Source organism: Algibacter miyuki, from assembly GCF_030409805.1.
Taxonomy (GTDB): domain Bacteria; phylum Bacteroidota; class Bacteroidia; order Flavobacteriales; family Flavobacteriaceae; genus Algibacter; species Algibacter miyuki.
Window position 1 is genome coordinate 675,515 of the sequence record NZ_JAUFQP010000013.1, and the last position, 230,686, is coordinate 906,200.

At 34.5% G+C, this 230,686-nt stretch carries 149 protein-coding genes, 2 tRNA genes, 1 other RNA gene and 1 riboswitch (2 of these 153 cut by a window edge); of the genes, 74 read left to right on the top strand and 78 right to left on the bottom strand.

Features of this window, described 5'->3' with window-relative positions:
* The 10 genes from QWY92_RS15190 to QWY92_RS15235 form a co-directional block, all read left to right on the top strand.
* Nucleotides 1-815, top strand: the 3' portion of a protein-coding gene (locus QWY92_RS15190; RefSeq protein ID WP_290272752.1) for an SGNH/GDSL hydrolase family protein. 97 nt of this gene lie to the left of the window's left edge; the window shows 815 of its 912 coding nt (coding positions 98-912); the start codon falls outside the window, past its left edge; it ends in the stop codon at nucleotides 813-815.
* 282 nt (nucleotides 816-1,097) lie between these two features.
* Nucleotides 1,098-2,480 (top strand): right-handed parallel beta-helix repeat-containing protein, encoded by a 1,383-nt coding sequence (locus QWY92_RS15195; protein ID WP_290272754.1) that lies wholly within the window; start codon nucleotides 1,098-1,100, stop codon nucleotides 2,478-2,480.
* A 480-nt stretch (nucleotides 2,481-2,960) separates the two neighbouring features.
* Nucleotides 2,961-6,227 (top strand): SusC/RagA family TonB-linked outer membrane protein, encoded by a 3,267-nt coding sequence (locus tag QWY92_RS15200; protein ID WP_290272756.1) that lies wholly within the window; start codon nucleotides 2,961-2,963, stop codon nucleotides 6,225-6,227.
* A 10-nt stretch (nucleotides 6,228-6,237) separates the two neighbouring features.
* Nucleotides 6,238-8,139 carry a RagB/SusD family nutrient uptake outer membrane protein gene (locus QWY92_RS15205; protein WP_290272759.1) on the top strand — a complete coding sequence of 634 codons (1,902 nt, stop codon included), beginning with the start codon at nucleotides 6,238-6,240 and terminating at the stop codon, nucleotides 8,137-8,139.
* Nucleotides 8,140-8,168: 29 nt separating this feature from the next.
* Nucleotides 8,169-9,386 carry a DUF5000 domain-containing lipoprotein gene (locus QWY92_RS15210; RefSeq protein ID WP_290272761.1) on the top strand — a complete coding sequence of 406 codons (1,218 nt, stop codon included), beginning with the start codon at nucleotides 8,169-8,171 and terminating at the stop codon, nucleotides 9,384-9,386.
* Between the two features lie 35 nt (nucleotides 9,387-9,421).
* Nucleotides 9,422-10,168, top strand: a complete 747-nt coding sequence (locus tag QWY92_RS15215; RefSeq protein ID WP_290272763.1) for a DUF4998 domain-containing protein — start codon at nucleotides 9,422-9,424, stop codon at nucleotides 10,166-10,168.
* Nucleotides 10,169-10,357: 189 nt separating this feature from the next.
* The gene (locus QWY92_RS15220; protein ID WP_290272765.1) at nucleotides 10,358-13,717 is read left to right on the top strand and encodes a carbohydrate-binding protein; all 3,360 of its coding nucleotides are present in this window, start codon (nucleotides 10,358-10,360) and stop codon (nucleotides 13,715-13,717) included.
* A 258-nt stretch (nucleotides 13,718-13,975) separates the two neighbouring features.
* Nucleotides 13,976-16,273, top strand: a complete 2,298-nt coding sequence (locus tag QWY92_RS15225) for a heparinase II/III domain-containing protein (protein WP_290272767.1) — start codon at nucleotides 13,976-13,978, stop codon at nucleotides 16,271-16,273.
* A 29-nt stretch (nucleotides 16,274-16,302) separates the two neighbouring features.
* Complete coding sequence (locus QWY92_RS15230) at nucleotides 16,303-19,041, top strand: endo-acting ulvan lysase-like protein (RefSeq protein WP_290272769.1); 2,739 nt, start codon at nucleotides 16,303-16,305, stop codon at nucleotides 19,039-19,041.
* 8 nt (nucleotides 19,042-19,049) lie between these two features.
* Complete coding sequence (locus QWY92_RS15235) at nucleotides 19,050-21,002, top strand: hypothetical protein (RefSeq protein WP_290272771.1); 1,953 nt, start codon at nucleotides 19,050-19,052, stop codon at nucleotides 21,000-21,002.
* Between the two features lie 127 nt (nucleotides 21,003-21,129).
* Here QWY92_RS15235 and QWY92_RS15240 read toward each other — a convergent pair whose 3' ends face one another.
* Nucleotides 21,130-21,324 carry a Lacal_2735 family protein gene (locus QWY92_RS15240; protein WP_290272773.1) on the bottom strand — a complete coding sequence of 65 codons (195 nt, stop codon included), beginning with the start codon at nucleotides 21,322-21,324 and terminating at the stop codon, nucleotides 21,130-21,132.
* A 182-nt stretch (nucleotides 21,325-21,506) separates the two neighbouring features.
* A complete protein-coding gene (locus QWY92_RS15245; protein ID WP_290272775.1) occupies nucleotides 21,507-22,214 on the bottom strand; it encodes a DUF4197 domain-containing protein in 708 nt (235 codons plus the stop codon).
* A gap of 217 nt (nucleotides 22,215-22,431) precedes the next feature.
* On the opposite strand from QWY92_RS15245, the gene QWY92_RS15250 reads away from it, so the two are divergent.
* A complete protein-coding gene (locus QWY92_RS15250; protein WP_290272777.1) occupies nucleotides 22,432-23,556 on the top strand; it encodes a TlpA family protein disulfide reductase in 1,125 nt (374 codons plus the stop codon).
* 77 nt (nucleotides 23,557-23,633) lie between these two features.
* Here QWY92_RS15250 and QWY92_RS15255 read toward each other — a convergent pair whose 3' ends face one another.
* From QWY92_RS15255 to purU, 3 genes are all read right to left on the bottom strand, one after another.
* A complete protein-coding gene (locus QWY92_RS15255) occupies nucleotides 23,634-24,257 on the bottom strand; it encodes a hypothetical protein (RefSeq protein ID WP_290272779.1) in 624 nt (207 codons plus the stop codon).
* A 309-nt stretch (nucleotides 24,258-24,566) separates the two neighbouring features.
* On the bottom strand, nucleotides 24,567-25,661 hold the full coding sequence (locus tag QWY92_RS15260) for an OmpA family protein (protein WP_290272781.1): 1,095 nt from the start codon (nucleotides 25,659-25,661) through the stop codon (nucleotides 24,567-24,569).
* 167 nt (nucleotides 25,662-25,828) lie between these two features.
* Entirely contained in the window at nucleotides 25,829-26,683 is an 855-nt protein-coding gene (gene purU, locus QWY92_RS15265; RefSeq protein WP_290272783.1) for a formyltetrahydrofolate deformylase, read from the bottom strand.
* A 152-nt stretch (nucleotides 26,684-26,835) separates the two neighbouring features.
* Between purU and QWY92_RS15270 the strand changes: the two genes are divergently transcribed.
* Nucleotides 26,836-30,273, top strand: coding sequence for a methylmalonyl-CoA mutase family protein (locus QWY92_RS15270; protein WP_290272785.1), 3,438 nt, complete (start codon nucleotides 26,836-26,838; stop codon nucleotides 30,271-30,273).
* A gap of 170 nt (nucleotides 30,274-30,443) precedes the next feature.
* On the opposite strand, the gene QWY92_RS15275 is transcribed toward QWY92_RS15270, so the two are convergent.
* Together QWY92_RS15275 and QWY92_RS15280 are read right to left on the bottom strand one after the other, a co-directional pair.
* Nucleotides 30,444-30,516: transfer RNA gene (locus tag QWY92_RS15275), tRNA-Lys, on the bottom strand.
* A 150-nt stretch (nucleotides 30,517-30,666) separates the two neighbouring features.
* Nucleotides 30,667-30,739 (bottom strand) — tRNA-Lys (locus tag QWY92_RS15280).
* A gap of 142 nt (nucleotides 30,740-30,881) precedes the next feature.
* On the opposite strand from QWY92_RS15280, the gene QWY92_RS15285 reads away from it, so the two are divergent.
* Nucleotides 30,882-31,403, top strand: coding sequence for a shikimate kinase (locus QWY92_RS15285; protein WP_290272787.1), 522 nt, complete (start codon nucleotides 30,882-30,884; stop codon nucleotides 31,401-31,403).
* Here the strand turns inward: QWY92_RS15285 and QWY92_RS15290 are convergent.
* A complete protein-coding gene (locus tag QWY92_RS15290) occupies nucleotides 31,395-31,898 on the bottom strand; it encodes a phosphoribosyltransferase domain-containing protein (RefSeq protein WP_290272789.1) in 504 nt (167 codons plus the stop codon). The genes QWY92_RS15285 and QWY92_RS15290 overlap by 9 nt on opposite strands.
* A gap of 89 nt (nucleotides 31,899-31,987) precedes the next feature.
* Nucleotides 31,988-32,374, bottom strand: a complete 387-nt coding sequence (locus tag QWY92_RS15295) for an RNA-binding S4 domain-containing protein (protein WP_290272791.1) — start codon at nucleotides 32,372-32,374, stop codon at nucleotides 31,988-31,990.
* A gap of 89 nt (nucleotides 32,375-32,463) precedes the next feature.
* Between QWY92_RS15295 and QWY92_RS15300 the strand changes: the two genes are divergently transcribed.
* Nucleotides 32,464-33,435 (top strand): FKBP-type peptidyl-prolyl cis-trans isomerase, encoded by a 972-nt coding sequence (locus QWY92_RS15300; RefSeq protein WP_290272793.1) that lies wholly within the window; start codon nucleotides 32,464-32,466, stop codon nucleotides 33,433-33,435.
* A gap of 38 nt (nucleotides 33,436-33,473) precedes the next feature.
* On the opposite strand, the gene QWY92_RS15305 is transcribed toward QWY92_RS15300, so the two are convergent.
* Complete coding sequence (locus tag QWY92_RS15305) at nucleotides 33,474-33,728, bottom strand: DUF1456 family protein (protein WP_290272794.1); 255 nt, start codon at nucleotides 33,726-33,728, stop codon at nucleotides 33,474-33,476.
* Nucleotides 33,729-34,254: 526 nt separating this feature from the next.
* On the opposite strand from QWY92_RS15305, the gene QWY92_RS15310 reads away from it, so the two are divergent.
* Nucleotides 34,255-34,668 carry a TerB family tellurite resistance protein gene (locus QWY92_RS15310; protein ID WP_290272796.1) on the top strand — a complete coding sequence of 138 codons (414 nt, stop codon included), beginning with the start codon at nucleotides 34,255-34,257 and terminating at the stop codon, nucleotides 34,666-34,668.
* A 119-nt stretch (nucleotides 34,669-34,787) separates the two neighbouring features.
* Here the strand turns inward: QWY92_RS15310 and uvrB are convergent, their stop codons facing one another.
* The 8 genes from uvrB to QWY92_RS15350 form a co-directional block, all read right to left on the bottom strand.
* Complete coding sequence (gene uvrB / locus QWY92_RS15315; protein WP_290272798.1) at nucleotides 34,788-36,791, bottom strand: excinuclease ABC subunit UvrB; 2,004 nt, start codon at nucleotides 36,789-36,791, stop codon at nucleotides 34,788-34,790.
* 25 nt (nucleotides 36,792-36,816) lie between these two features.
* On the bottom strand, nucleotides 36,817-41,640 hold the full coding sequence (locus QWY92_RS15320; protein WP_290272800.1) for a T9SS type B sorting domain-containing protein: 4,824 nt from the start codon (nucleotides 41,638-41,640) through the stop codon (nucleotides 36,817-36,819).
* Between the two features lie 248 nt (nucleotides 41,641-41,888).
* Nucleotides 41,889-47,042 carry an FIDD domain-containing protein gene (locus tag QWY92_RS15325; RefSeq protein WP_290272802.1) on the bottom strand — a complete coding sequence of 1,718 codons (5,154 nt, stop codon included), beginning with the start codon at nucleotides 47,040-47,042 and terminating at the stop codon, nucleotides 41,889-41,891.
* A gap of 307 nt (nucleotides 47,043-47,349) precedes the next feature.
* Entirely contained in the window at nucleotides 47,350-48,186 is an 837-nt protein-coding gene (locus QWY92_RS15330; RefSeq protein WP_290272804.1) for a GIN domain-containing protein, read from the bottom strand.
* 105 nt (nucleotides 48,187-48,291) lie between these two features.
* The gene (locus tag QWY92_RS15335) at nucleotides 48,292-49,020 is read right to left on the bottom strand and encodes a head GIN domain-containing protein (protein ID WP_290272806.1); all 729 of its coding nucleotides are present in this window, start codon (nucleotides 49,018-49,020) and stop codon (nucleotides 48,292-48,294) included.
* A 115-nt stretch (nucleotides 49,021-49,135) separates the two neighbouring features.
* Nucleotides 49,136-51,256, bottom strand: a complete 2,121-nt coding sequence (locus QWY92_RS15340; RefSeq protein WP_290272808.1) for a PspC domain-containing protein — start codon at nucleotides 51,254-51,256, stop codon at nucleotides 49,136-49,138.
* The gene (locus QWY92_RS15345; RefSeq protein WP_290272810.1) at nucleotides 51,249-51,593 is read right to left on the bottom strand and encodes a PadR family transcriptional regulator; all 345 of its coding nucleotides are present in this window, start codon (nucleotides 51,591-51,593) and stop codon (nucleotides 51,249-51,251) included. Before QWY92_RS15345 ends, QWY92_RS15340 begins: the two co-directional genes overlap by 8 nt.
* Nucleotides 51,594-51,800: 207 nt before the next feature.
* Nucleotides 51,801-52,238: a DUF4870 domain-containing protein gene (locus QWY92_RS15350; protein WP_290272812.1), complete on the bottom strand. Its 438-nt coding sequence runs from the start codon at nucleotides 52,236-52,238 to the stop codon at nucleotides 51,801-51,803.
* A 313-nt stretch (nucleotides 52,239-52,551) separates the two neighbouring features.
* Here QWY92_RS15350 and QWY92_RS15355 point away from each other — a divergent pair, with 313 nt between their 5' ends.
* The 3 genes from QWY92_RS15355 (at nucleotide 52,552) to QWY92_RS15365 (ending at nucleotide 54,505) form a co-directional block, all read left to right on the top strand.
* The gene (locus QWY92_RS15355) at nucleotides 52,552-53,013 is read left to right on the top strand and encodes a DUF4442 domain-containing protein (RefSeq protein ID WP_290272813.1); all 462 of its coding nucleotides are present in this window, start codon (nucleotides 52,552-52,554) and stop codon (nucleotides 53,011-53,013) included.
* A gap of 158 nt (nucleotides 53,014-53,171) precedes the next feature.
* Nucleotides 53,172-53,972, top strand: a complete 801-nt coding sequence (locus QWY92_RS15360) for a TIGR00266 family protein (protein ID WP_290272815.1) — start codon at nucleotides 53,172-53,174, stop codon at nucleotides 53,970-53,972.
* A 335-nt stretch (nucleotides 53,973-54,307) separates the two neighbouring features.
* Nucleotides 54,308-54,505, top strand: coding sequence for a hypothetical protein (locus QWY92_RS15365; RefSeq protein ID WP_290272817.1), 198 nt, complete (start codon nucleotides 54,308-54,310; stop codon nucleotides 54,503-54,505).
* 92 nt (nucleotides 54,506-54,597) lie between these two features.
* Here the strand turns inward: QWY92_RS15365 and QWY92_RS15370 are convergent, their stop codons facing one another.
* The 6 genes from QWY92_RS15370 to QWY92_RS15395 all read right to left on the bottom strand — a co-directional run bounded on the left by QWY92_RS15370 (nucleotide 54,598) and on the right by QWY92_RS15395 (nucleotide 61,314).
* Entirely contained in the window at nucleotides 54,598-55,620 is a 1,023-nt protein-coding gene (locus QWY92_RS15370) for a cytochrome-c peroxidase (protein WP_290272819.1), read from the bottom strand.
* A gap of 75 nt (nucleotides 55,621-55,695) precedes the next feature.
* Nucleotides 55,696-56,568 carry an MbnP family protein gene (locus tag QWY92_RS15375; RefSeq protein ID WP_290272821.1) on the bottom strand — a complete coding sequence of 291 codons (873 nt, stop codon included), beginning with the start codon at nucleotides 56,566-56,568 and terminating at the stop codon, nucleotides 55,696-55,698.
* A 40-nt stretch (nucleotides 56,569-56,608) separates the two neighbouring features.
* The gene (locus QWY92_RS15380) at nucleotides 56,609-58,594 is read right to left on the bottom strand and encodes a TonB-dependent receptor plug domain-containing protein (protein ID WP_290272823.1); all 1,986 of its coding nucleotides are present in this window, start codon (nucleotides 58,592-58,594) and stop codon (nucleotides 56,609-56,611) included.
* Between the two features lie 4 nt (nucleotides 58,595-58,598).
* Nucleotides 58,599-59,522 (bottom strand): hypothetical protein, encoded by a 924-nt coding sequence (locus QWY92_RS15385; protein ID WP_290272825.1) that lies wholly within the window; start codon nucleotides 59,520-59,522, stop codon nucleotides 58,599-58,601.
* 302 nt (nucleotides 59,523-59,824) lie between these two features.
* The gene (locus QWY92_RS15390) at nucleotides 59,825-60,190 is read right to left on the bottom strand and encodes a hypothetical protein (protein WP_290272827.1); all 366 of its coding nucleotides are present in this window, start codon (nucleotides 60,188-60,190) and stop codon (nucleotides 59,825-59,827) included.
* Between the two features lie 185 nt (nucleotides 60,191-60,375).
* Nucleotides 60,376-61,314 carry a LysR substrate-binding domain-containing protein gene (locus QWY92_RS15395; RefSeq protein ID WP_290272829.1) on the bottom strand — a complete coding sequence of 313 codons (939 nt, stop codon included), beginning with the start codon at nucleotides 61,312-61,314 and terminating at the stop codon, nucleotides 60,376-60,378.
* 104 nt (nucleotides 61,315-61,418) lie between these two features.
* On the opposite strand from QWY92_RS15395, the gene QWY92_RS15400 reads away from it, so the two are divergent.
* Nucleotides 61,419-61,898 carry a Dps family protein gene (locus QWY92_RS15400; protein WP_290272831.1) on the top strand — a complete coding sequence of 160 codons (480 nt, stop codon included), beginning with the start codon at nucleotides 61,419-61,421 and terminating at the stop codon, nucleotides 61,896-61,898.
* 150 nt (nucleotides 61,899-62,048) lie between these two features.
* On the opposite strand, the gene QWY92_RS15405 is transcribed toward QWY92_RS15400, so the two are convergent.
* Nucleotides 62,049-62,894 (bottom strand): UDP-2,3-diacylglucosamine diphosphatase, encoded by an 846-nt coding sequence (locus QWY92_RS15405; protein WP_290272833.1) that lies wholly within the window; start codon nucleotides 62,892-62,894, stop codon nucleotides 62,049-62,051.
* A gap of 320 nt (nucleotides 62,895-63,214) precedes the next feature.
* Between QWY92_RS15405 and aroC the strand changes: the two genes are divergently transcribed.
* The 3 genes from aroC (at nucleotide 63,215) to QWY92_RS15420 (ending at nucleotide 67,145) form a co-directional block, all read left to right on the top strand.
* The gene (aroC, locus tag QWY92_RS15410) at nucleotides 63,215-64,276 is read left to right on the top strand and encodes a chorismate synthase (RefSeq protein WP_290272835.1); all 1,062 of its coding nucleotides are present in this window, start codon (nucleotides 63,215-63,217) and stop codon (nucleotides 64,274-64,276) included.
* A gap of 412 nt (nucleotides 64,277-64,688) precedes the next feature.
* Nucleotides 64,689-66,017 carry a dicarboxylate/amino acid:cation symporter gene (locus QWY92_RS15415; RefSeq protein WP_290272837.1) on the top strand — a complete coding sequence of 443 codons (1,329 nt, stop codon included), beginning with the start codon at nucleotides 64,689-64,691 and terminating at the stop codon, nucleotides 66,015-66,017.
* Nucleotides 66,018-66,323: 306 nt separating this feature from the next.
* Nucleotides 66,324-67,145, top strand: coding sequence for a sulfurtransferase (locus QWY92_RS15420; protein ID WP_290272838.1), 822 nt, complete (start codon nucleotides 66,324-66,326; stop codon nucleotides 67,143-67,145).
* Nucleotides 67,146-67,206: 61 nt separating this feature from the next.
* On the opposite strand, the gene QWY92_RS15425 is transcribed toward QWY92_RS15420, so the two are convergent.
* The gene (locus QWY92_RS15425; protein WP_290272841.1) at nucleotides 67,207-67,818 is read right to left on the bottom strand and encodes a trimeric intracellular cation channel family protein; all 612 of its coding nucleotides are present in this window, start codon (nucleotides 67,816-67,818) and stop codon (nucleotides 67,207-67,209) included.
* 223 nt (nucleotides 67,819-68,041) lie between these two features.
* Nucleotides 68,042-68,788 (bottom strand): RDD family protein, encoded by a 747-nt coding sequence (locus QWY92_RS15430; RefSeq protein WP_290272843.1) that lies wholly within the window; start codon nucleotides 68,786-68,788, stop codon nucleotides 68,042-68,044.
* A 23-nt stretch (nucleotides 68,789-68,811) separates the two neighbouring features.
* Here QWY92_RS15430 and QWY92_RS15435 point away from each other — a divergent pair, with 23 nt between their 5' ends.
* The 6 genes from QWY92_RS15435 to QWY92_RS15460 all read left to right on the top strand — a co-directional run bounded on the left by QWY92_RS15435 (nucleotide 68,812) and on the right by QWY92_RS15460 (nucleotide 75,151).
* Entirely contained in the window at nucleotides 68,812-69,789 is a 978-nt protein-coding gene (locus QWY92_RS15435) for a stage II sporulation protein M (RefSeq protein ID WP_290272845.1), read from the top strand.
* A complete protein-coding gene (locus QWY92_RS15440) occupies nucleotides 69,776-70,717 on the top strand; it encodes a hypothetical protein (RefSeq protein WP_290272847.1) in 942 nt (313 codons plus the stop codon). Before QWY92_RS15435 ends, QWY92_RS15440 begins: the two co-directional genes overlap by 14 nt.
* Before the next feature lie 31 nt (nucleotides 70,718-70,748).
* Nucleotides 70,749-71,480 carry a DUF4129 domain-containing protein gene (locus QWY92_RS15445; RefSeq protein WP_290272849.1) on the top strand — a complete coding sequence of 244 codons (732 nt, stop codon included), beginning with the start codon at nucleotides 70,749-70,751 and terminating at the stop codon, nucleotides 71,478-71,480.
* A complete protein-coding gene (locus QWY92_RS15450) occupies nucleotides 71,473-72,669 on the top strand; it encodes a DUF4350 domain-containing protein (protein ID WP_290272852.1) in 1,197 nt (398 codons plus the stop codon). Before QWY92_RS15445 ends, QWY92_RS15450 begins: the two co-directional genes overlap by 8 nt.
* 2 nt (nucleotides 72,670-72,671) lie before the next feature.
* Nucleotides 72,672-73,742: an AAA family ATPase gene (locus QWY92_RS15455; protein WP_290272853.1), complete on the top strand. Its 1,071-nt coding sequence runs from the start codon at nucleotides 72,672-72,674 to the stop codon at nucleotides 73,740-73,742.
* 77 nt (nucleotides 73,743-73,819) lie between these two features.
* Complete coding sequence (locus QWY92_RS15460) at nucleotides 73,820-75,151, top strand: DUF58 domain-containing protein (RefSeq protein WP_377878958.1); 1,332 nt, start codon at nucleotides 73,820-73,822, stop codon at nucleotides 75,149-75,151.
* A 75-nt stretch (nucleotides 75,152-75,226) separates the two neighbouring features.
* Here QWY92_RS15460 and pepT read toward each other — a convergent pair whose 3' ends face one another.
* Nucleotides 75,227-76,474 (bottom strand): peptidase T, encoded by a 1,248-nt coding sequence (pepT, locus tag QWY92_RS15465; RefSeq protein WP_290272855.1) that lies wholly within the window; start codon nucleotides 76,472-76,474, stop codon nucleotides 75,227-75,229.
* A gap of 193 nt (nucleotides 76,475-76,667) precedes the next feature.
* Here pepT and QWY92_RS15470 point away from each other — a divergent pair, with 193 nt between their 5' ends.
* Complete coding sequence (locus QWY92_RS15470) at nucleotides 76,668-77,702, top strand: quinone-dependent dihydroorotate dehydrogenase (RefSeq protein ID WP_290272857.1); 1,035 nt, start codon at nucleotides 76,668-76,670, stop codon at nucleotides 77,700-77,702.
* Between the two features lie 15 nt (nucleotides 77,703-77,717).
* Here QWY92_RS15470 and QWY92_RS15475 read toward each other — a convergent pair whose 3' ends face one another.
* Nucleotides 77,718-81,839: a hybrid sensor histidine kinase/response regulator transcription factor gene (locus QWY92_RS15475; RefSeq protein ID WP_290272859.1), complete on the bottom strand. Its 4,122-nt coding sequence runs from the start codon at nucleotides 81,837-81,839 to the stop codon at nucleotides 77,718-77,720.
* 291 nt (nucleotides 81,840-82,130) lie between these two features.
* Between QWY92_RS15475 and QWY92_RS15480 the strand changes: the two genes are divergently transcribed.
* The 16 genes from QWY92_RS15480 (at nucleotide 82,131) to QWY92_RS15555 (ending at nucleotide 115,840) form a co-directional block, all read left to right on the top strand.
* Nucleotides 82,131-83,603, top strand: coding sequence for an arylsulfatase (locus QWY92_RS15480; protein WP_290272861.1), 1,473 nt, complete (start codon nucleotides 82,131-82,133; stop codon nucleotides 83,601-83,603).
* Nucleotides 83,604-83,688: 85 nt separating this feature from the next.
* A complete protein-coding gene (locus tag QWY92_RS15485; RefSeq protein WP_290272862.1) occupies nucleotides 83,689-86,265 on the top strand; it encodes a fibronectin type III domain-containing protein in 2,577 nt (858 codons plus the stop codon).
* Nucleotides 86,266-86,283: 18 nt separating this feature from the next.
* On the top strand, nucleotides 86,284-89,430 hold the full coding sequence (gene lacZ, locus QWY92_RS15490; protein ID WP_290272865.1) for a beta-galactosidase, LacZ type: 3,147 nt from the start codon (nucleotides 86,284-86,286) through the stop codon (nucleotides 89,428-89,430).
* Nucleotides 89,431-89,495: 65 nt separating this feature from the next.
* The gene (locus tag QWY92_RS15495) at nucleotides 89,496-92,591 is read left to right on the top strand and encodes a glycoside hydrolase family 2 TIM barrel-domain containing protein (protein ID WP_290272867.1); all 3,096 of its coding nucleotides are present in this window, start codon (nucleotides 89,496-89,498) and stop codon (nucleotides 92,589-92,591) included.
* A 471-nt stretch (nucleotides 92,592-93,062) separates the two neighbouring features.
* The gene (locus QWY92_RS15500) at nucleotides 93,063-96,152 is read left to right on the top strand and encodes a SusC/RagA family TonB-linked outer membrane protein (RefSeq protein ID WP_290272869.1); all 3,090 of its coding nucleotides are present in this window, start codon (nucleotides 93,063-93,065) and stop codon (nucleotides 96,150-96,152) included.
* A gap of 10 nt (nucleotides 96,153-96,162) precedes the next feature.
* Nucleotides 96,163-98,088, top strand: a complete 1,926-nt coding sequence (locus QWY92_RS15505; RefSeq protein ID WP_290272871.1) for a RagB/SusD family nutrient uptake outer membrane protein — start codon at nucleotides 96,163-96,165, stop codon at nucleotides 98,086-98,088.
* A gap of 60 nt (nucleotides 98,089-98,148) precedes the next feature.
* Nucleotides 98,149-100,932 carry a SusC/RagA family TonB-linked outer membrane protein gene (locus tag QWY92_RS15510; RefSeq protein WP_290272872.1) on the top strand — a complete coding sequence of 928 codons (2,784 nt, stop codon included), beginning with the start codon at nucleotides 98,149-98,151 and terminating at the stop codon, nucleotides 100,930-100,932.
* 26 nt (nucleotides 100,933-100,958) lie between these two features.
* Nucleotides 100,959-102,692 (top strand): RagB/SusD family nutrient uptake outer membrane protein, encoded by a 1,734-nt coding sequence (locus tag QWY92_RS15515; protein ID WP_290272875.1) that lies wholly within the window; start codon nucleotides 100,959-100,961, stop codon nucleotides 102,690-102,692.
* Nucleotides 102,693-102,712: 20 nt separating this feature from the next.
* Nucleotides 102,713-103,621: a BT_3987 domain-containing protein gene (locus tag QWY92_RS15520; RefSeq protein ID WP_290272877.1), complete on the top strand. Its 909-nt coding sequence runs from the start codon at nucleotides 102,713-102,715 to the stop codon at nucleotides 103,619-103,621.
* 275 nt (nucleotides 103,622-103,896) lie between these two features.
* Nucleotides 103,897-105,432 carry a sulfatase family protein gene (locus tag QWY92_RS15525; RefSeq protein WP_290272879.1) on the top strand — a complete coding sequence of 512 codons (1,536 nt, stop codon included), beginning with the start codon at nucleotides 103,897-103,899 and terminating at the stop codon, nucleotides 105,430-105,432.
* Between the two features lie 79 nt (nucleotides 105,433-105,511).
* Complete coding sequence (locus tag QWY92_RS15530) at nucleotides 105,512-106,933, top strand: arylsulfatase (protein WP_290272881.1); 1,422 nt, start codon at nucleotides 105,512-105,514, stop codon at nucleotides 106,931-106,933.
* Between the two features lie 418 nt (nucleotides 106,934-107,351).
* Nucleotides 107,352-108,959 carry a T9SS type A sorting domain-containing protein gene (locus tag QWY92_RS15535; protein ID WP_290272883.1) on the top strand — a complete coding sequence of 536 codons (1,608 nt, stop codon included), beginning with the start codon at nucleotides 107,352-107,354 and terminating at the stop codon, nucleotides 108,957-108,959.
* Between the two features lie 115 nt (nucleotides 108,960-109,074).
* On the top strand, nucleotides 109,075-110,658 hold the full coding sequence (locus QWY92_RS15540) for a sulfatase family protein (protein WP_290272885.1): 1,584 nt from the start codon (nucleotides 109,075-109,077) through the stop codon (nucleotides 110,656-110,658).
* A gap of 26 nt (nucleotides 110,659-110,684) precedes the next feature.
* Nucleotides 110,685-112,589, top strand: a complete 1,905-nt coding sequence (locus QWY92_RS15545) for a glycoside hydrolase family 97 protein (protein WP_290272887.1) — start codon at nucleotides 110,685-110,687, stop codon at nucleotides 112,587-112,589.
* A 68-nt stretch (nucleotides 112,590-112,657) separates the two neighbouring features.
* Complete coding sequence (locus QWY92_RS15550) at nucleotides 112,658-114,445, top strand: alpha/beta hydrolase fold domain-containing protein (RefSeq protein WP_290272890.1); 1,788 nt, start codon at nucleotides 112,658-112,660, stop codon at nucleotides 114,443-114,445.
* 3 nt (nucleotides 114,446-114,448) lie between these two features.
* Entirely contained in the window at nucleotides 114,449-115,840 is a 1,392-nt protein-coding gene (locus tag QWY92_RS15555) for a sulfatase (protein WP_290272892.1), read from the top strand.
* Nucleotides 115,841-115,974: 134 nt separating this feature from the next.
* Here the strand turns inward: QWY92_RS15555 and QWY92_RS15560 are convergent, their stop codons facing one another.
* The 7 genes from QWY92_RS15560 to QWY92_RS15590 all read right to left on the bottom strand — a co-directional run bounded on the left by QWY92_RS15560 (nucleotide 115,975) and on the right by QWY92_RS15590 (nucleotide 125,442).
* A complete protein-coding gene (locus QWY92_RS15560; protein ID WP_290272894.1) occupies nucleotides 115,975-116,694 on the bottom strand; it encodes a 3-ketoacyl-ACP reductase in 720 nt (239 codons plus the stop codon).
* A gap of 131 nt (nucleotides 116,695-116,825) precedes the next feature.
* Complete coding sequence (locus QWY92_RS15565) at nucleotides 116,826-117,473, bottom strand: DsbA family oxidoreductase (protein WP_290272896.1); 648 nt, start codon at nucleotides 117,471-117,473, stop codon at nucleotides 116,826-116,828.
* A 291-nt stretch (nucleotides 117,474-117,764) separates the two neighbouring features.
* On the bottom strand, nucleotides 117,765-118,313 hold the full coding sequence (locus QWY92_RS15570) for a carboxymuconolactone decarboxylase family protein (protein ID WP_290272897.1): 549 nt from the start codon (nucleotides 118,311-118,313) through the stop codon (nucleotides 117,765-117,767).
* Nucleotides 118,314-118,386: 73 nt separating this feature from the next.
* Complete coding sequence (locus QWY92_RS15575; RefSeq protein WP_290272899.1) at nucleotides 118,387-118,950, bottom strand: TetR/AcrR family transcriptional regulator; 564 nt, start codon at nucleotides 118,948-118,950, stop codon at nucleotides 118,387-118,389.
* Between the two features lie 164 nt (nucleotides 118,951-119,114).
* Entirely contained in the window at nucleotides 119,115-123,065 is a 3,951-nt protein-coding gene (locus QWY92_RS15580; protein ID WP_290272900.1) for a hybrid sensor histidine kinase/response regulator transcription factor, read from the bottom strand.
* Nucleotides 123,066-123,118: 53 nt separating this feature from the next.
* Nucleotides 123,119-123,970: a T9SS type A sorting domain-containing protein gene (locus QWY92_RS15585; protein ID WP_290272902.1), complete on the bottom strand. Its 852-nt coding sequence runs from the start codon at nucleotides 123,968-123,970 to the stop codon at nucleotides 123,119-123,121.
* A gap of 11 nt (nucleotides 123,971-123,981) precedes the next feature.
* On the bottom strand, nucleotides 123,982-125,442 hold the full coding sequence (locus QWY92_RS15590) for a formylglycine-generating enzyme family protein (RefSeq protein WP_290272904.1): 1,461 nt from the start codon (nucleotides 125,440-125,442) through the stop codon (nucleotides 123,982-123,984).
* 666 nt (nucleotides 125,443-126,108) lie between these two features.
* Here QWY92_RS15590 and QWY92_RS15595 point away from each other — a divergent pair.
* From QWY92_RS15595 to QWY92_RS15615, 5 genes are all read left to right on the top strand, one after another.
* Nucleotides 126,109-128,319 (top strand): NADP-dependent isocitrate dehydrogenase, encoded by a 2,211-nt coding sequence (locus QWY92_RS15595; RefSeq protein ID WP_290272906.1) that lies wholly within the window; start codon nucleotides 126,109-126,111, stop codon nucleotides 128,317-128,319.
* A gap of 75 nt (nucleotides 128,320-128,394) precedes the next feature.
* On the top strand, nucleotides 128,395-130,770 hold the full coding sequence (locus QWY92_RS15600; protein WP_290272907.1) for a TonB-dependent receptor: 2,376 nt from the start codon (nucleotides 128,395-128,397) through the stop codon (nucleotides 130,768-130,770).
* 4 nt (nucleotides 130,771-130,774) lie between these two features.
* Nucleotides 130,775-131,602, top strand: coding sequence for a DUF4249 family protein (locus QWY92_RS15605; RefSeq protein WP_290272909.1), 828 nt, complete (start codon nucleotides 130,775-130,777; stop codon nucleotides 131,600-131,602).
* A gap of 216 nt (nucleotides 131,603-131,818) precedes the next feature.
* Nucleotides 131,819-132,640, top strand: coding sequence for an N-acetylmuramic acid 6-phosphate etherase (gene murQ / locus QWY92_RS15610; protein WP_290274121.1), 822 nt, complete (start codon nucleotides 131,819-131,821; stop codon nucleotides 132,638-132,640).
* Complete coding sequence (locus QWY92_RS15615) at nucleotides 132,627-132,857, top strand: DUF6095 family protein (protein ID WP_290272911.1); 231 nt, start codon at nucleotides 132,627-132,629, stop codon at nucleotides 132,855-132,857. Before murQ ends, QWY92_RS15615 begins: the two co-directional genes overlap by 14 nt.
* A 21-nt stretch (nucleotides 132,858-132,878) precedes the next feature.
* On the opposite strand, the gene QWY92_RS15620 is transcribed toward QWY92_RS15615, so the two are convergent.
* The 14 genes from QWY92_RS15620 to QWY92_RS15685 all read right to left on the bottom strand — a co-directional run bounded on the left by QWY92_RS15620 (nucleotide 132,879) and on the right by QWY92_RS15685 (nucleotide 147,143).
* Entirely contained in the window at nucleotides 132,879-133,382 is a 504-nt protein-coding gene (locus tag QWY92_RS15620) for a DinB family protein (protein ID WP_290272913.1), read from the bottom strand.
* Nucleotides 133,383-133,480: 98 nt separating this feature from the next.
* Nucleotides 133,481-135,928, bottom strand: a complete 2,448-nt coding sequence (locus QWY92_RS15625; RefSeq protein ID WP_290272915.1) for a helix-turn-helix domain-containing protein — start codon at nucleotides 135,926-135,928, stop codon at nucleotides 133,481-133,483.
* A 289-nt stretch (nucleotides 135,929-136,217) separates the two neighbouring features.
* On the bottom strand, nucleotides 136,218-136,637 hold the full coding sequence (locus QWY92_RS15630) for a thiol-disulfide oxidoreductase DCC family protein (protein WP_290272917.1): 420 nt from the start codon (nucleotides 136,635-136,637) through the stop codon (nucleotides 136,218-136,220).
* 59 nt (nucleotides 136,638-136,696) lie between these two features.
* On the bottom strand, nucleotides 136,697-137,761 hold the full coding sequence (moeB, locus tag QWY92_RS15635) for a molybdopterin-synthase adenylyltransferase MoeB (RefSeq protein WP_290272919.1): 1,065 nt from the start codon (nucleotides 137,759-137,761) through the stop codon (nucleotides 136,697-136,699).
* The gene (thiH, locus tag QWY92_RS15640) at nucleotides 137,761-138,873 is read right to left on the bottom strand and encodes a 2-iminoacetate synthase ThiH (protein ID WP_290272922.1); all 1,113 of its coding nucleotides are present in this window, start codon (nucleotides 138,871-138,873) and stop codon (nucleotides 137,761-137,763) included. Before thiH ends, moeB begins: the two co-directional genes overlap by 1 nt.
* A gap of 7 nt (nucleotides 138,874-138,880) precedes the next feature.
* Nucleotides 138,881-139,654, bottom strand: a complete 774-nt coding sequence (locus tag QWY92_RS15645) for a thiazole synthase (protein WP_290272924.1) — start codon at nucleotides 139,652-139,654, stop codon at nucleotides 138,881-138,883.
* A 35-nt stretch (nucleotides 139,655-139,689) separates the two neighbouring features.
* Nucleotides 139,690-140,343 (bottom strand): thiamine phosphate synthase, encoded by a 654-nt coding sequence (gene thiE / locus QWY92_RS15650; RefSeq protein ID WP_290272926.1) that lies wholly within the window; start codon nucleotides 140,341-140,343, stop codon nucleotides 139,690-139,692.
* 1 nt (nucleotide 140,344) lies between these two features.
* A complete protein-coding gene (locus QWY92_RS15655) occupies nucleotides 140,345-141,097 on the bottom strand; it encodes a hydroxymethylpyrimidine/phosphomethylpyrimidine kinase (protein WP_290272928.1) in 753 nt (250 codons plus the stop codon).
* Nucleotides 141,094-141,693: a thiamine phosphate synthase gene (locus tag QWY92_RS15660; RefSeq protein ID WP_290272930.1), complete on the bottom strand. Its 600-nt coding sequence runs from the start codon at nucleotides 141,691-141,693 to the stop codon at nucleotides 141,094-141,096. The genes QWY92_RS15655 and QWY92_RS15660 overlap by 4 nt, the downstream gene beginning before the upstream one ends.
* Nucleotides 141,694-141,853: 160 nt before the next feature.
* Nucleotides 141,854-143,713, bottom strand: a complete 1,860-nt coding sequence (gene thiC / locus QWY92_RS15665; RefSeq protein ID WP_290272932.1) for a phosphomethylpyrimidine synthase ThiC — start codon at nucleotides 143,711-143,713, stop codon at nucleotides 141,854-141,856.
* A gap of 78 nt (nucleotides 143,714-143,791) precedes the next feature.
* Entirely contained in the window at nucleotides 143,792-143,995 is a 204-nt protein-coding gene (gene thiS / locus QWY92_RS15670; RefSeq protein WP_290272934.1) for a sulfur carrier protein ThiS, read from the bottom strand.
* Between the two features lie 87 nt (nucleotides 143,996-144,082).
* Nucleotides 144,083-144,185: riboswitch (TPP riboswitch) on the bottom strand.
* A 162-nt stretch (nucleotides 144,186-144,347) separates the two neighbouring features.
* Complete coding sequence (locus QWY92_RS15675; RefSeq protein ID WP_290272936.1) at nucleotides 144,348-144,650, bottom strand: type II toxin-antitoxin system RelE/ParE family toxin; 303 nt, start codon at nucleotides 144,648-144,650, stop codon at nucleotides 144,348-144,350.
* Nucleotides 144,647-144,889: a type II toxin-antitoxin system ParD family antitoxin gene (locus QWY92_RS15680; protein ID WP_290272938.1), complete on the bottom strand. Its 243-nt coding sequence runs from the start codon at nucleotides 144,887-144,889 to the stop codon at nucleotides 144,647-144,649. The genes QWY92_RS15675 and QWY92_RS15680 overlap by 4 nt, the downstream gene beginning before the upstream one ends.
* Before the next feature lie 85 nt (nucleotides 144,890-144,974).
* Entirely contained in the window at nucleotides 144,975-147,143 is a 2,169-nt protein-coding gene (locus QWY92_RS15685; RefSeq protein WP_290272940.1) for an endonuclease MutS2, read from the bottom strand.
* A 399-nt stretch (nucleotides 147,144-147,542) separates the two neighbouring features.
* Here QWY92_RS15685 and QWY92_RS15690 point away from each other — a divergent pair, with 399 nt between their 5' ends.
* The 5 genes from QWY92_RS15690 (at nucleotide 147,543) to QWY92_RS15710 (ending at nucleotide 168,506) form a co-directional block, all read left to right on the top strand.
* A complete protein-coding gene (locus QWY92_RS15690) occupies nucleotides 147,543-148,856 on the top strand; it encodes a beta-helix domain-containing protein (RefSeq protein WP_290272943.1) in 1,314 nt (437 codons plus the stop codon).
* Between the two features lie 153 nt (nucleotides 148,857-149,009).
* Complete coding sequence (locus QWY92_RS15695; RefSeq protein WP_290272945.1) at nucleotides 149,010-150,452, top strand: T9SS type B sorting domain-containing protein; 1,443 nt, start codon at nucleotides 149,010-149,012, stop codon at nucleotides 150,450-150,452.
* Nucleotide 150,453: 1 nt separating this feature from the next.
* Complete coding sequence (locus QWY92_RS15700; RefSeq protein ID WP_290272946.1) at nucleotides 150,454-153,585, top strand: PorP/SprF family type IX secretion system membrane protein; 3,132 nt, start codon at nucleotides 150,454-150,456, stop codon at nucleotides 153,583-153,585.
* Between the two features lie 78 nt (nucleotides 153,586-153,663).
* Entirely contained in the window at nucleotides 153,664-167,490 is a 13,827-nt protein-coding gene (locus QWY92_RS15705) for a T9SS type B sorting domain-containing protein (RefSeq protein ID WP_290272948.1), read from the top strand.
* Nucleotides 167,491-167,531: 41 nt separating this feature from the next.
* Complete coding sequence (locus QWY92_RS15710; protein WP_290272950.1) at nucleotides 167,532-168,506, top strand: PorP/SprF family type IX secretion system membrane protein; 975 nt, start codon at nucleotides 167,532-167,534, stop codon at nucleotides 168,504-168,506.
* A gap of 130 nt (nucleotides 168,507-168,636) precedes the next feature.
* Here QWY92_RS15710 and QWY92_RS15715 read toward each other — a convergent pair whose 3' ends face one another.
* The gene (locus QWY92_RS15715; RefSeq protein WP_290272952.1) at nucleotides 168,637-169,671 is read right to left on the bottom strand and encodes a glutaminyl-peptide cyclotransferase; all 1,035 of its coding nucleotides are present in this window, start codon (nucleotides 169,669-169,671) and stop codon (nucleotides 168,637-168,639) included.
* A gap of 88 nt (nucleotides 169,672-169,759) precedes the next feature.
* On the opposite strand from QWY92_RS15715, the gene ffs reads away from it, so the two are divergent.
* An RNA gene (ffs, locus tag QWY92_RS15720) (signal recognition particle sRNA small type) lies at nucleotides 169,760-169,857 on the top strand.
* Between the two features lie 149 nt (nucleotides 169,858-170,006).
* Entirely contained in the window at nucleotides 170,007-170,810 is an 804-nt protein-coding gene (locus QWY92_RS15725) for an SDR family oxidoreductase (RefSeq protein WP_290272955.1), read from the top strand.
* 16 nt (nucleotides 170,811-170,826) lie between these two features.
* On the opposite strand, the gene QWY92_RS15730 is transcribed toward QWY92_RS15725, so the two are convergent.
* Complete coding sequence (locus tag QWY92_RS15730; RefSeq protein WP_290272957.1) at nucleotides 170,827-172,248, bottom strand: TlpA family protein disulfide reductase; 1,422 nt, start codon at nucleotides 172,246-172,248, stop codon at nucleotides 170,827-170,829.
* A 202-nt stretch (nucleotides 172,249-172,450) separates the two neighbouring features.
* Between QWY92_RS15730 and QWY92_RS15735 the strand changes: the two genes are divergently transcribed.
* On the top strand, nucleotides 172,451-174,076 hold the full coding sequence (locus tag QWY92_RS15735) for an ABC-F family ATP-binding cassette domain-containing protein (RefSeq protein WP_290272959.1): 1,626 nt from the start codon (nucleotides 172,451-172,453) through the stop codon (nucleotides 174,074-174,076).
* 30 nt (nucleotides 174,077-174,106) lie between these two features.
* Here the strand turns inward: QWY92_RS15735 and QWY92_RS15740 are convergent, their stop codons facing one another.
* From QWY92_RS15740 to QWY92_RS15805, 14 genes are all read right to left on the bottom strand, one after another.
* Nucleotides 174,107-174,388 (bottom strand): DUF2007 domain-containing protein, encoded by a 282-nt coding sequence (locus QWY92_RS15740; RefSeq protein ID WP_290272961.1) that lies wholly within the window; start codon nucleotides 174,386-174,388, stop codon nucleotides 174,107-174,109.
* Between the two features lie 122 nt (nucleotides 174,389-174,510).
* A complete protein-coding gene (locus QWY92_RS15745) occupies nucleotides 174,511-174,747 on the bottom strand; it encodes a putative signal transducing protein (RefSeq protein ID WP_290272963.1) in 237 nt (78 codons plus the stop codon).
* A gap of 115 nt (nucleotides 174,748-174,862) precedes the next feature.
* The gene (locus QWY92_RS15750; RefSeq protein WP_290272964.1) at nucleotides 174,863-175,726 is read right to left on the bottom strand and encodes a phosphatase PAP2 family protein; all 864 of its coding nucleotides are present in this window, start codon (nucleotides 175,724-175,726) and stop codon (nucleotides 174,863-174,865) included.
* A gap of 1 nt (nucleotide 175,727) precedes the next feature.
* Nucleotides 175,728-178,154 (bottom strand): phenylalanine--tRNA ligase subunit beta, encoded by a 2,427-nt coding sequence (pheT, locus tag QWY92_RS15755; RefSeq protein ID WP_290272966.1) that lies wholly within the window; start codon nucleotides 178,152-178,154, stop codon nucleotides 175,728-175,730.
* Between the two features lie 246 nt (nucleotides 178,155-178,400).
* Nucleotides 178,401-178,871, bottom strand: coding sequence for a hypothetical protein (locus QWY92_RS15760; RefSeq protein WP_290272968.1), 471 nt, complete (start codon nucleotides 178,869-178,871; stop codon nucleotides 178,401-178,403).
* Between the two features lie 182 nt (nucleotides 178,872-179,053).
* Nucleotides 179,054-181,465, bottom strand: coding sequence for an alpha-ketoacid dehydrogenase subunit alpha/beta (locus QWY92_RS15765; RefSeq protein ID WP_290272970.1), 2,412 nt, complete (start codon nucleotides 181,463-181,465; stop codon nucleotides 179,054-179,056).
* Nucleotides 181,466-181,629: 164 nt separating this feature from the next.
* Entirely contained in the window at nucleotides 181,630-184,422 is a 2,793-nt protein-coding gene (locus tag QWY92_RS15770; RefSeq protein ID WP_290268253.1) for a gluzincin family metallopeptidase, read from the bottom strand.
* 373 nt (nucleotides 184,423-184,795) lie between these two features.
* The gene (locus tag QWY92_RS15775) at nucleotides 184,796-185,485 is read right to left on the bottom strand and encodes an LOG family protein (RefSeq protein ID WP_290268251.1); all 690 of its coding nucleotides are present in this window, start codon (nucleotides 185,483-185,485) and stop codon (nucleotides 184,796-184,798) included.
* An 88-nt stretch (nucleotides 185,486-185,573) separates the two neighbouring features.
* Nucleotides 185,574-188,408 carry an excinuclease ABC subunit UvrA gene (gene uvrA / locus QWY92_RS15780; protein WP_290268249.1) on the bottom strand — a complete coding sequence of 945 codons (2,835 nt, stop codon included), beginning with the start codon at nucleotides 188,406-188,408 and terminating at the stop codon, nucleotides 185,574-185,576.
* A 225-nt stretch (nucleotides 188,409-188,633) separates the two neighbouring features.
* Complete coding sequence (locus QWY92_RS15785; protein ID WP_290268247.1) at nucleotides 188,634-188,984, bottom strand: hypothetical protein; 351 nt, start codon at nucleotides 188,982-188,984, stop codon at nucleotides 188,634-188,636.
* Nucleotides 188,985-189,375: 391 nt separating this feature from the next.
* Entirely contained in the window at nucleotides 189,376-190,917 is a 1,542-nt protein-coding gene (locus QWY92_RS15790; protein ID WP_290272972.1) for a ComEC/Rec2 family competence protein, read from the bottom strand.
* Nucleotides 190,918-191,086: 169 nt separating this feature from the next.
* Nucleotides 191,087-191,803, bottom strand: coding sequence for a hypothetical protein (locus QWY92_RS15795; RefSeq protein ID WP_290272974.1), 717 nt, complete (start codon nucleotides 191,801-191,803; stop codon nucleotides 191,087-191,089).
* 64 nt (nucleotides 191,804-191,867) lie between these two features.
* Nucleotides 191,868-193,568: a gamma-glutamyltransferase gene (gene ggt, locus QWY92_RS15800; RefSeq protein WP_290272976.1), complete on the bottom strand. Its 1,701-nt coding sequence runs from the start codon at nucleotides 193,566-193,568 to the stop codon at nucleotides 191,868-191,870.
* 3 nt (nucleotides 193,569-193,571) lie between these two features.
* The gene (locus tag QWY92_RS15805) at nucleotides 193,572-194,177 is read right to left on the bottom strand and encodes an acyl carrier protein phosphodiesterase (protein WP_290272978.1); all 606 of its coding nucleotides are present in this window, start codon (nucleotides 194,175-194,177) and stop codon (nucleotides 193,572-193,574) included.
* 64 nt (nucleotides 194,178-194,241) lie between these two features.
* Between QWY92_RS15805 and glmM the strand changes: the two genes are divergently transcribed.
* Nucleotides 194,242-195,630 (top strand): phosphoglucosamine mutase, encoded by a 1,389-nt coding sequence (glmM, locus tag QWY92_RS15810; protein ID WP_290272980.1) that lies wholly within the window; start codon nucleotides 194,242-194,244, stop codon nucleotides 195,628-195,630.
* 12 nt (nucleotides 195,631-195,642) lie between these two features.
* On the opposite strand, the gene QWY92_RS15815 is transcribed toward glmM, so the two are convergent.
* On the bottom strand, nucleotides 195,643-196,533 hold the full coding sequence (locus tag QWY92_RS15815; protein ID WP_290272982.1) for a lysophospholipid acyltransferase family protein: 891 nt from the start codon (nucleotides 196,531-196,533) through the stop codon (nucleotides 195,643-195,645).
* Nucleotides 196,534-196,590: 57 nt separating this feature from the next.
* Between QWY92_RS15815 and QWY92_RS15820 the strand changes: the two genes are divergently transcribed.
* From QWY92_RS15820 to cmk, 4 genes are all read left to right on the top strand, one after another.
* The gene (locus tag QWY92_RS15820) at nucleotides 196,591-197,241 is read left to right on the top strand and encodes a rhomboid family intramembrane serine protease (protein ID WP_290272984.1); all 651 of its coding nucleotides are present in this window, start codon (nucleotides 196,591-196,593) and stop codon (nucleotides 197,239-197,241) included.
* A 164-nt stretch (nucleotides 197,242-197,405) separates the two neighbouring features.
* Complete coding sequence (gene lon / locus QWY92_RS15825; protein WP_290272986.1) at nucleotides 197,406-199,856, top strand: endopeptidase La; 2,451 nt, start codon at nucleotides 197,406-197,408, stop codon at nucleotides 199,854-199,856.
* Between the two features lie 113 nt (nucleotides 199,857-199,969).
* Complete coding sequence (porQ, locus tag QWY92_RS15830) at nucleotides 199,970-200,989, top strand: type IX secretion system protein PorQ (RefSeq protein ID WP_290272988.1); 1,020 nt, start codon at nucleotides 199,970-199,972, stop codon at nucleotides 200,987-200,989.
* A gap of 139 nt (nucleotides 200,990-201,128) precedes the next feature.
* Nucleotides 201,129-201,824 (top strand): (d)CMP kinase, encoded by a 696-nt coding sequence (cmk, locus tag QWY92_RS15835; protein ID WP_290272990.1) that lies wholly within the window; start codon nucleotides 201,129-201,131, stop codon nucleotides 201,822-201,824.
* 108 nt (nucleotides 201,825-201,932) lie between these two features.
* Here cmk and QWY92_RS15840 read toward each other — a convergent pair whose 3' ends face one another.
* The gene (locus QWY92_RS15840) at nucleotides 201,933-202,313 is read right to left on the bottom strand and encodes a LysM peptidoglycan-binding domain-containing protein (protein WP_290272992.1); all 381 of its coding nucleotides are present in this window, start codon (nucleotides 202,311-202,313) and stop codon (nucleotides 201,933-201,935) included.
* 324 nt (nucleotides 202,314-202,637) lie between these two features.
* Between QWY92_RS15840 and rpsA the strand changes: the two genes are divergently transcribed.
* Nucleotides 202,638-204,470, top strand: a complete 1,833-nt coding sequence (rpsA, locus tag QWY92_RS15845; RefSeq protein WP_290272994.1) for a 30S ribosomal protein S1 — start codon at nucleotides 202,638-202,640, stop codon at nucleotides 204,468-204,470.
* 293 nt (nucleotides 204,471-204,763) lie between these two features.
* On the opposite strand, the gene fumC is transcribed toward rpsA, so the two are convergent.
* Nucleotides 204,764-206,161, bottom strand: coding sequence for a class II fumarate hydratase (gene fumC, locus QWY92_RS15850; protein WP_290272996.1), 1,398 nt, complete (start codon nucleotides 206,159-206,161; stop codon nucleotides 204,764-204,766).
* A gap of 184 nt (nucleotides 206,162-206,345) precedes the next feature.
* On the opposite strand from fumC, the gene QWY92_RS15855 reads away from it, so the two are divergent.
* Together QWY92_RS15855 and QWY92_RS15860 are read left to right on the top strand one after the other, a co-directional pair.
* On the top strand, nucleotides 206,346-206,987 hold the full coding sequence (locus QWY92_RS15855) for a peroxiredoxin (protein ID WP_290272998.1): 642 nt from the start codon (nucleotides 206,346-206,348) through the stop codon (nucleotides 206,985-206,987).
* Nucleotides 206,988-207,080: 93 nt separating this feature from the next.
* On the top strand, nucleotides 207,081-207,257 hold the full coding sequence (locus QWY92_RS15860) for a hypothetical protein (RefSeq protein WP_290273001.1): 177 nt from the start codon (nucleotides 207,081-207,083) through the stop codon (nucleotides 207,255-207,257).
* A gap of 220 nt (nucleotides 207,258-207,477) precedes the next feature.
* Here the strand turns inward: QWY92_RS15860 and QWY92_RS15865 are convergent, their stop codons facing one another.
* From QWY92_RS15865 to prfB, 4 genes are all read right to left on the bottom strand, one after another.
* Entirely contained in the window at nucleotides 207,478-210,000 is a 2,523-nt protein-coding gene (locus QWY92_RS15865) for a TonB-dependent receptor (protein ID WP_290273004.1), read from the bottom strand.
* Between the two features lie 99 nt (nucleotides 210,001-210,099).
* Nucleotides 210,100-210,441 carry an arsenate reductase (glutaredoxin) gene (gene arsC, locus QWY92_RS15870; RefSeq protein WP_290273006.1) on the bottom strand — a complete coding sequence of 114 codons (342 nt, stop codon included), beginning with the start codon at nucleotides 210,439-210,441 and terminating at the stop codon, nucleotides 210,100-210,102.
* Nucleotides 210,441-211,058: an HAD family hydrolase gene (locus QWY92_RS15875; protein WP_290273008.1), complete on the bottom strand. Its 618-nt coding sequence runs from the start codon at nucleotides 211,056-211,058 to the stop codon at nucleotides 210,441-210,443. Before QWY92_RS15875 ends, arsC begins: the two co-directional genes overlap by 1 nt.
* A gap of 52 nt (nucleotides 211,059-211,110) precedes the next feature.
* A protein-coding gene (gene prfB / locus QWY92_RS15880; RefSeq protein ID WP_290273010.1) for a peptide chain release factor 2 occupies nucleotides 211,111-212,221 on the bottom strand; the annotation gives its coding sequence in 2 pieces (ribosomal slippage) (nucleotides 211,111-212,157 and nucleotides 212,159-212,221; 1,110 coding nt in all).
* Nucleotides 212,222-212,431: 210 nt separating this feature from the next.
* On the opposite strand from prfB, the gene QWY92_RS15885 reads away from it, so the two are divergent.
* The 3 genes from QWY92_RS15885 to QWY92_RS15895 all read left to right on the top strand — a co-directional run bounded on the left by QWY92_RS15885 (nucleotide 212,432) and on the right by QWY92_RS15895 (nucleotide 215,667).
* Complete coding sequence (locus QWY92_RS15885; protein WP_290273012.1) at nucleotides 212,432-213,457, top strand: glycosyltransferase; 1,026 nt, start codon at nucleotides 212,432-212,434, stop codon at nucleotides 213,455-213,457.
* Nucleotides 213,458-213,532: 75 nt separating this feature from the next.
* Nucleotides 213,533-214,549 carry a threonine aldolase family protein gene (locus tag QWY92_RS15890; RefSeq protein WP_290273014.1) on the top strand — a complete coding sequence of 339 codons (1,017 nt, stop codon included), beginning with the start codon at nucleotides 213,533-213,535 and terminating at the stop codon, nucleotides 214,547-214,549.
* 104 nt (nucleotides 214,550-214,653) lie between these two features.
* Complete coding sequence (locus QWY92_RS15895) at nucleotides 214,654-215,667, top strand: glycosyltransferase family 2 protein (protein ID WP_290273016.1); 1,014 nt, start codon at nucleotides 214,654-214,656, stop codon at nucleotides 215,665-215,667.
* Between the two features lie 27 nt (nucleotides 215,668-215,694).
* On the opposite strand, the gene QWY92_RS15900 is transcribed toward QWY92_RS15895, so the two are convergent.
* The 3 genes from QWY92_RS15900 to QWY92_RS15910 form a co-directional block, all read right to left on the bottom strand.
* A complete protein-coding gene (locus tag QWY92_RS15900; RefSeq protein ID WP_290273018.1) occupies nucleotides 215,695-219,447 on the bottom strand; it encodes a glycosyltransferase in 3,753 nt (1,250 codons plus the stop codon).
* Complete coding sequence (locus tag QWY92_RS15905) at nucleotides 219,444-220,769, bottom strand: glycoside hydrolase family 2 TIM barrel-domain containing protein (RefSeq protein ID WP_290273020.1); 1,326 nt, start codon at nucleotides 220,767-220,769, stop codon at nucleotides 219,444-219,446. The genes QWY92_RS15900 and QWY92_RS15905 overlap by 4 nt, the downstream gene beginning before the upstream one ends.
* A gap of 104 nt (nucleotides 220,770-220,873) precedes the next feature.
* Nucleotides 220,874-221,197: a YbaB/EbfC family nucleoid-associated protein gene (locus QWY92_RS15910; protein ID WP_290273022.1), complete on the bottom strand. Its 324-nt coding sequence runs from the start codon at nucleotides 221,195-221,197 to the stop codon at nucleotides 220,874-220,876.
* A gap of 142 nt (nucleotides 221,198-221,339) precedes the next feature.
* On the opposite strand from QWY92_RS15910, the gene QWY92_RS15915 reads away from it, so the two are divergent.
* From QWY92_RS15915 to QWY92_RS15925, 3 genes are all read left to right on the top strand, one after another.
* A complete protein-coding gene (locus QWY92_RS15915) occupies nucleotides 221,340-223,409 on the top strand; it encodes a S9 family peptidase (RefSeq protein ID WP_290273024.1) in 2,070 nt (689 codons plus the stop codon).
* Between the two features lie 78 nt (nucleotides 223,410-223,487).
* Complete coding sequence (locus QWY92_RS15920) at nucleotides 223,488-224,528, top strand: cysteate synthase (protein ID WP_290273026.1); 1,041 nt, start codon at nucleotides 223,488-223,490, stop codon at nucleotides 224,526-224,528.
* 297 nt (nucleotides 224,529-224,825) lie between these two features.
* On the top strand, nucleotides 224,826-226,085 hold the full coding sequence (locus tag QWY92_RS15925; protein ID WP_290273028.1) for a cysteate-C-fatty acyltransferase: 1,260 nt from the start codon (nucleotides 224,826-224,828) through the stop codon (nucleotides 226,083-226,085).
* Between the two features lie 78 nt (nucleotides 226,086-226,163).
* Here QWY92_RS15925 and QWY92_RS15930 read toward each other — a convergent pair whose 3' ends face one another.
* Both QWY92_RS15930 and QWY92_RS15935 read right to left on the bottom strand, forming a co-directional pair.
* Nucleotides 226,164-227,282, bottom strand: a complete 1,119-nt coding sequence (locus tag QWY92_RS15930) for a GTP cyclohydrolase (protein ID WP_290273031.1) — start codon at nucleotides 227,280-227,282, stop codon at nucleotides 226,164-226,166.
* Nucleotides 227,283-227,307: 25 nt separating this feature from the next.
* Nucleotides 227,308-228,309: a transporter gene (locus tag QWY92_RS15935; protein WP_290273034.1), complete on the bottom strand. Its 1,002-nt coding sequence runs from the start codon at nucleotides 228,307-228,309 to the stop codon at nucleotides 227,308-227,310.
* A 168-nt stretch (nucleotides 228,310-228,477) separates the two neighbouring features.
* Here QWY92_RS15935 and QWY92_RS15940 point away from each other — a divergent pair, with 168 nt between their 5' ends.
* The gene (locus QWY92_RS15940; protein WP_290273035.1) at nucleotides 228,478-228,729 is read left to right on the top strand and encodes a DUF4834 family protein; all 252 of its coding nucleotides are present in this window, start codon (nucleotides 228,478-228,480) and stop codon (nucleotides 228,727-228,729) included.
* Nucleotides 228,730-228,852: 123 nt separating this feature from the next.
* On the top strand, nucleotides 228,853-230,686 hold the 5' portion of the coding sequence (locus QWY92_RS15945) for a YfhO family protein (protein WP_290273036.1). The gene runs 602 nt beyond the window's last position; 1,834 of the gene's 2,436 nt are visible here — the first part of the coding sequence; it begins with the start codon at nucleotides 228,853-228,855; the stop codon falls past the right edge of the window.

Consider the following 230,686-nt stretch of genomic DNA (forward strand, 5'->3'; position numbering starts at 1 on the left):
TAATGGCGCATGTTGTGAATTGGCCAAAAGATGGTAAGTTGGTTATAGATAGAGCCATTAAGCCTAGAGAGGCCAGGTTGCTTTCTGATCCAGATAAGAAAATAAAAATTAAATTAATTGATGATAAATTAACCGTTTTATTACCTGAACAGGCACCTGAGGAACAAATTACAGTAGTTAAAATTCAATTAATACCTAATGATGATTGGGCAAATTTTGGACGATATAAAAAAGCAAATAAAGAATTAAAGGCACCTACTAAAAAGGAAAATAGAGTGGTTTTTATGGGGAATTCTATCACCGAAAAATGGGTGATGTTTCATGAGGACTTTTTTACAGAAAACAATTATATAGGTCGTGGTATTAGCGGGCAAACGTCGTCACAAATGCTATTAAGGTTTAAGCCCGATGTGGTTAATTTAAAGCCGAAAGCTGTAGTTATTCACGCCGGAACAAATGATATTGCTGGAAATAGAGGCCCTATTTCTATTGCAGAAATTGCAGACAATATCTTTTCAATGGCAGAAATAGCTAAAGCGAATAATATAAAAGTGGTTTTAGCATCGGTACTTCCTGCGAGTAGTTATTCTTGGAGTCCTTCAGTAGAGCCTATAGCAAAAATTAGTGAACTGAATGCGCTAATTAAGGCTTATGCAAAAAAGAATAGAATAGTGTATTTAGATTATTACACACCAATGGTAAATGCCGATAAAGGTTTAATCAAAGCTTATGGTAGAGATACAGTACACCCAAATTTAGATGGCTATGCAATTATGGAACCTTTAGTGAAAGCAGCTATTAAAAAAGCATTATAGGAGAAATAAAAGGCGTTTGTTTACATAACGAATTTAATTTTAAGTCAATATTTACTAAAAACCAATTTTAGTAAATATTGACTTTTTTTATGAGATTTAATGAGTCAAAGCAACAAAATTTTGCTTAATGACTTATAATTTCGACTCAATGGACAATAGTTTACACTTTTTGCTAAGGCTAATTGGTAATTTTGAATCATGATAAAGCATGAAACTGAAGGATTATAGTGTTCAATAGAGCTTCGCCTAACGGTATGATAGAGGATAAATAATTTTATAAGTATGAAACAAATAATTAGCGTTTTGTTATTAATAATGGTGGTGTTTTCTGCGCGAGCAAATACTGTTTCTCGCGATACCATTTTTATTAATTCATTAAGTAAACTGGCTAAATATGCAAAGAAAAGTAATGTTTTAGTTAAAATGATTCCGGGAGAATACACCTTGAATTCAATAAAAATAAGCGAACACAGTACTTTTAAAAGGGATGCAAATAGCAAGAAAACCGGAGATTTTCATATCGGCTCGTTAATTCATTTTTCGGGAAATAATAGTCGTTACTTTTTGTCTGGAGTCACTATAAATATTGATTCGAAACTTCATGGAAACTTTAAAAAGAGCGAGTTTAGCGAGTTTTTGGTCAGTGGGAATAGTAACTATATAAAAGGGTTAAAAGGAAAAGATATAGGAGATCATGTACCAGCAAACCGGGTACAGATGTTACGTATTATGGGAGATGATAATACCATTGAAAATGCCGATTTATTTGTTCACGGTTCTACACCGTATGGCTACGGTCATTTATTAGGGAAAGGTAAAAATGCTTTAGTGCCGCTACATAAACATTCGGTGTTATTGGTGGAAGGTACAAATACAAAGCTTTTAGGTTGTAAGGTAGTTACACATGCATACGGCCATGGTATTTTTATGCAAGGCGCTGTAAATACGCTTTTAAAGGATTGCTATGTTGAAGGAAAAATGAGATCAACCAATGAGATGCTTTCCGAAACCTCTGGCTTAGCTTTCGATACTGGGTTTAAAAGCGATTATCCTCCAGGTAAAATTATGCCAAATGAAATAAAATCGTTATCCGAAGATGGCATTCGAGCCTACCCATCAGGAGGATTAAACGGAAGAAGAACTCAGGGTATTACCGTTATTAATTGTACAGTTAAAAATATGCGATCAGGTTTTGATTTAAGTGCCAATTTACCTCCCACCAAAATTGTGGGGTCAACAGCATTAGGTTGTCAAGAAAAAGGTTTTTCAGTAGGAAATAGTGGTGTTATTGAAGATTCTAAAGGCGATGCTTTATATGGGCCACTTATTACTTTTGTTGGAAACAATGTAAAAGATTGCATTGTGGATTTAAAGCTTATAAATAGAGTAAGCGAATATAAGGTACCTCGTTTGGCTGAAATTAATGGATCAGGACATAAGATTACTATACGTAATTATAAAGGAGATAAACGCAGTATTAAATCGCCTATAGTGTTTGGCGAATCTTTTTGGGGTGATGTACATCGTTATAGGCAACCCGATGCAAAACAAGGGGCTTTTTCCGGAGCAAAAAATATTACATTATTTAATTATACGGGTATGCCAGTTGTGTTGACTGATTTAGCAGTTAATTGTACGGTTACAAATGCGACTGTTGCAGATTGAATTTTACTTCATTTTAAATTATTAAAAATAACATGGTTGTTACAAAATTTGTAATGGTCATGTTTTTTTGTTTATAAAGATGAAGTTTAAAGAAATTAATAAAGGAGTGAAAAAATATTATTGAATGTGAGAGTAAAGTTTTTAAAATAACCTTTTCCTAAATCTAAATAATACTTAAAATGATATTGTTAGTTTTTTTAGAAAAAAAACATCATTTATGTAAAAATTGAAGCTTTTTTTTAATAATAAGTCATGATTTATATGAAAAAAACGATAATTAATACTTGAATGTGGAACAGAGATGTAAGTTTACAGAGCGTTTTAATTTAATATTTCATGTGCTTTCATTTTTTAGCTATTGGGCTTTAAATTAATTGATTACTAACTAAAAAAATATTATATGAGGAAAAACTTCTAAAAACTAACCAAGTAAACACAAAAAGCAAAAAAGTATTTAACTAACTTTATTAAACAAAAAATATGAATAAAATTTATTCTTTAATTCATTTATATCGCCCTAGTAACTATAAGGGGATAAAGGTGATTAAATCAATAGTAATATGTACTTCTTTTATTCTCAGCGGGTATGCGAATTCCTCCGCATCATTCAATTCAACTAATTCATTTGTTGAGAAAGACAAAACCCCACTTCTCGACGAATTACAATCTCAAATATCTGGAAATGTAATAGACCAAAAAGGGACACCTCTAGCGGGTGTTAATATTTTAGTAAAAGGAACAAATGTTGGGGTTCTAACCGATTTTGACGGAGAATATAACATCAAAGCAGCAAAGGGAAGTGTGTTACAGTTTTCTTATGTAGGTTTTAAAACTCAAACTGTAGCTGTAGGTACAGGTAGTGTAATTAACATTACTATGGAAGAGGATTTAGAAAGCCTTGGTGAGGTTGTAGTTGTGGGGTACGGACAACAAACTAAAGTAAGTTTAGTTGGTTCTATTACTCAAGTAAAACCTTCCGAATTAAAAATACCTTCCAGTAATTTAACAACGGCTCTTGCTGGTCGTGTTGCTGGTGTTATCGCTTTTCAAAGCTCAGGTGAACCAGGGGCAAATAATGCCGATTTCTTTATTCGTGGAGCTACAACATTTGGTATTCGCCAGAGTCCATTAATTTTAATTGATGGTGTGGAGTTAACAACCAATGATTTAGCCCGTTTAAATACAGATGATATCGAAAGTTTCTCTGTGTTTAAAGATGCTACCGCTACTGCTATTTATGGAGCAAGGGGAGCTAATGGTGTTATTGCAGTTACAACTAAAACAGGTGAAATAGGAAAAGTGAAAGTAAGTGTGAGGTATGAATCTACATATTCTCAAGCTACTCAAAATATTGATCTGGCCGATCCTATAACTTATCTACAATTGCATGGAGAAGCCGTGAGAACGCGTTACGATCCAACAGCCACACCACCTTATGCTTTAAATAAAATAGATAAAACCTTAGCCGGTAATGGTAATCCTTATGTTTACCCAGTTACCGATTGGCAAAATGAATTATTAGAAGATTTCACAAATAACCAACGTTTAAACTTTAGTGTTTCTGGCGGTGGTAAAGTAGCAAGATATTTTGTAGCTGCTGGTATATCTAAAGATAATGGTATTCTTAAAGTAGATAAGCAAAGTAACTTCAATAATAATATTGATTTAAAACAGTATTATGTACGTTCGAATATTAATATTGATTTAACTGAAACTACCGAAGCTATTATTAGGTTTAACTCAACTGTAGATGATTATACAGGACCAATACCAACAGGTAGTCAAGTTTATAATATGATTAACCGTACCAACCCAGTAAGGTTTCCGGCGTATTATGCACCCGATGAAGCAAACGAATTTACAGAGCACCTTTTATTTGGAAATCAAGACGATGGAAATGGAAGTGCAAACTATCTGAATCCTTATGCCGAATTAGTAAAAGGGTATCGTGATTATAGCCGATCTCTAAATGTTTTACAAGTAGAAGTAAAACAAGATTTAGCTGGTATTTTACCAGGTTTAAGCTGGAGAGGTTTAGCAAATATGAACCGCACATCTTCTTATGGTATTAATAGAGCTTATGATCCTTATTATTATGGAATGGGACTTTATAATCCTGTAGACGATACGTATACCTTAACTCCTTTAAACGAGGGTACCGAAACATTGAATTTTAATGAGACGGATGCGTCACGAACCGTAAAATCTGTAATGTATTTGGAAACGGCTCTTAACTATGCGCAGACCTTTAAGGAAAAACACGCGGTTTCTGGGTTGTTAGTAGGTATTATGAGAGAAGAAGTTGATGGTAATGCAACGGAATTGCAATTATCATTACCAAGCAGGAATATTGGAGTTTCAGGTCGATTTACTTACGGTTTTGATAAACGATATTTTACTGAATTTAACTTTGGATACAATGGTTCTGAACGATTTTCTGAAAGTAATAGATTTGGTTTTTTCCCATCAGTAGGTGCAGGTTGGGTAATCTCTAATGAGAAATTTTGGAAGTATGACTTTATCAATCGATTTAAGTTAAGAGGCTCTTATGGTATTGTTGGTAATGATGCTATTGGTAGTGCGGGAGATAGATTCTTTTATTTATCTAATGTAAACTTAAGAGATGGTGGCAAAAGTGTGAATTTTGGAACAGACGGAGGGTTTTCTAGTCAAGGTGTTTCTATTAGCCGCTACGCAAATCCAGATGTAACTTGGGAGAAAGCATACAAACAAAATTATGGTTTTGAAATGAATTTCTTAAATGATGCGATTCAATTTCAAGCTGAATATTTTAAAGAAAATAGAACAGATATTTTACAATCTCGTGCATATATTCCTAATTTATTAGGATTACAATCGGATATTAAAGCAAATATTGGTGAAGCTAAATCTCATGGTTTTGAGTTAACTTTAGATGTAAATCATCAATTTAATAAAGATTTCTGGATACAATTTACAGGTAATTATGTCGATACTAAAAGTGAATTTGTAAATTATGAAGAGCCAGATTATTTAGCATCTGGAGTGCCATGGAGGTCTCGTGAAGGACAATCTATCAACCAAGGTTACGGATTAATAGCAGAAAGACTTTTTGTAGATGCTGCCGATGTTGCAAACTCGCCAAACCAAGAATTTGGAGAAGTTATCGCTGGAGATATCAAATACAAAGATATTAATGGTGATGGTGCAATTACAGAATTAGATATTGTGCCAATTGGAGAGTCTACACAACCAGAAATTAGTTATGGTTTCGGATTTTCTGTGGGGTATAAAGGGTTCGATGTTTCTGCATTCTTTCAAGGGTTAGATCGTTTTTCTTTCTATATAGATTCAGAAAAATTAACACCGTTTGCAGATACAGATTCTAGTAGTGATTATTTATCAGGGAAAACTGCTGAGAATCAAATTTTACAAGCATTTGCAGATAGTCATTGGTCTGAAGATAACCAGAATAGTTATGCTTTATGGCCACGTTTATCAACTACAGCTATTGAAAACAATAACCAAAGAAGTACTTGGTGGATGCGTGATGGCGCTTTTATGAGATTGAAATCTTTAGAAATAGGTTATAATTTTGAACCTAAAAAAGGAGGTCCTTTTGGCATGGCGGCTGTAAGAATGTACATTAGTGGTAATAACTTGGTGCATTGGAGTCAATTTAAACTTTGGGATCCAGAGTTAAGAGGTAGTGGATTAAACTATCCTTTACAAAGGGTTGTGAATATTGGTCTTAAAGTTAATTTGTAATATTAAAACTATGAAAACAAAAAAAATAAAGTATTTTATATCTTCTATACTCATGGCATGTTTTTTTTCTTGCGATTCTTATATAGATGTAGTACCAGATAATATAGCAACTATAGATATTGCTTTTAATAATAGAGATAACGCCGAACGCTTTTTCTATACCTTGTATCATTACATGCCTTCTCATGGTAATGTTAATGCTAATCCAGGGCTTATTGGTGGCGATGAGATTTGGGTAAATCCAATATCAGGAAATAGTATGGGAGCATTTAAAATGACTCAAGGATTTCAAAATGTGGTATCTCCAGAAATTAATTGGTGGGGAGGTTACAGTAATGATATGTTCATTGGATTAAGAGATTGTAATATTTTTCTTGAAAACATCGATAGACCTAGAGATTTAGTCGAAGAGGAAAAAACGAGATGGATAGCAGAAGCTAAGTTTCTAAAAGCCTATTATCATTTTTGGTTATTTCGCATGTATGGACCAATACCTATTATTGATGAAAATACTGCGGTAGGAGCTAGTGTTGATGAGGTACGTTTGGAAAGACAAAAAGTTGACGATGTTGTAACTTTTATAGTAGATCTATTAGACGAAGCTATGGTAGATTTACCACCATTTATAGCTGTACCTGCTGTAGAGTTGGGGCGTGTTACACAACCTATTGCTGCATCTATAAAAGCTCAAACTTTAGCTTTTGCTGCTAGTCCGTTATTAAATGGAAATCTAGCGTATTCAGGATGGACTAATAATGCAGGAGAACCATACGTAAATCAAACTTTTGATATTGCAAAGTGGGAAAAAGCGGCAGAAGCCAGTGCAGAAGCGGTAAGATTATCTACAGAAAATGGACACAGTTTATACAGATCGAATGGGTCGGCGCAATTTACATTGTCAGATTCTACAATTACAAAACTAAGTATTAGAGAAGCCATTTCTGAAAGGTGGAATTCTGAAATTATTTGGGGAAATCAAAACTCAAGTGCATCAGGCTTACAAAGTATGGCTTTCATAAAAGCAGATCCAAGTCTTACTCCAGAAGAGTTAGGGCAAGCGGCAACAAATTGGTCGCCAACATTAACCATGGCAGAGTTATTTTATTCTGATAATGGTGTGCCAATAGAAGAAGATTTAGATTATGATTATGATGGTAGATATGATGTAAGAACAGGAGATAGCGATCATAAATATTATATTGAAGAAGGCTATAAAACAGCAGCGCTTCATTTTGATAGAGAACCTCGTTTTCATGCATCTTTAGGTTTCGATGGCGGAAAAGTATATGGTATGGGGCAGTATAATGATAAAAGCATCTTTACTATTAAATCAAAAAATGGACAACCAGCATCTGGTTCTAATGATAGAAATTATAGTGTTACTGGGTATTTTGCTAAAAAACTGATAAATACTGAAGATATTATATCTGGAGGTTCTTGGAGAGTTAATGCTTATCCTTTTCCAGTAATCAGATTATCTGATATGTATTTATTATATGCCGAATGTTCAAATGAAGCTTACGGGCCATCAGCAGAGGTTTATGCTAATTTAGATATTGTAAGAGAAAGAGCTGGTTTAGACGGCGTTGTTACATCTTGGGCTACACATTCTAATAACCCATCAAAACCTAATACTAAAGAAGGGTTAAGAGAAATTATTCATCAAGAACGTTTAATCGAATTGGCTTTTGAAGGGCATCGTTTTTGGGATTTAAGAAGATGGCTTAAGGCGCAATCTTACCTAGACGGTACAGAAATGAAAGGGTGGAATAGATCAGGATCTACAGTTGAAGACTATTATAAAGTAACCGTTGTAGGTGAAACAGCTTTTAGTCAAAAGAATTATTTCTGGCCTATTAAAGAGAGTGATTTATTAGTAAACCCTAATTTAGACCAAGCCCCAGGGTGGTAGTTTTTATATTAACATTTAAATAGAATATTATGAAGAATTTAAAATTGTTTATTTTATCTTTTTGTTTAGCAACCCTAACAAGTTGTGAAGAAGATAGCGTTAGACCATTGGTTATCGACGATGGTAATGCTCCTGGAAGTGTTATTGGTGTCTCTGTTGAAAATTTTGCAGGGGGGTCTAAAATATTATATAACCTACCTGACGATAGTGATTTACTTTATGTTGTAGCTGAATTCAACAGAAGAAATGGTAGCGAAATAAGTGTGGTAAAATCATCTGCTTTTAATAATAGTTTAACCGTAGAAGGTTTTGCTGAAGAAAAAGCTTATGATGTTACCTTGTATGCTGTAGATCAAAGTGAAAATAGATCGGAGCCAACCGTTGTAACTATAAATCCCGAGAAATCGCCAATAGATTATGTATGCGAAAGTATGGAAGCTTTTCCTGATTTTGGGGGAATACATTTATTTTGGGAAAACCCATTTCAAGCACTTGTTTCGATAGAAATATCGTACGCAGATGAGTATGGATTACCACAATTGCAAGATGTATTTTATACAGAAGCTGAAGAAGGTGATTTTGCTGTTAGAGGTTTCGATACTTCAGAGCGCGAATTTATTGTAGTTGTTAAAGATCGATTCGGTAATGTGTCTAAAGTGAAAAAATATACATTATCACCACTATTTGAGGAGCTTATGGAAAGAACAAATTACCAGGCAATTACGCAGTTACACGATACACCTGACGCTTATGGATGGGTTTTAGGTCGTATTATTGATGGTTCCATTGGTAAAAATAATGGATTTCACTCAGGACCAGGTTGGGAAGACCCAGCAGGCGAACTACCTCAGTATATTGGTCAAAATGTTCATATGTTCACTATTGATTTAGGAGTTACAGTGAAACTTAGTAGAATTAAATGGTTCGATAGAACCTCTTATGAGTTCCGACATGGCAACCCACGAATTTATGATATTTGGGGTGGTAATACACTAAACGAAGATGGAAGTCTTGATGGGTGGACTTTATTAACCGAAAATGGCGAAGTTATTAAGCCATCTGGAGACCCAGGGTATGGTGTGAAAACTGCAGCAGATGTTGAAGCTTCTAGTAAAGGATGGGATGCCGTAGCAACATCAGCAGCACCTCCAGTTCGCTTTATTAGGTTTGTTAATAAGCAAAATTGGTTAGGTTCGACTTTTTTACATATGTCCGAATTGGAGGCGTATGGTCAAAAAATTGATTAAATAATTCGTTTTTAAAAATATAATATATAGAAAATATGATTATAAAATATAAAAGAATAATAGGTCGCATATCGTTGCTGGCTTTAATAATAACATGTTCCTTTTCCTGTGAAACAGATTTATATGAAACATATAGTGAATACAGTGATGGTAATGTGGTAAGTGTAGGCTCTCCTGATTCTTTAAGTGTCGATTCAGGTTTAGATAAATTAATGTTTAAAGTTTTTATTAATGCAGATCCAAAATTAAAAAAAGGAGTTATTTCTTGGAATTTAGGAGCAAATGAGAAGACTTTTAACATTGATAGAACCATTTATCAAAACGAAATAATTGATGTCGAAGTTGAGCCAGGTGAAGGTTCTTATGAGTTTGCAGTTCATTTAGAAGATGCAAACGGTAACAAATCGAATACTTTAACGCTTTTTACTGAAGTTTTAGGTGAAACATATCGTGCTGATTTAGTTAATAGAAGTTTAAGTGGGAGCACTTTATCTTCAGAGACAGAAGTAACTCTAACTTGGGAATCAAATAGGTATATCGATTCAAAAATGGTAGAGCAGGTAACTAACGATTTGTTGGTGAAAACAGAACTAACATATATTAGTGAAGCAGATGGTTTAGAGAAAACAGTGGTTATCGATGAATCGGAAGACACTTTAGTTATTTCCGATTTTATACCAGAAGGCAGTTTTAACTATAAAACATTTTATAAACCTACGGTAGATTCTGTTTATATTTTCGAAAGCAATCCTACAGAAGGAACGTTTCCAGCAAAAATATAAGTAACAGTAATGTATTAAAAACTAAAGTCTCCTTGGCAATATGTTGTGAAAGGAGACTTTTTGTTTTTAGATTAAATTTTATTCCAAACAAGGTTATTTTAAAAGTGTTGATATAGTGGTGTTTATGTTCTATTGTAGACGTAAGCATTTATTGTTATGCTTTTATTTTAATAAAAAAACATGAGATAAATGAAAAAATATATACAATTAATAATACTCTCAGTCTTATTTTTATGGGGAGGACACTTACAAGCCCAAACAACAATAAATACGCTTGCGGAGTTAAGGGCTCACTTAGGAGACAACGATGGAGATTTTGTAATGGCTCCTGGTACATACTATTTTAATGAAACCAATTGCGGGCCAGATAAGTTATTCTCAAACCCAAAATTACTTCTGTTTACAGGAAATAACTGTACTTTCGATTTTACCGATGTGAAATTTGAAATTGATACTAAAATTTTTACACTATACGGTAACACCGATGTTATTGAGTTTTGGGCAGCCGGAAATGATAATGTTTACTTGAATTTAACCATGGAGGATATTGGAATGACGGTTCCTTCCAAAGGTGCAGGCTCCATACACCTTGATGGTGCAGATAATTTAATTGAAGGATTTAAAACAACTGTGAGAGGCTCCTTTCCTTATGGTTATGGTGATACTTTTGGTAAAGGTGGCGGATCTGTAATTTCTCATCAAAAACATGCCGGTATTTTAATTAGAGGAGACAGGAATCATATAAAAAATTGTAGTGTAATTATGAGAGCTTATGGTCATGGTATATTTGTACAAGGTTCTCATGATGCTGTTATAGAAGGTTGTTATGTTGAAGGAGAAACAAGGACTGTTGGCGAAATGCTACAAGAAGAAGGCACCGGATCTCCAGCAGATAGTGCAGATTTTCAAACGGTTTGGGGATTTGACTTAAGAGATCATACAAGCGACTACACTTTTAGTCTTCAGGAAGCAGGTATTAGAGCTTACTCCACCGGTGTTATACACGATTCTAATGGGGATTCTACAGGTGTTGATAGAGGTACGGAGAATACAACAGTTATAGATTGTACTATTGTTAAAATGCGCGTAGGTGTAAATACAGGTGCTGAAGGAGGAAATAATAAGCGCATTGAAAATTGTACAGCATTAGCTTGCGAGGGCGGGTTTTGGTTAGGTAATGATGGAGACGTTATTAATTGTTTTGCAGATGCCTCGGTTGGACCCATTTTGTCAGAAGATATTTCTCGTTCTAATGCAACATATGAGGTTACTATTTTAGACAACTACATTCCTAAAATTGGAGATACACCTTATTTTTTTGCAGGAGGAACCAATCATAATATTACAATACATGATGGTACCACTTACTATAATCCAGATATTAAAATTGTTTTAGGAGGAACAAGGCCAGCAAATCGTTTTTTAGCAGGGTCTGTAGAGCCACCACCTTCTAGAAATGCTAGTAATATTACATTTACAAACAACACACCTTATCCTTTAGTTCTAGAAAGTGCTACAAATTGTGATATTTTCTCTTGTGGACCCGTTGAAGATAATGGATCTGGAAATACAATCACGCAATTAACCAACTGTAGTACAACAAAACCATGTAATAATACAGTGAGTAACCTTCAGGCAGAATGTTATGATGCCATGTCTGATATAGGCACGAGAGATATAAATGGTAATTCAAATACTCAAGAAGTTTATGGTATACATGCTGGGGATTGGATAAGTTTTAATGCTATTGATTTAACTGATATGACTGCGATTGAAGCTGTTGTATCTAGTATACATAACAACGTGTCTATAGAAGTTCGAACCGGAAGTAATACAGGAACTTTACTGGCAACAATACCTATTACTAGTACTAATAGTGAATCTACTTATTTAGAGTTTTCCGAAAACTTAAATCAAGTTGTAAGCGGAGTAACGGACATCTACTTTGTTTTTGTTGGTGTAAGCGAAACCGGATGGTTATTTAATTTAGATAAATTATCTTTTAGTAAAGACGCTTGTGCTCAGTCGTCTTACAACCCGTTTTTACCTATAAGTGCAGAAGATTTCTGTGCTTCGTCAGGAATATCAGTGTACGATTTGTCTATCTTTAATAAATCAGTTGGAGATATTGATGATGGCGATTATATAAGATTTAATAATGTTCATTTTGGAAATGACGATGTTTACAATGAAATTGAAGTTTTAGCATCTTCTACAACTGGAGGTTCTATTGAAGTTCGAAGTGGAGCTGTAGATGGTACATTATTAACAACCGTAGTGGTTGGGATCACGGGTAGCAATAATAATTATGAAGTGTTCTCTAGCTATACGGCTTCTGAAATAACAGGAACACACGATTTATACTTTGTTTTTAAAGGGACAGGATCTTCTTTTTTAAATATGGATAACTTCTTTTTTAATAATGATGAATGTAGCGGTGTAAATTACAATGCATTTTCTCAGATAGATGCATTAGATTACTGCGGCATGTTTGGGGTGGTTCCAATAAACAATGAGTATCTTGGAGGTATAAATGATAACGAATGGATTCGTTATGGTAGTGTCGATTTTACTTCGGAAGCACCTGCACAAATTACATTTAACGTGGCAGGATATCCTACCGAGGAAACTATAGAAAACGGATTTATAAACGTGATGCTAGGCCACCCAACAGAAGGTATCTTAATTGCTCAAACTACCGTTCCAAAAACAGGCGGATGGGAAGTTTGGGAAGAGGTGACAGCATCTTTACTTCAAAACGTTACAGGTACCCATGAGGTGTATTTGTATTTCGGAAATGGAGCGTTCAATTTAGATTGGTTTGAGTTTCATCAAGAAAAGGTTGAGTTAAGTAACCTGGCTTTAGCTTCAAATGGAGGAATTGCTTCTCAGTCTACCACAGCATACGAAGGTGATGCTGCTCGTGGTAACGATGGTAATACTGATGGTAATTATGGCGGAAGCTCGGTAACACATACTGAACATGGAAGTACTGGGGCTAATACGCTTAAATGGTGGCAAGTAGATTTAGGTGAAGATAAAATTATTGAGGAAATTGTAATTTATGGCAGAACAGGAAGTAATAAAGGTGTTGCTTATGTTAGTGATTTAAATAATTTTACTGTAGAAGTTTTAAATGAAAATGAAGTGATTATGTTTACTCAGTTTTATTCCAGTTACCCAGCGTCTAGACCATTAAGGATAGATGTCGATAGTAAAATAGGTCGAATTATTAAAATATCAAAAACGTCTGATAGAGGAATGTCTTTAGCTGAGGTTGAAGTTTTTGGAACAAATACTTTAGCTGTTAATGATTTTTCTTTACCTGAAATAAAACTATATCCAAACCCAGCAAATCAGGTGGTTACGGTTGTTAACGCTTCTAATTTAACCTTAGAAATATTTAATATTAATGGTGTTTTAGAATCGCAAATTTTTCTTTTAGAAAGCAGTAAGGAAATCTCATTGGAAAACTTGAGCTCGGGAATTTATTTTCTAAAATTCACAGATGATCGAGGAACAACGGTAAAAAAACTAATTAAGCTATAGTATAGATTTATTGTTCAATAAATAAATTTATGTAGAAAAGTTTATTGATTTTAAAATTAAGTCAAGATTTGCTAAAAGCGATTTTAGTTGGTCTTGGCTTTTTTTTATGCTTTGTTATTATTCAAAAAAAAGACAAGAATACATGGATAAGAGCTATAATTTACACACAATGGTTAATAGTTTATATTTATTTATTAAGCAAATAAGTAATATTGAATAGAATATAAATTTTAAACATTAATGTTTCATTTTAGAACTATGAAAAAAGGAATTTCATTTATTATTTGCTGTTTTTTTGTAATGCTAGTTACAGCCCAAAAAAGAAATTATCTGTTATACACCGATAGTAATATTGCTAATTTAAAAAAGCAAATTACGGTTAATGAGGATATAAAAAATAGTTGGGAAAAGCAATTGAAATATGCCGACGAATTAGTTTCAAAAGATAGATTTAAAGCCGATAATTGTCAAGTGTTAGGTTTAGCCTATCGCATGACGGGTGATGAAAAATATGCCAAAACCATAAAAAAAATATTAGTAGATTATACTTCAAAAGATACTTGGGAAGGAAAGAATTTATTAAGCAGAACACCAGCTTGGAAAGGCGGTTTAAATACATCACATACTAGTTTTTTCGTTTCTATAGGGTTTGATTGCATTTATGATTACTTAACTAAAAAAGAACGAAAGGATATTGCTGAAAATTTAGTGCGCGTTGGTATTCAACCCGCTTTAGACGATTGGTTATTGCCAAATGCAAACTTTCACACGTTTGATACTATGGGGCACAACTGGTGGAGTGCTTGTGTTTATATGGCTGGTTTTAGCTCGTTAGCGATTAGAAATGAAGTTCCTGAAGCTAAAAACTGGGTGAATGATATTGCTCAAACCGCTACCGAGTTTATTAATTATTCGGGGAGTGTATTGCAAAATAAACCGCCAACATTTGATAAAGACGGCGGTTTTTACGAAAGTATAAACTATGCTTCTTACGGTATTTCTCAATATTTATTGTTCCGTTTTGCGTTGCAATCGGCATTACCAAACACAAAGCAGGTCGATTTACCTATTTTAGATAAAATTGGAGATTTCTTTATTCAAACCACTTATTACGTTGAAGAAGGAAAACCAATGTCTGTAAACTTTGGTGATAGTTTCATCAATAAAACCGGAAACGCCTGTTTAACATTGCTATGGCAATTGGGTTATAAGAAAAACGATTATGCATGGTACATCAATCAAACCAGTGCTGGAAATGATAAGGAAGGTTTACAATTAGATACACCTAACGGACTCATTTTACACCCGAAATTACCTGAAATTTCGAGTAATTATTCACCTAAACTGGCAACATCGCATTTATTTGCGGACATGGGATGGGCAACCATGCGAAATTCTTGGAATAAAAACGCGACCATGTTAGCCGTGAAATCTGGTTTTACTTGGAACCACACGCATGCCGATGCCGGATCGTATATTTTATTTCATAATGGAAAAAATTTAATAATAGATTCAGGAAATGCATCTTATGGAAATCCACTTTATACGGAGTATTATTGCCAAAGTGAAGCGCATAATGTGGTGCTTTTTAATGGTGAAGGTCAGAATAGAAAAGATCCTTATTTTGGAGTTGCAAACCCAGGGTCACTTCATAATTTAATAGAAGGCGACAATTTTAAATACATTTTAGCTAATGCCACAGGGCCTTATGCACAAACATTAGCACGTAATTATCGTAATTTTATTTGGGTGGGCGATGTTATTTTAGTGATAGACGATTTATTAGCACATAAACCAGGTAAGTTCGAATGGTTATTGCATTATAACGGCGAATCTAAACGTAAAGATTTAGATGTATCTATCAAAGATGGCGATGCTGAGGTTATTGTAAATTCATTATATCCAGCAACTTTTCCGGAAGGAGGATTACCTCACGATTTTCCTGAGCAAATGCGTTTAGAAGAAAAGTTAGGTTATGAAGATCATCATCCGGAAAACAGAGCTAAGTATTGGTCTATAAGTCATTTTGAAGAAACAGCTAGAACCAAATTTATTTCTGCAATTACTTTAAAAACTGAAGAAAATAAAGAAAACTTACCTATTATCAAACGTTTTGAAGGAAAAGACTTTTTAGGAGTTTCTATTACACAGAATGGTGAAACAACAGAAGTGTATTTTAATCTTTTGGCCGATGGCAGACTAAAACACCGTAATAGTGTCCTTAATATGAATGGTTGGGAAACCGATGCTTATTTAACAGTTTTAAAATTTAAAGCTGATGCTGATAAAACAAAAATCAATAATGTTGATGAAATGTTTATCGGTCACGGCAGTTATTTACGTCGTGATAATGAAGTTTTAATACATGCTTTATCAAAATATACAGCTTTAGTTGAAGGTTTTTCTGGAACACAAAAAGTAACTTTTCAAGGTCAGGAAAAGGCAACATTAAGTCTGCGTAGTTCAAATAAAAAATCATCACTTAATGTTAATGAAACTACACAAAGCGGTAAGTATGATACATCAAATAAAACAGTAAAAGTAACTTTAAAGTAAACTGAAATATGTTGGTAAAAAAGAAAAGCTTGAATAAGAAACAACAGGTTTCTGTGTCATTAATGTTATTTGTTTTTTGTGCATTTTCATTTAGTGGGTTTGCGCAAATTCCGCTTCCTGAGAATTTAGATCAGGGATATCCACGATTGTATATTAGCCAATCTGAAAAAAAGAATTTAGAAAAAACCATAAAAAAAGAGGAATGGGCAGCAGATGTTTTAAAGGGTATTCATGATCGTATTGATAAATATGTAGAACGCCATGTTACCGACCCAGAATGGATGGTTTCTAGGTTGCAAATGTATTGGAAAACAAAATCAACCAATGTTTATGTTAATGGCATTAATTATTCTCATGCCGATGGCGAAGCCCCTGTGCCTACTGTTCGTTTTGTAGGCTCTAGAGATTATACAACACCATACGGAACACCAAAATTAGAAGATATTCTTCCCTACATGGACGATCCTAGAGGTTTGTATTTACCCAATAAAAGTAAAGATGGAAATCCTTTTGAATGGGCTGCAATAGCTAAAACAGGACGGGTAATTTATTCCATTAATGAACAAATCATTGAGTTAGCACGTGATGCCGCATTTATTTACTGGTTAGAAAATGATGAACGATATGCTAAGTTCGCCAATGCTATTATTCATACGTATTTAGAAGGAATGTCTTACAGGAGCGAGCCAATCGATTTACTTAACGGGCATATTCAAACACTTGTTGGTTTTACCAATTTTCAGGTGATTCATGAAAGTGTGCTTATAGATGTAGCTGAATTGTATGACTTTTTACATCAGTATATTGAAGTTAATCATGCTGAAAATATTCCAATGTATGATAAAACGATTAAACGATGGACAGATCAAATTATTAAAAATGGAGTACCCCAAAATAATTGGAACCTACACCAGGCTAAAATTATTTTAAAGGCAGCAATGGTGCTAAAAGATGATCAGTTTTATGAGGATAAAAAGGGTAGGGAATACTATATAAATTACATTTTAAATGTGACATCCGCACGTCAGTGGTCATTAACTAAATTCATGAATTTTGGATACGATTACAATAATGGGGTCTGGGCGGAGTGTCCAGGGTATTCTCAAGGTGTAACTAAAGATTTAACAACATTTATTAAAGATTTTGATAATACTTTCGATCATAATATTTTACCATACATGCCAGTGATGGAGAAAGCTGTTAAAATGTTACCGCAATATTTATTTCCTAATGGGCAAACAGTAGCGTTTGGAGATTCTAATTATGGTGGCATTGGTACAGAGGCTATTTCAAATTTAATTCGTGTTGCTCAGAAAAATAATGATAAAACCTTAGAAGAAGATTTCACAGGGTTGTACCGCTTATTTGCAGAGGATCAAAAATCTGATAAAAACAGAAAGCCGAGGGCTAATATCAGCTCGTTTTTTGCAAGTAAACCTTTGGAGTTAAATCCAAAATATACAAAAAGTGATATTGACGACTATATCACCCAAACGTTTTATGCGCCAAATGTAAGCTGGCATGTACAACGTATGGGCACAGGGAAAAATGGAATGATGGCTTCCTTAAATGGATCATTAGGAAATCATATGCATGCTAATGGAATTAACATGGAATTGTACGGAAAAGGTTTTGTGCAAGGTGGAGATCCTGGTAAGGGTGCAGGTTATTTACAACCTATATATTTAGAATTTTACTCGCAGTTTCCAGCGCACAACACGGTTATGGTAGATGGTGTATCATCTTATACCGAAATGTTTAGTAATCATGCGTTCGATTTGATGGGAGAATATCCGAAGTCTGAACAAAAGAAAGATTATTATCAAAATATTACATATTCCGATGTTTACTTTCTAGAGCCAGAAACACGAAGTGACCAAAGTCGTTTGGTGAGTATTGTAAAAACAGGTGAGATTACCGGGTATTATATAGATGTTTTCCGTTCTAAAAAGCAACGTAAAGGCGATAAATTTCACGATTACTTTTATCATAATTTAGGTCAAAGCATGGAGGTTTTAGATGCGTCAGGAAATCCTTTAGATCTTAAACCTTCGGAAGAAATGGCTTTTGCTGGCGGTTACTTATACGCGTTCGATTATCAATGGGATAAAAAATCAATTAGAACGAGTGAAGATTATCAGGCGCAATGGAAGATTGATAGGCCAGAAGGAGAAGAAGATGTGTTTATGAATCTTTGGATGATGGGCGCAGAAAACAGAGAAATATTTTCGCTAAAATCACCTCCACATAAAGCTTTTAAAGGAAACCATGGTTTGCCATATGACGTGGATAAAGCGCCATATTTAACTTTTGCAGCAAGACAATTTGGTGCTGCTTGGGAACAGCCATTCGTTTCAGTTTATGAACCATTTACTTCAACAGAAGGAAAAAGTATTGAAAACATATCAAGTTTTAAAGATGAAAACGGAAGTAAAGAATTTGTTGGGCTTCATGTGAAACACAAATCAGGAAGAGAAGATCTTGTTTTTTCAACCACCAATAACCAAAAGGTGAAATATAACAACATGGCTACAAATGCAATATATGCTGTATTCGGTAAAGAAAAAAATGGTGATTTTATATTGTTCATAGGAAATGGAACCGAATTAGAAACAAAAGATATTAAGGTTTCAGCAAGTGAAAAAGGAAATGTAATACTTGAAAAAAAGAATGGCCAATTGTTTTTAGATAATGAAGTGCCAGTAACAATATGGATTAATAACGAAGAAAAGAAATTCAATATTGGAACTTTTCGGTCAATAAAATAATCACAAATATGAATTTCAAGGGAAGTCTAAAAGCGGCAATTTACTTTTGTTCTTTATTATCATTTACATTTATTTTTGGATGTAATAATGTTGAAAATGATAAATTAGATATTAAGGAATATTTAAAACATGCAAATGGAAACACTATTTATCCTTCGGAAAAGCAAATAGAAATGCTTAAAAAGGTGATTCCGAATGAAGCCTTTCAACCGGCACCAAAAATTAGTGATAGAACATTCTGGAATGAAGTAGCCCAAACCGAATCGGGTAAAACTTATTTAAAAAAGGCATTATCATTTTTGAATGAAGCTCCTGAAGTTCCCATTTCTGATGACATTTATAGAAGAGCCAATAAAGAAGGAAATCGAGCTATTTATAAACCAAGGTATTACGATACCATGATACGTTTAGAGCATTTTATTTTAGCTGAATGCTTAGAAAATAACGGACGTTTTGTACCTCAAATCAGAGTGTATTTAAGAGCTATTATGGATATGAAATCGTGGTTGCATCCTAACCATGACGACAGAAATAATAGCGTTCTTGAAGGAAAACGGGTGTCAATCGATTTAGGTGCAAGACGTTTTGGGTCGGTTTTAGCTGTAGCTGAAACGCTTTTGGAAAATCAATTATCACCTGAGTTTAGAAACGAAATTAAAGCACAACTTCAATATAGAATTACAGATAATTATTTACAAAGCTGTAAGACTCCGGATAAAAATAACCATTGGATTGATGGTAAAAGCAACTGGAATGCTGTGTGTACTAGTGGTGCCGTTTTTACATCTATAGCGAATGCAACAGATGCAGAAGAGCGTATTGCTGCTATAGGTTCTGCAATTAATAGTATGAAACATTATGTAAGCGGTTTTGGAGCCGACGGGTATTGTTCTGAAGGTGTTGGATATTGGCGTTACGGTTTTGGCCATTACTTATATTTGGCCGAAATACTTTTCGATTATACCGATGGAAAAATTAATTTATTTGAAGGTCATGATCCTGATAAACTGAATAGAGTAGCCGATTTTCCTGAGAATTTCCATATTCAAAATGAAAAATTTGCACCTTTTGCCGATGGTAGCTCTATCGTTAAAAATAACGAAGGTAACTTTGCTTATGTATTGGCGGCAAAACAATACGGTGCAAGAAAACCGATTGAAAATATTTTAGATCAAGCCGTTGAACAACTTATTGTTTGGAAAAACCCAGAAGATTTTACCACAAGAAAAACAACAAATTCAAAAACGTTTGTAGTGCCAAATCATTCTTATTTTAACGATTTTGGAATGGTTATTTCTCGCGGAAAACAGAACGTGCCATTTTCTGTAGCGGTTAAAGCAGGACACAATAAAGAAAACCACAATCATAGTGATGTAGGAACTTATATTTTAGTTTTAGGAGAAGATTTAATTTCTGGAGATATAGGTGCGCCGTCTTATCGTGCCGGATCTTTTTCGCCAACCAATAAAGCACGAAGTTCTTGGGGGCACCCAGTTCCTATCATAGATCATACTTTGCAATCTAATGGACGTCAATTTGAAGGAAAAATAACAGAAACCAAATTCACTGATATAGAAGATAAAGTGGTTATGGATATTAGTGCGGCGTATGAATTGCCTATGCTTGAATCTTTATCTAGAACAATGACGAATGATAAGTCTGGAGCGGGAACAATTAGTATTCAAGATGATTTTAAAACAAGCAAACCTGTTGTTTTCGGAACAGCTATTATGACGTTTTCAGAATATGAAATTGTTGATGAAAGTACTATTATGCTTATAGGGAAAAATCAAAAAGTAAAAGTTGAAATCAGTAGCAGTGGAGGTAAAGTTGTTATTAACCCTGAACCTGTTCCTGTAGAATATTTAAGGGAAGGAAAAGGTGCTGTCAGAATTGGTGTCGATTTTGAAAAACCTATCGCTAGCGGAAGCATAAGCGTGAAGTATACACCGATATTTTAAAGTATATTTCGAGTATTTTAGAGATCAAGAAAGGAATAATCTTAATAGAAGATTGTTCCTTTTTTATTTATGTAGTCTTAATTTTCTTGGATTTACTGCATTTAATCATTCAAAGCAAAGGTTTTTACTAAACTTGTATTTCAGTATCTCTAACAAGGTATCTTAACCGGTTTAATTTATGCAAAAGTTTTATAGCTTTATATTCAGATATATCGCTCAGTGCGGAATCGGTTTGGCGGAAATTATAAGCTTGTTCTATCAGTTCTTTGTAACGCTGGCTTAATCTATTTTGGTTTGTTTTAATGGTATCAATTCGGTTCATATCAATAAAATATAAAATAAGTAGTACATCAATATACGTTTTTTGTTGAGTTATATTTGTTTTTTTCTTACGTTATTTTTCGATATTCCTGTTTTATAGCTTTATAACCTGTTATTTTGTTAATTTTAAAGCAAAAAAAACCGAATGCTAACATTCGGTTTTTATAATTATGGTATCGTTTTTTAGTCTTGTAAAGCGAATACTTTCTGTAATAATTCGGTTGTTCTAGATGATGCTTTTGTTCTAATTTCAGTTTCTTCAACAGCAATCATATTATAAACACCTTTTAAAGCTTCTCCTGTAACGTAATCGGTTAAGTCAGCGTTCACATTTTTTGTAAACGGAAGCGCGTTATATTTCGTAATTAAATTACTCCAAATTTCATCGGCACCTACTTTGCTAAAAGAATTTTTAATTACAGGGTTAAATTTAGCGTAAAGATCGGTTTGTGTTTTGGTTGTTAAATATTGAGTTGCAGCATCATTATTACCCAGTAAAATATCTTTAGCATCGGCAAAGGTGATATCTTTTACTGCATTTACAAAAATAGGAGTAGCTTCTTTTACAGCATCTTCTGCTGCACGGTTAAGTACTTTTAAACCTTCGTCGGCAAGGCTGCTTAATCCAATATCTCTAAGTGCTTTGTCTACCTTTTGTAATTCTTCTGGTAGTAAAATTTTAACTAAATCGTTCTTAAAAAAACCATCAGTTTGTGTGAGTTTGGTAACTTGTTTATCAATACCTAAATCAAGGGCTTGTCTTAAGCCAGCGGCAATATCGGTTGTGCCCAAAACACTTCCTGTTTGTGGTAATTGGCTAACAACTTGCTGTAATTCAGCACAAGCTGTAAGATTAAATATTAATAAAAAAACGAGACTTTTACGTATCATGATATTGGGTTTTAAATTAAAAGCAAAGATATATTTTACGATTGAAAATTAAACTCTTTTTTTAAAATAGTATTTTAGCACAATTATTGTTATGCTAAGCTTGAATTGAAATTAAGGTTAAAAGAATTGAGTCTATTTTAAAGTGCTAATTTCAAAAGGTAAACGTGTTTAGGTGTAATATAATGATTAAATTGGCTCAGATTAAGGGTATATTATAATGAAAATAAGAAATCAAATAGTTTTTTTACTGTGCGTATTAAGTCCAGTATTGTTTTTCGGACAAATACACATTTCTAACAATATAAAAACATCATCAATTGCTACAAGTGATGAAAACGCATTGTATTTTGTCGACTTTTGGGCAACATGGTGCGGACCATGTATTCATGTTTCAAAATATTTAGAATCGTTACAGCGTCAATTTCCTGATAAATTTTATATTTTATCGTTATCTAATGAAACGCCAGAGGTGGTAAAAAAGTTTATGACCAAACACCAGATGGATTTAGCCGTGGCATTAGATTATGAAGGGGAAACATTTAAAACTCATAATATTACTAGTTTGCCATACGGCATTTTGTTTAATGCGGAAGGGACGAAACTTTGGGAGGGACATCCAGCGGAATTAAAAGGGTATACTATAGGTGGGTTTTTAGTAAGAAATAATAAAACAATTTCGGTAGAAAATTTTTTTAAGCTTGAAGAATATAAGCAAGAAGTTATTGTAGAAAACCCTGTGAAACGAAGAGATGATTTTGGGTTGTTAGAAGTTGCAGTTGTTCCTGAAATGAATACAGGAATTCAGACAACAAATAAAAATGGTTATTTAGAAATTGAAGGGCGTTTACAAGATATTATGGCTTATACATTACGGAGTAACAAAGGGCAGGTTATAATGCCTGAAGCTGTAAATAAGTACTATAAAATGTATTTTGAAGAAGGCTCTAAGGCTATTGAAAATAAAGAGAAATATATTTCTAAAGCCTTAAAGTTACGCCGTAAAGAATATGAAAAAAAGGGCGATGCCTTAGTATTTCAAGTGAATAATGCATTATTTTGGGATACGGAGCAAATAGATTGGGGAATTAATAATCCTAAATATTTAATTGGTGATTCTGATATTCAAGCAGATAATGTTTCGTTGAAAGAGGTCGCTTACAAATTGTCTAATTTATTAGAAACGCCAATTGTGTTTGCTGAAAATTTTAATGATGAAAATTTACATGACTGGCAAATTCATTATAAGTATTTTGAGTTTATGGCTTCGAATTTGGAAGAATACGGTATAAAGGTTGAAAAAAAAGCAGCTACTTATTTAGAATACGTTTACAATAAACGTTAGTTTATAAGGAACAAATAAGCTTAAAATAAAAGCGCTCAGGACGTAAGCTCTGAGCGCTTTTTTTTAACAAAAACGGTTTATTCTTTTATAAATACATCAGCTAGGTTGTGTATAAGGAGGTAAGTGTCGCCTTGTATATCTGTAATGTTCTCATAATTATGGAAATTTATAGAGTTACTAAATGTTGTAGGAAAATAGGGGATATCGCCTTCATCTTCGTAAGCGCTGCTAGAGCTACTTCTTGAGTTTTCTTTTTTAAGGACAATAGAGGAGTATAGATATTCAAATGTATTGATGTTTCCTTTTCCGTACAAAAATTTTCTGATAATTGCATCGTCTTCATCTTCTATATAAAGGTATAGAAATCCACCCTCAAAGATGTAATTCACATGATATGTTTCTCCATATTGTGCAACTTCGACCTCTGTAGCGTTAAGAAATTTAAAATAATCGTCTTTATTTTCTTCTTCTATTTGGACTTTGTTTCTAGCTATTCCGGTATTTGCATAATAATCGGCTAGAATATCATCGGGTACTTCGGTTTCTAGGCCATCTTTAAAGAAAGAGAAACTTTCATCTACGTGTGAGAACTTCATTGTGATTGGGTATTGAATTTCCGAGGTGGCATCGTTATTACTGCCACATGAGGTATTGATGATGGCTATAAACAGGGCTGTTATTACAAAAAACACTTTTTTCATTTTGGTTTTATTTGAGTGTTTTTAATTGAATTAAGGGGGCAAATATAGAAAATTGTTATTGTTTAAGTATTCATGCTATTCGGATGCGTAACAAGGTTGGCAAATACTTGCGTTAGGGATTGCAGTGTAAAACCCACAGCGGTACCGTTGATAAACGGTGGCGCGAGGATTTGCAACGGAAAGCCCGACCCTTGTGGTAACGCCCAAAATAATATAAAATAAAAAAGACACCTTAATTAAAAGATGTCTTTTTCGCTAATTAAACTAACCCCTCAGTTTAAAAATTTTAAGAGCAATTTATTCTTCTGTTTACTGAATTACTCTGAATTCTGTACGTCTGTTCTTTTGGTGCTCAGTTTCTGAACATTCTACACCATTAGCACAACGGTTTACTAATCTTGTTTCTCCGTAACCTCTTGCTGTTAAACGGCTTCTAGAGATTCCTTTAGATACTAAGTAGTTTACTACTGAGTTAGCACGTTGTTGAGATAATGACATGTTGAAATCGTCGTTTCCTCTAGCATCTGTGTGAGACATTAGTTCGATGCTTACAGGCTTGCTATTTAATAAAGGTAATAACATTTCGTCGATAATTTTCTTTGATGCAGGAGTGATACGTGCGCTTCCTAATTCGTAAAAGATAGGTAAGATGTTAGATTCTAATAATCCACAATCAACTTCTTCCCAAGTTGTAATACCACCCTTTTTAGCTAATACAGTTCTTGTAATAGTTTGCATTTTTGCAGGTACTGTTACGCTTCTTGTAGATGCTGGAGTTTCAACAACTTGACGTTTAATTGTTGAGTATTCTGCTGGAATTTCAACTTCGTCCATTCTTGCTGGAGTTTTGATAACACGTTTTGTGTATACCGTGTTTATTTCTGTAACAGGTACTTGGCTCGTTGTAGCATCTTTTGCTAAAGTTGTAAATGGTACATCTCTAGATTGTGCTGGGTACGATACGAAACAAGCTACAACACAGTCTTCTTTGTTAGGAGAGTCACAAGCAGTTTCCTTGTATTCCCAACCCGATGTTTCTGGGTAAGTTTCGAAAGTTCTAGAGTTAGACCCAAAAGTTGCTGGGTTAATTTCTAAATCTGATCGACCTTCTTTTTTTACGTAAGGTACTTCTACAGTTTCATATGTTGCTGGAACATAAATGAATTTTTTTGAAGCTTCCTTTATTAATACGCGATCTTCTACAGTTCGGTATGTTGCTGGAACAACTTCTAATACAGTATATGCAGGATATACTTCAATGGTTTCTTCTACGTCTTTGAATTCGTCCTTCGTGATACATTTTACATAGCATTTTCCTGGGTCAGGATTTGCTGGTAAATTTTGCGCTTGAGAGAATCCAAGACCTAATACTAAAGCTAAGCTTAAAAGATAATTTGTTTTCATATAATTACTAATTTGAGTTAAATGGTTTGTTCTACACTGTTAAGACACATAATAAACCGTGTGGTCACATCTTTTATCGCTTTGATGTGAAAAGGGGAGTTAAATACGGTGTTTGAAAGTGAGTTTTTTAACCTATAAGGCTTTATAATTAGTAAGTTACGTTTATTTTATGAAAAAATCACTGTTTTATTGTTATATACCATTACTTTGCGGTTTGCATGTGCTTTTATGGCATTTGCTAATACTATTTTTTCTAAATCGCGTCCTTTTGCTATAAGAGCTTCTATAGTATAGGTGTGCGATACATGGGCAACGTCTTGCTCTATAATAGGTCCCGCATCTAACTCTTCGGTAACATAATGGCTTGTGGCTCCAATAATTTTAACACCACGTTTGTATGCCGAATGATAAGGCTTAGCGCCCACAAAGGCAGGTAAAAACGAGTGATGGATGTTTATTATTTTGTTCGGGTATTTATTAATTAAGGTCCCTGAGACAATTTGCATATAGCGCGCTAAAACTATAAAATCGATGTTATGCGATTCTAATAGTCTTAATTGTTCGGCTTCGGCAGCAGCTTTGGTATCCTTTGTAACTGGAATATGGTAAAACGGAATTTTAAAACTATCGGCAATCGGTTTTAAATCGTTATGGTTACTTATTATGAATGGAATTTCTAAATTGAGTTCTCCGGAATTGTAACGGCCTAATAAATCGTATAAACAATGATCGTATTTTGAAACGAACAAGGCCATTTTAGGTTTCTTTTCCGAAGAATAAATACGCCATTTCATCTTGAAGCTTTCAGCAATATTATTTTTAAAACATTCTTTAAAATCTACTGTTGAAAAACTAGCATCGTGAAATTCAGTTTCTAAACGCATGAAAAATATGTTTTGTTCACGGTCTACATGCTGATCTAAGTAAATAACGTTACCTTGTTTTTCAGTGATAAAATTAGTTACCGTGGCAATAATACCAGGTAAATCTTTACAGTGAATTAATATGGTGATTTTATTCATTATAATATTTTAACTATATAAGTTTCGTGTAAAATTAACTTAATATTGCATATAAGTAGGATCGGAATTTAAAATTAAATTATTGATTATGAATCGATTATTTTTTTGAATATTTCGTAAATTTGTAGTTGTAAAAACAAGATTTTTTAAGAATGAAGCAAGCCGTTGTATATAAACCTAAATATAAAGTAAGAATAGTAACCGCAGCATCGTTGTTCGATGGGCATGATGCATCTATAAATATTATGCGTCGTATTATTCAATCTACCGGAGTAGAAGTGATTCATTTAGGTCACGATAGAAGTGTGGAAGAAGTTGTAAATACGGCCATTCAGGAAGATGTTAATGCTATTTGTTTAACATCATACCAAGGCGGACATAACGAGTATTTTAAATACATGTTCGATTTGTTGAAAGAAAACGGAGCCGAACATATTAAAATTTTTGGAGGCGGTGGTGGCGTTATTTTACCTTCAGAAATAAAGGAATTGATGGATTATGGTATTTCCAGAATCTATTCACCTGATGATGGTAGAGAAATGGGGCTTCAAGGCATGATTAACGATTTGGTTCAACAATCTGATTTTGCCATAGGCGATAAGCTCGATGTTGATGTCGATAGGCTGAAAGAGAAAAACTCCAAAGCCATTGCACGTGTTATTTCTTCTGCGGAAAATTTTCCAGAAGTATCACAATCTATTTTAGAGGCTATTCATCAAAAAAATATAAACTCAAAAACACCCGTTCTGGGTATTACAGGAACGGGAGGTGCCGGTAAATCGAGTTTAGTAGACGAATTAGTACGGCGCTTTTTAATTGATTTTCCTGAAAAAACAGTTGGTATTATTTCTGTAGATCCGTCAAAACGAAAAACAGGCGGTGCGCTTTTAGGCGATAGAATTAGAATGAATGCTATAAATAATAAACGTGTTTACATGCGTAGTTTGGCAACTCGTCAATCTAATTTAGCACTTTCTAAATATGTAAACGAAGCCGTTCAGGTTTTAAAAGCGGCGGAATTTGACCTTATTATATTAGAAACATCAGGAATTGGGCAGAGCGATACCGAAATTATCGAACATTCTGATGTATCCTTATACGTAATGACGCCTGAATTTGGCGCAGCAACCCAATTGGAAAAAATTGATATGCTCGATTTTGCCGATTTGGTGGCTATTAATAAATTTGACAAACGCGGATCGTTAGATGCCTTGCGCGATGTTAAAAAACAATACATGCGTAACAATAATTTGTGGGATACGCATCAGGACGATTTACCTGTGTTCGGCACCATTGCCTCACAGTTTCACGACCCAGGGATGAACACGCTTTACAAAGCCATAATGGATGCTTTGGTTGAAAAAGCGAGTGCCGATTTAAAATCAACCTTCACTATTTCGAATGAAATGAGCGAGAAAATTTTTGTAATACCACCAAATAGAACCCGTTATCTATCGGAAATTGCAGAAAATAACCGTGCTTACGATAAAAAAGGATTAGAACAGTTTGAAGTAGCGCAGAAACTTTACGGGATTTACAAAACTATTTGTTCTGTGGCGGACATTTCAAACGAAAGTGAGAAAACATATTTAAGTAAGTTTGGATTAGAAGAAGAAGGAATTCTTGAATTAGTCAAAAATGATACAGATAAGGAGTTTTTAAACCTTTTAGTCAAAGAATTTAATCGTGTAAAATTAAACCTCGATCCATATAACTGGGAAATTATTACCAGTTGGGACGAGAAAGTTAATAAATACAAAAATCCAGTTTACACCTTTAAAGTTCGTGATAAAGAAATTAATATTGAAACACACTCGAAATCCTTATCACAAACCGAAATACCGAAAGTCGCTTTACCAAAATATCAGGCTTGGGGCGATATTCTAAAATGGTGCTTACAGGATAATGTACCGGGCGAATTTCCATACACTTCCGGACTTTATCCGTTTAAAAGAACGGGGGAAGATCCTGCGAGAATGTTTGCCGGAGAAGGAGGGCCAGAACGTACTAATAAACGTTTTCATTACGTCAGTGCTGGATTGCCAGCAAAACGATTATCCACCGCTTTTGATAGTGTGACGCTTTATGGAAACGATCCCGATTTGCGCCCCGATATTTACGGGAAAATTGGAAATGCAGGTGTGTCTATTTGTTGCTTAGACGATGCTAAAAAACTATATTCTGGCTTCGATTTAGCCCATGTGATGACTTCGGTGAGTATGACAATTAATGGTCCAGCTCCCATGTTGCTTGGCTTTTTTATGAACGCAGCCATCGATCAACAGTGCGAAATTTACATCAAAGAAAATGGTTTAGAAGCCGAAGTAGAATCTAAAATATCTGAAATTTATAAGGGTAAAGAGCGTCCAAAATACAATGGTAATTTACCTGAAGGAAATAACGGTTTGGGTTTAATGCTTTTGGGTGTTTCAGGAGATCAGGTGTTACCTGAAGCCATTTATAACGATATCAAAATAAAAACCATGGCGCAGGTTCGTGGTACGGTACAAGCCGATATTTTAAAAGAAGATCAAGCACAAAATACCTGTATTTTTTCAACAGAATTCGCGCTGCGTTTAATGGGCGATGTACAAGAGTATTTTATAGATAATAACGTTCGTAACTTTTATTCCGTTTCTATTTCGGGCTATCATATTGCAGAAGCAGGAGCCAACCCTATTACGCAGTTGGCGTTAACCTTATCTAATGGTTTCACTTACGTGGAATATTATTTAAGTCGCGGTATGGATATTAATAAATTCGGACCAAACTTATCATTCTTCTTTTCCAACGGAATCGATCCCGAATATGCTGTTATTGGTCGTGTAGCACGTAAAATTTGGGCAAAAGCTATGAAATATAAGTATGGTGCCAATGCTAGAGCGCAAATGCTTAAATATCATATTCAGACGTCAGGAAGAAGCTTGCATGCGCAGGAAATTGATTTTAATGATATCCGAACTACTCTACAAGCGCTTTACGCTATTTACGATAACTGCAACTCATTACACACGAATGCGTACGATGAAGCTATAACAACACCTACTGAAGAGTCTGTGCGTCGAGCAATGGCTATTCAACTTATTATAAATAAAGAATTAGGATTGAATAAGAACGAAAACCCAATTCAAGGATCGTTCATTATTGAGGAATTAACCGATTTATTCGAAGAAGCGGTACTATTAGAATTCGATAGAATTACCGAACGTGGTGGTGTTTTAGGCGCCATGGAAACCATGTATCAGCGTAGTAAAATACAAGAAGAAAGTTTGTATTATGAAACCTTGAAGCATAATGGCGATTTTCCAATTATCGGCGTTAATACGTTTTTAAGTAGCAAAGGTTCTCCAACAGTTTTACCAGCGGAAGTTATTCGTGCCACGGAAGAAGAGAAGCAATTTCAAATTAAAACATTAGAAAACCTTCATAAGGCTAATAGCACAGATGATTTACTAAAAGAACTGCAAAGAAAAGCCGTGAATAACGAAAACATATTCGAAGCCTTAATGGAGGTTTGTAAAGTGTGTTCACTTGGGCAAATTACCAAAGCTTTGTTTGAAGTAGGAGGGCAGTACAGAAGAAATATGTAAACAGCATGTTTAAACCTTCGTTAGAATATTTTCAGGGTGTTTTTGAGGTCTTAAAATAGTTTGAGGCCTCAAAGCTTTCTAATGTATAAAAAAAGTGCTTAGAGCGAAATACTAGAAACTTATAAAAATAAAAAAACCTTTAAATCAAAAGACTTAAAGGTTTTTTTTTGTGACCGGGCTGGGGCTCGAACCCAGGACCCTCTCCTTAAAAGGGAGATGCTCTACCAACTGAGCTACCAGGTCATTATTTCAATATAACTAACATAACTGTTAGCGGGTGCAAATATAATATCTTTCTTTAAAAAAACAACTAAAATTAAAACTAAAATTAATGTTTTTTTGAAAAATGATAAAATCAAAAAACCTACAAATTTCATCAACTTATAGGCTTTGTGACCGGGCTGGGGCTCGAACCCAGGACCCTCTCCTTAAAAGGGAGATGCTCTACCAACTGAGCTACCAGGTCATTATTTCAAAGTAACTAACATTGCTGTTAGCGGGTGCAAATATAGAACCTTTCTTTAATAAAACAACACTTTTTTTAAATAAATTTCGTTTTTTTGCATTGTAGAATCGTATGTTTTTAATAATCAATCTATAACAGAAATATGATAATAGTTTTAATGGGGTATATGGCTTCGGGTAAGTCAACTATAGGGGAGCGTTTAGCAGAAAAATTAAATTATAAATTTATCGATTTAGACGATTTAATAGAAGAAAAAGAAAATGCATCGGTTTCCGAAGTCTTTAAAACTAAAGGTGAAATTTATTTCAGAAAGCAAGAAGCGTTGTATTTGCGTGAACAACTTCAGTCTAAAGAGAATATTATTTTATCTGTTGGAGGGGGTACACCTTGCTATAGCGATAATATGAAAGCGATTTTAGATCAAAAAAATGCTAAAAGCGTTTATTTAAGAGCATCTTTGCCAACTTTGGTGGAGAAATTAATGCGGAAGAAAAGTACGCGTCCTTTGATAGCGCATATCGAAACAGAAGAAGCCATGACCGAATTTATAGGAAAACATTTATTCGAGCGTGCACAGTTTTATAATGACGCTGAATTTAAAATTGCAATTGATAATAAATCTAAAAAGGAGGTGACTAAAGAAGTTTTAAAAACCTTATTCTAAATAAGCTTCAAAATTTTTGCCTTCTAAAACCACATGTACATGTTCGTGTAGTGATGTAGAAAGCGAAATCCCTTTAAAATCTGCCTTTACTGGATATTTTTTATGGTTTCTGTTTACTAAAACAGCCGTTTTAAATTGCTTTAAAGGCACATTTAAAAAGTGCTTAACACCATAGATCAGCGTGGTGCCAGAGTTTAAAACATCATCAATTAAAACAATAGATTTGTTTTTATAATCTTCAGAAGGTATCGAGGTTTTAATGTCTTGCCAAGGGTTTTTCTTGTCAATACTTACTTTACAAAGCACGATATTAATATCCGATATTTTAAGTAACATCGTTTTAAGCTTCTTAGCCAAAATATATCCATTACTATCAATTCCGGCTAAAATAACCTCGGTTTCGTCCATATTACTTTCATAAATTTGAAAAGCAATACGGCGTATTTTATGGTTAATCTCTGCGTGGTTTAATATAATGTTGCTTGTGGCAGTCATAAAGGCTCTATTTTTAAACTATAAAATTACTCTTTTTTATTTGTTGTCAGTTTCTTTTTGAATAAAATTCTACACAATAACTTTAAGTTTTAGTCCATATCCTCATCCTGAGGTGTATCTGTATAATCATCAATATCCCGACGGTCTTTTTTCGTTGGTCTACCAACCCCTTTTTTACGATAATAATCCTTAGAATATTTTAAAAGTTCTTGCGCTTCAAACTGCTCTTTTGGCGTTGTGTCTGTTCTGTAAAGATCTACCAGTTTAGCTCCAACACGACTTTCAGGAATATCATTAACTTTTAAACGGTAGTTAATTTGGTTTTTCCGAAGCTCAATAATATCTTGCGGATATACCTCTCTACTGGGTTTAACCGAGTCTCCACCAATTTTAACCTGGCCTTTTTTACAAGCCGTTGTTGCAATGGTTCTTGTCTTGTAATATCTAATACACCACAAATACTTATCTATCCGCATACAATTATTTAAAAAACTTCGTTAATGTTATGTTGCAAGATTATATATTCTGTGTAAAATTGTATCTTGCGCATCAAAAATAAGCAATAATGAGTTTAAGAAAAATTAGTTTTTTAATATTAAGTTTGGTTTTAGTATTTTCTGCATGTAAGAAAGATGATGATGGAGATGGTATTATTGAATTTGTAGAAGCTGATAGAACAGAACAACAAGCAATCGATAATGATTCGATACTTAAATATTTTAAGAATCATTATTTTAATGCTAGTGAAATTTCTAGTAGTACCAATCCTAAAATTAGCGATTTAACATTTACAGAACTTGTTGAAGGCGAATCTGTGCCGGATGGAAGTATTTTGTTAGACGATTTGTTAGACAATCCTAGTGCTACTTTTGAATTAGAAGAAAAAGAAGTTTTTTATGCTGAAACAGATTATATTATTTATGTATTACATATAAACCAAGGAGGAGGAACTACAGTACCTCATTTTTGTGACACCGTAAGAGTACGTTACGAAGGGATGTTATTAGATAATACTGTTTTTGATAGTGCTGTAACACCTGTAGATTTTGATTTACTCTCATTAATACCGGTTTGGCAAAAAGTATTGCCATCTTTTAATACTGCAGCAACATATGGAGATAACGCTGACGGTACAGTAGCATATGATAATCATGGTGCAGCTGCCATGTTTGTGCCTTCAGGTTTAGGTTATTTTTCTAGTGGTTCTGGTGATATTTCAGCATATTCACCTTTAATTTTTAAGTTTGATTTATTACAATCTTTTATTGCCGATCATGATGAAGATGGTGTGCCTTCTTATTTAGAAGATTTAAACAATGATGGTGAATTTCTTGTTAACTATGATGATTTAGAAGATGATGCCGATGATGATACAGATGGTGATGGTGTACCGGACTATGCCGATACTGATGATGATGGCGATGGTGTTTTTACAATATATGAAGATACCGATGAAGATGGAGATCCTACCAATGATATAGGCGCAAATAATATAGCAAAATATTTAGACCCTACCGAAACAGAGTCTAATTTATAAAATAAAGGTACTAGTTATAAAAAAAGGAGTAGCAAATGCTACTCCTTTTTTTGTGGTTTTTTTTCTCCTTTTTTAGGCATTGGTCCTCGTAAATGAATAACCAAACCGTTTAAGAAATTACGTAGTATTTGGTCGCCACACTCCATGTATTTTGGGTGATCTTCTTTTCTGAACAACGCTCCTAATTCGCTTTTAGAAATTCTAAAATCTACGAGTTCTAATATTTTTACTATTTCATCATCACGCAGCTTTAAAGCCACGCGTAATTTTTTTAAAACATCATTATTTGTCATATTTTTATGTGCAATTGCTTATTAAAGCGATTAATATAATCTTGAAACCGTCCTTTTGCCGATAATTACAAAATTAATGTAATAAAATTTAAGTTAACATGATATTTTGAAGTGAATTTGAGAAAGAATACATTTTAAAAACCCGAGAAGCCTTAATTCTAGAGGTTTTCTTGAAAAAAACATGCCGTTCATCGATTCTTGTATTTCTTCCAACGCTTTCTGCTGTTTTCCTTTTTATTTTTAATAGGCCTCATTTTTGAATGAATTTATCCAACTTTTTTTAATCCATAAAAAGGTGCTATGCCCTTTTTTTACAGGAGGTTTAAAGGAATTGCATATAGTGTTTGTGTTTGTTGCTGTTAAGGTAAGATGCATTTTTATTAGATGAATAATATTCAAGAGTGGTTCAAATAAATAAAAATCACGATTAAATACCTGTCAATTTTCGATAAGTGGTATTATATCTACGACAATTACTTTCTGTTTCTGCGTAAATTTATAATGTAACCCTCAGACCCACTTAAAGATGATTAATAAAGTAGAAAAATTAAATTTATTGTCGGAAATGATTGCTTTTGCGAAGTACGACAAAAATATAAGGCACTTAGAATACAACTTTTTATTAGGGGTAGCTAAGCAATTAGAAATTCGTCGTGAAGATTTTGAATACTTAATTGAAAACCCTATTAATTACACGCATTTAAAATCGCATAGCGAACGTATCGTACAGTTTCATAGACTTGTTTTATTAATGAATATTGAACAAGAATCTGAGGATGGAAATAATTCTGCTGGAGTTATAAAACTTTATAATTTTGGATTAAGAATGGGGTTAAGTCACGAGTCCATCACTAAAGTATTGTATTTAATGGATAACTTTCCAAATAAAATAGTACCGCCAGATGTATTAATCGATATTTTTAAAACACATTACAACTAAACATCGTTTTCCTAAAACAAGATAACAATCCTTATTGCTAAACCGTTTTATCTGTTTAGTGAAGGCTATTAAGTGTTAATTTTAACCTATTATAGGATTGTAAGAAAAGCTAAAGATTTTTAAATCTTTAGCTTTTCTAGTTTATCCTGGCAAGCCTTTATTTCGTCGCGTAATTTGGCGGCTACTAAAAAGTCTAAAGCTTTTGCAGCACTTTCCATGAGTTTTCGTTTTTCACGAATTTTCTTTTCTAATTCTGGCTTACTTAAATATTCACTTTCTGGTTCTGCAGCTTTTGCAGCTTCAAGTTCGTAACTATAAGTACTTACCGAGTTTTTGGTTAAAACGTTATCTAGACTTTTATTTAACGCTGTTGGCGTAATGTTGTTTTTTGTGTTGTAAGCAATTTGTTTTTCACGACGGTATTCGGTTTCGTCTATCGTTTTTTGCATGCTTTTAGTTATTTTATCAGCATACATTATAGCTTTTCCGTTAAGGTTTCTAGCAGCACGACCAACCGTTTGGGTTAAAGAACGTGCCGAACGTAAAAAACCTTCTTTATCGGCATCTAAAATGGCAACCAAAGAGACTTCAGGTAGATCTAAACCTTCACGAAGTAAATTTACGCCCACTAAAACATCAAATAAACCTTTACGCAAATCTTGCATAATTTCTACACGTTCTAAGGTGTCTACATCACTATGTATGTAGCGGCAACGTATCTGGATGCGGTCTAAATATTTGGTTAATTCTTCCGCCATACGTTTGGTTAATGTAGTCACCAAAGTACGTTCGTCCTTTTCTATGCGTTGTTGTATTTCTTCAATTAAATCGTCAATTTGATTTAAACTAGGGCGGATTTCAATAATAGGATCTAATAATCCTGTAGGTCTAATTACTTGTTCTACATAAACACCTCCCGTTTTTTGCAATTCATAATCGGCTGGTGTGGCACTTACATAAATTACCTGACTTTGTATGGCTTCAAATTCTTCAAATTTTAAAGGTCTGTTATCCATTGCGGCAGGTAATCGAAACCCGTATTCTACTAGATTTTCCTTTCTACTTCGGTCACCTCCATACATGGCATGCACTTGCGAAATGGTAACATGACTTTCATCAACCACCATTAAATAATCATCTGGAAAATAATCTAATAAACAGAAGGGGCGCGTTCCTGGAAGTCGTCTATCTAAATAACGCGAGTAATTTTCAATACCTGAACAATACCCCAATTCACGAATCATTTCTAAATCGAATTCGGTACGTTCCTTAAGTCGTTTGGCTTCTAAATGTTTGCCTATTTCTTTAAAATAATCGTATTGTTTTACTAAATCATCCTGAATTTCCCCAATCGCATTCTGTAAAATATCAGGCGATGTGACAAACATATTTGCAGGATAGATGGTGATTTGATCATATTTCTCTACAATTTCATTGGTTTGGATATTAAAGGATTCAATCTCTTCAATTTCATCACCAAAAAAGTGAATTCTAAAAGCATCATCAGCATAACTCGGGAAAATATCAACAGTATCTCCTTTTATTCTGAAATTACCATGTCTAAAATCGGCTTCGGTTCTAGAATATAAACTCTGTACTAGGGTATGAAGTAATTTGGTTCGAGAAATTTCCTGATCTCTTTTTAATGAAATAACATTTTTCTGAAATTCCACTGGGTTTCCGATACCATAAATGCAAGAAACCGAAGCAATAACAATGACGTCGCGACGCCCAGAAAGTAGGGAGGAGGTTGCGCTTAAACGCATTTTCTCTATTTCTTCGTTGATAGATAAATCTTTTTCAATGTAAACTCCAGACACCGGAATATAGGCTTCGGGTTGGTAATAATCGTAGTAAGACACAAAATACTCGACGGCGTTGTTCGGAAAAAATTGTTTAAATTCTGAATAGAGTTGGGCAGCTAAAGTTTTGTTGTGTGCCAAAATTAAGGTTGGTCGCTGTACTTCTTCAATCACATTGGCCACGGTAAATGTTTTTCCCGAGCCTGTAACACCTAATAAAGTTTGATATTGCTCGTCGGCATTTAAACCAGCAACTAATTGCTTTATTGCGCCAGGTTGATCACCAGTAGGACTAAATTCAGATTCAATTTTAAACTTCATCCTACAAAATTACGCAAAATAAACGTTATCGCTTTAATGTAAAATGCCCTTTTAATTGCATGGTTTTTCCATTGTAATTTACGTTTGCTAAATACCAATAATCACCTGTTGGCATTGGATATCCATTCAAAGTACCATCCCAACCTGGTGAGGTGTGTGTAAGTGTTTTTAGTAACTTGCCGTAACGATCGTAAATTGAAATCGTAGTGCCTACTAAAGTGTTTACACCTGTAATGTGCCAAGCGTCGAAAGCCCCATCGTTATTTGGAGTCATGAATTTAGGTGTATCAATAACCACCACTTCTTTTGTGGTTTCTAAACAACCGTTTAAATCGATTATAGTTAACGTATGGTAGCCAATACCTACATTCCTGAAAACATTATCAGTTTGTGGAGCATTATCGTCTAAAGCGTAAGCGTAATTACCAATACCACTCACGGTTACAGTAATATTATTGGGGTCTGAAAAATCTACAGTTTCAGTAGTTTCTATAGTGGCTTGCTCGGATACCGATACATTAAATTCACGGTATGTTTGGCAACCATGTATGGTGGTTACCGTTACAGCATATGTGCCAACTTCTGTAATTTCAATTTCTGGAGTTGTAGCGTTTGTAGACCATAAATAGCTGTCAGTAGCATGATTGGTATTTGCTGAAACTACTAAAGGTAAATTTTCTAAACAGATCACTTGGTCTTCAATTTCTACAACAGGTTTTGGGTTGATGATTATGGTAAAATCGGTGATACTGTAACAACTGGTAATTTTATTTTCTACTCTAACAAAAACAGTTTCATTGTTAAATGCCATGTAGGTATTAGGGATGGCGTCGGTTTTACTTTCCGCGTAAGCGAAATCGGTATAATACGATATGGTATAATCATTAGGATTTTGCCCGCCCAAAATAGCACTGTTTTGTTGTGTTAAATCGAATTCTAAAATGCCATCATAATCGTCGTCACAAGCTTCTAAATGACTTGTTTTATTTGCTGTTGGCAGAATGTTAACCTTAACGTCAAACGGATAGATCGTTGAGCAACCCGTTATAATGTTGGTGGCTTTGGCGTAAAGTCTATCTAAATATGTTTGATAGTTATACGTAGTGTTTAATGGGTTGGTGTTATTATCCGCGTCGTTTTGGTTGGCATAATAGTTTATTTGAATTTCAGCATCGGGAGCCATTAATAAAACATAAATGTCGGTTAAATTAATAGAACCATTATCACAGGTTTCGTAAGTTTTAAAATCGTTAACCGCGGGAGGAATATTCACAATAAGTTCTAATGGAACATACACAAAGCAATTAGAAATAGTATTAGTTACTTTTACATATAGCGTTTGCGGATTATTTGTGTTTGTATAGTTTTGCGGAGTTGAAATTGGGTTGATATTGGATTCTAAATCGTCCACGGATTCAAAATAACTTACTTCAATATTGTCTTGACGTACATCTAAAATATCTACTGAAGAATCGGTTAGGTTAAAACTATGAAAGCCATCAAAATTGCTGTCGCACTGTATCATCGGTTCCGAAGCGTTGACTTCTGGAGCTTGAATAATGTTTATAGTAAATGAAGTAATCGAGTTACAAATAGTTCCATTATCAATAACGGCATAAACCGTTTGCGGATTTGCTGTGTTTGTAAAGGTTGTAGAAACAGGGTTTGTTTTAGTTTCCGCATTATCGCGCGAGGTGTAAAAGGTAATGTCTAAAGTATCGTTTATACCGTTCGATATTTCTGTAATTTTTTCTGTTAGGTCGAAAACGGCCTTAGCATCATTACTTTTATCATCGCAAACAAAATAATCTTGTGGTTGGTTGAATAGGGGATTAGTGCCCACTTCAACAATAAAAGAACTTGTGGCAAAACAATCTATATCGGTTATATTTTCAATACGTGTAAATAAGGTTTGTGGATTGCTTATGTTTTCATAATTTGAATTCTTATCGATAGCATGCATTCTTGCTATGGCATCAGCTTCATTTAAATAATAAGAGACTGTTTTTCCAGGTTGCCCGTTTAAAATTTCAGCATCCTTAGTGTTAAGAATAAAATCTGCAAAACCATCACTTGCATTTTCGCATACTTTATAGTTACTAATAGGCACAAAAACTGGAGTCGTATTTATGGTAACTGATATAGCTTCTGTGCTGTAACATCCAGAAGTTGTATTGTTTATTCTTGCATAAATAGTTTCCGATCCGGTGTTGTAAGCGGTTGGATCGGTTATTGGGCTGTTACTGTTTTGGGCATCGTTTAAGCTTTTGTAAAACGTAATTTGACGTTCTGTCGCATCGGTAATAATCTCCGTGTTTTTACTTGTTAAATCAATAATTGCGGTAGTATCTTGGCTGGCATTACAAATAATAAAAGGACTCGGTTGGCTGCTTTCTGGAGCAAGTAAAACTTGAACGCTAAACGTGTTTGTATCATAACAACCGGTTTCTGTATTGGTGATTCGGGTGAAAAAGGGTTGCGGGTTTTGAGTGTTAGTATAATTGTTTCCTATGGCATTAATGTTGTCTACAGCATCATCCGCAGTAAGGAAATAATTTACAGAAAAGCCTGGTGTATTATGGGTGATATCGGCGTCAAAAGTTCTTAAATCTATGGTTGTAAAGCCATCTTGGTCGGCGTCGCAATAATCCACGGTTCCAATAGAATCAAACTCATCAATAGGCGTTAATACTAAATCTAAGGAGTTTACTTCAGAACACGTTGGGCTTGTAATAGTAATGTATAACGTGGCATTTAATCCTTGAGAATTATAAGGTGTGGTTTTATTTAACGGATTATTTCCGCTGTTTCTATCATTTTCAGTTTCGTAAAAATCGACTGAAATATCACGTAAATCGTCTGCAATATATTGTTCAATAATAGCTAAATCGAAACTTTCTTCTTCATCATTAGCAATATCGCAAACGCGGATAATACCTGTGTTGGTGGCAGTTAATAAAATATTGGTATGAATTTCCATAGGCACAAAAGAAGCACAACCTGTTTGGTTATTTTCTACACGCACATAAAGCGTTTGTTCTTCAAATACCGTGTTTTGGAAATTAGTATCGTCGGTAATAGCGTTTTCATCTAAATGCGCATCATCTAACGATTCGTGAAATGTTACCGTAACATCGGTTAAACCTTGAATAATATCAGGGATTATAGTTGTTAAATCAAAATGCGCATAACCATCATAACTTTTATCGCAAGCATCTAGATAATGGAAATCAGCTGTGTTGATTACTGGGTTTTCGTTTACTATAATATCAAAAAAAGTAGTGGTAAAACAACCTGTGTTTTGATTTTCAGTACGCGCATAAATAGTTTCGGTGGGGTTACTATTGGTGTACGGAAGTGCCAAAATATTTGTGGCTGTATCCGCATCATTTTGAGAGTTGTAATAGGTAACAAAAACTTCGGATTGTGCGCCTATAATGTCAGAATCCATAACCGATAAATCGATGGCTGTTCTACCGTCAGCAAATCCATCATCACAAATATTTAAGTCTGAAGGTTTAGTTGAAACAGGTAAGGGGTTTACAATTAAATCGAAGCTGGTATAGCCTAAACAGCCGGTATCAATATTAGACGTTCTAACAAATATAGTTTGTGGGGTTGTTGTATTTTGAATGGGAGTTGAAATGGCATTGCTATTGGTTTCAGAATCGTCTAAAGTATAATGATAACTAATGTTGTAATTTCCTGGTGGCAGCGCATTTAAAATCTCGTTATTTTTAGTCGAAAGATCAAAATTTTCTTCGGAATCGCCACTCGAATCATCACAAATTTCATAATTTGAAATAGGATCTACCGATTGTGTATTGCTTAAAGTGATGGTAATATCGTCTTCAATAGTACAAGTAGAACTCGAAAATGGAATATCGATAACCACTTTATAAGTTCCGGTTTCTGTAATGTTTAATTGTGGTTGGTTGGCGCTATCAATAAGCGTGTTGTTTAAAAACCAAGAATATTCGGCTTCAGGATTATTAATATCCGCATTAAGCGTATGGTCGCTAGCGCAGGTTTGAAAATCGGTTCCTAAATCGACATGCGATGAAAAGCTATTACCTTCAATAAAAACAGCAGAATCGTAGTTTTTGTCGTTGTAATCGGCAATGACAAGTTTAATTTCATATAAAACATTAGGCGTAATAGTTGCTGAGGCCGAAAGTACATTGGTACGCCCGTTAAAATTGGTGTCGCCAACACTGTAACCATTAAAATACTGTTCGTTTTCTGCCTCGCAAAAGCCTACAATGTTGCTGTGAACCGTATTTGTGCTTACCGGAGTTGAGGTTCCTGGAAGTACGGCAATATTAGTAAAAGCACTTCCTGAATCAGCTTCGCGGATTAAAAATGCAAAAGCATCAGAATAGTCGCAAGGGAAATTAGCGTAATATTCTTCGGAAGCTAAAATATAATTAAATTGAATTTGGTTTGAGGCAGATATAAAATTGAAAGCAATAGATGTGGCATTTAGAGTTCCTGAAACTCCCAAGGCGGTTTCTAAATCGGCATCGGTACCCCAATTGGTTTCACCGTCGTTAAGGTGTTTTGTGTTTTCTGAATTTCCTGCAGAAGTTGCATTTCCTGTTGAAAGCATGATTCCATTTGCAAAAGGAAAGTTGGAATTGCCCTTTTCGAAATAACCAAAACTTCCTAGATTGTTAATCGATCCATTGACTTCCGACTTAATATCCGAAAGCTCTACGCAACCTTCAACTAAATTGTTTTCAACAAGAGTCGTTACAGGAAGACTGTTGTCTATTGTAATTTGTTGAGAATATATTGTGTTGCAAAGTAATAGGGCAACAAAACATAACAAAGTAGGTGATTTATACATGTAGGCTCGTATTTTGGGGTAAAACAGGCTTTTTGGGGTATGTGACTTGTTTTATTTAAATGTTCGACAAATATACATGTAAAATAGATAAAATACATTAAAAACACGATGAAATGCATTAAAGTTTAACGTTTTGCTTTTTTGAAACGGATTGTGAAGTAAGGTGAGGTAGGGCGTGAAAATTTAGATTGCATAAAAAAAAAGCCAATTTACGGTGTGTAAATTGGCTTTATAATGTTGTGTAGAGATTATCTTTTTAAAGTAAAATGCCCGCTAAAGGCACGGCCATCTTCAAGTTGTACTCTAAACCAATAATCATCTGTAGGTAGTGGGGTACCATGGTAAGTTCCGTCCCATCCAGCAGAACCAGCAGGAAACTGTTTGAGTAATTTGTTGTATCTATCAAAAATAAATATTTGTGAGTTGGGCTGCGTGCTAGAATTTAGTCCTTTAACTTGCCAGTAATCATTGTAACCATCTCCGTTAGGTGTGAAAAATGGTGCATGACCAATAACCGAAATATTTAGTTCGGCTGTGCCGCAAATAACATCCTTTACGTAAATGGTGTAAAACCCTGCGCGAACATTTGTAAATACAGGCTCGGTTTGATAGGTTATAAAGTTAGAGCCTTCGGCGCGTAGAGCGTATTCATAATCTCCTGATCCTGAATTTGTAGGGTCAATAGTTACGGAATTGTTATTGGAAATATCGACAATGGTAACATCGGCCAAAGTAATGTTGGCAATTTCTGATGCGTCAACAATAATATCCCGTGTTCGGGAACAGCCTGTGCCATCTGTTTTTGTTAGGGTTACAGAATAAGTTCCGGCAACAGTAACATTTTGTAAAATGGGTTGATTAGATAGAAAGGTGCCGTCTTCAAAATACCATTCATAAGTAAAAGAATCGATAACACTAGCTTCTATCGGGTCTAAATCAACACTAAAAGATGGATCTGAAGAACAAATAATAAGTGGAGAATCTACTGTGAAATCAGGAAGCGGATTAACGACTAATTCTATAGTAGTACTTGCTACACAGGTGGTATTTATCGGATTTACAACGTCTACTTTAATGGTTTGTGTTTCTGAAATTAACGGGTTTGGTAATGCCGTATTGGTGACACTAACTCCAGAAGGATCAGTATAGGTATAAAAGATATCCATGCCTGTTTGCGTGCCTAAAATGGTACTAGTAAACGTAGAAGTGTCGAAAGTAAATATCCCATCATTATCAATATCTCCTGCCGAACCATCACATACTATTATTGGTGCTACAGCATTAGCTACGGGACTTGCATCAACGGTAAATGTTACAGTAGTTTCATCGATACAAGGACCATCTGGTGCTGTTGAGCTATTGTTTGTAACGCGTATTGTTATGGTTTGATTAGCGGTTAAAAAAGTTGGAGCTATGGGACTAATAACGGTTGTGCCGTCGCTATATAATAACGGATTTCCAATCGAATCAAAATAAGATATAGTAACATTTGCAGGATTCTGTGTGCCCACAATGTTGCTCTCTAGAGTAGAAGTATCAAAAGGGAAGGCTCCATCGACGTCATCGTCACATTGTCTAGTAATTGTAACAGGGTTCGCCACAGGGAGTGCTTCAACTGTTAACTGAATGTGTCCGCCTAAGCCTAAACAGTCGTTAGAAATATCGCTGTCAATACGTACATAAATAATTTGTGAATTGGGATACCCGATATTTCTGTAGTTTGAAATATCTGTAATTTCGTTAATTTCAGCTAAAGCATCTGTTTCATTTCTGTAATAACGTGGCGGTAAAGGTGTTTGTCCTGCTGGAATTAAAGCTAATAAAGTGCTGTTAACACTACTAAAATCAAAAGTAGCTATACCGTCTGCATCATTATTGTTTGCGTTGTTATTACCATTAATATCTAGAAAATCATCACATTGGCTAAATTCAATAAGAAGATTAGGTGGTACCACTGTTGTTGAGACTTGCAACTGAACTTCTGAAACATTTCCGCAGCCAAAAGTGTTTTCAATTCTTGCCCAAACTACATCGTTGCTAATGGTTCGGTTTGTAAATGTGATTGGATTCGAGATGAAGTCAGGACTCGTTTCATCTCCCAATTCAGCCGCTGTTTGAGTTAAATAGTAGCTAAATTTTTGAGTGCTAGCATTAGTTGAAATTTTAGTATTGGCTTCATTTAAGTTGAAAGGACTATAGCCTAAAGTACTTAAATCATCATCGTCACATTGGATAAGAATTACAGCCGAATTTACAATAGGTAAAGTGTTTACGGTAAGTGTCGCGCTGTTAGAATATAAGCCACAACTATTCCCTGATCGATCTAGTTTTGCACGATATTGATAGGTGTTAAAAGTTGATGGAACATCGGAAATAGTCAAGTTTGCTGTTTGAGAATTGCTATAATTTGTATCATCAATAATTGTGTTCCAGGTGCTGCCATCTGTGCTAACTTCCCATTGAAACATTTCGGCTTCATTAGAAACTATTGAAATTATAGTCTCCGAGTTTTCGCAAACCGTCGCATCAGTAGGTTGTGTGGTTATCGATAGCGGCGCATTGGTTAAATAATTGAAATCAGGAAGCGTGTAACCATCTGATGCGTTGGTGACTAATCCGTTCGTGTCTACAGTGATTGTTGCTGTGTCTCCTAGATAATTATCGGCGTTGTTGTCGGAAAATCCAGCTTCAATAACGTCGGAGCATGTATCTCCATCGGCATCCATATCTATATAATTAAATATGGTATCGTTGTCAAAATCACTTAATGTATATCCTATTTCGTTACTATCAGCTGAGGTTTCTGCACGATCTATCCATCCGTTGGTTCCAAAACTAGTACCATCATCAATACCGTTGAAATCGTCGTCGATAACATGAGATCCTAATGCACCTGTTTCAACTAAATCGAAAACACCATCATTATCACTATCTAAATCGTAAACATCAAGTACGCCATCATTGTCTGTGTCTATTGGTGCAGCGCTAATATCATAAGCATCGTCTAAACCGTTTCCATCGGTATCAACATTAGATAGTGGTATTATTTTACCTTGATTTTCTATAAAATCTGGAATACCATCGTTGTCGCTATCTAAATCTAAACTATCTTCAATACCATCTAAATCGTTGTCTTTAGCAACGCAAGTAACCGTAATTTGAAACGTGGCTTGGTTGCTTGTAGTATCCGAAGTGTTTTTGTGAATATAAGTGATGTTATCTACCATATTTGCTGAAAAACTAAAAGTTCCAGAGCCGAATGCAATAGTTGTTTTTGGTTTAAATCGAATTTCGAAAGCTGAAATTTGAGTGATTCCTGTTTCGTAAACGCCATCAAAATTAGTATCTATTAAAAGCTGGTCGTCCGGATCTAATAAAGTTATGGTTCGTGTATTTGGCACACGAATAATAAATTCTTGATTGGTAGAAATGGTACTGCTCGATAAAGGAGAACTATTGGGATAATTTATCAGTAAATTAAGAGGTTTGTCAAAATCTAGCGTGTAGGTTGTACTGCTTTCTAAATTACCGTTTTTACCAGAACTTTCACTTGCAAAAACACCATTGTTAGCTCCTGTAAATGGGGTAGTGGCCGTATTTCCATTTACGCTTGAAGTTCCTGTAAAGGTGTAAGTGCCTACCGGAATGTTGCCACTGTTTATATTGGATAAATCGATGGTTTGATTGCCGTTAGATTCGGTACAGTTTAAAATACCATCGTTGTCATTATCGATATCAATATTGTCTGGTATGCCGTCGTTATCAATATCATCAGGACAAATACTAACCGGTACTTCTAAGGATTCTAAAGTTAAGCCAGAACATAAGAGCTTACCAATAAGTTTATAAGTTCCTGAAAGTGTTGGAGTATATTGTAAAGATGTAGCATTTGTGGTGACAAAGCCGCTGCCTGAGCCGTCGTCAAAAAACCATTCGATACTATCAAAGTTGCCCATGTTAGCGACTTCTAAAGTGACGTTAGGAATGCAATTTCCTAAGGAAGCAAATACAGCGTTAAAGTTAATTTCTGGCGGTGTTGGAAAGCCAGAGTAAAAACTCCCCGAGGTAGCGACACCATTAAAATTAAAATAAGCGCAGTATAATTCGTCTGTACTTTGTATGGATATATTTCCTGATAAATTTAATACTTTATAGGTGACGTAATCGGGTTTTCCTGCAACGGTGATTGGACCTGTAGTCGAAAAATTAGATAATGCCAAGTTATTGATAGAAACGGTTGCTCCAACTTTAGTAACAATGGTAATGCCACCAGTAAACGTGGTGTTTCCAATAGATTGTATATTGGCAATATTATCTAGGTTTCCACGCGTTTCGCAACTTAAAGGTGGTACGAAAAATAGACCTTGGTTAGCTTCATTAGTTCCTGATCCAACACCTTGATAGGCAAAAACGGGTTGCGATGTTTCCACATACATATTACCGTTAGAATATTGGTTACCTTCAATTAAAAGGTATTCGCCAGCATTTATTGAAGTCGACGTTCCGGAGCCGTTTATTGTAACAGCTGTATTATCAGAATGTGCCACAATAAGTACGTTTTCCCAGTTGTTATTCCCGTCTCCTTTTACAAAAATATACTCAGTGCCCACTTTATCGAGCCCTACAATTTGGTCGATTCCGTAATCGCGGCCACCGCCATTATGAAAACTTCCGTTAGTGGAACCACAATTTACAACAATAGGCTTATCCGAATTTACTAAAGCACCAATTAAACCATCTCTATTGATGCTCGTATCGTCACTATTTGTGGCTATAGTGTAACTTTCTCCTTTATTTAAGGTGATGTTTACGGGGGTGGCTCCGGAGTAGTTTTTTATAATTAAACCGGCAGGCAAATCGCTAAATGTTACTTGGGTATTATCTTCTGTCGCCATTACGGATACAAAATTCAAGTAATTATTTGATGGGTTTTCATTAGTGAAACTACCTACTCTAAAGGTGTTTCCTGGAGCTGCTGAACCTTTACTAACAAGCGCTCCAGCTTGCGAACCGCCGCCTCCAATCATTCTAACAGAAACATAAATACTTCCTTCAGCTTCAATTATATAACCACGATCATTAACCACGGTACTGGTTTGGGAAGCAGGAATAAACAACTTTCCGTTACCTGTGCCTATTGAAATTACTTGTGGTGTTGTGTTAGAAACAGCACCTCTTATATGAGAAAATGAAGGTTCTCCGAGAGGAATTATGGTATAATTTACCTGTGCAGTCGATGGCGTAGAAATGTAGATGTATTGATCTGCGGGGTTCGAGCTCGATTGTTCAGCACTTGTTAATGGCGGAATAAAATGCGTTTTACTTAATTGAGAGAATCCTTTTGAACAAAAAAATAAAAAAGCTATTAAAAATAACTGTTTGAAAAGTTTAAGTTTATTCATGTTGTACTAAAAAGTTGCATATAATAAAGAACAAAAAGACTAATGTATAGTTTTTAATAGAGTTAGACAGAAAAAAAAGCTTGGGTTTGTTTATTTTATGAAAAAAAGAAGGATTATTTGAGTTTAAGTACGCCAATACGTTAATTCTTTGTCATAATTAAGGTGTTTTCTAGATAATGCCTCTTTTTATTTAGAAAAGAAATGTGTCGGATATCGTTTAGAAAAAATAAAGGCATAACGTTTTGCGTTATGCCTTTTTAGAATATTTAAGAGAACTAATTTAGTTTTAAATCATCAATAGGATTTGTTACTTTTCTCTTTTTTGAATTTTAGCTGTTTCGGTGAATTTGTTTACAATGATTTTAGGATCGCCATAAAGGTAAATTGCGCTACCTCCTGAAGCTTCTATATCCAAAGAATCGGTTACTTCCACAGTAATTTCACTATCAATTTCAGAAATTAACTTTCCTTGTTTTGCAGTAAAGTTTTTACCGTTGAAAACAGCGTTATTGTCTGTTCTAACAGATAAATCATTGCTGCTACCTTCAATTTCGGCTTGTGCTCTTTGATATAAATCTACTGTTGCAGCTCCCGAATTTACTAAAGCTTCTAAACTACTATTTCCATTCAGAATTATTTTAGAGGTGTTAGAGGTTACATTCAGTTTGGTTTTCGATTTATCTAAACCTTCAAAATTAAAATGATCGGTTTTTATGGTTAAACCAGCTTTGGAATTTCCTGAAACAGTTAGATTAATTTTATTCGACTTTAACGTGGAAATTCCATGTAATTCGGCATCGTCACGCGTTTCTATAGTCGATAAAAAATCGTTGTAATTAACTGTAATACGTAATCTTTTTTTTGAAGTTATACGTTTAGATAAATTTAAATTTAAAATGCTATCGCGAACATCAAAGGAGATTACCTCGTGAAGGTTTTCGTCAGTCTCTATTTCAACCGAAGCATCTTTAGAGTAAACTAAATCTATTTCGAATGCTTCATCAAGAATTAAGGTGTGGAAGTCAGGGACAGCAGTGAGTAATTTTGTTACATTTCTATCTCCTTTTACTTTTTCTAAACTTTGCGCATGTCCAAAAAAAGACAAGCTCATTGCTAATAGCAGGGTAGGGAACTTTTTTTTCATGTTATTTATGAATTAATTATAGAACAAAGATAAAGCAAAAACCATCCCAAACTTTAATTTTTAGTTCGGAATGGCTTATAATCTATGGCTGTTTATTAATATCTATTACTTTTTTTTCACGCTGCCCGAAGAACTATTCATTTTTTCAACTTGTTTAGGGCTACCGTAATAAGTAATATCGCCACCGCTTGTGGCTTTTGCTTTTAATGTTTTTTCGGTGTTTAGTTTAATATCGGCACCACTAGAGGCTTTAACTTCACTGTATTGTGCCATTAGTTTTTTAGCGTCAATATCACTACCGCTAGTAGCTTCGGCTTCAAGGGTTTCAGTTTTGCCAGAGACCTTTAAATCGCTACCGCTGCTCGATTTACATTTTAAATTCATGGTATTTACACTAATATCCATGTCACTTCCGCTAGAGGTTGCAAGTTCTAAATCATTAACGGCTATTATATTAGTGGATATCACATCGCTTCCGCTAGTTGCTTTAATTTTTGAAATATCATTGAAAGAAACATATACTTTTTTCGAAGTACAACGACCAATACTTTTTTCGGTATGTATTTTTAGTACACCATTTTTAACTTCAGCCAAAATAAGTTCTTGTAAATTAGAATCGGCTTCAACTCTAACACTTACTTCGGCACTGTGCGTTAAGTAAACGTCTAAACCTTCGGTGGCTTGTATGGTAGAAAAAGGAGCTGTAATAATACGTGTTTCAATTTGTACTTTGCCATTGCCTTTTACTCCAGAATTAATATTGATGTCGAAATTACAAGAAGACAAGCATAAGGTTAAAATAGTAGCTACAATTATTTTGGTTAGTGTCGTCATAATTATTCGTTTTTTGATTGATGATTAGTTCAAATATCTAATAAAATAGGTGTGATGAATACTATAAATATCCGAACTGTGGTATTATGTTGATGAATTGTATTGTTACTAGAATTTATTTTAATTTTTCAAGAGCTAATTTTCTAATCTCAGGATCCTTATCATGTTCTGCAATGTCTTTAATAGCGGGTTGAAACGTCATTTTACTCAAGGCTAATTTTCTAACCTCAGGATCTTTATCGTGCTCTGCTATTTTTGCAATAGCTGGTTGAAATGTCATTTTACTAACAGCTAGCTTTCTAATACTCGGGTCTTTATCATGCTCGGCAATCTTGGCAATAGAAGGTTGAAACGTCATTTTACTAAGTGCTAATTTTCTAATTTCAGGGTCTTTGTCATGCTGGGCTATTTTCGCAATAGCGGGTTGAAATGTTAATTTATCCAGTTCTAGTTTTTGTTCTTCAATATCAAGATTGTTTTCAATACGGTTAGCTGCAGCATCTACGGTTTCTTGTATGTCGGTGTCTATTTCTGTTTTAATCACCTTAACATTTGTTTCCTTTTTCTTCGATTCTTTTTTTACTTCAATGGGGCAGTTTAAGCACTCCACCGTATTATCTCTTATTTTAATAGTGTAACCCACATGTTTCTCGTTAACAATATTACCGTTATAATTTCTGTAATAAATATAAGGTTTGGTGCTCTTTTTAAAATTAACATACATGTTTTCGGGCAGGTAAAGCACCACATCAATCTGCTGATCGCTAAACTTATTTTTAGGGTCTGTAGTAAAGTAAGAATCTAACAGGAGCACATTGTTTTTTAATTCAAATTTGTAATTTATGTTTTTTGCACGTGCTCTTGCTTTATCATAATCTCTGCCGTCGGCTCTTTTTTCAACAGCAACAGTTATCATAGAATCGGTAGTCGATTTTACACGAATATCAATATCTGTCGAGTAAATAATTTTATGGCCATCCTCATCATGGGCCAATTTAAAATTGTTATAACGTTTATTGCTATTAGAATTGAAATTATCGTTACCAACCATTTTAATTCTTAAGGTATCTATAGTTGTTATAGGTAACTCTGTTTTTTCAATATAAGTTTCGTCAAAAGCATGTTCGCTAGCTTGTCTAATTCCTATAACGACAAGGCCAATAATGCTTATGAACCATAAACCAAGTAAACTGAATTTTGCAATATTTCCAATAGATTTCAGGTTGTTAATTAAAATTTTTAAGCCTAAATAGAATAAAAAGAAAAACGGAATACCAACAGCAAACAAACATAATAGCGATACAAACCAAATAGGAGTGTTTCCAGCGTTAACAATATCTACTAAGTCTAAACCTGGAATATTTATAACGTTAACAGCGCCCACCGAAAACATCGCAATAATTAAAGAAATTAATGCAATAGCACCAATAAAAATAAGTAGCACACCAATGAATTTTGCAATTACTTTAAAGAAAAACATAATAACCTCTCCAATAGTATCAAAAAAAGATCTTGAAGTCGATTTTATTTTGCTTCCTTGCTTATTAAAATCTATATTTTGCGTAGCACTAGACACTGAATCTGATACGTTTTTTGCAGCACCAGACACCGAATCGCTTACATTTTTAGCCACATCAGTAACCGTTTCCGAAACATTCTCAAAACCGTCTTTAATTTTTTTTTCAATGTTGCTAATGTTCACTGGGGCTCCAGTCATCATTATTTTTTCCGAAGTTGTTTTTGCTTCAGGTACTAAAATCCAAAGTAAAATATAGAGTAAAACACCGGTTCCGGCACCAAAAAGTAAAAGCACCCAAGCCAATCTAATCCAAACGGCATCAACCCCCAAATAGTGCGCCAAACCAGATGAAACACCAGCAATATAGGAGTTGTCCGTATCGCGAAATAACTTTCGTGAAGGCGTCGTTTTTTTGTTGTAAGTCGGCTGCGGCTCATCCTCAAAAATCTCGTCGTCCACCAAATAATCTTCCGGTTGGCCCATAATGGAAATCACTTCGTCCACCTCCTTAATTCTAATCACTTGTTTGTGGTTTTCCACACGTTCGCTAAAAAGTTCAGCAATACGCGCTTCAATGTCAGCAATAATTTCAGACCGCCCTTGCGAATCTGTAAACGACCGTTTTATGGCCTCCAGATAATGTTGCAGTTTTAAGTACGCATCCTCGTCAATGTGGAAAAAGATACCTGCTAAATTTATGTTGACTGTTTTATTCATTTTTTGTTGTTTTTTGGCTAGTTACAAGGGTTACGGCATGGTGTAATTCATTCCAAGTCGTGCTTAATTCAGTTAAAAATAGCTTTCCCGTTTCGGTTAAACTATAGTATTTACGTGGCGGTCCAGAGGTCGATTCTTCCCATCTGTAATTTAAAAGCCCTGCATTTTTAAGTCGGGTAAGCAACGGGTAAATTGTGCCTTCCACAACCAGCAGTTTAGCGTCTTTTAAAGTGCTCAAAATTTCTGCCACATACGCATCGTCGTCTTTCAACACCGACAGTATGCAAAATTCCAAAACGCCTTTACGCATCTGTGCTTTCGTGTTTTCTATCTTCATATTCTAAAGCATTTAAATTTTGTGAAACTGTTCATTTTTTGATTGATTTATTGATGATTATTTTGATGAAATTTATGTTTTGGGCGTTTCCCTCCGGGTCGGGCTTTACGCTATATCTTTTTTCCTTTTAATGGCAAAAAAGGATGCCGCTACAATCCCTAACGCGGGCATATTTGCCAAGTTTTTGGACTTCAGTATGCCAATAGCTTATTTTAAAAACTGAATTGTAAACGGATATTTATACATTTCGCCATCTCTAGCTTTTAAACTCGCCTTAACAATACAAACCAATTCCAAAATAAAACCGATAATAGCAACCGCGCCTAAAAATCCGCCAATATAAAGTAGAGGCGATGGTTTGCCAATGCTAAAGTGAAAACTCTGAAACCCATTAAAATCAATACCATTAAAAATTTTGAAAATAAACAAGGGTACTGTTAGCGAACCAATAATAACAGCGTAAAGTAAAATACTTACCTGGAAATTAATAGCCTGTTTGCCGTGGCGATCTATAAAATCCGATTTATCCTTATTCGTAACCCATAAAACAATGGGCCCAATAAAATTTCCAAACGGAAAAAAGAACCGACTAAAAGTTGATAAATGAATAAATGTTGCGATGTTTTTTTGGTGGTTATCTAGCATAATTTTAAAACATATAATAGTTTCTTATGCAAATATATGTCTAAAAGAAGGTACTTTGTTACGCATAGTACTGTAAATTAACATAATTTTAACAAAATCAATCAGCTTTATATTTGTTCTAAACATCTGTAAAACAATACGTATAAGCCTGGAAGTAAAGGTGGTCTTTCATTTAAAACGTCTTTGGTTGGTTAAAAATAATAAAGCGTTAATCGGGCTTTGTGCTTAATCCTACTACCATAACAGTCTTCAATATTAAGAAGTAAACTACTAATTATTTTTCATAACTTCGTGAAAACTTAAACTTTTAAAAATGACCTTAACACCCAAGAAACTAAATGCCTACACCATGTTTAAATTACCTGCAGCTTATTTTTGTGGTGTAAAAACAAAGCATATCGATGACCAAAAATGTTTAGTAACCGTAAAGCATAAATGGATTAACCAAAACCCGTTTAAGTCTATGTTTTGGGCTGTTCAAGGTATGGCAGCCGAGTTTTCAACAGGCGCTTTAATGATAGGAAAAATTCAAGATTCAGGAAAACGCATATCCATGTTGGTCACTTCGCAAACGGCAACATTTACCAAAAAGGCAACCGGTCGAATTATATTTACATGCAAGGACGGCGCTTTAATAGACAAAGCTTTAAATAATGCCATAGAAACAGGCGAGGGGCAAACGCTTTGGGTAGAATCCGTTGGAGTAAACGAAGACGGTGTAGTGGTTTCAACCTTTAAATTTCAATGGAGTGTTAAGTTGAAAGCGGCAAAATAAAATGGTTTTAATAATTAGTTTTTCTTCTTAAAACCTTTGTTTAACTGGTTTTTATAACTTTTTTACAAATACACTGTAACAAACTAGAATTAAGCCAACAAATAAATAATTACGCATATAATTGAATAAATCTTTTTAATAAAATAAACGTTTTAAAAATGACAGCACACGAAATAGACTATCAAATTTACGGAGAAGAAATGCAATTTGTAGAAATTGAACTAGATCCGGAAGAAGGGGTAATTGCTGAAGCCGGAAGCTTCATGATGATGGACGATGGTATTAATATGGAAACTATTTTTGGAGATGGTTCTCAGAAAGATTCAGGTTTTTTAGGTAAAATTTTAGGTGCAGGAAAGCGTATTTTAACTGGTGAAAGTTTATTTATGACCGCTTTTTATAATACCGTAATAGGAAAACGAAAAGTATCCTTTGCATCTCCATATCCTGGAAAAATAGTGCCTATAGATTTATCGCAATTTGGCGGGAAATTTATTTGCCAGAAAGATGCCTTTTTGTGTGCCGCAAAAGGTGTAAGTGTAGGTATTGAGTTTTCTAAAAAATTAGGACGAGGGCTTTTTGGAGGTGAAGGTTTTATTATGCAAAAATTAGAAGGCGACGGTATGGCATTTGTTCATGCAGGTGGTACTATGGCTAAAAAAGAATTACGAGCAGGGGAAACGCTAAGAGTTGATACGGGGTGCATTGTTGGTTTCGATCAAACCGTAAATTACGATATCGAGTTTATTGGAGGTATTAAAAATACTGTATTTGGGGGCGAAGGCTTGTTTTTTGCAAAATTACAAGGTCCAGGAACCGTATATATTCAGTCTTTACCATTTAGCAGATTGGCAGGTCGAGTTTTAGCATCGGCACCACGATCTGGTGGCAGTTCTAAAGGCGAGGGCAGTATTCTTGGAGGTATAGGCGATTTATTGGATGGCGATAACAAGTTTTAAACACACAGAATATTATAAACCGAAATAGCTTAAGAATTTCTTAAGCTGTTTTTTTATCTAAAACAACACAACTAGTATTTAAAGCAATAATCCGTAAAGCTTTGGTAATGCAGTTGTTTTGTCGTATTTTCTATTTTGCTACTTAAATAAAAGATAAAAACTGAACGAGACATAAAATCGCAAATCTCAATATTAATTAAGCATTAATTATATGTTAATGTTATCAAAAATTTAAAAATCTTAATTAAAATTCATTAAATTTATAATCTAAACTAAAACCAACGCCTATATTATAATTATACTTTTTATTATAAACCTTAATCCTAAATAACATTATGTCAAGAGCAATGTTTGAGTACACAAAAACAGTACTTAATAAAGTCAGTTTCGACGCATCGTTGTTTTGCAAAGAAGTACAGAAGGCGGTAAATAGATTATTGCCTTATGAGATTGAAGAACTAAGAATCTTCATACAGTCATTAGTACAGCAAAACCCTGAATTAGATAAATGCATGATATATTTAAAGCATTAAAAGATAAGCGACCTTAATAGGTCGCTTTTTTTTGTCTATCTATAATCTGAGTTTCTGTAATTTTTAACAGAGGTCATAATAAGAGAGCAGTTTTATTGCAGGCCAATAAATTCGGTATCACTTAAGGTTTTCATAAATGATATGAGGTTGCTTTTTTCTGCTTCCGTTAAAGGAATTTTATTGTTATTGTCTTTTAAAATAGGATCTAAATTATCGGCTTCAAGAACACCATTATTTAAATAATCTAAAAGTTCATTTAAAGAGGCGAATTGTCCGAAACTACCATAAGGCGCTGTGTATTCAATGTTTCTTAAAGAAGGGACTCTAAAACGCATATAATCTTCTGTTGCGCCCGATACTCTTGCGCGTCCAGCTTCTTCTGTATCTGGATTTATAGGGAATCCAATATTTCTAAAACTTTGATCGGTAAACAATTCGGTACTATGGCAACTAATACATTTATCCTTAAAAATTTGATAGCCTTGAGTTTCACTTTCAGTAAATGTTTCTCCTTCATTTCGTTTTACTTTGTCGTATTTACTATTTGCTGAAATCAGTGTGTATTCATATTGCGCGATACTGTTATAAATTCTATCAGCAGTAATATTATTATCTCCGAAAGCTTTGTAGAATAATTCAATATAATCTTCATCGGTTTCAATTTTACTGATAACATTTAAAATAGAAGAATCCATTTCTTCATATGTTATAATAGGAACTAGGGGTTGTGCTTCTAATTGAAGCTTGTTTCCGTCCCAATTATAAACCTTCATAAAAGCCATGTTTTGAACTGGTGGCGCATTGCGAAGTCCAATTCGGTCTTCAATTCCAATGCCTTTTGTGTTGTGATCGGCAAAAGCATTTTCTTGCATATGGCAACTGGCGCAGGATATGCTATTATCTGCACTTAATTTTTTTTCGTTGAATAGTTTTTCACCCAATTCAACGCCGTATAGTGTTGGTGTATTGGTAGATACTGTACCATTTAACTCTGGAAAACCCAAAGGTATATTCAATGATATTTCAGGATTGTCATAAGAAATTGGCTCAAAGTCGTCATTGTTACAAGATGTTAGTAACAGTAAAAGAAAGCTAATTCTTATTAGATTTTTCATTATAAATAAGGTGTTTGGTGCAATATTAAAAGAGCTGGCTTGATGTTTTATCAAAGCCAGCTCTAAAATTTGAGTTTAATTTTCTACAGCAGTTATAGAAAACATACCTGTAAGATCTGTTGTGCCATTACCACCAATATTATCAACAAACTTCATCATTTCTGTGGCTGTATGCGCACTTGGTGTTGCGTTATTTGTAATATTTGTAGTTGAAACTAATGTCACTGTATTTGATGCACCACTTAAAAAAGCATTAAAATCGGCTTTAATTATAATTTTAGGCGCACTGTTACCTACCATAGCATTTGTAGGAAGGTCTAAAATGATATTTCTATAAGCATCAACCCCTTGTGTGTATGTGCTTTCGTCTCCTTGAGTTCCTTCTACTGTACTACCAGAATGGAAAGATAATTCTAGGTTATCGTCACCATAAAAACCTTCAATTTTTGTAAAACGGTATCCGGTTCCCCATTCCCAATGCATTTCTGTATCGTTTGCTCCAGTTGCTGCGTAAAAATTAGGAAAACTAACTTCGTCTAACGTGTTTAATTCTGTTTTTACTCCCAATCCAAATTTTATTTGAGTGTATTCTGTAGAAGGAATATTGCTTAATACATATTGTAATGTTTCTTCTTTAGACTGATCGATAACTGTTGCTCCAGTATCTAAATTGTTTACATTATAAGGAATTTCAATACCTTCTGCATTAACAAGACGAATGTTACTAATAACATATTTTAATTCTTCAAAGTGATGTACTTGACCTGCTGTTGAGGTGTTTACTGTGGCATCTGTAGAAGTTGCGTCTCCCAATATAATAGTCGAGTCTCCGAAGGTGTTATTGAATTCTAAAGTGACGTTGTTAGCTACAGGAACGTCGTCGTCGCTACAAGAAACGATTGCTAATGTGATAAGAGATAAGAATAGGAACTTTTTTAAATTTTTCATTTTTGTAATTTTAATGGTTATTTTCTTTTATTATTAATGTTTAAAAATTCACTTTTAAAGACGTAAAAATGTTACGTCCCATTCGGGGGATATTTCCCCAATCGGCGTAGGTGCTATAATATTCATTAAACAGATTTTCGGCACCAATTTGAAAAACCGTTTTGTAATTGTTAATGTAAAATGTATAATCTGCGGAAAGGTTCCAGTTTGTGTAAGATGGCGTTTCGTCTTCGCCGTATTCCGGACTGTAATTAAGTTGCTTTACATCGCCATTTAGAGCTGTTAGGAAACCGATTTTTTTATATGAAAAATGCAAAGACGTTTGATAACTTAACGGACGGATAAATGGTAAGTTATTTTTATTATCATCTAATCCTCTAGCATAAGTCATGGTACCTTTCCAATGTAAATTATCTAAAAGCGTGTAATTGGCATTCATGGACAAATTGAATAATGTGGCATAGTCCAAAGAAGTATAACCTTTTACACCAACCGATTGATAATTCATCGGGCTTCCTTGGCTTAAAATTCTTCCGATGATGTAATTCTGAATATAGAAATAATTCACTTTCGCTTGAATGCCGCCTTTTTTGTTTTTGAAACCAACATTCGCATTAGCCTCATAAGAAATTTCATTTTCTAAATCTGGATTCCCGATGTAATCGTAACGATCAAAACTATTATAAATATAATAGCCATAACCTTCAGAAACAGAAGGCGCTCTGTGCCCATAACCGCCACCAGCAGAAAAATTGAAGTCACCTACATTTAATTGATAACTTGTATATAGGTTTGGTAAAAATCGTGTTTTTTCCTGTGAAGCTCCTGGATGGAAAATCCAGTTAAATTCTGCATACTTGGAATAATTATAGTTTACACCTAAAGTACCTCCATAATTAAGCTGACTTTTTTTAGAAATATCCCAAGAATTACTCATGGAAAGCCCAGCGTAACGTGTGGTAACCCAAGGCCAGCTATAAGCAAACATCGTTCTTTCGCTTCGGTCTTGAGGATACATCCTCATTTCAGCGATAGATAAATTATTGTAAGCGTTTAACTGTATTTCTGAGGAATAGTTTTCTTTTTTCAGATTTACTTTAGAAACCAAACCATAGGTTGTACTCCAGCCTGGCATATCCATATGAACCAAATTTTCTGGTCGGGTTGTATCATCCATATAATGCTCAACAGCATTAAAATAAACTTTAGTATCCCAAACTTTTACGAGTCCGGTTTCAAAAAACTGCTTGTATGCAGCCGATGTAATTAGGGCTCTAGAAAGCGATAAATCCATAGGAAGTGCTGGGTAACCTACATCTTTTGCTTTATCAAAAATAGCATCTACCCGTAAGGATGATAATTCACTCGTTTTGTACGCTACGCCTAATGAGGTGTTGAATTTATCGTATTGCGAGTGGTTTACTTCATCGTTATTTCCGTAACTGTAATTTTCTGCTTTTCTATAGGAAATACTCCCCTCGGCTACAAGTTTGTCGCTAGAATACGCCAAATTACCAAGGTTGAAAATTTGATTGTTATTAAACTCAAAACCGGTTTGGTAGGCACCAGTCCATTTTTTGCTAAGTCCGAAAGCGGTACTTTTTCGTTTTAAATCGATACTTCCTGCAACAGTTGCTCCATGCAAACTTCCTTCTTGTCCAGATTTCACATCAATATCAGAAAGATTATTACTCTCCACATAAGATGTTACCGGGTCCATTTTATCGGTACAGGCTCCAAAAATATGCATCCCGTCTATGGTAACGGTCGAACGTTCCGTACTCATATTATTAAGTAAAGGTTCCCAAGCGTAAGCACCACGTTTAATAAAGCTGATGTTCGCATTAGAAGCCAAAAATTCATCAACTGAAACGGCCATTTTCATGTCTGTTTCTATTTTTGATTTTTTAGCAGCAATAATTAAAACTTCATCTAAAACAACATCTAAGCTGTCGCTTTTTATCGTCTTATTTTGGGCATTTGCGAATGTTCCAAATAAAAGAATGACTAGTATTATTCGTTTCATAGCTCTAAAATAAAATGTCAATATAAAGCTCACCTTTTGCGCCTTCAATGCCTGGTGTAAATTCTGTGGAAACCTCGGTGCCTTTTATGGTTTGGCCATTTTCATCTTGAAAAATGAAATTTAGTGTCCAATTTCCGGTCATGGTATAATTTACAACGCCTTGATATAAGCCATTGCTTTGCTGCGTTAGATCTTCATTGTTAGGAGACGAATGATTTCCCATAGAAGGTTCTGGCATTCGCGGATCTATTAATAGGGTATAACCATCAACTATGGAATATGAATACTGAGACAAATCTGGAAAAGTTCCGGCAGTATTTTCTGGCTTATTGTATTTATAAATGCCAGTAACCAAATCGTTTTGAGCAACGCTTGGGCTTTGAGGAGCAACGAGCGCAATAAAATATTGTTCATCATCATTTCCTGTAAAGGCCGTCATGTTTAGGTTTAAATTGGTTTGTTCTTCAACCGTAATAAGTTGGTTAACTGCATAGGCTTGAGTATCATCTTCAAAATCAATATATAATGACCAGTTTACAGTAGAATTGCTTTCGCTGGTAAATACAGAATATCCTAGGTAATAGCCTTCTGCTGCATCATATCTTAAATTGTATTCATGCGGACAAGAAGATTTATTGCCATTGGCATCGGTAAATATTGGTAAAAAAGTAACATCAGCACCTTCCAAGTTTTCATTGGTTTCAGTACTGGTGATTTTTAGGTGAATTTCATTATAACCTTTATAAAGCGTTCCGTTTAGGGCTTCTATATCAATAGTGTAATCGTTACTAATAATAGTAGTTACCGTTTCGAATTCAATGTATTCGGTGGTTTCAATGTTTAATTCAGCTTCGTAATCCGTTTTTTCTAGGGTACAAGATGTTACCACAACGAAAATTGCAATTACAATAACATGTAAATGTTTCATTATTTATTGACTGTTTAATTAGAAAGTATAGCAGCATGAGTTGATTGCGATAACCTTTAAAAACTAAAAGGAAACCTATCAAAAAAGGAATACAATTGTTGTAATTGTAAGCATGACTACTACAAAACATTTTAAGGAAACGGTATACCCAAGTGCGCTCTAAAGTTTTTAGATTTAAAAACATGATGTTATACCTTTTTAATAGTGTTTATTAAAAAGAAAGCATGTTAATAGACAGCTAAACATAACTATTTAGCCATACACGAATTATGGATTACAGGATGCCTTGTTTTATGAAGAAATTAAACGAGGGGTGGGTGAAAAATGAAATCTGTATAATGAAATTTGTAAATATCATTATACAATGAATTTATTTTTGAATTTTGCTCATTTGTATAAAACAACAAATAATCAATATGAGTATCTTGGAAATAAACAACAGAATGTTCTACTGAAAAAGAATGATTTTTTTCACTACCATTTTCAGAAGTACTAGCTTTAGCTAATTCTTCTTTTAAGTGACATTTTCCGTTACATTGTAATTCGGGTTTATCTTGATTTATACAAAGTTCAGTTTTGATGTACTCATAAAAAGCAGCATATTCCATAAAAGGAATTACGGGTTTTAGAAACAAGAATAATGATAGTATGAGTGCTGCTGTTTTCACGGCTCAAATATCTTGATTTTTTTAAAAATTTCCTAGTATTAATTTGTTTATAAATGCAATGGTGCTTTGTATGAATTTTTCTTTATCGAGGAGAAGAGCAAAAGTCGTTCTAAACTAAAAAAGATTCACAGCTATTTAATATAGGACTATGAATCTTTTTTTTATTGTTATGTGTTAGTGCAATACTACTTCGGTAACGGACTAATAATTTTTACATTCTGAAAAGCAATAGCGCCACGAACAACGCCAGAGATAACATCCTGTAAAGCCTCGATAATTTGCATTTTTAATTCACTTTTATGGTAAATTAAACTCACTTCTCGTGCTGGTGAAGGCTCGTTAAAATAATGAAGATTGACCATTTCTTTTTCACGAATTTCTAAAGTATGTAAATAAGGAAGCAAGGTCATACCTAAACCTTCGTTAGATAGCTTTATTAAGGTTTCAATACTTCCACTTTCTAGTTGAAATTTTTCGTCTTCTTGAGCTTTAAAGGTTTTACATAAGTTAATTACACCATCGCGAAAGCAGTGGCCGTCTTCTAGCAAAAGCATATCGTCTACATCCAAATCCGAAACGTCAATCTTTTTATTGGTATGCAAGCGGTGCCCCTTTGGAATGTAACTTACAAAAGGTTCAAAATAAAGCACACGTTCTTTTATACTATCGTCTTCCAATGGAGTTGCAGCAATGGCGGCATCTAAATGACCATCTTTTATGCGAGCCATTATTTCTTCCGTAGTTAATTCTTCAATTTTAAGTTTTACTTTTGGGTGTTTTTTAATAAAGTTTTTCAAAAACATCGGTAATAAAGTAGGCATAACCGTTGGTATAATCCCTAATTTAAATTCGCCACCAATAAATCCTTTTTGCTGATCTACAATATCTTGAATTCTGTAGGATTCATTGACAATATTTCGAGCTTGGGTTACAATTTTTCGTCCAACATCGGTGAGTTCAATAGGTTTTTTACTTCTATCAAAAATTAAAACATCGAGCTGATCTTCTAATTTTTGAATTTGCATACTTAAGGTAGGTTGGGTTACAAAGCATTTTTCGGCCGCTTTAGTAAAATTCTGATTTTCGGCTACAGCCAAAACATAATATAATTGGGTGATTGTCATAAGAATCAATTTTGACTATAAAAATATAAAAACTATCAATTATACTTATACTAAATCAGGAGAAATATAGATTAATTTTGTATTGAACAAAAAAGCATATTAAAATGACAATAAATATTTTAGGATTAGACTCAAAAAAGACAAAAGAAATAGCTACAGATTTAAATGATCTATTAGCTAATTTTCAAATATATTACCAAAACTTAAGAGGTATTCATTGGAACATTAAAGGGAAACGTTTTTTCGATTTACACGTAAAATTTGAAGAATTATATACGGATGCCAATACTAAAGTTGATGAAATTGCAGAACGTATTTTAACGTTAGGTGAAACACCTTTGCATACTTTTGAAGATTATGCAGCAAAAGCGCAAGTGCCTGTTGGGAAAAATATTTCTCAAGATGATTTAGCCGTAAGATTGATTGTAGATTCTTTAGCTGAATTACTAAAAATTGAACGACAAATACTTGACAAAGCGGGGGATGCAAGCGATGAAGGAACAGGTTCTATGATGAGCGATTTTATTACCGAACAAGAAAAAACAGTTTGGATGATGAAAGCTTGGTTGAATGAAACGGTTTAAAATAAACCAATAAAGAATAGAAAAAAGGGCGGTCTGAAAAGATCGTCTTTTTTTTGTTTAATAAGTGCGCAATTGGAGCTATTACTAATATTCAAGTTCTTATTTTTAATTTTATTATGGTAGCAGCCTTTTAATCATTTTAGGTGAAACTTATTTCTTTTTTTCGGCCCGCTTAACAATAGTAATAGCGGCAATTAAATCTTGCACTTCTAAGTTTTCGTCCTCATCTTCGGTAACAAAAGGCGCTAATTTATCATTATTGAAATTGTAAATTTTCCAACGTTTAAATTGGTATTCTAAGGCGGTGAAATTTTCAACCCAATCTCCCGAATTCAAATACATGGTTTTGCCGTGTTTGTTTTGTACATACTCCATTTTGGGTTGGTGTATATGGCCGCAAATCACATAATCATAACCATTTTCAATAGCCAGTTCCGAGATTACTTTTTCATAATCATTAATATGTTTTATAGCACCTTTAACACCGTTTTTAACCTTTTGAGAAAGCGAATAGCGTTCCTTGCCGCGTTTTTCTAAATACCAGTTAACACAACTGTTTATAAGCGTTAATAAATCGTACCCATAGCCACCAAGTTTGGCTAGCCATTTTGCATTTTGTATCGAAATATCAAACACATCACCATGAAAAAACCAGGCTTTCTTGCCGTCTAATTCCAAAACCGCTTTATCCACAATAGAAATATTTCCGATAGTAGTATTACTAAATTTTCTCAACATTTCATCATGATTTCCGGTAATGTAAATTACTTCCACACCGTTCGCAGCCATGGTCATTATTCGTTTAATTACCTTTAAATGCGATTTCGGAAAGTAGCGTTTGCTAAATTGCCAAATATCAATAATATCACCATTTAAAATTAGTTTTTTAGGTTCAATGCTATTTAAATAGGTGAGTAGGTGCTTGGCATGGCACCCAAAAGTTCCTAAATGTACATCCGATATTACTGCAATTTCAATTTTACGTCTAATCTTCAAAATTCACATGTTTGTTCATGTAAATTTCAAATAAAAAAAGCGAAATCAGATTATGTAATCTTTAATTTATAATAAACTAATTATCAGGTAATTGTTATTAAATTGTTATGGGTTTTTATTTTTAATTAGATTACTTACAATGATGAAGGTTTTATCGTTCAAAACACTTTGTTAAGTAGGATTAATTATAAATCAGAGCAGTGTAAATGCTAATCAGCAGACTTAGAAACCTCAAAAAAATATCGTGCTTCAATACATTTTTATCACAGTTCATGCCTGAAATTGAAGTCTAAAGTTTATTTTAGCCAAAAATTGAAATCATGGCAGGTAACTCCTTCGGAAAACTATTTACTTTATCAACTTATGGCGAATCTCACGGCCCAGCATTAGGCGGTGTTATAGATGGTTGTCCATCAGGAATTAAGTTAGATTTAGACGAAATTCAAAATGAATTAAACCGAAGAAAACCAGGCCAATCGGCTATCGTTACACAACGTAAAGAACCCGATACGGTAAAATTTCATTCCGGCATTTTCGAGGGCGTAACCACAGGCACATCTATTGGTTTTGTTATCGAAAACACCAATCAAAAATCTCACGATTACAGTCATATAAAAGATAGTTACCGTCCAAGTCACGCCGATTATACCTATGATAAAAAGTATGGTTTACGCGATTATCGTGGTGGTGGTCGTAGCTCGGCACGCGAAACGGCATGTCGTGTAGTGGCAGGAGCCATAGCAAAACAAATGTTAAAAGGAATCGAAATTACGGCTTACGTTTCTGGAGTTGGCACCATGAAATTAGATAAACCGTACAACGAGCTAGACCTAAATTTAGTAGAATCTAACATTGTACGTTGCCCAGATCAAGACATGGCAGAAAAAATGGAAACTTACATCAAAGAAGTTCGTGGAAAAGGCGATACCGTTGGTGGTATTGTGAGCTGTGTTATCAAAAACGTGCCTGTTGGTTTAGGCGAGCCGGTTTTCGATAAATTACACGCCGAACTTGGTAAAGCCATGCTATCCATCAACGCTGTAAAAGGTTTTGAGTACGGTAGCGGATTCCACGGAAGTACTATGTATGGCAGCGACCATAACGATGCTTTTAACAGCGACGGCACAACAAAAACAAACTATTCTGGCGGAATTCAAGGAGGTATTAGCAACGGTATGGATATCTATTTCAGCGTTGCATTTAAACCCGTAGCCACGTTAATTCAAAAATATGAAACCATCGATAAAGATGGTAATTTTGTGGAAATGCAAGGTAAAGGACGTCACGACCCATGTGTTGTGCCACGCGCCGTACCTATTGTAGAAGCAATGGCGGCACTTGTAATAGCCGATTTTCAATTAATTAATAAGCTTTACAACTAAAATATTTTTTAGAAGCTATTTCCCGCTTTTCGCTATATCTTTTTATGTGCAGAAATATCTTCAGCATTACATTAAGGTATCATTTAATCTGTGGTCATTTTTCTGTTTAATAAGTTACATATTAAGCACATAAAAAGGATGCCGCTGCAATCGGGGCTAAACTAATTTGCGTAAAAAAGGCTTTTTGAGTTAGGTGTTTTTTTTTCTTTAAATAAGCCAGTTTTAATTATTAAAATTTCAATTTAAGTCTCTTTTTATTCATTTATTGTGAGAGAATATTCGTATTTGTAATAAAAAACCTAATTTATCTTCATTTTTTTGCAGTAAACTCATAGGTAATCTGCTTTTTTTTATACCAAAAATACCTATATTGTGTCAAAATTTTAAAGACGTAAAACGTATTCTAAAACATATGAAGAAACTTGCAATGCACTGGAAGATTATTATAGGAATGATTCTTGGAATCATTTTTGGTTTTATAATGAATAATGTAGACGGTGGCCGCGGCTTTGTTGGAGATTGGATAGCTCCTTTCGGAAAAATATTTATCAATCTTCTAAAACTTATTGCAGTACCTTTAATTTTAGCGTCTTTAATAAAAGGTATTACCGATTTAAAAGATATCTCTAAAATAAAAAACATGGGTTTACGTACCCTTGGAATCTACATGGGAACTACCGTAATTGCTATAGCTATAGGTTTAGCCTTGGTAAATACAGTAAAACCAGGTGTTGGAATGCCTGAAGATACTATCGAGAAAATTAAATTACGTTACGCTAATGATACAGGTATTGCCGATAAAATAACCGAAGCATCTGCACGAACAAACGCAGGGCCATTACAAGCTTTGGTAGATATTTTCCCGAGTAATATTTTTCAATCTTTTGTAGAAGCTTCCATGTTGCAAATTATATTTTTTGCACTTTTTGTTGGTATTTGTTTACTACTAATAGGTGAAGAAAAAGCAAAACCATTAACAGGCTTTTTCAATTCTTTAAATGATGTGGTCATGAAAATGGTCGACTTAATTATGCTTTCCGCACCCTATGCGGTGTTTGCTTTAATGGCAAATGTTATTATAGCTTTCGATGATACCGAAATCCTATTAAAATTATTACTATACGCTTTCTGTGTATTTATTGGGCTTGTTTTAATGATAGGTGTTTATTTAATTCTGGTAGCAGTATACACCAAAAAATCACCATTATGGTTTTTAAAACAAATTAGTCCAGCGCAATTATTAGCGTTTTCAACAAGTAGTAGTGCTGCAACGTTACCGGTAACTATGGAGCGTGTGGAAGAACATTTGGGAGTAGACGGTGAAGTTGCCGGATTTGTACTGCCGGTTGGAGCTACAGTAAATATGGATGGTACTAGTTTATATCAAGGTATTGCAGCAGTGTTTATTATGCAAGTGGTTTGGCCCGAAGGTTTAACCTTTACAAATCAATTGGTTATTATTGGTACAGCGTTGTTAGCTTCTATTGGTAGTGCTGCTGTGCCTAGTGCAGGTATTGTTATGCTCGTTATTGTATTAGAATCTATTGGTTTTCCTGCGGAATTATTACCTATTGGTTTAGCCTTGATTTTTGCAGTCGATAGACCTTTGGATATGTGTAGAACTGTTGTAAACGTAACAGGGGATGCTACTGTAGCTATGATTGTTGCAAAATCTTTAGGTAAACTTCACGACAACCCAAAACCTAATGAATGGGATGATAATTATGAGGAGGTGAAGTAGTAGGCTTTGTTGTTAAAAAGGTTGAAAACTTTCTATTAGGCTTAATTTCTGAGAGATAATTATTAATGAGACAAGTTTAGTTGTGATTTGAGTTACTTTATAATCAGAACGAAACATATGGTTCTAATTTGTGATTTTTTTTTTATAAACTAGAGTTCAAATATTAAAGGAGAAATTGCAAACACTCAAGTAACAAAACGAATATTATGACTGATTTTCTTGCCTGAAATAATTTTGTTATGTCTCGTTTTTCCGTAGAAAACTCATAGAAATTTTCGTTATATTTGATTAAACAGCAAAATCATCATGAGCACATCAATTCATTTACCAACACCTTTAATTTCCGTTAATTGGCTTCAAGAACATTTAAATAGCGAAAAACTCATTGTTTTAGATGGTACAATAAACAAAGTGTTTGATGCATCTCTGGAACAAATACCAGGCACGCGCTTATTTGATATAAAAAAGAAATTTAGCGATGTGTCTAATCCGTTTCCAAGTGGTTTTCCTTCCGAAGAACAGTTTCAAAGAGAAGCTCAAAATTTAGGGATTAATAACGATAGTGCTATTGTGGTTTACGATGATAAGGGAATTTATTCTAGCGCACGTGTTTGGTGGCTGTTTAAAGCTTTTGGATATAATAACGTTGCGGTGCTAAATGGAGGCTTTCCCGCATGGTTAAAGGCCGAATATAGCACAGAACCCATGACAAGTTATTCTGGTGAAATCGGAGATTTTACAGCTCACCTTCAACCTAAATACATGGAGTTTTTCGACGATGTTAAAGCTGCATCGGCAAATAAAACTCACAAAATTATAGATGCACGATCGGCAGGGCGTTTTAACTGTGAAGTGCCAGAACCTCGTGAAGGTTTACGTATGGGGACTATTCCAAACTCTGTTAATTTACCATTCACTGATTTGTTAATAGATGGTGTTTTAAAACCTAAATTAGATTTAGAAAAAGCCTTTTACATGCTAGCGGGTAAAGACGATGCAATAATATTTTCTTGCGGATCGGGATTAACGGCTTGTGTTCTTGCTTTAGCAGCTGAAATTTCAGGATATAAAAATCTATCCGTTTATGATGGGTCTTGGACAGAATGGGGCGACTTAGTGCCGAATTAAACCATTATTAGAAACGATTTTCAAAGGAACTTCAAAAATAAATTCAGAAAAAGAGTTTAATTTATTGCTCGAATTCTTCAGTATAAAGTCGAGGTAACGATATTTTGAATTTTACAGCGAGCAAACGTATTAAAACAACGATTGCGCTAGAGATGATAAAAACCCAATTATCTTGAATAGGAAATTGAAGTAATATAAAATAGGTAACACCTCCCAAAATACAAGCTGTAGCATAAATCTCTTTTCGGAAAATTACCGGAATTTCATTACATAAAATATCACGAATTACACCGCCAAAACTAGCTGTCATTGTACCTAATGCAATACAAATTAAAGGATGTAATTTGGCTTCAATACCCAGTTCAATACCAGCCATGGTATATATACTTATCCCAATGGTGTCAAATAAAAACAGCGATGTGCGTAAATAATTAATTTTACTTCTAAATAAAATAGTAGCAACGGTAGTTCCTAAAATAATGTAAGAAATCGTGATGTTTTGCATCCAACTTACTGGTGTGTGTCCAATAAGTAAATCGCGTAAAGTACCGCCACCAACAGCAGTTACAAAGGCAATGATTAAAATACCGAACAGATCCATCTTTTTTTCTAAAGCAATTAAAACGCCCGAAATAGAGAAAGCAACAATACCTAAAACATCGATGTAAAACATAATAATTAAATTTAAGGTTGTTAAAATACGAGATGTCCGTTCAGAAGGTTATCGTATTTTTCTATATAAATAAAAAAACCATTCTGAAAATTTAACGTACTAACAACGCTTGTTTTTTTGCGCGAAATTAGTGCTTTTTATAACGTATTAAGGGTTTCTTTAATAAGATTTTCAACGCGTTAGTCGTTTGTCGATATTATACTATGAAATTTAAATTTCAGACTTACATATTCTGCGTGTAATAATTGTAATCTTTCATAATAACGTCAATAAATTCGATATCTGTTTTCTGTTTGATTTCTTTAATATCAACGACTTCAATAATTTTTTTCCGAAGTTTTATTAGCGTAGGATAGTCACTCGATTTTTTTGCAGTAATAAACGTTTCTTTAATAATTCGCGCATCATTATCCGATAATTTTATCACATTTGGGTATGTTGGTTTGTAGCCATCCGTTAAGTTTTCGAGAATGGTATGACTGATGTTAATTTTGTTCTTCAACGTAATTACTGATGTGCCCGCTGTAATATCACCCAAACGCTGATTTTTATTACTGGTAATTATCGAAATTAAGGCCACAACACCACTCATCATGTTTAAATCGACAATCCTGAAAAACCATCGAATTAAAAAATCGGCAAGCGAGGCTTGGTAGCCATCAATTTTTACCACTTTAATTTTTAAAATACGCTTTCCAGGCGTTTGCCCATCGAGTAAAGTTTCAAAAATAAGGGTGTATAAAATCACGGGTAAATAGCACATAATATAGATGGACATTTTAGACCATTGATCCATGTCGCTAATAAGTGCCGGAATATCTAGTAAGTTAAAAAGAAGTTGGTAAACAACAATAATATAGGCTATTTTAATAATCCAATCGATACCATAAGCCAAAATGCGCTCGCCAACACTTGCGGCGGTAAAATTTATATTGACATTTTGTGTGGTATTTATTTGTAACTCTAGCATGAATTGTTTTAATTTGATTACACATGAGAGAAGTCGCATTTATTAAACAAAACAAAGAGAAATGGCTCGATTTTGAAAAAGCTATTTTCGGAAAAACTTTAAAAAATCCAGATGAGTTGGCTTCTCTTTATATTCATTTGGTAAACGACTTATCTTACGCCCAAACCTATTATCCCAAAAGTAAAACAATTCTTTATTTAAACAACCTAGCAGCGCGAGCTTTTCAGAAAATTTATAAAACAAAACGTGAAGACACCAATAGATTTGTACAGTTCTGGAAAATTGAAGTGCCACTAATTGTATATCAAAACAGGCGTTATGTACTTTATGCTTTCGCTATATTTTTAAGTTTTGTAGCCATTGGCGTATTATCGGCAGCGTACGACGATAGTTTTGTGCGCTTAATTTTAGGCGATCATTATGTAAACATGACCCTCGAAAATATTGAAAAAGGCGACCCTGTGGCCGTTTACAAAAGTGGAAGCAATTGGGGGAGTTTTATAGGTATAACTATTAATAATTTATACGTAGGGATACTATCTTTTATTTACGGCGTTTTTGGAGGTATTGGTACAGGTTACATTTTGTTAAGAAATGGGATTATGCTCGGTGCTTTTCAGTTTATGTTTCAAAAACACGACGTCCTTTGGGAAAGTATTCGAGGCATCTGGATTCATGGCGCCATGGAAATTTTTGCTATTGTTATCGAGGGTGCAGCAGGTTTTATTTTAGGAGCTAGTATTTTATTCCCAAAAACCTATTCGCGAATTACAAGTTTTAAAATGGGGATGAAAGATGGTGTTAAAATTTTAATTAGCACTTTTCCGTTTACCGTGGCAGCAGGTTTTTTAGAAGGCTTTGTAACTCGATATTCTAACGTTATGCCCAATTGGTTGTCGGTAGGTATTATTTTAGTAACGCTAAGTATCATTTCATTTTACTACCTTATTTATCCTTTTATTTTGAATAAAAAACTTAAAAAAGCACATGGAATTATATAAATCTAGAAGTTTTAACGATTTTTTTCAAGATACATTCACCTTTCTCAAGGAAAATGGGAAACACTTTTTTAAGGAGTATTTTATAATTAATGGTATTTTCTTGCTCATTTTAGCGGTTATCGGTTACTTTTTTACCAAATTTTACACTGATTTTATTTTTAGTGGCGTGCTAAAAGGAGACGGGAGTACGGTTATAGACAGTTATCTGAACGAGAATCTAGGCGTGTTCCTCGGAATGTTGTTCGTTTTTATAGTCGTCGGGATGGTCGCCGGCATTGTTTCTTATGCTTTTCCTGCAATTTATTTTAATTTATATAGTAAAAATGGAGGTGCTAATTTCGAAACTCGTGATATTTTAGATACCTACAAAAGGCATATTGGTAAACTTACCGTTTACGTGTTATGCTCAATATTGATAAGTATTCCGGCTATGTTAGTACTTGTTATTTGTACGGTTATTTTAACCGTAACCATTGTCGGTATTTTTGCATTGCCGTTATTAATTGGTGCATTTACCTTGTTTTATGGCATGACATTAATGGAATATTTAGAAGGTAAAAAAGGTATTTGGGAAAGTTTTAGTTACGCCTGGACGCTTTTAAAATCTAAGTTTTGGCCGGCCGTAGGGAGTATAGGGCTGTTTTTTCTTATTATTTATATTATTCAGAATATTATTTCTATAATTCCATATTTCTTTGGTATGGCAAGTTTGTTTACAAGTTTTGGAGAAGGTTCACCAAGCGACGAAGATATTTCTAGCGCGATGACTATGGTGATGCTTGTGGTGTTCTTTTTAACGTTTTTAGTGAGTTCTGTTTTAGGGACTGTAGTACGGGTAAATGAAGGTCTTATTTTCTATACCTTAAAAGAAGAAAATGAGCATGTTAATACCAAAAGTGTTATTGATCAAATAGGTTCTGGTGAATAGAAAATATTGGATACATATCGTTTTTTTTAGCATGAGCCTTACGTTTTTTGCACCAACTGTTTTTGCTGAAACGCAGAACACACCTGCGGTGGTTTTAGTTGAAAATGATAGTTTGCGAATGGATAGCACTGTCGTGGAAAAACGACACTTCGGAAATTTAAAAGACCTTTATACCGGTGAAGAATTTATATACGAACGTTCCATTGAAAGTTCGGGGTGGTGGACACGTTTTAAACAATGGTTAAGCGATTTTTTACGTGATTTCTTTAAACTAAAAAGCAGCAGTGAGTCGTCGAACTACACTGATTTTATACTTCAAATTGGAGGTGTCACTATTTTCTTGTTGGTTATTTTCTTCATATTTAAAGCGGTAATGAATAAAGAAGGCGCATGGGTTTTCGGGAAATCATCCGATAAAAGCATTATTCCTGTTACCGATATCGAAGCTAATATACATGCCACCGATTTTAAAAAATTGATCGCTTCGGCGGAAGGAGAACAGAATTATCGATTAGCCATTCGATATTATTATTTATGGCTTCTAAAAGCCTTAGCCGAAGCTGAAATTATTGAGTACGATGTTGAAAAAACAAACAGCGATTATCAAAACGAAATGGTTTCAAATGAAGTAAAAAAGCAATTTTCTTACACGTCGTACCTTTATAATTATATCTGGTACGGCGAATTTGATGTTAACGAAACCGAATTCACTAAAGCTAAAGATGCTTTTATTCAATTTTTAAAAACCATAAAAGATGAATAAAACCATAAAAATATATATTGTTTTACTCATTTTTATTTTTGCGGGAGCAACGGCTATTGAGTTTTCTAGAGAAAAACCAATTAACTGGAATCGCACATTTAAGGAAACGGATAAAATTCCGTACGGAACTTATATTTTTCACGATCAACTAAAAACGATATTTCCTGAAAGCCCGGCTAAAATTATAAAATCGACGCCTTACGAATATTTCGACGGGTTGTATAATTGGGAAGATAGTATTTATAATACTTCTGGAACCTATATGGTTATTAAGGATTATGCGGTTTTAGATGATGTATCTGCTCAAGAATTACTCGATTTTGTAGCCCACGGAAACGATGCCTTTATGTCCACACAATTCCCGTCGCAAATTATTCAAGATTCATTAGGCATTGATGTTACAAGCGACTACAATTTTAAAGGAAAAGCCGGTTTTAGTTTCGCTAATAAGCAGTTTGCAAACGATTCGATTACCATTGAAAAAGGCTTGCAGAATTATTATTTCACCAAATTAGACTCTATTTCAACAACGGTTTTAGGGTATCAAACTTTCGATTCTATTCAACATGTTAATTTTGTAAAAGTCAATTTTGGGTCTGGAAATTTCTATTTACACCTGCAACCTATTGCATTTACCAATTACCATCTGCTTAAAAAGGATAATAAGAAATATGCGGAAGCAGCGCTGTCTTATGTTTCAAACGATACTATTCATTTTCATTCATCTATAAAAAAAGGGAGTAATTTAGGAAGTTCGCCATTGCGATTTATCTTGAAAACACCAGCTTTGCGTTGGGCTTGGTTTTTGGGTGTAATTACCTTAATTTTCTTTATTATTTTTAATGCAAAACGCCGACAACGTATTGTGAAAACCATAAAACCGAATGTAAATACCACAGTAGCGTTTACAAAAACAATCGGGAATTTATATTACGAAACTAAAGATCATGCGACTATTATTGATAAGAAAATTACATATTTCTTAGAATATTTACGTCGTGAATATTATTTAGATACGCAGCTTTTAGACGAAAAATTTATTAAAAATTTAAGTCTGAAATCTAATAAAAAACAAGAACTTATTAAACGATTAATTAATTTAATAATACAATTGAAAGCCAAACGCCAATTGGAAGAGGCCGATTTGTTAAGATTAAACAAAGCTATTGAAGCTTTTTATACCAAATAATTATGGACGAATTAAACACGCCAGAAGACAATGCTTTAGAAGGGAAACTTCAACAGGATGTTGAAAATACGTTATCAGGAAATGATAACATACCCGAAAGTAATTTAGATTTTAAAAATCGAATTGATTTAAGCGAATTACAAGAAGGTATCGCTCTTATCAAAGGCGAAATAAGTAAAGTAATTGTTGGGCAAAAAGGCATGATAGATATGCTTATTGCATCTATTTTGGCTAACGGACATTCGTTAATTGAAGGAGTTCCTGGTGTTGCCAAAACCATTTCGGCTAAGTTGTTGGCAAAATCTTTGGATGTTGGGTTTAGTCGTATCCAATTTACACCAGATTTAATGCCGAGTGATATTTTAGGAACCTCGGTTTTTGATATGAAATCTTCAGAGTTTGAATTCAAAAAAGGACCAATTTTTTCAAACATGATTTTAATTGATGAAATCAATCGGGCGCCTGCAAAAACACAAGCGGCTTTATTCGAGGTTATGGAAGAGCGTCAAATTACCATCGACGGCCATCGTTTTAAAATGGATTTACCTTTTATTGTTTTAGCTACTCAAAACCCCGTTGAGCAGGAGGGAACCTATCGTCTACCAGAAGCGCAATTAGACCGTTTTTTATTCAAAATAGATATTGATTATCCTAATTTAGAAGAAGAAATAGAAATTATAAATAGAGAACAAGCTCTACAAGGTGGTACTAAAATTGATAAAATTACGGCGCATTTAAGCAAGGAGCAGATTTATAAATTCCAAGGTTTGGTTAGTCAAATTATAATAGAATCTCATTTGGTTAAATACATTGCCGATATTATTATAAACACGCGTAGCAATCCGTTTTTATATTTGGGTGCATCGCCACGTGCATCCATCGCTATTTTAAAAGCCAGTAAAGCGTTTGCAGCCATGAGTGGACGTGATTTTGTAACACCAGAAGATATTAAGCAAGCTGCTATTCCGGTGCTACAACATCGTGTTATTGTAACTCCAGAACGCGAAATGGAAGGCGTAACATCTAAACAAATTATTAAACAAATTATCGAAGCTGTAGAAATTCCGAGGTAGTCGTATTTTTAGTTTCAGTCTCAGTAAACAGGAGCCCATAACGACTAACCAACAACCAATAATTAATACCTAATACATTGAAAAGACTCAAACCATTTTACATACAAAACCGCTTTTTTTATGGGTGCTTAATTATTATGGTTTTGTTTGTGGTGAGCTTTATGTTACCACGGTTATTTAATATCGTGAAGCTTTTATTGTTGGGGCTTTTATTGTTGACGATATTAGATACTTTAATTCTTTTTATGACTAAAAAAGGATTGAAAGGCAGGCGTAATTTACCTGAAAAATTCTCGAATGGCGATCAAAATCAAATTGGGATTAGCATTGAGAATTTTTACACGTTTCCCATATACATTCGAATTATTGATGAAATCCCTGTGCAATTTCAAGTTCGTAATTTTAAAATAGATCGAAAGTTAAGTGCCTCTAGTGTTACCGAATTAGAATACGAATTACGCCCAACAGAACGTGGTGAATATCAGTTTGGAAAACTTAATATTTATGCAAGTTCTGTATTTGGTTTGGTGTCTCGCCGATTTTGGTTTGATGATGATGTAACCATTCCAACCTATCCGAGTTTTATTCAACTGCGAAAATATAATTTGTTAGCGATAAGTAATAACTTGCTTCAATACGGGGTTAAGAAAGTCCGGAAATTGGGGCATACCATGGAGTTTGAGCAAATTAAAGATTATGTGCTTGGTGACGATTTACGTACCATAAACTGGAAAGCTACAGCTAAGAAAAACCAGTTAATGATAAACCAGTTTCAAGATGAAAAGTCGCAACCCATTTATTCTGTTATCGATAAAGGTCGGGTTATGAAAATGCCTTTTGATGGATTAACGTTGTTGGATTATGCGATAAATGCATCGTTAGTAATCTCGAATGTAGCTTTAAAAAAGCAAGATAAGGCGGGTATTTTTGCTTTTTCTAAAAAGGTTGAAAACAGAGTTGTCGCAGAACGTAGAACCTCGCAAATGCACCTCATATTGGAAGCGCTTTATAATGTAAATACAGATTTCTTTGAAAGTGATTTTGGACGCTTATATGCTGATGTAAAACGAAATATCACACAACGAAGTCTTATTTTATTATATACTAATTTTGAAACTTTAGATGGATTACATCGGCAGTTGCCGTATTTAAAAGGGATTTCTAAAAGTCATTTATTAGTAGTGGTTTTCTTTAAAAACACAGAATTAGACAGCTTAATTTCTGATAATGCGGAAACCGTTCAGCAGGCTTATGATAAGGTGATTGCTGAAAAATTTGATTTTGAAAAGCGACTTATCGTGAACGAATTGAAAAAGTACGGTATTTATTCCATTCTAACTACACCTGAAAATTTAACTATCGATACTATTAATAAGTATCTAGAAATTAAAGCGCGCGGTTTGCTCTAATTATTTTATATACTAAAATAGCGCTAGAAGCATGAAGCTCTAACGCTATTTGTATAAATAATTATTGAAATTAAGCTATTCGTTTTGAGCTTCTTCAGCAGTTAATTCAGCAATTTTACAAATCACTTCGGTTGCTTTTATAATGCTTTCTACAGGTACATATTCATAACGTCCGTGAAAGTTGTGTCCGCCAGCAAAAATATTAGGACAAGGTAAGCCCATGTAACTTAGTTGCGATCCGTCTGTGCCACCGCGAATGGCTTTAATTAGCGGTTCTATGTCTAAAGCTTTCATAGCTTTTTCGGCAATATCAACAATATGCATTACCGGTTCTATTTTTTCGCGCATATTAAAGTATTGATCCGAAATTTCAATAGAAATCACTTCAGAACCGTATTGAGAATTTAATTCATTAGTCAGTTTTTGCATCATTTCTTTTCTAGCTTCGAAATGCCCGCTATCGTGGTCGCGAATAATGTATTTTAAGGTTGTTTCTTCAACATCACCTTCCATATTATGTAAATGGAAAAAACCTTGATATCCCGTAGTGTGTTCAGGGGTTTCCATACGTGGTAATGAGTTGATAAATTCAGTAGCGATGTACATTGAGTTTATCATTTTTCCTTTGGCATAACCAGGATGTACAATTTTTCCTTTAATTTTTACAACGGCTCCGGCAGCATTAAAATTTTCGTATTCTAGTTCGCCAATTTGACTACCATCCATAGTGTAAGCCCATTCAGCTCCAAATTTTTCAACGTCAAATTTATGAGCGCCACGTCCAATTTCTTCATCAGGTGTAAACCCAACTCTAATTTTTCCGTGTTTAATTTCAGGATGGTTTATTAAATATTCCATTGCTGAAATAATTTCGCAAATTCCTGCTTTATCATCGGCGCCTAAAAGCGTTGTGCCGTCGGTTGTAATTATGGTTTGGCCTTTATATTGTAATAAATCTTCAAAATAATCAGGCGATAAAATAATGTTTTCAGCTTCGTTTAAAACAATATCTTTTCCGTTGTAATTTTCAATAATTTGAGGCTTTACATTTTTTCCTGTAAAATCTGGCGACGTGTCAAAATGAGAAATAAACCCAATGGTTGGCACTTCATGATCCACATTGCTAGGCAAAGTGGCCATAATGTATGCGTTTTTATCGATACTCACATCTTGCATGCCAATTCGCTTTAACTCTTCGGTAAGTTGGTTGGCTAAATCCCATTGTTTTTCTGTACTTGGTGTGGTTTGAGATTCTGGATCAGATTCGGTATCCACAGTGACGTAACTAACAAAACGTTTTATTATATGTGCTTTTGAAATCATTTTTAGAGATAATTTTAAATATTAGAGCGGACTAATGGTTTATGCTTTTTATAATTCAAAAATACGATTTTTAGGCATGAATTAACGAATGTTTTCATTCAAATAATGTGCATCAAACATTGAATATTTAATTTTTCAGGTCTTAGAATTGTTCAATTTTTTAATTAAACTTATTTTTGCACAAATAATCCTGATGTATAAACAATTACTACGCCCGATATTTTTTTCATTCGATCCCGAAAAAATTCACCATTTTACATTTTCTTTAGTGAAATTTGCTTCTAAAATCCCTGGTTTTAAGAGTTTATTCCGAAGTTTATATGTGGTTGAAGATGCTAAACTCGAACGTAAAGTTTTCGGTTTAACCTTTAAAAACCCCGTTGGATTAGCTGCTGGTTTTGATAAAAATGCGGTGTTGTATAATGAATTGGCCAATTTCGGTTTTGGTTTTATTGAAATAGGAACGGTAACCCCAAAAGGGCAGGAGGGAAATCCGAAAAAGCGCTTATTTAGATTAAAGGACGACCAAGGAATTATTAACCGTATGGGCTTTAATAATGAGGGATTGCAAACGGCTATTGAGCAACTTAAAAAGAATCAAGGCAAACTGATTATTGGTGGAAATATCGGAAAAAATACCAATACAAAACCAGAAGATTACACTAAAGATTATTTAGAATGTTTTAATGGTTTGCATCCTTATGTCGATTATTTTGTGCTTAATGTGAGTTGCCCGAATGTGGGATCGCATGCTAAATTGAACGATAAAGATTATTTAGAAGAATTAATAGGAGCGGTACAACAAGCGAATAAAACGTTTGAAACTCAAAAGCCGATAGTACTTAAAATTGCGCCAGATTTAAATGAAACGCAGTTAGACGAAATTATTGAGCTTGTAAAAACAACGCATTTAGACGGCGTTATAGCTAGCAATACGTCTATGGATAGAAGTGGTTTAAAAGCTTCCGAAGCCTTGTTAGAAAGTATTGGTAATGGAGGTTTAAGCGGGCAGCCGGTTAAAGATAAAAGTACCCAAGTTATTAAATATCTATCGGAAAAGAGCGATAAAAGCTTTCCAATTATTGGGGTTGGCGGTGTGCATTCTGCTAAAGATGCCCTAGAGAAAATAGATGCTGGTGCCGATTTGGTTCAAATTTATACCGGGTTTATTTACGAAGGGCCAAGCTTAATTAAACAAATTAATAAAGCGATTTTAAGCCGAAATTAAACGAAAAGATAGTTTCTAAATATCTTCTTTATTACCCTCAACATTTTCTGATGTTTTATTTTGTTTGGCGAATGCTGTTGGGCTTATACCATACTCTTTATTAAAGCATTTGCTGAAATATTTTTGGTTGTTAAAACCTGTCATGTACGCTACTTCCGAGATGTACATTTTATCTTGTTTTAGTAATTGGGCAGCACGTTTTAGTTTTATGGTTTTTATAAAATTCACAGGTGTATCATTCAAAATTTGCTGTACTTTACGGTAAAGATTTGCTCTACTCATGCCGATTTCCGAAGCTAGAAATTCTACATTTAGGATGTTATTATTGAGGTTGTCTTCTATAATTTTAATGAGTTTTTTAATGAATTTCTCATCGTTAGAATCGACTTCAACATCCACAGGAGCGGTAGTAATTAGTTTGCTATATTTTTCTTTTAAATCGTGTCTGGTTTTAAATGTGTTTTTTATTTTCCATTTTAAAAACTCTAAACTGAATGGTTTTTCTATATAATCGTTTGCTCCTAAACTTAAGCATTCAATTTTAGATTCTTCAGAGTTTTTTGCCGTGAGCATAAAAATAGGAATATTGTTAAATATAGGGTTCTTCTTAATGCGTTTTAGCATAGAAATACCATCTTCAATAGGCATTAAAATATCGCTAACAATAAGATCTGGTTTTTCTTTTAAGGCCATATTGTAACCATCTACTCCGTTAATGGCTTCAATAACATTAAAGTCTGGTTTTAGTTCAGACACGACCATTTGCCTTAAATCATCACTATCTTCAACAATAAGGATTTTTGATTTTTTAGGTTGGTTGGCTTCATTTGCTGTGAATTCCGAAGATACTTCTTCTATAACTTGATACTCGGAGTTTTTAATGAAATTTCTTTTTAATGGTGTACCTGTTTCGCTACGTTCGTGTTTAGAATATTGGTTTTTAGAAATAGGCAGGTAAAAAGTGAATTCGGTAAAAACATGCTCTTCACTTTCAACAGTAATGGTGCCGTGGTGCCGTTCAATAAGTTTTTGCACAAGTTCCATGCCTATACCAGTGCCAGGAATTTGGTTGCGTTGCGATTTGGTTGCTTGATAATAGCGGTCGAAAATATACTCTAAATCTTTTTGAGGAATTCCAATGCCATTATCGCGAACGCTACATTTAATGTGTTTTCCCTCTAGTTTATGTTTTCCAATTAGTGTGTTTGTTGGTTTTATAAGATCTAAAGATATTGTTATTTCTCCATGTTCTTTAGTGTATTTAAAAGCGTTAGAAAGGAGGTTGAAAAGTATTTTTTCTAATAAATCTACATCATACCAACCTTTTATTTGTTTGGTTTTTGGAACGAAATGATAGTTGATGCTGTAAATTTTAGCAAAATCATTAAAAGCATTCTTAATGGTGGTGATATCCTGAACAATGTCGTTTTTAGAAATTTTAAGTTTAAATTTTCCTTCGTCAAATTTACGAATATCCATAATTTGATTAATTAGTCGATGCATTCTCAGGGTATTATTATAAATGCGTTGACTGGTTAAAGGGCTTAGTGTGAATTTTTTTTCTTTTACTACCTTTTCAATGGTTCCTAATATTAAGGATAGCGGTGTGCGTAATTCGTGAGAAATGTCTGTAAAAAATATCATTTTCATTCTATTCAGTTCGTTGTCCTTTTCTCGGCTGATGGTTTCTTTTACTAAGTTTTTCTTTAATAAATACCAACGCCTAATTAATATAGAACTAATATATAGTATGAGTATGGCGAGCAAAATATAGGTTAAAATAGCCCAAGTACTTTTCCAAATAGGGGGCTCTATGGTAAAGGTGACTTCCGAAGGGGTTTCATTCCAAACGCCATCGCTATTTGCGCTTTTAACCATAAAGGTGTATGTGCCTGGAGAGAGGTCGTTATAGTTGGCATTTCGGTTAAATGCATTGGTGTAAATCCAGTAATTATTTAAACCCTTTAGTTGATAAGCGTATTGGTTTTTGTTGGGAGCTGTTAAATCTAAGGATGAGAAATTTACAGAGATATTGTTTTGGTTATAAGGTAATACAATGGGAGAACCAGAGTTTATATTAAACGTATGGGCGCTGTTAAAGTTATTGTTTGCCGTTTCTCCAAGTGTAGAAAAACTAGTTATTACTGTATTCGGGAGTATGTTTTGAGGTATTAATTTATTGGTGTGTACGCTATAAAATCCATCAGAACAACCAAAATATAATATGTTTTTTTCTGGATTGGCGCTGCTGGAGTTAAATACAAACTGATTTTCATTAATGCCATCTTCTACACCAAACGGGATGAATTTTTGTGTTTTTGTGTTGAACATGGTTAAGCCATCTCGTGTGCTCATCCATAAGTTACCCTTAAAATCGGCTTCAATGGCTGATATAATTTTAGGACTATAAGAGTTGGTTTCTTTAAAGTTTTTAAACTGATCGAGTTCTTTTTGGTACATATTTAAACCGCCACCACGCGTACCTACCCAAATATTTCCGGTTTCATCTTCGTGCAGACTTAAAATGGCATTTGCTGTAAGTCCGTTTTCTTTAGTGGGCAAATAATGCTTAAAACGCTCATTTGTTAAATCGATAACATATAAGCCTTCTCCACGTGTACCAATCCATAGTTTGTTTTCTTTTGTTAATAAAAACGTAGAGGTGTGGTGGTGTTTTAAGTTCTCTAGTACTTGTTTTTTAAATTCCGAAAAGGGCTGGCTGTCATTTATAATATCGATACCACCGCTCCATAACGCAACCCATAATTCATTTTTACTAATAGGAGTTATGTGTTTTATAGCAAATTCGTAAGTTTTAATTTTAGTTAAATCTAAAGAAGTATCACCAGGTTGGTAGTTTTTAGATTGGTATAAACTTAATTTATTCGCAATAAAAAGATCGTTGTTTTCGTAAGTTTTAGCAATAAAATGTACGTCGTTAAAAGGTGTTTTAATTTTAGTAGACACTTTTGTTGTTGGGTTGAAATAATATATGCCATTTAAAGCACCAACTAAAAGATTATCCTTATTTAAGCTATTTATATCAAAGGTTAAACTGTTGTTTTTTGAAACCTGATTGTATTCAAAAAGCGATGTTCTACCTAGGTATTTGTTAACTCCTTTATGCGATCCAATCCATAGATTGCCATAACTATCAAATAATGTTGAACTGATGTGGTTGTTTGGTAGATATTCATCATTCTTATCTTTTGAATAATAATTAAAGTGATAGCTGTTATCGAGTCTTGTGGCTTTGATAAGGCCTGTTGTAGATCCAATCCACAAGTCGTTTGTTTTATCATCTAAGGTAGTGGTGGTAAGGTTAGATGCTATTGAAAAGGACTCATTAATATTGGGATAACTTTCTAATATTTCTAGGTTATGGTCCGATTTGTTGTAACCTAAAATATATAAATCCTTTTGACTTATAGCTAATAGCTTGTTGTTATCAAATAACTTGATGTCAATAATATTGTATGAAAAATTTGTAGTAGAAATAGAGTAGTCTTTATTTAAAATAGAAATGCCTTTGTTGGATGCAATCCAAAATCTATTAAACGAATCTTCAACCAATGCATTAATATTTTGGTTGCGGGTATTATATAAGTTTTTTAGAGGTTTAGAGGTGTAAAGTGTTGGTAAATCGGTTTGACTAATAGCTTCTAAAGCAGGAATTTTTAATAAACCAATACTTCGTAAACTTACCCATATATCACCGTTACTAGTTTTTTGTTTTACAACCGTTCTAATGTTTTTAAGCAATCCCTTAAATGTGTTTTTCTTTCTATCATAATGAATTAAAAAACTCTCACTTCCAATCCATAAATTATTAAAATCGTCTTCAATTATAGATGTTATACTGTTATTTGGGAGCGATTCATTGTCGAAAACATCGTATTGATAGGTGGTTAAATTATGCCCATCATATTTATATAAACCAGAATTACTACCAATCCATAAATAGCCATAACTATCCATAAATAAAACATTAACCTTTTTGTTAAAAAGTACGCCGTGAATATCTAACTCATGAAAATCGGTAGTATTTAACTGAGCAAAACAAGCTGTTGAATAAAACCAAAAGAGTAATAAAACCAAGAAAGACTTAAAAATGGATATCGGGTTGTTTTGTTTCATATATGCAAATAGAGTAAAAATGTTGAATGTATGATTATTTAGAGATATTATCACAATTTACGCAACTTTTCATTCTTTGTCAGCTTTTTATAAGCACATTGATGGTGGTTTATGTTTTAATTAAGGGGTGTTAATGTTGCATATTGCCCTGTTTTACTTGTTTCGCATAGGTTGCAACATTTGTGATATGCTTTTAATAAAAACATTTTTTAATTAATGGGTATATTTGAAAGTGTTAAAGCAATTTTTAGTGGTTTTGCTGAAAATAGATAAAAAGTTAAATGTATTAAGATGAAAAAAGGTATTCAAATTTTATTTTCTGCGGTGTTAATAGCATGTGTGTTTTCATGTGGGCAATCGAAATCTAAAACGGTAGACGATGCTACTATCACAGATGAAACTGAAAAAAAACCAAATATAATTTATATCCTGGCTGATGATTTAGGCTATGGTGATTTAAGTAGTTTCGGTCAAGAAAAATTTAAAACGCCACATATTGATAAATTAGCGTCACAAGGTTTAGTGTTTACACAACACTATTCAGGAAACACTGTATGTGCGCCATCACGTTCTGCTTTATTAACAGGAATGCACACAGGGCATACGCCGGTGAGAGGAAATAAAGAAGTATTACCAGAAGGACAATACCCAATTCCAGATGATACATATACTATGGCAGAAGCACTTAAAGAAGGTGGTTATGTTACCGGTGCTTTTGGTAAATGGGGATTAGGTTATCCAGGCTCAGAAGGCGATCCAAACAATCAAGGTTTCGATGTTTTTTATGGTTACAATTGCCAACGTTTAGGGCATAATTATTATCCGTATCATTTATGGTCTAATCAAGATTCTATTGTTTTAACAGGAAATGCAGGACATAAAAAAGAACAGTATGCGCCTGTATTAATTCAAGAAAAAGCCCTTGAGTTTTTAGAAACCTATAAGGATAGCACGTTCTTTATGTATGTGCCAACTATTATTCCGCATGCCGAATTGGTAGCTCCAGAAGAAGTTTTGGCCAAATACAGAGGTAAATATGCGCCTGAAAAAGTATATGAAGGTACAGATGATGGCCCCGAATATAGATTAGGGCACTATGAATCTCAAACAGAATCTCATGCTGCTTTTGTGGCCATGATTGAAATTATGGACAGCCAAGTTGGCGAAATCATGGATAAAGTAAAAGCTTTAGGTATTGAAGATAATACCATTATCGTATTTACTTCGGATAATGGCCCGCATACAGAAGGTGGAGCCGATCCTAAATATTTTAATAGTAACGGACCATTGAGAGGCGTTAAAAGAGATTTATACGAAGGCGGAATTCGTGTGCCTATGATGATAAAATGGCCTGGGAAAATTAAGCCAGGGACTAAAACAGAATTAGTTTCAGCATTTTGGGATGTATTACCAACATTTTCTGAAATTGCAGATATTCCTGTGCCAGAAAACTTAGATGGTATTTCGTTTTTACCAACTTTATTAGATAATGCTTCGGAACAAAAACAACACGAATATTTATATTGGGAATTCCATGAACGTGGAGGTCGTCAAGCGATTAGAAAAGGAAAATGGAAAGCAGTAAAATATAAAGTGCTTAAGAACCCAAATGCACCATTTGAGTTATACGATTTATCAGTTGATGAAGGGGAACAAAATAACGTAGCTAAAGAAAACCCTGAGGTTATAAAAGATATGGAGCGTATTTTAAAGGAAGCTAGAACACCATCTGATGTGTTTACATTCGATCAGGTTTCATTTTAATCATTGCTTTGTTTTTTCAATAAAAAAATATAAAAATTTAATTAGCGATTTAACTTTAGTTATGGCTTTTAAAAAAATAAAAATCATGTCATTGGTTTTAGCGGTTTGCATTTTGCAAACCGCTTCAATGTATGCTCAAAAAATAGAGTATATTAACGTTGATACCACTAATGGGCATGCCATAAAAAATGGAGCTAGTGGTTTTAATGTGCGTATCGCCGATAAAGTATGGAGTTATACACATCCTGATTTTGTGGCTTCAGTAAAAGAGCTAAAACCAGGCTGGTTACGTTATTTTTCAGGCACGATGGGTGATGCTTTTAGTAGTGCAACCGGGCAGTACGATTTGGATTATATTGCCATGTTCGACCATCAGAAACCGTTTTTGAAAGGACATCGTTTTGTGGAAGTTAAAGGGCCGCATCGCATTACCGATTTATACCATTTGTTAAGTGAAATCAACGGAAAACTAGTGGTGACCATTAATGCATTTTCGGAAACTCCAGAAATGGTTACTGAATTAGCACGCTTCTGCAAGAACAATAATATAAAAGTAGAAACCTGGCAATTTTGCAACGAACCTTATTTTTATGTGCCAAATAGAAATAGGTATTGGTGGAATGACGGTTATGATTATGCTGCAAAAATGCAACCTTACGCCGAGGCTATTCAGCACGTATTACCAGACGCTAAATTAGCGTTGAATTACACTTGGGATGGCGTTTGGACGTTTATGAAAGAAATTAATAAGTTTCAAAAAACAAATGGTGCTTATTGGAACACGTTCTCTAAGCATTCTTACGCTCCACATACCGGAAAAAAAGAAACGTTGGATCAGGCATACAAACGTGCCAATACAAAGTTGTTAGAAGCAACAAGTCCGGCGGCAATGTCGGAAATTGAAGATTATACTTGGAAAGATGTACCAATGATTATCACCGAATTTGGCGTTTGGAATAGTCCGTTAAACGGTATTTATTCGGGTATTTACAATGTAGAATACATTATGCGCCAGTTGCAGCACACAAATACCACTTATGTTGCGGCACACGAGGTAAGTAATAAGTTTGTGCCTTTGGTTAATAAAAATAATTTGCTAGAAGCAGCCTTTAAAAACAATCAACAAATAGATACAGATACTATTGTTACCGGAATTCATAGAGATATTGAAGGGAAAACTTTAAAAATATATCACGAGGCGACGAATAACTCAAATTTCTTATATAAAACGGATATCTCAAAAATGGTTCAGGTACCCGGTTTAAAAAACACAACGGCTAATGGCATGTTTGTGCAAACATACAAGGGAAATAACGGTTTTAATTATTTGGTAATAACTAATAGAAGCGGGGAATCTAATCAATTTCAAGTGAAGGTGAATGGCGAATCGTTAAATGAAACATTATATACAAGTTACATTGCTGCCGATGTTTTAAAAACAAGAAATCCGGATATTCAGGAAACAGAATTTAAAAACGGACTAATTACAGTGCGGCCTTTTAGTGTTTCTGTAAGTAAATGGAAAACTAATTCTAGTGCTTTAACAAAGCCCACGATATACAAAGCTAGTATTGAACAATCGGGTGTGAAATTACAATGGGGGTCAGTTAGTATGGCAACGTCTTACAAAGTGTTTTATGGCACCGAAGCTTCAAGCTTAGATCAATCGGTTGTTGTAAAAAATAAAAATGAGGTTCTAATTGAAGATGTTCAGTTTGGAAAATCTTATTATTTTAAAATTCAAGCGTTAAATGATGCTATTGAAAGTCCGATATCGGAACTGGTTTCAGTAAGTTTCAGTAAACCTGAAAAGCCAGAAATATTCAAGGTTTCAAGACGTGATGATACCGTAACGCTTTTTTGGAAAAGTGTTGCAAATGCCAAAGGTTACACCATAAATTATAGAAACGAGAACGGAAAACAAGTAAGTATAGATGCCGATAATGTTTTCGGTTATCGTTTGGAAGGCTTTAAGGATGAAACAGATTATCAATTTACAGTTTCAGCCTACAATGGTCTGGGTAGCGGCGAAGCTTCCGATAAGGAAAATGTTAGAGTATCATCAAAAGTACCATATAGTCCAAGAAATATTTCTGCCATAAAGCAGTCAGAAAATACTATTGAAGTAAAGTGGCACAGTCAAGAAAATGTGTCAAAAGAAACGAGTTATAACGTTTATCGAGGAGACAAACTTCATGAGTTTACAAAAATTGCAACAGCTGTAAAAGACACGATTTTTGTAGATCGTAATATTTCAAATGGAAAACAATATTACTACACCGTAAAAGGATTAACCGATGCAGGAGAAAGTAACTTTTATCCAAATATTGCGACAGCTTTTTCGGCAGAAAGCAATGGTAAAATCACTATTCAGGTAGTTGAAACAAAGGAAGACGGTTATTTAGTTAAGGTCAAATTGAATAAAATTCAAATAAGTTCAAAGGATGCTATTGGTATCATAATCAATAATGTATCTTACTTGAATGTTGAGGATATTAAAATTGAAGGTACACGCCGACCGGATGAAAATAAACAGTTTCAGGCTTTTATTCCGCTTTCAAAAGTAAAAACAAACTCAAATTATACTATTAAAGCATTTATTACAACACAAGGGAAAACGCTTGAAAGTGCCTTGGTAAATCAATACATTACATCAAAATAACAACTAATCAATTACAAAATGAAAAAGTATTTAATTCTTATCATCGCTGTTATTGCCTTCATGTCATGTGAACAAGCAGAAACAAGGCCTGTTTATACGGCTGAAAAATGGGAAAATCCAGAATGGGAAAACCCAGAAATATTTCAAATAAATAGAGAAGAGCCAACAGCGTCATTCTATAAATATAGCAATGAAACAGAGGCATTGAAAAATGCATCTTGGGAAAACTCAGGGTTATATCAATCATTAAATGGTGTTTGGAAATTTTACTATGCCGATAGTGTGCAAGCACGTCCAACCGAATTCTACAAAGAAAATTTCGATGTAAAACAATGGGATACTTTAACAGTACCATCAAATTGGGAAGTAAAAGGACATGGTATTCCGGTGTATACCAACAGAACATATATGTTCCCTCCAAATCCACCATTAATTCCGCATAATTTAAATAGTAATGGTAGTTACAAAAGAGATTTTGAAGTTTCAGAAGATTGGGACGGTAAAGATATTTACTTGCATTTTGCAGGTGTTAGTGGCGCTATGTATGTGTGGTTAAACGGTGAAATGGTAGGTTATAATGAAGGTAGCAAAACGGCTGCCGAATTTAAAATTACCGATTTAGTGAAAGCTGGAAAAAATAGCTTAGCAGTGCAGGTTTTACGTTGGTCGGATGCTAGTTATATGGAAGATCAAGATTTCTGGAGATTAAGTGGTATTGAGCGCGATGTGTATTTATATGCTAGTGATAAAGTAACGCTTCGTGATTTTAGAGTCACATCAGATTTAGAAAATAATTTTCAAGATGGTGTGTTTAAAGTCGCTTTAAAAGTTGATAATAATACTGCGGAAGCGGTAGAAAAAGCGGTTAAAATTCAGTTGTTAGATGGCGATAAAGAAATTTATGCCGATTCTAAATCTGTAGCTTTAAAAGGGGGAAGAAATGAAGTGAGTTTTGAAAAAATAATTCCAAATGTAAAAACTTGGAATGCTGAATCACCTAATTTATATATCCTATTGTTAACAGTTAATGGTGAATCTACAGCTATTAAAGTTGGTTTTAGAAATATTGAAATTAAAAACAATCAGTTTTTAGTTAATGGTATGCCTGTTTTGCTGAAAGGAGCAAACTTACATGACCATAGCGAAACTGAAGGACACGTTGTTTCCGAAGCTTTAACATTGAAAGATTTAGAAGTGATGAAATTGAATAACTTAAATGCTATTCGTTGTAGCCACTACCCTAAAAACCCGCATTTCTACAGATTATGCGATTTATATGGTTTTTATGTTATCGATGAAGCAAATATTGAAACGCATGGTATGGGGACAACTAACCAGGGGTTAAACAATAACAAAAAAGATCAAGCGGTTCATCCAGCGTACTTGCCAGAGTGGAAAGCGATGCATATGGACAGAACGGTGCGCATGTTTGAACGCGACAAAAATTATCCTTCTATTGTAACATGGTCTTTAGGAAATGAGGCAGGAAACGGTGAAAACTTTTTTGCAACATACAAATGGTTAAAAGAGCAAGATAGCACCAGACCAACGCAGTATGAAGGGGCTACGCAATATTCTAATACCGATATTCAAGCGCCTATGTATTGGACGATTGATCGAATGGTTAAGTATGCTGAAAATAATCCAACACGTCCGTTAATTCAATGTGAATACGCACATGCTATGGGTAATAGTGTTGGTAATTTACAAGATTATTGGGATGTTATTGAAAAATACGACATCATGCAAGGTGGTTTTATTTGGGACTGGGTAGATCAAGGTATCCTTACAGAAAACGAAGATGGCGAAGCATTTTGGGCTTACGGAGGCGATTTGGGAGCAGGACATTTACATAATGATAAAAACTTCTGTTTAAACGGTATTGTTAATCCAGATAGAACGGCGCATCCTGCTTTATATGAAGTTAAAAAAGTATATCAATACATTAAGTTTAAAGCTGTAAATGCTAAAAAAGGTCAGTTTGAAATTAAAAACATCTATGATTTTACAAACTTAAACACGTTAGATTTTTCTTATACAGTACTTAAAAATGGTGAAGAAATAGCAAATGGAGCATTACCTGTTTTAGATGTAGCGCCTTATACATCAACTACTGTAAACATTGATTTACCAAAGCTTGATGATGCGACTGCAGATTATCATGTTAATATTTATGCGAAAACAAAAACAGCAACCGATTTAGTGCCAAGTGGACATGTAGCAGCTTACGAGCAGCTAGAAGTTCAAGAAGGAGAATCAACTTTTGGAATACATAAATCTTCCGAAGAACTTATGGTTGGAGAAGATGCTGAAAAAATACTAATTTCTAATAAAGGCATAAAAGTGGCTTTCAATAAAACCACTGGTGTTTTAAGCGAATTAGATTACGGTAATGGAAACATCATTTTAAAAGGTATCCAAGCTAATTTCTGGCGTCCAACAACAGATAATGATTATGGCTTTAAAATGCCTAAGAAAATGGGGGTTTGGAAAGACGCTACTAAAAATCAGGAATTTGTAGATATTAAGCAAAGCAAAGATGATTCTGGTAATGTTTTGGTTACTGCAAATTACAAATTAGCCTCTGTTAAAGGCGCTTTACAAATGGTTTATACTATAAATGCTGAAGGCGCTATTTTAGTAAACACTAAAATTTCTGGTATCAATAGTGAATTGCCAATACTACCAAGGTTTGGTAACAACTTGATTATTGATAATGAATTTAGCAATGTAGCTTGGTTTGGTAGAGGGCCTCACGAAAATTATCAAGATAGAAATACATCGGCATTAGTTGGCTTATATAAAGCATCGGTTAGCGATTTATACTTCCCATATATTCGTCCGCAAGAAAATGGTTATAAAACCGATACGCGTTGGATCACATTTACAAACGCATCTGGTAACGGTATAAAAGTAACAGCGGAAGATTTGGTGTCTTTCAGTGCGCATCATCAATATAATGATGATTTTGATTCAGGAGATGATAAAACGCAACGTCACACCACGGATATTGAAACAAGAGATTTAGTAAACATCAATATCGATTACAAACAAATGGGTGTTGGTGGCGATACAAGTTGGGGTAGAATGCCACATAAAGCGTATCAAATTGAAGCCGATAACTTGAGCTATAGTTATTTAATTGAAGCTGTAAAAGCGGAATAATAAAAAAAGAAATTACATGCGCGCTTTTTTTATTAAAGGCGCGCATTTTAAATATTTGAAATAATATGCCGAAACAGGTTGAGAGTTTTAAAATAAATAAAGTATTTACCGTCCTTTTTGGCTTGCTATGCTTGTGTATAGTAAGTTGTGAACAAGGCGGTACTGCTATAGAAACACGCTTACGTACTAGCTTTGATGCCGATTGGAAGTTTATCCAAGAGAACGTTAAAGGTGCCGAGGTGGTCGATTTTAATGATGCAAATTGGAAAACCATAAACGTTCCACACGATTGGAGTATCGAAGGGGAATACCATGAAAGCAACCCTATGGGGGCGCAAGCGGGGTATTTACCGGCCGGTTTTGGTTGGTATAGAAAAACTATTGATGTACCCAACTCGTGGAAAGGTAAACAGGTTGAAATTGCTTTCGATGGTGTGTTTATGAATAGCACAGTTTGGGCTAATGGCGTAAAATTAGGCAACCGTCCTTATGGTTGGGTGTCTTTCGCTTACGATATTAGTGAAATTGCCGAAAATGCTAATCAAATTACATTTGCAGTGCATGTGGATAATGAGAAGCAACCTGCGGCACGTTGGTACACCGGTAGTGGTATTTATGCCCACACTTGGATTGATGTTAAAAACAAAACGAACATTGCTCGCGATGGTATTTTTATAACAACAGAAGGCGAACAGGTGTTTATTGAAACGGAATTTTCTCCGGAAAATGATAATGTCAAAAACGCCGTATTGGTAAACTCTATCGTTGATAATAATGGGGTAATTGTAACGTCTTCTGAAGAAAAAATTGATAATCTTAGTGCTACAGCTAAAACCGAATTATCACTTTCTAAACCAAATCTTTGGTCTACCGAAACGCCTTATTTATACACTCTGAAAAGTGAATTATTGGTGAATGATAAATTAGTTGACGTTGTGGAAACTAAATTTGGTGTTCGTGATATTGAATGGATTGCCGAAACGGGAATGTGGATTAATGGTGAAAATGTAAAGCTTCAAGGCGTTTGTAATCATCAAGATGCCGGGGCTTTAGGTGCTGCGGTGCCTGATAAAATTTTACGTTTCAGAATTCAGCAATTAAAAAACATGGGCGTAAATGCCATTAGAACATCGCACAATCCGCAAACGCCTATATTTTATGAGCTTTGTGATGAAATGGGGATGTTAGTCATGGACGAAATTTTTGATGGATGGATGAAAAAAGCCAAAAACGATTATGGTGCACACTTTTTTGATCAGTGGTGGAAGAAAGATTTAACCGATTGGATTAAGCGTGATAGAAACCATCCGTCTATAGTAATATATAGTGTTGGTAATGAAACCCGTGGGGCTATTGCTAAAGATTTAGTAGCAGAATGTAATCTCCTAGATCCAACAAGACCTGTAACATCTGGACATTCAGGATCTGATTTTATGAATGTTTTAGGTGTAAACGGAAGTAGTGAAAAGCAAGGTTATTTAGAAAACTTAACTGAAAAACAAAAAGGAAAAGTTTTTATAGGAACAGAAAATACACATACTTGGCAAGTTCGCGGTTTTTACCGAACAAAAACATGGTTTAGAGATGGCTATCCTAATAAAAATCAGAGACCATACGAGCTTCCAGATTTAACGGAAGAAGAAGTCTTTACTCACGATTGGGTAGATGAATTAGATAGAAAAAATAGAAAGCAAATATTTAACTCAAGTTATGATAATGCTACGGTACGTGTGTCTTCTAGATTAAACATCGAACAACTTCGTGATATTCCGGCCTATGCAGGATCGTTCCGTTGGACGGGGTACGATTATATCGGCGAAGCCGGTTATGTGCACGGTGGTTGGCCTTTTAAAGCGTTTATGGGTGGTGCAATTGATTTAGCTAACTTTGAAAAAGACTTATTTTACTTATATCAAAGTCAATGGACAAGCGAGCCTATGGTGCACGTTTTACCACACTGGACACATCCAAAGGTCGCTTTAGGAACCGAAATTCCGGTTTGGGTATATTCTAATTGTGACGAAGTGGAATTGTTTTTTAATAACACATCATTAGGGAAATTAAAACCTGGAACAGCTTGGGATGAAATGCAATGCCAATGGATGGTAAAATGGCAACCAGGAACTTTAAAAGCTGTAGGTTATAAGGCAGGAAAAGTAGTTTCAGAAGAAATTGTACAAACCGCGGCACAACCTTCAAAAATACAATTATCTATTGATGGTGAACCACTTGGGAACATTAGCCAAGATATTGTACAGGTGCGCGTTTCTACTACCGATAGTTTAGGTGTTTTTTACCCTTACGGGGAAAACAGAACGTTCTTTAATATTTTGGGTGCTGGTAAAATTAAAGCGCTAGACAACGGTAGTCCTGTTGATGTAGAGCAGCATGTTGGTCCAAATCACAGAACAGCATTTTATGGCCTAACTCGTGCTTATATTGAATCTACAGACGAAACGGGTGCTATTAATTTGATGGCAAGCTGTATTTTAGGAGAGAAAAAACAAATTACATCCAACGTGGTGAGTATTGATACCGAAATTATTAATTTAAGAGGACATCAAATAGATCCTAAAATTGAAGTTTTCTATACGATAAACGGCGATACCCCGACAATAGAATCTACTAAATATCAAAATAGTTTTAAAATTGAAAAGGAAGCTACCGTTAAAGCATTAATTGTTGTTGATGGTGTTGAAAAGCAAGTCTTAGAAGAACGTTTTGGTGAAAAGGAAGGTTTTACTTGGAATAAGAGTACCGGCAATCAAGAACAAATAGGAGAGCAGGCCGAAGAAGCAACGCTTAGCCAAGCTAAAATTATGTCTAAAGGCGCCAACTTTAAAGGAAAAGGCTATGTAAGCATGGATAAGGTTAAAGGCGCTTCAATCTCTTGGTATCAAGAAAATGATGGTGGTGCAGGCGAAGTGGACTTATATGTACGTTATAGCGCCAAATTTAAAGAGGTAGCGGGTACTTATATTAAAGTTAGTGTGAACGGGAAAGTGGTTAATGCGAAGTTGTTTCTAGCGAATTCTTCAAACTGGGCAACAGCTTGGAGCAAAGTTAAATTACCAATTCAAATAGATCGTGGTGCTAATACTATAAAAATTGAAACCCTAGAAGATCGGGGTGTACTAATTGATGAGATTATTATCAATTAAGAGTTTCATATCAATTCAACGAAAAAGGGTCAAGGTTTTTAATTAAATCTTGACCCTTTTTTTCTTTATATGGTTTGGGAATTATATGCTAAATTAATCTATAAGTACTTTATTTTAATTAAAATAACATTTTCTTAAAAAGAGACATATGTTGCGCCATTATAGCCTAAAATATCGTTATTTGTAAGATATTTCCTGTTTAAATTAGTTAAAAGCAACATTTTGAACCCTTATTTGAGAATGTTAAGACGTGTAAACCCCCTATTTTTGACCTAGTATTTCTTAATAAAAAGATAAGAACATGTTAAAAGTTACCCAAAATAAGTTTTCAGGAAAATTTGACAGTTTTTAAAAAGGAGATTACTAAATACTAAATAGTACCAAAGTAAATGTTCAATTTAACTAAACTAAATTATTAAAAATGATGAATATACAATGGCTATATTCTACTAATTCGGAAAATTCTAATTTATGAAGAAAATCAAAATATTTTTACTATTGATATCCATATCCTGGAGTTCTTTTGCTCAGGATGTTGTCCAGGGGGTTGTAACGGACGAAACGGGAATGCCAATTCCGGGTATTAATGTTCTCGAAAAAGGGAAAAGTAATGGTGCTGTTACAGATTTCGATGGAGCCTATAAGTTTAGCGTGTCTCCAAATGCGGTTTTAGTATTTTCAAGTATTGGGTTTCAAACTCAAGAAATTAAAGTAGCAGAAGGCAAGACGATTAACGTAACAATGAAGGAAGACATTCAAAGTCTTACCGAAATTGTTGTTGTGGGGTACGGAAAGCAAAAAAAGGAAAGTGTATTAGGAGCAATAAGTCAGATAAAAGGAGAAGAGATTTTAGAATCCGGATCTAGTAATGTTACTAATGCTTTAAGTGGAGCTTCTCCTGGTCTTGTCGTTGTTCAAGGTTCTGGACAGCCAGGTGCTGATGATGGCGATATTTTTATTAGAGGTAACGCAAACCCTTTAATATTAGTAGATGGTGTTGAAATTGTTGGAGGATTTGCCAATATAAACCCGAGAGATGTTGAAAACATAAGTACTTTGAAAGATGGTGCTGCAACAGCTGTTTACGGTATTAGAGGTGCAAACGGTGTTATCATTATTACTACAAAACGAGGAAAAACAGGCAGACCAAAAGTGAGCTACAATAGTGAGTTTTCTTTAAAATCTGTACTTAATGAACCCGATAATGTTCTCGATGCTTATACGGCGCAAAGTGCTTTTAATACAGGAATATTAAACGACCAAGCCTATGCTAGTGGATATTCATCTGCGGTTGACTTAGGGCATTGGAGAGATGGCGATTTACCATACATTTACCCAAATACAGATTGGTTTGATGTTGCCATAAGAGATGATTATGCTACAAGTTTAAATCAAACTATTTCCGTTAGAGGAGGTTCTGATTTTGTAAAATACTATGCGTCTGCAGGGTATTTAACAGAAGGTGATATCACTAAAACAGAAAAACTTTTTAATTACGATCCTGAATTTAAATTTAAAAGATACACTTTTAGAGGAAATTTAGATTTTACCTTAACTAAAACGACACGTTTAAATACAAGCGTTAGTAGCCGTTTAGAAGATAAAAATCAACCTGGTAACGGTAGTGATATTAGTTTTTTAGGAATATATAACTCGGCACCTGGTGGCGTAGTACCTGTATATCCTGCAAGTGTTTTAGAACAATATCCAGATCCATTTTTTCCAGGGTTAGTAGAGCCTAGGTTTGGAAATGGACGAAATATTTACACCGGTATTAATGCGAGTGGAACATCTCAAGATAATAAAACGGTTTTTTCTATAGATTTAGAATTGGAACAAGATTTAGACTTTATTACAGAAGGTTTAACTTTTACAGGTAAATACAACTATATAAGCTCTTACACCACCAGAAGTAGAATTGCTTATGATGCCACAATAGATCCTAGATTAGATACCTATACTTTAGATCGCGATGGATCATGGATTTCTGCTGAAGGTGTAGAATATGAGCGTCCTTTAGAATTTATTTTAGGAAGTGAAAGTATTAATGATAGTCAAGAAATTGCTTATCAACGCGCACAACTAAATTACCAACGTTCTTTTGGCAAACATAGCGTTACTGGTTTAGCGCTTGTTAGCCGTAATAAACGTGTAAGTAATACATCATTTCCCTTTTTTAACGAAGATTATGTTGGGCGTGCAACTTATAATTACGATTCTCGCTACTTCTTCGAAATTAGTGGATCTTATAATGGAGATGAAACCTTTGATGAGGGCTACCGTTTTAAACTTTTTCCTTCCTTTGCCGTTGGAATTAATTTAGCAAAAGAGAAGTTTATAAAAGATAATATACCCGAAATCAACAACTTCAAAATAAGATATTCTTATGGTGAAACTGGGTCTAAAGCTGGTTTAGGTAGTAATCGTTGGCCATATTTAAGTTTCTACGATTTTTATGGAGACTCTAGCGCTCCAAACACAGAAAAAAGACCAAATTCTAGATATTATTTCGGGATAGATATAGATGATCCTCTTTTAATAATTACAGAATCTCAAATTGGTAATCCGGTGTTAACTTGGGCAACTGTAACAAAACAAAATATTGGTGTTGAATTCGGGCTTTTTAATAATAAGCTATCAGGAGAAGTTGATTTTTTCAAAGATTCTAGAACCGATTTAATTAATATTCCTGGGCCTAATAGATTTCCTGCTTTTTATGGTTTTTCTGCAGAATTACCATTTGTTAATTTAGGAACCTCAGAAAGTCATGGTTATGAAGTGTCTCTAACCTACAAAAATAGTACTTCAGGAGGATTTAAGTATTCTGCAACCGCGTTTTACGGTTTTAATGAAAACCGAATTCTTACAAGTGCATTAGATGGTCTTGGAACTACAGCATATACATCAATTTCAGGAAAGCCTGCTGGAGCTTCAGCTCTATTGCAAACAGATGGTTATTTCCAAAATATTGATGAAGTAGTAAATTTTCCTACCGTTAGTGGTGCACCAGGTTTAGGAGATTATAGATATATAGACTATAACGCAAATGGAGGCATAACAGAGAATGACGATCAAGTGAGATTCGATTTACCAAATGCACCAAAAAATAGTTATAGTTTTAAATTAAGTGCTTCTTATAAAGGATGGTCGCTTAGTGCTTTAATTAATGGTGTAGAAGGACACAAAGGACTTGTAAATAGTGATTTAGCGTTTGCACTTCCTGATGGGCTTGCAACAGGTTTATATGAGCATTTAGATTATTGGACACCCACCAATACAAATGCCGCATATCCGGCTTTACATGCTTTAGCTAATCCTAATTCTATAAATAATTCTACAGCTAGAATTGTAGATTTAGATTATATCAAATTAAGAAGTGTAAATCTGGGGTATAATTTTGATATGAGCAATAGTAAAACATTGAGTGATTTGAGAGTGTATCTTAATGGGAATAATCTTTTTGTAATTTCTGATTTAGATTATGGAGACCCTGAAGCAAACACCCCTGGGGCCTACCCAATACTTAGAAGAATAAATTTAGGTATAAACATGACTTTTTAAATAAAAAAATATGAAAACAACAATATATACATTCGCTTTAATCGGCATTGCTTTTTTTACGAGTTGTGAAGATTATTTAGATAAACAACAAGATTTTGAAGGCTTAGACGAATCTGACGTTTTTGAGGATATTCGTTTAGCAAAAAGTGCTTTAGATGCAGCTTATAGTTATTTAATTACCGATGTGAGCGCAACAGGGCAAGGTGGAGATTGGTTACCTAACATGACTATGGCTGGAGAAGGTTATCCAGGTAGGCTATGGCAAACCTTCCCACAAACCTACCCGATGTATGCGCAAGGAGACTATATTAGTCTTATAAATGAAAAACCTTATAATGATAATGGTACTGCCGTAGGATCAACGCCAAACTTTACTTTTAGGTATTTTGATTCTTGGAAAGGGATTAGAGTTGTAAACACTTTTCTTGCAAATGTTGGCAATATAAACAACGGAACTGAAGAAGAAATAGAAGGATTAAAAGGACAAGCTTATTTTTTAAGAGCCTTTTTTTACCACTTATTAACAAAACGTCATGGAGGGCTTCTTTATTTAAAAGAGAACTTACAATTAGATGAGACTCTAAATCAAGAAAGAGAATCTTATCAAAGTAACCTAGCAAACATGCTAGAAGATTTGGATCAAGCCACTAGTTTTCTTCCTGTAACTTGGGATTCAGAAAATGTAGGGCGCCCAACAAAAGGTGCGGCTATGGCACTGAAATCTAGATTAACATTATTTGCTGCGAGTCCGTTAGTAAATGAGTCTGGAGACCAACAAGCATGGGTAGATGCAGCAACTGCGGCTTCAGAGCTTATCAATTATGCTAACGATAATGGTTTATATACACTTATTGATGCAAGTGCAGCTAGCACTATCGATGTAGACCATAATGGTGACGATCTTTTTCTGATGGAAACCGAAGAATTAGAACCTTATAGAAGTATTTTTATTGGTCCTGGTATTCAAAAGACAATTCCTTCAGAAGTTATTTTTTCAGAAGTAAATCAAAAGTTTTTTGTTTTCGGATCGATACTAAGTCCAACACCTAGACATACATTAACTGCTGGTTGGGATCATTTAAGAGGAAATGGTAGCCCGATGTCAATTGGTGCATTAGCTAATTTTGTAGACAAATTTGAAACAAAAGATGGTTTAGCCATAACCGATGATGCTAACTATAACCCACAAGAACCTTTTATTAATAGAGATCCTAGATTTTATAATGCCATACTTTTTGATGGTGTAACAGATTTAATAGTAGATCCAAACGCATGGAATTTAACTGGTGTTGTTGATTTGGCACAAGTAAACGAAGAAGGAAAGTTGGGATTAAATTTACACGATCCAGGAGGTAATGCCAATTTATTTTGGAGGGTTAGAAATCTTACAGGTCTTCGAATTAAAAAATGGCTACCAAATGGAGCAAGATGGTCTGGAGCTGGTGGACGAAACCACCATGTAAATAACAATATTTTTAGAATGTCTGAGGTGTACCTTAATTATGCAGAAGCAGCAAATGAGGCTTATGGTCCAAACGGAACTGTTCCAGGCTCAAGCTTAACGGCACTTCAAGCCATTAATATGATTAGAAATAGAGTTGGAATGCCAAATGTAAACGCGATTTACACCGGCTCTAAAGACCTTTTAAGAGAACGTATTAGAAATGAACGAGCTATTGAATTATGCTTTGAAGGTATTAGGTATGATGATATTAGACGATGGAAAATAGCGCATTTAGAAGAAAATAAAAAAGTTGAATTTTTAGAAATGCGTTGGCAAGGCGGCGAGTCTGCAATATACCCGACTGGCTTTAGTTTCGAAAATGTAGAACAAGATCAATTAACAAAAACGTTTGATGATAAACATTATTGGTGGCCAATTCCTAACTCAGAAGTGGAAGCAGTACCAACGTTTAAACAAACTGAAGGTTGGTAATAAGTCATTATCGAATGCTTTACAACTCATAGAATTAATTTAAAATTATAACAGAAACAGATGAAACTAAACATAACAGGATTGAATGTTTTTATTTTCTTCCTACTCAATGCTATAACTATAAATATTGGTATTGCTCAAAGCACACCTTTAAATAGTCTAGCAGATCAAGATTCGCTTCAATTAAAAAATGAAGACGAGATATTAAAAACACCATTTGGAATTTTCAATTTAAGCCAAACCACAGGAGCTGTTTTCAGAATTTCAGGAGACCAACTTAGAAAAACAGGAGGGGATAATTTATCGGAAGCCTTAATAGGACGTGTACCTGGTTTAAGAATTATTAGACAAACAAATACACCTGGTACAACAGGAGATTATAGCTACGTATTAAACGGAGGTACACCTTACGTTTTAGTCGATGGAAAACCAAGAGGCCTATTGGTCGATTTAAGAGAAGTAGAAGAAGTTTTGGTGCTTAATGATGGTACTTTTAACTCTTCACTTGGTAATTTCGGTGATAACGGACTTATTTATGTAATTACAAAAGGAGGAAAATCGAGAAAACCAGTGGTAGAAGTTAATTACCAAAGAGCTTTAAATACAGCATCTAGGTTACCTAAATTACTATCTGCTACAGAATATGCTGAAGTGATTAACAGAGTTTCAAATAACGATGGCTTAGGTGATGTTTATAGTCCAGAGGCTATTGCTGCTTATAACAGTGGTTCCGATGCTATAAATTTTCCAAATATCAATAATCAAGATACGTATTTAGAAGATTTTTCATCATCTAATTTCGCATCACTTAATACGTACGGTGGCGGAGAAAATGCGTCTTACGGTGCTTTTATTGGGTATTCAGACTGGGAAGGTTTAGAAAAAGTAGGATCAAAAATTAATGGTAGAAATCTAACTTTTAGAACTAAAATTAATGCAAAAATAAATAGTGCAATTAGAGCTCATGCTAGTGTTTATGGTAAATTTGGAGAAAACAATAGACCAATAATAGGAGCAGATGCTATGTTTTTAAATATTACAGCAACACCTGCAAATGCATTTCCTTTAAAAGTTGGAGATTCGGCATATATTGTAAGTAATGATTTTGATACCAATTTATTAGCGGAATTAGAAGGTGGTGGATCAAGAACAGATTATACCGCAAACATGGTTTTTGATATCGGTTTAGATTTCGATTTAAAAGCGGTTGCTCCAGGTTTAAAATACGATACTTATGTAATGATGAGAACGTATAATACGCACTCTCTTGTAACAGATAATCAACCGGCTCTATACACTTTAGAAAACCTTCAAGATATTACAGGACAAGATTCTTTAGCTTTAAAAATTTACCAAAATGAAGTTCCTGATCTTGAAATTGGCAGAACGAATCAAAATAACCAAAGAGATTTTACCTATGCTGGTAATTTGAGTTATATAAAGAATATGACGCAGTCAACTTTAACCTTAAATCTTAATCATCTTTTATATTACGCTCCTAATAGAACAGCTACGCAACCAGATAATCGTAATCTAACATTTAATTTAAATGGGTCGTTTGCATTACAAAATAAATACATTGTATTTGCAAACCTAAACGCAAGTAGCAGTTCTAAGTTTATTGGAACTAATAGAACCAATTTTTTTCCAACGATGGGCTTTTCTTGGGTAGCATCTAATGAAGATTTTCTAAAGGATAACAAAAGCATTGATTTTCTTAAATTTAGAACATCATTTGGTCAAATAGGTACAGAATACACAGCGAGTACATTTTTATATTTAGATACTTGGGCAGGCGGCAGAAATAATGGTACTACATTTTTAGGAACAGCCAATATTGCTCAAAATAAATTTGGGTACAGCTTATCTAGCACCGCTAATGAAGCTATTGATTGGGTGGTGTATAACCAAATGTTTGCAGGTTTTGAGTTAAACATGTTTAAAAAATTAAATTTCAGCTTAAATTACTTTAACATTGAAATTCAAAATCAAATAACAAAAGCGAGTGCGCTTTATGCTGATGCTTTAGGAGGAGATGCTTATTTGCCATCATTAAATTTTACAGACAGAAGAAATAAAGGTTTTAATTCTAATATTACCTTTCATGAAAGTCAAGCTGATTTTAAATATTATTTAGGTGTAAATGCTGGTTATAACAAAATTGTAGGCGAAAAAATATCTGAAGTACCATATCCAGATCAATATAGATTACAACAAGGCCAAGCAGAAGATAACATTATGGGGTATGTAAGTGATGGTCTTTTTACAGCAGAAAATATTGGTAGCGCCTTACCTCAATTTGGCGATGTACAAATTGGAGACATAAAATATGTTGATCAAAATGGAGATAATGTTATAGATAGTAGAGATCAAAGAGCTATAGGAAACCAAACCCCGAGATTCAATTACGGTATTAATATTGGAGCAGAATACAAAGGCTTTAATATAGATGTTGTAGGAGCCGGAGTTGGTGGATATGATATAAACCTCGGGTCTTCATCATATTACCAACATCAAGGTTTAAGAAATTACTACGGAAGCGTAAATAGCGACCTTCCTAATGGTAATGCAAACCCTAGATTAAGCACCATAGGAAGTATAAATAATTTTAAAACGTCAGACTATTGGTTAGTTAACGGAGGTTATTTTAGAATTTCTAACGTAGAATTAGGTTATACTTTACCTAAAAACGGACCATTTACTAAAGTGAAAATATTTTTAAGAGGAAATAATTTAGCCTTATTTAGTAAACTAGACGATTTAGATCCGGAAGATATGAGAGCTGGGTTTTTTGAATACCCTTCGATGAGAACCTTTATTTTAGGTACTTCTTTGAATTTTTAATACATGAATGGTAAAAAAATAAAACAATGAAATTAATTAATAAATTATTACCAGCCGTTATTCTGATACTTAGTTTTTCAGGATGTAGTGAGTTTCTAGAAGATGAAATTCAGTATACACAAGAAGAAATTGTTGTAGATTCTAGACTGCGTTCTAGAGGGATAATTGACGATATTTATACCGACTACCAATTTAGATATTTTACAGATTTTGGAGTGGAATACCTTACCGATAACGGTGTTTTAAATTCTGAAGAAACAGATTTAGCTACTGGGTATTGGGGGCCAACAAGCAATCCTTATAATTATGTTTGGCAGCAGTCTTACAATAATATTAGACAAGTTTATCAATATATAGAACTTGTTCATGATACCGGATTACCATATTTACTTAATCCAGACGATGCTGAAGAAAACGAACGTGTTTTAGCCAGATATTACGGGGAAGCTTTCTTTTTAAAAGCATGGGCAGAATGGGAATTACTTAAAGTTTTTGGAGGGCCATCGGCCGATGGAGAAATGTTAGGATTTCCAATTGTTAATGGTATTTTAGAAAACGAAGAGTATGCTTCATTAAGCAGAAATACATATGAAGAATGTGTTAATCAAATTAATGCCGATTTAGATATTGCTATAGCTAATTTACCTTTGATATATTCAGGTGAAGGAGGAGATAACCCAGGTTATAGTGTAGAAGAAATTGGTAGAGCAAGCGGTTTAGCGGCTTATGCCTTAAAAGCCAAAGTGGCCTTATTTGCGGCAAGTCCTGCATTTAATCCATCTAACGATGTTTCTAAATGGGTAGACGCTGCCGAAAAATGTCATGATGTTATTGTGCTAAATGGAGGTTTAAAATCACTTACTCCTTTTGATTTTAGTAATGACGATAATCCAGATCATATTTGGAGAATGCGTTCTTCATTAAGAAATAACGCGCTAGAAAGCCGTTTATATCCTCCTACATTATATGGGCAAGGCGAAGTAAATCCATCTCAAAACTTAGTAGATGCTTTTCCTTCTGCAAATGGATATCCAATCGATATGACAGAAAGTTTATATGATGCTTCTACCCCTTATACTTCAAGAGATAATCGATTTTATAAATTTATTTTTTATAATAACGATCAATGTTTTACTTCTGAATCTTGTACAGATTTTACAGCTTTAGAAACTTTTGAAGGCGGCCAAGATAATTTTGGAGGCTTTATTAAAAGTGAAGGAACAAGAACAGGCTATTACTTGAAAAAGTTTTTGAATAACTTAAATTTTGACCCATCAGCGCTTAGCCCAACAACGAGTTTAGAAAAAGTGTATGTTCAATTAGGCCTTACAGATATTTATTTAAGTTATGCCGAAGCGGTAAACGAAGCTTACGGACAACCAGATGTGGCTCCAGCGGGACTCAACTTTTCAGCAAAGGAAGTTTTAGCCATGGTTAGAAAACGTGCAGGAATTAATACCGATCCTTATTTAGACGAAGTTTCAGCAAACAGCCCAGATTTTAAAACGCTTCTAGAGAATGAAAGACGTATTGAATTATGTTTTACAAGCGAACGTTTTCACGATTTACGTCGTTGGAAATCGATTACAAACACAGAAGATGTTAAAGGTGTAAAAATCACTAAAAACGATGACGATACATTTACATATCAAGGGGTAGATGTGGAGCGCAGACAATTCGAAACTAAAAATTACTATTTACCTTTGCCATACAGCGAGTTGCTTATTAACACAAACTTAGAGCAAAACCAAGGATGGTAAATCAATTAAATAAAAAGATTATGAAGAAAAATAAATTAAAATCTATAACGCAATCTTTAGCACTTTTACTTGTAATTGTATTTGGGGCTGCATCATGTTCTTATGATGATTTTGTTGAAAATGAATTTGAATTTACATCGGTTTATTTACCAAAAGCACAAATAGACAGAACGTTTATTATGGGCGAAGGGATGCAAATTGGGGTTGGTGTTGTTTTAGGAGGCCGATTATCTAATTCAGAAAATGTAGAAGTAACCTTTTCTTTAGATGATGCTATTGTGACTGATGGTGGGCTTGCCGTATTACCACAAAGCCATTATACATTGGTAGATGCCGATGGGAATCCTGCAAATAACAAAATCATTATTCCAGCAGGAAAAACACAAGGTTTTGTTTACGTAAAAGCAGATTCTATTAACTTCCTTGCTGATGATGTATCTTTAGGAAATAACTACGCTTTAGGATTTACACTAGATAATGTTGTAAAAGCAGACTCTATTTTAGATAATTTAAAATCCACAATGATTACCTTTTCATATATCAATCAACTTTACGGTAATTATGTTCAAAAAGGACAGGTTGTAAAAACCGGAAGTACCAATGGAACTTTAGTTTATCCAGGAGGTATTGATGATGTAGTCGAGTTAACAATGGTATCTCCAAACACATTAGTTTGCAATGGTATTGCAGATTTAAGAGGAGCAGATAAAAAACTGAACATTGTTATTGCCGATGATAATTCAATCACTATTGCATCTGCAACAGGAGGTGTCGCAATCACCGATGATGGAGGCTCTAGTTACAATCCTGAAACGCGCGAGATTATTCTAAATTATTCATTCGATTTTAATGGTGTTAGTTACGTTGCTACTGATGTTTTAGAATTCAGAAACCGCGTGGTTGATGGTGTTAATCAATTTGATTTATAAAAAAAAACAATAAGAAGCACGCAGTGAGTCTCATTTAAACGGTTGCTTTAAAATAACAGCAAATTGTTTTATCGCCTAACAGAATACTTAAAGGCGAGTTTATTTTTAAGCTTATTAATATAACGTTTAGAAATGTATTGATAGAACTATCTTAAAATGATATTTTTTAGTGTAACTTTAGAAACGTTATTAAACATATTTAACCTACTTCATAACACTATTGAAGTAGGTTTTTTTATAAAATTAAAAGAAATTTAATTATCAAAAACAAAAGAATGAACAACAACAAATTACACATTTTACTAGCATTAGCGGTTTTAATCTGTCTTAGTTTTAGTTGCAAAAATGAAAAAAACGGCAATTTGGCAGCAGTAGTTTCTAAAATTGAAAAGCCAAATATTGTGGTAATTTATCTAGACGATTTAGGCTATGGCGATTTAAGTAGCTATGGCGCTACCGAATTAAGTACCCCAAATATTGATGCATTAGCAAACGGCGGAATAAAATTCACCAATGGCTACGCTACTTCGGCAACCTGTACGCCAAGTCGCTATGCATTGCTCACCGGAATGTATCCTTGGAAAAATAAAAATGCTAGAATTTTACCTGGCGACGCACCTTTATTAATCGATACCAAACAACAAACACTCCCTAAACTATTGTCTAAAGCAGGTTATGAAACGGCTATTATTGGCAAATGGCATTTAGGATTGGGGTCTGGTTTTGTAAACTGGAATGAAACCATTTCACCAGGTCCAAATGAAGTAGGCTTTGACGATGCTTATATTCTAGCGGCAACTCAAGATCGTGTACCAACCGTGTATATTGAAAATGGGAAAGTGGTCAATTTGGATAAAAAGGATCCCATTCAAGTGAATTACAAAAAGAATTTTGAAGGTGAACCTACCGCAAAATCAAATCCAGAAATGCTAAGCATGAAATGGCATCATGGACATAATAATAGTATTGTAAACGGCATTCCTAGAATAGGATATATGCAAGGTGGAGATGCAGCAAAATGGAGTGATATAGATATGGCCGATCATTTCCTAACCAAAGCTCAAAACTATGTGAAGTCTCATAAAAACAATCCGTTTTTTCTGTATTACGCCATGCAACAACCTCACGTGCCGCGTACACCGCATCCACGTTTTGTTGGTAAATCGGGCATGGGGCCAAGAGGCGATGTTATTCTAGAAGCCGATTGGTGTATTGGTGAGTTTATAAAAACCTTAAAGGAAGAAAACATGTTAGAAAATACACTTATTGTGTTTTCTAGTGATAACGGTCCGGTTTTAAACGATGGATATTTTGATGATGCTGTGGAAAAACTAGGAGATCACGATCCGAAAGGCGGTTTACGTGGTGGAAAATACAGTTTGTTTGAAGCAGGAACGCGTGTGCCTTTTATCACATATTGGAAAGGGCATATCAAGCCAAGCATTTCTAACGCTATAGTTTGCCAAATGGATTTATTAGCATCTTTAGGAGATTTGGTCGGAGAAACAGAAACAACAACCGATAGCCAAAATATACTGAAGACTTTTTTAGGAGAAACTGAAAAAGGACGCGATCATCTTATTTTAGAAGCCAATTCAAAAACAGCTTTACGTAGTGGGAATTGGGTGTTGATTCCTCCATATGATGGATGGCCTTTAAATAAAAAAGTTAATATTGAAACTGGAATTTCAAAAGCGTATAAATTATTTAATGTGGTTGAAGATAAAGGGCAGAAAAATAATTTAGCTGAAACCAATCCGGAGAAATTAAAACAAATGATCGCTATTTACGAATCCGAAAAATTTAAATAACTTGTTTTTGTTGAAATCCAATAGACGTAAAATAAAAATAAGCTTTTTAAAAACAATACAGTATTTAATTATACTGTGTATGTTAATTCCATGCCTTAGCTTTAGCCAAAACGAAGTAAAGCCTAATATTATTTTTGTGATGGCCGACGATTTAGGCTATGGTGATTTGGGTTGCTATGGACAAACCAATACAAAAATGCCAAACCTTGATAGAATGGCGAGTGAAGGCATTAAGTTTACCAATCATTATTCTGGTTCAACGGTTTGTATGCCATCTAGAGCAAGTTTATTAACGGGCTATCACCAAGGAAATGCGAGTGTACGTGGAAATCCTGTTTGGACCAATAGCGGGAAACCAGTGAACCTTGAGCCAAACGAAATAACGGTGGCTAACGAGCTTAAAGGCGCTGGCTATAAAACGGCTGTTATCGGGAAATGGGGACTTTCAGAAGGAAATACCAACCAAAACATGCCATCTGCACATGGATTCGATTATTTTCTAGGCTATAAAAAACACAGTCACGCCCATCATTATTACTGGGATACGCTGTATAGAAATAATGAACCCTATATTTTAAAGGATAATAATTATGGGTTAAAACAAGGGAAATATACACACGATGTTTTTATCAATGAAGCTTTACATTATATTGAAAAAGAACAGGATCATCCGTTTTTTCTATATCTAGCTTTAACCATTCCGCATTTAGAATTAACCGTTCCGGAAGATTCAAAGGAGCCTTACCAAAATTTAGATTGGCCCAAACGTAAAATGAATACCAAAGGTGGTTATAAAAATGATGCCGAAGGAAATACCACGTATGCCGGCATGATTTCTAGAATGGATCGAGACATGGGACGTCTGTTCGATAAGCTTAAAGCTTTAGGAATCGATGAAAGTACAATAGTCATTTTTACAAGCGATAATGGACCAGAATACGAAAGTAAAGATCTTTTCTTCAATAGTAACGGCCCTTTTAAAGGAGGGAAAAGAGACCTTTATGAAGGCGGTATTCGTATTCCGTTTATTGCGCGATATCCGGGTAAAATAGAAGCCGGTAAAGAAAGTGATCATCTTTCAGCATTTTGGGATTTCTTACCAACGGCTTGCGAATTGGCAGGAGTAACGCCTTCAAACAAAGATATCAACGGAATTTCTTTTGTTTCAGAATTATTTGGAAATCAAAAGAAGCAGCAAAAACACGATTTTTTATATTGGGAATTTAACGAACGTCAAGGGCCTATTCAAGCCATTAGAAAAGATGATTGGAAATTGGTTTGGAAACTCGAAGGCGATCCAGAATTATACAATCTGTCTGTTGATCAAGCAGAGTCCAATAATCTCGCTATAAAGAACCCAGAGAAATTGCAAGACATGTTAGCGCTTCTAAAAGATGTTAGAACAGAGCACTCTGAATTTCCTCTTGAAACCAGAGCATTAGCGTACAAGAAAAGAAAAAAGAATAAATCAAACAATACCAACATAAAGAAGACTTTTTAATGGTATTTGTTTTCTTAAAATGATATTTGATGAGTTTTATTCTATCATAAAATGAATGTATAATATTGAGAAACACGACCGGTTTTGTAAGTACAAATCCTGTCGTGTTTTTTGTTGGAAATCATCACTTTATTCTTTTATCATATTTAAATTTCATTAGTAAAAATGGTGTTTAGTACTTCGTAATTAAGTCGCATCCTATGGTTTTATTGGACTACACGACATATTGCAACATTTTGATTCCTTAATTGAGATTTGTAAAACTCTAGAACGCCTTAAATTTGGTTTTAAAGCGAAACACTTATTTCATTTCTGGGCAACTAAAAAAAATACCACCACAAGAAAAACGCCAACATAGGTTAACGCTTTAAAAAAGAATACCAACTAAACAATCCATTGATAAACTAAATTAGAAATTATGAGAAGAAAAAATTACTCAAAAAACATCAAAACATTATTAATAGCATTAATAGTTGGCTGTTTCAGTTTTACTGGGCTTAGCCAAACTATTTACACGAACGATATGGAATATGTGCTTGGTGATGTGAAACAAGTTTTTATTACCAATAAGATTTTAACCGAAGCGCATGCCGATAATTTACTAAAAGCATTTAAAGAAATGAAGGTTAACGGTATCCGTATTCCGCTTTTTGGTCGTGATACAGAAGGGGTAGATTTAAACCCGAATAAACCCATGTTCGATTACTTCTATGAACAAGCTTTGGCACAAGGTTTTGTGATTTTTGCAAATCCGGCACAAGGTGGAGGAGGTGCCCGTGTAGCCAATAACATGCTTAATGGCACTGTGCCTTCGGTTAATGGTGTGCAAGCGGCAACCGATGAGTTAATCGCGAGAGTTTTAGAATTTTCAGATGAATATCCTGGTTGTAAATGGTTAAACCCCTTTAATGAAGACGGGCGTGCAACTAGCAGCACGTGGAGCGTAGAGCAAATTCATGAAATTTATGCAGCACTTTATAATAATGTTAATGGCGCAGAATTAATTGGGCCTTGTACTTGGGGACTTCCAGCAGCCATAGATATGTTTCAGAATACCAATATAGAAGATTATATAACGGTTGCTGCAACGCATAACTTAGGTTTTAATCATGGGCAATGGTCTACTTTTATCAACTTGGCAAAAGCCAAAAACTTACCTGTTTGGGATTCAGAGGTAAACCATAATGATGCTAAAGGTACGGGAACACGTTTGGAGAAAGCCATAGAGAATAAAGTAGATGGTTTAGTATTATACAATGCTGCAAATGCCATAAACTTAAATAATGGAACTTTAACTAATGCCGTTTATACCTGGATGGATTTATATTTAAAAGACGAGTCGCAACCTGTTAATATTGCACCAACAGGTATAGCTACGCAATCTTCAACCAATCCTCAATTTAATAAAGGTCCGGAATTGGCTATTGATGGTGATACTAATGGAAACTTTGGAGGCGGATCGGTAACCGTTACAAACGGAGAGGCAAACCCGTGGTGGCAAGTCGATTTTGGGGAAGATAAAGCTATTGGATCTATTAAAGTGTTTAATCGAACAGATGGTTGTTGTAAGGCTAGAATGTCTAATTTCACGGTATCGGTGATTGATAGTGATAATAATACAGTGTTTACTAAAACCTATGCCGATTATCCAGATCAATACATTACAGTAGAAACTGGCGTTGTATTCGGTCAAGTAGTTAGAATTGACTTAGACAACGGCACTAATGCTTTAACCTTAGCGGAAGTGGAAGTTTATACACCTGAAATTACGTTGTCAACCGAAACACCAGAGGATATAAACATTAAAATGTATCCAAATCCAGCATCAGATAAAGTAACGATATCTACACCGGATGTAATGTTTAATCAATACACATTATTTACTATAACGGGGCAGGTAGTTGTAAACCAAAATATCAATTCAAAAACAGTTGAGGTTAACGTTAGCGAACTTTCAAAAGGCATTTATGTATTGAAATTAGATGGGCGTAACGTGTCGAAAACCTACAAAATAGTAAAAGAGTAAATAGACTGGAATGCATATTATTTATTCCGCGAAAGCGTATTACAGCATTATTTAATAAATTAGCTGAAATAATAAATAATATGCATTTTAAACACCCTAAAAAGATTGTAATATAATGATGAAATTTTCAAAGTCCATTTTGGCACTCCTATTAGTCGCAACGTTTGTGTTTTCTAGTTTTTCTGATAAAAAAAAGCATGTAGAAAAGCCAAAAGATAAAAAGCCAAACATTATATACATTCTAGCAGACGATTTAGGATATGGTGATTTAGAATGTTTTAATCCTAACGGAAAAATACCAACGCCAAACCTTAATAATATGGCTAGTAATGGTGTTATGTTTACAGACGCACACACGTCTTCTGCTGTTTGTACACCAACCCGATATGGTATTCTTACTGGGCGTTACAATTGGAGAAGTCGTTTAAAAAGTGGTGTGCTTGGTGGTTATTCAAAATCATTAATCAAAGAAGATCGTGTTACTGTGGCAAGCATATTAAAAAGCCAAGGTTACAGCACTGCGTACATTGGAAAATGGCACATGGGATGGGATTGGGCTTTTGTAAACGAAGAAACTGAGGCAACACTTAGGAAGTTGCATAGTAACCCTAAAGTAGACTTTACGTCACCTATTAAAAACGGACCATCAACGCATGGTTTCGATTATTCTTTTGGGTTTTGTGGTTCTCTAGATATGGCACCTTATGTTTTTGTAGAAAATGATATACCAACGATGGTTCCTACAAAAAATACGATTTCTGTTGATGAAAAAGGCGTGTGGAGAAACGGGCCAACTTCGGATGATTTTGTGCACGCTAAAATTTTACAAGATCTAACAGATAGAGCAGTAGATTATATTGAAGAAAAATCGACTGAGAAAGATCCGTTTTTCTTGTATTTTCCATTGCCAGCACCACATACACCCATTTTACCAACTACCGAATTCCTCGGAAAAAGTAACACCAATATGTATGGCGATTTTGTAATGCAGGTAGACGATGTGGTACGTCAAATAAGAGAAACTTTAAAGAAACAAGGTATTTCAGAAAACACACTTATTGTTTTCACAAGTGATAATGGCTGTTCTCCAAAAGCCGATTTTGAAGAATTGGCAAAAGTAAAACACGATCCAAGTTATGTGTTTAGAGGTATGAAAGCCGATATATATGAAGGAGGACATCATGTGCCGTTTATTGTAGAATGGCCAAGCAAAGGATTAAAAAATGCTAAAACTGATAGAACCATTTCTACCGTGGATTTTTTCGCAACATGTGCTGAGGTTTCAGGATATAAAACTAAAGATTCCGAAGGTGAAGATAGTTACAGTATGTTACCTTTAGTGGTTGGCGAGAGTGATAAGGAAATTAGAGAATATGCGGTGTATCATTCTATAAATGGTTCGTTTGCAATAAAGCAAGGCGACTGGAAATTGTGTCTTACTGATGGTTCTGCAGGTTGGAGTTACCCAAGACCAAACGAAATAAGAAGTCAAAAACTCGATTTGCCAGAGATGCAACTGTTCAACTTAAAAAATGATATTGAAGAAACTAAAAATTTAATAGCAGAACACCCGGAAAAAGCCGCCGAATTAAAAGCAGCGCTAAAAAAAATAATTCTAGAGGGAAGAAGTACAGCTGGGAAAAAGCAAGAAAATGAAGGTATGGAAGGTTGGAAACAAATTGAAAATATCATTAATTAATGTGTATAAACATTAAAACCAAAATAATGAAACAAGCTTTTTTAACGATTTCAATGTTAGTCTGTGTCACGCTTTTAAATGCTTGTACCGGTAAGCCAAACTTAGAAGTGGACTCACCGGATAATACAGTACAATTAACTTTTCAGAATGGGGAACAGGGCTTAACTTATCAATTAGATTGGAATAATAAATCCTTAGTTGATGCTTCTCAAATTTCAATACTACCAAACATTCCTGTTAAAATAATAGATACTGAAATTAAAACAGAAAACTCCAATTGGAAACCTGTTTGGGGACAATTTAGCGATATTAAAGACCATTATAATGAATTAGTTATTCGTCTTGAAATAAACGGAAAATCGGGTAAGCTTTATGCACGTGTGTATAACGATGGTGTGGGTTTTAGATTTGAACGAGATAATATTTCTTCGGAAGATACACTTGATTTTTTTGCAGAATATAACCTACCAAGTAAAGATATGTTTTATGCCCCTGCGGGCGAAAACCCACCAATTGGTCCACTTTCAATAGGAACTTTAACAACATCAGAAGAAAAATTACCAAAATTAGCTTTACCTATTGTTGTTGAAAAATCAAATAAAATGTGGCTGTCTTTTTTAGAGTCCGATTTGTATTCTGCAAAAGGCTTCAACACCATGAAACTGCATTTTAATAAGGAAACAGGCAAGCTTACATCAAGCAGCAAGCCTAAAGCGAGTGCAGGAAAACTAGTAACGCCATGGAAAGTGATTTTGTTTGGCTATCAAGCTGGCGATTTGGTAACAAGTACAGTAACTGTAAATTTAGCGGCACCTTGCGAAATAGAAAATCCAGATTGGATTAAGCCCGGAAAAACCTTGTGGGATTGGCGCGTGCATGGTTACACAGCTCCAGATGGTTTTGTTTACGGTATAAATACCGAGAGCTACAAACGCTTTATTGATTTTGCAGAAGAAAAAGGGATTGAATATTTTTTAATCGACGATTCTTGGTATAAACACGCCACAAAAGGGCATTTTGAATTATCGCCAGAATTAGATTTACAAGCCGTTATTGATTACGCCGCAGATAAAACGGTTGAACTTATTTTGTATTACGACCGTAAACATGGGGAATACGGAGATAAAGAACTGTTTCCGTACTATCAATCTTTAGGTATGAAAGGTGTAAAATATGGCTTTATGGGGAACAATGTTCAGTTTTCTCGTGATGCTATTAGCCAAAGTGCCGATAGTGAATTGCTTATTGATTTTCATGATAGTCCGGTGCCATTTACAGGGGTGAGACGTACTTTTCCAAACGCTATTACTCGAGAATATTGCCATGCGCAACAAGATTCGCGTAAGGCATTTACACCAGAAACTTTTATTAAAATGGCCTTAATTAATGCCATTCAAGGACCTTTGGATATGAATAACGGTAATTTCGATTTAAGCGGAATTAATGCAGGAAAACGACAAAAAGGACCTAAGAAACTCAATTCGTATCTATCTACCGTAGTGTCAGAAACGGCACGAACTTTGGTTATATTTAGTGGATTGGTTTGTATTCCAGATGCGCCAGAAGCTTATGCGGCAAAGTCCGACTTATTTGAGTTTATTCAAAAAATGCCCGTAGGGAAATGGGATGAATCTCGAATTCTGAACTCTAAAATGTCCGAGTATATTACCACAGCTCGTCGTTCAGGAACCGATTGGTTTGTGGGGAGTGTTATCTGTCAAAAAGGCGGTACGTTAGATATTAGTTTAGATTTTCTTGAAGAAGGAAAAATTTATGAAGCCACGTTTTACGAAGATACCGATACTACCGATTGCAAAACAAATCCGGAAGCATATCAAGCAAGAAAAGCTGAGGTTAAAAAAGATCAAATAATTAAAGCTAAATTAGCTTCTGGTGGCGGACACTGTATGTACATTACTTTAAAGGAGTAAAATCTTTATAGATGTGATAAACTTTACAGATGACTTTATAAATTAAATTTTAACGATAATAAATGAAAATGAGTAAAAACAAAACAACAATATTCTTAGCGATGCTTATGTTAATTGCTCTGCAAATGGGAGCTCAAAATATAGAACCAAGTAAAAAAGTATTGTACAAAGTGATTGATGGTGATAGCCTTTATTTACATGTTTTCGAACCAAAAACAACTATAGAAACAGCACCAACTGCAGCTGTAGTTTTCTTTTTTGGAGGAGGTTGGACTTCTGGAAATCCAAAACAATTTTATCAACAAAGTGAATATTTGGCGTCTCGGGGTATGTTGGCTATTTCAGCAGAATATAGAACAAAAAACACCTATGGTACCACACCTTTTGAATGTGTTGAAGATGGTAAATCGGCCATACGTTGGGTGCGCGAGCATGCAAAAGAACTTCATATTGATCCCAATAAAATTGTTGCAGGTGGTGGTTCGGCAGGCGGACATGTAGCAACCTGTACCGCCGTAATCGATGGGTTTGAAAATGCTTCGGAAAACCTTACGATTAGTTCCGTTCCTAATGCCGTGATAGGTTATAACCCAGTTATCGATACCTCAGAAAAAGGGTATGGTGCAAAAAAAGTGAAAGGGCGTGAGACAGAAATTTCACCTTGTCATAATGTAAAAAGTGATTTACCACCAATGTTATTTTTCCATGGAAAAAAAGATACAACGGTGCCTTTTGAAAATGCCGATCGTTTTAATCGTTTAATGCATGAAGCCGGAAATAAAAGTGAACTTATTGCGGTTGAAAACGTAGGACATGGTTTTTTTAACGGTTCTTTTTTTAGAAATAGCAGCGATGATAAATATTATAATTTAACCATGTATCATACCGATCTCTTTTTACAAGATTTAGGATACCTTACCGGAAAAGCAACCATTGCAAGTACGGAAGGGCTAACTTTCGAATATTCTGAAATAGCTGGTGTTGGAAAAGGTTCAAAATATAATCGTCGCGATAATAGCGATATTATAAAAGTGAACGATACGTATTATATGTGGTACACGCGTATGGATAAGCCAACTACTTCTGGGTATTGGGGAACTATTTGGTATGCCACATCAAAAGATGAAGGTTACACATGGCAGGAGCAAGGCTTGGCACTTGGTCTTGGTGAAAAAGGAACTTTTGATAGCCACTCGGTATTTACACCAAATATTTTAGAATTTAATGGGCAATATTATTTGTATTATACCGGTGTAAAACCAACCCCGAACAACAAAAATAACGAGTTTGAAAATAATGCGAAAACTGATATTACTGCGCTTGGTTTAGCCGTTTCCGATAGTCCGGACGGCCCTTTTGAACGTGTAGAGAATAATCCGGTATTGACGATTTCTAACGTTGCAAAAGATTTTGACAGTTACCGCATCGATGATGCGAGTATGTTAGTACGTGATAATAAAATAGCCTTGTATTATAAAGGGAGATCTCTTATTCATGGCACAAAAGGAGCACATCACACACAAATGGGTGTGGCTTTTTCAGAGACACCAGAAGGCCCTTTTGAGAAACATATTAAACCTATTTTAGATAAAAGTCATGAAGTTTTAATTTGGAATGAAAATGAAGGCGTATCATCATTGGCATCTATAAACCAAACGGTAAATTATGCACCTGATGGTGTTAATTTTTATCCGCTTTACGATGATTTAACTAATATACCTAAAGCACCAGGCTTGTATCGATCTAGTTTGACAGGGAATCACGATAGTGCTAATGTTCCAACTTGGGGAATTGCCATGATTCAAAAGAAAAAAGAAACTTATTTAATCCGTTTCGAAATAAAAAAAGAGCAATAATCAATGAAATATCTTAAAAAAAATAGTGCTTTATTTTTGGTTCTAATCACGTTACTGGGTTGTAAATCGAATAAAACCGTTGACCAGGTTAGTACTAAACCAAACATCGTTTTTATTGTGGTTGATGATTTAGGATATTCCGATATCGGATACATGCAACATAAACCTGAGATCCAAACACCCAATATTGATAAATTGGCTAAAACGGGTATGATATTTACCGATGCTTACGCGGCGTCACCTGTATGTTCTCCAACACGTGCGAGTTTAGTTACAGGGAAATCTCCCGCTGCTTTAAAATTAACGTGCCATATTCCAGGTATGGGTATGGAGAAGTATTTAAAAAAATTAAGCAAGGGGAAAAAGTTAAAAGAAGCTCATTTTTTAAATCATTTGCCAGAAGACGAATTAACTATTGCTGAGGTATTAAAAACACAAGGTTATAGCACCGGATATATTGGAAAATGGCACTTAGGAGGCGATGGCTCTATTTATACTGAAGACGGTATTGTAGACGAAAAATTCAACCCAAATCACTTTGGTTTTGATGTTAATATTGGAGGTTGCGCTTACGGGCAACCGGCTAGTTATTTTTCACCTTATAAAAACGGAACCATGACTGATGGACCCAAAGGAGAATATTTAACCGATAGGTTAGGGGATGAAGCCGTACGTTTTATTGAAAATAATAAGGAAAAACCATTTTTTTTGAATTTGGCAACCTATACGGTGCACACGCCTTTAGGAGCTCCAGCTGAAAATATAAAGAAATATGAAGGCAATAAATATTTTGCCATGATTGAAAAATTAGACGAAAACGTAGGCAAAGTAATGGCTACATTAGAAAGCCTAAATTTATTAGAAAACACAATCGTTATGTTTTATTCTGATAATGGCGGTTTATGGGGAAATGCACCTTTAAAAGGTATAAAAGGAACTTTAAATGAAGGCGGTATTCGTGTACCATTAATTGTGAATTGGGCTAATAAAGTACCGGCTGGATCAACTTGTAATAAACCGGTTACGAGTGTCGATTTTTTTCCAACCATGTTAGAATTAGCTAAACTTTCTCCTGAGAATTATAAAGGTTTAGAAGGTATGAGTTTTCTGCCATTAGCACTAGGTAAAACAGAAGTTGCCGACCGACCATTGTATTGGCATTTTCCACATCATCGTAAAGAAGGCCTTTCTATGGGCGCGGCCATCCGATATGGAAAATGGAAATATATTGTCGAATTTGAGTCAGAAAAAGAGTTTTTATATAACTTAGAAAACGACCTCGGTGAAGAAACTAATTTAATGCAACGTTTTCCTGAAAAAGGACTAGAGTTATCCCAAAAGTTGAAGCAATGGCAAAGTGATGTTTCGGCGGAAATGCCTGAGTTGAATCTATAATTAAAAATTTAAACAAACGTGCTTTTTCAGAATAGTTAGAAATTATTGCGTTATTATAAAAGAAAAAGCCTTCTAAATTTAGAAGGCTTTTTTAGTGTTATATTTTCAATACTATTGAAATTTAATACCATGTATTATGGGTTCGTAGACCATAACGAAGCGCCTTTAAGCATGGCACGTCTTGGTAGTTTTAAACCAGCAACAATTAATTCTGCAAAATCTTCAGGTTGTAAAACACTATCCTCAGAATCTTTATTAGCAATTCCTAAATCTATAGACATGTCTGAAGCAATAGTACTTGGCGTAAGCGTACATACTCGAATATTGTTTTTACGAACTTCTTTCATTAACGATTCCGACATACCAATAACGGCAAATTTTGATGCAGAATAAGCCGATGTTGTAGCATTTCCACTTAATCCAGCAGTAGATGATACATTGATAATATCGCCTTCATTCTTCTCGATTAAGTATGGTAAAACCTCTTTGGTAACATAATACATACCCATAACATTGGTTTGTATAATTTGGCTCCATTGGTTTACTTCCATATCGTTTAGGGTTCCAAAAGCAGCGATTCCAGCGTTATTTACCAAAATATCTACAGTACCTAAGGTGTCAACTAAAGTTTTGATACCTTTTTGTACGGCCTCGTAATTACCAACATCAAAAACAGCGTAAGTGGCGTTAACTCCCAATGCTTTTAATTCTGATACGGTTGTTTTTAAAACATCTTCATTTCTGCCGGTTATCCCAACATCAATACCGTCTTTCGCAAAAGCAATGGCTGTGGCTTTTCCTAATCCGCGTCCACCACCTGTAATTATGGCTTTTTTATTATTTAAATTTCCCATGAATTTTATTTTTTGAGTTACTGTTTGAATATTTTAATTTGAAACTTTGAATAGTCAAAAGTAAAAAATGTTACGTTGTCGACCGTATTATTTTGCTGTCATTTTAATGAAATTTTTAACAACAAGTAAATTTATTTAGCTGCTAACAACTCTGTAAGTACTTGTTTAAACACATCAACAGGTTGTGCGCCTGTAACGGCATCTTTTCTGTTGAAAATAATAGTGGGTACCGAACTCACACCTAATTGTTGCCAATAGGCTTCTTTAGATTTTACTTCATAACGTGCATCATCGTCATCTAACTTAGCTAAAGCCTCGTCGGCATTCAAGCCTACATCTAATAAAGCTTGTTTTAAAACAGCACGGTCTGATACATCTTTACGTTCACTAAAAAAGCTTGCCGTTAAGCGCATTTTTAATTCCGTTTGCTTGTTGAATGCCTTGGCATATTCTAATAATACATGAGCTTCAAGCGTGTTTACCATGCGCATATCGTCAAAATAATCAAAGGTAAAACCAAGTTCTTCACCGGCTTCGGCCATGTTTTCTTGAGATGCTTTTTGCTGTTCTAACGTAGAACCATATTTTTCAGCAATATGCTCCTGCACGTTTTGTCCTTCGATTGGCATTTGCGGATTCAATTCAAAAGGTTGCCATTCAATTTCAATTTGATCTTCAACACCAAGTTCTAAAATGGCTTTTTCTAATCGTTTGTATCCAATGGTACACCATGGGCACACAACATCGGAAACGATATCTATTTTTAATTTGTCTTTCATTTTTTATTCGTTTTAGGTTTATTATTACCTATGGTTTTTATGTTTTAAAGCGGATGGATAGTTTTCAAAGGAAAAGCGTTTCATCTACATTACAATAGTCGGAAAATTGAAGCATATCATACAAAAAAGTACTTTAAAATCATCTGATATTGTAAAAGCGTATTCTTGGTTAGACTTTTCAAAATTATGAATATCAAGATGTAAATTCATAATGAAATATATTAAAAAAACCTCCCACAAATAGGTGGAAGGTTTTAGCTACTAATAATATAGTCTTAGGGAACTATATATCTATTTCTTCCAAGCAAAAGCTTGAAAAGGTTCATCTACAGGTGTATTTGCAATGTGGTTAGTGTAATTACTAATTACTTTTTGCGATAGGCCTAAAATAATTTCTAGTACTTGTCTTTCTTCATATCCAGCAGCGTAAAAAGCATTTAAATCTTCTGAAGTAACATGGCCACGGTTGCGAACAATAGTTAACGTCATGGTACGTAAAGCTTCTAGTTTAGAATCTTCAAGCGGAGTTTCGTTTCGTAATGCTTCTGTGATAGCGTCGTCTACTTTCATCATTTTTGCAATGCCTGTATGCGCAGGAACACAGTAATGACAGGCGTGCTCTACGTTTATGGTTTGCCACACTACAGTTAATTCGTTCTCATTAAAAGAAGAGTTAACAAATAATTCGTGTAATGTTTGGTAAGCATCTAGAATTCCTGGAGCTCCAGCTAATACACCGTGTAAACCAGGAATCATACCATAAGCCTTTTGAGATTTTTCTAAAAGTGGTTTACTTTCTGCTGGTGCTGTTTCTGTGTTGTGAATTTTTAAAGTTGTCATAATTTTATTTTTTAAATATTTAATATTATTAAAAATAACTAAACAATCGGTTAGTTATTTGGTAAAAAAAGAGTTATAGATTTTTAAATGTCATATCTATATAATCTTCAATTTCAGATTTAGTATTTACTCGTGCTGCTGCTGCCAATCCATGTTTGGCTAATAATAAATAATTAGCATGTTTAAGGATGGTGGCATCATCTTTTAAACTATTTATTTTTAATTTTTCGATAAAAATGGCTTTAATATTATCCATAAATTCGACCATTTGGTCATTTATAATATCATCTTTATTATCTGAAAACTCGTTATAAGTACTGGTTAACAAACAGCCTTTTTGGTTTTCATCTATATAACCAATAGCGACAGAATCATGGAAAAAAGCTTTAATATCGTCTACCCCTCGAGTACCGTTTTTTAAAGTTTCAAAAATGGTATTAAGTTTCTGTTTATATGTTTTTAAACTTTCAAGGAACAAGCCGTGTTTACTTCCAAAACTAGAGTAAATAGAAAATTTATTAATACCCATTTCCTTTTCTAGCATTTGCATAGAAGTGGTTTCGTAGCCATTACGCCAGAACAAGTGCATCGCTTTCTCTACGACTTCCGATTCTATATATTGTTTTTTTCTGGCCATTGTTTCTAATTACTCTGCAAAACTAACCGATTGGTTAGTAATAAAAAAATATTTAACAGTTTATTATGTTTCATAAATTATTTTTATAATGAAAAATAAGGGGCAAGTGTAGTGTTTAATTGAGTTTGTGACGGTTTAAAAAGTTTATTCTGAAATAGATTTGTTTACAGTATATTTAACTTTTTAGTGTAATCTAGTGGTGTGCAATGGTACATGTCTTTAAAACATTTCGAAAAATACGACGGCGAATTGAATCCCACATTATAGGCAATTTCTGCAACGGTATAAGCGTTTGGATGCTTGTCTAAAATGGCTTTTGATAGTTTTAAGCGTTCTATTCTAATAAATTCTGTTGTGGATAAATTGGTTAATGCCTTCATTTTTCGATGCAATTGCATTCTACTCATTAACATTTTTTCGCTTAAAAGATGGGCGTTAAAATCTGGTTTGGTTAAATGTTTATCTAATGTTTCTTTTAACGAATTGAAAAAATGTTCATCAGTAGAGGTGGTAATAAGGTGTTTTATTTCTAGAGATTCGGTGTATTTTTTTTGTAGTTGAAGCCTCAGTTCTATTAATTTTCGGACTCTTATTTTTAGTTTTTCACTATTGAAAGGTTTTAGAATATAATCATCTGCCCCCATTTCTAAACCTTCTATTTCATTCTTATTGCCACCTTTTGCAGTAAGTAATATTAAAGGAATATGATTGGTGCGTGCATCTGTTTTTAAGGTGTTACAAAGTTGAATGCCATCGAGTACAGGCATCATAACATCACTTATAATAATATCGGGAATGAGTTTAATGGCTTTTTTAATCCCTATTTCTCCGTTAATGGCTTCTTTGATAATATAATCTTTTTCGAAAATCGATTTGATGTATTGTCGTATGTCATCTTCATCTTCAATAATAAGAAGAATGGGCTTTGTTGTCGTTTGTTTTTTTTCAGGAAGTATAATTTCCGCAGGTTTTATTATCGGTTTTGTTAAGGGTTTAGTGTCTTTTATTTCCGAAGTATTGAAGAAGGAACGCTCGATAGGTAGGGTTACGGTAAACTGAATATCGTCTGTATTCATGGTGTGCGCCACAATGTTCCCGTGCGACAGAATACACAATTCTTTAACTAATGACAGTCCAATACCCACACCGTCGGATGTTTTATTGTCTTGATAATATCGTTCGAACAGTTTTCTAATTTTATAGTCGGTTAGGGTATTGCCATTATTGATAACCGTCAGAATTAATTGCCCACTTTGAAGGTTGGTTTCAAAATGAATTTCTCCTTGTTCTGGTGTGTATTTTATGGCATTAGCGAGCAGGTTTGTTACTATTTTTTCAATCACATCGGCATCAAACCAAGCATCCTCTATAGGTTGAAGTTGATATGAATAATTAATGTTTTTCTCTTTAGCTTTAAATTTAAAAGCATAAACCAACTGTTTTAATAAGAGGTTTAAATTTCCGTTGGTTACTGAAAGGTTTAAGTTTCCCGATTCTAATTTTGATAAATCGAGAAGTTGATTTACTAAGTTTAATAGCCTATCAGAATTTCTCTGTACCATTTTAAGTTCCTTTTTGGCTTGTTCCGGCAAGTCGGGATTATTTAGTTGGTTTTCAATAGGCCCTGTAATTAAGGTTAACGGTGTTCGGAATTCGTGCGATAAATTGGTGTATAATTTGGTTTTAAAATGGTTTAATTTTTTTAAGCGGTTGGTTTCTTGATGTTCAAATTGAAGCTGCATTTTCAAGTGCCAACGCCATTTTAAATAAGCATAAATACCATAGCTGATTAATAAAAATAACAACACATAACAGAGTTTTGCAACTGTGCTAAAATACCAAGGTTGATTTATTGTGAAGGTAAAGGTTGCAGGCGTTTTATTCCAAATGCCATCGTAACTACAAGATATTACTTTAAAAGTGTAGGTGTTTGGCGGTAAATTGGTGTAATGCGCCATATTGTTGTTGCCAGAGGAAATCCAATCGGCATCATGGTTTACGAGTTGGTATTCGTATAAATTACGTTCGGGCTGTGAAAAATGAAGACTCGAAAAAGTGAACGTTACCGTGTTTTGGTCGTGTTTTAAGGTGGTATTCTGTTTTAATGGTTGTGCTTTTAAAAAGACATCAAAATTGGTAATTATTGTTTTTGGTTTGGTGGTATTGTAGGTTAATTTACTGGGGTGAAACCAATTTATACCTTCCAGACCGCCAAAATATAAAAAGCCTTTGGTATCTTTAAAAGCCGCACCAGTGTTAAATTCTTTTCCTTGTAAGCCATCGTAAATACTAAAGTTTTCAAAATGCTCCTCTTGGGTATTCAAACTTAATTTGCTTAAGCCGTTGTTTGTACTTAACCAAAGTTGTTCTTGCAGGTGTGGTAAAATGCTGTAAACCACATCATTTGGAAGTCCGTTTTTAATAGTAAAAGTTTTTACGGTGTTTTGGGTAATGTTATATTTTTTTAATCCATCGCCGTTGGTGCCAATCCATAGCGTGTTTTTTGAGACGTAGAGGCTCTTTATTTTGGAATTTAGTTTTTTTACTTTAGTAATTTTATCTGTGTTTTTATTCAATTTAAAAACGCCATCATCTCCGGTTCCTATCCAAAGGTGATTTTGGTCTTCGGCTAGAGTTCTAATGTTATTTGTTTTTAGGTTCGAGTTTTCTGTGTTAAATATCTTTAAAATACCGATGGTTTTATCAAAAAGTAATAAGCCATGAGCTTCAGTGCAAAGCCACATTTGGTTGATTCCTGCATTTGCGATATGCCAAATGGTGTAGGTTGCCAATTCTGGATAAAATTGAATGTCGCCAGAAGATTCTAAAATATTAAGACCGTAACCTTGATGACCAATCCATAAATCATCAGCGTTAAAATTTAAGCTTATAACGCGATCACTGGCTAAAGCGGCATTTTTTACGGTATAACTTTTATATTTTTTTGAAATTACATTATAGCGGGTTAGTCCTTTACCGGAAGTGCCAATCCAGATATTATTTTTTGTATCAGTAGTGATACTGCGCACCATATCAACATTTATGGATTTGGGTACTTGGTTATTGGTTAGTATATTGAATTTAATTAGATGTTCGTCATAATAACTAACACCTGTGCCATCGGATCCAAACCAAATAATACCTGACGCATCTTCGTAAATAGAGAGTATGTCATTATAATGAATGGCAAAAGGGTTGTTTTTATTTGCCATAAAATTGGTAACGTTTTTCAGAGTATCTTCTATTAAAAATACGCCATGGCCGTAGGTTGCCAACCAAAGTCTGTTTTTAGAATCTACCAGTATATCTTCAATGTTGATGTTTTTTGGGAGGTTCGGATGGTTATATCGACTAAAATTGTTGTCATTTTTCTTCTTAAAATATAATCCATCACCATAAGAACCTAGCCAGATAATTCCATTTTTATCCTGGTCTAAGGTGCTGAAATTTATTAAACTATCGTTTTTAATTATTTTGAAACTGTTATCTTCTGAAATTTGAAAAACAGCTCCCGAAGTGGCAACAAGTAGGGTGTTGTCTACTTCTAAATAATCGTAAACGGTTTTAAATTTATGTTTATTTTTAAAAATAGAGATGGTATCTTTTGTTTCGGCATTTATTTTTAAAAGTCCATTATTATAACGTCCTATATAAAAGTTTAGAGCGTTATCTTGAAAAATGGAATTTACATGGGAAGGCATGTTGATGCTGCTAAAATCATCGGTTTCTGGATGATAACGCTCTAATTTTCCAGAGTGCGAAATGATCCAAAGGCGGTTTTGTTTATCGATGTAAATTTTACCAAGTTTACTAAAAGTAGCTCTCGTAATATCTTCAAATTGCTTGTTGTAATGGGTAAAGTTTCTTCCATCGTATTTATTTAGACCATCTTGCGTGGCTAACCATAAATAGCCAATACTATCTTGTGCAATACTAATAACGCTGTTTTGGGACAGACCATCATGAATAGTTAATGTTTTAAATGCAAATTGTTTGGTTTCGGAAATAGAATCTTTTTCAACATTAAAAACCTGTTGAGCATGAGTTAAAATTACGCAAAAAAAGACTATAGATATTAAATATATCGACTTGTTTTGAGGGGAACAAATGGTCATAATTTCGGATTAACTAATGTTTTATTTGAAACTATGACTAAGTTATGAATTTTTCATCTTTTTATGATTAATTTCTTGGTTATCTTATTGTTAACCGAAATTATATTTAATAAATAAACACCTTCGGAAAGGGAACTCACATTCAATGTATTATTTTTTGATAGCTTGATATTTATGTTTTTTCCGGTAACATCATATAGCTGAATGTTTGAAATTTCAGTATTATTTTCTGCTTTTAAATGCACCAAATCGCTAGCTGGGTTAGGGTAGAGTAGCACTTCCAGTTTTACTAATTCTTCCACCAAACCTAAAGAAATAAAGGTAGTTGTTATGTCTTCAACTGAAAAACCATCGCCATGGCCACCATTATAAAGTGCTGTTAGTAATCCTGATAATAAACTGTTGGCGCTTAATTTACTGGTTGCTCCATCGCCACTTCCTCCTTTAAAAATATCGAGTATAAACCCTGTTACAAAAACGTTGTTTAACCCGTTTTCTGTTGCACCATCGCCTATGTTGCCTTGGTATAGCATGCTTAACAACTCACCCCTAATTAAAGATTGTGCATGGTTTTCGGCGTGACCGTCTCCAATACTTCCAAAATACAAACTTTTTATGTTGCTTCCAGACAGGGTTACCGAAGCATTGTTTTTCGAAAACCCATCCCCCGAACTACCACGATATATATTAAAATTGGAGTTGGTAAGTAAAACTTGGTTTTGTGCCACATCAAACCCATCGCCCATATTACCTTGGTAAAGTACCGACACCGAAGCAACTTCTCCCGATAAGCGACTTCCAATACGTGTAGATGAATCGCTACCGTCGTGTTGTCCGCCGCCAAACTGTGCGCTCGCCATAAGGCTTGATAGAAATACACCTATAAAATATAATTTATTTGTCATGGCTTCTGGGTTTAGTTTGCGGAACGTACGGCTCTAAAACCAATTCTACTGCTATTTGTTGTACTATATGCTGCGGCAGATTCATATCGGTCTGAAACTCGCATAAAAGTTGATGTGTTGGCAAATGCTCCACCTCGATATGCCCAACCAAAGGGATTTATAATTGGCCATGTATCCACATCGGCATCTCCTAAATTGGTTAAGTTACCATCGCCATGGTTTGGAACAAAGGCGCGACCATTTGGATTTCCTGCATAAATAACACGCTCGTATAAATTTCCAGATAATTCCATGATACCATAATAGCTACCACCGGTTTCTTCTCTAGTATGGTTTATGGAACTTGCAGCGAGTATACCAACACGTTTGGGACCCGATGGTAATCCATCAGTTGAATTATAAATTATATTACCTGTATTTTGAGCTATGTTAGTTATAAGTTCGCTTGGGGTGTCGATGTTCGAAAAAGTGTACTCTTCCGTTGCGATATTAGTATTGCCCCAAGCATATTCATTGGCTTTAGGAAGAATTGGGCCACGGCAAGCTTTTTCGTATTCAAATTCGCTCATAGGTCTTAATCCAGCCCAATCTAAATACGATACTAAAATAACATAATCAATATAATTAATAGCTATATCTGGGGTTGTTGTGGTTGCATTAGCGCTACCCGGAGTCCATGTTATATTGTTTCTGTATACTGTGGATTGTCGGTTTGTGCCATGGGGGCCCGTAGGGTCTTTTTCTGCTTTTTGTACCTCTGTTAAAGTATTGAAGTAAGCAACAACTTGGCCTTGAGTAGCTTCGTATTTCATACAATAAAAAGCATTATAACCCTTAGGATATGAGGCTGGAATAGGGCCTAATTGGTCGCCTCCTGAGAGAATAGATCCTGCATCGTAATATAAATTTCCATTTCCATTAGATATCGAAATGGCATTCTCTGAAGTTACATTATATGAGGTGTTTAAATTTCCTGAATAGAATTTAGCTCTTTCATCGCCAGTGCCACCACCAAGAAAAAACGGTCCTTCTGGTACATATACCATTTCAATAGCAAAGACTTTAATGTCGATAATATCATTAGAATCTATAGAGTCATAATCCCAACGCAATCGTAAATCTTGTAAGATTAAATCGCCACTGCCGTCGCTATCACGATAAATAAAGGCTCCAACACCATCCTTAGATACATCTATAGTGCTTCCAGAGGCGGCTACAAAATCGGACTGCGATAGTTGAGCGTGTTGCCAATCGCCACTATTTATTCTATATTTAATAAACACCCAAGCAGCATCCCAGTTAGATGGGCCAGCACTTATGCGCCAAGAATTTTCCCAACTTAAATCGAATTCTACTTGTACCCATTGGGCAGCGTTTTGATTTTCTAAAGAAATATTACTTACGTTAATATTGTTTGCCGATAGATTTAAGCAAAACAACATCAGAATTAAAAGGGTAGTTTTTGTTTTCATTTTTATAGAGTTTATTAATAGCTTCACACAAGGTATATCTTGTGTACTTCGTTTAATATAAAATATGTAACATTCTATATAAAATATGTAACATATCAATAGTTATAAAGGCTTAGAGTGTATGTTTTATTATTTACCTATAATTCATGTCAATATATTAAGGATTTAGCAAAATTCATTTTGAAGTCTGTATGTGAATTTTTTCAAAATATAATAACCTTCTTTTTTTATGTCTTTTTGAAGCCTTTATTCGGAAAAATAAGGCATACATTGAGGGCAATTCATCGTATTATTTTTTCATATGAAAACGGAATTAATAGAAATGTTTTTTTCTGTGAGCCCAATATCGCGTTATTTGAAAATCAGACAAATACATGATGTAATAAGAAATACGCGGAATTTTAGAAACTTAGTTTTTATTGAATATTGATAATAAAACAAGCGCTGTATTATCATATTCATAATTAATAAAACCTTTTTTTTTGTTTTCTGAATAATTTATGATTTTGTGGAAAAACTTATAAAATTAGTGTCAATTATATGTATTTCACATGGAAATTCCGCTGTTTTAAAAGTCAATTTTCGTATATTCGCAACGCAAAAAATGTCAGGTTATATTTTTTGCTCTTTTTACGACTTAAATAACTAAATAAAAAAATCAAACGAATGTCTAAAATTATTTATACAAAAACGGACGAAGCTCCGGCTTTAGCAACACGCTCTTTTTTACCTATTGTTCAAAATTTTGTGAAATCTGCGGGAATAAATATCGAAACAAAAGATATCTCATTAGCAGCAAGAATTTTAGCCGTTTTTCCTGATTTTTTAAATGAAGACCAAAAAGTTTCAGACGATTTAGCTTTTCTAGGTGAATTAGCAAAAAAGCCTGAAGCCAATATTATTAAATTACCAAATGTTAGTGCATCTTTAACCCAGTTAAAAGCTGCTATTGCAGAATTGCAAAGTAAAGGTTTTGCTATTCCAAGTTATGTAGATGAGCCTAAAACAGATGCTGAAAAAGAAATAAATGCACGTTACGATAAAATTAAAGGTAGTGCTGTAAACCCTGTTTTACGTGAAGGTAATAGTGACCGTCGTGCACCAAAAGCTGTTAAGAATTATGCTAAAAACAATCCACATTCAATGGGAGCGTGGAGTAGCGATTCTAAAACACATGTAGCGACTATGGAAGCTGGCGATTTTGCACATAACGAAAAATCGGTAACCCTTCCAGAAGCAACAAGCGTAACTATTGAGCACACCGATGCTAATGGAAACAAAACGATATTAAAAGATAAATTAAACCTGTTAAAAGGTGAGATTATCGATGCTACAGTTTTAAGCAAAAAAGCTTTAATCACGTTTTTTGAAACTGAATTTGCGGATGCTAAAGCGAATGGGGTTTTATTATCGTTACATATGAAAGCAACCATGATGAAGGTAAGTGATCCTATTATTTTTGGTCATGCTGTACGTGTGTATTTAAAAGATGTTTTTGCTAAATATGGCAAAACTTTTGAAGAAATAGGAGTTGACGTTAATAATGGTTACGGCAACTTAGTTGAAAATTTAAAAGAATTACCAGAAGCTAAACAAATCGAAATTAAAGCTGCTATCGATGCGGCTTTTGAAAATGGAGCCGATTTAGCCATGGTAAATAGTGATAAAGGAATTACTAATCTACACGTACCAAGTGATGTTATTATCGATGCATCTATGCCAGCGATGATTCGTACTTCGGGACAAATGTGGAATGCCGAAGGAAAATTACAAGACACTAAAGCGGTAATTCCAGATAGTAGTTATGCTGGAATTTATACAGCGACTATCGATTTTTGTAAAAAACACGGTGCTTTTGATCCTACAACAATGGGTACTGTGCCAAATGTTGGTTTAATGGCTCAAAAAGCTGAAGAATATGGTTCGCATGATAAAACATTCGAAATAGCTTCAAACGGTGTAGTAAAAGTTATTGATGCTTCTGGAGCAACGCTTTTAGAGCATAATGTAGAAGCCGGAGATATCTGGAGAATGTGTCAAGCAAAAGATGCACCTATTCAAGACTGGGTAAAATTAGCTGTAACTCGTGCTAGAGCTTCGGAAACACCTGCTGTATTTTGGTTAGACGAAAACAGAGCTCATGATGCTGAACTTATTAAAAAAGTAAATACATACTTAAAAGATCACGATACAACAGGTTTAGATTTAAGAATTTTGTCACCTATTGATGCGACGCTTTTTACTTGCGAACGTTTAAAAGATGGTAAAGACACGATTTCAGTTTCTGGAAATGTATTACGTGATTATTTAACCGATTTGTTTCCTATTTTAGAAGTAGGAACTAGTGCAAAAATGCTTTCTATTGTTCCGTTAATGAATGGTGGAGGTTTATTTGAAACTGGAGCAGGTGGCTCTGCACCAAAACACGTGCAACAATTACTAGAAGAAAACCACTTACGTTGGGATTCTTTAGGTGAATTTTTAGCACTTGCCGTTTCTTTAGAACATTTTAGTTTAGCAAATAGCAACCCGAAAGCGAGTATTTTAGGTAAAACGTTAGATGATGCTACTGATAAATTATTAGAAAACAGAAAAGGGCCTTCTAGAAAATCTGGAGAATTAGATAATAGAGGAAGCCACTTTTATTTAGCCATGTATTGGGCACAAGAATTAGCAAACCAAAATGAAGATGAAGCTTTAAAAGCTGAATTTGCACCAATCGCAAAACAATTATCAGATAACGAAAGCGTTATTTTAAAAGAGTTGATAGATATTCAAGGTTCACCTGTAGATTTGGGAGGTTATTATGAGCCAAACGAAGATTTAATTAATCAGGCTATGAGACCAAGTAAAACATTTAATAGTATTTTGAATTAAGAAATACTCTAAATATAAATTTTAAAAGCTCCTATTGTAGGAGCTTTTTTTTATTTTTATAAAAAATTACTCTTTATGAAAAACCTCTTTTTGGGGCTAATTTTGGCCTGTATGTTTTTTAGCATGTCTTTAAATGCTCAAAACAAATTTACGGTCAGCGGAACTATTTCCGAAGAAAGCAGTAACGAAACCCTTATTGGTGTTAATATTATTTTTCCGGATATTCAATCGGGAACCACAACCAATGAGTATGGGTTCTATTCCATTACTTTGCCTGAAGGGACGTATAAAATGGTGGTAAGCTACTTGGGGTTTAATACGATTGTTGAAACAATAACGCTTTCCGATAATCAAAACCGTAACCTTAGTTTAACGGATACTTTAGAAAACTTAGACGAAGTGGTTATTACCGAAAATATTGAAAAACTCAATATTAAAGCACCACAAATGAGTGTTAATAAATTAACGTCAGGCACTATAAAAGCCATTCCGGTAGTGCTTGGTGAGGCCGATATTATAAAAGCTATAACTTTATTGCCAGGAGTAACAACGGCTGGTGAAGCGGCGTCTGGGTTTAATGTACGAGGGGGAGCGGCCGATCAAAACCTGATTCTTTTAGATGAAGCTACAATTTATAATTCGTCGCATTTATTTGGTTTTTTCTCGGTGTTTAATCCCGATGCCATTAAAGACTTAAAACTCTACAAAGGAGGTATTCCTGCTCGTTATGGCGGACGTGTTTCTTCTGTTTTAGATATTTATCAAAAGGAAGGAAATAGTAAAGAGTTTCATGCTAACGGTGGCATTGGTTTGGTATCTAGCAGGCTATTGTTAGAAGGGCCTTTGGTGAAAGACAAAGCATCATTTCTATTAGGAGGGCGTTCTAGTTATGCGCATTTATTTTTACCGCTTTTCGACTTGGATAATAAGGCTTATTTTTACGATTTAAACACCAAGTTGAGTTTTAATCTAAACGATAATAATAACATTTATTTTTCGGGTTATTTTGGTCGCGATGTGTTTAGCATTGCCGATACGTTTGAAAATGTTTATGGCAATACGGTTTTAAATTTTAGATGGAATCATTTATTTTCTGATAAGATTTTTTCAAATCTATCCTTAATTTATTCGGATTATTACTACGGACTAAAACTTAATTTTGTTGAATTCGATTGGGATTCAGGCATTAAAAACGTTAATCTAAAATACGATTTCAAACATTATTTAAGTAATAAATTAAAACTTCAATATGGTTTAAATAGTATTTATTACGCCTTTAATCCCGGTGATATTAAGCCAACAGTAGAGTCTTCGGGTATTAACCCTTTTAAGCTCACTCAAAAATATGCTTTTGAAAACGCTGTTTACGTCGATGCAGAACATAAAATAACCAATAATTTATCCCTTTCGTATGGATTGCGTTTAAGTACCTTTCATCGTTTAGGTCAAGATGAATTGAATGTGTATGCTAATGATGAAGCAGTTACATTTAACGAGGATTTTCAAATTTATGAGAAAGGCAAACCAATAGATTCTGAAAGTTTTGAACGTAGCGATGTTATCGAAAGTTTTTATAACCTAGAACCTCGTGCAGCAGTGGCTTATCAGCTCAATTCAAATTCGTCGGTAAAGGCGAGTTATAACAGAATGAGCCAATATCTTCATTTATTATCAAACACCAATTCGCCTACACCTTTAGATGTTTGGACGCCGAGCGGAAAATACATTAAGCCACAATTGCTAGATCAATATGCTGTGGGGTATTTTAAAGATTTTAATGATAATACTTTTTCCTTAGAAGTTGAAAGTTTTTATAAAACCCTAAAAAACAGAATCGATTATATTGATGGTGCCGATTTAGTAGCTAATAATGCCATTGAACAAGTGATACTCAACGGAAAAGGACGTGCTTACGGATTAGAGTTTTTATTCAGAAAAAATGAAGGTCGTTTTAAAGGTTGGTTAGCGTATACCTTATCAAAATCTGAACAACAAACACCAGGTAGAAATGCAACCGAAACCGGAATTAACAATGGAAAATGGTACAACACAGCTTACGATAAAACGCACGATATATCGCTTACCGGAAGTTACGATTTAAATGAGAAATGGATGTTAAATGCTAATTTTCTATTTCAAACAGGGCAACCAGCAACCTTCCCAAATGGACAATATCAATATGGCGGCGTTACGGTGCCAAGTTATAGCGATCGAAACTCAGACAGACTTCCCGTGTATCATCGTTTAGATTTTTCAGCAACCTACACGCCTAAACCGACTAGAAAATCGGGGCTGCAAGGTTATTGGGTTTTTGGAGTTTATAACGCGTATAATCGTAAAAATGCGGCTTCAATAGCTTTCAGAGCAAATGAAGACACGGGAGCTAATGAAGCGAGTCAGTTATCAATTTTCGGCCTTATTCCATCTATTTCTTATAATTTCAAATTTTAATCTCATGAAAAATTTACTATATATAGTCTTGATTAGTTTAAGTTTTACCGCCTGTGAAGAGGTTGTTGATTTAGATTTGAATACTGCGGAACCTCGCTTGGTTATAGATGCATCGTTAACATGGTTTAAAGGGACCGATGGTAAAAATCAGTCCATAAAATTGTCGTTAAGTGCACCATTTTATGCTACCGAAGTGCCACCTGCTAATAATGCTGTAGTGCAAGTTAAAGATACGCATAACAATACGTTTACCTTTGTTGAAGATGGCGATACAGGGGTTTATGAAAATGATGGTTTTATAGCAGAGCTTAATGGAGAATACACCATTTCAATAACGTATAATGATGAAGTTTATACAGGCACAGAAAAGCTTATGCCAGTGAGCGATATTGATTATGTAGACCAAAAAGATGATGGTGGTTTTTCAGGTGAAGATATTGAAATTAAAGCCTATTATACAGATCCTGAAGGAGTCGATAATTATTACTTATTTGAATTTGATAAGGCGGGTTCAAACCATGTGAGTTTAAATGTTTATGATGATGAATTTAACGATGGGAATCAAATTTTTGCATTTTATAGCGATGATGAGTTTTTAGATCCAGGTGATGAATTAACCATTTTTAATAGTGGTATTTCTGAACGTTTCTATCAATTTATGGTGGTTTTATTACAACAAAGCGATGATGAAGGCAGCGATCCTTTTGAAACACAACCAGCTACTGTTAGAGGGAATTGTGTAAACGAAACCAACCCGGAAAATTATCCGTTTGGTTATTTTAGAGCTTCGGAAGTCGCTACTTTTAAATATGTAATTAAGAGTAATTTGTAATATTTATTTTATATGTTTTTTGGTTTAGGTTGTATCTCAATCTATGGTTAAAAAGTTAACACGGTATTTAAGTGTTTGTATTCTCTTTAAAATTTTTGGTTAGAATGTTACATATTGAGACAACTTAGCCTTTATGATTTTGTAAATGATAAAAAGATTTAAGTTGAATGTATTCTTTACGTTTAAGACCTCAATAATTCATATTTTTGAAAAATGATTAATTTTACCAAAACAACAGAACAGGATTCTAATTATAATCATCTGGAAAAGATGAGCCTTCCTGAATTATTAAATAACATTAACCAAGAAGACAAAAGCGTTCCTTTAGCGGTTGAAAAAGCGTTACCACAAATAGAAAAATTGGTCGAACAAATTGTCGAAAAACTAAAGATTGGTGGCCGATTATTTTATATGGGAGCAGGTACTAGCGGACGTTTAGGTATTTTAGATGCTTCGGAATGTCCTCCAACATTTGGCGTGTCTCCAGATATTGTTATTGGTATTATTGCTGGTGGCGATCATGCTATTAGAAACGCCGTAGAATTTGCCGAAGACTCTCTAACGCAAGGCTGGGAAGATTTAAAAGCTTATAATATTTCTAGTAAAGATGTTGTGGTCGGTATTGCGGCGTCGGGTACTACACCTTATGTTATAGCGGCCCTAGAACAGTGCAACAAAAATAATATTATTACAGGGTGCATTGCTTGTAATAAAAATAGTCCATTATCTCTAAAAGCTCAGTTTCCTGTAGAACTTATTGTAGGGCCAGAGTTTGTAACGGGAAGTTCTAGAATGAAAGCAGGAACGGCCCAAAAACTAGTGCTGAATATGATAACCACATCAACCATGATTCAGTTGGGACATATTAAAGGGAATAAAATGGTGGATATGCAATTAAGTAATAACAAGCTTTTTGATCGTGGTACAAAAATGATTATGGCCGAACTTGATATACCAAGAACCGAAGCCGAAACATTACTTAAAACATACAAAAACGTAAGATTAGCAATTCAAAATTATAATAATGGACGAAAATAGAACAGACAAAGTATTACTTTATAAAGGTATTAAAACCATGATTTTTGCAGTATTAACCCTTTTTATGGGACCTATTGTTTTGAGTATGGCGCTAAGTCAACCAGAAAATAAGCTTTATATACCGCTTTTAGCTGTCGGGCTTTTAATATGTGCTTTTGCTGTATTCCTTATTTTTAAAGGGATCCGGATAATTATGAGTAGTATGTTTAAAAAGTAAACGCTGATAGTTTAATTCATTTTAGCATTTTTCAGAAGCCGCCTTTGGCGTCGTCGGGTTGTATCCAAAATCGGTGTCGTCAAAGGATAGTTTTAAACGGTCCAAAATATAATTAATTATCGCATAATGGTGTATGGTATGGCTATTTGCCTGCGCCAACAAAGCGCCGTAAGTATATAGTATTTCTGTCTTTCCCAATCCTAAATCGTCGATAACCACTACCTGTTGCTCCACATCAACATCTAAAGTCTCCAATGTGCTTGTCATGGTATTTAAGTAACTTAAAGCATTACAACATGCTGTTTCAGCAGCTGTATTTCTCCGTCTTGCAGTTAAATCAATTTTATTATCGGTATGCCGATTAAAAATACAGTCGTAAAAATCGAAAATATGTCTCAGGTGTGTACCAATACTCGAGTAGTAAGGAGAAATAGAGGCATTGCATAAATCATCATCCGATAATTTCTCTAATAAAACTTGAGCTTTGCGTAGGGTTTTTAGGCTGGGTTCAATAATTGTATTCATGGATGACTAAAATAACTAAATAATATGAGACTTTAAAGGTTTTGTTTAAGTCTAGCGATTAATACTTTCCTTACAGAGAGTAATTAAAAAAGCATCGTTTAAACTTTTCCTAATGCTTTTACTACCAGTCGAATTTCATCATAAGTATATTTTTCGTCCAATTGTTGTTTTAAATCCGATAGGTTTTCAAACGTTTTCTTCGGAATAATCTTGTTTAAATCCTTATAATGTGCTTCGGGCATTAAGTCACTCACTTTTACTTCACCGGTCTCGATAAAAGAGGTTAAATGCGAAAATATAGTGCTTGCAACCAAATCTCGTTCTTTAGCTATTTCTGTAATGGTTTTTCCTGATTTAAACAGCTCTAACGATAATTTTTTACTGTCAACCTTTGGTTTTTTAGGCGCTTCTGGTTCTGTTTTAAAGGTTATGGAATCGGCAGTTGTAGTATCAATATCATTTTCCTCACAATAGCTTTTTATAACCTTTATAATGTCGGCGCCATATTTTGCAACACGCGTTTTTCCCATACCGTTAATCTCCAGTAATTCTGCAGCGGTTAGCGGTAAGGTTTCACACATGTCGTACAAGGCTTTTTGTGTAAAAACCTGATAATGGATTAAATCGTTTTTCTCTGCAATATCATTTCTTAAAATACGAAGCATTTCAAACAATTCCACATTTGCCGTACCCGAAACAACTGTTTTTCTCGCTTTTTTAGGTTTTTGTTTAGCTAAGAATTTCGATTTAGCACGTAATTCTAAAAGTTGTTTTGCGCTAAACCCATTGGTTAAGCCATTAAAATAGAGCACTTTTGCAGCAATGAGTTCCTCAAGTAAATCGGCTGCTTTTTCTAAATCTTGTTCAATAGCTTTATTATCTGTCGTAAAATTTAGGGTGTTCATAGAAGCTAAAATATGTGCCTCTGTTTCTGCTTTAAAATACGCAATCGCCTTTTTAAAACGCTCTTGTATTACGGTGCTTTTTTCTGGTAATCCTTCTTCTGTAGCTAAGGTTTTCAGTTGAGCATTAAAACCTGTACTAACTTTCAAAAAGTTAGTAATACTTGTTTTTATGGCGAGTAAAGGTGTTTCTACGTTACCTTCAATACTGCCTCGGTTTTTGTAAAAAACATCTAAAACACGATTTATAGGGTATAAAAACGGATAAAAATCAAAAACTTCAACAATTAAATCGAGATGGAATTTTTTCTGAGACAACTCCAAAACAGCTTCATCGGGTTCGTTAGCTTCAGCATTTTTATTAAAAGTAATCACGTTAGAATCACTAATAATTTGACTCGAATGTATTTTACTTTTCAGGACCAAACCTTCTAAAGATTTACAACGACTAAGCGCGACATACGTTTGCCCATGGGCAAAAGCACCCTGAGCATCAATAATAGCCTTTTCAAAAGTTAATCCCTGACTTTTATGTATGGTAATAGACCACGCCAAACGCAATGGTATTTGGGTATACGAACCAATTTTATTTTCCGAAATAGCCTTGGTTTCCGTGTCCACAGTGTAATTAATATTTTCCCAAACCTCAGGTTTTGTTACAATATTAAACTCATCATCGGGGCAATGCACCACCACTTCATCTTGGTCTAAATGAATTACCTTCCCTATTTTTCCGTTAAAATAACGTTTCTCAGGACTGCTATCATTTTTTACAAACATCACTTGCGCTCCTACTTTTAGCACTAAAGCTTCATTATTCGGAAAAGCATATTCAGGAAATTTACCATCCACTTTCGCTTTGTAAACCCTTTCTTTTTTGTCAATTTTATCTAATTCCAGATTGTTGGTAGCCTCCGCTTTATTATTGTGGGTCGTTAACGAAATATAACCCGCATCAGGTGCCGGGGTAAAATCAGGAATATATCGTTTATTTAATTCCTCCGCAGCCTTTTCCGAAAGCGCATTATTTCTAATTTCATTTAAAATATCAATAAAAATAGGATTGTCCTGTCGGTAAATATGTTTCAACTCAATAGTCACCGCATCGCAGGCCTCGTAAGCCTTGCTGCTAAAGAAAAATCCGTTTTTATAGTACGGCTTCAGCAAATGCCATTCGCTATCCTTTATCACGGGCGAGAGCTGTTGCAAGTCACCAATCATTAAAACCTGCACACCACCAAATACCTTATTCCGGTCTTTATAACGGCGTAAAGTGCGGTCTATTCCATCCAATAAATCGGCGCGTACCATACTAATTTCGTCAATAACCAAGAGATCCATTGAGCGAATAATATCAATTTTGGTTTTGTTAAATTTTCGTGTAAAACTCTTTGAGGCATTCAAATCGGTGTCCGGTAAAATCGGCCCAAAAGGCATCTGAAAAAACGAGTGTATCGTCACACCTTTCGCATTTATTGCTGCCACGCCCGTTGGTGCCACCACCACTAAACGCTTTAGGCAATCCATTTTTAAGCGGTGCAAAAATGTTGTTTTTCCTGTTCCGGCCTTACCCGTTAAAAAAATCGACCGGTTTGTGTTGTTCACAAATTCCCACGCCAATTCTAATTGTTTATTATCTGCCATTAATCACTATTCAAAATCGGAAAGGAAGATACATCATTTCAAAATTTTTTTGGGCGGGTTTTTAAGAAAAATAAAAACCGCGCTATCCGCTGTATCTTTTTGTAAAGCAGATTGATACAACCTTTATGTTTTTTCAATGCATTAAAAAGCCTCTAAAAATAAAGTTTCGGTCTATTTAAGCTTCACAAAAAGGATGCCGCTGCTATCGCTCCCGCAACCATCTGCGAAGATTTTGTAAGGTATTACTATCTGCAAAAAGATTTACATAAAATGATCAAAAACAAAGAAATTACTCCAAAAACCGACTTTTTAATTCAGCAGTAGGGATCATGCATGATTCTTTTTTACCATACCATTTATATCGGTTTTTTGCTATAAAATCGTAAACCCAGTTTCTGATAAAAGCGGGAATTATAAAAAATATAGCCATCAGTTTTTCAGGAAAACCAAGAGAAACGGCCACTTTTAAAGCTGCGGTAGACTTATATTCAACTCCTTTTTCAGGTATGTAAAGTAAAATAGAATCTATTTTGGTAGTGTCAATATTATAATGCTTTAGAATATCTGTTCCTACAGAACTCTCTAAAGCAGCATACATAAATTGTGCCTTCTTATCACGTTTTATAACGTATTGCACGCTGCTATTGCAAAGGTTGCAAACACCATCGAACAAGATTAGTTTTTTATGTTTAGGGACTCCAAAATACATGCTGTAAAAATACCAAATTATAAATTAGTCTTCGGTGATTACGGCAGACTTCTTTCAGGCTAACTATAAGCGTCTAAACCGTTTTTTAAATTCACTAGGTTTTTATCAAAGTCTCTTTGACGCAAAATAGCTATAGCTACTTTGCTTCTTACGCCAGACTTGCAATACACCAGCAAATCTTTGTTTTGCGGAATTTCATGTAATCGCTCTTCAAGCTCTTGTAACGGAATGTGTAAACTTTCGATATAACGTATTTGGCGCTCGGCATTGGTTCGAACATCTAAAACGGTATAATTCTCTTTGTATAAGGCGTAAGTTTCGAAAGTTATTTCTGTTATTTCATTCGAAATGCCACAAAAAACCTCGTAATCATGAGCTAACTTTTCAATAAAAATAGATTCGTTTTTGTCAAAATTAAAAATAAGTTGTTGCGAGCTAAGCGCATTATAGGTAAGTACTTTTCCTGAAAGCACATCGCCTAGGCCTAAAATTAGTTTTAAAACTTCATTCGCTTGTAAACTACCAATAATGCCTGGTAAAACACCTAACACTCCAATTTCTGAGCAATTTGGAACCGCACCTGCTTTTGGTGGCGTTGGAAATAAGCAACGGTATGTGGGGCCATTGTTGTAATTAAACACCGAAACTTGTCCTTCAAACTTAAAAATAGATCCAAAAACTAGAGGTTTATTGCTAAGCACAGCAGCATCGTTTACTAAATAACGCGTTGGGAAATTATCGCTACCATCCACAATAATATCATAATTTGAGAACAAATTTAAAGCATTTTCTGAAGTTACTTTTTCTATATGAATCTCGAATTTTACAAATGGATTTAATCGTGATAATTTACTAGCAGCAACTTCAGCTTTAAATTCACCTAAATCGTCGTGTGTATAGAGAATCTGTCGCTGTAAATTACTTTGGTCAATGGTGTCATGGTCTATAATACCAATATTTCCAATACCTGCCGCTGTTAAGTATTGTAAAATAGGGCAGCCCAAACCACCAGCGCCAATAACCAATACTTTGGCGTTTTTTAGTCTTAACTGTCCTTGCTCACCGATATTATCTAAAATAAGATGCCGGTTATATTGTTGTTTTTCTTCCTTAGATAGTTGCATTATTCCCAATTGTTGGCCCAATCTTTCCAAACCACTTCCAATCCTTTTGACTTTAACATATTAGCGACAGCTTCTGTAGAACGCTCGTCCGAAATTTCAAACTGCTCTAAAGATTCTGGAGCCACGGCATAACCGCCAGGGTTGGTTTTAGACTCGGCACTGATGGAGGTTATTCCTAAATTCACAATATTATTTCTAAAGACTTCACTCTCACGCGTCGACATGGATAACTCCACATCTTCATCTAGTAATCTAAAAGCACAAATAAGTTGTACCAAATCCGGATCGGTCATTTCTACCTTAGGATCTAATCCTCCAGAATGGGGGCGAAGCCTAGGGAAAGAAATGGAGTATTTTGTTTTCCAGTACGTTTTTTGTAAATATTTTAAATGTAAGGCTGTAAAAAAACTATCGGCACGCCAATCTTCTAAACCAAATAAGGCGCCTAATCCAATTTTATGAATACCTGCTTTACCTAAGCGATCGGGGGTTTCTAATCTATAATCGAAATTAGATTTTTTTCCTTTCGGGTGATGTTTTTTATACTCATTTCGATGATATGTTTCTTGATAAACTAAAACAGCAAATAGTCCGTTGTCTATCAATTCTTCATATTCATTTTGGTCTAAAGGCTGTACTTCAATAGTGATATTAGAAAAATGCGAACGTATTAGGTTGAGGGCATTTTTAAAATATTCTACACCAACGGTTTTATTAGCTTCACCTGTAACCAGTAAAATATGGTCGTAACCTTTAGATTTTATATAAGCTACTTCTTTTAAAATTTCAGCATCGGTTAACGTTCTACGTGGAATTTTATTAGTCATGCTAAAGCCGCAATAAGTGCAAATGTTTTGGCATTCGTTACTTAAATACATAGGCGAATACATTTGTATGGTATTCCCGAAGCGTTTTTTAGTTAATACTCTACTTAACTGCGCCATATCTTCTAAATAGGGTTTTGCAGCAGGAGAAATAAGGGCTTTAAAATCTTCTAAATCTCGTTTAGAATTTCCTAAAGCACGCAGCACATCGCTTTCTGTTTTAGAGAAAATGCTTTGTAGGGTATCATCCCAATGGTATGTATTAAAAGTTTCTGTAAAGCTGCTCATGGTTTTATTAATTCAAAAAACTGGTTAACGGACTACTAGCTTCGGCTTTTTTGTTTACAATAGGTGCTAATTTTGCTTGGTGCGCCATGCGTCCAGCTTCAACGGCTAATTTAAAAGCGGTAGCCATGGCTGTTGGGTTTTGCGAAACGGCTATGGCGGTATTTACCAACACGGCATCGGCTCCTAATTCCATAGCATAAGCAGCATGCGATGGTGCGCCAATACCAGCATCTACAATAACTGGGACGTTACTTTGATCGATTATAATTTCTAGAAAATCTTGAGTTTTTAAACCTTTATTGCTGCCAATTGGAGCGCCTAAAGGCATTACGCATTGTGCGCCAACTTCTTCTAGGAGTTTGCATAACACAGGGTCGGCATGAATATAGGGCATCACTACAAAACCTAATTTTACTAACGCTTCGGCAGCTTTTAGAGTTTCAATGGGGTCTGGTAATAAATATTTTGGATCCGGATGAATTTCTAATTTAATCCAATTAGTTTCTAAAGCTTCGCGCGATAATTGTGCTGCAAAAACAGCTTCTTTTGCATTGCGAACACCTGATGTATTTGGTAATAAATTAATTCTTGGATGATCTAAATGCGACAAAATATCGTCGTCTTTATCTTGAACATCAACGCGTTTTAGTGCCACAGTGATTAACTCACTTTTCGAAGCCAATAAAGCGGATTTCATTAATGCCGAGGAACTAAATTTTCCAGTGCCTGTAAACAGTCTAGAGGAAAAAGTTTTATCTGCTATTTGTAATTTATCATTCATAATAAAAGTAACTTTTATTAAAGGGTTGAGCTTGTTTAATTTTTAGGTTCTTCAGGTTTCCAGAGTTGTTCTGGTGCGGTTCCTCCGTTTATTAGTGCTTTAAACTTTGTTATTTTATTGAAATCACGTGTAATTTCACCCGAAACGGCAATGCCAAAAACGCCGGTAATCATAAGATCTAAAACATCATTTAAGGTGATGCCTCCAATAGCAATAATTGGCGTTTTGGTGTTTAAAGCCGTGATAATTTCGGTATAACCTTTTTCACCCAATACCGGACTTAAATCACCTTTAGTTTCCGTAAAACGAAAAGGGCCTAAGCCAATATAATCGACGCCTTTATCAAGAAGCGTTTGGCAATCTTCTAGAGAATTTCCTGTGCCACCAATAGTTTGCCAAGAAGCCATTGCTTTTCGAGCTACGGTTGGGCACGTATCTTTTTTGCCTAAATGCACACCGTCTGCTTTAACTTCTACAGCTACTTTATAATGGTCGTTTATAATTAAACGCGTTTGAAAATGATTGGTGATTTCTCTTGCCTTTTTCGCGGTTTCTAAAACAGTTGCTGGCGGTGTTTTCTTTAAACGCAATTGTACCAGTTCAGCTCCTGCAGCACAGGCACTGTGAATATTATTTAAATGGTCTTGTGGAGTGGCACCTTGTGATATGTAGTGTAATGTCGTTTTCATATTATTTTTTTGAATGAAAGCCTAATAATGAGGTATTAGAACTTAAAAATTTTTCGGTGTATTGTTTCCCTTTTAAACAGGCTTTCAATATAGGGAACTCTAAGGCTAAATAGCTTGTTATTGCTGATGATAATACACAGCCGCTGCCATGTTTTTCAGTACAACTTTTAGACTTGGCATTCAATACAAAGTGTTTTTTGTTTTTAAGATGAAGCGCGTCTTGTCCTAGTTTTTCGGGATGATGACCACCTTTTAAAAACAGATTGGTTTTAGATTGAATATGCGCAATAGTTTCGCTAATCGTTTTCTTTGAATATAATTGTTGAATTTCTTCGTAATTAGGAGTGAGCAGATAGATTTTAGATAATATAATATCTAATTTTTCTGAATGATTATTATGAAAATCAAAATTAGAACTCGATTTTAAAATAGGATCTAAAATAATTTTTATTTCAGGGTTTAGGCTTTGTAATTTGTTGATGATAATTTCTAAAACATCCCAGTTTTCTACAATGCCAATTTTAACGAAGTTAATTTTAAAACGATTAAAAAGAACGTCTATTTGATTTAAAATAATTGAAGTCGGTATCCAATGGCAAGCGAAAAAAGATTGATCATCTTGTACCGTATTTGCCGTGCAAACTGATAAACCATAACATTTTAAGGCCTCGAATGTTTTAACATCGGCGGTTAGTCCGGCACCGTTTGTGGGGTCGAAACCTGCAATGGTTAATATGTTTGGTCTGTTTTTCAAAGTTTAATGTTGCTATGTGCTGTTTGTAATTCAATAAAACTTTTTACAGGGTTTTCGGCATTCCAAACACCACCTAAAACACCAACGCCTTTAAAACCGAGTTTGAACGTTTCTAATAGGGTATCGGTATTGATACCACCCATGCCAACAATAAATTTATCGATATGATTAACGTCGAATCCACGACCTTCGTAACCTGCTTTAGAAATGGATGAAAACACCGGACTTAACAAATGATAATCGAATTCGAATTCGCAGTCGATAAGGTCTTGAATTTCATGAAACGATGAGCTAATGGTTTTTCCATACATGCTAAGGTTTTTGAAATATTGCCCAGGATTATCAATATGGTCTATTCGTTTTTGTTCTTGAAAATGAATGCCTTTTAATGGGTATGTATTAACAAGCTCATGGAAATAATGAACCACAATGCGGTTATGATATTGTTTAGATATTTGGTTTAAATAAGCACAATGTTCGTCGTAATTTTTTTCAGGTTTTCTAAAATGATAGTATTGTAATCCTGCTTGAAATAACTGATTAAGTATTTCAATTTCGTTTGGAATATCGTGTTCTGGTGAAATTAAGACTATCATGTTCTGTATTTTGTTTTGCGCTTTATTATGCCGTAGCGATATGCCGTGACACTGAGTTAGGGATTGCAGTGAAAATCCTTTTGCTTTTTTTGCAAAAGATTGTAACGGAAAGCCCGCCCGTGCTTTTGCTAAAAAGCACGGGAACTCCCTAATTATTTTGTTAAAGATACACTTCGGATCCTTTTTCTTTAAATTCTTTCGATTTTTCTTCGAAACCTTTTGCAATAACCTCGTTGTCTACAATGTCGTTTTCGGCGGCAAAATCTCTCACTTCTTGAGAAATTTTCATGGAGCAGAATTTTGGTCCGCACATAGAACAGAAATGTGCAATTTTAGCACCTTCGGCAGGTAGAGTTTCATCGTGATATTCGCGAGCGCGTTCAGGATCTAAGCCAAGGTTAAATTGATCTTCCCAACGGAACTCGAAACGTGCCATACTTAAGGCATTGTCGCGATGTTGAGAACCGGGATGACCTTTGGCTAAATCGGCTGCATGGGCGGCCAATTTATAGGTGACCACGCCAACACGAACGTCTTCTTTATTAGGTAAACCAAGGTGTTCTTTTGGGGTTACGTAGCACAGCATGGCGCAGCCGTACCAACCAATCATGGCGGCACCGATGCCCGATGTAATGTGGTCGTAACCTGGCGCGATGTCTGTGGTTAAAGGGCCTAAGGTGTAAAAAGGTGCCTCGTCGCAAAGTTCAATTTGCTTTTCCATGTTTTCCTTAATCATGTGCATTGGTACGTGACCAGGACCTTCTATAAAACACTGTACTTCGTGCTTACGGGCTATTTGTGTAAGTTCGCCAAGGGTTTCTAATTCGGCAAATTGTGCCTCGTCGTTAGCATCGGCAACCGAGCCAGGACGCAGACCATCGCCTAGAGAAAAAGCCACATCGTATTGTTTTAAAATCTCGCAAATATCTTCGAAATGGGTGTATAAAAAACTTTCTTTATGATGTGCTAAACACCATTTTGCCATAATAGAACCGCCACGGGACACAATGCCGGTAACGCGTTTGGCCGTCATGGGTACGTAACGCAATAAAACGCCAGCGTGAATGGTGAAATAATCGACACCTTGTTCGGCTTGTTCTATTAGGGTATCTCGGAAAATTTCCCAAGTTAAATCTTCGGCAACACCATTTACTTTTTCTAAAGCTTGGTAAATTGGCACGGTACCTACTGGAACCGGTGAGTTACGGATAATCCATTCGCGAGTTTCGTGAATGTTCTCACCGGTAGAAAGATCCATAATATTATCGGCGCCCCAACGGCATGCCCAAACGGCTTTTTCGACTTCTTCTTCTATGGATGATGTTACGGCAGAATTACCAATGTTGGCATTAATTTTTACCAAGAAATTACGACCTAAAATCATAGGTTCGGCTTCGGGATGGTTAATGTTTGAAGGGATTACGGCACGACCTCTGGCTACTTCTGAGCGTACAAATTCTGGTGTGATTTTATCGGGAATAGAAGCGCCGAAGTGTTCGCCTTTGTGTTGTTTTCTAATCTCCGTCATCTCGTCGATACGTTGGTTTTCACGAATCGCAATGTATTCCATTTCGGGCGTAATAATACCTTTTTTAGCGTAATGTAATTGGGTTACGTTTTGTCCGTTTTTGGCTCGCATTGGCTTTTTTTGAAGCGAAAAGCGCATGTGGTCTAAACTTTTATCGTTTAAACGTTGGTTGCAATATTCTGAAGAAAAGGCATCGAGCTGCTCCACATCGCCACGCTCTTTAATCCAGCTTTCACGAATACGTTCGATACCGGCGTGGATGTCAATTTTTTTGTTTGGATCGGTATATGGCCCCGAGGTATCGTAAACAGTTACAGGCTCGTTTGGCGTTTTCTTTTTGGTCATCGAATCGGTGGTGTCGCTCAAAGAAATTTCGCGCATGGCCACTTTAATTTGTGGATGAATTTTGCCTTCTACATATATTTTTTTAGAATTAGGAAAAGGATTTCTAGTAATTCCGTCTTGTTTTGGAGCGGTATCTTTTTGCTTCATGGCTTGTGGTTTTTTCGCTGTAACTGTTAGTATATTATGGTTAAATTTTTGTTTGAATATTTGTTTTTGGAGTAGGGGTTAACCGCCTTGTGTGGCTGTAATAATTAGAACACTGTCGCCCTCAGTAAGGGTGTAGGTTTTCCAAAGTGCTTTTGTGATAATGTCTTGGTTTACGGCTAGCGCAATGCCTTGAGGAGAAATATCTAGCATGTCTAGAACCTGGTCTAACGTGCTATTTACTTTAAATTTGTGATTTTGGTTGTTTACTTTTATGTTTATCATACAAAAACGGTTTTGGAGACTAAAAAAAAATTAGTCAAACAATTTTGTAAACAATAAAAGATTTTGGAATTTGAAAAAAGGGCAGTGGTTACACTGTTAACTTTTCCCTCCGTTGGTGTTAACCAAATCAGGTTCTAAGGATATTTCTCAAACTAATTAACTTAATAATTAATTACTCCTAAAGTTTACTATCGCAAATATATATAAAAGAATGTAGGATTAGACTACAAAAAGTGAGATTGTTTTTTGAGTAGGGGTTATTGGGTTGTTTTTGTGTTTGTTACGTGGGTGCGGAGACTAGATTTACAGTATAAACCAAATAGTTTGTATTTGATTAGAGATTGTTATGATTTTATTTCAATCGGTTTTTACTATCCATCCTTTGGTGTAAAATTCTAACAATTTCAACACTATCATTTTCTGCTTTTCTATAAAAAACGAGGTGAGATTTGATTTTGGATACACGATAGTTTTTTCGAGTTTGCTCTACCGATTTTCCAATGAGATAGTTATTTGAAATAAACTCTCTTTCTTCTATAATTAAGCCGTAATATCTATCCGCTTGATCTTTCGACCATTTATGAAATGTATAAACCCAAATATCATTTAAATCAGCAATGGCTTGTTCACTTATTCGATATTTGTTTTGACTCATAAGTGTTTGCTGTGTAATTCGGTCAAATTTTGTTTTGGGTCAAAATTTTCAACAAAGCCACTTTTTTCTCCAATTTCGAGCGCTTTAATAAGTGCGCTTTCTTTTTTTTCTTCTCTTTCTAATAATCGAAGTGCTGAACGAATAACTTCACTAACAGAGCCGTATCTGCCAGATTTTACTTCTTCTTTAATAAAATCTTCAAAATGATCTCCAAGTGATATTGATGTGTTTTTTCCCATTTGAAAATTTAAGTTTACTCAAAAATACCAAATCTTGGTAACGTGGCAAAATAACGTTTAATCTAAAAAGAAGGTTAATGTTTCATCACTTCTTAACATGCTCTACCAATTCCAACTGATCGATACTGACGTTAGTAGTAAAGATGCCATAATTTACAACCGCTTTGTTTTTTTCAATTTTATCTACAGTTCCAACAGCACGACCATCTTCCATACGTACGCGATCGCCAAGCCTGATTATTGATTTTGGTTTAGGAGCTTCAATGGCTTTTTTCTTGGCTTCTTTTTTCTTCTCGCGAATAACTTCTACTTTCTTTTCTACTTCTTTTTTAATTTGAATTTCTTTGGCCTTAACTTTCTTTTTCTCTTTTACAGTAACACGTTTACGTTTAGAGTTTTCAATTTGAACAATTTTAAACAATTCGCCCATCATTTCTTTTTTTTGTTTGTTGTTAAAGAATTTTTCGGCAATATCGTTTACTTTTTGTCCTAAGTAAATAAGGCGTTGGTTGCTATCGTAAAGTTCTTGATAGCTTTCTAGTTTCCTTTGTATTTTGGTGTTTATTTCCTCTAGTTTATCGGCTTCTTCTCCTTTTTTCTTTTCGTTTTCTTTTAGAGATTGCCCGGTTTTTTCGAGTTTAGAACGTTCTTTTTGAAGTTTTGCAATGGTAGCATCAAAACGAACTTTACTACGTTCAATTTTCTTTTTGGCACGGTTTATTAAACTATAAGGTATACCGTTTTTTTGAGCGACTTCAAAAGTGAAACTACTTCCGGCCTGACCGATAACGAGTTTAAAAAGTGGTTCGAGTGTGCGCTCGTCAAACAACATGTTGGCATTTAACATGTGTGGCATTTCGTTTGCTAGAATTTTCAGGTTAGAATAATGTGTGGTAATAATCCCGAAGGCTTCACGATGGTAAAATTCTTCTAAAAATGTTTCCGCTAAAGCGCCACCAAGTTCTGGGTCACTTCCTGTTCCGAATTCATCTATTAAAAAAAGCGTGTTTTTGTTACACTTCTTCAAGAAATAATTCATTTGTTTTAAACGGTAACTATAGGTGCTTAAATGGTTTTCTATAGATTGATTATCGCCAATATCACTTAAAATTCTATCGAATAAGGTCACTGTACTTCTTTCGTGTACCGGAATAAGCATACCACTTTGCAGCATAACTTGCAGTAAACCTACTGTTTTTAATGTAATACTTTTTCCGCCGGCATTGGGGCCAGAAATAACAATAATGCGACTGTCTTTTTTTAGTTTTATACTTTGCGGAAATGTTTTTTCTTCCTTTGCTAAATTATTTAAATAGAGTAGCGGGTGGTAGGCGTCTCGTAAATTCATGCTGCCATCTTCGGTGAATTCCGGAAGTATCGCATTCATGGAGTTTGCGTATTTCGCTTTCGCGGAAATAACATCAATATCAATTAAAAAAGATTGGTAATCTTCTAAAAGTGTTAAAAACGGACGAATAAAATTAGTAACTTCTTTTAAAATACGAATAACCTCTTCGTGCTCTTCATATTCTAAATTATTGAGTTCTCTAGAATATTGTAATGTAGTTTCTGGTTCTATATATACAATGCTTCCGGTTTTGCTGCCACCCATTATGGCACCTTTAACTTTACGACGGTACATCGCTTTTACGGCAAGTACACGCTTATTATCTACTACCGATTCGCGAATGTCGTCCAAATATTCTAAACCGTGATAAGTGTTTAGAGCCGAGCTAAAACTCGCGTTTATTTTTCCTTTTATTTGGTTGATAGATTGGCGTAAATCGAATAAGGTATTTGATGCATTATCTTTTATATCTCCGAATCGATCGACAATAGCGTCTACTTTTTCAATAAGCACATTAGTGACTTCAATATGCGATGCAAAAGCGTTTAAGTTGATATAATATTCCTCAAACTTCTTTAAAAATACCACAATGGCATTTACAGAAATAGACATGGCTACAATTTTCTTTAAGCCATGCACTTCTAAAAACGTGTTTTCAATGCGTAATAATTTTAGTTCCTTGACAATGGTATCAAAACCATGATTGGGAATGCGATTATCATTATCGAAAGACGACACGTACTCGTATGTGAGTAGTAATGCGTTTTGTAATTCCTCTTTAGTTTTAAAAGGTTCAATTTCTAAAACTTTTTGATGGCCTAAAGGTGTTACGCAAAGCTCGCTAACTTGTTGTAAAACGGTTTGAAATTCTAGGTCTTTTAGTGTTTTTTCGTGAATGTGTATCATTCGAAGTTTTGGTCAATAAAAATATTAGGAGCAAAGTTACATATTCTATTTGAGAAAGGTTAGCTCGGTTGGGGTTGGTATTGGATTAATTACAACAGGATTGTTTTTTAGTCTAAATAGCTGTTGTTTAAGTTTTTTCTTACTAAAATATAAGGTTTTTGTACTTTTATAAGGTAAGTATATAGGTAAATGGCCGTTCATGGATTGTATAATGATTTTCTTGTATGTTGATTTTCAGGGGTTTTGACGCTTCAAAGTGTATTTCGTCGATTAAATTTAAAAAAAAATCAATAAAAAGTGTATTTCATCGTTAAAATTGACGTTTGATGGATAAAAATATGTATTTTTGATTAAAGTTTAGAGTCGATTACAATTGAAGCTAAGTTAAAACTAAATGTCATGAAAAACTTTACATTAATCACCTTAATATTTCTTACCGTGTCGGGCAGTATTTTTGCCCAACAAGAAAAAGGTATCATAGGCGCTAATAATTGGTTGGAAAACTGGACAGAGTTTAAACCAAACCAAAGCGATTATAGAGAGCCAAATAAAATACTAACAGGGAATATTAGCGAAGATATTACTTTAAACAAACGCGATACCTATATTATTATGGGCAGTGTTTTTGTAACTAATAATGCGACGCTTACTATTGAACCTGGAACGGTTATTATTGGTGATTCAGATTCTAAAGCATCACTTACAATTACCAAAGGCGCCACAATTATGGCCGATGGTTTAGAAACCGATCCTATTGTTTTTACTTCAAATAAAAGTGTAAAGCGTGCTGGAGATTGGGGAGGCATCATGATTTTGGGCGATGGCCCATTAAATAAATTTGGTAATGGTTCGGTAGCATCTTTTCATTCCGATCTTAATCCTAGTAATTATGCGCATACAAGTTATGGTGGTGACAATTTAGAAGGTTGCTCTGGTGTAATGCGTTATGTGCGTATAGAATATGCCGGAAAAAGAATTAAGGGAGCCGGTTATTTAAATGGACTTTTATTAGCTGGCGTAGGAAAACACACTATATTTGATAATGTGATGATAAGTTATGCTGCTGGAGATGCTGTTGAAGTTTGGGGTGGCGAAGTAGTACTAGATAAAATAGTATCGTACAGAACGAATAGTAACGATTTTAAGTTTAACTATGGAGCACAATGCGAATTAACTAATTCGCTATCTGTGAGATCGCCATATATATCAAGTAGTGAAGGATCAAGATGTTTAATGGTTTTAAGCTACGACGAAATTTCAGAAGTTGATTTTACTAAAAAAGGAACTTCGGTACACGCCAAAAATATAACCATGCTGAATGATAGCGAAGATGTACAGGCTGATATTGAAAAAGGCTTGGTTAAGGAAGCTATTTTTGTAGCCCAAAACGCATCGTTAAACATGAGTAAAAGTGTTATTTCTGGTTTTAATCCCGCTGTTTTGTTAGCCGAAACAATTAATATAAATCAAGAAAATTTGGATAAATTAAAATTCAGTAACATGTATTTTAATAACTGTAACGGAAATATTTTTGTTGAAAATAACACCAATAATGAAGATTTAGAAAACTGGTACGGTAACGCAGCCTTTTATAATGTGTATTCTAAAAGTCATAATGCAGAAACATTTATTGATATTAGAAACGAACGTAGACCAGATTTTAGGTTACGAATTAACAAAATTATTGCATCACACGATGTTGAAAATGATTAATAACCCAAAACCCCATACATTGAAATAACTCTAGAACACTTTTTATTTCCAGTTTAAGCTCTCATAAATTTGGAGAATTCTATATATGTATTAACACACGCGTTGGTGCAATAATGATTTCTAGATTTTTAAGTACTAAAAAGATAATATTGAATGAGATATTTAACTGCTATTATTTTTTTTGCCTTGAGTTTTATCGCAACAGGACATGCCCAAATAGTTATAGGAAAACCTAGCTTAGGTTTTTCGCAAGCTTGCGCTAGTCCATCTTTTAATACCTATCACACCACGTTTGCATTTTCTCCAGATACTGCGCTTGAAGCATCTAATCAGTTTACAATAGAACTTTCCGATGCCACAGGAGATTTCTCTAGCGCTTCAATAATTTACACCTCAACACCCGGAGAGGTAACAACATCGCCAGCAACATTAACTTTTTCGCTACCTAACACAACCTCTGGCGAAAGTTATAAATTACGAATTAAAAGTACAGCTCCTGTGGCTAGTAGTACAGCTTCTGTTGCTTTTGCGGCCTATTATAAAATTCAGAATACGCCATTTTCTATTAATAATTTAATTGAAACAGGATCTTATTGTTCTGGTGGAAGCTATCTTTTGACGATAGATAACCCTGGAGATTCCATGAACGATTCTCCTCTAAAATATCCATCATTATCATTCAATTGGTTTCGCGTAACAGGTTTAACATCTTCAGAATTTGTAGCTAGCGGAAATACCTTAGCGGTAAATACCCCGGGTGTTTATTTTGCTGAAACTAATTATGGTACCTGTACATCAGACTCGTTTTCTAATCGGGTTACTGTTGGAGAATTAGAAACGGGTGTCACCACATTCGATATTAAGTCGAGTATAGAAATTCCGTATTGTGCAAGCGAAGGGCCAACCACTTTAACAGCTATTAACGGATCGGCATATCAGTGGTATATTAACGGAACCGAAATTCCTGGTGCTACAAACCAAATGTATAGCACTAATTTAGAAGGAACTTATTCGGTAAATGTAGATTTAGGAAACTGTTCTACAAGTGCATCAATAGTTTTAGAAAACACAGATTTCACGGCTAGTATTAATGTAGATGAAACCAATATTATTGAACCCGACGAGACTTTGGAAGTTATTGTAGAGACTACGGCGATAAACCCTGAATTTGTTTGGTATTTAAATGATACACCAATAACAGGAGCTTCAACAGATACTTTTAAAGCCAGTCAAAAAGGAAACTATAAGGTTGAAGTAAAACAAACTTCAGGATGCGTATCCATAATAACATTTGAGTTTGAGGTGGATAAAATGGTCGATTTATTTCCCGATGTTGAAAATATCCCGAACGTTATTAGCCCGAATGGAGACGGCGAAAACGATACTTGGGTTATTCCAATAAGTTATGTAAGCGGCACCACTTCCGAAGTTATAATTATGAGTTCCCAAGGCGAAATTGTTTTTAAAACTGATGATTATCAAAATAATTGGCCACAAGAACCGCTAGAATTAAACGGTATAAATCCGGTCTATTATTATATAATAACAACAGCTAATAAAGAAAAGAAGCAAGGTTCCATAACCGTCATAAAGTAGCGTGAAAAAATATATTTTACATATCGTAATATTGCTTTGTTTAGCCCAGCTCCATTCTCAAGAGAATGGCGTTGTTGCGTTTACGCTTCCCGTGAGGAATTCTTTGAAATTCAATAAATATGCACTCCATCCAACCTTTAGTTTTGTGCGCGAACAAAATAAATACATCACTGTTACCAACAAAAAACAATGGATACAATTCGATAATGCACCACAAACTTATTTGGTGAGTTATTCTGGTCGTCTTAGTGAAAATACAGGTTTAGGTGTAGGCCTTTTTCAACAAGATTATGGCGTTTTTTCTAATTTTGGAGGCATTTTAAATTTTGCCTATAATGCCGTTTTTAATAGAGATAGCAACTTAACATTTGGTGCTAATGTGGCCTTTTATCAAAGTGGGATTAATGAAGGACGAGTTGTTACTAATTTTCCTGATTCGGCATTAAATTCTATTGAAAAAAGTGCTGTAGTAACAATAAACCCAGGATTGAATTACGGAACCGCATTTTTCGATTTTGGAATTTCGGTTAACAATTTAGTGTCTTATAATTTGAATGCTTCCGAGTTGATAGAAGATAATCCGGAGCAAAATATTCAGGGGCATATCATGTATACTGGTTATATGCAAAACCGTGGTTTTTTTGATAATACTAAATTTTCGGGATTATTAAGAACAGAAGTCGGACAAGAAGAAACCTTGTTTTCGGGGCTTATGATGCTTACTGTACCAAAAGGAATTTGGGGACAAATTGGATATCACACACGTTACGGCGCGTCGGTGGGATTAGGTTTAAACATAAGCAACCAAATAGGATTGGAATATAATTACGAAAAATCTTTAGGTAAGTTTTCAGGATTTGGCGTTTCTCATGAAATTACTTTGGCTTATAAATTCAAAAAGAAGTACAGATATAATTATAGCGATGATGATAAAGAGGTAGGACTTTTTTCTTCATCCAATAAAAGAAGAAAATCAACAGTAAAACGCAGTAAAAATACGCAGTCTTCGGAAAGTGATAAAGAAAGGTTTAGAGCTAACCGAGTGGCTAGCGCTCAAAAAGCGGCAGAGCGAAAAGCAAAATACGAAGCTGAAAAATTAGCCAAAGCAGAAGCCGTTGCAAAAGCAAAGGAATTAGCAATAGAAAAAGCGAAACAAGAAGCTATTGTTAAGGCAGAAAGAATTGCTGAAGAAAAAGCTAAAGCAGCAGAAGTTGCTCAAGCTAAAAAAGTAGCTCAAGAAAAAGCTAGAGCAGAAGCACTTGCCAAAGTTGAACGAACAGCAGAAGAAAAGGCACGAGCAAAACGTGGTAGAAATAATGAAAGTACAGAAAGTGATAACGAAATATTTAGAGCCAATCGAATAGCAAATGCTAAAAAAGCTGAAGAAGTTGCTCAAGCGAAACAATTGGCAGAAGCGCAGGCTAAAGCGGTAGAAGTTGCTCAAGCAAAACAGTTAGCAGAAGAAGTTGCTCAAGCTAAACAATTGGTAGAAGCGCAAGCTAAAGCTGAAGAAGTTGCTCAAGCGAAACAATTAGCCGAAGCGCAAGCTAAAGCTGAAGAAGTTGCTCAAGCGAAACAATTGGCAGAAGCCCAAGCTAAAGCTGAAGAAGTTGCTCAAGCAAAACAATTAGCCGAAGCGCAAGCTAAAGCCGAAGAAGTTACTCAAGCGAAACAGTTGGCCGAAGCACAGGCTAAAGCAGCAGAAGTTGCTCAAGCAAAACAGTTAGCAGAAGCGCAAGCTAAAGCCGAAGAAGTTGCTCAAGCAAAGCAATTGGCAGAAGCCCAAGTTAAAGCGGAAGAAGTTGCCCAAGCGAAACAGTTGGCCGAAGCACAGGCTAAAGCAGCAGAAGTTGCTCAAGCGAAACAATTGGCAGAAGCCCAAGCTAAAGCTGAAGAAGTTGCTCAAGCAAAACAGTTAGCAGAAGCGCAAGCTAAAGCAGCAGAAGTTGCTCAAGCAAAACAATTAGCCGAAGCGCAAGCTAAAGCTGAAGAAGTTGCTCAAGCGAAACAATTGGCAGAAGCGCAAGCTAAAGCAGCAGAAGTTGCTCAAGCAAAACAGTTAGCAGAAGCGCAGGCTAAAGCTGCAGAAGTTGCTCAAGCGAAACAATTAGCAGAAGCACAGGCTAAAGCGGAAGAAGTTGCTCAAGCAAAACAATTAGCCGAAGCGCAAGCTAAAGCGAAAGAAGTTGTTTCAGAAAGTCAAAATAAAAACGGTGAAACTTCCAAAGCAAAAGAAATTGCTGATGTTCTTGGAAATGGACCAATGGACGCTGCAACACGTGCCATGATCGATTTAACAAAATTAACCGATGCGTCGAAAATAGAACAACGCGATTTATTAAATCGATTGAATGAAAAAATGTCTGGTAAGCAAAAAGACTTAGACGATTTAAAAAAGGAAAATGATTTAAGAGATCAAGGTATTGTAAGTGCTCCAAAGCCTTTTAAAAGTGTGTCTGCAGAAAATGCCGCATTAGAAGCTTTAAAAATAGAGCTTGAAGCGGTGATTAATAATAGAAGTGCAAAAATTAAAGAAATAGAAACATTATATAAAGCACGATTGAAAAAAGTAAAAAGTAAAGAGGATACTGTTAACATGATTTACTTAGATGCTATTGAGATTTTCAATAAAGAACAAAAAGAAGCAAGGGAAGCAAAAGCGAAGGTGGAGGAAACTTTAGAGCGCATTAAGATTGCTACCGATATAGAAAGAAAACGTCGTATAAAAAAGGCTGCTTATGATAATGAAGAAGATCGTTATGTTAAAGATCGAGCAGCATTAAAAAGCATTAAGCAATTTACAGAAGAAAGCGCTATACCTCTTAAATCTGAAGATTTCGATTTTGGAGATATTCAAAGTAATATCCAAATTGTGAAAGCAGTTAAAAATGCCGAAAGTGGTTATTATATGGTTGTTGCAGTGCATTCCGATGTGGTTCAAAGAGACGCCTTTTTAGCAAAAGCGGTTGCTGCGGGACAGTCAAATATTGATTTCTTTTTCGATGTGACCAGTAATAAATATTTCATCTATTATGAAAAGTTTAATGATATCGAAAGCGCCACAAGAATGTTGCAGTCTAAAGGAACAGAGCCATATAACAGTAAAATGTCTATGGTTAAAATAGAAAATTAATAACATTAAAAATGTTAAGGATATTAATTTGTTTTTCATGAATAGCTCTGTGAAAAATAAATAAAAAAATATAATCGCATGAAAAAAAATACGCACTTAAAAATTACCTTTTCGGTATTGTTGCTCTTACTGAGTTTGCAGACTTTTGCTCAAAATTTTGTGCCGTTTACGCCTCGATTTGATCAAGATTTAAAAGGAGATATTGTTTTAATAGGGAATAATATTTTAGGCCCTAGTAATAATGCATTCAATGATAGGTCGGTTTATAATGACGATGTTGATATGCGATATATTGATATCGACGGAGATCCTTCAACCTTTAGTTCTACGAGTGCCGATTTGGGTATTCCAAACCCTAATTGTTATAAAATTATTTATGCAGGACTATATTGGGGTGGCGTTACGGCCGGAACAGCTCCAATTTCTGAAGTGAAATTTAAAGGTCCAACGGGCGATTATCATGATATTAATGGTACGGTTATTTTTCAAGCAACCAGTTTAGTCGCAAACGATAGTTATCCGTATTCTTGTTATGCTGATGTTACTAATATTGTTACCGCTTTAGGTAACGACTTAGGAACGTATACTGTAGCCAATGTATCGAGTGCCGAGGGCGAAACAGGAGCGTTTAATCCAAGAAATCGTACAGGGTATTCTGCGGGTTGGTCACTTTTTGTGGTTTATGAAGATCCTACGTTACCCGGGAAATCCATCACTAGTTTCGATGGGTTTAGTGCTATTAGTACCAGCGTAAATTTAGATGTGCCTATTTCAGGGTTTAGAACCATTCCTGCACCAGCACCAGTGCGTTCTACCTTTGCTTTTGCTACTTTAGAAGGCGATAGCCCTATTGTTAACGATAGATTAAAACTTAATGGCGTTAATCTGTCTTCTGCCGATCGTAGTGCGAGTAACTTTTTTAATAGTTCGGTAACTAATTTAAGCGCAACACCGGTAAATAACCGAAACCCAAATAGTGCTAATACACTTGGTTTTGATACTGGAGTTATGGTGGTGCCAAATCCAGGAAATAACGTAATTGATAACAATGCAACCGATGCCATTGTACGATTAGAAAGTGGTGGAGATACTTATTTTCAGTACTTTTTCGCTTTGGCTGTCGAAATTATCGAGCCTAAAATTGTACTTACAAAAATTGTAGAAGATAATACGGGGACCAATATTGGTGGACAAGTTGTAGAACTTGGCGATCAATTAAATTACGTTATTGGTTTTCAAAACACAGGGAATGATGATGCTACCGAGCTTACTATTAGAGATGTATTACCAACAAATATTGTTTTTAATTATCCGGAAGACTTAGCAACATTACCGCCTGGTGTTTCGGTAGAGAGTTATACTGAAAGTACTCAAGAATTGGTTTTTAAGGTTGATAAATCGGTTGTTGAAGAAAACGATCCTCTTCAAGAAATTCGATTTGCGGTAACCGTCGTTTCAACCTGTAGTTTGTTGAGTGATGCCTGTTCAAACTTAATCGACAATCAAGCGTTTGCAACATATAAAGGGACGCTTAATCCTAATTTTACCATTTCTGACGATCCTAGTTTTTCAGAGAATACAGGTTGCTTGTTAAACCCCGGAGCAACCAACTTTTTAGCTGACATTAATGATTGTGTTTTTGAAGAAGAAGTGATCCTGTGTGGCGCAAGTACCGAATTAAGAGCGGCAAATGGATATAATAGTTATACCTGGTCTACAAGTCCGTCCTTAACACCTGTTATTGGAAATACGCAATCTATTACCGTAACGGAAACTGGAACATATTATGTTTATAATGAAGCCGTAGCGCCATGCCAATCGATTACCCAAGTTTTTAATGTGGTTAATTTTGGTGTAACCGTTGAAAATCCAGTGATTCCTTTTGCTGATGAGGTGGTAATTTGTCCAAATGATGGGAAGCAATTACCTAATATATTTCTTTGTGGAGCGAATGATTCCACTGTAATTCAAACAGGGATATCCGATACATCATCCATCATTTGGGAGCAATTAGATGTTGCTAGTTGCGACGCTGTTATCGATCAAGATTGCGCTAATGAAAGTGATACCTGCTTATGGAATCAAGTAACTACCGGTCCTAATTTTACCGCAGATACTGCCGGCCAATACCGATTAACCTTAAACTATTCAGGAGGTTGTTTTAGTCAATTTTATTTCAATGTATATGAAAATGTTTTAGAACCAACCGTAACGTCTCGCGATATCTACTGTACCACGCCTGGCGAAATTGTTGTTGGTGGTGTGCCAAGTGGATATGAGTTTAGTATCGATGGTGTTAATTTTCAAACAAGTAATGTGTTTTCCGTTTCTTCCGCAGATATTTATACGGTTTATGTAAGACAAATAGGAGTAACTCCAAACCCATGTGTTTTTACGGTTCCAGATGTTCAAATTCGTGATCGCGATTTTACAGCTTCCGTTATTATAGAACAACCGTTTTGTAATGGTGAAAAAGGCAGCGTTATTTTAGCCGCTAACGATGTGCGACCTCAATATAATTTTTCAATTGTAAGTGGCGTAATGTCTATAAATAGTGTGGGGCCAATAACAGAAAGTAGTTATACGTTCGAGAATTTAAACCCTGGATTTTATACGGTTAATATTTCTACGGAAGATGGCTGTGTTTATTCTGAAATTATAGAAATTATTAATCCGCCATTATTAACAGCAACATCGGCTTTAACCAGTCCTTTAACTTGTTCTGATGGTGAAATTACCGTGTATCCAGAAGGCGGAACAGCACCTTATTTCTACTTTGTAAATAGTACAACAGAATTTCAAACTGTACCAACAATTGATGTGACTTCCGCAGGTGTTTTTGATATTATGGTGATTGATTCAAACAATTGCGTTGCCAATACCTCTATAACTGTAGAAGATAATCCAATACCAACTTTTACTACAACTCATAACGATATTTTATGTTATAATGATAATTCAGGAGAAATTGAATTTGATGTTACCAATGCAAACGGATACGCTTTAGAATACAGTATTGATAATGGCGTTACTTATGTTTCTAACCCTGTTTTTTCAAACCTTAATGGAGGAGATTATATTGCGATAGTTAAGTATGTTTTAGATGGGGCGGAATGTTTTTCAACTTCCGAAAGTATTACAATTAATGAACCTGATACCGCTTTAACAGCATCATCAGGCGTTTCAGAATTGGCAGGTTGCGGGCCCGCAGGAGAAGGTAAAGTACGTATTACAAACCCACAAGGCGGAACACCTCCTTATGAATACAGTTTTGATAATCAAGCAAGTTGGGTAACTTCAAATGAAGCTTACGTGTTTGCCGGAACTTATACCTTATATATTAAGGATGCAAATGGGTGTATTTATCCTATGCCGTCAATCACCTTAGATCCGGAACCAGTAGCGCCAACTATTGATGTTTCTGATCCTGATTTTAATTGTGATGGTACAGCCGATGCCACGGTAACTATTACAAATTCGGAGGTAGACATGTTTTCTTATAATTATTTATTAGATGGCGTATTAAATACAAACACCTCAGATCCAACCGTGTTTTTAAATGTGCCAAGTGGTCCGCATACGGTTACTGTAGATTATCAATTAAAAAGTGTAACTACTTATAGTAATTTATTATATGAAAATTTTGGGTATGGTGAAGATACCTCTTCACCTGGGATAAACCCGACTTATTATTGTTTTGAAAGACAGGTTGTAGGATCGGAATGTAAAGGTCAAATTAATATTCAGGATGGAGATTATTCTGTTACGGCTGAAATAGTAAGACCATATAGCACTTGGCTTCAACCAGGAGATCATACACCAGCGACGACACCGGCAACTGCAGACGGAAGATATTTGGCTGTAAATATTGGTTCTAGCATACCTGCAACTGAAATACTTTATGAAAAATATATAGATAATATAATTCCAAATCAACCTATTAATGTTGAGTTTTACGCTATAAATTTATTGAGATCAGGGACATCAGGAGCTAATCCTGATTTAGCAGTTGCTTTAATTGATGCATCTGGTAATGAAATTTCTTCTTACAGTACGGGAGAAATTCCAAAAAGTAATCAATGGGAAAGTTACCCGAAAACACCTATAACATTAGACCCAGGAGCTAACACTAGTTTACGGTTTATATTAAGATCTAATGTGCAACAAAATGATGGTAATGATGTTGCTGTTGATGATATTACCGTATATCAATTACCCAAAAGTTGTATTACGGAAGTAGAATTTCCTTTTGTTGTAGATTCAGGAAAAGCATTTTCAGCAAGTATTACAGGGTTTGAAAACGTAAGTTGTAACGGAGCCGCAGATGGAAGTATTAGTATTGCTGCAGAAAATTTCGATAGCGCTACAGGATTTGAATATTCAATAGATAATGGAGCAACCTGGATAACTCAATTGACCTCGCCTTATACAATTACAGGTTTAGGTGCAGACACTTATGATGTGCTGATACGCTTTGAAACATGTAGTTTCCCTTTTTCTCAAACTATTTCTGAGCCAGGGCTTTTTGAAGTTACCGCTTCAGGAACACCAATTACGTGTATTACTGGTTCTACAATAACAGCAACAGCTACAGGCGGAACAGCGGCTTATAGGTACGAGTTGTTAGAAACAGCAACATTAAATTTAATATCTAATTTCCCAAGTCATGGTATTTTAACAAATATTTCAGCAGGAGATTATACGATAAGAGCTACCGATGCTAACAATTGTGTAGCGACTACTACACTTACTCTTTCTGGTGTAACTGCTCCAACGGCAACAATAAGTACGAGTTCTAATTTTTGCTATAATCCAACAAGCGGCGGGTCTCTAGTTGTAGATGCTGCAGGCGGACAAACTCCTTATGAATACAGTATTACAAGTGGAGTTTATCAAGCTAGCAATACTTTTAATAATTTAGCGCCAGGTAACTATACAGTTACAGTTCGCGATGCTAACGGATGTACAGTTGTTTTACCTGCAGAAACTATAGCACCTCAAGTAGCTGTAGCAGTAGAGTTAACAAAAGAATTAGATTGTACAACTTCTCCAGAAGCTTCAATATCTGGAACTATTTCTCAAGGTTATGCTCCATATACAGTTGCTTTATTACAAGGAGCAGGAACGGTATCTTTAACAGGAAATACATTCAGCTTAGATACAGCAACAGCTGGGAATTATCAATTTGAAATAACCGATTCTGAAGGTTGTGTTGTAGCATCTAATGTTATTAATGTAAATGCGATATCAACTCCAACAGTTTCAGCTACTCAAGTTAATGTTACTTGCAACAGTAATTCTGATGGATCTGTACAGTTAACAGGCTCAGGAGGATCTGGTGGTTATACTTATAGTGATGATAATATAACGTTTTCAGCAACAAACACCTTTACAGGTTTAGCGGCTGGTACTTATAGTTTTTACGTAAAAGATAGTAAAGATTGTACAAATACGGTAAGTGTTACTATTACAGAACCAACCACCTTAACAGCGACAGCAAATGCAACGGAGTTTAGTTGTAGTGCAACCAATACAAAAGAAGATGCCACAATTACTATTACTGTTCCAACAACGGGAACATCTCCTTATCAGTATAGTTTTAATGGTGGTACAACGTTTACATCTAATAATTCATTAACGGTTAATGATAACGGAACAACACAAACATTTTCTTATGTTGTTAAGGATGCTAATGGTTGTTTAACAGTAGCTCAAAATATTTCTATTGAACCTTTAAACCCTCCAACAGATTTATCTGTTTCAGTAACCGATATTACGTGTTTAGCAACAGAAGCTACAGCAACTATAACGGCTACCAATGGAGTAGGCGTTTTACAATATGAAACAATTTCTCCTTCACCAATTATTGTAGCACAACAAACATCTAATGTCTTTAATAATCTAACCGCAGGAACTTATGTATTTAGAGTAACAGATGCTAACGGTTGTTATTACACAGAATCTTATACTATCGATCCTGTTACAAATATTACCGTTACAGGTTTAAAATTAAGCGATGTACTTTGTAGTGGAGATACTACTGGAAGTGTTCAGTTTTCAGTAGCGGAATTTGCTTCAACTTATACTTACACTATTAATGGAGGTACAGCTTTTACAACGCAAACAAATGCAACAATAACACTAACAGGCTTACCTGCTGGAAATCAAACTATTGTTATAACAGATGAAACTACGGGTTGTACAGCTACCGAAACCATTAACATTACGGAGCCAGTAACACCTTTATCTTTATCTGCAGTTGCAACTAATGTACATTGTAATAATTATAATTCACAAATAACGGTTACAGCAAATAACGGAACACCAAGTTATACTTATGCGGCAGTTTTAACAGGAGCAATACCTGCAACGACAGATTATAATAGTGGTAACGTTATTACTGTAAATACAAGTACGGCGGCCAATTTAATTTGGGATGTGTATGTTAAAGATGCCAATGGTTGTACTGAATTTACAACAGTTACTATTATAGCGGAAACGGGGCCAACAGTTACGGCGCCAGCAGTATCTAACCAATGTACGGCAGCTTCAGGATTTACGTTTACAGTTTCAGGTACAGGAATCGCTCCATTATCTTATAGTATTAATGGCGGTGCTTCTTTTCAAACCAGCCCTACATTTACAGTAAATACTCCAGGAAATTATACGATCACAATTAAAGATGGTAATGGATGTATAGCAACAAGCGCAACAACAACAGATGTTTATGCACCGCTTAGTGCAAGTGTGTTATTAACAGAAGATCTTACGTGTTCTTTACCTGTTGAAGCGTCTATTGATATTTCAGTATCAGGAGGAAATGCAACTTACACTTATGAGGTAAGTGATGATGGTGGTACTAGTTACTCTACCATTTCAGGTTCACCTTATACAACAACTACAGCAGGCACGTATCAATTTAGAATAACAGATGCCAACAGTTGTGATATTGTGACCAATAGTGTTACAGTTACAACAGCTACAAACCCAGTAATTTTAAGTGTAACCCAAACTCAAGATATTGCATGTTCTTCGGAAGAAACTGCGGCAATAACTGTTTCTATAGATCCTTCGGTTGGTTTAGCGCCATTTGAAATAAATGTAACTAATACAACTACAGGTACAGATTATGGAACGCAAACTTCAGGTTTAGCAGCAGGAGATTATATAATTACAGTAACCGATGCTAAAGGTTGTACAGATATCGAAGCTATTACTATATCAGAGCCAGATCCAATTATTTTAGATTTTGATGTAGATCCTATTACGTGTGATACTTCGGGATCGCCTAGTGTGTCTTTGGGTCAAATTATTATAAATTCAGTTAGTGGTGGTACACCTAATTATTCTTACCATGTTACCGGTGTAAATGGTTACGATGTGGAAATAGTTAACCAGCCCGGAACAAGTCAGGTTTTTGAAGTTGTAGATTTTGGTTTATATGAAATTATAATTACGGATGCGAATGGTTGTTCTGTAATGGAACAAAATATATTAGTAGCATCTCCACCAGATAATTTAGACATTGATATAAAAATGACTGCAGATTGTTTAACAGGTGGAACTGCTGAGGTATCAATAGGGTCACTTTTAACAGGTAACGGACCTTACCATTTTGCGATTTACGAAGGGCCAGGGATGGTGTATACGTCACCACCAAGTGGAGCATGGCAAGATGAAGACGCTGTTGGTAGTGAAAAAACAACTTTTGCAGGTTTAATTCCAGGAGCAACTTACACATTTATTGTTTTTGATGAATTTACAGGATGTTATTACTATGAAACATCGGATACAGCAGTGCCAACAAGCTCATCATTAACAACAACTTCAATTGTTCCTAACAACATTACTTGTACAGGTAGTGCAGATGGTACCGTTTCTTTTGATATTAACAGTATTTATGGTATTGATACCATTGTTAATTATGAAATTTATAATTCGCAATCTGTTACAACAACAGGTGTATCTGGAACAGGAACTGTACCTGCCAATGGTACTTTAACAGTTACAGATTTAGGTCTATTAGATTTTGGTAATTATGTTATAGTTATTGAAGAAACTGTTGGAGTTAACGTAGGTTGTAGTGTGGTTACAAGTTCATTTAACATTACAGAATCGGCTATTGAATTAAGCATAACAGCTTCATCTACAAAAAATGAAACTTGTAATGAGTTGGGTATTATTTCAGCTATAGCTAAAGACGGAACATCACCTTACGAATATCAGACTGTTTTAACAGGTGGTAGCGTAGACGATACAGCTTGGGGAACTTCTAATACATTTAAATTAGCAGCAGGAGTTTACGATGTGTATGTCCGAGATGCTTACGGTTGTGTTAGGTTTGAACAGGAAACTATTATTAAAGATCCGGAACCAACATTAAATACAGTGGCTCCGCAATGTTTTGATGGAACACCAATTAATATAACTTTAGTTGAAGGTACTGGTACAGCTATTACACCTTTAACTTACAGCATTGGTGGCGCATATCAATCTAGTCCTAATTTTACTATTACGGCAGCGCAAACTTATACTTTAAGTGTCCAAGATGGAAATGGTTGTATTGCAACACAAACTTACATTGTAAACGCTCCAATTTTATTAGATGCTAATCTTTCAAAAGAAATAGATTGTACAGTAACACCTGGTGCTACTATAGATTTAACACCTTCTGGAGGAACAGGAACCTATACCTATGAAGTTGATTATAATAGTACTGGTTATGTTGCCATAGCTGGTTCGCCTTACACGGCAGCTACAAGTGGAACATATCAATTTAGAGTTACGGATACACAAAATTGTATCGCGGAATCTGGAGTAATTGTTGTTGAAGATGCAATAATTCCAACATTAACTACGGTTCAAACTAATGTAACTTGTAATTTAGGTGCAGACGGAAGTGTTACTGTCACAGCAACAGGAGGAGTAGCGCCTTTTGAATATAGTATCGATGGTGGTGCTTTTCAGGCTTCAAATGTATTTAGTAATTTAAGCGAAGGATCTTACGATATTGTTGTTAGAGACAGCAAAAATTGTGAGTCTTTTCCAGTTTCAGTGACTATTACAGAACCTACAATTGTTACAGGTTCTGGAGTTTTAACACAAGAGTTAACATGTGGAGCAGGAAACGCAACACAACAAGCTATTGTAATAGTTACAGGTAGTGGTGGTACATCACCTTATACTTACAGTTTTGATGGTGGTGCAAATTATACATCTACAAATACATTTAATACTTACAATTCTGGAACAGTTTCAGCTTTTGTAAAAGATGCCAATGGTTGTATTAGTGAGACTTCTATAGATGTGATGGTGCCTCCAACAGATGCTCCAACCGATTTAGATTTTGCTGCAACAGCTATTACTTGCGATGTTACAACAAGCGAGGTAACTTTAACAGTAACAAATGGTATTGCTCCATTTACTTTTGAAATTATAGCTCCTGCAGCAAGTGTTGCATCAAACGGAACTGGTGTTTTTCCAGGATTAGCAGTTGGTGATTATGTATTTACAGTTACCGATGCTAGTGGATGTTATTACACAGAATCTTATACTATAAACCCAGTTACTAATATTACAGTATCAGGATTATTAGTAGACGATGTTAGTTGTACAACCGGAAACGATGGCGCTGTAGATTTTACAGTAGCTAACTTTGCAAGCACTTATAGTTATACTATAAATGGAGGTACAGCAGTAACAGGACAAACAAGTTCTACTATAAATTTAACAGGATTGTCTGTTGGTAACCAAACTATAATAGTTACCGATGAGGCTACAAACTGTATAAGTACAGCAACTATTAATGTTAGTGAGCCTGCTTTATTAACACTTGTAGAAGCCACTAATATTAATGCAAATTGTAATGTTGGTGCACAAGTAAGTGTAACGGCAAGTAATGGTACAGCTCCATATCAATATGCTTTTGTTGAAGACGGTGTGGTACCAAGTACAGGAGATTATACAAATAGTGCAAGCGCTACTTTAGACCCAGCAACAAACACAAATTGGGATGTTTGGGTTATGGATAGCAACGGTTGTACAGATTTTATAGATGTTGTGATTACTACCGATGCTTTACCAACGGTAGATGTGCCAACTTTAGCATTAAATCAATGTAATTTAACAGGGGATGTTTACTCGTTTACAGTAACCAATCCAACAGGTGTTGTGCCGTTTGAGTATTCTATAGGGGAAGGCTTTCAAGCAGGTACAACATTCTCTGTTAACAATCAAGGAACGTATTTTGTAACTATTAAAGATGGTAACGGTTGTACATTTACAAATGCAACGCCAATAACTGTTTACGATGTTGTAGATGTTACATCTACTATCGAAGCATTACCAAGTTGTAATGTAAACGATGGAGAGATTACAGTATCAGGTACTGGAGGTTCTGGTTCTTATGCATTCAGCATTAGTCCTTCAGCATCAATAACACAAACAGGAAGTACATTTTCAGGTCTTGCTGCCTTAACCAACTATACTGTAACTATTACAGATACAGTAACAAACTGTACAAATACAGTTGGAGTTAATTTAGATCAAGCAACTCCGGTTAGCTTTACTGCAACAGCAATAGGTGTTACGTGTCTTGGTGATAGCGATGGTGTTATTACTGTAGATTTAGATGCAACTAATGATAATCCTTTATATACTTACGCTATTATTGCGGGACCAACAACGGTAACTGCGCAAAGCTCAAATGTATTTACAGGTTTACCAACAGGAAACTATACTGTTGAGGTAACTTCAGGAAGAGGTTGTACCGAAACAGAAATTGTATCAGTAGGTACGCCAACCGCTATTGTAGTTCCTGCACCAACAGTTGAAGAGTTTGCTTGTGTAGCAAATACAAATACATCAAACTATGCTACAATAACGGTAGCAGGTGTGTCTGGTGGTTCTGGTAATTTTATTACTTATGAATTTATTAGAGATGCCGATGGTGTTGTTGTTCAATCTAATTCTAGTAATGTTTACACAGTAACGAATACTTTAGGAGGAACATTCACCATAAATGTATATGACGATAAAGGATGTTTAGGTTCTACTTCGGCTTCGGTTAATCCATTTATTTCTTTAGATGACTTAACAATTACTATTGATAATGCTATTACGTGTACAAATGATGAAGATGTTACAATTTCTGTAACAACATCAGGTGGTACGCCAACAAACTTACAATTCACTTTAGAAGATGTGGTTGGCAGTGTAAACGGCGGAATTTATAGCCAAGTGAATACAACAGGAAACTTTACAGGTTTATCAATTGGTAATTATTTAGCTACAGTTGTTAATTTGGATACGGGTTGTATGGTACAAGATGTACACTATGTTAGTAACCCTGATACATTCGATCTTACTGTAGATAATGTAGTTGATGTTACTTGTTTTAGTGCTAATGATGGTAGTGTAGATGTTACTTTTATAGATAGAACACCTTCACCTGTAGATGATGCAGGAGCATTTAATTATGAAGTATTCGATTATTTAGGTAATTCGGTTACAACCGGAATAGTAACAAACGCTGGGCCAGTTAATATCTCAGGACTTTTATCCGGAACGTATAGAATTACAGCTACTTTAACAAATGCACCTTTTTGTACAGTAAATAAAAACTTTACTATTACTGCACCAACAGCAGCTTTAGCTATATCAGAAACACATACAGCTATTACTTGTGTAACGGGTAATAACGATGGTTCTATTTCTGCAAGTGCTACAGGTGGTTGGCCAGGTGCTTATGAATACCAGTTATCAAATACAGGCGGAACGGTTGTAGTACCGTTTGGAACTGAAAGTAATTTCACAGATTTAGTGGCCGGAAATTATACAGTTACTGTAAAAGATAGCTCAGGTTGTGAAGATGCTATTGATGTGTTATTAGTAAATCCAACGCCAATTAATTTAACAGCGAGTGCAGATATTACTTTACTAAACTGTTTTGCAGATAGTAATTCAACTATAACGGTTACTAGTACAGTAGGCGGACAAGGTAGTAACTACACATATACACTTAATATGGTTTCACCAACGGTAACGTCATCTGGTCCACAAACAGGAACATCGTTCCCAGGTTTAGGCGCAGGAACTTATAATGTAACCGTAACCGATGGTTATAGTTGTAGTGAAACTTCAGCAGATATTGTAATTACAGCACCTACAGAAGTAGAAGCCGTATTAGCAAAATCTACATCACCAACGTGTATCAATAGTGCCGAGTTAACTTTAAGTGCATCAGGAGGAACTGGCGCTTATGAATATAGTGAAACCAGTGACTTTGCAGTAGTTATAGGTACATTTGTATCTAGCATTACTTTCGATGCTGCACCAGGAGTTTATACTTATTTTGTGAGAGATGCAAACGGCTGTACAGCAAATGCATCAAACGAGATTACCGTAGATGCTTTACCAAACCTACAAGTTAATTTAGATACAACTAATGCAACTATTAATTGTACAGGTGATACTACGGGAGTTATTATTGCTACAGCATCAGGAGGTTTAGGAAATTATATTTATACGCTACAAGATGGTTCAGGAAACGATATTACTCCGGCGCCAACTCAAAATAGTCCAGGGGTTTTTACTGCACTTCCTGAAGGAAATTATTTAGTAGAAGTAGAAAGTGGAGATTGTTTAGAAACGAGTATTCCAATTGCAATTACAGGACCTGTAAATCCTTTAAATGTAAGTTATGTGGTTTCAAATGTAACCTGCCCAGGGGTCAACAATGGAGTATTGGACATTACAGCAACAGGAGGAACAGGGATTATTAAATATGCTATTTCACCTCGATTAGATCAATTTTTTGACGATTCTACTTTTGATCAATTAGCACCAGGAACTTACCAAGCTGTTGTTCAAGATGAGTTAGGGTGTTTTGTAATTATAGATTTTGAAGTAGAAGATGCTGTGCCTCTGTTATTGAGTCTTGTACCAAATTCTACATTCCCTGAGGTTTGTGAAGGCGATATGGATGGTGAGTTTAGTGTCGAGCTTGTTGGTGGTGAAATGCCATATAGCGTTGTTCTAGACGATCTTACTGCTGGTTATACATTAGGAGGAGCAACTCAAACACAATTCGATTTTACTAACTTAAGTGGTGGAGACCATGTGGTTTATGTTCGTGATAATTTAGGTTGTGAAACGGAGTGGAATATTACGTTCCCAGAGTCAGTATTAATTAATCCTGAAGTTGAGGTCGCTTTTGGTTGTGTTAATAATGTGTCGAGTAATTCAGTAACTGTTTTTGTTGACGATAGTATTACTGATTTAACCGATTTAGATTATTCATTAAATGGTGGTGCTTACCAAGCGAGTAATGTTTTTGTAAATGTGCCAGCAGGCGTAGGGCATTATATTGATGTTAGACATACCAATGGCTGTATTAAAACAACCGTGCTTTTTGATGTGGATAGCGTAACACCATTAGCGTTAGCTATTAAACAAGGAGGTTTAAACCAAATTGAAGCAACGGCAACAGGAGGCGTAGCACCTTATGAATTTACTTTTAATGGAGAATCTGTAGGAAGTGAAAACACATTTGTGTATTACGAATCTGGAGATTACACCGTAACGGTAACCGATAGAAATGGCTGTACAGCAACCGTAACAAGTTATTTTGAATTTGTTGATGTCTGTATCACCAATTACTTTACACCTAATGGCGATGGAGTTTTAGATGAATGGGGCCCAGGTTGTACATCAATTTACAACGATTTAACGTTCGATATTTTTGATCGCTACGGTCGTGTAGTGGCTACTTTAAAAGCGGGTCAAAAATGGGATGGAAAATATCATGGTAAAGAGTTGCCTACCGGAGATTATTGGTATGTGGTAAAACTTAATGATAGTCGAAATAATCAAGAATTTGTTGGACATTTTACACTTTACAGATAGTGAAGTAGCTCGTGTTTATGTTTAACTTTAAAAATATTCAAATGAAAAATATATTAATCTATTTCCTCCTCATTATAGCAACCAACACGTTTGGCCAAGAATTGAATTTACCTGTTTTTACACAACATTTGGCCGAAAATGATTTTGTAATATCTCCAACCTATGCTGGAATTGGCGATAATTTAAGAATTCGTGCCAACGGACTTACCCAATGGGTGGGCATTAAAGATGCACCAGATAATCAATCGGCTTATGTTGATTTTAGAATTGCTGATCGTTCAGGTATTGGTGTGTCGCTTTATAATGATAGTAACGGGTACACCATTCAAACAGGGGCTAAATTTTCGTTTGCACATCACCTTATTTTAGATTATTATTCTAAACAATACTTATCATTGGGCATATCATTCAACCTTAATAATTTTAGAATAGATATTGATAAATTCAATACAACTATTGAGAACCCCGTAATCGATCCTTTTATTACGGATGATAGGAAAACATCAAATCAAAATTTTGATGTGGGCGCTTTATACCGAAATCATGGTTTCTTTTTAAGTGTTAATGCTAATAATATTTTAGCAAAAAAGATTGAGGATTTTAGAAAATTAGAACCTAATTTACTGCTGAATTTTCAAGTCTATTCCGGATATACATTTCAGGGGCCGAAGAAAAGTAGATTGGAATTTGAACCTTCTGTTTTTTATCAAATGTTTGCCAGCGATCAACGTTCGGCAACCGATTTAAACTTTAAGGTGCGTAAATTCAATAGAAGTGAAGATTATTATTGGGCTGGAATTTCATACCGTTTTCTTAATGATCAATTTATGAAGCCTTTAAATATTGGGCCAATGGCTGGTTTTAAAAAGAATATTTTTTATTTTGGATATGCCTATCAAGTTACCACAAATGGCTTATCTAGCTATAATTCTGGAACCCACGTAATCACTATTGGTTTCGATTTCTTACAAGGTATTAGTAATTGCCCATGTACGCAAAGTGCGGTGCATAAGTAATATTTTTTAGATTGAAGAAATCCTGAAAACAAAAAAGTCGGAAAGCTGAATAACCACCTTTCCGACTTGAATTAAAAATTTATAGATAATTAAAAATCACCTTAGATAATAAGGTTCTATTTAAACGCTGTTATTTTTGTATAATTTTCACTTCAAATATTTTATCCCATCTTTTACCTGTAACAAATACCGTTTTGGTTGTTGGGTTGTAAGCAATGCCGTTTAAAACATCTAAACCGTCATGTTGTGTTACTAGCTTTTTTAGCGGCGAAAAGTCTATCACACCTACAACAGCTCCGTTTTCTGGGTTTATAATGGCTACACCATCTTTTTGGTAGCGGTTGGCGTAAATATGACCTTCAATCCATTCCATTTCATTAATACCAATAATTTTTCCTTTATTGGTAAATACTTGAATAAAATCTTCTTCAACTAAAGTATCCGGGTTTAATGTCCAGATTTTTTCGGTACCATCACTTTTATAAATTGATTTACCGTTGTTAGATAGTCCCCAACCTTCTTTACTTTGCCCATATTTAAAGCTGTTTATTTTTTCAAACGTATGTAAGTCGTACACAAAACCAGTGCCTTTTTGCCAAGTTAACTGGTATATTTTGTCGTTTAAAATAGTTAATCCTTCACCAAAATATTCATCGGCTAAATTCACGTTTTTAAGTACTTCACCTGTTTTGTAATCTACTTTTCTAAGTTTAGATTCTTTGTGCTGCCCAGTACTTTCATATAAGGTATCATTATGAAATTCTAAACCTTGGGTGTACGATGTAATATCGTGAGGGTATTCGTTTATAATTTCATAAGTAAAAATTTTAGGAGATTCATTATTCAGAATAGTAATAGATGAATTTATTTTTTGATGCTCACCATTAAAATATACCGTAGCATCTAGAGGATGTTTGCCTAATTTGAAATTGCTTAAAGCGGTAGTTGCTTCAATTCTTTTTCCGTTTAAGGCATAAGAAACGGAATCAATAACATGATTTTTTTTATTGTCTAAATTAAGTTTTAAGGTTTCATCAATAGAAATATTGCCTTTTTCGGCATTAGAAGTGATGTGAAAATCATTTTTTTTCAGTCCGTTATTAGATCCGCAAGCCACAACTAGTGATACTAAAAATATGATTATTAGGGATTTGAATATTTTCATTTTGTACTTTTTATTTTTAGCAAGATATTTATTTAAAATCAGTTTAAAAAATCATTGTTATATTTTTAAAAGATTGTATATTTGCAGCCGGCAAGTCCTACACAACTAGCTCCTGTTGAATCCTCCAGGGCGGGAACGCAGCAAAGGTAAATGGTTGAGCAGTGTGATGTAGGTAGCTTGCCTTTTTTTATACCATAAATTGAAATCTTGAAAGCCTAGGCGAATCAGGATTTTTTAGTTTTAAAGCCTTTCTTCATTTTAAAACTATCTTATAAATTAAGCGATTTATTAAAATTCATTGTTAATTTTGTACTCTTAAAATCATTTAAATAATTATGTCTAAAGTTGTATTAATAACAGGAGGTTCTTCGGGTATAGGAAAATCTATTGGAGAATTTTTAAAAACTAACGGATTTGTAGTTTATGGCACCAGTAGAAGCCCCCAAAAATATAAAGAAAGTAAGTTTCCTATTTTAGCTTTAGATGTAAAAGATAATGAAACCATTGCCAAAACGGTGTCTGCCATTATTGCAAAAGAAGGCAAAATAGACGTAGTTATTAATAATGCGGGAGCTGGAATTACAGGACCTATTGAAGAAATTCCAGAAGCTGAAATTAAAAACAACTTTGATACAAATTTTTTTGGACCTATAAATGTGATAAAAGCGGTGTTGCCGCAAATGCGTAAGCAAAATTCTGGTTTAATTATAAATGTAACCTCCATTGCTGGTTATATGGGATTGCCATACCGTGGCGTTTATAGCGCGAGTAAAGGGGCCTTAGAACTCCTAACGGAAGCTTTTAGAATGGAACTTAAAGATTTTAATATAAAAATGAGTAATGTAGCGCCTGGCGATTTTGCAACTAATATTGCAGCAGGACGATATCATGCGCCATTGTTAGAGAATTCGCCTTATAAAAAGCCTTATGGTGATACTTTGCGTTTAATGGATGAACATGTAGATGGTGGGAGTGATCCGGATATCATGGCTAAAGCAGTCCTAAATATTATAAATGATAAGAACCCTAAAATTCATTACAAAGTTGGTGTGTTTATGCAGAAATTTTCGATTGTTCTAAAACGAATTCTTCCGGATAAGATGTATGAAAAAATGCTGATGAATCACTATAAGCTGTAGTAGCTTTTAGTTGTTTTTAGTTGTTTAATAAGCCAAGGAGCTGCCCTTCAAAACTTCCGTAGAAAATATTTGTATTGCTATTTACAATAGTTTTATTTTTATCCAGAATAAAGGTTTTTGTCATCGGGTGAATGGCCAATTTTTCGGTAGACTCTATAGGTGTTTTTAAAAAGTACTCGTTGTTAAAGCCGAAATTACTACGTAGCGTATGCATGGCTTTATTCGGATTGTGGTTATCTATATTAATGCTAATAAAGGTAACTTCTGGATATTTCTTTTTTAAGTTTCTTATTTTTCTGTGGTTTTCCATAAAGTGGTCGTAATACATATTAGACCAAAAAGTAATTACCGTGGTACCTTTTAAAACCTTATTAATTTGCTTCGTGTTGTTTTGGTAGTCCACAATTTCTAAATTAGGTAAGCGATTACCTGGTGCTAATTTTTCTATGGCATCAGCAAATTTCATAATCATTTTTTTACCCTTCTCATTTTCGGTTTTATCCAAGTAGTTTTGTAGAACAACGCTGATACCTTCGTTATTTTCACTTGTAGATAAAAACTTAACGGTGTAATGGTAAAGTAGTTCTTCTTTTAAATCTGAATCCGATACTAAGCTATCAATAAATTTAAGACGATCTAAATTAAAGCAAAGCGAACGCCCACGTTTAAAATCTTCATTAGCACAGTGACTCATGTGTTTTTTTAACGCGATGTTACTAATGTTCGATTTTAAAAACCATTTGTAAGCAAAGAAGTTTTTTAAATCTACATCATTATAATCTACATTTTTTCTATAGGCATAAAAATCGTTTGGTAACGAGTTAAAAGCTTCCAGTACTTGCTGTCTTGTACGTCTAAAAGGATAGGTTTCTTTACTCGCGTAGTAGGAGTAATTGATATGTTCTAGAACTAAATTTTCGAAAGTTTTACTTACCTCATGTTTGTTTTTAAAGGCTTTAAACTTATTAATTTGAGCTTGTCTAACAGAGTCTGTTTTTCTACTGAAATCTTTTGGACTTAAACTTCGAGATTTATGAATTGATTTTTCGGTTTTCTCATTTTCTAAAAACTCATTTAATAAAAAATTATTTTGTTTTGCACCACGACCGGTATAAACTAACGATTCATCAAAATCAAAAGTATTTAATCTAAAGAGTAAACTATCGTTTGGTTCTAGTAGTATTAGTTGAAATTCGCTACCGTGTTTAAAGGTGTATAGTCCAGGTTTTAAATCTTCAATTTTATATATAAAACGGTTTCTACCATCTAATTTAATGGTGTCGGTTGTTTTATCCTGACTTGTTAATATGATGGTGTTTTCAATAGGATTAATTATTTCGCCACCAATGTATGCAAAATCGCTGCCCATTCCGGCAGTATCTTTTTTACAACCAAAAAAGGAGAGTGAGATTAATACTATTGAAAAATATATTTTCATATAAAAGTGCTTTAGCTTTAGGTAACTATAAATAGGACAACAAAAATATGGCTTGTTTTTATAAAGCGCTGTTAATGCGTTGTTAAATATTATTTGGACTTAATATGGATTATCACTCTAATAATCAGTGAAAAAAATAAGAGGTTTAAGTTTTCGACTTACCAATGTAATTTTCTACTTTTGCAAAAAAATAAATTACCTTATGTTATCAGTTTCAAATCTTTCTGTTCAATTCGGAAAACGAATCCTTTTTGATGAAGTAAACACCACATTTAATAATGGCAATTGCTATGGTATTATTGGTGCTAACGGATCGGGAAAATCTACATTTTTAAAGATTATTTCAGGAAAAATGGAAGCCACCTCAGGGCATGTTTCTTTGGAAGCTGGTAAGCGTATGTCGGTTTTAGAGCAGGATCATAATTTATATGATGAGAACACCGTTTTGGAAACTATCTTAATAGGAAACAAACCGTTGTTTGATATTAAAACTGAAATTGATGCACTTTATGCTGATTACACAGATGAAAATGCTGAAAAAATAGGTGAGCTTCAAGTGAGATTTGAAGAAATGGATGGTTGGAATGCCGATAGTAATGCCGCTGCCATGTTATCTAATTTAGGAATCAAGGAAGATTTTCATCATACTTTGATGGCGGATTTAGATGGTAAACAAAAGGTACGAGTATTATTAGCACAAGCGTTATTTGGAAGTCCGGATGTATTAATCATGGATGAGCCTACCAATGATTTGGATTACGAAACTATTTCTTGGTTAGAAAACTTTTTAGCAAATTACGATAACTGTGTTATTGTAGTATCTCACGATAGACACTTTTTAGATGCCGTTTGTACACACATTTCGGATATCGACTTCGGAAAAATAAACAATTACTCTGGTAACTATACTTTCTGGTACGAGTCGTCTCAATTAGCGGCACGCCAACATGCACAACAAAATAAGAAAGCCGAAGAGAAGAAGAAGGAATTAGAAGAATTTATCCGTCGTTTTTCTGCTAACGTTGCAAAAAGTAAACAAGCAACTAGTAGAAAGAAGATGATTGATAAGTTAAATATTGGCGATATTAGACGTACAAGTCGTCGTTATCCAGCCATTATTTTTGAACGCGAAAGAGAAGCGGGCGATCAAATTTTAAATATTGAAGGTTTATCGGCTTCATTAGAAGGCGAAGTACTTTTTAAAGATATTGATTTAAACCTTGCTAAAGGTGATAAAGTAGTCGTGTTTTCTAGAGATTCTAGAGCAACAACAGCATTTTATCAAATTATAAATAATAATGAAAAAGCAGATTCTGGTGAGTTTGCTTGGGGTGTTACTACCAATCAATCGTATTTACCGCTAGATAATAGTGAATTTTTTGAAAACGATTTATCTTTAGTCGATTGGTTACGCCAATGGGCAACTACTGAAGAGGAACGTGAAGAAGTACATATTCGTGGCTTTCTAGGAAAAATGATTTTTAGTGGTGAAGAAGCACTAAAAAAATCGAATGTACTTTCTGGAGGAGAAAAAGTACGTTGTATGCTTAGTAGAATGATGATGGTACGTGCGAATGTATTAATGTTAGATGAACCTACAAATCACTTAGATTTAGAAAGTATTACGGCTTTTAATAATTCACTTAAAAACTTTAAGGGCTCTATGTTATTTACAACACATGATCATGAGTTTGCTCAAACCGTTGCAAATAGAGTAGTGGAGTTAACACCTAATGGTGTTATTGACCGTTACACGACTTTTGATGAATACATGCAAGACAAGAAAATTAAAGAATTGCGTGATAAAATGTACACTGTAACGGCCTAATAAAACTATAAACTCTTTTAGAATAAAAACTTAAGCTAAATGCCTGCGGCTATTTTGCGCTGTGGTGTTCGTTTTTATTGATGGTGTAGTATTTTTTCCTACCAACGCATTAATTACTTTTAATGCGCGGTCTAGCTCGTCGATATGGACAAAAATGTCCTGTAGTGTTTGGTTGAAGTCTCCAGGGTAATTAATACGTTCAAATTTAGATTTAGCTCTAATAATCGCGCATATATTTAAAGTTCCTAATTCATTAAATACGCGTTGAACATCCGTGAGATTACCTGTAAAGACTTTGGTGTAATTTTGCATAGTTGTTTTAGTTTTTTAAGGTTTATTCCTACAAGATAGGAAATAATTTAATACAATAAAACAAAAAGTATGTTAAAAATAAAACGAATTTACGTGTGCGTAAACGTTTTATTATAAACGTGTTAAGCTTCTGAATCTTCGTTAATTTGTTGGATAATGGGTAGTGCTTTTTCTAGTTCATCATTATGCACATAAAGGTCTTGTAAACCGTAAATTGTTGCTCCAAAACCGGCTAATCTACCCGATTCGGTTTCATCTTTTATAACAGCGCTTATGTTTTCTTTCTCTAAGTCAGAATACATCCGTTGTACAATAATGAAATCACCAGAAAATACTTTGGTATAGTTTGAATCTGTCATAATATTAAATGTTATAGGGTTTACTTAAATATATGAAAAATTAAGATATAAAAAAAGAAGATTATAGATTTTAGAAGTTTATATGCTCTTGAAAGGTTTACACGTGTTGTTTTATTTAGAATGTACCAACAAGCCCCACTTTATTTCCTGAAAAAGAAAAGTTCCAAGAGATCTGTTTTTTTCTTTTCGGATAATCGTAAGCATTGGTTTTAAATAAAAAATTATCTACAGCATCAACAACAACAATACTTAAAAATGTGGCAGCACCTACATCCGTAAGCCAATGTGCTCCAGCAAATAATCTAGATATTGGCGCAACCGACCCTAAGCTGTAAACGCCTATTTTAGACCATGTATTATTAAATTGTTTAGCAACGGCATGTGCCATGGTTACAGATAAAACGGTGTGGCCTGATGGAAAGGAATGAAATTCGGGCTTGTCTGACCAGAATTCAAAATCGCGACTATTTAAGCCGTTAGCAACATTTCTAGGTCGTGCTCTACCGATTGCTGTTTTTGCGATACTTTGTATAACGCCTGTGGTTATCGAAGAAGAGATTATTAGAACACTCGTTTTTCTAAGTTTTTCGTTCTTCATAATAAGGCCTGTGCCATATAGTGCTGCATTTGCAATAAAATAGACTTGCGGACTGCCAAACTCGGTACCAGCATCCATAAATAAATTAGGGACGTGACGTTCATTTTTTACAAATAACGCGCTAGATTCATCATCAATCGTAGAAAGCGCCAATGTGCCCACTACAAAGGTGCCCAGCGTGGTGAAATCTTTCTTTTTCCAATGCAACGGCCTTGTAAACGAATATCCAATACCTCTTATGCTTTGTTTTAAATCGTACAAAGCAAGTGTGCCAATAGAGGCTGAATCACTTGGTTTTTGTGTATCAAGTAACTGTTGCCCGCTTAACTTTGCAGTAAACAGGCATAGGAGTGCGGCAGTAAATAGCGTTTTTATAATCACCTTATCTTAATTCTGCTCCAAGTTGTCTTTCAAAGCTAGATTGCAGTTTATTCATGATTTTGTCAATCTGTTTTTCGGTCAGGGTTTTGTTTTCATCTTGCAACGTAAAACTCACCGCGTAACTTTTTTTACCTTTCGGAAGGTTCTTACCTTGGTAAACATCAAAAAGGTTAACCGATTTCAATAATTGTTTTTCACTTTGTTTCGCCAGCTTAAAAATCGATTCAAAAGTCACGTTGTCATCTACCAATAAAGCGAAATCACGTTTTACTTCTGGGTATTTTGTAATGGCTTTAAATGTAATTTTATTGCGTTTTACCACATCTAAAATGGCATCCCAATTAAAATCGGCAAAAATAACGTCTTGAGAAATATCAAAATGTTTTAAAACCTGCTTTTTGACCAATCCAAAATCAACTAAAACCGTTTTTCCTAAGCCTAGACTTAAGCCTTCGCTAATTAAATCGTTTTTTGTAGGTGCTTCATTAAATCGAGAAATACCTAAACGTTCCAAAATAGCAATAATACTTCCTTTCATAAAGAAGAAATCACTCTTTTTACCAGCAGCAGCCCAATTTTCTTGTGTTTGGTTTCCGGTTGAAAAAACAGCTAAATGCTTATATTCTTCACGTTTATCTTGATAACCATGGTAGGTTTTTCCGAATTCAAACATTTTTAAATCACCACGTTTTCTATTGATGTTGAAGGATAACGCTTCTAAGCCGGAAAACAGTAAAGATTGTCTCATTACCGATAAATCACCGCTTAAAGGGTTTAGCATAGTAATATTGTGTTCTGCTTTAAGTTGCTCGCTTAGGGCTGCATAATTTGGCGTGGTTAAGGAGTTTGATAAAATTTCAAAAAAGCCTTGCCCCGCTAATTGATTCCCTATAACATTTTGGATTTTATAATCTTCAAAACGAGAAGTTGTCGAAATTGAAGCATTCAGCTTCTCTGTTGTTTTAACGTTATTGTAGCCGTAAACACGTAAAATTTCCTCAATAATATCCGCTTCACGCTGCACATCATTTCGGTATGCAGGCACTGTTAAGCCTAATCCGGTTTCGGTAACATTATTAACTTTAATATCTAAGGATGATAAAATACGTTTTATAACTTCCTTTGGAATTTCCTCTCCAATTAATTTTTCAGCATTTTCGAAACTTAAACGGACTTCAAAATCTTTAATTTTCTTCGGATAAAAATCGATAATATCACTAGTAATATCTCCTCCAGCCAATTCTTGAATTAATAAAGCAGCACGTTTTAAGGCGTAACCTGTAATATTCGGATCTATTCCGCGCTCGAATCTAAAAGAAGCATCGGTGTTTAAAGCATGCCTTTTTGCTGTTTTACGAACGCTTACAGGATTAAAATAAGCACTTTCTAAAAAGATACTTGTGGTATGTTCTGAAACTCCTGAATGTAATCCTCCAAAAACACCCGCAATACACATCGGTTTTTCAGCATCACAAATCATTAAGTCATCTTCATGTAATTCACGTTCTACACCGTCAAGTGTTGTAAATTTAGTTCCTGTTGGTAGGGTTTTAACTTCAACCTTATGACCGGCTATTTTAGCAACATCAAAAGCGTGGAGTGGTTGTCCTAATTCGTGTAAAACATAATTAGTAGCATCAACAATATTATTTATTGGACTTAAACCAATAGCTTTTAAGCGGTGTTGTAACCAAGCTGGAGATTCTTGTACTTTTATACCAGAAAGCGTAAGACCACAGTAGCGAGGTGCTAGGGTTTTGTCCTGTACTTCTATATCCATTTTTAGCGTACGGTTCTCTACGTGAAATGCGCTAACCGATGGCGTAATAAGTTCTAAGTTTATATCTTTTTGTACCAAACCAGCTTTTAAATCGCGTGCCGTACCATAATGACTCATGGCATCGGCGCGGTTTGGTGTTAATCCAATTTCGAAAACTTGGTCGTTTTCAATATCAAAAATATCGGCAACAGGTGTTCCTACTTGTAAATCGGCATCAAGCACTAAAATACCATCATGCGATTTTCCTAATCCAAGTTCATCTTCAGCACAAATCATCCCAAAGCTTTCTTCGCCTCTAATTTTACCTTTTTTAATGGTCCAAGCCTCGCCTTCTTCAGTATATAAAGTTGTACCAATAGTAGCAACAGGTACTTTTTGTCCGGCAGCAACATTAGGTGCTCCACAAACAATTTGTACAGGAGCATCTTGCCCAATATTTACAGTGGTAATGTTTAATTTATCAGCATTTGGATGTTTTTCACAAGTTAAAACTTCGCCAACAACAACGCCTTCTAGGCCGCCTTTTACCGATTGGTAAACGTCTACACCTTCAACTTCAAGTCCTAAATCGGTTAGTAATTCACTCGTTTGTTCTGGGGTCCAATCTGTTTTTATAAATTGCTTTAACCAGTTATATGAAATCTTCATAAATCATTTTCGTATTAAGCGAACAAAGATAAAATATTGTGTTAAGCTTTCAAACAAAGGGTTGCGAATTGTTTTGGGAAAATCGAATTTGTTTTGATTTTAAAAAATAATGTTTTAGAGTGAAAATGAAGTAGAATAGGACTGTAATTTGATGTTTTTACATTTTTTAACGCAAATTTCGTTAAAAGGAGTCTTTTTTGAGGGTTTTATACTTTTTTGAAAATGAAAATAGAAACTGATTATTGATTACAATTCTTCAATTAGTAGATTGAAATCGTATTGTAAATCTTCATGTAAGCCCGAAATTATTTTTTTAGCCATAAGTAATTGGCGATCGTAGAGGTTAACAAGTTGCGTGCTGCGCTTAATACTTGGTTTAAAATTTTTTAGAGCAAGACAAAAGTAGAGTAGAAGTTCGGCTTCTGTTTCTTTCTTTTGTGAATAACGGACGTATTTTTTTACGTTTCTCAGAATTTTTCTAACCGATTTACGGATGTAAAAAATACTAGCACGGTTGATGGTTTCAAATTCTGTATCGATATATGTTTTTACCGATTGAATGTAATCATCTTCATGTGCCGATTCGAATAATAAATAGGTAAGGAGTTCCTTGTTTTCTTTTTTGAAACGGGATAACCTAAGGCAGAGCGCTATTAATTCGCTTTGTGACTGGTCTTGCAATTCTTTTTTAATAACGACTGCTGAAACGGCTTTCATTTATAAATAAATTAGATTTTAAATTTAATAAAATAATACGGGATTCACTCTGCTTAGATATAGAAAGTGTAGACGAATTATCTTTTGTGAAAAATGAGTGGTAATATGTAAGTAAAAAGAAAGGCTTTGGCAGGATAAACCCAGCAAAGCCTTTTATTTCTGTTTTATACTGAAGTTTTTAATTATCTCAATTTAGGGAATTTGGCAGGATTAGATTCGTGCATCACAGCATAAACAGCTTCAAAAATATCTTCGGCAGATGGTTTTGAAAAGTAATCACCATCATTACCATAAGCGGGCCTGTGTGCTTTGGCTGTTAATGTTTTTGGCGAACTATCTAAATACTGAAAGGCGTTTTGCTTGTTTAATATTTCATCTAAAATATATGCCGATGCGCCACCAGGAACATCTTCATCAATAATCATAACTCGATTTGTTTTTGCAATACTTTTTACAATATCATGATTTAAATCGAAAGGTATTAAAGACTGGATATCGATAATTTCAGCATCTATACCAACAGCTAAAAGTTCTTTAGCGGTTTGTTCCACAATACGTAACGTAGATCCGTATGACACTAGGGTAATATCGGCTCCTGTTTTTACAGTTTCAACTACACCAATAGGTGTTTTAATACTGCTTAAATTGTTAGGCATTTTTTCTTTTAAACGGTAACCATTTAAACATTCTACAACTATAGCAGGATCGTCGCCATTAAGAAGGGTGTTATAAAAACCTGCGGCTTTGGTCATGTTTCGAGGTACTAACAAATGCACTCCTTTTACCAAGTTTAAAATACCACCCATTTGCGATCCCGAATGCCAAATACCTTCCAGTCTGTGGCCACGAGTACGAATAATTAAAGGGGCTTTTTGTTTTCCTTTAGTACGGTAATGTAATGTTGCTAAATCGTCACTAATAATTTGTAATGCGTATAATATATAATCCAAATATTGAATTTCAGCAATAGGGCGTAGGCCTCTTAAAGCCATCCCTATACCTTGACCAATAATAGTGGCTTCTCGAATTCCTGTATCGGCTACTCTATGTTCGCCATACTTTTCTTGCAAGCCTTCTAATCCTTGATTAACATCACCAATGTTTCCGGTATCTTCACCAAAAACTAAGACTTCGGGATGGTTATTAAACATGACATCAAAATTATCACGAATAATAATACGACCATCTACTAACTCTGCGTCTTCGGCAAATGTGGGTTTAATTTCTTTAATTCTAACGTTTGCACGTTGTGTTTCAGAATATAAATGCGAACTAAATTTAGGTTGGATTTTTTCAATATATCCATCAATCCAAGTCGCAAGGATGTTTCTTTCTTTATTGGTTTCTCCTATAGTTAACCTAAGTACTTTTCTTGCAGTTGATAAGATATCTTTTCTAGTCGGCTCGTCTATAGCTCCTAAATCGTTAGATAATTTTGAGATGAAAACACCGTTAGGACTGTTTTGAATTACTTGTTTTAAAAGTGTTGTTAACTCGGCTTGTTCCTTTTTAATTGGTTTTAAAAAGGTATTCCATGCGCTCTTCTTAGCTTCACGAACACTTCTTTTAACACCGCGTTCAATTTCAACTAAAGCTTCGTTAGTAGCAATACCGCTTTCTATAATCCATTCGCGCATTTTAGTGTTACAATCGTGGTTAACTTCCCACTCTAAACGTTCGGCGCTTTTGTAGCGCTCATGAGATCCTGAGGTGGAATGACCTTGAGGTTGTGTTAATTCTAAAACGTGAATTAAAACCGGTACATGTTCGGTTCTAGCAATTGCAGCGGCTTCTTGGTAAGTTTCCATTAAGTTTGGATAATCCCAACCTTTGACACGCAGTATTTCTAGTCCTTTTTCATTTTTAGTGCGTTGAAAGCCTTTTAAAACTTCAGAAATATTTTCTTTAGTTGTTTGGTGTTTCGCATGTACAGAAATACCATACTCATCATCCCAAATACTAATTACCATAGGGACTTGTAAAACACCAGCGGCGTTTATGGTTTCAAAAAAGAGACCTTCACTAGTACTCGCGTTTCCTATGGTTCCCCAAGCAACTTCGTTTCCTTTTTTTGAAAAATTAGAGGTATTGATGTCTTTAACTTCTCTAAAGATTTTTGAAGCTTGTGCCAAACCTAATAATCGAGGCATTTGTCCCGCGGTAGGCGATATATCTGCGCTAGAATTATATTGTTCTGTTAAGTTTTTCCAGGTACCGTTATCGTTTAAACTGTGGGTTACGAAGTGCCCTCCCATTTGACGTCCTGCAGACATGGGTTCCAAGTCTAAGTTGGTATTGGCATATAAGCCGGCAAAAAATTGCTCGGTAGTTAATGCGCCAATAGCCATCATAAAGGTTTGGTCACGGTAATAGCCCGATCTCCAATCGCCTTTTAAAAAAGCTTTAGCCATAGCTAACTGAGGCATTTCTTTTCCGTCACCGAAAATTCCAAATTTGGCTTTTCCTGTTAGTACCTCACGGCGTCCTAATAAACTACATTCCCTACTTACGGTAGCAATTCTATAGTCGTTTAAAACTTCTGTTTTAAAATCTTCAAAAGAAAGATTGCTTGTTAAGTCTGGAGTTATTTGCATAATAGTTAGGATATCATTTTTGCAAAAGTAGTTAATATTAACGATTTTTACAATGATATGCGGCGTTAAAATATTGTTATTTGTTTGGTAAAAAATGGATTAATGCTGTTTTTGTTGAATTATTTTCATAAAAAATATTTTATTTATGATAATTCATCAAAAAATTAAAACCATCGGCGCCTAAATAGACCTAAAAGTGCTTGTGGGTCTACGGTGAATTTAAACCTAATCTTTTGATCGTAGTTTGGTTGACCAATTTCCCAACCTAAATTAGAATAAAGTGGTAAGTAAATTTCAAAATAATCAGTCACTAAATTAATACGTAAACCGGAATCGTAAACAAAATGCGCATTGTCATATTTATTTTTTATAAGTCCCACATCACCATAAAGTAAAATGTAATTCCAAAGGGTCGTGCTGGCATTTGCAGTTGTAATCCATTGATTTGCAAAAGCGGTTTCTAATTTCGATTTAAACCCTCCTTCAGCCTCAATATATTGTTGGCTAAACAAACCTGTAGATTCCGATCGGCCTAAATACGAATAATCAAATAAATAATCAGATGGTTTGTCTAATGCAAAACTAAAATAGTTGGAAGTCCTGTCAGTATTATTAGTTAAAAATGCTCCAGTGAAAAAACGAATATTCAATTGCCTATTGCTTTCAAACAAACGACGATACTCGTAATTAAAAGCCACTTTACTGAATTTTTTTGCAATTTGTAAATCGGTGTACCAACTGCTGTATTTAATAAGGTTGTTGTTCGAGTTTATAAAACGCGCGTTGAATACGCTGTAATTAGGGGTGTTGTTTTCTGTGTTAGGTATTGGGTTTTCGTCTTGTTTAATATCGAGATATCTAATATTGATAAGTTGTTGTTTGTTAGATCTTAAATCAGAATGATCTCTAAAGTTTAGCGAAATTGAAGGGGATAGTTTGGTTACAAATAGATCTTCTGCATACGATTTATAACTTCCAGAAACGCCATAACTCAAGGCGTACAGATTTTTGTTTTTAAAATAATGTGTTTTATAAGCCGAAAGACCACCGGTAAGTGTTTTCGATTTAAACGCATACTGAGGTTCTAATCTATAGTTAAAAAGTTTCCTTAGTATGGTTTTGTTGTATGCTTTTATGCCTAAAGTAAGTCCGTCGTAAATATTATTAAATTCAGTAATAGGCATTAAAAAAACTTGATTGTAATGTGGGTCTTCAATATCTTTAAATAAGCGTACTTGCAAAGGTTTATTATTGAACAAAAAGCCTTTTAACGATTTCCAGTTGTCTCTTAAATTGTATTCAGGAATGGTGTTTTCGTAATTTAAAGCGAGTTTGTTAGCGCCGTTTCTGGGGAGGGTTACGGTTTTACTACCATCTATATTTTCAATCCAATCTTTAGAAACAATGCTATCATTTTCGAGCATGTAAAGTGATACGGGCATCGCATTTTCACTCTTATTTTTTATAATCACTGTGACCGAGTCATCCGTTTTTGAAACCTCTTGTATTTTAAAATCAATTTTTCTATCGGAAGAGATATAATCTTTAAAAAACCAATCAATATTTTTTTCTGTTTTCGATTTTAATACAGCTTCAAATGCCTTTGTATTGGTCTGTTTTAGTTTGTTTTCGCGTAAAAAAGAATTGATTGTGGTTTCAATCGTATCATCGTTTACAAAGTCTTCTAAATATTTTAAACCTAAGCCTGCCTTGTATTTATTCGCAATGTTTTTGTTGAATTTCAATAAAGAATCCTTCGCCATGGTCAACGGTTGGTTTCTATTGGTTCTGGCCATTAACATGTAAGCCAACATGTATTTATCATTAAAGGTCATGCTTGCGGCATGAAAGGGTTTTACTGCCCAGTAATCGGCTAAGCTGCCCAAGAACTTCATGTTTGGGTAATGCTCATTGACATAATTAATGGTATAAAATATTTGAATACCATCCAGTAGCCATTGCTCTTCGCGAGGATTTATAAGAAGTGTGTTTTCTAAATAATTATGTAGAATAATTTTGAGTAACTTTAATTCGTATTGCAGTGTTTTTGGGTAAGGTTCTATAATTTTTGGCAGAAAATTAAGCCCATAAACAGGATCTTTTGAATAATCAATTTTGGTAAGTAGTAATTTATCATGAGGATATGCGCCGAAGTTCTTAAGTAAAAACTTTGATACCTTTTCAGTAATTAATACTTTTTCAATAACCATTAAATCGCCATCGTCAATATCAGAAACAATAGCAAAATCATCGCCTTTTATAGTTTCAAAATCAGAGACTTGGTTTAAGAAAAGTTTAGTATTTACGCGATCTTTTCCTTCAAGTCTAACCGATGTATAACCGTTTGAAGACTGCGTTTCTTTAATGTCTAATTCTGAAGTTAAGGTGTAGTTTTCCGGGAATTCAATGTCCAGTACCATATCGGTCTTCGGAATATACATGTCATCTAAATCCTTATTACTGTAATACTGCCAATTTCCATCGAAAACTGCAGGTGTAATGTACCAATACCGTAAGTTTAAATCACCAGTATCTGTAATGCCGTAGCTGGTAAATTTGCTATTAGGTACTTGCACCATATATTCCAGATCAATGGTGTAAGTCGCATTTGGTTTTAATGGTTCGGCAAGCTTTACTTTGATAACATCTAATTGGTTTTTTAAAGGAGAAAACTCTAAATTGACGTTATTTTGAGTCATTGAAGTAATAACAGAAAACCCACGATCTTCGTTTTTGGCTAAGTGAAAAACCGTTTTATATTCCTCTGCAAGTCGAGTGGCTAAGGCTGTTTTTTTTGTTGAAAAACTATTGCTCCAATCATTTAAATAAATGGAATCAAGTGTTTGGTTTGTTGTGTTCTGGTATTGTATCGTTTGTTTTATTTTAATCGTTTTGTTTTCAATATCAAACCGCGCCTTTAAGTCAATTTTATTCTGACTAAAGACCGAGAGGCACATCGAAAAGGTTACAATAAAAAATAAAAACTTTAACTTCAATTTATTCAAACATTAAATAAGGTTCATAATATTTAAGGCGTTGCAATATAGTAAAATATGCACGCATAATAATTTACTTTTAGTTAAAACCAAAGGTGTTGACAAGAAGATTGAAAATTAAAGTTTGGAAATTTCCCCGAAGTTAGAATTTTTTCAATGACTTCTGATTTCTATAAATTAGATTTCAGAAGTATGAAAAAAATGTAATTGTTTTTTCTTTGTTGAATCAAAAAAACTTCAACAATTTATTTTCCGACAATCATCGGTATGCTAACGCGGGGCAATCTGCCAAAACCAGTAATTAATCCCAATTGATAACCGGTTTTGTATGGTGTTAAAAATTCGGACTTAAGCCAGATTCATTATAAAAAGCATCTAAAATATCGATAACTTCATCTTCGGTATCTACCAAATGAATTAAATCTAAATCCTTAACGCTAATGTTTTCAAAAGTATCTAATAGGGTCGATTTTATCCAGTCTAGCAAGCCGCTCCAGAAATCGGTGCCCACCAAGATTATCGGGAATTTACCAATTTTATGTGTTTGAATAAGCGTCATAGCTTCGAATAATTCATCTAAAGTACCAAAACCACCAGGCATAACAACAAAGCCTTGAGAGTATTTTACAAACATTACTTTTCTAACAAAAAAGTAATCAAAATCTAAACTCTTGTCATTATCAATATAAGGGTTGTCGTGCTGTTCAAAAGGCAAGTCGATATTCAATCCAACAGAGGTTCCTCCCGATAAGTGTGCGCCTTTATTCCCTGCTTCCATAATTCCAGGACCACCACCAGTAATAACGCCGTAACCATGCTCTACAATTTTACCTGCCACTTTTTCGGCCAATTTATAATATTTATGATCTGGTTTTGTACGTGCCGATCCAAAAATAGAAACACAAGGGCCTATTTTACTCATTTTCTCAAAACCGTTAACAAATTCTCCCATTATTTTAAAAATGGCCCAAGAATCGTTCGTTTTCTTTTCGTTCCAACCTTTTGGGTGCAGTTCTTTTCTCATAGTTGTATGTTTTATCTTTTTAAAGATTTTTTAAGTTTAGCAATCTAAAAATTTAATTTTGAATTAAAAATTAGCTTAGACTGTTTGTTTATTGTGCTAATTCCTTTTTAAGAAATCTTGCCGTATGGCTTTTTTTGTGTTTGGCAACGGTTTCAGGTGATCCTTCGACAATAACTTTACCTCCGCCTTGGCCACCTTCATAACCTATATCAATAATATAGTCTACAGTTTTAATCACATCTAAATTATGTTCAATAATTAAAACCGTATTTCCTTTGTCGGCTAATTTGTTTAAAACAATCATTAACACCCTAATATCCTCAAAATGTAAGCCTGTTGTAGGTTCATCTAGAATATAAAAAGTATTTCCTGTATCGCGTTTTGATAACTCGGTAGCCAATTTAATACGTTGCGCTTCACCACCAGAAAGGGTGGTGCTTTGCTGCCCCAAGGTAATATATCCTAGGCCAACATCCTGAATTGTTTTTAATTTTCTGTAAATCTTAGGGATATGTTCAAAGAATTCAACCGCATCACTAATGGTCATATTTAACACATCACTGATCGATTTGCCTTTATAACGAATTTCTAAAGTTTCGCGGTTAAAACGTTTGCCTTGACAAGTTTCGCATTCCACATAAACATCTGGAAGAAAATTCATTTCAATAACGCGTAAACCACCACCTTGACAGGTTTCGCAACGTCCGCCTTTAACGTTAAAACTAAAACGTCCGGCTTTATAACCACGAATCATAGCTTCGGGTATTTTGGCAAATAAAGCTCTAATTTCACTAAAAGTACCCGTGTATGTTACAGGGTTACTTCTCGGAGTTCTACCTATGGGTGATTGATTAATATCAATCACTTTGTCTATATGTTCTAGCCCTTTTATGCTTTTGTACGGCATGGGTTTTTTAACGCCATTAAAATAATAAGCGTTTAAAATAGGGTAGAGGGTTTCGTTTATTAAAGTCGATTTTCCGCTTCCGGAAACACCTGTAACACCTATCATTTTTCCTAACGGAATTTTTACAGATACGTTTTTTAAATTATTTCCGGTACAGCCTTTAAGTTCTAAGAAATTACCATTGCCTTCACGACGTTTTTTCGGGATTTCTATTTCTTTTTTACCATTTAAGTAATCGGCCGTTAGCGTGTCGTGCGTTAATAATTCTGTGGGTGTGCCGATACTAATGATGTTTCCGCCATATTTTCCGGCTTTAGGGCCTATGTCAATTACGTAATCAGCGCGTTCTATCATATCTTTATCATGTTCTACCACAATAACAGAATTTCCAATGTCGCGCAATGCTACTAAAGAATTTATCAGTTTTTCATTATCTCGTTGGTGTAAACCAATACTCGGTTCGTCTAAAATATAAAGGACACCAACCAATTGAGATCCAATTTGTGTGGCCAATCTAATCCGTTGTGCTTCGCCTCCAGAAAGCGATTTCGAGCTTCGGTTTAATGATAAATAATTAAGACCTACATCGAGTAAAAATTGTAAGCGGGTTTTAATTTCTTTTATAACTTCTTCGGCAATTTTGAGTTGTTTTTCCGAAAGGTGATCGTTTAAATCTTTGAACCATTCCGAAAGTTCTACAATATCACTATTGGCAAGTTCGGCAATGTTTTTATTATTTATTTTAAAATAAAGCGATTCTTTTTTTAGTCGAGAACCTTCGCAAACGGGACATTTAACTTTGTCCATATAATCTTTAGCCCAACGTTTTAAAGAGGTCGATTCGGCTGTTTTGTATTGGTTTTCTATAAAATTGGCAACACCTTCAAAGTCTATTTTATAATCGCGCGTAACACCTAATGTTTTACTTTCTACCGAGAATTTTTCGTTTCCACCATACATTATCATTTGTTTGGCTTCCTTCGGAATATCTTTATAAGCGTCGGTTAATTTAAAATTGAAACGTTGCGCAATGGTTTCAAACTGTTTAAAAATCCAAGAATTTTTTTCAGGACCATGTGGTGCTAGTGCGCCGTTTTTAATTGAAAGTTTTTCATCAGGAACAATTTTACTTTCATTTACTTGATACAACTCGCCAATACCATTACAGTGGTTGCAAGCACCTTTTGGTGAGTTAAAAGAAAAGTTATTTGGTTCTGGATTTGGGTATGAGATCCCTGAAGTCGGGCACATTAAACTACGGCTAAAGTATCGCGCTTCCTGTGTGTCTTGATCTATAACTAGTAATACATCTTCACCATGATACATGGCCGTGTTTATGGTTTCTGTTAAGCGTTTATCATTATCGGCAGTATCGTCAATTTTTAATCTATCAATAACAATTTCAATATCGTGATTTTTATAACGGTCCAATTTCATCCCTTTTACAAGATCTTTAATTTCTCCGTCGGTTCTTACTTTTACAAAACCTTGTTTTGCAATTTGCTCAAATAATTCACGATAGTGCCCTTTTCTAGAACGTACAACTGGAGCAAGAACATTAATACGTTTGCCGTTAAAATCTTTTAAAATTAGAGCTTTAATTTGCTCGTCGCTATAACTTACCATTTTATCGCCGGTGTTGTAGCTGTATGCATCACTGGCACGAGCAAAAAGCAGTCGCATAAAATCGTAAATTTCTGTAATGGTACCAACGGTAGAACGTGGCGACTTACTCGTCGTTTTTTGTTCAATGGCAATTACAGGCGAAAGTCCGTCAATTTTATCAACATCTGGGCGCTCTAATCCGCCTAAAAATTGTCGGGCATAGGCCGAAAAGGTTTCAATATAGCGACGCTGACCTTCAGCATAAATGGTGTCGAAAGCAAGCGAAGATTTTCCACTTCCCGATAAACCTGTGATTACTACAAGTTTTTCCCTTGGAATGGAAACGTCTATATTTTTAAGGTTGTGAACGCGTGCTCCTTTTACTTCAATAAAATCATCAAATTGGCTCATAAATAGGCAAAAGGGCAAAGTTACAATTTTTTGATGTTAAAATCTTGTGAAGTTATACTGTGAATTTTGTTAAAATAGTTGGGGTGTTTTGAAGCGGTAGTGCGGGCGGTTATTAATGATGTAGCCCCGAATTCACTAAATTTTTAATTTTACTGATGAAAATTAATCATTTTAGGAATTCGGGGCTGAAACAGCATCGTGATGTTATAAATTATAGCGATTTAATTATTGAATCACTGATAATTCTCCTGAGTTTATAGATTTATTGTAATTGGCTTTTACTGAATTAAGATAGCCGAAAAACTTACCGCCATCCTTCTTTTTTAAAGTAACATACTGCGTACCGTTTTTATCGGTTTCAACGTGACTAATTTCAACATGGTTTCCTTTTACGCTTTTGTAATTAGCAATTTTCCCGCGTTTGACAAGGAAGTTTAATTGAGGGAAATCGACGTGGTTGTAAAACTGATTAGATGGTCCGTTAACCATTAATTGATCGCCTACTTGAGGTGTTTCTTGTGCAGTAATGGTAATAAAAAAAGCAGTAAATAAAAGAGTTAAAAAAGGTGTTTTCATAAATGGTAATGGTTTAGATTATTTTGTTTAAATATAAAGCTTAAAAACACTGTAGTCAATGGGTTTAAGAAAGATTAACAAATTTGAAATACGCCTAATTTTGGCGTAATACCCTGTCTGTTTTAGGGGTTGTTTAGTGAGATGTTGTGCTTAAGAATAAAGTAGTCAAATAAATGATATGTAAAGAGTAATAAAAGCGTTGTAAAGGAGGTTTTAACCCTTGTAAATTATGGGTTGGCTGTATATGAGGGATTCTTTGTTTTTAACTTTTTTTTAAGAGTTTAAAATGAAAAGGAATCGATGTTGTACTTTAAAATGACTTACATTAATTACGTGTTATTGGGCATCATATTAATGATGGCAATTTAAAAGAACAAGGTAAAATGAAGTGTTAACCTATTAGTGTTAATTCTCCTGAATCATCAATTTTATATTCAAAATAAAACCATTTTTTCAGTTTTGATTTTTCTTCAATTTTGAAAGCTGTTATCAAACGTTCTCCATCTGTTTTTAGATAGATGGCGCCGTAAACGGATACATTCGTTTTAGCTAATTTGGTAATGGTTTCATCAATTAAAGCATTGAGTTTTTCTGATGGGGTTTTGACTAATTTAGCAATATTCTTTTTTAAAGTTGCCACTAAATTTTGGTCTTCATGTTCTCTGGTAGAACGCTGTAATTCTGTTGAGAGTAAAACGGGCGATTCTCCTCTGCCGTATTTTCCTAGCCGTCCTAATAAGTCAGGTCTGGGGTGTACATGTCCTTCTTCATCTCCAGATGAAATTACAAAGCAGGCAGGATTTACGGCCTCCATAAACTCGTTGGTTACATCAGAAGCGCCGTGGTGGCAAACCTTCATCACTTCAGCATTAAACCAGTTTTTTGCTTCATCAATCATATTTTTTGAAGCTTCGGAACCGTATTTTGGAAACGATTTTCGCTGTGTGTAATGTTTTAGAAGAAATTTTTCGGCAGGTTTGTTTAAATCTCCACCAAATAGCACTTTAAATTTTCCGTAATGCAATCTTAAAATGATGGAATGTCCATTTTTTGTTTTTCCGTAGCTACTTATTTTTTCTAAACGTAGATTACCTTGATTGTCGCTGTTGGTTACGGGGCCTAAAACTTCAATGCTGTAATTTTTTCCATCGGAGGGGGCAAAACCAGGCATATATTTTCTGCCATTTTCATGAGTGCTTTGGCTAGCATCCGTAGATAACATTTTAAAGTTTTTTATTTTCGGATTGCTAAGTGCGGCATGCATAATTTTTGGAAAAACAAAACGACCAAAAGTACTTTCGTCAGTAAAATGCTTTTTGATTTCAGTGTCGTCAATTGCTAAATTTTCAATATAACTTATGTTCGTTTCAGGGTCTTTCTTTAAACCGCCAACTTTAGCGAAGGTTCCGCTAACCGGGCGTTCAACTAGTCCGTTTTGGTAAATGGTGTTAAAACCAATTTTTTTGTTTTCAAAAATGGATTTAAAACCGTAATAATGGTCTTTATCTGGATGTGTAATTATGGCAGCTTCAAACTGAAACCCTCTATGTGCAAAACGGCCTTCGAGAAAAGTTTTCATGTTTTCGCCTTCTCCAGCATCAATCACCATAATACGTTCTTCTTCATTACGTTCTGGAGATATTAAAACAGCGCCATCGCCTTGACCAACATCTACAAAAATAATTTCTAAAGGTCGCGTGTTCGAGGTGTCAGATTCCTTTATATATAGTGTTTTTTCATTAGGTGTGTTTATTGCCCATTTTACGGCTAACCAACCGGCTCCAAGCGTGCTGGTATCTTGGTTTTCGTCTATGGAAAGCCAATCGCCCCATAATACCTCACGCTCCGATTTAAACTTTTTGTCGTTGGTATTATAAGTGTGTAAAAATATTTTTTTGTGATCTTTAGATAATCCAACAAATTTATGAGCCATGATAAATCGATTTAATTAAAATATGAGCCAATAATTATCGAAACGGTTAAGGCTTATTTCTAATTTGAAATAAATTGAGCGCAAAACTGTTGAAAAACACGCTTTTAAATTTGAATGCCGTTGTTTAGGAAGAATTAAATTTACAAAATTTAATTGAAATTAATGAGGTTTATTTTGAAGTTTTTAAGTGGTCTATTTCTATTCCTAAAACCATAAGCTTATGGAAACTTGGCAATAAAGCGCCTGTTTCGGTTGTTTTCCAGTCGCTCCAAGACGCTTCTAAACCGTCGATGGGTAGAATGGAAGTCCACATTTTAAAGGCTTTTGGTTTGTTGTTTTCATCGAGCAACCATAAATAAGAATCTCCAGGTGTAGAGCCTCCCGATTTGTAGGTAATTAAAAGTCCCGATTGGTTGTTTGGTAGTGCTACCAATCGACGTTCTGTGCCTGTATCAAAAACTTTATAAGGCGCTACGAGCCAAAAAGAATCGTTATTGAAATAAGAGCGTGCTGTTGCTTTGAGTTCTTCGGAAATGTCTTTGTCTACACTAAAACCATGCACAAAGGCTTTGCTTAAATTATGGTTGTTTAGGTCGAGTATAACTTTGTTGTCTTTCCAAAATACGGTGCATTTATTGTTTAGTTTGTCCCATTGGTAGTGGTGTCTTTTCTTGAACGTCCATTCGATGTAATTTGTGCTTTTATAGGCTTCATAATCTAATGCTTGTAGCATGTTCTTTGCTAAAGCATCAGCGGCTTCGCCTTGTTGTCCTGTTGGTAAATCTTCATTGTATTTAAAATACAGAAAACCAAAGAGTAAAATGCTAGGTAGTGTGAAAAATACGATAACACCAGAAACGATTTTTATTATTTTTTTTGCTTTCAAAAGGATATAATATTTTGGTTTTCTTATAACGGGGTTTTGTTACATCTTATTGGATGTTGTTGTTTTAAAAGCCAACCGCTGTATCATCTCCACGATAATCGGCGCCGCCTTCTAAGGTTTTGTTTTCTAAAACAAGAATACCATCAACTTTACCAATGACGGGTGCGTCTTTTTCATTTATAGTGTAGCCTAATTTTTCCAAATTAGCAATTATTGATTTGTCAAAAGAATTAGGTTCCATTCTAATATCGTCTGGCAACCATTGATGGTGGAAACGTGGTGCATTTACAGCTTCTTGCATAGTCATGTTAAACTCATGCACGTTTAATATAGTTTGTAAAACGGAAGTTATAATGGTAGAGCCTCCAGGGGTGCCAACGGACATAAATAATTCGCCGTTTTTTTCAACAATAGTAGGCGTCATAGAGCTTAACATGCGTTTTTGTGGAGCAATACTGTTGGCTTCGGCACCAATAAGGCCGAACATATTAGGGACTCCCGGTTTACTGCTGAAATCGTCCATTTCATTGTTTAGAAAAAAGCCAAGTTCCGAGCAATATAGTTTTGAGCCATAGGCGCCATTTAAGGTTGTTGTTGCTGAAATAGCATTGCCAAATTGATCAATTATAGAATAATGCGTTGTTTCGACACTTTCAATAATAGAGATGTTTCCATGTGAAATATCCTTTGAAGATGTTGCTTTTTCAAAAGAAAAATCATTCATTCTTCCTCCTAGGTAGCTTTCATTTATTAATGTTTCTACCGGGATTTTTACAAAATCAGGATCACCTAAATAAAAGGATCTATCGGCATAAGCACGGCGTTCTGCTTCAGTAATAATTTGAATGGTTTTTAAGGAATTGTGTCCGTATTCATCTAGATGAAAAGGTTCAATCATTTTCATAATTTGAGCTAAACAAACACCGCCGCTTGATGGTGGCGACATGGAAATTATTTTTAAATCGTCGTAAGTAAAGCTAATAGGTGTACGCCATTGTGCTTCGTAACTCGCCAAATCTTCTTCAGTAATAATACCGCCATTTTCTTGAATAAAATGGGCTAATATTTTTGCTGTTTCTCCTTTGTAAAAACCATCTTTTCCATCTTTTAAAATACGTTCTAAAGTTACGGCAAGGTTGGGGTATTTAATGCTGTCTTTGGCTTTCCAAGCTTTATCAAAAAGGATAGAATCCTTATTTGCTTTTTTGAAAAGAGGTTGGTAGTGTTTAATCCGTTTTTCTTGTTTTTCGGTAACAATAACGCCTTTTTTTGCGAGGGCAATAACAGGGTTAAGAATGTCTGCAATAGGAAGTTTTCCTAGTTTTTCATGAACAGCAAACACACCCGCTACCGTTCCAGGAACACCAACAGCCATGGCGCCAAGGGTGCTTTTCTCGGGGATAACCTCGCCAGCTTCATCCAAAAACATGTTTTTCGTGGCTGCCATAGGGGCTTTTTCTCGATAATCTATAGCGCCAGTTTCTCCATTTGCTTTACGATACACCATAAAACCACCACCACCAAGATTTCCGGCATATGGGTATGCAACGGCTAAAGCGAGTTCGGTTGCTGCCATAGCATCAAAAGCATTACCGCCTTTTTTTAGAATATCGTTTCCTATTTTCGAGGCTTCAATACGCGCTGAAACTACCATGGCATTTTCAGTGATTAAACCTGTTTTTTGTGATTTTTCAGGAATTTTAACTGTTTTTTTACAAGCAGTAAAAATAGCAAGGAAGCAGCAGAGGGATAAGAGGTTTTTCATAAATTAATCTTGATTTAATTTTAGAGTTATTTCATTTAACATTTCTTTTGAAAAAGCGATTAGTTCATCAAAAAAGGAAGAAAATTCAGCTTCAAATTCTTTATAGAAAATTTCAAGTTCGTTTACAGCTTCGTTCATGCCTGATCTGTTTTTTGTACGTCGGTTCATGCCATCTAAAACACGCGAAATTCCGTCAATAGAAGCATAACTTAACAACCAATTATCACTCATCATATATGGCATCATTTTCTGAATTCGTGACGGAAGTACATTATAATGTTCTTCTAAAGAATCGTAAAATGTATCAACATATTCAGCTAAAGGAACATCGGAATATCGGCTCCAATTCTTCGCCAAAAAGTGATCGTAAAGAATGTCGACAATCACACCCGAATAATGTCCGTATTTTTCGTGAAGCCTTTTTGTGCTAAGTCTTACGGTTTTGTGGGCATCGGTGTAAGTGTCTATGTTTCGGTGTAATAAAATACCAATTTGTATGTTTTTATCAAATTTCTTGTAATCTTTACCTTTAATACCATCGGCAATAAAATTTCCAACGGTAACTAAATCGTTGTGACCAGAGAGATAAATGTGTGCTAAATAGTTCATTGGGGAAATTTACGAATTCCGAATATGAAATACTATATTTGTGCTTTAATTTTTAAACTAGACTATGACATTAATAAAATCAATTTCAGGAATTAGAGGCACCATTGGAGGGAAAGTAGGGGACAACCTTACTCCTATAGATGCTGTTAAATTTGCATCGGCTTATGGTGTTTGGTTAAAGCAGAACCGTGTTAAAGAAAATTATAAAGTGGTTGTAGGTCGCGATGCTCGTATTTCGGGTAAAATGATGCAGAATTTAGTAATGAATACCCTTATTGGTTTAGGTATTGATGTTGTGGACGTAGGTTTATCGACCACGCCAACGGTTGAAATTGCAGTGCCGTTAGAACATGCTGATGGCGGAATAATTTTAACAGCAAGCCACAACCCAAAACAGTGGAATGCATTAAAATTATTAGATGAAAAAGGTGAGTTTCTAGATGCTGTTGAAGGTGAAAAAATATTAAATATCGCTGAAAGTGATGCTATGAGCTTTGCAGAAGTAGATGATTTAGGGAAAATTACTAAGCATAAATCATATATTGATTTACATATTATAGAGGTACTCGATTTAGAGTTAGTAACTGTAACGGCTATTGAAGAAGCGAATTTAAAAGTGGTTGTTGATGGTGTTAATTCTACCGGAGGTATTGCTATTCCGTTACTTTTAGAACGTTTAGGGGTAGAAGTGGTGAAGTTATACTGCGAACCAAACGGCGAATTTCCACATAATCCAGAACCTTTAAAGGAACACTTAACTGATTTGTCGGAAGCTGTTAAAAAACATAATGCCGATTTCGGAATTGTAGTTGATCCAGATGTAGATCGTTTAGCTTTTATGGACGAAAACGGAAACATGTTTGGCGAAGAATATACGCTTGTAGCTTGTGCCGATTATGTATTGAGTAAAACTCCAGGAAATACGGTGAGTAATATGAGTTCTACACGTGCCTTGCGCGATGTTACCGAAAAACATGGTGGTACTTACGAGGCTAGCGCTGTTGGCGAGGTAAATGTTGTAAAACTAATGAAAAAGAACAAAGTGGTTATTGGAGGAGAAGGTAATGGTGGTATTATTTACCCAGACTCTCATTACGGTCGTGATGCTCTTGTTGGTGTGGCATTATTTTTAAGTTTATTGGCTGAAAAACAAATGAAAGTGAGTGAGCTTAGAGCAACGTATCCAGATTATTTTATGAGTAAAAAGAAAATACAATTAACCCCAGGTTTGGATGTTGACGGTATTTTAAAGGAAATTGAAACACGTTACCAAAACGAGCAATTAACAACTATAGATGGTGTGAAAATTGATTTTTCTGAAAGTTGGGCGCATTTGCGTAAAAGTAATACAGAACCCATTATTAGAATCTATACCGAAGCAAAATCGCAATTAGAAGCCGATACATTAGCTGATAAATTTATCGCTGAAATTGGAGCAATTGCTAATCTCTAGACAAGTATAAAATTATAAAAACGCTTCAGGTACTTTATCACTATGTTTCCAACGTTTGTGAGTCCATAAGTAAAACTCTGGCGCCTCATAAATTTGTTCCTCAACACGTTTTAAAGCAGCATCAGTGATTTCGTAATTTTTATATTCTTTAGGGTTTTTTATAACATCATAAAACGTGGCTTCATAATAGCCACGTTTTATTTTTTTTACCTTTAAAAACATTGTTGCCATGTCCAAACGCTTGGCTAAAGTTTCAGCCCCCACATGCACAGGCGCTTTTATTCCCATAAAATTTTGCCAATGAATCGCTTTTTCGGCTTTCGGAGATTGGTCGAAAACAAAACCATTAAAGGTTAGTTCGTTGTTTACTTTTGCTCTTAAAAGGGTGGGTACAGTTTCTTTAGTAGTAATTAAGTGGCTGTTATATTTAGCACGAATCCGTTTAATTAAAGCATCAAAATACTTGTTGCTTAGTTTTTTGTACACTGCATAGCCTTTATGGTTTACATGGGCTTGCAGGATAAAAATCCATTCCCAACTAGCATAATGGCCCATTAATAGAATAATACTTTTGTTTTCTTTTTCAAGTTTATGGACTTCTTCCACGTTAGTGAAAACATAACGCTGTTTCATTTCAGCCTCGGAGATACTAATCGATTTAATAGCTTCTAAAATCATATCGCATAAATGATGATAGAATTTTTTCTGAATTAAAGTGATTTCTTGATCTGTTTTATTTGGAAAGGCAAGCTTTAAATTATGGGTTACCACCTTTTTTCTGTAACCGATAATATGATAGATTATTATGTAAACTCCATCCGAAAGCACATAAAGTAATCTAAATGGCAATATAGAAATTAACCATAAAAACGGATAAAGAATAATATAAGCTATTAATTGCATGAAATAATTTTAGATTTGCAAATATATGTTAATTCAATTTTAAACATTAATACAAGTATGGGAAAATTAGATTTAATAACCATTGTTATTATTGCCGCAAATGTCATTATATCTTATAAAGGATTTAATGATTATAGCTTTTTCGAAAAATATAAATTTAATGTTGGTGGCGTGCAGCGTGGCGAGAAAATTAGGTTTTTTAGTGCTGGTTTCCTGCATGTCGATATGCAACATTTACTGTTTAATATGGTGTCTCTTTACTTTTTCTCATCTAGTGTGGTGAGTTATTTGGGCGTTGTAGGCTTTTTGGCGGTGTATATCGGGAGTCTTTTGGTGGGTAATTTATTATCCTTATATTTTCATAAAAACGAATATCAATATAGTGCCGTTGGTGCCAGTGGTGCTGTAAGTGGTATTATTTATTCGGCAATTCTATTTCGTCCAGACATGAGTCTGTATTTGTTTATGATTCCTGTGCCTATTCCAGCGTATCTTTTCGGTATTGGGTATTTGTTATATTCTATTTATGGTATGAAAAACAAGGTTGGTAACATTGGTCACGATGCGCATTTTGGAGGTGCTATTGGTGGTTATTTTATCACATTAATCTTGGCGCCGGGCATTCTGCAAACTAATTTGTTGATGGTTGTTTTATTAGCATTACCCATTGTTTTATTATTTGTAATGAAGAAAATGGGCAAGATTTAATTCTAACCTGATAAATCATTAATGGCATAGCTATTGAATTTATAATATAATTGAGCGTGATAATTTTATTTTAATTAATTGATTTTCAGCAGCTTAATATTTTGCGTAAATTGTTAAACTCAAAGATTAATCTGTTTTTATGACAGATTGACTTAAATATATATATGAAAAAATCTAAATTTACAACCCTTGACAGTTTGTCATTACAGGAATTTGATGAAAATTCAGAATTGATTCCCTTAATGACTCCTGAAGATGAAGAAGCTATTAATAATGAAGAATTGCCAGAAACTTTGCCAATTTTATCCTTAAGAAATACGGTTTTATTTCCAGGTGTAGTTATTCCAATTACCGCCGGAAGAGATAAATCTATTAAGCTTATAAACGATGCTAATAAAGGTGGAAAGGTAATAGGCGTAGTCGCTCAAAAAGATGAAGCTGTAGAAAATCCTTCGGCAAGTGAAATTCACGAAACCGGAACAGTAGCTCGTATTTTACGTGTTTTAAAAATGCCTGATGGTAACGTAACAGTTATTATTCAAGGAAAAAAACGTTTTAAAGTGGCCGAGGTACTTACTGAGGAGCCGTACATGAATGCGACTATCCGAGACATTTCCGAAGCAAGACCAGCGAAAAAAAATAAAGAGTTTTCTGCTATTATCGATTCGATAAAAGAATTGGCTTTAGAAATTATAAAGGAAAGTCCAAATATTCCAAGTGAAGCGTCATTCGCCATAAAAAACATTGAAAGCAGTTCGTTTTTAATCAATTTTGTGTCGTCTAATATGAATCTTTCAGTGGCCGAGAAACAGTCGCTTTTAGAAATGGACGATTTAAAATCTCGTGCATTGGCTACGTTGAAATTCATGAATGTTGAGTTTCAAAAATTAGAACTTAAGAATGATATTCAGTCTAAAGTTCAAATGGATATGAGCCAACAACAGCGCGAATATTTCTTGCATCAACAAATGAAAACCATTCAAGAAGAATTGGGAGGCGTAAGTCATGATGAGGAAATTGAAGAGATGAAAGCCAAAGCGAAAGATAAACTTTGGGGTAAAGATATCGCTAAACATTTTGAGAAGGAGGTTGCTAAAATGCAACGCATGAATCCGCAAGTGGCCGAATATTCTATTCAACGAAATTATTTAGAGCTCTTTTTAGATTTACCATGGAACAAGTTTAGTAAAGATAAATTCGATCTAAAACGTGCCATGAAAATTCTAGATCGCGATCATTTTGGTTTAGAAGATGTGAAACGTAGAATTATAGAATATTTAGCCGTTTTAAAGTTGCGTAATGATATGAAATCGCCTATCCTTTGTTTATACGGGCCTCCAGGTGTTGGTAAAACATCTTTAGGAAAGTCGATTGCCGAAGCTTTAGGGCGTGAGTATGTGCGTATTTCTCTTGGTGGTTTACGTGATGAAGCTGAAATTAGAGGTCATCGTAAAACGTATATTGGTGCCATGCCAGGGCGTATTATTCAGAGCTTGAAAAAAGCCGGAACGTCGAATCCTGTTTTTGTTTTAGATGAAATTGATAAGTTATCGAATTCAAATCAAGGCGATCCATCTTCAGCTATGTTAGAAGTTTTAGATCCAGAACAAAATAGTGAGTTTCATGATAACTTTTTAGAGATGGGTTACGATCTTTCTAAAGTGATGTTTATTGCGACTTCAAACAGTTTAAACACCATTCAGCCTGCGTTACGCGACCGTATGGAAATTATAAACGTTACTGGTTATACCATTGAAGAAAAGGTAGAAATAGGTAAACGACACCTGTTGCCAAAACAATTAAAAGAACACGGTTTAACCGCTGATCATTTAAAAATTGGTAAGGCACAAATTGAGAAAATTGTTGAAGGTTATACGCGAGAATCAGGCGTGCGTGGCTTAGATAAACAAATGGCAAAAATGGTACGTTATGCAGCCAAAAGTATTGCCATGGAAGAAGATTATAACCTAAAAGTGAGCAATGAAGATATTATTGAAGTATTAGGCGGTCCTAAAATGGAGCGCGATAAATATGAAAATAATAATGTTGCTGGTGTGGTTACAGGTTTAGCTTGGACCAGTGTTGGTGGTGATATTCTGTTTATAGAATCGATTCTTTCAAAAGGAAAAGGCGCGATGACTATTACTGGAAATCTTGGAAAAGTGATGAAGGAATCGTCTACCATTGCTATGGAATACATAAAATCTAATGCTGAAGAATTTGGTATAGATCCAACGGTTTTTGATAAGTATAATGTTCACATTCACGTGCCAGAAGGTGCCACTCCAAAAGATGGTCCAAGTGCTGGTGTTACCATGTTAACCTCGTTGGTGTCTTTATTTACTCAGAAAAAAGTAAAGAAAAGTTTAGCCATGACAGGCGAAATTACTTTGCGTGGTAAAGTATTGCCAGTAGGCGGTATTAAAGAGAAAATATTAGCAGCAAAACGCGCCAGAATAAAAGAGATTTTATTGTGTGAAGAAAATAGACGTGATATTGAAGAAATTAAACCTGAGTATTTAAAAGGTTTAACGTTCCATTATGTTACCGAAATGAGCGACGTTATTAAGTTTGCCATCACCGATCAAAAGGTGAAAAATGCAAAAGAATTATAAATGATATTTTGATTTTAAAAAGCCTCGACATTGTCGGGGTTTTTTTATGAATTAAAATAAAAAATAGATGTACTCGTTTTAAGATAGATTTATTTTCTTTGCAGCACGAATATATGTTTAAAAAAATTGCTACTTTATTATGTTGTTCTTATGGCTTACTAGCTTTTGCTCAGTTAGGCGGAGAATCGACGTATCAATTTTTAAACTTGGTATCGTCGCCACGTCAGGCGGCTTTAGGAGGTAAAGTGTTAACTAACGTGGATTACGATGTTACGCAGGCTTTATACAACCCCGCGACCATAAACATTGAAATGGATAACCAACTCGCTTTAAATTACACCAGTTATTTAGGTGGTATTGGCTACGGAACTGCTGCTTATGCTTACACTTTAGATCGTCGTACACAAACCATCCATGCAGGAATTACCTATATTAATTATGGGAAATTTGACGGCTATGACGAGGAAGGAAATGCTACAGGAACTTTTAGCGGAAACGAAACGGCTTTATCGGTAGGGTATGCTACTCAAATTGGGTATACCGATTTTTATTTTGGAGCAAACGTGAAACTGATTACTTCAAAATTGGAACAATATAGTTCTTTTGGAGCTGCGGCCGATTTAGGTTTAATTTATATTGATGAAGATTTAGATTTTAACGCGGCATTGGTGGTTCGTAATTTTGGAACGCAAATCACCACTTATGCCGGTTTAAGGGAGTCGTTACCTTTTGAGGTGAGTTTGGGCTTATCGCAAAAGTTAGAACACGTACCAATACGTTGGCATGTAACACTCGAAAATTTACAAGAATGGCCTATTGCTCGTCCAAACCCAGCAAGAGAAACTAGTGATTTAAGCGGGAATAATTCTTCAGAAAAAATAGGGTTTATTGGTCAAGTAATTCGACATACAATTATTGGTGCCGAACTTTTTCCGGAAAGCGGATTCAATATTAGGCTCGGTTATAACTTTCGAAGAGGCGAAGATTTACGAATTTTAGAACAGCGTAATTTTTCGGGCATTTCGGCCGGACTTTCTATTAAAATGAATAAAATGCGTTTCAGTTTTACACATTCAAAATATACTAGTGCAGCAAATGCGAACTTTTTTGGCTTGCAAATAGATTTGCAATAGGCTTGAATTAGTTAGTAAAGTTCGATTTTTAACTTAGAAAAGCTACTTTCAAAATATATTTAATCGGTTTTATTTAATACTTTCTATCACTTTAAGTATTTTTGAACTTTTAATAACATCCCATTTCAACATAAAATAAATGAATAAAATTACTATTGCCATCGACGGATTTTCTTCAACAGGAAAAAGTACAGTAGCCAAACAGCTGGCAAAACATTTAGGCTATGTATATGTGGATTCTGGAGCAATGTATAGAGCGGTGACGTTTTATGCCATGCAAAATGGATTGATTTCTAAAGATGATTTTAATGTTGAAGCGCTAATTTTTCAACTTGAAAAAATAACAATTAGCTTTAAATTTAATGAAAGTTTAGGTTTTGCTGAAGTGTACTTGAATGGTGAAAATATTGAAAAACAAATTAGAACTTTAGAGGTTTCCAGCTTTGTGAGTAAAGTGGCTGCCATTTCGGAAGTTAGGCAGAAACTGGTAGAACAACAACAAAAAATGGGATTAGATAAAGGCGTAGTAATGGACGGTCGTGATATTGGAACCGTTGTTTTTAAAGATGCCGAACTTAAATTATTTATGCTCGCTTCCGCGGAAAAAAGAGCTATCCGCCGTTTTGATGAATTGATAGAACGTGGCGATAAAGTCTTGTATGAAGATGTTTTACACAATGTGGTAGAACGCGACCATATAGATTCAACTCGAGAAGATTCGCCGTTAGTAAAGGCTGATGATGCTATTGAAATTGATAATACGGATATGACTTTAGAAGAACAGTTTGATAAAATATTAAAACTTGCTAAAATGACGATTGAAGGTTTGAAGTAGGAGGGATTCCGAAATCAGTAGATAGTCTTTAAACTTCAATATAAAACATAAAAAAACGAACGCCTAAATAAATAGACGTTCGTTTTCTTTATTCTAAGTAATTATTCCCTATAGATTTGGAATAATTAATTCTTGGTCTGGGTGAATAACGTCTGGATTCTTTAAAATATCAGAGTTTGCTTTAAAAATATCTTGATATTTCGCTGCTTTACCATAATACTGAATAGCTATTTTACCTAAAGTTTCACCGCTTTTTACAGTGTGTCTATGGAAAACAGTTTCATCGGCTACTTTAATATCGGCCATAATATCCGAAGGATTATCACCACCAATTTCTTTAATTTTGTCCCAAATTAAGTTCTTTTCATAAGGCGTATTTGCTGTTCCTGTAACTTTTAATTGTCCGTTTTCTTCTTTAACATCACCATTTTGGATGTTTAAAGCTTCGCCTAGATCTAATACAGGTTGGTATTTTGCTTTCATTGTCATAAGTGTAGATTTTAATTTTGTTTAACAGGTTCAATATAGCAAAACCGATGCCAATTTTTAACATTTTTTTTAATTTTATTATTTATCTAGTAATCAGTAGTTTAAAATATTTTAATGAAATTAGGCTAATTGATTGAAAATATGTATTTTTGCACTCCTTTTAGCGATTTATTGGAAAGAGAAAAGGAATGAAACTTTATTTAAAAATAACACTTCTGTGTGTTACTTGCTTAAATCTTCCAAAACAGACAGAATACAAAACATAATGTGTTTTTATTTCCGCGAAAGCGATGCAAATAAAAAAGCATTATTAAATTTAATTAAATGGCGGAAAACGCAAACCCAGCTGAAGTTGAAGCAACTGAAGCACAAACTGTTGGAGCTCCAGTTGAATCTGAAGCAAAAGCAAACCCTGAAAAATTCTTAGCAGATTTTAACTGGCACAATTACGAAGAAGGAATTGATGAAGTTGATGGTCAGCAATTATTAGAATTTGAAAAATTAGTAGCTGAAAATTTCGTAGACACTTTAAATGATGAAGTTGTTGAAGGTACAGTAGTACACATTTCTGATAGAGATGCTATTATTGACATCAACGCAAAATCTGAAGGTGTTATTTCTTTAAACGAATTTCGTTACAACCCAGGTTTATCTGTAGGAGATAAAGTTGAAGTATTAATTGATGTGCGTGAAGATGCAACTGGTCAGTTAGTATTATCTCACAGAAAAGCTCGTGTAATTAAAGCATGGGATCGTGTAAATAAAGCACACGAAACTGGAGAAATTGTTAACGGTTTTGTAAAATGCAGAACTAAAGGTGGTATGATTGTAGATGTTTTCGGAATTGAAGCATTCTTACCAGGATCTCAAATTGATGTTAAGCCAATTAGAGATTACGACCAGTACGTAAACAAAACTATGGAATTCAAAGTTGTGAAAATCAACCATGAGTTTAAAAACGTAGTTGTTTCTCATAAAGCTTTAATTGAAGCTGATATTGAAATCCAGAAGAAAGAAATTATTGGTCAATTAGAAAAAGGTCAAGTATTAGAAGGTATTGTTAAAAATATTACTTCTTACGGTGTATTCATCGATCTTGGTGGTGTTGATGGATTAGTTCACATTACTGATTTATCTTGGTCTCGTATCAACCATCCAAATGAGATTGTTGAATTAGATCAAAAACTTAACGTTGTAATCCTTGATTTTGATGAAAACAAATCAAGAATCCAATTAGGTCTTAAACAATTATCTAAACATCCTTGGGAAGCTTTAGCTGAAGAGGTAAAAGTTGGTGATAAAGTAAAAGGTAAAGTTGTTGTAATCGCTGATTACGGTGCATTTATCGAAGTTGCTGATGGTGTTGAAGGATTAATTCACGTTTCTGAAATGTCTTGGTCTACACATTTACGTTCTGCACAAGATTTCGTTTCTGTTGGAGATGAAGTTGATGCAGTAATCTTAACTTTAGATAGAGAAGATCGTAAAATGTCTCTAGGTATCAAGCAATTATCTGCTGATCCATGGACAGATATTACTACTAAATACCCATTATCTTCTAAGCATACAGGTATTGTACGTAACTTTACAAACTTTGGTGTTTTTGTTGAATTAGAAGAAGGAATTGACGGATTAATTTATATCTCTGATTTATCTTGGACTAAGAAAATTAAGCACCCATCTGAATTCTGCGCTGTTGGCGATAAATTAGATGTGGTTGTATTAGAATTAGATGTTGAAGGTCGTAAATTATCTTTAGGACATAAACAAACTACTTCTAACCCTTGGGATAAATACGAAACTGAATTTGCTTTAGAAACACTTCATACAGCAGCTCTTACAGAGATTGTTGATAAAGGAGCTACTATCGAATTTAACGAAGATATCGTTGCATTTGTTCCTTCTCGTCATTTAGAGAAAGAAGATGGTACTAAATTAAAGAAAGGTGAAGAAGCACAATTCAAAATTATTGAATTCAACAAAGAATTCAAAAGAGTTGTAGCATCTCATACTGCAGTATTTAGAGCAGAAGAAGCGAAAATTGTTAAGCAAGCTGTACGTAAAGCAGAAGCTCAAGCAGCAGAAGCAAAACCAACTTTAGGTGATGCTAATGATGCCTTACAAGCGCTTAAAGATAAAATGGACGGGAAAATATAATTCATTTCCTTTTCCGTGAAAACGGAAACCTATTTATAACATTAAAGCTCCTCAGAAATGAGGGGCTTTTTTTGTGGATTATCATTGTATAAAATTGGTTGTAGCAGCTTCATATAAAACTATGAATTAGTTGTTATGGTATACCGTTTGAAGCCATTACAATAAGTAAAAATAAAGGTGTTAAATATTTTATGAGACTTTTAGAGTTTGATTTATTATTCTGTTAATTAACGGCATAAAAAAGCCGATAACATTAGTTATCGGCTTTTTTTTATATAAATAAATTGTGTATACTATTTTAAAGCACCAACCATATCTTCTGGTTTTACCCAAGCATCGTAGTCTTCAGGAGTAACATAACCTAAACGTACGGCTTCTTCTTTTAAAGTGGTTCCGTTTTCGTGTGCTGTGTTTGCAATTTCAGCAGCTTTATAATAACCAATTTTGGTATTTAAAGCGGTAACAAGCATTAAGGAGTTATTAAGTAGTTTAGTAATAACTTCTTGGTTTGGCTCGATACCAACCGCACAGTTTTCATCAAAACTAACACAAGCATCTCCAATTAATTGTGCCGATTGTAAAACATTGGCAGCCATAACAGGTTTAAAAACGTTAAGCTCGTAATGGCCTTGCATACCTCCAACAGAAACAGCAACATCGTTACCTATAACTTGTGCACAAACCATAGTTAAGGCTTCACATTGTGTTGGGTTTACTTTTCCAGGCATAATAGAACTTCCTGGTTCGTTGGCAGGAATTGAAATTTCGCCAATACCTGAACGTGGGCCAGAAGCCATCATTCTAATATCGTTAGCTATTTTATTTAAAGATACCGCAAGTTGTTTTAAAGCACCATGTGTTTCAACTAAAGCATCGTGAGCCGCTAATGCCTCGAATTTATTTGGAGCTGTAACAAAAGGTAATCCTGTAAATTCTGCGATATATTCAGCAACACGTTTGCTGTAACCTTTTGGTGTGTTTAACCCTGTTCCAACTGCTGTACCACCTAAAGCTAATTCACTTAAATGCGCTAATGTGTTTTCTAAAGCGTTCATACCGTGATCTAATTGTGCTACATAACCCGAAAGTTCTTGACCTAATGTTAAAGGTGTTGCATCCATTAAATGTGTACGTCCAATTTTTACAACATTTTTAAACGCATCCGATTTTTTCTTCAACGTCTCTCGTAATTGTCTAACCCCAGGAATGGTGTTTTCAACAATTTTTTTGTAAGCTGCAATATGCATTCCGGTAGGGAAGGTGTCGTTAGACGATTGCGATTTATTAACATCATCATTCGGTTGAATGGTTTTTTCTCCTTCACCAATAACAAATCCTGCAAGTTGGTGTGCTCTGTTGGCAATAACCTCATTAACATTCATGTTACTTTGCGTACCCGAACCTGTTTGCCAAATTACTAAAGGAAATTGATCGTCGTGCTTACCTTCGAGAATTTCATTACAAACGTTAGCAATATGGTCACGTTTTTCAATAGCTAACACGCCCAATTCACAGTTGGTGTAAGCCGCTGCCTTTTTTAAATATGCAAAACCGTAAATTATTTCTAACGGCATTGACGCAGATGGTCCAATTTTGAAGTTATTCCTAGAGCGCTCAGTTTGTGCTCCCCAAAGTTTATCGGCAGGTACTTTTACCTCGCCCATGGTATCTTTTTCAATTCTGTAACTCATGGCAATATTAGTTTAATTATGAGTTACAAAGTTAATAGATTTGACTGTTTTTTGACGTGAAATACATTAGTTTTTCTACTGAATTTTTAACAAATTCATAAGATTAAATATTATTTGCCTTATTAAAAATGAATTATCTTTATAATGAATTTAAATAATAATTAATTTTTAAACTAAATATAAAATGGCAACAATTAGATTAGGAGATGAAGCTCCGAATTTTACAGCAGAAACATCGGAAGGAACAATTAACTTTCACGAATGGTTAGGCGATAGCTGGGGAATATTATTTTCACACCCAGCAGATTATACGCCTGTTTGTACTACCGAGTTAGGAACTGTAGCACGATATACCGATGAGTTTAAAAAACGTAACGTAAAAGTGGTCGCTTTAAGTGTTGATGGTGTAGAATCTCACCACGGATGGATTAAAGATATTAATGAAACTCAAAATACCACAGTTAATTTCCCAATTATCGCAGATGAAGATGGAAAAGTTTCTGAACTTTATGATATGATTCACCCAAATGCAGATAGCAAACTTACGGTGCGTTCTGTTTTTGTAATAGATAATAATAAGAAGGTGAAATTAATGATTACTTATCCAGCTTCTACAGGTAGAAATTTTGATGAGTTATTACGTGTTGTAGACTCGCTTCAATTAACAGCTTACCATAAAGTAGCTACACCAGCAAACTGGCAAAATGGTGATGATTGTGTTGTAGTGCCTGCTATTGCAACGGCAGATATTCCTGCAATTTTCCCAAAAGGGTTTACAGAAGTGAAACCATATTTACGTATGACGCCACAACCAAACTTAGATTAGTTAAAAACTCTGTTAATAAATTTTATTTTGATATTGTATAACATCAAGCTTTATATTATATTTGCGTAAGATTTATAAAAGACACCAACAATTATGTTTGATTTTGATCAATATTTAGGCTTTTTAGCATTTTTAGGAATATTAACCCTTGGATTTTGGTTAATGATTTTCTTAGTAACCTTTATAATCCCTTACTGGGTTGGAGGTGCTTTAATTGAAAGATTAAAGGAAATTAAAGAAGAGAAAAAAGCTAAACGATTAAATTCTTAAGATTTAATTGACAGTATATAATAAGAAGGAAGCTCAATGAGCTTCCTTTTTTTGTTTTGTAAATTGGATGTTTTAAATAAATGTGTTGTAGCAATGCGTTTTATGAAGCAATTTACTTTTAACTGTACGACAAAAGGATTTAAGTATATTCATAAAAAAAGGAGAGCGATTAGTATAACTAATCGCTCTCCTTTTTTTTACTCAGTGTTTCGTTTTCCTATTATCCTTCGAAGTCCATGTCGTCATCTCCACCGCCATTATTGTTTCTTCTTTCATTACGCATTTTTTGTTGATTAAAACGGTATCTAAAAGATAAATTAATTTGACGTTGTCTGTATTGCGATTCATTTTCTCTTTGGAAAAACTCGGTAGTGGTTAAGGTTCTTCTTTTTCTAGAATTAAAAATATCTCTTGCATTTAAAGAAATTGTCGCATTATCATTTAATATCTCTTTACTAAAAGCTAAATCTAAACTAAACACTCCTTTATTTATACTTTGTGCATCTTCGCTAGCACCTTTGTAAAAGGCATTTGTTTGCCAATCAATGCTAGATGGTAAAGCAATTTTACTACTAAAACGAGCAAACCAACTTGTGTTTTTAGCACTATAATCTACACCGTTAAATTCCCCCTTAGTATTAAATTGAAAGGCGTTAAAGCTCGTATTTAATCTAAGCCATTTGTTAGGATTGTATAGTACGCCAAATTCAGCACCTGTTCTATCGTTAGATGATAAGTTAACAGGAATGGTTCTAATAATATCAATACCATCGGTAGTTTGTTGACCTGTATTTTCTTCTACACGCTCAAAAGAATCTGTTTCATGTTGGTAATAAACCGAAGTTGTTAAGGTTAATTCATCCCAACGTTTTAAATAACCTACATCGAAAGCGCTAGCAAACGCCGGGCTTAAATTAGGGTTTCCTTGAAATACATTAGTTCGGCTAGAACGTGACGGGAAAGGGTTGATAAAATACCCGCGAGCTCTATTAATTCGTCTGTTGTAACCTAATGTTACGCTTTCCTCTTCATCAGAATCTGCTCCTGCTAAATTGTATATTAAGTTAACTGTAGGGAAGAGGCCTAAATAATTTCTATCAAAATTAGTATCAATCGGGAAACCAAAAGCTTCTTGTAATTCTTCATTAGATAATCTAGAATTAATTTCACCTTTAAGTTGTGTGTTTTCTAAACGAAGGCCTAATAAAAAGGAGAACTTACCTAGCTTAGTACCGTATTGTGTGTAAAGGGCGTTTATGTTTTCAGTATAATCAAAAATGTTTGTTATGGTATCATTTACAAAAAAGCTGCTATTAGCAATATCTTCTTGTTCTAATGTATAATCTTTTATTTCATTTTTAAAATTACCTCTATAACCGGCTTCAAACCTGGCGTTTTCTCCAATAGGTAAAACATAATCTACTTGAAATAGGTATTCTTTTTCATCTTCAATTTCGTTTACTATTTCTTGCTGAAAAGCATCTGGATTAGTTTTGTCGGTAAAAATATAATCTTCATTAATAGATGTTAATTTTTCTTCAGAGCCTTGCTCAAATTGTAAATCGGCAGTTAATTGATGGCCGTCATCATTAAACTTTGTTATATAGTTTAAAGCTAGTTGGTAGCTATCTCCGTCTTCATCTTCCTTTTCATTTCTTAAGGTTTGTTCTACAATACTTCCGTTATTAAACCGATCGCTGTAATTTTCCGATAAATCGGCATCTTCACCATATCTATAAAATACACTACCTGTTAATGATGTTTTATCAGATAAAAAGTATTCCATACCAAGGCTTCCATTATAACTACGTTTAATACGTGTTACGTCTTGATCTTCTCTAATTCTTTCGTATTCTGGAGTTTCGGTAATGCCATCAACTATTCTATCAAAATATTTGGTGTCGTTAAAACTATTTCTAGGCTCATCGGCATAACGATAACCTAAGTTGGAGAATAAATTAAATTTTTCTGTACGGTAATTTAAATTTGCTGAAAGACCAAGGTTTTCAGGATCACCAACTGTTAAGTTAAACGAACCATTAACACCTAATGTTTCTTTTTGCCTTAGTATAATATTTAAAATACCCGCCGTACCTTCAGCATCATATCTTGCCGATGGCGATGTAATTACTTCAACACGTTCAATGGCTTCTGCCGGTAATTGACTTAAAACATTAGTATCTCCAAAACCAGCCATTGCAGACGGTTTTCCGTTAATTAAGATTCTAACATTTTCGTTTCCTCTTAAACTGATACCGCCTTCAATATCAACAGCAACAGAAGGCACGTTGTTTAAAGCATCGCTTACGGTACCACCTGCAGTAGTTAAATCTTTACCTATATTGTAGATTTTTTTGTCAAGTTTAATTTCTACTGTGGTGCGTTCGGCAATAATTTCAACTTCACCTAAAGCTTCAGTATCTAAGTCTAAAGAAAAGGACCCGATGTTTTCCGATTTTTCAAGTTTTTTATCGGTAATAGTTATTGTTTTAAACGAAATATATTCAATAGTAATATCGTAAAGTCCACGTGCAACAGGAATAGAAAAATCACCTTTCATGTTGGTAATGCCTCCGGTTACAATTTTATTCTCTTTTTTGCTAAAGAAAGCAATAGTAGCGTATTCTAAAGGTTGATTGGTTTCTTTATCAATCACTTTTCCGCTTATTGTTACTTCTTTTTGTGCAAACAAGAAGGTTGAAAATAAACTAAAAAGGACGAATAATTGTATGCTTTTTCCCATGCCGATCTTTTAAATTATAAATTTAATTGAACTGCAAATTTATGGGTTGCTTTAAGTTAAGTGAGTTAAGTTTTTGTTAAAGTAAACCTAAAAAACGGGCTAAATAATGTCTAAAATTAATTGTGGAGGCCTTCCAATAACGGCTTTGTTTCCGTTAACAACAATTGGGCGTTCTATCAATTTCGGGTTATTAACCATAGCATCAATCACTTCAGCATCGGTTAAGGTTTTTCCTTTAAAGTCACTTTTCCAAATGGCTTCATTTTTTCTAACTAATGCAATCGGTTCTATACCCAAAAGCGCAATAAGTTCGGTTAACGCTTTCGCGGAAAGGGTATCGTCTAAATATTTTACAATTTCGAATGGTTTTCCTGAATTCTCAAGGATTTTCACGCCTTGACGCGATTTTGAACAGCGCGGATTATGATATATTTTGGTCATTATAAATGAATGTTAAATGGTTTTAAATCTTCAATAAGGTTTTCGGGCGTTGTAAAATGAACTCCGTTTATACCGAAGGAGTTTGCTGCAACGATATTTCTTAAATTATCATCGATAAAAATGGCGTTTTCGGGTGTGATATTATAACGCTCTAAGCAAATATCATAAATACGTTTAAATGGTTTTCTGGTTTTTTCATCACCAGAAACTACAATGCCATCAAACCAATCTAAAAACTCAAAATGTTTTTGCGCAATAGGAAAGGTTTCACTACTCCAATTTGTAAGGGCTACAATTTTGTAATCTTTGGTTGCTATTAGCTTTTCTAAAATAGCTACGGTTCCTGTTATTTTACCACCGAGCATGCGTTCCCACTGGCCGTAATACATTTCAATATAAGTTTGGTACTCCGGAAATTGTGATACTAATTCACTAGTAGCTTTTGCTAATGGATATCCTGCATCTTGATTTTCATTCCATTGCATGGTACAAATGTTAGAAAAAAACCATTGCATTTTTTTGCGGTCACCTTCAAATGCTTTTAAAAAAACGTATTCTGGGTTCCAGTCTATTAATACACCTCCTAAATCGAAAATTATGGTATTTATATCTTTCATTTTTTTATTATGAATTTTATAGAGCGTTAGGCTAGAAGGGAATTAGTATGCTTTATAATTGATTCTCATCTACTTCTTTTTGCCCCATCATCATTAAATAAGCTTTTAGAAAAGGTTCTATATTGCCATCCATAACCGCGTCAACATTACCTGTTTCGTGAGCTGTACGAACGTCTTTTACTAATTTATAAGGATGCATCACATAATTTCGGATTTGGCTTCCCCATTCAATTTTCATCTTTCCTGCCTCGATATCATCACGCTGCGCGAGTTGTTTTTGCAACTCAATTTCATACAATTGCGATTTCAGCATTTGCAAAGCACGAGATCGGTTATCATGTTGAGAACGCGTTTCCGAACAAGATATTTGAATTCCGGTTGGTTTATGTGTTAATTGTACTTTGGTTTCAACCTTATTCACGTTTTGTCCACCTGCACCACTAGATCTAGCGGTGGTAATATCTAAATCGGCTGGGTTTATTTCAATTTCAATAGTATCATCAACTAGAGGATATACGTAAACCGATGCAAAACTGGTATGGCGTTTAGCATTACTATCAAATGGAGAAATACGAACCAAACGGTGTACGCCGTTTTCGCCTTTTAACCATCCAAAAGCAAAATCGCCTTCAATTTCTAAGGTTACGGTTTTTATTCCGGCAACATCACCTTCTTGAAAGTTTAATTCCTTTACTTTAAATCCGCTTTTTTCGGCATACATTAAATACATACGCATAAGCATATTGGCCCAATCGCAACTTTCCGTACCTCCAGCACCTGCGGTAATTTGAAGTACGGCACTGAGGCTATCTCCTTCTTCCGAAAGCATGTTTTTAAACTCGATATCTTCGAGTAGGTTAGCTAATAAATCGTACTGGTTTTGAACGTCATCAGCTGTGGCTTCGTCTTCTTTGTAAAATTCGTATAAAACTTCTAGGTCTTCAATTCGAGTTCTTGCAGTGTTGTAATCTTCTACCCATTTTTTCTTCACACGAAGTGATTTCATTATAATTTCAGCGGCTTTAGAGTCGTTCCAGAAATTAGGGTCAAAGGTTTGTTCTTCCTCGTTCTGTATTTCAATTAATTTGGCGTCTATGTCAAAGATAGTGCCTAAGTTTATCGAGGCGGGTATTTAGATCTTTAATTTGATCAGTGGTTATCATATTCAATTTTGTTTGAAACAAAAATAAGATTTCTTAATGTTTAAAAAAATTCAATATGTAAAAGTTTATAATCTTTTTTTTGTAATTTTGCAATGTTTTTTATAAAAACACTCCCTTTTACATCCTGAATTTATAGTTAGCAAGAAAATTTAATGAATGAAATTTAAATAGTAAATCTCCGGTTTTATCTATTTAAAAAATAAAACTATAATGAAGTTAAGTATTATTTTACCTGTTTACAATGTTGAAAAATACATAGTGAAATGTCTTGAAAGTATATATTTTCAAGATGTTAGTACCAATGATTATGAAGTTATTATAATTGATGACGGAACTAAGGATAAAAGTATGGAATTGATTAAGGAATTCTCGAAAAAATACAATAATATTATTGTCCATCATCAAGAGAACAAAGGGCTTGCAAATGCCAGAAATAAAGGTATTGGTCTAGCTAAGGGGGATTATATATATTTTCTTGATTCTGATGATTACATAAAGGGAGGAGTCTTGTCTACGATCATGAGTACTATTGATTTATATGATTTAGATGTGCTGACTTTTAATTCAAAAAGTATTAATTATAGTGATATTTTGGATTCATTAGAAATTACTCAAAATAAAAACTTTAATGTTAATGTGGAGACAGGTGTCGAATATATTAGTGGCAGAAGTTACAAAAATGAAGTTTGGTGGTATGTTGTTAAAAAGTCATTTTTGGAAGATTTAAACATTTCGTTTTCAGAAGGAACATATGTTGAAGATGGTATTTTTACTGCGAATGTATTGTTAAATGCAAAGAGAATAGCTCATATTCCTTTAGACATGCATAGATATGTGCAAAGACCGCAATCTATAATGAGTAAAAAAACACCTAGACATTATCATAAAATGGCGGTAGACATGGTTAATGTTGCTATAACATTTAAACCGTTGTTAGATTCTTTAGAACCAACATCTGAAATGCAAGTAAAAGCTTATAATAGATTAAAAGTAAGACAAGAATCTTATGTTTTTTTTGGTCTATTACGTATGTTGAGCTCCAATATTAGATTAAAAGAGGTGAAATTAATATTAAATGAAGTAAGAAAAGCCAAAGCTTATCCTCTAACTGTTTTTGCGGGGCATGAGTATAGTGGGGCGACTTATAAGGCTCTATCATTTGTGTTTAGTAAGAAAAAACTGTTTTGTTTAGTGTTTAGAATAGCTAATCCTGTCTTAAGAAAAAGGGCATCGTAGATGTTTAGTTGTATTGAATATCAAGTGGGATATATTATTTGAGAATTAACATGTTAATTAATTAAGTATTTTAAATTGATAATAGACCTAAGAAGTGATACAGTAACAAAACCATCGAAACCCATGTTGGAGGCCATGATGCAGGCACCTGTGGGAGACGATGTATTTCGAGAAGACCCAACAATAAATGCGTTAGAAACTCGAATAGCTAAAATGTTTGGTAAAGAAACAGCTTTGTTTTTTCCGAGTGGTACCATGGCGAACCAAACAGCTATAAAGTTACATACCAATCCCGGGGATCAGGTTATTTGCGATAAATATGCACATATTTTTAATTATGAATCTGGAGGAGCATCCTTCAATAGTGGCGTGTCTTGTCAATTGCTTGATGTTAATGATGGTATGTTTAAAGCTAGTGATGTTTTAAACGCCATAAACCCAGAAGCTTATTATTATAGTAAAACAAGTTTAGTTGAAATTGAAAACACAGCAAATAGAAGAGGTGGTGCGTGTTGGGACTTTAAAGAGATTGAAAAAATAAGAACGGTTTGTGACGAAAATAAACTTGGATTTCACTTAGATGGTGCACGTTTATGGAACGCCTTGGTCGCTAAAAATGAAACGGCTGAGCAATATGGGAAAGTATTCGATACCATTTCGGTATGTTTGAGTAAAGGTTTAGGCTGCCCCGTAGGTTCTGTTTTAGTTGGTGATGCAGCCATTATGCAAAATGCCATTAGACTGCGTAAAATATTTGGCGGTAATATGCGTCAGGCTGGAATTTTGGCTGCTGCCGGATTGTATGCTTTAGACCATAATATGGATCGTTTAGCTAACGATCATAGTAAAGCGAAAGAAATTGGTACGGTTTTATCTCAATTATCAAGTGTTAAATCGGTTGAAGCTATAGAAACCAATATTGTAATTTTTGAGTTGAATAGCGACGTAAACGAAAAAGAATTCACTAAAAAACTAGCCGATAAAAATGTTCATATTATTAGTATGGGCGGTAATAAATTACGCATGGTAACGCATTTGGATTATACAGATGCGATGCATGAATTTCTAATTTCAACTTTAAAAAAACGATAAAATACAAGTTAGGCCTTCCGAAAGCTATTTATTATCTATTAAGTATTTAGGTGGTATTGTTCAATAGATAAATTTGTTATTTTAGTCTTTGAAAAAACAAGTAATTGAAGTTAAGTGTAATTATTCCTGTATATAATGTTGAACGCTATATTATTAGATGTTTAGATAGTTTGGTGCATCAAGGTTTAAACGAAGGTGATTATGAAATCATCATCGTTAATGATGGCTCGAATGATGCAAGTATGGCTTTAATTGAAAGTTATAAATGGACGCATGAAAATATTTTTGTTCTTAACCAAGAGAATAGAGGTGTAGGGGCCGCCAGAAATACAGGGCTTTATGTCGCTAATGGGGAGTATATCTATTTTTTAGATCCTGATGATTATTTGGCAAATGATGTTTTAAAAACACTTTTGAATTATGCCATAGAACATCAACCTGATGTTTTAACTTTTAAATCGCAACCAACTGAATTATTAACGCTAGTAGATTCTAAATCGAACTTAAATGACGAGTTGGAAATCGATAAAAAATCAGGAATTGATTATATCGCAAGTCATGGCTTTCAGAATGAAGTTTGGTGGTATTTTATTAATAGAAATTTTTTAAAATCAATTGAACTCCAGTTTATTGAAGGTCGATGGATGGAAGATGCCATTTTTACAGGAAAAATTTTGGTTAAAGCTAATAATGTTATTCATTTACCAATAGATGCGCATCGATATGTAAGAAATTATGGTTCGGCAATGACGAGTAAAGAACCAAATCATTATTTAAAAGTTATCGATGATAATGCAAATGCAGCTGTTGCATATCATTCAATAATTAATAATCTTAAAATTAATAATAAAGCATGCTTGGTTAGATTAAGGGCTAAACAACAATCTTTTGTGTTTTTTCTTTTAAATAGAATATTAAAATCTACGATGAAAAGATCTGAGATTTTACCTTTATTAGAGAAAATGCAAAGTGTAAATGCATATCCTTTAAATGCTTTTATAGGACAGGATTATAATGGTTTAGGTTATTTTTCTATCGCAAAGATTTTTAGTAAGAAATACCTCTTCTATTTTATTTTTTTAGTAACCAATCCTTTTCTTAAAAGGAGTAAATATTAATAAAGTTGGTTTTTAAAAATGTTTATTTCAGTCTAGTAAAGGCGTGTTTAATGTTGTTATTGTTGTTGTGGTATAACCCGATTTTATAGCGGTAAGTTGCAATCTGTATAAATCATGGTTCTCAGGTATTTTTAACTGTAAACTTGGTCCAAATCCCTTTTCTTTTATCGCTAAGTAGTTACCAAATTCATCACATTTAATTAAAGCCCATTCAAATTCTAAGTTTTCGCTATCAGACCCATAAATCCAACTGTCACTGTAAATCATGGCGTAATAAGTATGTGTATTATTTTCGTAAATTAATTTAGACGGTTTTAATATTTTAATCTTAGGTAATTCAACAGAAACTGGTTTAGAGTTAATGGCACTTATAGCTTCAAGGTATGATTTTTTTTGTCTCCCTTTTCTGTCTATTAATCCATCAAAAACAAGCTTGTTACTTTCGTGCTTATCTTGCCAACCTGTTATAAAAAAAGAAAATTGGTGTTTTAAAATATTATTAGGTTTTAAATTAGCAGCATCTATGTCACTTAAAATAAAATGTGTTTTGTTTTCGGATAAATAGTGTACAACGTTTTCTAAGTTTTCATCATTTTTTACAACTAAGCCTATGCCATCAATGGCAGCCGAACTGTTTAAAATGTTTTTTATATGATAAATAGATTGTTGATTTATTTCAATATTAGTTATTAATGGACGTTTGTTATCCTCTTTTTTTATAGCATTACTAAGCTCTTTCAACCATAAAATATAGGCTCTATTTTGATATAAAAGTTCGGGCTTGTGGTAAAAGTTTTTCTGTTGGTGTTGTACATCATTTTCTATGTGCCAAGAAATAATGTGATCATTGTTTTTTAAAGCCTTTACGGTTTTTATTATTTCCGATTTTAATGCTTCTGTTTTTAAGGTGTCCGTCATAAAATCAAGGTTCTCGGGCACCCAAAAGCTATAAGCTATATTTAGATTGTAGAGTTTGCTTACTTCAAAAACATTATGATCATAAACGGAATTTCCTTGGTACTTAAGCGTATTTAGCTTTAAGTTTTTGATGTTTTCAAAATCTGCAATTAGTTTTCTTCTATTTAGAATGTGATAATCTTTTTCCCAATTATGACCAATTTTGAAGTTGATGCCTTTAATGTTTTGCATTGCTATTTGAGCCTTTTCTGGGGGCAGAGAGTTGCTTTTAATATCTTGTAAAGGTCTGTTTATATAGCTTGGAACTTTTTTTTGTTCAAATAAATTAAGAGTGGTTTGTTTTGAGGCAATGGTCCAATCTAGGTAAGTATTTGGAATTTCTCCAGTAGGCCAATTGTTATCTACTTTACTGTTAAAATGAATAATAGATTTAATCTCAGGAAAATTATTTTCTATAGCAATGAAGGCGTTGTCTTGCCAATTGGAAACGTTTTTTTGTAGGTTACTGGTTAAAGCACCGAATTCGGATATAACAACAGGTGTTCCCGGAAGGTTTTTAAACGCGTCGTGGAATGGTTTATATAAAGCTTCAAACTCCTGTGATTTTCCATCTTGATTTAAGTCGCCGTAGTTTAGTATGTTTACGCCAATCCAATCAACATAAGCTTCGCCTGGATAAAAAGAGGCAACATGCTCCGGTTTCCACGGGTTCCAAATCCATACCACATTATCCGCGCCTTGTTTTTTGAAAATTTCATAAGTATGTATCCAAGCGTTTTTAAACTTTTCTGATGCTTTATCTCCGGTAACATACCACGGATAAAATGGGTTGTCAAACTCATGAGCAAATCTCAAAAAAACGGGATGTTTATAGGTTTTAAGGGTGTTTGCAAAATCGGCAATATAGTTATCAAAATAGCCTGTTTCTATAAGGTTGTATACATGATGATTTTCCGAGTTAAAATCACCTTCAAAAGTGTTTATCCAAGGTTCCCATGTGATTACAGGTATTGAATTTTGTTTGTAAATAGAATCTATTAAGGTTTTTGGAAAGTTTGATTCTATATTTTTGTGCCATGGCAAGTACAATGAAATTAGATCAAATTTATGATTTCCAAATTTTGTATTTGTTTTTACTGTATTTAAATCGGTGAGTCCGTTATCTATTTTAGGTGCAAAAACACCAATATAATTTATGGTGTTTCTAGATTTTATTTCCGAAGTAACACCTCCCCATTTTACATATTCTCCATAGTACTGTATTCCGCCGCATATAATAACAGAGCTTAATACTAAAGGTAAAACAGTTTTTCTGAAAATAATAAAAAGACTATTTCTAAAGGGGTTTGAATATGGTTTTTCATTTAAATTCAGTTTTACTTCACGAGGTTTCTGGTAGGCAAATACTAAGGTGTATAGCATAATTAAAACATTGAACAATGCAAAACCTGACATGAATAATGAAAAGGGCGTAAAATCTAAATTTAACCCGTAAATAATAGCTGCTATAGAAATTACGGCTATAACAAGGTTAGGAATTAATATTTTAAAATTAGTTAATTCTTTGTCGTCTTTTGGAGTTGGCAAATACGGAACATTTTTTCTAATAACCGTATAAACGAAACCTAGTAGGAATACCCACCAAGTACAAATTAATAATAGTCCACCTAATATATGTATACCTCGTTCACTCTTATTTAGAACCCAACGCTGTACAAAAATACGTATACAAAATATGGATACAAGTACAGGGAGATATATTAGCCCGAAATTTATAACATTACCTTTCCATGGTAAAGAAGCGTTAAATAAAGATATTATTGGGATCAAGAAACCTAACAAAAAGAAGATACCCGATAAATAGTGCATGGGTAAAAGACCGTAGTGAAACTTTTGTTTCCAAGTGAACTTTTTAAATAGTTTAGGATATACAGACACCAGTAACTCTAATGTGCCCCGAGACCATTTTAATTGTTGTTTATAATAAGCGGTTAGTGATGCCGGAGTTAAGCCTTCTGTAAAGGCTTTTGGCACGTAAACCGATTTCCAACCTTTAGCATGAAGTTGCATGGCAGTGTGCATATCTTCGGATAATCCTGGTGCATGGCCGCCGATGGAGTCTAAGGCTTTTCGTCTAAAAACGCAATTTGCTCCAATCGCATTAACTGTGCCGTAAGAATTCATAGACATCATCATAGGGCCATAAAAATGAAAAGTTTGTTGCGAGGCTCCCTCAGCAACATCTGATTCTTTTACATTATAATAAACTTGCGCAGTTTGAACAAACCCGATATTTTTATTTTCAAAATATGGTAATACTTCGTCTAAAAAATCAGGTTTTGGTACGTGGTCTGGATCTAGTATTAGGCATATTTCGCCTGTTGCTTGTAATAAAGCATTATTGATGTTTCCTGCTTTAGCATTGATTCTATTGTTTCTGGTAACATGAATAATACCGTGCTTTTGGCAGAAGTTTTTTAAAAAAGGATCGTTAGCTTCATCACATAAATAGGTGTTATGTGGGTAGCGTATGTTTTTAATCGCCAAAAGGGTTTGGGTAGTCATGGCGTAGGGTTCGCCAGGGAAGTAGGTGGTGAGTACATCTACTGTAAATGAACTTTTTAAAACAGGTTTTTTGGGAATACTAATGGCCCAATAGTGTATCCATATGTATAGAATTCTTAAACTATCAAAAACAATTACAGCGGTTAATATCCAAAATAGAAAAGGTGTTTCAATTAAATCAGGCTTAAGAAACCAATAGAAAAAATTACAGAAACTTAAAGTGCCTATTACAATTAATAGGCGTAGTGTAATTTTTTCCTTTTTAGTGGGTTTTTTTATATCGTTAGAATCATTCATTTCTTTAGAGCGTAGAAGGGGATGTTAGATGTAGAGAAATTACCTTTATCGTCGTAGATATATACAAAAACTCTGTATGCGCCTTCTTTATGGGGTAGGCTAAAAGCCAAAGTTTTTTTGTTTAAAACGGCGTCTGTTTCAAGAATTTTTTTTGGTTTATCTTCCTTTTCTGTTTGGTTATAATCCCAACCTTCGGCATAAACTTCCCATTTGTATAAAAAGGTTGAGTCTTTGGGGCTTTGTGTTTCAAGTAAAACTTCTATGTTTTTTTGTGTGTTTGTAGAGAAAACCAGCTTATCATTAGCTCCCTTGCCATCAATTAGCAGGTATTTAATTTGTGGAGGTAATTCTTGTTTAGAAGTTGTATTCCCCCAATAGGATTTAATGGCATAAAAAACTTCTGATTTTCGGCCATGTTCATCAAAAATACTAAACCATGTATGAGTGTGTTCTTGTTTTTGGCCCCAATAAAACACCAAGTCTCCTAGTGAGTTTTCATTGTTTTCTACAAAATTATTATAAGTATTGGTGTATTGTTCTGCTTTTTTAGTACTGGTTTGTTCAATAGGAACTTGCCACGGCGTCATTTTTTCTTCCCAAGGGCCATTAATACCATATTCAGCTATAAAAAAAGGAAGTGTTGTTGAAATATATGACACTTTTTTGATAAGGGGATTTATTCGTTTTAAATTTCCAAAGGCATTAAAACCGAGTAAATCTATTTTTGAAGAATGTAAATGAATACCCAAAGTTTGACTTAAAGACGGTATAAGTGTTGTGCTAACTAGATGGTTTGGGTCTTCCTGATGAATAATGTCTATTAAGTTATTAAAGGTGTTTATAAAACTGTTTTTATTAATGGTAAGCGGATAATCAAGTTCATTGCCCAAGTTCCAAAGCAGAAGTGCGGGATGATTTTTGTATTTTCTAACAAACTTCTTTACATCATTTTTTAACTGGATAGTGTTTTCTTCCGAAGCATAAAAGTTGTAATTATTGGAGTTTTTAGGAATAGGAATCTCTACAATTACCGCTAACTTATTGTGGTGAGCATCATCTAAAACAGATTTAATATTTATGGTATCATAAACTCTAATCGTGTTTCCACCAATAGCCGCTAGCGATTTTAGTTGCGTTTTACCAGTAGCTCCTCGCATTTTGAAATGTTTGCCATTTCTAAAAAGTTTAAAGTTTGTAGAGTCCTTTTTTAGATATACCGTATGGTTTTCACTAGCGACTAATACTTTGTCTTTATGTAAGTACATGTATAAAATTAGAGCACAAATGCATGCGCCCATAATTAGTACAATTATTTTTTTCATTTTAAGAGAGAGACGAAAATTAATAAAAATCAAATGTAAGCATTAGGTTGGCTTACAGATGATTATATTGATTAACTGAGGGAAGAATCGGTTAAAGTGTTGTTTTACTTAAACATATCCATACCAGGAATGTTTGGCATACCATCTTTAGCAGCTGCTGCAAGTTCGGCTTCGTTAATTTTGGTGGCTTTGTCTATGGCTTTATTCAGCGTTAAAATAAGATAATCTTCAAGTTGTTCTTTATCTTCAAGTAAACTATCATCAATGTCAATAGATTTTATAGCTCTATTGGCTGTTAAGGTAATTTTTAGCTTGTTATCGTTGCTGGCTTCATCAATTAGAACAGAATTTAAACGCTCTTTAGTTGCATCGACTTTTATTTTGGCTTCTTTGATTTTAGACATCATGCCCATCATATCTCCAAACATATTACTTTATTTTTAAGGGTTGGTTGGTGCAAATTTATTAAATAGTATCAGAATTATCTGTATTTTACGAGGAAAAATGAAATTAGCCACCATTATTTTATGCTTAAGTTTTACATTTGCCACTTCCTGTAAAAACGAAAAAATGAGTCTATCTATAAATGAAGTGGCAATACCTTCAGCAAAAAAAATACCAAAAGAATTAAAAAACCATAACGATGTTAGAGTTGATAATTATTATTGGCTGAACGATCGTGAAAATCCGGAAGTTATTGATTATTTAAATGCCGAGAATGCATATACTAAAGCTATAATGCAACATACCGAGGAGTTTCAGAAGGACTTATTTGAAGAGATGAAGGGGAGAATTAAGGAAGACGATTCTACCGTGCCATACAAGTTAAATGGTTATTGGTACATTACACGTTATGAAACCGGGAAAGATTACCCTATTTATTTTCGTAAAAAAGGCACTTTAGATGCGCCAGAAGAAATTTTATTCGACTGTAATGAAATGGCTAAAGAACATTCTTACTTCAGTTTAGGAAGTATTTCTATTAGTCCAGACAATAAAATGGCAGCTTTTTCTACCGATGTGGTAAGTAGAAGACAATATACTGTTCAAATTAAAAACTTAGAAACCGGCGAAATTTATGCCGATAAAATTCTAAATACCACCGGAAGCGCCACTTGGGCAAACGATAATAAAACGTTGTTTTACACCATAAAAGATGAAGTAACGTTGCGTTCTTCTAAAATATTTAAACACAAATTGCATAGTGAAACCGAGAGTGACACTGAAGTGTATCATGAAACGGATGAAACTTTTAATACGTTTGTTTATAAAACGAAATCGAAGAAATATATAATCATTGGATCGTCGAGTACGTTGTCTTCGGAATATTCCATTTTAAATGCAGATACACCAGATGGAGCGTTTAAAGTATTTCAGAAAAGAACAGCCGATTTAGAATATAGTATTGCGCATTATAATGATGCCTTTTACATTATTTCTAATTGTGATGGCGCTACAAACTTCAAACTTCTAAAAACAAGCGAAACGGCTACGGAAAAAGAAAATTGGACTGATTTATTGCCACATCGTACAGATGTATTGCTTGAAGATATCGAGATTTTTAAAGATTATTTAGTGGTTAATGAGCGTGAAAACGGACTTAATAATTTACGAATAATAAGCTGGGATGGGAGCGAAGATTATTATTTACCTTTTAATTCTGAAACGTACACATCTTATATTGGTGGAAATCCCGATTTTGATAGCGATGTGCTACGTTACGGATTTAATTCCTTAGCCAACCCAAGTGCAGTTATCGATTATAATTTTAAAGCTAAAACTAGCGAAATTAAAAAGGAGCAGCAGGTTTTTGGGGGTAAATTCAATAAAGAAAATTATGAAGAAAAACGCGTTTGGGCTACCGCTCGTGATGGCGTAAAAGTGCCTATATCGTTGGTTTATAAAAAAGGAATCAAGTTAGATGGTTCAAATCCTGTATTGCAATATGCCTACGGTTCGTATGGTTCTACCATCGATCCCTCTTTTTCAACCATCCGTTTAAGTCTACTCGATCGTGGTTTTGTTTATGCCATTTCTCATATTCGTGGTGGCGAGTATTTAGGTAGAAACTGGTACGAAACAGGTAAACTATTAACTAAAAAGAACACTTTTACCGATTTTGTAGATTGCTCAAAGTATTTAATTGAAGAAAACTACACCTCTAATAAGCATTTGTACGCTTACGGTGGTTCAGCAGGAGGTTTATTAATGGGGGCTATTATTAATATGAACCCAGAATTGTACAACGGGGTTTTGGCTGCGGTACCTTTTGTAGATGTAGTAACCACAATGCTTGATGATACGATTCCGTTAACCACAGGCGAGTACGACGAATGGGGAAATCCTAACGATGAAACTTATTATAAGTACATGAAATCATATTCTCCATATGATAATGTAGAAGCGAAAGCATACCCAAATATGTTAGTAACCACTGGTTTACACGATTCGCAAGTACAATATTGGGAGCCTGCAAAGTGGATAGCAAAGCTTCGAGAACTAAAAACTGACACTAATAAATTGCTGCTACAAACCGATATGGATTCCGGGCATGGCGGGGCTTCAGGACGTTTTGAAAGCCTTAAAGAAGTAGCGCTAGAATATGCTTTTTTATTAGATTTAGAAGGAATTAATCGTTAATAAAAAAAAATGTCTTATTTTTGTCCAGTTTTAAGAAGCATTTATTTATTAAAATAGTGCAACTTGTAAAATGAATTTATGAAACACAGAAATCAAGTATTTGATAATGTATTAGAGTTAGTTGGCAATACTCCCTTAGTAAAGCTTAACAGAATTACCTCTAAGTTCGAAGGGGATTTTTACGCTAAAGTAGAATGTTTTAACCCAGGACAATCATCAAAAGATAGAATAGCGCTTTACATTATTGAAGAAGCCGAAAAAAAAGGCATTTTAAAACCAGGCGATACTATTGTTGAAACAACCTCTGGAAACACTGGTTTTAGTATAGCAATGGTAAGTATCATTAAAGGATACGAATGCGTTTTGGCCGTAAGCTCAAAATCTTCTCCAGATAAAATTGATATGTTGCGTACTATGGGGGCAAAGGTATATGTTTGTCCAGCACATGTTAGTGCAGACGATCCTAGATCTTACTATCAAGTAGCAAAACGTATTCACGAAGAATTAAAAGGTTCGGTTTATATTAATCAATATTTTAATCAACTTAATATTGATGCACATTACAACTCTACAGGACCAGAAATTTGGAAGCAAACTGAAGGTGAAATCACGCATTTAGTAGCTTGTAGCGGTACTGGAGGAACTATTTCAGGAACAGCAAAGTATTTAAAAGAGCAAAACCCAAATGTAAAAGTTATTGGTGTAGATGCTTTTGGTTCGGTACTTAAAAAATATCATGAAACTAAAGAGTTTGACGAAAAAGAAATTTATCCATACCGTATAGAAGGTTTAGGTAAAAATCTAATTCCAGGTGCAACAGATTTTGATATTATTGATGAGTTTGTAAAAGTATCAGATGAAGAAAGTGCACACACAGCCCGAGAAATCGCAAGAACGGAAGGTATGTTTGTGGGGTATACTTCAGGAGCAGCTATGCAAGCCATTAAACAATTAGACGAGCAAGGTGAGTTTAAAAAAGGAGATAAAGTAGTTATCATATTTCCAGATCACGGTTCACGTTACATGAGTAAAGTATATAGTGATAAGTGGATGGCAGATCAAGGCTTTTTCGATAGTAAAAACAAAGTCTCTGCAGATAGCATTCAATACATTAAATAATTAAAAATATTTCAACATAAAAAAAGTCCATATTTTACATCATTGTGAAATATGGGCTTTTTTTATAGAGCATTTTTACATTTTTATGATTTTTTTATAGGATTAATACTAAAAAAACTTAAATGCTTCATAAAAAATTATGTTCAATGCTCAGAAATATTTAATTTTGCACCCACTAACTAAAGCTTGAGTTTTCTTTTTTTATTATAGGCACATTTTGATGCTTATAAGCTTAACGAATTCTTTTGAAATTAGTTGTAGTGATATTTGAAATTAATACAATACCATTTATAATAGATGAAGGATTTATTTGAAAAGATTTATAAAGACAAAGGACCGCTAGGAAAGTGGGCGTCTCAAGCAGAAGGCTATTTTGTATTCCCAAAGTTGGAAGGTGAAATATCTAATAGGATGAAATTTCAAGGAAAAGACGTTATTACTTGGAGTATTAATGATTACTTAGGTTTAGCCAATCACCCTGAAGTTCGTAAAGTGGATGCAGAAGCTGCTGCACAATACGGTTCAGCGTACCCAATGGGTGCTAGAATGATGTCTGGACATACGGATTTACATGAAAGACTTCAAAATGAATTAGCAGAATTCGTAAGTAAAGAATCGGCTTATTTATTAAATTTCGGATACCAAGGTATGGTATCTACCATTGATGCTTTAGTATCTAAAGACGATATTATTGTTTATGATGTTGATGCTCATGCTTGTATTATTGACGGTGTGCGTTTACATATGGGAAAACGTTTTACTTATAAACACAACGATGTTGCAAGTTTAGAGAAAAACTTAGAACGTGCTACTAAAATGGCAGAACAAACAGGTGGAGGGATTTTAGTAATTTCTGAAGGTGTTTTTGGAATGCGTGGAGAGCAAGGACGTTTAAAAGAAATTGTAGCACTTAAACAAAAATTTAACTTTAGATTATTTGTTGATGATGCTCACGGTTTTGGAACCTTAGGAGCAACAGGAGCAGGTACAGGAGAAGAACAAGGCGTACAAGATGATATTGATGTGTACTTTGCAACGTTTGCTAAATCTTTAGCAAGTACAGGTGCTTTTATTGCAGGAGATAAAGAAATAATTGATTATTTAAAATATAATTTACGTTCTCAAATGTTTGCAAAATCTTTGCAAATGCAATTAGTAGCTGGGGCACTTAAGCGTTTAGATATGCTTAAAACTATGCCTGAACTTAAAGCGAAACTTTGGGAAAATGTAAATGCATTACAATCAGGTTTAAAAGATAAAGGCTTCGATATCGGTACAACACAAAGTTGTGTAACGCCAGTTTATTTAAAAGGTTCTATTCCTGAAGCTATGGCTTTAGTTAAAGATTTACGTGAAAATCACGGTGTATTCTGTTCTATCGTAGTGTATCCAGTAATTCCTAAAGGATTAATTTTATTAAGATTAATTCCAACGGCAACACATACATTAGAAGATGTTTCTGAAACATTAAATGCATTTGATGCTATTAGAACACGTTTGGAAAACGGAACTTACAAGCGTTTATCTGCTTCAGTTGCAGCTGCAATGGGCGAGTAGATTTACATAAAATATAGTATAAAAAAATCCGATTCAATTAAATATTGAATCGGATTTTTTTGTTTTAGAATTCAGAATCTAAAGCGGTTTTCTATAAGTTTTTCTTCTTTTATAAACCACAGGATCAAAATGTTTCCATATTTGATGAATGGCGTGATTATCTTCCAACTCGGGAGTTCTAAAACAATTTTCAATATCTAAAGCTTTAAAAGTTTCGTAATATTCATTGAAAATAACGGCGTGAACACCTTTATTTTGATAATCGGGGTGTATACCTATTAAATAGAAAATAACGTCTTTACTGTTCTTTTTGGCGTTTAAAATATGTCTAAAACCAAAAGGAAATAGTTTTCCATTCATCTTTTTTAATGCTTTTGCAAAAGCAGGCATTACAATGGCAAAACCAACTAATTCATCGTTTTTATCTACAACAAATTTAATATAGTCAGGATTTATAAAGCTGATGAATTTTTCTTTAAAATATGTTTTTTGAACATCGTTTATAGCAACAAACGAAGATAAGGAAGCGTAACTGGCATTAAATAAATCGAACATTTTATCGACATAAGGCATCACTTCACTCGTTTTACTAAATTTTAATGCTTTGAGTTGGTAACGTCTTTTTATTAATTCTTGAGCTTTTTTGAAAAATTCAGGTTTTACATTTTCAAACGGAAAACGACTTTCAGAATATGATTTTTCAATCACATAACCGGCAGCTTCATAATGTTTAACATAATAGGCATGGTTATACCACGTCACCATAGGCGCAATGCTATCAAAGCCTTCCGTCATCACACCAACTTTATCTAAATTAGAAAAACCTACAGGGCCTTCTGTGAACTCTAGGTTTTTACGCTTTCCAATTTCAGCAACTTTATCTAGTAAGGTTTTAGAAACTTCTAGGTCGTCAATAAAATCGAACCAACCAAAACGCATTTTCTTAATATTTTGGTTTTCAATTTCTAAATTGTTTGCAATAGCTGCAATTCGGCCAACAATAGTTTTGTTTTTATACGCTAAAAATAATTGTGCTTCGGCATCTTGAAAAACAGGATTTTCATTTTTGTCAAAGGTCTTTATTTCCTGACTAATAATAGGTGGTGTCCAAAATTCACAATCTTTATAGAGCGCAAAAGGAAATTTAACAAATGCTTTTAGCTCTTTTTTACTTTTAACTTCTTTTAGTGTAATCATATAATAGTATGATGAATTCTTAAACTTAAAACTCTGTAACGCGACGTTTTTGTTTTTCTATAGAATTGTCTTTGTTTTTATCTTTTTTATTTTTTCCACGTTTATTTTCTTGTCGTTTCATTTCATCTTCCACAGAAGCTCCGTTATCGGTTTCTTTGTCTTTATGAAAATCTAAACGGTACGACATACCAAAATTAACACCAAAAACAGACGGTGTATCTTTCGTATTAAAGGTTAAAGCAGTATCTAATTGAAAATCTTTCCCCCATAAATAGGCTCCACCAAATCTAAATAGATCATCGGCATAAAAATCACTTTGAATACCTTGTACTTCTCCGAAAACAACCCAATTAGCATTTAAAGAATGTGTTAAAGTTAAAATGTATTGAAAATCCGATTGTTCGGTTCCAATCCTGTCTTTTATTAAATTCATTACAAAAACCCAACCTCCAGAAAAGTTGTTTTGAGTTGCAATCATTACTTTTGGGCTAAATCCTTCAATATTTTCAGCGGTGTACGGATTATCTAAAACATCGTAATGTGCACCAGCGTAAATGGCTACTGCTGGTATTAAAGTCTTCCATTTAAAACGATTGTTGGCTTTCCAGCTGTATAAGTTAGGCTTTTCTTCTTCAGAGTTTTTATACGGATCGTAAATTAAATACTTCGCTCCAAGCGTTAAATATTTAAAGTTAGAACGCCTGTCTTTATGGTCTAAATTAGTAACATAAGATTTGTTGTCACTTTGGAAATTACCTTCAATATTCAATTCTAAAGGCTCCCAAATTAAACCGTATCGTACAGCAAAATCGGCACCAAAACCAGAAACTTTGTAACCTACGGCAGGTGTGCGTTCCTCTTCTATAAGGTACGGCCCAACTTCAAACTGTGCCACATTGGTTCCTACGGAAAAAGCACTTCTGGAAGTCCCTGGGCGGTTAGAATTTATCACGTCGGTATATTGGCAAAAAGCCTGGTTACTAATAAAAAATAGTAGGAGTATTAGGGCGAGTTTTGTAAACTTCATGTGCTCAGATTTTTAAGGTATTGCCGTGCGCTTAATTTTTTGTTTTTAAGGATTGGCGATTAAGGGTTTTCAAATATAGATATTTTATATATTTTTTATCATTTTTCCATGTTTTTTAAACGTATAGAATTGTATTTTTGTTGTTAGTTTTAATCAAAATTTTACGCAATGGGGTTATTAAAAACCATTTTTATAATTGTATTAGTTTATTATTTGTTCAAAGTAGTGTCAAGGATTTTTGGACCTTTATTAATGAAATTCGCTGTAAAAAAAGCGGGTGAACGTTTTGGAGGGCAATATCAAGCAGCACAAAAAGAACCCGTAAAAAAAGAAGGCGAAGTTACTATCGATAAAATCCCAAATATTAAAACATCAAATAAAGATGTTGGCGATTATGTAGATTATGAAGAAGTCGATTAATATTTTTAGTGTTTCGCTTACGCGGAAAAAATAAGAACACACAATTAGCGACCAACCACGAGTTAATTTATCATTAGTCAGCGACATCAAACGCGTTTTTTAATCATTGTTTAAAATACTTTCATGCAATTTTCAATCAAAAAAGCACTACCACATATTCTTGTATTATTGGGGTTTGTGATATTGTCATTGGCTTATTTTAGTCCCGTTTTACAAGGTAAAGAAATCTATCAAAGTGATATCGTGCAGTTTATTGGCATGAATAAACAACAAAAGGATTTTAAAGCACAAACGGGTGAAGAAACCTATTGGACCAACGGTGCTTTTGCAGGTATGCCAACATATCAATTAGGAGCTAGATATCCACATAATTATATTAAAAAAATCGATTCAGCATTACGGTTTTTACCACGCCCAGCCGACTATTTATTTTTATATTTACTAAGCTTTTATGTGTTATTATTGGTGTTAAAGGTCGATTTTAAACTTGCTGCACTTGGAGCATTAGCTTTTGGTTTTTCAACGTATCTCATTATAATTTTAGGCGTAGGCCATAATAGTAAAGCGCATGCAATTGCTTATATGCCGCTGGTTTTAAGCGGAATTGTGCTTACGTTTAGAAAGAAATATATTGCAGGATTTCTGTTAACAGTTTTAGCAATGGGGCTAGAAATTGTGTCTAATCACTTTCAAATGACCTACTATTTAATGTTGTTAGTCCTTATTTTAGGATTGGCTTATCTAGTAGATGCGTATCAGAAAAAAACATTACCTCATTTTTTTAAATCGGTTGGTATATTGTTTGGCGCCGTAATATTGGCTGTGGCATTAAATGCTACAAGCGTTATGGCCACGCAGGAATACGTTAAAGAAAGTACTCGTGGTAAAACAGAATTAACCATCAATCCCGATGGATCTCCAAAACCAATAACATCGGGGTTAGATAAAGATTATATTACACAGTTTAGTTATGGCTTTGCTGAAACGTTTAATCTTTTTATTCCACGTTTTATGGGTGGTGGTAATGGTGAAGATGTGGGAAAAGATTCTGCAACCTATGAAGCTTTTAGAAAACTTGGAGCCACAACAACTCAAGCTGCTGAAGAAGCCAAACGAGCGCCATTATATTGGGGAGAGCAACCCATAGTGGAAGCTCCGGCTTATGTTGGCGCCGTAATTTTATTTTTGTTTGTATTCGCTTTATTTCTTGTAAAAGGCCGTTTAAAATGGTGGCTTGTTGGCGGCACAATATTTTCATTATTACTTTCTTACGGAAAAAATTTAGGATTTTTAACCAACTTTTTTATCGATTATGTTCCGTTTTACAACAAGTTTAGAGCCGTAACGTCTATACAAGTACTACTGGAGCTATGTATTCCTGTATTAGGAATTTTTGGTTTGGTACGTTTGTTTAATAGTTTTGAAAAACGAGAAGAAAAATTACATGCTTTAAAATATGCAACGGCAATCACTGGAGGTTTAGCACTTTTATTTTTAGTGATGAAATCATCTTTATTCGATTTCGTAGGCGTTAACGATGGTTTTTACAGTAAAAATTACGGTCCCGATTTTGTAGATGCTTTAAAAGAAGATCGGAAAAGTGTTTTTACAACTGATACACTCAGAAGTTTAGCTTTAGTATTACTTTCGGCAGGTTTAATTTTTGCTTATTTAAAAGATAAGTTGAAAGAAAATGGATTGATTATAGCTTTTACAGTTTTAATGTTATTCGATTTAGTTGGAGTAGATAGGCGTTACGTAAACAACGACGATTTTGTAGCATCTATACAAATGAATAAGCCTTTTGAAGCTAATGAAGCTGATAAAGCCATTTTACAAGATGATGGTTATTACCGAGTTTACGATTTGGTTTCAGGGCCATCAAAAGCATCGTATTTTCATAATTCTTTGAACGGGTATAATGCAGCTGAACTAAAACGTTATCGTGAGGTTTTCG

Excerpts from the sequence above, each read along its gene's own strand:
- QWY92_RS15195 (WP_290272754.1), top strand. The coding sequence starts at position 1,098 with ATGAAACAAATAATTAGCGTTTTGTTATTAATAATGGTGGTGTTTTCT.
- QWY92_RS15200 (WP_290272756.1), top strand. The coding sequence starts at position 2,961 with ATGAATAAAATTTATTCTTTAATTCATTTATATCGCCCTAGTAACTAT.
- QWY92_RS15205 (WP_290272759.1), top strand. The coding sequence starts at position 6,238 with ATGAAAACAAAAAAAATAAAGTATTTTATATCTTCTATACTCATGGCA.
- QWY92_RS15210 (WP_290272761.1), top strand. The coding sequence starts at position 8,169 with ATGAAGAATTTAAAATTGTTTATTTTATCTTTTTGTTTAGCAACCCTA.
- QWY92_RS15215 (WP_290272763.1), top strand. The coding sequence starts at position 9,422 with ATGATTATAAAATATAAAAGAATAATAGGTCGCATATCGTTGCTGGCT.
- QWY92_RS15220 (WP_290272765.1), top strand. The coding sequence starts at position 10,358 with ATGAAAAAATATATACAATTAATAATACTCTCAGTCTTATTTTTATGG.
- QWY92_RS15225 (WP_290272767.1), top strand. The coding sequence starts at position 13,976 with ATGAAAAAAGGAATTTCATTTATTATTTGCTGTTTTTTTGTAATGCTA.
- QWY92_RS15235 (WP_290272771.1), top strand. The coding sequence starts at position 19,050 with ATGAATTTCAAGGGAAGTCTAAAAGCGGCAATTTACTTTTGTTCTTTA.
- QWY92_RS15240 (WP_290272773.1), bottom strand. The coding sequence starts at position 21,324 with ATGAACCGAATTGATACCATTAAAACAAACCAAAATAGATTAAGCCAG.
- QWY92_RS15245 (WP_290272775.1), bottom strand. The coding sequence starts at position 22,214 with ATGATACGTAAAAGTCTCGTTTTTTTATTAATATTTAATCTTACAGCT.
- QWY92_RS15250 (WP_290272777.1), top strand. The coding sequence starts at position 22,432 with ATGAAAATAAGAAATCAAATAGTTTTTTTACTGTGCGTATTAAGTCCA.
- QWY92_RS15255 (WP_290272779.1), bottom strand. The coding sequence starts at position 24,257 with ATGAAAAAAGTGTTTTTTGTAATAACAGCCCTGTTTATAGCCATCATC.
- QWY92_RS15260 (WP_290272781.1), bottom strand. The coding sequence starts at position 25,661 with ATGAAAACAAATTATCTTTTAAGCTTAGCTTTAGTATTAGGTCTTGGA.
- purU (WP_290272783.1), bottom strand. The coding sequence starts at position 26,683 with ATGAATAAAATCACCATATTAATTCACTGTAAAGATTTACCTGGTATT.
- QWY92_RS15270 (WP_290272785.1), top strand. The coding sequence starts at position 26,836 with ATGAAGCAAGCCGTTGTATATAAACCTAAATATAAAGTAAGAATAGTA.
- QWY92_RS15285 (WP_290272787.1), top strand. The coding sequence starts at position 30,882 with ATGATAATAGTTTTAATGGGGTATATGGCTTCGGGTAAGTCAACTATA.
- QWY92_RS15290 (WP_290272789.1), bottom strand. The coding sequence starts at position 31,898 with ATGACTGCCACAAGCAACATTATATTAAACCACGCAGAGATTAACCAT.
- QWY92_RS15295 (WP_290272791.1), bottom strand. The coding sequence starts at position 32,374 with ATGCGGATAGATAAGTATTTGTGGTGTATTAGATATTACAAGACAAGA.
- QWY92_RS15300 (WP_290272793.1), top strand. The coding sequence starts at position 32,464 with ATGAGTTTAAGAAAAATTAGTTTTTTAATATTAAGTTTGGTTTTAGTA.
- QWY92_RS15305 (WP_290272794.1), bottom strand. The coding sequence starts at position 33,728 with ATGACAAATAATGATGTTTTAAAAAAATTACGCGTGGCTTTAAAGCTG.
- QWY92_RS15310 (WP_290272796.1), top strand. The coding sequence starts at position 34,255 with ATGATTAATAAAGTAGAAAAATTAAATTTATTGTCGGAAATGATTGCT.
- uvrB (WP_290272798.1), bottom strand. The coding sequence starts at position 36,791 with ATGAAGTTTAAAATTGAATCTGAATTTAGTCCTACTGGTGATCAACCT.
- QWY92_RS15320 (WP_290272800.1), bottom strand. The coding sequence starts at position 41,640 with ATGTATAAATCACCTACTTTGTTATGTTTTGTTGCCCTATTACTTTGC.
- QWY92_RS15325 (WP_290272802.1), bottom strand. The coding sequence starts at position 47,042 with ATGAATAAACTTAAACTTTTCAAACAGTTATTTTTAATAGCTTTTTTA.
- QWY92_RS15330 (WP_290272804.1), bottom strand. The coding sequence starts at position 48,186 with ATGAAAAAAAAGTTCCCTACCCTGCTATTAGCAATGAGCTTGTCTTTT.
- QWY92_RS15335 (WP_290272806.1), bottom strand. The coding sequence starts at position 49,020 with ATGACGACACTAACCAAAATAATTGTAGCTACTATTTTAACCTTATGC.
- QWY92_RS15340 (WP_290272808.1), bottom strand. The coding sequence starts at position 51,256 with ATGAATAAAACAGTCAACATAAATTTAGCAGGTATCTTTTTCCACATT.
- QWY92_RS15345 (WP_290272810.1), bottom strand. The coding sequence starts at position 51,593 with ATGAAGATAGAAAACACGAAAGCACAGATGCGTAAAGGCGTTTTGGAA.
- QWY92_RS15350 (WP_290272812.1), bottom strand. The coding sequence starts at position 52,238 with ATGCTAGATAACCACCAAAAAAACATCGCAACATTTATTCATTTATCA.
- QWY92_RS15355 (WP_290272813.1), top strand. The coding sequence starts at position 52,552 with ATGACCTTAACACCCAAGAAACTAAATGCCTACACCATGTTTAAATTA.
- QWY92_RS15360 (WP_290272815.1), top strand. The coding sequence starts at position 53,172 with ATGACAGCACACGAAATAGACTATCAAATTTACGGAGAAGAAATGCAA.
- QWY92_RS15365 (WP_290272817.1), top strand. The coding sequence starts at position 54,308 with ATGTCAAGAGCAATGTTTGAGTACACAAAAACAGTACTTAATAAAGTC.
- QWY92_RS15370 (WP_290272819.1), bottom strand. The coding sequence starts at position 55,620 with ATGAAAAATCTAATAAGAATTAGCTTTCTTTTACTGTTACTAACATCT.
- QWY92_RS15375 (WP_290272821.1), bottom strand. The coding sequence starts at position 56,568 with ATGAAAAATTTAAAAAAGTTCCTATTCTTATCTCTTATCACATTAGCA.
- QWY92_RS15380 (WP_290272823.1), bottom strand. The coding sequence starts at position 58,594 with ATGAAACGAATAATACTAGTCATTCTTTTATTTGGAACATTCGCAAAT.
- QWY92_RS15385 (WP_290272825.1), bottom strand. The coding sequence starts at position 59,522 with ATGAAACATTTACATGTTATTGTAATTGCAATTTTCGTTGTGGTAACA.
- QWY92_RS15395 (WP_290272829.1), bottom strand. The coding sequence starts at position 61,314 with ATGACAATCACCCAATTATATTATGTTTTGGCTGTAGCCGAAAATCAG.
- QWY92_RS15400 (WP_290272831.1), top strand. The coding sequence starts at position 61,419 with ATGACAATAAATATTTTAGGATTAGACTCAAAAAAGACAAAAGAAATA.
- aroC (WP_290272835.1), top strand. The coding sequence starts at position 63,215 with ATGGCAGGTAACTCCTTCGGAAAACTATTTACTTTATCAACTTATGGC.
- QWY92_RS15415 (WP_290272837.1), top strand. The coding sequence starts at position 64,689 with ATGAAGAAACTTGCAATGCACTGGAAGATTATTATAGGAATGATTCTT.
- QWY92_RS15420 (WP_290272838.1), top strand. The coding sequence starts at position 66,324 with ATGAGCACATCAATTCATTTACCAACACCTTTAATTTCCGTTAATTGG.
- QWY92_RS15425 (WP_290272841.1), bottom strand. The coding sequence starts at position 67,818 with ATGTTTTACATCGATGTTTTAGGTATTGTTGCTTTCTCTATTTCGGGC.
- QWY92_RS15430 (WP_290272843.1), bottom strand. The coding sequence starts at position 68,788 with ATGCTAGAGTTACAAATAAATACCACACAAAATGTCAATATAAATTTT.
- QWY92_RS15435 (WP_290272845.1), top strand. The coding sequence starts at position 68,812 with ATGAGAGAAGTCGCATTTATTAAACAAAACAAAGAGAAATGGCTCGAT.
- QWY92_RS15440 (WP_290272847.1), top strand. The coding sequence starts at position 69,776 with ATGGAATTATATAAATCTAGAAGTTTTAACGATTTTTTTCAAGATACA.
- QWY92_RS15445 (WP_290272849.1), top strand. The coding sequence starts at position 70,749 with ATGAGCCTTACGTTTTTTGCACCAACTGTTTTTGCTGAAACGCAGAAC.
- QWY92_RS15450 (WP_290272852.1), top strand. The coding sequence starts at position 71,473 with ATGAATAAAACCATAAAAATATATATTGTTTTACTCATTTTTATTTTT.
- QWY92_RS15455 (WP_290272853.1), top strand. The coding sequence starts at position 72,672 with ATGGACGAATTAAACACGCCAGAAGACAATGCTTTAGAAGGGAAACTT.
- pepT (WP_290272855.1), bottom strand. The coding sequence starts at position 76,474 with ATGATTTCAAAAGCACATATAATAAAACGTTTTGTTAGTTACGTCACT.
- QWY92_RS15470 (WP_290272857.1), top strand. The coding sequence starts at position 76,668 with ATGTATAAACAATTACTACGCCCGATATTTTTTTCATTCGATCCCGAA.
- QWY92_RS15475 (WP_290272859.1), bottom strand. The coding sequence starts at position 81,839 with ATGAAACAAAACAACCCGATATCCATTTTTAAGTCTTTCTTGGTTTTA.
- QWY92_RS15480 (WP_290272861.1), top strand. The coding sequence starts at position 82,131 with ATGAAAAAAGGTATTCAAATTTTATTTTCTGCGGTGTTAATAGCATGT.
- QWY92_RS15485 (WP_290272862.1), top strand. The coding sequence starts at position 83,689 with ATGTCATTGGTTTTAGCGGTTTGCATTTTGCAAACCGCTTCAATGTAT.
- lacZ (WP_290272865.1), top strand. The coding sequence starts at position 86,284 with ATGAAAAAGTATTTAATTCTTATCATCGCTGTTATTGCCTTCATGTCA.
- QWY92_RS15495 (WP_290272867.1), top strand. The coding sequence starts at position 89,496 with ATGCCGAAACAGGTTGAGAGTTTTAAAATAAATAAAGTATTTACCGTC.
- QWY92_RS15500 (WP_290272869.1), top strand. The coding sequence starts at position 93,063 with ATGAAGAAAATCAAAATATTTTTACTATTGATATCCATATCCTGGAGT.
- QWY92_RS15505 (WP_290272871.1), top strand. The coding sequence starts at position 96,163 with ATGAAAACAACAATATATACATTCGCTTTAATCGGCATTGCTTTTTTT.
- QWY92_RS15510 (WP_290272872.1), top strand. The coding sequence starts at position 98,149 with ATGAAACTAAACATAACAGGATTGAATGTTTTTATTTTCTTCCTACTC.
- QWY92_RS15515 (WP_290272875.1), top strand. The coding sequence starts at position 100,959 with ATGAAATTAATTAATAAATTATTACCAGCCGTTATTCTGATACTTAGT.
- QWY92_RS15520 (WP_290272877.1), top strand. The coding sequence starts at position 102,713 with ATGAAGAAAAATAAATTAAAATCTATAACGCAATCTTTAGCACTTTTA.
- QWY92_RS15525 (WP_290272879.1), top strand. The coding sequence starts at position 103,897 with ATGAACAACAACAAATTACACATTTTACTAGCATTAGCGGTTTTAATC.
- QWY92_RS15530 (WP_290272881.1), top strand. The coding sequence starts at position 105,512 with ATGTTAATTCCATGCCTTAGCTTTAGCCAAAACGAAGTAAAGCCTAAT.
- QWY92_RS15535 (WP_290272883.1), top strand. The coding sequence starts at position 107,352 with ATGAGAAGAAAAAATTACTCAAAAAACATCAAAACATTATTAATAGCA.
- QWY92_RS15540 (WP_290272885.1), top strand. The coding sequence starts at position 109,075 with ATGATGAAATTTTCAAAGTCCATTTTGGCACTCCTATTAGTCGCAACG.
- QWY92_RS15545 (WP_290272887.1), top strand. The coding sequence starts at position 110,685 with ATGAAACAAGCTTTTTTAACGATTTCAATGTTAGTCTGTGTCACGCTT.
- QWY92_RS15550 (WP_290272890.1), top strand. The coding sequence starts at position 112,658 with ATGAGTAAAAACAAAACAACAATATTCTTAGCGATGCTTATGTTAATT.
- QWY92_RS15555 (WP_290272892.1), top strand. The coding sequence starts at position 114,449 with ATGAAATATCTTAAAAAAAATAGTGCTTTATTTTTGGTTCTAATCACG.
- QWY92_RS15560 (WP_290272894.1), bottom strand. The coding sequence starts at position 116,694 with ATGGGAAATTTAAATAATAAAAAAGCCATAATTACAGGTGGTGGACGC.
- QWY92_RS15565 (WP_290272896.1), bottom strand. The coding sequence starts at position 117,473 with ATGAAAGACAAATTAAAAATAGATATCGTTTCCGATGTTGTGTGCCCA.
- QWY92_RS15570 (WP_290272897.1), bottom strand. The coding sequence starts at position 118,313 with ATGACAACTTTAAAAATTCACAACACAGAAACAGCACCAGCAGAAAGT.
- QWY92_RS15575 (WP_290272899.1), bottom strand. The coding sequence starts at position 118,950 with ATGGCCAGAAAAAAACAATATATAGAATCGGAAGTCGTAGAGAAAGCG.
- QWY92_RS15580 (WP_290272900.1), bottom strand. The coding sequence starts at position 123,065 with ATGACCATTTGTTCCCCTCAAAACAAGTCGATATATTTAATATCTATA.
- QWY92_RS15585 (WP_290272902.1), bottom strand. The coding sequence starts at position 123,970 with ATGACAAATAAATTATATTTTATAGGTGTATTTCTATCAAGCCTTATG.
- QWY92_RS15590 (WP_290272904.1), bottom strand. The coding sequence starts at position 125,442 with ATGAAAACAAAAACTACCCTTTTAATTCTGATGTTGTTTTGCTTAAAT.
- QWY92_RS15595 (WP_290272906.1), top strand. The coding sequence starts at position 126,109 with ATGTCTAAAATTATTTATACAAAAACGGACGAAGCTCCGGCTTTAGCA.
- QWY92_RS15600 (WP_290272907.1), top strand. The coding sequence starts at position 128,395 with ATGAAAAACCTCTTTTTGGGGCTAATTTTGGCCTGTATGTTTTTTAGC.
- QWY92_RS15605 (WP_290272909.1), top strand. The coding sequence starts at position 130,775 with ATGAAAAATTTACTATATATAGTCTTGATTAGTTTAAGTTTTACCGCC.
- QWY92_RS15615 (WP_290272911.1), top strand. The coding sequence starts at position 132,627 with ATGGACGAAAATAGAACAGACAAAGTATTACTTTATAAAGGTATTAAA.
- QWY92_RS15620 (WP_290272913.1), bottom strand. The coding sequence starts at position 133,382 with ATGAATACAATTATTGAACCCAGCCTAAAAACCCTACGCAAAGCTCAA.
- QWY92_RS15625 (WP_290272915.1), bottom strand. The coding sequence starts at position 135,928 with ATGGCAGATAATAAACAATTAGAATTGGCGTGGGAATTTGTGAACAAC.
- QWY92_RS15630 (WP_290272917.1), bottom strand. The coding sequence starts at position 136,637 with ATGTATTTTGGAGTCCCTAAACATAAAAAACTAATCTTGTTCGATGGT.
- moeB (WP_290272919.1), bottom strand. The coding sequence starts at position 137,761 with ATGCAACTATCTAAGGAAGAAAAACAACAATATAACCGGCATCTTATT.
- thiH (WP_290272922.1), bottom strand. The coding sequence starts at position 138,873 with ATGAGCAGCTTTACAGAAACTTTTAATACATACCATTGGGATGATACC.
- QWY92_RS15645 (WP_290272924.1), bottom strand. The coding sequence starts at position 139,654 with ATGAATGATAAATTACAAATAGCAGATAAAACTTTTTCCTCTAGACTG.
- thiE (WP_290272926.1), bottom strand. The coding sequence starts at position 140,343 with ATGAAAACGACATTACACTACATATCACAAGGTGCCACTCCACAAGAC.
- QWY92_RS15660 (WP_290272930.1), bottom strand. The coding sequence starts at position 141,693 with ATGATAGTCTTAATTTCACCAGAACACGATATTCCAAACGAAATTGAA.
- thiC (WP_290272932.1), bottom strand. The coding sequence starts at position 143,713 with ATGAAGCAAAAAGATACCGCTCCAAAACAAGACGGAATTACTAGAAAT.
- thiS (WP_290272934.1), bottom strand. The coding sequence starts at position 143,995 with ATGATAAACATAAAAGTAAACAACCAAAATCACAAATTTAAAGTAAAT.
- QWY92_RS15675 (WP_290272936.1), bottom strand. The coding sequence starts at position 144,650 with ATGAGTCAAAACAAATATCGAATAAGTGAACAAGCCATTGCTGATTTA.
- QWY92_RS15680 (WP_290272938.1), bottom strand. The coding sequence starts at position 144,889 with ATGGGAAAAAACACATCAATATCACTTGGAGATCATTTTGAAGATTTT.
- QWY92_RS15685 (WP_290272940.1), bottom strand. The coding sequence starts at position 147,143 with ATGATACACATTCACGAAAAAACACTAAAAGACCTAGAATTTCAAACC.
- QWY92_RS15690 (WP_290272943.1), top strand. The coding sequence starts at position 147,543 with ATGAAAAACTTTACATTAATCACCTTAATATTTCTTACCGTGTCGGGC.
- QWY92_RS15695 (WP_290272945.1), top strand. The coding sequence starts at position 149,010 with ATGAGATATTTAACTGCTATTATTTTTTTTGCCTTGAGTTTTATCGCA.
- QWY92_RS15705 (WP_290272948.1), top strand. The coding sequence starts at position 153,664 with ATGAAAAAAAATACGCACTTAAAAATTACCTTTTCGGTATTGTTGCTC.
- QWY92_RS15710 (WP_290272950.1), top strand. The coding sequence starts at position 167,532 with ATGAAAAATATATTAATCTATTTCCTCCTCATTATAGCAACCAACACG.
- QWY92_RS15715 (WP_290272952.1), bottom strand. The coding sequence starts at position 169,671 with ATGAAAATATTCAAATCCCTAATAATCATATTTTTAGTATCACTAGTT.
- QWY92_RS15725 (WP_290272955.1), top strand. The coding sequence starts at position 170,007 with ATGTCTAAAGTTGTATTAATAACAGGAGGTTCTTCGGGTATAGGAAAA.
- QWY92_RS15730 (WP_290272957.1), bottom strand. The coding sequence starts at position 172,248 with ATGAAAATATATTTTTCAATAGTATTAATCTCACTCTCCTTTTTTGGT.
- QWY92_RS15735 (WP_290272959.1), top strand. The coding sequence starts at position 172,451 with ATGTTATCAGTTTCAAATCTTTCTGTTCAATTCGGAAAACGAATCCTT.
- QWY92_RS15740 (WP_290272961.1), bottom strand. The coding sequence starts at position 174,388 with ATGCAAAATTACACCAAAGTCTTTACAGGTAATCTCACGGATGTTCAA.
- QWY92_RS15745 (WP_290272963.1), bottom strand. The coding sequence starts at position 174,747 with ATGACAGATTCAAACTATACCAAAGTATTTTCTGGTGATTTCATTATT.
- pheT (WP_290272966.1), bottom strand. The coding sequence starts at position 178,154 with ATGAAGATTTCATATAACTGGTTAAAGCAATTTATAAAAACAGATTGG.
- QWY92_RS15760 (WP_290272968.1), bottom strand. The coding sequence starts at position 178,871 with ATGAAAGCCGTTTCAGCAGTCGTTATTAAAAAAGAATTGCAAGACCAG.
- QWY92_RS15765 (WP_290272970.1), bottom strand. The coding sequence starts at position 181,465 with ATGCAAATAACTCCAGACTTAACAAGCAATCTTTCTTTTGAAGATTTT.
- QWY92_RS15770 (WP_290268253.1), bottom strand. The coding sequence starts at position 184,422 with ATGTGCCTCTCGGTCTTTAGTCAGAATAAAATTGACTTAAAGGCGCGG.
- QWY92_RS15775 (WP_290268251.1), bottom strand. The coding sequence starts at position 185,485 with ATGAGAAAAGAACTGCACCCAAAAGGTTGGAACGAAAAGAAAACGAAC.
- uvrA (WP_290268249.1), bottom strand. The coding sequence starts at position 188,408 with ATGAGCCAATTTGATGATTTTATTGAAGTAAAAGGAGCACGCGTTCAC.
- QWY92_RS15785 (WP_290268247.1), bottom strand. The coding sequence starts at position 188,984 with ATGAAAACACCTTTTTTAACTCTTTTATTTACTGCTTTTTTTATTACC.
- QWY92_RS15790 (WP_290272972.1), bottom strand. The coding sequence starts at position 190,917 with ATGGCTCATAAATTTGTTGGATTATCTAAAGATCACAAAAAAATATTT.
- ggt (WP_290272976.1), bottom strand. The coding sequence starts at position 193,568 with ATGAAAAACCTCTTATCCCTCTGCTGCTTCCTTGCTATTTTTACTGCT.
- QWY92_RS15805 (WP_290272978.1), bottom strand. The coding sequence starts at position 194,177 with ATGAACTATTTAGCACACATTTATCTCTCTGGTCACAACGATTTAGTT.
- glmM (WP_290272980.1), top strand. The coding sequence starts at position 194,242 with ATGACATTAATAAAATCAATTTCAGGAATTAGAGGCACCATTGGAGGG.
- QWY92_RS15815 (WP_290272982.1), bottom strand. The coding sequence starts at position 196,533 with ATGCAATTAATAGCTTATATTATTCTTTATCCGTTTTTATGGTTAATT.
- QWY92_RS15820 (WP_290272984.1), top strand. The coding sequence starts at position 196,591 with ATGGGAAAATTAGATTTAATAACCATTGTTATTATTGCCGCAAATGTC.
- lon (WP_290272986.1), top strand. The coding sequence starts at position 197,406 with ATGAAAAAATCTAAATTTACAACCCTTGACAGTTTGTCATTACAGGAA.
- porQ (WP_290272988.1), top strand. The coding sequence starts at position 199,970 with ATGTTTAAAAAAATTGCTACTTTATTATGTTGTTCTTATGGCTTACTA.
- cmk (WP_290272990.1), top strand. The coding sequence starts at position 201,129 with ATGAATAAAATTACTATTGCCATCGACGGATTTTCTTCAACAGGAAAA.
- QWY92_RS15840 (WP_290272992.1), bottom strand. The coding sequence starts at position 202,313 with ATGACAATGAAAGCAAAATACCAACCTGTATTAGATCTAGGCGAAGCT.
- rpsA (WP_290272994.1), top strand. The coding sequence starts at position 202,638 with ATGGCGGAAAACGCAAACCCAGCTGAAGTTGAAGCAACTGAAGCACAA.
- fumC (WP_290272996.1), bottom strand. The coding sequence starts at position 206,161 with ATGAGTTACAGAATTGAAAAAGATACCATGGGCGAGGTAAAAGTACCT.
- QWY92_RS15855 (WP_290272998.1), top strand. The coding sequence starts at position 206,346 with ATGGCAACAATTAGATTAGGAGATGAAGCTCCGAATTTTACAGCAGAA.
- QWY92_RS15860 (WP_290273001.1), top strand. The coding sequence starts at position 207,081 with ATGTTTGATTTTGATCAATATTTAGGCTTTTTAGCATTTTTAGGAATA.
- QWY92_RS15865 (WP_290273004.1), bottom strand. The coding sequence starts at position 210,000 with ATGGGAAAAAGCATACAATTATTCGTCCTTTTTAGTTTATTTTCAACC.
- arsC (WP_290273006.1), bottom strand. The coding sequence starts at position 210,441 with ATGACCAAAATATATCATAATCCGCGCTGTTCAAAATCGCGTCAAGGC.
- QWY92_RS15875 (WP_290273008.1), bottom strand. The coding sequence starts at position 211,058 with ATGAAAGATATAAATACCATAATTTTCGATTTAGGAGGTGTATTAATA.
- QWY92_RS15885 (WP_290273012.1), top strand. The coding sequence starts at position 212,432 with ATGAAGTTAAGTATTATTTTACCTGTTTACAATGTTGAAAAATACATA.
- QWY92_RS15900 (WP_290273018.1), bottom strand. The coding sequence starts at position 219,447 with ATGAATGATTCTAACGATATAAAAAAACCCACTAAAAAGGAAAAAATT.
- QWY92_RS15905 (WP_290273020.1), bottom strand. The coding sequence starts at position 220,769 with ATGAAAAAAATAATTGTACTAATTATGGGCGCATGCATTTGTGCTCTA.
- QWY92_RS15910 (WP_290273022.1), bottom strand. The coding sequence starts at position 221,197 with ATGTTTGGAGATATGATGGGCATGATGTCTAAAATCAAAGAAGCCAAA.
- QWY92_RS15915 (WP_290273024.1), top strand. The coding sequence starts at position 221,340 with ATGAGTCTATCTATAAATGAAGTGGCAATACCTTCAGCAAAAAAAATA.
- QWY92_RS15920 (WP_290273026.1), top strand. The coding sequence starts at position 223,488 with ATGAAACACAGAAATCAAGTATTTGATAATGTATTAGAGTTAGTTGGC.
- QWY92_RS15925 (WP_290273028.1), top strand. The coding sequence starts at position 224,826 with ATGAAGGATTTATTTGAAAAGATTTATAAAGACAAAGGACCGCTAGGA.
- QWY92_RS15930 (WP_290273031.1), bottom strand. The coding sequence starts at position 227,282 with ATGATTACACTAAAAGAAGTTAAAAGTAAAAAAGAGCTAAAAGCATTT.
- QWY92_RS15935 (WP_290273034.1), bottom strand. The coding sequence starts at position 228,309 with ATGAAGTTTACAAAACTCGCCCTAATACTCCTACTATTTTTTATTAGT.
- QWY92_RS15940 (WP_290273035.1), top strand. The coding sequence starts at position 228,478 with ATGGGGTTATTAAAAACCATTTTTATAATTGTATTAGTTTATTATTTG.